The organism is Bifidobacterium mongoliense DSM 21395, from assembly GCF_000741285.1.
Lineage (GTDB): Bacteria > Actinomycetota > Actinomycetes > Actinomycetales > Bifidobacteriaceae > Bifidobacterium > Bifidobacterium mongoliense.
Map to the genome: position 1 here is coordinate 1 of NZ_JGZE01000010.1, position 223,003 is coordinate 223,003.

At 64.6% G+C, this 223,003-nt stretch carries 163 protein-coding genes, 2 tRNA genes, 2 other RNA genes and 9 pseudogenes; 49 read left to right on the forward strand and 127 right to left on the reverse strand.

What is annotated here, in order from left to right:
• The 13 genes and pseudogenes from BMON_RS04030 to BMON_RS04090 form a co-directional block, all read right to left on the reverse strand.
• Positions 1-94: pseudogene (locus tag BMON_RS04030) on the reverse strand (transcription elongation factor GreA); the annotation flags it as partial.
• Between the two features lie 133 nt (positions 95-227).
• Entirely contained in the window at positions 228-635 is a 408-nt protein-coding gene (locus tag BMON_RS04035; RefSeq protein ID WP_033511070.1) for an FKBP-type peptidyl-prolyl cis-trans isomerase, read from the reverse strand.
• A 92-nt stretch (positions 636-727) separates the two neighbouring features.
• Entirely contained in the window at positions 728-2,206 is a 1,479-nt protein-coding gene (locus BMON_RS04040) for an L-serine ammonia-lyase (RefSeq protein WP_033511071.1), read from the reverse strand.
• A 25-nt stretch (positions 2,207-2,231) separates the two neighbouring features.
• Positions 2,232-2,798 carry a hypothetical protein gene (locus BMON_RS04045; RefSeq protein ID WP_033511300.1) on the reverse strand — a complete coding sequence of 189 codons (567 nt, stop codon included), beginning with the start codon at positions 2,796-2,798 and terminating at the stop codon, positions 2,232-2,234.
• A gap of 264 nt (positions 2,799-3,062) precedes the next feature.
• Positions 3,063-3,143 (reverse strand) — tRNA-Leu (locus tag BMON_RS04050).
• A gap of 87 nt (positions 3,144-3,230) precedes the next feature.
• Positions 3,231-4,238, reverse strand: coding sequence for a Ppx/GppA phosphatase family protein (locus BMON_RS10380; protein ID WP_033511072.1), 1,008 nt, complete (start codon positions 4,236-4,238; stop codon positions 3,231-3,233).
• A 126-nt stretch (positions 4,239-4,364) separates the two neighbouring features.
• Positions 4,365-4,931 (reverse strand): DUF501 domain-containing protein, encoded by a 567-nt coding sequence (locus BMON_RS10385; RefSeq protein WP_033511302.1) that lies wholly within the window; start codon positions 4,929-4,931, stop codon positions 4,365-4,367.
• Positions 4,932-4,951: 20 nt separating this feature from the next.
• A complete protein-coding gene (locus BMON_RS04065) occupies positions 4,952-5,515 on the reverse strand; it encodes an FtsB family cell division protein (RefSeq protein WP_033511074.1) in 564 nt (187 codons plus the stop codon).
• A gap of 119 nt (positions 5,516-5,634) precedes the next feature.
• On the reverse strand, positions 5,635-6,930 hold the full coding sequence (eno, locus tag BMON_RS04070) for a phosphopyruvate hydratase (RefSeq protein WP_033511075.1): 1,296 nt from the start codon (positions 6,928-6,930) through the stop codon (positions 5,635-5,637).
• 188 nt (positions 6,931-7,118) lie between these two features.
• Positions 7,119-10,748 carry a transcription-repair coupling factor gene (gene mfd / locus BMON_RS04075; protein WP_081882875.1) on the reverse strand — a complete coding sequence of 1,210 codons (3,630 nt, stop codon included), beginning with the start codon at positions 10,746-10,748 and terminating at the stop codon, positions 7,119-7,121.
• On the reverse strand, positions 10,738-11,337 hold the full coding sequence (gene pth / locus BMON_RS04080; protein ID WP_033511076.1) for an aminoacyl-tRNA hydrolase: 600 nt from the start codon (positions 11,335-11,337) through the stop codon (positions 10,738-10,740). The genes mfd and pth overlap by 11 nt, the downstream gene beginning before the upstream one ends.
• Positions 11,338-11,504: 167 nt before the next feature.
• The gene (locus BMON_RS04085) at positions 11,505-12,008 is read right to left on the reverse strand and encodes a GNAT family N-acetyltransferase (protein WP_033511078.1); all 504 of its coding nucleotides are present in this window, start codon (positions 12,006-12,008) and stop codon (positions 11,505-11,507) included.
• On the reverse strand, positions 12,005-15,223 hold the full coding sequence (locus tag BMON_RS04090; RefSeq protein WP_033511080.1) for a UPF0182 family membrane protein: 3,219 nt from the start codon (positions 15,221-15,223) through the stop codon (positions 12,005-12,007). Before BMON_RS04090 ends, BMON_RS04085 begins: the two co-directional genes overlap by 4 nt.
• Before the next feature lie 290 nt (positions 15,224-15,513).
• On the opposite strand from BMON_RS04090, the gene BMON_RS04095 reads away from it, so the two are divergent.
• Both BMON_RS04095 and brnQ read left to right on the forward strand, forming a co-directional pair.
• On the forward strand, positions 15,514-16,713 hold the full coding sequence (locus BMON_RS04095; protein WP_420307615.1) for a glycoside hydrolase family 3 N-terminal domain-containing protein: 1,200 nt from the start codon (positions 15,514-15,516) through the stop codon (positions 16,711-16,713).
• A gap of 169 nt (positions 16,714-16,882) precedes the next feature.
• Complete coding sequence (gene brnQ, locus BMON_RS04100; RefSeq protein ID WP_033511308.1) at positions 16,883-18,226, forward strand: branched-chain amino acid transport system II carrier protein; 1,344 nt, start codon at positions 16,883-16,885, stop codon at positions 18,224-18,226.
• Between the two features lie 69 nt (positions 18,227-18,295).
• Here the strand turns inward: brnQ and BMON_RS04105 are convergent, their stop codons facing one another.
• The 3 genes from BMON_RS04105 to BMON_RS04115 all read right to left on the reverse strand — a co-directional run bounded on the left by BMON_RS04105 (position 18,296) and on the right by BMON_RS04115 (position 21,707).
• Entirely contained in the window at positions 18,296-19,111 is an 816-nt protein-coding gene (locus tag BMON_RS04105; RefSeq protein WP_081882877.1) for an SDR family NAD(P)-dependent oxidoreductase, read from the reverse strand.
• 166 nt (positions 19,112-19,277) lie between these two features.
• Positions 19,278-20,609: a uracil-xanthine permease family protein gene (locus BMON_RS04110; RefSeq protein WP_051917879.1), complete on the reverse strand. Its 1,332-nt coding sequence runs from the start codon at positions 20,607-20,609 to the stop codon at positions 19,278-19,280.
• Between the two features lie 273 nt (positions 20,610-20,882).
• Entirely contained in the window at positions 20,883-21,707 is an 825-nt protein-coding gene (locus BMON_RS04115) for a histidine phosphatase family protein (protein WP_033511314.1), read from the reverse strand.
• 356 nt (positions 21,708-22,063) lie between these two features.
• Between BMON_RS04115 and BMON_RS04120 the strand changes: the two genes are divergently transcribed.
• On the forward strand, positions 22,064-23,704 hold the full coding sequence (locus BMON_RS04120) for a peptide ABC transporter substrate-binding protein (protein WP_033511316.1): 1,641 nt from the start codon (positions 22,064-22,066) through the stop codon (positions 23,702-23,704).
• A 137-nt stretch (positions 23,705-23,841) separates the two neighbouring features.
• On the opposite strand, the gene BMON_RS04125 is transcribed toward BMON_RS04120, so the two are convergent.
• Together BMON_RS04125 and BMON_RS04130 are read right to left on the reverse strand one after the other, a co-directional pair.
• A complete protein-coding gene (locus BMON_RS04125) occupies positions 23,842-24,327 on the reverse strand; it encodes an Hsp20/alpha crystallin family protein (protein ID WP_033511082.1) in 486 nt (161 codons plus the stop codon).
• 212 nt (positions 24,328-24,539) lie between these two features.
• Positions 24,540-24,893, reverse strand: a complete 354-nt coding sequence (locus BMON_RS04130; protein ID WP_193345833.1) for a DUF488 domain-containing protein — start codon at positions 24,891-24,893, stop codon at positions 24,540-24,542.
• A 233-nt stretch (positions 24,894-25,126) separates the two neighbouring features.
• Here BMON_RS04130 and BMON_RS04135 point away from each other — a divergent pair, with 233 nt between their 5' ends.
• Positions 25,127-25,618 carry a Fur family transcriptional regulator gene (locus BMON_RS04135; protein WP_051917880.1) on the forward strand — a complete coding sequence of 164 codons (492 nt, stop codon included), beginning with the start codon at positions 25,127-25,129 and terminating at the stop codon, positions 25,616-25,618.
• Here the strand turns inward: BMON_RS04135 and ychF are convergent.
• From ychF to BMON_RS04150, 3 genes are all read right to left on the reverse strand, one after another.
• A complete protein-coding gene (ychF, locus tag BMON_RS04140) occupies positions 25,608-26,696 on the reverse strand; it encodes a redox-regulated ATPase YchF (RefSeq protein WP_033511084.1) in 1,089 nt (362 codons plus the stop codon). The two genes, BMON_RS04135 and ychF, sit on opposite strands and share 11 nt — an antisense overlap.
• A gap of 191 nt (positions 26,697-26,887) precedes the next feature.
• Positions 26,888-27,682 (reverse strand): pyrroline-5-carboxylate reductase, encoded by a 795-nt coding sequence (gene proC, locus BMON_RS04145; protein WP_033511086.1) that lies wholly within the window; start codon positions 27,680-27,682, stop codon positions 26,888-26,890.
• Between the two features lie 141 nt (positions 27,683-27,823).
• Positions 27,824-29,170 (reverse strand): alpha/beta fold hydrolase, encoded by a 1,347-nt coding sequence (locus BMON_RS04150; RefSeq protein WP_033511322.1) that lies wholly within the window; start codon positions 29,168-29,170, stop codon positions 27,824-27,826.
• A 112-nt stretch (positions 29,171-29,282) separates the two neighbouring features.
• Here BMON_RS04150 and BMON_RS04155 point away from each other — a divergent pair, with 112 nt between their 5' ends.
• Positions 29,283-31,763: a sensor histidine kinase gene (locus tag BMON_RS04155; protein WP_051917881.1), complete on the forward strand. Its 2,481-nt coding sequence runs from the start codon at positions 29,283-29,285 to the stop codon at positions 31,761-31,763.
• Positions 31,764-31,846: 83 nt separating this feature from the next.
• On the forward strand, positions 31,847-32,704 hold the full coding sequence (locus BMON_RS04160; RefSeq protein ID WP_034885295.1) for a response regulator: 858 nt from the start codon (positions 31,847-31,849) through the stop codon (positions 32,702-32,704).
• Positions 32,705-32,827: 123 nt separating this feature from the next.
• Here the strand turns inward: BMON_RS04160 and BMON_RS04165 are convergent, their stop codons facing one another.
• The 3 genes from BMON_RS04165 to BMON_RS04175 form a co-directional block, all read right to left on the reverse strand.
• A complete protein-coding gene (locus BMON_RS04165) occupies positions 32,828-35,503 on the reverse strand; it encodes an ABC transporter permease (protein ID WP_033511090.1) in 2,676 nt (891 codons plus the stop codon).
• Positions 35,504-35,639: 136 nt separating this feature from the next.
• Positions 35,640-36,554 carry an ABC transporter ATP-binding protein gene (locus BMON_RS04170; RefSeq protein ID WP_081882880.1) on the reverse strand — a complete coding sequence of 305 codons (915 nt, stop codon included), beginning with the start codon at positions 36,552-36,554 and terminating at the stop codon, positions 35,640-35,642.
• Between the two features lie 165 nt (positions 36,555-36,719).
• Positions 36,720-38,030 carry an O-acetylhomoserine aminocarboxypropyltransferase/cysteine synthase family protein gene (locus BMON_RS04175; protein ID WP_033511091.1) on the reverse strand — a complete coding sequence of 437 codons (1,311 nt, stop codon included), beginning with the start codon at positions 38,028-38,030 and terminating at the stop codon, positions 36,720-36,722.
• 358 nt (positions 38,031-38,388) lie between these two features.
• Between BMON_RS04175 and BMON_RS04180 the strand changes: the two genes are divergently transcribed.
• From BMON_RS04180 to BMON_RS04200, 5 genes are all read left to right on the forward strand, one after another.
• Positions 38,389-39,264, forward strand: coding sequence for a pyridoxamine kinase (locus BMON_RS04180; RefSeq protein ID WP_033511092.1), 876 nt, complete (start codon positions 38,389-38,391; stop codon positions 39,262-39,264).
• A gap of 274 nt (positions 39,265-39,538) precedes the next feature.
• Complete coding sequence (locus tag BMON_RS04185) at positions 39,539-42,556, forward strand: heme utilization protein (protein WP_152595689.1); 3,018 nt, start codon at positions 39,539-39,541, stop codon at positions 42,554-42,556.
• 222 nt (positions 42,557-42,778) lie between these two features.
• Complete coding sequence (locus BMON_RS04190) at positions 42,779-43,246, forward strand: YraN family protein (protein WP_081882881.1); 468 nt, start codon at positions 42,779-42,781, stop codon at positions 43,244-43,246.
• Positions 43,246-44,775, forward strand: coding sequence for a YifB family Mg chelatase-like AAA ATPase (locus BMON_RS04195; RefSeq protein WP_033511095.1), 1,530 nt, complete (start codon positions 43,246-43,248; stop codon positions 44,773-44,775). Before BMON_RS04190 ends, BMON_RS04195 begins: the two co-directional genes overlap by 1 nt.
• Positions 44,772-46,328: a DNA-processing protein DprA gene (locus BMON_RS04200; protein ID WP_033511097.1), complete on the forward strand. Its 1,557-nt coding sequence runs from the start codon at positions 44,772-44,774 to the stop codon at positions 46,326-46,328. Before BMON_RS04195 ends, BMON_RS04200 begins: the two co-directional genes overlap by 4 nt.
• Before the next feature lie 26 nt (positions 46,329-46,354).
• Here the strand turns inward: BMON_RS04200 and BMON_RS04205 are convergent, their stop codons facing one another.
• The gene (locus BMON_RS04205) at positions 46,355-46,699 is read right to left on the reverse strand and encodes an MGMT family protein (protein WP_033511098.1); all 345 of its coding nucleotides are present in this window, start codon (positions 46,697-46,699) and stop codon (positions 46,355-46,357) included.
• A 128-nt stretch (positions 46,700-46,827) separates the two neighbouring features.
• On the opposite strand from BMON_RS04205, the gene BMON_RS04210 reads away from it, so the two are divergent.
• The 3 genes from BMON_RS04210 (at position 46,828) to BMON_RS04220 (ending at position 50,651) form a co-directional block, all read left to right on the forward strand.
• Entirely contained in the window at positions 46,828-48,765 is a 1,938-nt protein-coding gene (locus BMON_RS04210; protein WP_033511100.1) for an FAD-binding protein, read from the forward strand.
• Between the two features lie 65 nt (positions 48,766-48,830).
• Positions 48,831-49,922: a succinate dehydrogenase/fumarate reductase iron-sulfur subunit gene (locus BMON_RS04215; RefSeq protein WP_051917898.1), complete on the forward strand. Its 1,092-nt coding sequence runs from the start codon at positions 48,831-48,833 to the stop codon at positions 49,920-49,922.
• 57 nt (positions 49,923-49,979) lie between these two features.
• Positions 49,980-50,651, forward strand: coding sequence for an O-methyltransferase (locus BMON_RS04220; protein ID WP_033511101.1), 672 nt, complete (start codon positions 49,980-49,982; stop codon positions 50,649-50,651).
• A gap of 154 nt (positions 50,652-50,805) precedes the next feature.
• Here the strand turns inward: BMON_RS04220 and BMON_RS04225 are convergent, their stop codons facing one another.
• From BMON_RS04225 to BMON_RS04250, 6 genes are all read right to left on the reverse strand, one after another.
• Complete coding sequence (locus BMON_RS04225) at positions 50,806-51,498, reverse strand: LOG family protein (RefSeq protein WP_237745334.1); 693 nt, start codon at positions 51,496-51,498, stop codon at positions 50,806-50,808.
• A 787-nt stretch (positions 51,499-52,285) separates the two neighbouring features.
• Positions 52,286-52,359, reverse strand: a tRNA-Arg gene (locus tag BMON_RS04230).
• A 458-nt stretch (positions 52,360-52,817) separates the two neighbouring features.
• A complete protein-coding gene (locus BMON_RS04235; protein WP_033511103.1) occupies positions 52,818-54,557 on the reverse strand; it encodes an ABC transporter family substrate-binding protein in 1,740 nt (579 codons plus the stop codon).
• A gap of 170 nt (positions 54,558-54,727) precedes the next feature.
• Complete coding sequence (locus BMON_RS04240) at positions 54,728-56,887, reverse strand: dipeptide ABC transporter ATP-binding protein (protein ID WP_081882895.1); 2,160 nt, start codon at positions 56,885-56,887, stop codon at positions 54,728-54,730.
• A gap of 11 nt (positions 56,888-56,898) precedes the next feature.
• Positions 56,899-57,852 carry an ABC transporter permease gene (locus BMON_RS04245; RefSeq protein ID WP_033511336.1) on the reverse strand — a complete coding sequence of 318 codons (954 nt, stop codon included), beginning with the start codon at positions 57,850-57,852 and terminating at the stop codon, positions 56,899-56,901.
• A gap of 119 nt (positions 57,853-57,971) precedes the next feature.
• Entirely contained in the window at positions 57,972-58,955 is a 984-nt protein-coding gene (locus BMON_RS04250; RefSeq protein ID WP_033511338.1) for an ABC transporter permease, read from the reverse strand.
• A gap of 497 nt (positions 58,956-59,452) precedes the next feature.
• Between BMON_RS04250 and BMON_RS09250 the strand changes: the two genes are divergently transcribed.
• A complete protein-coding gene (locus BMON_RS09250; RefSeq protein WP_051917883.1) occupies positions 59,453-60,067 on the forward strand; it encodes an ArsR/SmtB family transcription factor in 615 nt (204 codons plus the stop codon).
• A gap of 114 nt (positions 60,068-60,181) precedes the next feature.
• On the opposite strand, the gene clpX is transcribed toward BMON_RS09250, so the two are convergent.
• The 14 genes from clpX to BMON_RS04325 form a co-directional block, all read right to left on the reverse strand.
• The gene (gene clpX, locus BMON_RS04260) at positions 60,182-61,528 is read right to left on the reverse strand and encodes an ATP-dependent Clp protease ATP-binding subunit ClpX (RefSeq protein WP_033511104.1); all 1,347 of its coding nucleotides are present in this window, start codon (positions 61,526-61,528) and stop codon (positions 60,182-60,184) included.
• A 94-nt stretch (positions 61,529-61,622) separates the two neighbouring features.
• Positions 61,623-62,294: an ATP-dependent Clp protease proteolytic subunit gene (locus tag BMON_RS04265; protein ID WP_033511106.1), complete on the reverse strand. Its 672-nt coding sequence runs from the start codon at positions 62,292-62,294 to the stop codon at positions 61,623-61,625.
• 2 nt (positions 62,295-62,296) lie between these two features.
• Entirely contained in the window at positions 62,297-62,947 is a 651-nt protein-coding gene (locus tag BMON_RS04270) for an ATP-dependent Clp protease proteolytic subunit (RefSeq protein ID WP_407711957.1), read from the reverse strand.
• 58 nt (positions 62,948-63,005) lie between these two features.
• On the reverse strand, positions 63,006-64,376 hold the full coding sequence (locus BMON_RS04275; RefSeq protein WP_033511108.1) for a chloride channel protein: 1,371 nt from the start codon (positions 64,374-64,376) through the stop codon (positions 63,006-63,008).
• A 304-nt stretch (positions 64,377-64,680) separates the two neighbouring features.
• Positions 64,681-66,054 carry a trigger factor gene (tig, locus tag BMON_RS04280; protein WP_033511110.1) on the reverse strand — a complete coding sequence of 458 codons (1,374 nt, stop codon included), beginning with the start codon at positions 66,052-66,054 and terminating at the stop codon, positions 64,681-64,683.
• Positions 66,055-66,106: 52 nt separating this feature from the next.
• On the reverse strand, positions 66,107-67,399 hold the full coding sequence (locus BMON_RS04285; RefSeq protein ID WP_033511112.1) for an HRDC domain-containing protein: 1,293 nt from the start codon (positions 67,397-67,399) through the stop codon (positions 66,107-66,109).
• A 287-nt stretch (positions 67,400-67,686) separates the two neighbouring features.
• The gene (pflA, locus tag BMON_RS04290; protein ID WP_033511344.1) at positions 67,687-68,568 is read right to left on the reverse strand and encodes a pyruvate formate-lyase-activating protein; all 882 of its coding nucleotides are present in this window, start codon (positions 68,566-68,568) and stop codon (positions 67,687-67,689) included.
• A gap of 293 nt (positions 68,569-68,861) precedes the next feature.
• Complete coding sequence (locus tag BMON_RS04295; RefSeq protein WP_034885298.1) at positions 68,862-71,255, reverse strand: formate acetyltransferase; 2,394 nt, start codon at positions 71,253-71,255, stop codon at positions 68,862-68,864.
• A gap of 162 nt (positions 71,256-71,417) precedes the next feature.
• Positions 71,418-71,666 (reverse strand): hypothetical protein, encoded by a 249-nt coding sequence (locus BMON_RS04300; RefSeq protein WP_033511346.1) that lies wholly within the window; start codon positions 71,664-71,666, stop codon positions 71,418-71,420.
• A gap of 164 nt (positions 71,667-71,830) precedes the next feature.
• Positions 71,831-73,516, reverse strand: coding sequence for an NAD+ synthase (locus BMON_RS04305; protein ID WP_033511116.1), 1,686 nt, complete (start codon positions 73,514-73,516; stop codon positions 71,831-71,833).
• A gap of 80 nt (positions 73,517-73,596) precedes the next feature.
• Positions 73,597-74,760, reverse strand: a complete 1,164-nt coding sequence (locus BMON_RS04310) for a M20 metallopeptidase family protein (RefSeq protein WP_033511118.1) — start codon at positions 74,758-74,760, stop codon at positions 73,597-73,599.
• A 126-nt stretch (positions 74,761-74,886) separates the two neighbouring features.
• Positions 74,887-75,492: a methionine ABC transporter permease gene (locus BMON_RS04315; protein WP_237745335.1), complete on the reverse strand. Its 606-nt coding sequence runs from the start codon at positions 75,490-75,492 to the stop codon at positions 74,887-74,889.
• Positions 75,493-75,611: 119 nt separating this feature from the next.
• On the reverse strand, positions 75,612-76,823 hold the full coding sequence (locus BMON_RS04320; protein ID WP_033511120.1) for a methionine ABC transporter ATP-binding protein: 1,212 nt from the start codon (positions 76,821-76,823) through the stop codon (positions 75,612-75,614).
• 217 nt (positions 76,824-77,040) lie between these two features.
• A complete protein-coding gene (locus BMON_RS04325; RefSeq protein ID WP_033511123.1) occupies positions 77,041-78,018 on the reverse strand; it encodes a MetQ/NlpA family ABC transporter substrate-binding protein in 978 nt (325 codons plus the stop codon).
• A 212-nt stretch (positions 78,019-78,230) separates the two neighbouring features.
• On the opposite strand from BMON_RS04325, the gene BMON_RS04330 reads away from it, so the two are divergent.
• On the forward strand, positions 78,231-78,773 hold the full coding sequence (locus tag BMON_RS04330; protein WP_033511125.1) for a peptidylprolyl isomerase: 543 nt from the start codon (positions 78,231-78,233) through the stop codon (positions 78,771-78,773).
• 129 nt (positions 78,774-78,902) lie between these two features.
• Here BMON_RS04330 and BMON_RS04335 read toward each other — a convergent pair whose 3' ends face one another.
• The 3 genes from BMON_RS04335 to BMON_RS04345 form a co-directional block, all read right to left on the reverse strand.
• Positions 78,903-81,245, reverse strand: coding sequence for a RelA/SpoT family protein (locus tag BMON_RS04335; protein ID WP_033511127.1), 2,343 nt, complete (start codon positions 81,243-81,245; stop codon positions 78,903-78,905).
• A 65-nt stretch (positions 81,246-81,310) separates the two neighbouring features.
• Positions 81,311-81,799, reverse strand: a complete 489-nt coding sequence (dut, locus tag BMON_RS04340; protein WP_033511129.1) for a dUTP diphosphatase — start codon at positions 81,797-81,799, stop codon at positions 81,311-81,313.
• The gene (locus tag BMON_RS04345; RefSeq protein WP_033511350.1) at positions 81,799-82,089 is read right to left on the reverse strand and encodes a DUF4193 domain-containing protein; all 291 of its coding nucleotides are present in this window, start codon (positions 82,087-82,089) and stop codon (positions 81,799-81,801) included. Before BMON_RS04345 ends, dut begins: the two co-directional genes overlap by 1 nt.
• Positions 82,090-82,253: 164 nt before the next feature.
• Here BMON_RS04345 and sepH point away from each other — a divergent pair, with 164 nt between their 5' ends.
• The gene (gene sepH / locus BMON_RS04350; protein ID WP_033511131.1) at positions 82,254-83,516 is read left to right on the forward strand and encodes a septation protein SepH; all 1,263 of its coding nucleotides are present in this window, start codon (positions 82,254-82,256) and stop codon (positions 83,514-83,516) included.
• An 87-nt stretch (positions 83,517-83,603) separates the two neighbouring features.
• Here sepH and BMON_RS04355 read toward each other — a convergent pair whose 3' ends face one another.
• Positions 83,604-84,872, reverse strand: a complete 1,269-nt coding sequence (locus BMON_RS04355; protein WP_033511133.1) for an alkaline phosphatase family protein — start codon at positions 84,870-84,872, stop codon at positions 83,604-83,606.
• A 133-nt stretch (positions 84,873-85,005) separates the two neighbouring features.
• On the opposite strand from BMON_RS04355, the gene BMON_RS04360 reads away from it, so the two are divergent.
• Entirely contained in the window at positions 85,006-87,663 is a 2,658-nt protein-coding gene (locus tag BMON_RS04360) for a DNA gyrase/topoisomerase IV subunit A (RefSeq protein WP_033511135.1), read from the forward strand.
• Positions 87,664-87,752: 89 nt separating this feature from the next.
• Here the strand turns inward: BMON_RS04360 and BMON_RS04365 are convergent.
• Together BMON_RS04365 and BMON_RS04370 are read right to left on the reverse strand one after the other, a co-directional pair.
• Positions 87,753-92,509, reverse strand: a pseudogene (locus BMON_RS04365) (DEAD/DEAH box helicase).
• 8 nt (positions 92,510-92,517) lie between these two features.
• Complete coding sequence (locus BMON_RS04370; RefSeq protein ID WP_033511139.1) at positions 92,518-93,777, reverse strand: MFS transporter; 1,260 nt, start codon at positions 93,775-93,777, stop codon at positions 92,518-92,520.
• 227 nt (positions 93,778-94,004) lie between these two features.
• Here BMON_RS04370 and BMON_RS04375 point away from each other — a divergent pair, with 227 nt between their 5' ends.
• Positions 94,005-95,465 carry an aspartate ammonia-lyase gene (locus BMON_RS04375; protein ID WP_051917899.1) on the forward strand — a complete coding sequence of 487 codons (1,461 nt, stop codon included), beginning with the start codon at positions 94,005-94,007 and terminating at the stop codon, positions 95,463-95,465.
• Between the two features lie 82 nt (positions 95,466-95,547).
• On the opposite strand, the gene BMON_RS04380 is transcribed toward BMON_RS04375, so the two are convergent.
• The 3 genes from BMON_RS04380 to BMON_RS04390 form a co-directional block, all read right to left on the reverse strand.
• Positions 95,548-97,797, reverse strand: coding sequence for a DNA gyrase/topoisomerase IV subunit B (locus tag BMON_RS04380; protein ID WP_033511141.1), 2,250 nt, complete (start codon positions 97,795-97,797; stop codon positions 95,548-95,550).
• An 89-nt stretch (positions 97,798-97,886) separates the two neighbouring features.
• Entirely contained in the window at positions 97,887-99,485 is a 1,599-nt protein-coding gene (locus tag BMON_RS04385; protein ID WP_033511143.1) for an RNA polymerase sigma factor, read from the reverse strand.
• Positions 99,486-99,643: 158 nt separating this feature from the next.
• Positions 99,644-100,252: a hypothetical protein gene (locus tag BMON_RS04390; protein ID WP_051917884.1), complete on the reverse strand. Its 609-nt coding sequence runs from the start codon at positions 100,250-100,252 to the stop codon at positions 99,644-99,646.
• A 252-nt stretch (positions 100,253-100,504) separates the two neighbouring features.
• Between BMON_RS04390 and BMON_RS04395 the strand changes: the two genes are divergently transcribed.
• Both BMON_RS04395 and BMON_RS04400 read left to right on the forward strand, forming a co-directional pair.
• Positions 100,505-101,674, forward strand: a complete 1,170-nt coding sequence (locus tag BMON_RS04395; protein ID WP_152595690.1) for a polyprenyl synthetase family protein — start codon at positions 100,505-100,507, stop codon at positions 101,672-101,674.
• Positions 101,675-101,719: 45 nt separating this feature from the next.
• Complete coding sequence (locus BMON_RS04400) at positions 101,720-104,203, forward strand: Stk1 family PASTA domain-containing Ser/Thr kinase (RefSeq protein ID WP_033511146.1); 2,484 nt, start codon at positions 101,720-101,722, stop codon at positions 104,201-104,203.
• A 19-nt stretch (positions 104,204-104,222) separates the two neighbouring features.
• Here the strand turns inward: BMON_RS04400 and BMON_RS04405 are convergent, their stop codons facing one another.
• Positions 104,223-104,966 carry a lysophospholipid acyltransferase family protein gene (locus BMON_RS04405; protein ID WP_033511358.1) on the reverse strand — a complete coding sequence of 248 codons (744 nt, stop codon included), beginning with the start codon at positions 104,964-104,966 and terminating at the stop codon, positions 104,223-104,225.
• 72 nt (positions 104,967-105,038) lie between these two features.
• Here BMON_RS04405 and BMON_RS04410 point away from each other — a divergent pair, with 72 nt between their 5' ends.
• Positions 105,039-105,590: a hypothetical protein gene (locus BMON_RS04410; RefSeq protein WP_033511148.1), complete on the forward strand. Its 552-nt coding sequence runs from the start codon at positions 105,039-105,041 to the stop codon at positions 105,588-105,590.
• A 49-nt stretch (positions 105,591-105,639) separates the two neighbouring features.
• Here BMON_RS04410 and trpD read toward each other — a convergent pair whose 3' ends face one another.
• The 4 genes and pseudogenes from trpD to hpf all read right to left on the reverse strand — a co-directional run bounded on the left by trpD (position 105,640) and on the right by hpf (position 110,791).
• On the reverse strand, positions 105,640-106,683 hold the full coding sequence (trpD, locus tag BMON_RS04415; RefSeq protein WP_033511150.1) for an anthranilate phosphoribosyltransferase: 1,044 nt from the start codon (positions 106,681-106,683) through the stop codon (positions 105,640-105,642).
• Positions 106,684-106,937: 254 nt separating this feature from the next.
• Positions 106,938-107,120 (reverse strand): annotated as a pseudogene (locus BMON_RS10765) (SEC-C metal-binding domain-containing protein); the annotation flags it as partial.
• A gap of 170 nt (positions 107,121-107,290) precedes the next feature.
• Positions 107,291-109,802 (reverse strand): annotated as a pseudogene (gene secA / locus BMON_RS04420) (preprotein translocase subunit SecA); the annotation flags it as partial.
• 323 nt (positions 109,803-110,125) lie between these two features.
• Positions 110,126-110,791 carry a ribosome hibernation-promoting factor, HPF/YfiA family gene (gene hpf, locus BMON_RS04425; RefSeq protein WP_033511153.1) on the reverse strand — a complete coding sequence of 222 codons (666 nt, stop codon included), beginning with the start codon at positions 110,789-110,791 and terminating at the stop codon, positions 110,126-110,128.
• Between the two features lie 173 nt (positions 110,792-110,964).
• Between hpf and rnpB the strand changes: the two genes are divergently transcribed.
• Positions 110,965-111,337, forward strand: an RNA gene (gene rnpB, locus BMON_RS09260) — RNase P RNA component class A.
• A gap of 213 nt (positions 111,338-111,550) precedes the next feature.
• Here the strand turns inward: rnpB and BMON_RS10655 are convergent.
• The 8 genes and pseudogenes from BMON_RS10655 to BMON_RS04465 all read right to left on the reverse strand — a co-directional run bounded on the left by BMON_RS10655 (position 111,551) and on the right by BMON_RS04465 (position 120,096).
• On the reverse strand, positions 111,551-112,483 hold the full coding sequence (locus BMON_RS10655; RefSeq protein WP_237745326.1) for a regulatory protein RecX: 933 nt from the start codon (positions 112,481-112,483) through the stop codon (positions 111,551-111,553).
• Between the two features lies 1 nt (position 112,484).
• Complete coding sequence (recA, locus tag BMON_RS04435) at positions 112,485-113,684, reverse strand: recombinase RecA (protein ID WP_033511155.1); 1,200 nt, start codon at positions 113,682-113,684, stop codon at positions 112,485-112,487.
• A gap of 199 nt (positions 113,685-113,883) precedes the next feature.
• Entirely contained in the window at positions 113,884-114,117 is a 234-nt protein-coding gene (locus BMON_RS04440) for a DUF3046 domain-containing protein (protein WP_033511157.1), read from the reverse strand.
• Positions 114,118-114,176: 59 nt separating this feature from the next.
• Positions 114,177-114,833, reverse strand: coding sequence for a DUF5701 family protein (locus BMON_RS04445; protein ID WP_152595691.1), 657 nt, complete (start codon positions 114,831-114,833; stop codon positions 114,177-114,179).
• 206 nt (positions 114,834-115,039) lie between these two features.
• A complete protein-coding gene (locus BMON_RS04450; RefSeq protein WP_033511161.1) occupies positions 115,040-115,570 on the reverse strand; it encodes a helix-turn-helix domain-containing protein in 531 nt (176 codons plus the stop codon).
• A gap of 335 nt (positions 115,571-115,905) precedes the next feature.
• A pseudogene (locus BMON_RS10390) lies at positions 115,906-116,307 on the reverse strand (CinA family protein); the annotation flags it as partial.
• A gap of 106 nt (positions 116,308-116,413) precedes the next feature.
• A complete protein-coding gene (pgsA, locus tag BMON_RS04460) occupies positions 116,414-117,061 on the reverse strand; it encodes a CDP-diacylglycerol--glycerol-3-phosphate 3-phosphatidyltransferase (protein WP_033511163.1) in 648 nt (215 codons plus the stop codon).
• A gap of 173 nt (positions 117,062-117,234) precedes the next feature.
• On the reverse strand, positions 117,235-120,096 hold the full coding sequence (locus tag BMON_RS04465) for an FtsK/SpoIIIE family DNA translocase (protein WP_033511165.1): 2,862 nt from the start codon (positions 120,094-120,096) through the stop codon (positions 117,235-117,237).
• Positions 120,097-120,147: 51 nt separating this feature from the next.
• Here BMON_RS04465 and BMON_RS04470 point away from each other — a divergent pair, with 51 nt between their 5' ends.
• Positions 120,148-120,960, forward strand: a complete 813-nt coding sequence (locus tag BMON_RS04470) for a Fic/DOC family protein (protein WP_033511166.1) — start codon at positions 120,148-120,150, stop codon at positions 120,958-120,960.
• A 19-nt stretch (positions 120,961-120,979) separates the two neighbouring features.
• On the opposite strand, the gene miaA is transcribed toward BMON_RS04470, so the two are convergent.
• Entirely contained in the window at positions 120,980-122,080 is a 1,101-nt protein-coding gene (gene miaA, locus BMON_RS04475) for a tRNA (adenosine(37)-N6)-dimethylallyltransferase MiaA (protein WP_081882885.1), read from the reverse strand.
• Positions 122,081-122,162: 82 nt separating this feature from the next.
• Here miaA and BMON_RS04480 point away from each other — a divergent pair, with 82 nt between their 5' ends.
• Entirely contained in the window at positions 122,163-122,909 is a 747-nt protein-coding gene (locus BMON_RS04480; protein ID WP_033511167.1) for a GTP pyrophosphokinase, read from the forward strand.
• A gap of 209 nt (positions 122,910-123,118) precedes the next feature.
• Here BMON_RS04480 and BMON_RS04485 read toward each other — a convergent pair whose 3' ends face one another.
• Positions 123,119-123,961 (reverse strand): aldo/keto reductase, encoded by an 843-nt coding sequence (locus tag BMON_RS04485; protein WP_033511366.1) that lies wholly within the window; start codon positions 123,959-123,961, stop codon positions 123,119-123,121.
• Between the two features lie 360 nt (positions 123,962-124,321).
• On the opposite strand from BMON_RS04485, the gene BMON_RS04490 reads away from it, so the two are divergent.
• The gene (locus BMON_RS04490; protein ID WP_033511168.1) at positions 124,322-125,215 is read left to right on the forward strand and encodes a Bax inhibitor-1/YccA family protein; all 894 of its coding nucleotides are present in this window, start codon (positions 124,322-124,324) and stop codon (positions 125,213-125,215) included.
• Positions 125,216-125,547: 332 nt separating this feature from the next.
• Here BMON_RS04490 and BMON_RS04495 read toward each other — a convergent pair whose 3' ends face one another.
• The 13 genes from BMON_RS04495 to BMON_RS04555 form a co-directional block, all read right to left on the reverse strand.
• A complete protein-coding gene (locus BMON_RS04495; RefSeq protein WP_033511169.1) occupies positions 125,548-126,435 on the reverse strand; it encodes a hypothetical protein in 888 nt (295 codons plus the stop codon).
• A gap of 937 nt (positions 126,436-127,372) precedes the next feature.
• Entirely contained in the window at positions 127,373-130,141 is a 2,769-nt protein-coding gene (acnA, locus tag BMON_RS04500; protein WP_033511170.1) for an aconitate hydratase AcnA, read from the reverse strand.
• Between the two features lie 192 nt (positions 130,142-130,333).
• Positions 130,334-133,072 carry an HAD-IC family P-type ATPase gene (locus tag BMON_RS04505; protein WP_237745327.1) on the reverse strand — a complete coding sequence of 913 codons (2,739 nt, stop codon included), beginning with the start codon at positions 133,070-133,072 and terminating at the stop codon, positions 130,334-130,336.
• A gap of 142 nt (positions 133,073-133,214) precedes the next feature.
• Entirely contained in the window at positions 133,215-133,784 is a 570-nt protein-coding gene (locus tag BMON_RS04510) for a type 1 periplasmic-binding domain-containing protein (RefSeq protein WP_152595692.1), read from the reverse strand.
• Between the two features lie 38 nt (positions 133,785-133,822).
• The gene (locus BMON_RS04515; protein ID WP_033511172.1) at positions 133,823-135,112 is read right to left on the reverse strand and encodes a class I SAM-dependent RNA methyltransferase; all 1,290 of its coding nucleotides are present in this window, start codon (positions 135,110-135,112) and stop codon (positions 133,823-133,825) included.
• A gap of 57 nt (positions 135,113-135,169) precedes the next feature.
• Entirely contained in the window at positions 135,170-135,868 is a 699-nt protein-coding gene (locus tag BMON_RS04520; protein WP_033511173.1) for a DUF3159 domain-containing protein, read from the reverse strand.
• 15 nt (positions 135,869-135,883) lie between these two features.
• Positions 135,884-136,729 carry a DUF3710 domain-containing protein gene (locus BMON_RS04525; protein ID WP_033511174.1) on the reverse strand — a complete coding sequence of 282 codons (846 nt, stop codon included), beginning with the start codon at positions 136,727-136,729 and terminating at the stop codon, positions 135,884-135,886.
• Positions 136,730-136,880: 151 nt separating this feature from the next.
• Positions 136,881-137,741 carry an exodeoxyribonuclease III gene (locus BMON_RS04530; RefSeq protein ID WP_033511370.1) on the reverse strand — a complete coding sequence of 287 codons (861 nt, stop codon included), beginning with the start codon at positions 137,739-137,741 and terminating at the stop codon, positions 136,881-136,883.
• Between the two features lie 161 nt (positions 137,742-137,902).
• Positions 137,903-139,924: a dipeptide ABC transporter ATP-binding protein gene (locus BMON_RS04535; RefSeq protein WP_033511176.1), complete on the reverse strand. Its 2,022-nt coding sequence runs from the start codon at positions 139,922-139,924 to the stop codon at positions 137,903-137,905.
• 16 nt (positions 139,925-139,940) lie between these two features.
• On the reverse strand, positions 139,941-140,945 hold the full coding sequence (locus BMON_RS04540; protein ID WP_081882886.1) for an ABC transporter permease: 1,005 nt from the start codon (positions 140,943-140,945) through the stop codon (positions 139,941-139,943).
• Positions 140,946-140,961: 16 nt separating this feature from the next.
• A complete protein-coding gene (locus BMON_RS04545) occupies positions 140,962-141,888 on the reverse strand; it encodes an ABC transporter permease (RefSeq protein ID WP_033511177.1) in 927 nt (308 codons plus the stop codon).
• A gap of 281 nt (positions 141,889-142,169) precedes the next feature.
• Positions 142,170-143,801, reverse strand: coding sequence for a peptide ABC transporter substrate-binding protein (locus BMON_RS04550; protein WP_033511178.1), 1,632 nt, complete (start codon positions 143,799-143,801; stop codon positions 142,170-142,172).
• A gap of 335 nt (positions 143,802-144,136) precedes the next feature.
• Positions 144,137-145,279, reverse strand: a complete 1,143-nt coding sequence (locus tag BMON_RS04555; protein ID WP_237745328.1) for a tyrosine recombinase XerC — start codon at positions 145,277-145,279, stop codon at positions 144,137-144,139.
• A gap of 253 nt (positions 145,280-145,532) precedes the next feature.
• Here BMON_RS04555 and BMON_RS04560 point away from each other — a divergent pair, with 253 nt between their 5' ends.
• Positions 145,533-145,805 carry a DUF6725 family protein gene (locus tag BMON_RS04560; protein ID WP_033511180.1) on the forward strand — a complete coding sequence of 91 codons (273 nt, stop codon included), beginning with the start codon at positions 145,533-145,535 and terminating at the stop codon, positions 145,803-145,805.
• On the opposite strand, the gene BMON_RS04565 is transcribed toward BMON_RS04560, so the two are convergent.
• From BMON_RS04565 to BMON_RS04635, 15 genes and pseudogenes are all read right to left on the reverse strand, one after another.
• Positions 145,769-146,854 carry a prephenate dehydrogenase gene (locus BMON_RS04565; RefSeq protein ID WP_033511181.1) on the reverse strand — a complete coding sequence of 362 codons (1,086 nt, stop codon included), beginning with the start codon at positions 146,852-146,854 and terminating at the stop codon, positions 145,769-145,771. The genes BMON_RS04560 and BMON_RS04565 overlap by 37 nt on opposite strands.
• Positions 146,848-147,876: a prephenate dehydratase gene (locus BMON_RS04570; protein WP_051917886.1), complete on the reverse strand. Its 1,029-nt coding sequence runs from the start codon at positions 147,874-147,876 to the stop codon at positions 146,848-146,850. The genes BMON_RS04565 and BMON_RS04570 overlap by 7 nt, the downstream gene beginning before the upstream one ends.
• Positions 147,873-148,406, reverse strand: a complete 534-nt coding sequence (locus BMON_RS04575; RefSeq protein ID WP_237745329.1) for an alcohol dehydrogenase — start codon at positions 148,404-148,406, stop codon at positions 147,873-147,875. The genes BMON_RS04570 and BMON_RS04575 overlap by 4 nt, the downstream gene beginning before the upstream one ends.
• Before the next feature lie 127 nt (positions 148,407-148,533).
• Entirely contained in the window at positions 148,534-150,459 is a 1,926-nt protein-coding gene (typA, locus tag BMON_RS04580; RefSeq protein ID WP_033511182.1) for a translational GTPase TypA, read from the reverse strand.
• A 133-nt stretch (positions 150,460-150,592) separates the two neighbouring features.
• Positions 150,593-151,933, reverse strand: a complete 1,341-nt coding sequence (locus tag BMON_RS04585; protein WP_033511377.1) for an MFS transporter — start codon at positions 151,931-151,933, stop codon at positions 150,593-150,595.
• Between the two features lie 266 nt (positions 151,934-152,199).
• Positions 152,200-152,922: pseudogene (locus tag BMON_RS04590) on the reverse strand (NUDIX hydrolase); the annotation flags it as partial.
• A gap of 179 nt (positions 152,923-153,101) precedes the next feature.
• Positions 153,102-153,794 (reverse strand): SMC-Scp complex subunit ScpB, encoded by a 693-nt coding sequence (gene scpB / locus BMON_RS04595; RefSeq protein ID WP_081882887.1) that lies wholly within the window; start codon positions 153,792-153,794, stop codon positions 153,102-153,104.
• Positions 153,791-154,636 (reverse strand): segregation and condensation protein A, encoded by an 846-nt coding sequence (locus tag BMON_RS04600; RefSeq protein WP_033511184.1) that lies wholly within the window; start codon positions 154,634-154,636, stop codon positions 153,791-153,793. Before BMON_RS04600 ends, scpB begins: the two co-directional genes overlap by 4 nt.
• 5 nt (positions 154,637-154,641) lie before the next feature.
• Positions 154,642-155,481 (reverse strand): ParA family protein, encoded by an 840-nt coding sequence (locus BMON_RS04605; RefSeq protein WP_033511186.1) that lies wholly within the window; start codon positions 155,479-155,481, stop codon positions 154,642-154,644.
• Positions 155,482-155,512: 31 nt separating this feature from the next.
• Positions 155,513-156,439 carry a site-specific tyrosine recombinase XerD gene (gene xerD, locus BMON_RS04610; protein WP_033511188.1) on the reverse strand — a complete coding sequence of 309 codons (927 nt, stop codon included), beginning with the start codon at positions 156,437-156,439 and terminating at the stop codon, positions 155,513-155,515.
• A 151-nt stretch (positions 156,440-156,590) separates the two neighbouring features.
• Positions 156,591-156,974: a 50S ribosomal protein L20 gene (gene rplT, locus BMON_RS04615; protein WP_033511190.1), complete on the reverse strand. Its 384-nt coding sequence runs from the start codon at positions 156,972-156,974 to the stop codon at positions 156,591-156,593.
• 44 nt (positions 156,975-157,018) lie between these two features.
• Positions 157,019-157,213, reverse strand: coding sequence for a 50S ribosomal protein L35 (gene rpmI / locus BMON_RS04620; RefSeq protein ID WP_033511192.1), 195 nt, complete (start codon positions 157,211-157,213; stop codon positions 157,019-157,021).
• A 108-nt stretch (positions 157,214-157,321) separates the two neighbouring features.
• Positions 157,322-158,104, reverse strand: a complete 783-nt coding sequence (gene infC, locus BMON_RS04625; protein WP_237745336.1) for a translation initiation factor IF-3 — start codon at positions 158,102-158,104, stop codon at positions 157,322-157,324.
• 341 nt (positions 158,105-158,445) lie between these two features.
• On the reverse strand, positions 158,446-160,341 hold the full coding sequence (gene asnB / locus BMON_RS04630) for an asparagine synthase (glutamine-hydrolyzing) (RefSeq protein WP_033511194.1): 1,896 nt from the start codon (positions 160,339-160,341) through the stop codon (positions 158,446-158,448).
• Positions 160,342-160,511: 170 nt separating this feature from the next.
• Positions 160,512-162,176: a spermidine synthase gene (locus BMON_RS04635; RefSeq protein ID WP_033511195.1), complete on the reverse strand. Its 1,665-nt coding sequence runs from the start codon at positions 162,174-162,176 to the stop codon at positions 160,512-160,514.
• Between the two features lie 59 nt (positions 162,177-162,235).
• Here BMON_RS04635 and BMON_RS04640 point away from each other — a divergent pair, with 59 nt between their 5' ends.
• The 6 genes and pseudogenes from BMON_RS04640 to BMON_RS10660 all read left to right on the forward strand — a co-directional run bounded on the left by BMON_RS04640 (position 162,236) and on the right by BMON_RS10660 (position 166,599).
• Positions 162,236-163,093 (forward strand): thiamine diphosphokinase, encoded by an 858-nt coding sequence (locus BMON_RS04640; RefSeq protein ID WP_051917889.1) that lies wholly within the window; start codon positions 162,236-162,238, stop codon positions 163,091-163,093.
• Complete coding sequence (locus tag BMON_RS04645; protein WP_237745330.1) at positions 163,090-163,650, forward strand: arsenate reductase family protein; 561 nt, start codon at positions 163,090-163,092, stop codon at positions 163,648-163,650. The genes BMON_RS04640 and BMON_RS04645 overlap by 4 nt, the downstream gene beginning before the upstream one ends.
• Before the next feature lie 69 nt (positions 163,651-163,719).
• Positions 163,720-164,775: a type I glyceraldehyde-3-phosphate dehydrogenase gene (gene gap, locus BMON_RS04650; RefSeq protein WP_033511197.1), complete on the forward strand. Its 1,056-nt coding sequence runs from the start codon at positions 163,720-163,722 to the stop codon at positions 164,773-164,775.
• A 118-nt stretch (positions 164,776-164,893) separates the two neighbouring features.
• Positions 164,894-165,403 (forward strand): Cys-tRNA(Pro) deacylase, encoded by a 510-nt coding sequence (gene ybaK, locus BMON_RS04655; protein WP_033511386.1) that lies wholly within the window; start codon positions 164,894-164,896, stop codon positions 165,401-165,403.
• Between the two features lie 78 nt (positions 165,404-165,481).
• A pseudogene (locus BMON_RS04660) lies at positions 165,482-166,485 on the forward strand (aldose 1-epimerase family protein).
• Between the two features lie 39 nt (positions 166,486-166,524).
• Entirely contained in the window at positions 166,525-166,599 is a 75-nt protein-coding gene (locus BMON_RS10660) for a 50S ribosomal protein bL37 (RefSeq protein ID WP_003817083.1), read from the forward strand.
• 920 nt (positions 166,600-167,519) lie between these two features.
• Here BMON_RS10660 and BMON_RS09920 read toward each other — a convergent pair.
• Together BMON_RS09920 and BMON_RS04670 are read right to left on the reverse strand one after the other, a co-directional pair.
• Entirely contained in the window at positions 167,520-168,011 is a 492-nt protein-coding gene (locus BMON_RS09920; protein ID WP_152595693.1) for a hypothetical protein, read from the reverse strand.
• Complete coding sequence (locus BMON_RS04670; protein WP_237745337.1) at positions 168,008-168,787, reverse strand: sigma-70 family RNA polymerase sigma factor; 780 nt, start codon at positions 168,785-168,787, stop codon at positions 168,008-168,010. The genes BMON_RS09920 and BMON_RS04670 overlap by 4 nt, the downstream gene beginning before the upstream one ends.
• 142 nt (positions 168,788-168,929) lie before the next feature.
• On the opposite strand from BMON_RS04670, the gene BMON_RS04675 reads away from it, so the two are divergent.
• The 4 genes from BMON_RS04675 (at position 168,930) to BMON_RS04690 (ending at position 173,553) form a co-directional block, all read left to right on the forward strand.
• The gene (locus BMON_RS04675; protein WP_033511199.1) at positions 168,930-169,670 is read left to right on the forward strand and encodes an exonuclease domain-containing protein; all 741 of its coding nucleotides are present in this window, start codon (positions 168,930-168,932) and stop codon (positions 169,668-169,670) included.
• Between the two features lie 77 nt (positions 169,671-169,747).
• Entirely contained in the window at positions 169,748-171,496 is a 1,749-nt protein-coding gene (locus BMON_RS10115; RefSeq protein ID WP_033511201.1) for a Mur ligase family protein, read from the forward strand.
• Between the two features lie 93 nt (positions 171,497-171,589).
• Complete coding sequence (locus BMON_RS04685; RefSeq protein ID WP_033511204.1) at positions 171,590-172,834, forward strand: carboxylate--amine ligase; 1,245 nt, start codon at positions 171,590-171,592, stop codon at positions 172,832-172,834.
• The gene (locus BMON_RS04690) at positions 172,831-173,553 is read left to right on the forward strand and encodes an aspartate/glutamate racemase family protein (RefSeq protein ID WP_033511206.1); all 723 of its coding nucleotides are present in this window, start codon (positions 172,831-172,833) and stop codon (positions 173,551-173,553) included. The genes BMON_RS04685 and BMON_RS04690 overlap by 4 nt, the downstream gene beginning before the upstream one ends.
• Before the next feature lie 91 nt (positions 173,554-173,644).
• Here BMON_RS04690 and BMON_RS04695 read toward each other — a convergent pair whose 3' ends face one another.
• Entirely contained in the window at positions 173,645-174,784 is a 1,140-nt protein-coding gene (locus BMON_RS04695) for a glycerate kinase (RefSeq protein ID WP_033511208.1), read from the reverse strand.
• A 63-nt stretch (positions 174,785-174,847) separates the two neighbouring features.
• Positions 174,848-176,170 carry a GntP family permease gene (locus tag BMON_RS04700; RefSeq protein ID WP_051917903.1) on the reverse strand — a complete coding sequence of 441 codons (1,323 nt, stop codon included), beginning with the start codon at positions 176,168-176,170 and terminating at the stop codon, positions 174,848-174,850.
• 288 nt (positions 176,171-176,458) lie between these two features.
• Here BMON_RS04700 and BMON_RS04705 point away from each other — a divergent pair, with 288 nt between their 5' ends.
• Positions 176,459-177,595 (forward strand): CdaR family transcriptional regulator, encoded by a 1,137-nt coding sequence (locus BMON_RS04705; RefSeq protein WP_051917890.1) that lies wholly within the window; start codon positions 176,459-176,461, stop codon positions 177,593-177,595.
• On the opposite strand, the gene BMON_RS04710 is transcribed toward BMON_RS04705, so the two are convergent.
• Positions 177,576-181,415 carry an AAA family ATPase gene (locus BMON_RS04710; protein ID WP_081882888.1) on the reverse strand — a complete coding sequence of 1,280 codons (3,840 nt, stop codon included), beginning with the start codon at positions 181,413-181,415 and terminating at the stop codon, positions 177,576-177,578. The two genes, BMON_RS04705 and BMON_RS04710, sit on opposite strands and share 20 nt — an antisense overlap.
• A 22-nt stretch (positions 181,416-181,437) precedes the next feature.
• On the reverse strand, positions 181,438-182,919 hold the full coding sequence (locus BMON_RS04715; protein ID WP_033511210.1) for a bifunctional folylpolyglutamate synthase/dihydrofolate synthase: 1,482 nt from the start codon (positions 182,917-182,919) through the stop codon (positions 181,438-181,440).
• Between the two features lie 222 nt (positions 182,920-183,141).
• Here BMON_RS04715 and BMON_RS04720 point away from each other — a divergent pair, with 222 nt between their 5' ends.
• The gene (locus tag BMON_RS04720; RefSeq protein WP_033511212.1) at positions 183,142-184,740 is read left to right on the forward strand and encodes an aminopeptidase P family protein; all 1,599 of its coding nucleotides are present in this window, start codon (positions 183,142-183,144) and stop codon (positions 184,738-184,740) included.
• A gap of 17 nt (positions 184,741-184,757) precedes the next feature.
• On the forward strand, positions 184,758-185,279 hold the full coding sequence (locus BMON_RS04725) for an NUDIX hydrolase (protein ID WP_033511214.1): 522 nt from the start codon (positions 184,758-184,760) through the stop codon (positions 185,277-185,279).
• A gap of 44 nt (positions 185,280-185,323) precedes the next feature.
• On the opposite strand, the gene BMON_RS04730 is transcribed toward BMON_RS04725, so the two are convergent.
• The 4 genes from BMON_RS04730 to BMON_RS04745 form a co-directional block, all read right to left on the reverse strand.
• Entirely contained in the window at positions 185,324-187,051 is a 1,728-nt protein-coding gene (locus BMON_RS04730; protein WP_051917891.1) for a dipeptide ABC transporter ATP-binding protein, read from the reverse strand.
• Positions 187,044-188,285, reverse strand: coding sequence for an ABC transporter permease (locus BMON_RS04735; protein WP_081882889.1), 1,242 nt, complete (start codon positions 188,283-188,285; stop codon positions 187,044-187,046). Before BMON_RS04735 ends, BMON_RS04730 begins: the two co-directional genes overlap by 8 nt.
• Before the next feature lie 3 nt (positions 188,286-188,288).
• Positions 188,289-189,314: an ABC transporter permease gene (locus BMON_RS04740; RefSeq protein WP_051917904.1), complete on the reverse strand. Its 1,026-nt coding sequence runs from the start codon at positions 189,312-189,314 to the stop codon at positions 188,289-188,291.
• Positions 189,315-189,504: 190 nt separating this feature from the next.
• On the reverse strand, positions 189,505-191,142 hold the full coding sequence (locus tag BMON_RS04745) for an ABC transporter substrate-binding protein (protein ID WP_033511217.1): 1,638 nt from the start codon (positions 191,140-191,142) through the stop codon (positions 189,505-189,507).
• 409 nt (positions 191,143-191,551) lie between these two features.
• Between BMON_RS04745 and BMON_RS04750 the strand changes: the two genes are divergently transcribed.
• The 3 genes from BMON_RS04750 (at position 191,552) to BMON_RS04760 (ending at position 194,707) form a co-directional block, all read left to right on the forward strand.
• Positions 191,552-192,772 (forward strand): ROK family transcriptional regulator, encoded by a 1,221-nt coding sequence (locus BMON_RS04750; RefSeq protein WP_152595700.1) that lies wholly within the window; start codon positions 191,552-191,554, stop codon positions 192,770-192,772.
• A gap of 50 nt (positions 192,773-192,822) precedes the next feature.
• Positions 192,823-193,719 carry a carbohydrate kinase family protein gene (locus BMON_RS04755; RefSeq protein WP_033511218.1) on the forward strand — a complete coding sequence of 299 codons (897 nt, stop codon included), beginning with the start codon at positions 192,823-192,825 and terminating at the stop codon, positions 193,717-193,719.
• 325 nt (positions 193,720-194,044) lie between these two features.
• Complete coding sequence (locus BMON_RS04760; protein WP_033511219.1) at positions 194,045-194,707, forward strand: YoaK family protein; 663 nt, start codon at positions 194,045-194,047, stop codon at positions 194,705-194,707.
• Between the two features lie 64 nt (positions 194,708-194,771).
• On the opposite strand, the gene BMON_RS09930 is transcribed toward BMON_RS04760, so the two are convergent.
• The 3 genes from BMON_RS09930 to BMON_RS04765 form a co-directional block, all read right to left on the reverse strand.
• Positions 194,772-194,942 carry a hypothetical protein gene (locus BMON_RS09930; RefSeq protein ID WP_156098620.1) on the reverse strand — a complete coding sequence of 57 codons (171 nt, stop codon included), beginning with the start codon at positions 194,940-194,942 and terminating at the stop codon, positions 194,772-194,774.
• A gap of 109 nt (positions 194,943-195,051) precedes the next feature.
• The gene (locus BMON_RS10525; protein WP_272944902.1) at positions 195,052-195,183 is read right to left on the reverse strand and encodes a hypothetical protein; all 132 of its coding nucleotides are present in this window, start codon (positions 195,181-195,183) and stop codon (positions 195,052-195,054) included.
• Between the two features lie 181 nt (positions 195,184-195,364).
• A complete protein-coding gene (locus BMON_RS04765; RefSeq protein ID WP_033511220.1) occupies positions 195,365-195,832 on the reverse strand; it encodes a GNAT family N-acetyltransferase in 468 nt (155 codons plus the stop codon).
• Positions 195,833-196,317: 485 nt separating this feature from the next.
• On the opposite strand from BMON_RS04765, the gene BMON_RS04770 reads away from it, so the two are divergent.
• Together BMON_RS04770 and mutM are read left to right on the forward strand one after the other, a co-directional pair.
• On the forward strand, positions 196,318-198,153 hold the full coding sequence (locus BMON_RS04770) for a DUF262 domain-containing protein (protein ID WP_051917893.1): 1,836 nt from the start codon (positions 196,318-196,320) through the stop codon (positions 198,151-198,153).
• Positions 198,154-198,417: 264 nt separating this feature from the next.
• Positions 198,418-199,482, forward strand: a complete 1,065-nt coding sequence (mutM, locus tag BMON_RS09585; protein ID WP_081882891.1) for a bifunctional DNA-formamidopyrimidine glycosylase/DNA-(apurinic or apyrimidinic site) lyase — start codon at positions 198,418-198,420, stop codon at positions 199,480-199,482.
• Between the two features lie 210 nt (positions 199,483-199,692).
• On the opposite strand, the gene BMON_RS04780 is transcribed toward mutM, so the two are convergent.
• Together BMON_RS04780 and ssrA are read right to left on the reverse strand one after the other, a co-directional pair.
• Positions 199,693-200,184 carry a hypothetical protein gene (locus BMON_RS04780; RefSeq protein ID WP_152595694.1) on the reverse strand — a complete coding sequence of 164 codons (492 nt, stop codon included), beginning with the start codon at positions 200,182-200,184 and terminating at the stop codon, positions 199,693-199,695.
• A 230-nt stretch (positions 200,185-200,414) separates the two neighbouring features.
• Positions 200,415-200,810: a transfer-messenger RNA gene (gene ssrA, locus BMON_RS09590) on the reverse strand.
• Positions 200,811-200,995: 185 nt separating this feature from the next.
• Here ssrA and dtd point away from each other — a divergent pair.
• Positions 200,996-201,478: a D-aminoacyl-tRNA deacylase gene (dtd, locus tag BMON_RS04785; protein WP_033511403.1), complete on the forward strand. Its 483-nt coding sequence runs from the start codon at positions 200,996-200,998 to the stop codon at positions 201,476-201,478.
• Between the two features lie 163 nt (positions 201,479-201,641).
• Here dtd and BMON_RS04790 read toward each other — a convergent pair whose 3' ends face one another.
• The 13 genes and pseudogenes from BMON_RS04790 to mraZ all read right to left on the reverse strand — a co-directional run bounded on the left by BMON_RS04790 (position 201,642) and on the right by mraZ (position 215,840).
• On the reverse strand, positions 201,642-202,631 hold the full coding sequence (locus tag BMON_RS04790) for a cell division protein FtsQ/DivIB (RefSeq protein WP_033511223.1): 990 nt from the start codon (positions 202,629-202,631) through the stop codon (positions 201,642-201,644).
• Entirely contained in the window at positions 202,631-204,202 is a 1,572-nt protein-coding gene (murC, locus tag BMON_RS04795; protein WP_033511406.1) for a UDP-N-acetylmuramate--L-alanine ligase, read from the reverse strand. Before murC ends, BMON_RS04790 begins: the two co-directional genes overlap by 1 nt.
• Positions 204,203-204,307: 105 nt before the next feature.
• Positions 204,308-204,721 (reverse strand): annotated as a pseudogene (locus BMON_RS10665) (glycosyltransferase); the annotation flags it as partial.
• A 102-nt stretch (positions 204,722-204,823) separates the two neighbouring features.
• Positions 204,824-205,603 (reverse strand): annotated as a pseudogene (locus BMON_RS10670) (UDP-N-acetylglucosamine--N-acetylmuramyl-(pentapeptide) pyrophosphoryl-undecaprenol N-acetylglucosamine transferase); the annotation flags it as partial.
• Between the two features lie 28 nt (positions 205,604-205,631).
• Entirely contained in the window at positions 205,632-206,951 is a 1,320-nt protein-coding gene (locus BMON_RS04805; protein WP_051917905.1) for a peptidoglycan glycosyltransferase FtsW, read from the reverse strand.
• Positions 206,941-208,368 carry a UDP-N-acetylmuramoyl-L-alanine--D-glutamate ligase gene (gene murD, locus BMON_RS04810; RefSeq protein ID WP_033511225.1) on the reverse strand — a complete coding sequence of 476 codons (1,428 nt, stop codon included), beginning with the start codon at positions 208,366-208,368 and terminating at the stop codon, positions 206,941-206,943. Before murD ends, BMON_RS04805 begins: the two co-directional genes overlap by 11 nt.
• A 74-nt stretch (positions 208,369-208,442) precedes the next feature.
• Positions 208,443-209,546: a phospho-N-acetylmuramoyl-pentapeptide-transferase gene (gene mraY / locus BMON_RS04815; protein ID WP_033511227.1), complete on the reverse strand. Its 1,104-nt coding sequence runs from the start codon at positions 209,544-209,546 to the stop codon at positions 208,443-208,445.
• A 39-nt stretch (positions 209,547-209,585) separates the two neighbouring features.
• Complete coding sequence (locus BMON_RS04820; RefSeq protein WP_033511410.1) at positions 209,586-211,079, reverse strand: UDP-N-acetylmuramoyl-tripeptide--D-alanyl-D-alanine ligase; 1,494 nt, start codon at positions 211,077-211,079, stop codon at positions 209,586-209,588.
• 91 nt (positions 211,080-211,170) lie between these two features.
• Positions 211,171-212,058: a hypothetical protein gene (locus BMON_RS04825; RefSeq protein WP_033511229.1), complete on the reverse strand. Its 888-nt coding sequence runs from the start codon at positions 212,056-212,058 to the stop codon at positions 211,171-211,173.
• Positions 212,059-212,083: 25 nt separating this feature from the next.
• Positions 212,084-213,883: a peptidoglycan D,D-transpeptidase FtsI family protein gene (locus tag BMON_RS04830; protein WP_033511231.1), complete on the reverse strand. Its 1,800-nt coding sequence runs from the start codon at positions 213,881-213,883 to the stop codon at positions 212,084-212,086.
• The gene (gene ftsL, locus BMON_RS04835) at positions 213,880-214,338 is read right to left on the reverse strand and encodes a cell division protein FtsL (protein ID WP_033511233.1); all 459 of its coding nucleotides are present in this window, start codon (positions 214,336-214,338) and stop codon (positions 213,880-213,882) included. The genes BMON_RS04830 and ftsL overlap by 4 nt, the downstream gene beginning before the upstream one ends.
• Before the next feature lie 3 nt (positions 214,339-214,341).
• The gene (gene rsmH, locus BMON_RS04840; protein WP_033511235.1) at positions 214,342-215,373 is read right to left on the reverse strand and encodes a 16S rRNA (cytosine(1402)-N(4))-methyltransferase RsmH; all 1,032 of its coding nucleotides are present in this window, start codon (positions 215,371-215,373) and stop codon (positions 214,342-214,344) included.
• Entirely contained in the window at positions 215,373-215,840 is a 468-nt protein-coding gene (gene mraZ / locus BMON_RS04845) for a division/cell wall cluster transcriptional repressor MraZ (protein WP_051917906.1), read from the reverse strand. Before mraZ ends, rsmH begins: the two co-directional genes overlap by 1 nt.
• Positions 215,841-216,194: 354 nt before the next feature.
• Here mraZ and BMON_RS04850 point away from each other — a divergent pair, with 354 nt between their 5' ends.
• Positions 216,195-218,474 carry a HelD family protein gene (locus tag BMON_RS04850; protein WP_033511237.1) on the forward strand — a complete coding sequence of 760 codons (2,280 nt, stop codon included), beginning with the start codon at positions 216,195-216,197 and terminating at the stop codon, positions 218,472-218,474.
• Positions 218,475-218,484: 10 nt separating this feature from the next.
• Positions 218,485-219,705: a phosphoglycerate dehydrogenase gene (gene serA / locus BMON_RS04855; RefSeq protein ID WP_033511414.1), complete on the forward strand. Its 1,221-nt coding sequence runs from the start codon at positions 218,485-218,487 to the stop codon at positions 219,703-219,705.
• 340 nt (positions 219,706-220,045) lie between these two features.
• Here serA and nrdR read toward each other — a convergent pair whose 3' ends face one another.
• Positions 220,046-220,549 (reverse strand): transcriptional regulator NrdR, encoded by a 504-nt coding sequence (nrdR, locus tag BMON_RS04860; protein WP_081882892.1) that lies wholly within the window; start codon positions 220,547-220,549, stop codon positions 220,046-220,048.
• A gap of 52 nt (positions 220,550-220,601) precedes the next feature.
• Positions 220,602-220,877: a LysM peptidoglycan-binding domain-containing protein gene (locus tag BMON_RS04865; protein ID WP_237745331.1), complete on the reverse strand. Its 276-nt coding sequence runs from the start codon at positions 220,875-220,877 to the stop codon at positions 220,602-220,604.
• Between the two features lie 508 nt (positions 220,878-221,385).
• Here BMON_RS04865 and lexA point away from each other — a divergent pair.
• Complete coding sequence (gene lexA / locus BMON_RS04870) at positions 221,386-222,204, forward strand: transcriptional repressor LexA (RefSeq protein WP_033511239.1); 819 nt, start codon at positions 221,386-221,388, stop codon at positions 222,202-222,204.
• The last annotated feature ends 799 nt before the right edge of the window (positions 222,205-223,003 follow it).

A 223,003-nucleotide genomic window follows, 5' to 3' on the forward strand; every position in this document is an offset into this window, starting at 1 on the left:
CTCGTCCGCGGTACTCCCCCTCACGATGCGCGAGCTCGCCCTTCATCTTGTCGTATGCCTCCTGCGTCAGCAGGATCGTCTTCTCCTCGGCCATACATGCCTCCCTGACCTTATCCAACGCAACGCCGGCACATATCGCGCCGACGCCGCCCCATTACCATATTCGCGTCGTCATGCCCGACGTCGAACACCGTCATATCATATGACCGGCATCCGGCGCGGACCACTCAACGCGTCGAAATGATGTCGACGACGAACACCAGCGTGTCGTCGCCGCCGATGCCCGCCTGCGGCATGCCCTGGTGGCCATAACCGTACTCCGGGGGAATCGAGACCAGCAGCCGGGAACCCACATTGTGGCCGGGCAACGTGCGATCCCATCCCTGGATGACCTGGCCGATGCCGATGCCGAAACTCGCGGGCTGATGACGATCGAAACTCGAATCGAAGGGCGTGTCGCCGCCCCACACGACGCCATGATAATTGACCGTCACGGTGTCGCCGCGCCTGACCATCGGGCCGGTTCCTGCGACAAGTTCCTCCGCCTTCAGCCCCGCCGGCGCCTGCTCCGAGGGGAAGGTGATGACCGGGGCCGCGCCGAATTCGGCGTTGACCTGTGGCATATTCGCTGTCATATTGGCCTCCTTAGACACAATGACCACAGCCTAGCACTTCCGCCCCGACGGGCGCTGCGCACCGCGGCACACGGCACATCCCGCCACGACGCTCAGCATTCGACGACGTTGACCGCCAGACCCCCCTGTGCGGTCTCCTTGTACTTGGACATCATGTCCTCGCCGGTATCGCGCATGGTGCGGATGGCCTGGTCGAGACTCACGCGATGCGACCCGTCGCCCAGCATGGCGATGCGGACCGCGTTGATGGCGGTGTTGGCCGCCATGGCATTGCGCTCGATGCAGGGGATCTGCACAAGTCCCCCCACCGGGTCGCAGGTAAGGCCCAGGTGATGCTCGATGCCGATTTCGGCCGCATTCTCGACCTGTCGCGGGGTGCCGCCCAACACCTCGCACAGACCGGCTGCGGCCATGGAACACGCGGAACCGACCTCCCCCTGGCAACCGACCTCGGCGCCGGATATCGAGGCGTTGCGCTTGAAGAGATACCCCACCGCGCCCGCGGTGAGCAGGAACCGCACGACGCCGTCCTGATCGGCCCCCTCGACGAAGTTCCAGTAATAATGCAGCACCGCGGGGATGATGCCCGCCGCGCCATTGGTGGGAGCAGTGACGATGCGGCCTCCCCCGGCGTTCTCCTCACTGACCGCCAACGCGAACAGATCCACCCATGCGGCATCCGAGGACTCCAACGCCGCCGAGCCGCGATGCCCTCGTACCAGCACGTCCCTGTTGGACGACAGTCGCTGGTACATCACCGGTGCCCGCCGCCTGACCTCCAAACCACCGGGCAGCATCCGCTGATCGCTCGTGCAACCGGCGAGGACGCATGCGCGCATGGTCGACCACACATCGAGCAGCCTGGCCCGCGTCTCATCCTCGGACCGAATGGCCCGCTCGTTGGCCATGACCAGGTCGCACACCCTCGATCCCGTCCGCTCGCACAGCCGCATGAGCTCATCGCATGAATCAAAATCATAGGGCGCCTGATCGCCGAATCCAATGACCTCGGATTGATCACCCTCCGCGAATGTGCTGCCTTTCGGCGCGTGATCGTGGATGCCGATCATGAGATCGTCGCGATGGCCGGACCGGATGAAACCGCCACCCACCGAATACCACACCTGCTCGTCGACCACCTGGTCATCGGCGTCGTAGGCCGTGAACCGCATGCCGTTGGTGTGGGCCGCAAGCCGCCGCCACAATTCGAAGACGATATCCCGGTCGTAATCGAAGCCGATGGATTGCACACCCCCGAGCATCATGCGAGGGTTGTCGGCGTATTCGTCCCTGATGGTGAGCATATGGGCCGTGTCGACGCTCTGGGGAAGAGCGCCCTCGAGCCCGGCGGCGATGGCGCGGTCGGTGCCATGTCCCCGTCCGGTCATGGCGAGCGAACCGTACAGCACCACCCGCACGCGTGCCACGCCCCCGACCATGCCGCTGTCGACCAATGACTCGACGAAGACGTGAGCGGCCCGCATCGGACCGACGGTATGCGAGGAACTTGGTCCCACGCCGATGCTGAACATATCAAGCACACTGAATGGCTCGTGCGTACCCTGCGTCATACTCCACCCTTCATCGCCATCATCCTCAGTACAGTACCGCGTACATCCGCGACAGATAGTACCCGCCCGCGATGGCCAGCACCACGGTGGCCACACCCATGACGATGACGGTGGCACGGCGTTTGGCCAAGGCTTTGGGGGCGATGTACCCCAGGAAGAACGCCGCAAAACCCAAGACGGCGCTGTTGATCACGACCGTGACGATCGGGCCAAGGCCCAGCGGCGACAGTCCCAGCGGTACGCGCAACGAGTCAAGGAAGGCCGCGATGACGAACCGGCCCCAGAATCCGAAACCGATCAGCCCGGCGACGCCACCGATCAGCGGCCGCCACCGCGGCGTGCCATTGCGCATCAGCCCTTCGACGCACCACAGGAGCGCGAAACCCACGGTGTAGACGAAGGCGACGGACAACAAGCAGGCGGTCAACGCCCACGGTACCAAGGCCACCTTGCCGCCGACCAGCGCGACATAGATCGGGGCGCACAGCAGCTCACCCACGCAGAGCGCCGTGGCCGCGGAGATGGCCTGCACAAGCATCGTAGGCAATCCTTCATCGCCCTCGCGGGTCACGTTCCACCATCCTGAAGCCATATGGCCCTCCTGCTCTCGATGCCCGATATCCGTGCGCTCATCGGCCGACCACACGGCATCACCAATTCCTGTCGCATGATGTCACATGGGCATATCCGCCGGTCGACCACGCACTCATCGTCGAATGGAGCCAGCCTATCCCATCCGGCGTTACCCTCGCATTTCCAGGCACAATATGGGATACATTCGGGATACATGTGGTCGGTTGTGGTCTGCTTCGCTTCGCGGCGTCGATGCCGCGAACCGTTCTCCTGATTGGTGTCGTACCCCCGGTGGGACTCGAACCCACAAGCCAATGGCGACCGATTTTAAGTCGGTTGCGTCTACCGATTCCGCCACGGGGGCCTGACGTCGGCCACGCGCATACGCATGGCCGACCGTTGTATTATGTCACGATTCGGCGACCGGAACGCGGCACCGACGAACGTGAGATCACCGCACGGCGAGCAATCTCCTGCCATAGTCGAGCACGATGCCGTCGAGCAACCCGTGTTCGCTAGCGATGAAGGAATCGAGGGGTTCGCCGCCGCGAGCCGCGGTCGCCGCCCCCACATTGGCGAGCACACGGTTCCAGACGAGGGCACCGCCGCCGACCACATCGACACGACCGGGGTGAATGGTCTTATAGGTGCTCCGTTCCGCCCGGCTCATGCGCAGGAAGCGGTCATCGACCTCATACGCCTGATCGAATGCGATACGGCGCCCATCGACCTTGGCATGGTCGTAGACCTTGAGTCCCATCGCCAACGCCGTCATCGTGGTGACCGTACCCGACACGCCGATGATCGTCCTCGTCGCACCCAGGTCGACCGTTTCTGCGGCCTCCTCGATATGGGCGTCGATGTCCGCGATCGCCGCATCGATCTGCTCCTGGGTCGGCGGATCGTCGCACAGATGACGCTCGGTCATGCGCACCGAACCGATGTTCATCGAATAGCCGGCTTTCACGCTGGTGGCCGGCAGCTCGACGCCGTCACCGCCCAGTACCAGTTCCGTGGAACCGCCGCCCAGATCGACCACCAGATACGGCGGCTTGAGGTCGGCACGGCGCACCACACCGGTTGCCCCCAAGAAGCTCAACGCCGCCTCCTCGGTGCCCGGTATCACCTCCGGCACGACGCCGAGAATCCGCTGCATCGCATCCTCGAACTCCTGCCGATTGGCGGCATCGCGTGTGGCCGAGGTGGCGACGAACCGTATGCCGTCGACCGGATGCTGTGCGAGCACCCCGGCGAATTCACGCGCCGCCGCATACGCACGATCCAAAGCTTCGGGGGCGAAACGGTGAGTCTTGTCGACGTCCTGCCCCAATCGGATAACCCGCAACATGCGGGGCACGATCTCATGCACACCATCGGCGTCCACCGAGGCGATCTTGAGTCGTATCGAATTCGTCCCGCAGTCGATCCCGGCCACCGTCACCGCATCGCGTGTCGTCATCCCATCCGTCCCATTCTGCCCGCATCGGGCCTTGTTCGTACTTCCACCATCGTCATTCATCTACCCGACACTGTGGCCGGGTCGCGCATCCCGTGCATGCAACCCATGCCTGTATCCCGGCACGGATCAGACATCCTGTCCACGCGACGCGCAGCGGCAGACCGTCGGGCTGAATTCGTCGACCATCCTGTCCAGCGCCATATCGCCGAACGGATTGACGCCCGGACCCATGACCAGGGTCTGAGCCACCAGCGCATGCAGGCATTTGACCCTCACGGGCATGCCCCCCGCGCTGACCGAAGCGATATGCTCCTCACTGTCACCAACGCGCACGGCGATCTCGTGGCGGAACGCAAGATACCAGTGGTGTGCCCGCTCGTATCGGCCCCTGAGTGCTTCGTCACCCTCCAACGCTTCGTTGTACTCCCGCATGACGCCGTTGGCTTCGAGATGAGACACGGCCTTGACCGCCTCGGGACTGGTGAGGTAGCAGGTCGTGGGGAACGGCGTGCCCCCGGGCAATACCGGACGGGTGATCACGGCCAACGGCTGCCCGCATACGCAACGGGCGCCCACGGCAAGCATGCCACGGGGGAACCGCCCAAGCTGGCGTTCCACGATCGCGACATCCCCGGCTGTCGCGGGATGCGCCATACACCGGTCCACTGCGGCGTGCACCATATCCATATCCATCCGCTCATCGTTGTCGGTCGTCACTGCTTGGTATCCCCCGTCTTCGATCCATTCGTATCGTGCTGATCGGGCTGCTGTGCATGCTGTTTCGAGGATGACGCAGCGCCACTCGACGTAGTGCCCTTCGCCGCAGCACCCGATTTCACCGGTTGATCCGCCTTGGCGAAGGCATACGACAACTCGCTGTACCACGGCAACGGACTATGCGTCGACCCTTGGGACGCGGCCTTGTCGTTGACGTGCTCCTGCCCGGTGACCGACTCGGGGTGCTCCACGCGCACGGCGACTTCGCCGGGAAAGACGAAACCGAGCCGATCACGCGCCTGCGCGGTCACATAGGACTTGTCATCCCATCGCGAGATGTCGTTCTCCAGCTCGCGTTTACGCTCGATGAGCACCGATTCCTGTCGCTTGAGCCCATTGAGCTCGGCAAGGCTCAACGCGTAGGTGTGGAATGTGGAGACCAGTTGAATCGCACCCAACGCCACGATGAACAGGGCGATGAAGAAAGCCACTGGCCCACCCCCGGACCTCCGTCGTCCCGTAGCGGTGTTCCCGCCTGATGTCGTTTTGCCCATAGCCATGAAAATACCCGTCGCATTCGACTGGGAACGCGACGGGTATCGTCAACCCGAACGCACCGACGAGCCGGCGAGCATGGCCCTCATATGGGGATGCCCGCCGGAGCGGCGCGAATCGCAGGTTACTTCATGTACTGCTTGCAGGCCTTGAAGGCGCTGTAGCCGGCGTAGGACGCGGTGGAGCCGAGCTCCTCCTCGATCTCCAGCAGGCGGTTGTACTTGGCGATACGCTCGCCACGTGCCGGGGCACCGGTCTTGATCTGGCGGGTATTCTTGGCAACGGCCAAATCGGAGATCGTGGTGTCGGGGGTCTCACCGGAACGGTGGGAAACCATGGAGGTGAAGCCGTTGGCCGTGGCCAGCTCGATGGCGTCGAGGGTCTCGGTCACGGTGCCGATCTGGTTGAGCTTGACCAGCAGCGAGTTGGCCGCGTGCAGGTCGATGCCCTTCTGCAGGCGCTTCGGGTTGGTGACCAGCAGGTCATCGCCGACGAACTGCAGCTGATCGCCGAGCTCGGCGGTGATCTTCTGCCAAGCGGACCAATCCTCTTCCGCATAGGGATCCTCGATGGAGACCAGCGGATACTTGGAGACAAGCTCCTTGTAGTAATCCAGCATGTAGGCCGCATCGCGGTCGGCGCCGTCGAAGTGGTAGGAGTCGGTCTCCTTGTTGTAGAACTCGGAGGAGGCGACGTCCAGGCACAGACCGATCTGCTTGCCGGGCTCATAGCCGGCGGCCTCGATGGCCTTGACGATGTACTTGAGGGAATCCTCGTTGGTCTTCATCTTGGGAGCGAAACCACCCTCGTCGCCCAAGCCGGTCTCATGGCCGTCCTTCTTGAGGATGCCCTTGAGGGTGTGGTAGACCTCGACACCGGCGCGCAGCGCCTCGTGATACGTGTCGAAACCGTACGGGGAGATCATGTACTCCTGAATGTCGGTCGCGAAGTCGGCATGCGCGCCGCCGTTCATGATGTTCATGTTCGGCACGGGCAGGATGTGGCCGTTGGTGCCGCCGATATAGCGGTACAACGGCAGTTCTGCGGACTCGGCCGCCGCGTAGAGCGCGGCGAGGGAGACGCCGAGGATGGCGTTCGCGCCCAGCTTGCCCTTGTTCGGGGTGCCGTCGAGCTCGATCATCGTGTCATCGAGGGCACGCTGGTCGGTCGCGTCCATGCCGATGACCTTGGGGGCGATGACCTCGTTCACGGCCTTGACCGCGTCGAGCACACCCTTGCCCTGATAGCGGGACTTGTCGCCATCGCGACGCTCCCACGCTTCTGCCTCACCGGTGGAGGCGCCGGAAGGAACCAGCCCGAGACCCTGCGCACCATCTTCGGTGTCCAGGACGACCTCAACGGTCGGATTGCCACGGGAATCAAGAATTTCGCGCGCGTACACGCTTTCAATTGCTGCCACAACTACTCCTTCAAGCGTTGGTTGTTTTGACATCTTCAAGGATAGTGCGTCAATTGGACGAGGAGCTCCCCCGAGGGGGTAAAGACCGTTACCGTTAACAGCCGAAGAATGAAGCCAATCCTCACCCCATCTCCGGCCTCTCCGCGCGGGTCGTGTGGATTACCCACCCGATCGGCGAATCTCGCGACTCAGCGCGGACCGGGCTTCCATGCGAGGTCGTCGAGCAGTTGGGACGCCCACGCCACGATCTGTTCGCCGGTCATGGGCTTCGACCCCAGTGACCCCGAGAACGGCGCGGGGATGAGCAGCGTGTGGGTGACCGGACGATACTGGGCGCCGCGGTAGATGCGCGACAGGCGCATCTGGACCGATTCGGCCGGATCGACGCGCGCGATGCGCACACGACTGCCCTGCGTCACGATCTCGCCGACACCCAGGGACCGCGCCTTGGCACGCAGCCGTGCGATGGCGAACAGGGAGGAGAACTCATCGGGCAATGCCCCGTAGCGGTCCGTCAGCTCCTCGCGCAACTCCTTGAGATCGTCCTCGCTGCGAGCGGCGGCCAGCTTGCGGTAGGCCTCGAGCCGCAGCTTGTCCGAATCGATGTAGGCCACGGGGATGGACGCCTCGATCGGCAGGTCGATGGTGACGGTGATCGGCTCGTGACGATCAGGCTCCTTGTACTGCTCAACGGCCTCGGAGACCATGCGCACGTACAGGTCGAAGCCAACGCCCTCGATGTGACCGCTCTGCTCGTCGCCCAGGAGATTGCCGGTCCCCCGCAGTTCGAGATCCTTCATCGCGACGTCGAAGCCCGAACCCAACGCCGTGTTCTGCGCGATGGTGGCGAGCCGGTCATGCGACTGCTGCGTCATCGGTTTGGCCGGATCGTACAGGAAGTAGGCATAGGCGCGTTCACGGCCGCGCCCGACGCGACCGCGCAGCTGATGCAGCTGGCTCAGACCGAAACGGTCCGCATGGTCGACGATCAGCGTGTTGGCGTTCGAGATATCCAGACCCGTCTCGATGATCGTCGTGCACAGCAACAGGTCGACGTCGCGGTGCCAGAAGTCGCGGATCACCCCATCGAGTCGCTTCTCCCCCATCTTGCCGTGAGCCACGCCGATGCGCGCCTGGGGCACCAGCTCGTGGAGCTGTGCGGCGACGCGATCGATGTCCTCCACGCGGTTGTGCACGTAGAACACCTGACCGCCACGCAGCAGTTCACGATTGACGGCGGCCTTGACCTGTGCGTCATCGTAGGCGCCGACGTAGGTGAGCACCGGCAGACGGTCCTCGGGAGGCGTGGCGAGGGTGGACATCTCCCGTATCCCCGTCACGGCCATCTCCAGTGTGCGAGGGATGGGCGTGGCCGAAAGGGAGAGCACGTCGACGTTCGTCCGCAGGGCCTTGAGCGTCTCCTTGTGCTCGACGCCGAACCGCTGCTCCTCATCGATGACCACGAGCCCCAGGTCCTTGAAGGCGATCTGGGGATTGAGCAGCTTATGCGTGCCGATCACCAGATCGATGGTGCCCTTCTTCAATCCCTCAAGCGTCTGCTTGATCTCCTTGGCGCTCTGGAACCGGCTCATCGCGTCGATGTTGACGGGGAAGCCCTCGTAGCGTTCCGTGAAGGTCTCATAATGCTGCTGCACCAACAGGGTCGTCGGCACGAGCACCGCGACCTGCTTGCCGTCCTGGATCGCCTTGAATGCCGCGCGCACGGCGATCTCCGTCTTGCCGAAGCCGACGTCGCCGCAGATGAGCCTGTCCATCGGCACGGGCTTCTCCATATCGGCCTTGACCTCGTCGATGGTGGTCAGCTGATCGGCCGTCTCCTGGTAGGGGAAAGCGTCCTCGAGCTCCTTCTGCCACGGCGTATCGGGGTTGAAGGCGAAGCCTTTCGCACTCTGCCGCGCCGAATAGAGCTTGACCAGGTCGGCCGCGATCTCGTGGACGTGCTTGCGGGCCTTGCTTTTCGTCGCCGCCCAGTCCGAGCCGCCGAGCTTGTTGAGCTTCGGAGTCTCCGCGCCGATGTACTTGCTCACCTGGTCGAGCTGATCGGTGGGTATGAAAAGCTTGTCCGCCGGGGCGTTGCGCTTCGACGGCGCGTATTCGATAACCAGGTACTCGCGTGTGGCCTCGCGGGCTCCCGTTCCCGTGGTGCGTTGGCGCATACCGACGAAGCGGCCGATGCCGTGCTGCTCATGCACGATGAAGTCGCCGGGTTTGAGTTCGACGAGGTCGATGGCCTTGCGCCGGCGCTTCGGAGTCTTGGTCTGCCCCGCCACGCTCGTGCGTCCGGTCAGATCACGTTCGGTGAACAACGCCAGTTTCGCCGCATGATCGACGAACCCGTCGACGGCGTGGGAACGGATCGCCGTGAACCGCGTAATGCCGGTCTCGTGCAGCACGCGAGTCAACCGGGACAAGGTGCCTTGGGCCGGCGAGGTGATGGCGACGTCATAGCCGCCGTCGATAAGGCCCTCGATGCCGTGGGATGCACGGGTTTCGTCCCCGCGGAACTGCTCGGGGTCCTGGGCGTCGAGCTGGACGTGGCCCGGCAGGCTCGGATCCACCCCGAAGCTGGTGAGACGGTAGACGGTGTGCCTGGAGAACGCGAGGGAGGAGATGACCTCGTCGAAATCGAGGAAACTGGCCTGGTCGAAGCTGATCGGCGCGCCGGCGCCATGGCCGCTGGCGGCGACATGCCAGCTCGCGGCGAGGAACTCGTTCGCCGTCGTCATGAGATCGGTGGCGGCGCGCCGCAGCTTCTCGGGGTCGGACAGCACGATCGCCGAAGTGGGAGGCAACAGCCCCGGCACGGCCTCCATGTCGTCGATCAGAGCGGGCATGAGGGATTCCATGCCTTCGACCGGCATGGCGTTGGCGATCGACTCGAGCATCTCGTCGGCGTTGGGTATCGAGCCCACCAACGAGCGGGCGCGCTCGCGAACCCGATCGGTCAACTGCAGCTCCCGGCAGGGCGTCGCCCAGATCCTGGGGATGTCGTCGCCGTAGGTTCGCTGATCGGAAGCGTGGAACTCACGAATGGATTCGATCTCATCGCCGAAGAACTCGATGCGCACCGGATGGGGCGCCGTGGGCGGGAAGACGTCGAGGATGCCGCCACGCACCGCGAACTCGCCGCGATCCATGACCAGTTCCGCACGGGTATAGGCGTTGCGCACCAGACGTGCCGACGCCTCGTCCAGCGCCAGTTCCTCGCCCCTGGCGAAGACGAGCGGCTCGACGTCGCCGAGCCCGGCGACCACCGGCTGGATGAGCGAACGCACGGGCATGACGAGGATTCGGATGGGCCCGAACATCGGGTCGTTGTCATTCGGATGCTTGAGCCGACGCAACACGGACATGCGGCTCGCGACGGTATCGGCGCGGGGTGAGAGCCGCTCATGCGGCAGGGTCTCCCATGCTTCGAACTGGCACACTTCGGCCGGATCGCCGTCATACCAGGAACGTATCGCCTCGACGCCCTCCATGGCCTCCCGGCTCGAAGCGACGATGAGGACGACCATCGCGCGCCTGGCCAGCGCTGCCGCGATGGCGGGACGCAACCCTCCCGGCGCGCCGACGAGCAGACCGGGTTCCGCGGCCGCCGATGATTCCTCGACATGCCCTTCGACGAGTTCATGGAACGTCTGGTCATGCCCGAGCCCCTCAAGGATGGACGCCAGTGCGCCATCGTCGGGCAGCTGCGGCGTGGCGGCGCGGTGACCTCTCGCGGCCCCGACGATGGTCCCGACGATGGTCCCGCGGGATGTGGAACGGGATGTGGGAGCGGAGTCCTCAGCGGCCATTGAACCGCTCCTGCGCCTCGGCGAGACCGTCGGTGATCACCGTCTCGACGGCGTCGGCGCCGTCCGCCAGAAAATCGGGCAGCGCAGCGCGCTGTTGCGGGGCGAAACCACCCAGCACCCAATTGACGGTGTTGTCGTGCGCATGCGCGCCGCGGCGAGCATGGCCCACGCCCATGCGGACACGAGCGTATTCATTGGTGCGCAGGGAACGGTCGATCGACTTGATACCGTTGTGGCCCCCCGCGGAGCCCCCGCGCTTGACCTTGATGCGGCCGAACTCGAGATCCATATCGTCATGGATGACGACGATGCGGTCGGCGGCGATGCCGTAGTACGTGGCGATCGAGGAGACGGCGTCACCCGAGTCGTTCATGTAGGTCAACGGCTTGGCCAGCAGGAACTTGATCCGATGACCTCCCAGATCCATCGCTCCCTTGCCCAGCTTGGCCAGCCCCTTGTGGTCGGCGAAGGCCACGGACCAGCGCTCGGCCAGCACGTCGGCCGTCATGAATCCCATATTGTGCCGGGTCCCCTCGTAGGTTCGACCCGGATTGCCCAATCCGGCGACCAGCCAAAAGGCAGAAGCCATGGTCCCTCTTCCTCGTCCTTGGTATTGCAGATATCGTATCTTCGATCGTCAAGCGTCGATCCTCGGCGCTCATCATCGTCGGCGTCGTTACGCGCCGCGTCCCGATGATGGCACCGATCAGCCGCACCATCCTATCCACGCCAAGCGACGAGTCGGCTGATCGGACGCTACAGATCGAGGTACCAGTAGGCCATGTCGAGCAGTCGACTGCCGTCGGAACAGGCCCGGGGCAGCAATCCGAAGCGGTGGAAGCCAAACCGGTGCATCAGCGCCGTCGACCCCGCGTTCTCGGCGAAGATGAGCGTCACGGCCATGCGCACACCGCGTTCACGCGCGGCGCTCAGCAGCCAGTCCACCATCCTCGAACCGTATCCGGCCTGGCGATGGCGCTCGTCCACGTAGTAGCTCAGTTCGTCGACGCCGTCGTACCCCTCCCGCTCGTGGTACCGGGACAGGGATCCGAAGGCGACGACCTCCCCGGCACCGTCCTCCATGACCACCACGGGGTAGCGTGTGCGCGGCGCGTGCGACTCGACCCAGGCGCGGCGTTGGTCCAGGGTGCGCGGCGTGAGGTCGGCGGTCGCTCCGCCGGCGATCACCGCCTGGTTGTAGATGGCGGTGATCGCCGGCAGGTCCTCCTCGCGTGCGGGGCGGATCGACACCTGGGTCATTTGCCGAGCTCCGTGGCCTTGTTCAGTGCCTCGCTCAGCGCCTTCTGCGCCTGTCCGTAGGCGTTCCAATCGCCGGACTTCATGGCGGCATCGGAATCCTTCATCGCCTGAGCGGCATCGGAGAGCGCCTGCTTGAGCCGGGGATCGGTGCCCTGCTGTTTGGCGGAGCCGGACCCCTGGTCCTTGTCCTTCGGCGTCGTCGTATCGCCCGTCCCCTCACCGGAGGACCGGCCGTCGGCGGTATCGCCATGCGCATTCTGGGCATCGCCCGCCTGCGCGCCCGAGTCGCCGCCGAAGACCTGGTCGAGCGCCTCGTCGAGGGTGTTGGCGAAGCCCACCTGGTCGCCGAAGGCCACCAGGACCTTCTTGAGCAGGGGGTAACTGGTCGCGCCGCTGGACTGGATGTACACCGGTTCGACGTACACGAGCCCGCCGCCGAGCGGCAACGTGAGCAGATTGCCCCGTTTGACCTTCGTGGACCCGGTCTGCAGCAGATTGAGCTCCCTGGACACCGTGTCCTTGGCGTCGAAGTTGCTCTGCGCCTGGCCCGGGCCGGGCACGTTGGAATCCTTGGGCAGGGTCTGGAGTCTCAGGGTGCCGTAATGCGGCCCCACGACGCCCTTGGTGCCGCCCGCGTCGGAATCGACCGAGAGGAATCCGGTCAGGATCTCGCGTTTCGCGCTGCCGGCGGGAATATACGACGACGTCAGCGAGAACACCGGTTCCTTGGTGCCGCCGGTCTGCAAGGTGAGGTAGTAGGGCGGCTGCAGGATGTCCTCCTGCTGGGCCTGTTGCGTCTCCGTGGGATCGGTGGGGCTCTGCCAGAAATCCTCGCCCGAGAAGAACTGGCCCGCGCTGGTCACGTGGTACTGCGACAGCAGTTTGCGCTGCACCTTGAACAGGCTTTCGGGATAGCGCAGGTGGCTCATGAGCTGGCCGTCGATCTCCGAGATGCTGTGGTACTGGCCCGGGAAAATGTGCTGCCAGGCCTTGATGATCGGGTCCTTGGTGTCCCAGGCGTACAGATCCACCGAACCGTCGTACGCGTCGACGGTGGCCTTGACCGAATTGCGGATGTAGTTCGCGCGCTGCGGGTTGAGACCTCGGATGGTGTGCGAGGTCGCCGTGGTCGAATCCTCGGTGGCGCCGCCCAGGTCGGTCATCTGGGAGTACGGGTAGGCGTCGGATGTCGTGTAGCCGTCGACGATCCATTTGACCCGGCCGTTGACGACCGCCGGGTACACGCGCCCGTCGACCGTGAGGTAGGGGGCCACTTTCATGACGCGTTCCTTGGGATCGCGGTTGTACAGGATCTGGGAATGCGAGGTGACGCGGTCGGAGAACAGAATCTGATCGGAACCGAAGCGGATGGCGTACAGCAATCGGGAGAACGGATTGCCGATGCTCGGACCGCCGTTGCCCTTGAAGGTGTTCGTGGCCCCGTCGGATCCGGTGGGGTAATCGAATTCCCAGGGTTTGGACCCTTCGGGCGAACCCACGATGGAATACTCCGGTGCGTTGGGTGAGAAGTAGATGCGCGGCTCGTAGTGCTGGCTGTCGGTGAGTTTGCCTTGGGTCGGGATGCCGGACTCGAAGAACTGCGGCTGTCCGTCGGGGGTGACCTTGTTGCCGTAAGCGGCCACCACCCCGTAGCCGTGCGTGTACACGGTATGGTCGTTGACCCAGTTGCGGTTGTCGTTGCCGTCGAGGTTGAGCTCGCGGGCGGCGATCACGGTGTCCTGGCTCACTCCATCGATGTCGTATTTGTCGACGGCCAGCGAATCGGCGAACGTGTAATACTGCTTGGACTGCTGCAGCTGCTTGAAGGTCGGCGAGACGACCTGAGGGTCGAGCAGGCGGATCTGCGCGGTGCTTTCGGCGTCGGAGGACAGCGCCCCCGATTTGCCTTCGGTGGTGGCGTTATAGCCCTCGGTCGTCATACGGTCGAGCCCATAGGCGTGCGTGGTCGCATCGATGTTGCGTTGGATGTACGCCGATTCGACCTCCTGTTCGTTGGGCAGCACACGGAAACGCTGCACGAGCGCCGGCCAGATGCCGGTGAGCACCAGGGCGATGGCGAGGGTCGCGGCTATCGCGATCACGGGCGTGCGCCAGGCCTTCAGCGCGGCCTTGGCCCGCACACCTGCGGGAACGCTGCCTTCCAAAGCATGCGAACGCATGAGCCATATGCCCAAAATGACGCCGAGCACGACCGTGAGCCCGGCCATGAGCAGGGCGAAGGGGATGCCGGCATGCGTCGCGGTGTAGGAGGCGCCGGTGATGCGGTCACCCTCGACCGTGAGCTGAGCGAATACGCCGAGCACCTGGCTGACACCCCAGACGAGCATGGTGAGCATAAGCCAGATGGCGATCTGCCGGCGCGCCCTGGCGGTGATGGAGAACAGGCCACGGCCATGCACCGGCATGGTCAGGCGAATGCCGCCCATCATGACATGGGTGACGATGGAGAAGACGATGCCCGCGAGCAGCAACATGGTCACCGCGGAGGCCACAAGCTTGAGTCCGGGCAAGATGAAGACATAGAAGCCGTTGTCCAGACCGAACTGCGGATCCTTGACCCCGAAGGGCTGGGCGTTGAACATGAGGAGGATCTGGGCCCAGTTGGCATTGAACTGCGCACCGAAGAGCAGACCGGCCAGTGCGGAGATGATCACGGCCACGCGACGGGCCTTCGCGGAACTCACCGATTTGCCGATCTCGATCACATCCCCGTTGATCCGGATCGTCGAGCCATCGGACGCATCGGGACGTGCCCGTATGGCCAAGGTCGCCGAGCAGTAGCTGACGAGCGCCATGAGCACGGCGTAGGCGAGCCACAATCCGACCTTCGTGAACAACTGGGTCCATACGACGCTGAGGAATCCGAGCTGGCCGTACCACATGAGATCGGTCGCGAAATGGTCGAAGGCGAAGAACAATCCCACGACCACGGCCACAACGACCACCAGGGCGATCAGGGCCTTCATGCCTCGGTTCGCGCCGCCCGACGGGCGGCCGGAGTTCAGCCTGCCCCGTGCTTTCGGAGCCGCGGGACCGGACGGTGCGCCGGCTTCGGCCCGAGGGTCGCCATCCACATGGACGTCGACCACGACGGGATCATCGCCGTCTCGACTCGGTCCCTCCCCACGACGGCCGGAGCGCGACCGTGCGCCTTGCGGATCGAATATCATCGCCAGCAGTTCAAGAATCGACATACCGCCATATCCTACAAGACGGTGCTGAGCGTACGGGGAACATGACGTGAAAACGGTGGGAGGACCCCATAAGTCTGACGGGAATTCGACCGACCCACGGCGGGCGTCGAGCGCCGCTGCCGCACGCTCCTGCCGCACCGACGTACGACGGTGCCTTGGTATGGGAGGAGCCGAGATGGAATGTGGCCATGCCGTGGAACAATCGAGGCATGATCAGCTCCGCTTCACCCCTCCACTTCCCCTCATCCCGTACCCTGTCGAGATCATCGCACCGCGCGCCGCTCACGACGATGCTGGTCGCCGCGTTGGCGCTCATGATCCCTGTGCTGACGGGTTGCGGCGGAGCGCAACCGACGGCATCACCATCCACCCCGACGTCCCCAACCCTCGCGACTTCGCCGTTGCTGCGTTCGCCCGCGCCCAGGACCGACGACTCGCCGGCCGCGCAGGCCACGCGTTTGGCCCGGAGCATGAGTCTGCAGGAACTGGTCGGGCAACTGGTGATGGCACCGTTGCCGACCGGTTACGATCCGGCAAATCTTAAGGACGAAATCGAGCAAGATCACGTCGGTTCGGTCCTGGTGACGGGCGATTGGAACGGCGGCGCCGCCGCGGTGGGTACCGCCACCAAAGCATTGCAGGGATATGCCGGCGACGGCCCGAAGCTCATCACAGCCACTGATCAGGAAGGCGGGATGGTGCAGCATCTGCAGGGCCCGGGATTCGACCCCATACCCTCAGGCGTTCAGCAGGGTGCACGCAGTGTCGACGACCTGCGCGCCGCGGCCGCGACCTGGGGAGGGCAATTGGCGGCCGCGGGCATCAACGTCAACCTCGCCCCGGTCGTCGACACCGTCGCGGTGAATCGCGCCTCCAACGCGCCGATCGGCGCGCTCGACCGTGACTTCGGTCTCGATGCCCAAGGCAACGGCGCACATGCCCAGGCCTTCGTGAACGGTATGCGTGACGCCGGTGTTTCCAGTGCCATCAAGCACTACCCGGGACTCGGCGGAGTGACGGGCAACACGGACTTCACGGCCGACGGCATCACCGACGCCACCACCACGTTGCAGAGCCCCTCCCTGGGCGCGTTCTCCACCGCACTCGAGGCGCATCCGGCCATGGTGATGATGTCGTTGGCCACCTACACGGCCGTCGACCCGCATCATCCGGCGGCGTTCTCCAGCACCCTGATCGATGGGCATCTGCGCGGCGACCAAGGCTTCCAGGGCGTGGTGATATCCGATTCGCTCTCCGCCGCCGCCGTGAGCGGCATTCCCCAGGATCAACTGGGCGTGTCCCTGATCGAGGCCGGTGGCGATCTCGCGTGTATCAGCGCCCCGTCCGTGGTGCGCCCGGTCCTGGACGGACTCAACGCCAAGGCAGCCACCGACCCCGGTTTCGCCGCGAAGGTCACCCGTTCCGCCATTCGCGTACTCGCCCTCAAGTACCAGATGCATCTGGCCGGAGCCCCCGCCGCACGCCCGTAGCGGCGTCGTGGAACCGCTGGGTGTGGACCTCGGCGGCGGCATGCCGGTATGATGTGTGACTCGGTACCCCATGGGCATGGAGCGCCGTAAGCCCTAGGAGGACAGCATCGTGAACGAGGATCCGAACAACGATCGCACCGACGACACGCACGCCGGTCACGGTCCACGCCTGCGCCTGACGCCCAACGAACGCCTGGCGATCACCATCACCTTCTTCTCCATGTTCTTCGGGGCCAGCAACCTCATCTTTCCGCCCTTGCTGGGTGCCGAGGCCGGACGCGGCAGCATCACGGCGGGATTCGGTTTCATCTGTTCGGCGGTGGGTCTGCCCATCCTCGCGGTCGTCGCGGTCGCGCGTGCAGGCGGATTCAACCAGCTCGCCGGCCGCGTCTCGCATGGGTTCGCCGTGGTATTGGGTACGGCGATCATCCTGACGATCGGCCCGTTGTTCGCGATTCCGAGAACGGCGGCGACCTCGTTCGAGATGGCCGTGGCCCCACTCACGCCATCCACGCCGCATTGGGCCACGCAGTTGGCGTACTCCCTCGTGTTCTTCGCGTTGTCGTATCTGCTCAGCCAGCACCCGGAGCGCCTGGCTCACACCATCGGCAGGTTCATGGCCCCCCTGCTGCTGGTCATGATCGCAACGCTCGTGGCGGTCTGCCTGTTCACCGCACATCCGACCTTCACCTCCCCGATGGCCGCGTACGCCGACGGAGGGTTCATCACCGGATTCATCGAGGGCTACCAGACCATGGATCTGCTGGCCGGCATCTACTTCGGCATCGTGATCGCCGCCAACATCGCGGGCTTCGGAGTGCGCGACGAACACCACCGCCGCCACGAGGTCACCCGGGCCGGCATCGGCACCGGGGTCATGCTCGCCGTGATCTACGCCGCCCTGACCTACGTGGGCATGGTCAGCGGTTCGCTCACACGCATCAACCCCCTGACCGACACCGGCGCCGAGGTGCTCACGAACCTCACGTCACGGCTGTTCGGCTGGTTCGGCACCGCATTCGTCGGGCTGATCTTCATGATCGCCTGCTTCAACGTGTGCACCGGTCTGATCGCCACCTGCGCCTCGTACTTCGAGGAGCAGTTCCCCCGGGTGTTCGGTCGGCCTATGAGCTACCGGACGTGGAGCATCCTGTTCGCACTGTGCGGTCTGGTCATTGCCAACGCCGGACTGAACGCCATCATCACCATGTCGGTTCCCGTGCTTTCCGCCCTCTACCCGATCACCATCATCCTCGTGGTGTTCGGATTGTTCCATCGGGTGATCGGCCGATACGCGCCCCGCGCCTACGGCTGGACCGTGCTCCTGGTGGGCGTCTTCGCCGCGGCGCAGTGCGTCGTCGCACTGTTGGCCGTGCTGGGAGTGGCACTTCCCCCGGCCCAGTCGTTGTTCGCGGCACTGCCGCTGGCCGACCAACAGCTGACATGGCTCATCCCCGCGGCCCTCGGGCTCGTCATCGGCGTCGCCGACAGCCTGCGGCTGCGCCGACGCTGAATGCCGAGCCACCCGGACATCCGGATATCCGGACGCTGTGCCCCTCGGAACACCCAGCCGACCTACGCCTTATGCCTTTACTCCCTGCGCTCTTTCGCCGGGAAACACCGGCCTGCGGTCGATGCGGATGTCCGAGACCGTCAGGTTGTACGGATTCGTCAGCGCGTCAGCCAGTACGTGCGCGAGCTCTTCCGGGTTCATGAACGTATGCTGCTTCTCCGGCGGCACGTAGTCGTGGCTGTCACGGTAGAAATCGGTGTCGATGCCGCCCGGATACACGCCGATCACGGTCACGCTCGTGCCGTGGTAGGCGGCCTTGAGGCTCTCCGTGTAGCCACGCTCCCCCCATTTCGCGGCGCAGTACGCGGATTCGTGCGGGTTGCCCCGGGTGGCCGCCGTACTCATGACATTGACCAGCGTGACGTCACGCTCCCCGCACGCCCGCAACACCGCGATGCACCACATCATCATGCCTTTAAGGCCCGTGAGGCACCGGTCGAGATCGCCGGCCTCGTATGCCACCGGCGCCTTGAACGACGGGCGTCCCGCATTGTTGATGAGCATCTCGATTCGACCGATGGCGGTGATCGCGCGGGCCGTGCGACTCACGAATGACGGATCGGCCACATCGCCGACGAACCCCCGGTACGGCCTGGTCCGGAATTCGCGGCCGCGTTCGTCCATGCGTGCGGCGTCGATGTCGATGCCGCAGACGGTCCAACCGAGGTCAAGGTACCGCCGTACCAAGGCATAGCCGAGTCCCGAGGCGCATCCCGTGATAATCACCAGATGCGAGTCGTCCGCGGCTCCATCCCGCTCCCGTGACCGCGCCGCCCCGATCGGCCGCTCCCCGCGCTCATCATCCTGCGCCCGTTCATCAACCATGGTTGCTCCTTCATGTCGTTCCCATTCATCCGCACCCGTTCTTCGCACCCACCGCGATGACCCGGATCCCGGGGTCGGCCCCGCAGGTATGCGAAGGCCCGGCCGCCCTCACCCCGATGATACCGGGATGGGATGCGGCCGGGCCGATGTCAGGCTCGCCGTGGTGTCAGCGCTCCGAAGGGGTCTCAGCCGATGCCGGCGACGTGGCGGATCCGGCGGAGCCGAGGTCACGCGGTACGACGCCGGTGGCCTGGCCGATGACCTTGAGGCCGTGGTACACGACCATGACCACGATGGTGCCGATGGCGATGCCATTGAACTGCACACCCGAGATCGCGAAGGCGAAGTCGGCGATGCCGATGATCATCGTGACCGCGGCGGTCATGATGTTGAGCGGCTGGTCGAAGTCGACGTGGTTCTCGACCCAGATACGCACACCCATCATGCCGATCATGCCGTAGAGCAGCGTGGTCACACCGCCGAGCACACCGCCCGGGATGGTGTTGATGATGGCGCCGAACTTCGGGCACAGGCTCAGGATCAGGGCGAAGCCGGCGGCGCACCAGTACGCGGCCGTGGAGTAGACCTTGGTCGCGGCCATGACGCCGATGTTCTCGCCGTAGGTCGTGGTGCCCGAACCGCCGCCGAAGCCGGCGATGGCGGTGCCCAGGCCGTCCGCCATGAGGGCGGTGCCGATCTGGTCATCGTAGTTGTGTCCGGTCATCTGCGCGACGGACTTGACGTGGCCCACGTTCTCGGCGACCAGCACCAGCACGACCGGCAGGAACATGAGGATGACGGAGAAGTCCATCTGCGGGGTGTGGAAGCGCGGCAGGCCGATCCAGGCGGCCTGTTCCACGGCCTTGAAGTCGACCTGGCCACGCACGCAGGCGTAGAGGTAGCCCACCAGGACGCCGAGCAGGATGTTCAGACGTCCGAGCAGCCCGCGGAAGAGGACGGCGATGACCAGCACAGCGACGAGGGTGACGGCGGCCGTGTCCGGCGCCTTCTGGAAGTTCGTCCACACCGAGGGGGCCAGGTTGAAGCCGATGATCGCGACGATGGCGCCGTTGACGACCGGCGGCATGATGATCTCGATCCACTTCGACCCCGCGTAGTGCACGAGCACGCCGATCAGGCCGAGGGCCACGCCGGTGATCAGGATGCCGAAGCTGGCCACGGCCAGCCCCTTGTGCGCGGCCGAGACGGCGGCGATGGGGGCTATAAAACCAAACGAGCTACCCAGATAACTGGGTAGCTTGTTGCGATTGATGAGCAGGAACAGCGCCGTGGACATTGCCGTGAAGAACAATGTGGTCGCCGGGTCGAAGCCCGTAAGTATGGGGACCAGGAACGTGGCGCCGAACATGGCGATGACGTGTTGGGCGCCAATGCCTACCGTTCGCCCCCAGGTGAGGCGCTCATTGGGTTCAATGACCTCGCCCGGTCGCAACGTCTTGCCGTCGCCATGCAATCTCCACGTGAACATGTTGCTCATGGAATGCTCTCCTTGACTCTCTTGCGTGCCGCATACCCTATGCGCACGCCGTGTGCCATTGTAGCGTCGCGCGGACCGGCCGCGTTTCGAATACATTTCGGGTCCGGAATCGAGCGGGGAACGCAGGAAAGACAAGGAGACCAACGGCGCGACCCGGCTGAATCGCCGGGCCACATGGGTAACCATACTAAGACGGCAAGGGGCACGGGTGAACCGTCGGGTATCACGGCGACAACGGTCGATGCGCGGTCCGGTGCTCAGGTCGGCACGAGGTCAGTGGATGATACCCAGGTGCGGATCGACGGCGTGCACCACATCGACGAGATCGCCGTTCGACAGCAGCGGACGTTCGAATTCCCGCCATGGCTCGACCATGACGTCCCAGCGGCCGGTGGCCTTGTCCAGAATGGGCCGTGCGGTCTGCTCCCAATGGAACCGCCGGTGGGTGCGACCGGTGTTCGGATCACGCCGTGAGTAGTGCAGGCAGGTGCAGTTGCTGATCCGCCACTCCTCGGCATCGACTCGGCGCAAGAACTCCTCGTCCGACAGGTCCTCCAGCGTGAGCATCATGGCGAACATGAAGTCGCCGTGACTGACGACCACCACGGATTCCGCCTCCGAACGACGGTTCAACGAGGTGAGCAGATTATGGACGCGGTCCTCCGCCACATCCGCGATCGATTCGCCGGCCGGCGGACGCCAATACAACGGATCGGTTCGTTTGAAGATCCAGTTGCGCTGGTAATTATTGCGGAACTCGTCCTGCGTGATGGTATTGATCTCACCCCACGACCGTTCGCGCAGCACCCGCGTCTCCTCCCACTTCGCCTTGGGCAGGGCCATGGTGGCCGCGGTTTCGCGGGTGCGCACATACGGCGACACGAGGTAGCGGTCGAACAACGGCTGTTGCGCGACCAGCCAGCGTCCGATGCAGTCGGCCTGCTTGCGACCGGTCGCGGTCAGCCTCCACGAGCGGTCGGGAACGGTGACGTTGTCCTGGGTGAACAGCGAATTGTCGCCGGTCTCCCCCGCCTTGATGATGACGTTGGCCTCCGACTCACCGTGTCGAATCGTATACAAATCCAAAGGCATGCCCATATGCCGCAACTCCTCCACGCAGCGGAGCCCCCGCCGCAGTCCGTACCCGATGCCGGTCGTATCGAACCATGACCGCGGCATCTTCCTATCCATTCCGACTCTAGACCCACGTGGCCACCGCGGGGATCAGAACCGACGACCGTCCCCGGCCCGCCCCATACCGTTCACCTGCCGTTCAGCCCTGGTATCGTCCGTTCCCCGCCCATCGGTTTCACGCCCGTCGCGGAACCCTGCCCATATGCCTGAAATGGCCCTGCCGTTGTTGTTATCGTGAACTCTTGCATATCCGATTCCCGACGCGCCGGACCGCCGCATATCACCGTCCGGCGCCGGAGCCCGTCATCAGGAGGTTCGTCATGGTCAACGCCACACTCAGGAAACGTCTCGCCGCACTGGTCGCCGCAGGCCTTAGCCTGGTGTTGGGCGCCTGCGGAACCTCGACCTCGTCGAAGCCCTCAGGGGAAAGCGGCGGCAACTCCGTCATCACCGTCAACAACGTTGAACCGGCCCAAGGGCTGATTCCCACAAGCACCAACGATCTGGCGGGGTGGAAGATCGTCACGCAGCTGTTCGAGGGCCTGGTGACCTTCAGCAACACCGGTGCGCTCATCTACGCCGATGCCCAATCCATCACCCCCAACGCCGACGCCACGCAGTTCACCATCACGCTGCGGCCCGGACTGGTCTTTTCGGACGGTACTCCCATCACCGCGGAGACTTATGCGCGCTCCTGGTCCTTCGGCGCCAACGCCGCGAACGGGCAGACCGGTTCGGCCGGGTTCTCCACGATCGAGGGCTATGACCGTCTGCAGGACGAGCATGGCGACCTCCACGCCCAACTGTCGGGATTGAAAGCCATCGACGCGAGGACCCTGCAAGTGACCATGGCCACCCCCGATTCCTCGTTCCCGTACAAGGTCGGCGACGTCGCGTTCCTGCCGATCCCCACGGCTTCGTTGGACCATATCGAGGACTTCGGTAAGCATCCGGCCGGCAACGGCCCGTACCGTCTGGCCTCATGGGATCACGACCAGGCCATCAGACTTGTGCCGAACCCGCACTACACCGGTCCGCGCAAAGCCGTGAACGCTGGCGTGACCTATCGGCTGTACACCCAACTCGACAGCGCTTACTCCGACCTGGAATCGGGCAATCTCGATGTGCTAGACACGATACCGAATTCAGCCCTGACCACCTATCAGTACGACGACCGCATCACGGCCTTCAACAAACCGGGACCCGGATTCAAATCGTTCACCATCCCGCAGAACCTTGCGCACTTCAGCGAAGAGGAGGGACAGTTGCGCCGCACCGCGATCTCACTGTCAATCGACCGCAAGACCATCGTCACGAAGGTATTGCACGGGACCGCCGAAGTCGCCACGGATTTCACCGCCCCCACCATCACCGGCCACAACACCACGCTCAAGGGGTCCGACGTGTTGCGGCGCAATGCCACGAAAGCCAAGGAGCTCTGGAAACGCGCCGACGCGATGTCGCCGTGGGGCGGCACGTTCCGACTCGCCTACAGCGCCGACAGCGGCAACAAGCCCTGGGTCGAAGCCATCACCAATGCCGTGTCGAACACCCTGGGCATCAGCGCGAGCCCCTACGCGTTCCCCACGCAGAAGGAGTTCTCCGGAGCCGTCCATGACCGGACGATCCACGCCGCCTTCACCCAAGGGATGCAATCCGACTACCCGCACCCCGAAGGCTATCTCGTACAGGCGTATTCGTCGGCTTCGGCCGACGGCAAAGGATTGAACAACGGCGATTACCGCAGCGCCGCATTCGACCGGTTCATGGATCAGGCCGCACGCGAGACGAAGTTGGAATCCTCACTGGTCCATTACCATGCGAGCCAGGAGCTCCTGCTCCACGACCTGCCCGTGATCCCCCTCTGGTACGCCAACGTGACGGCGGGGGCGGGCAAGCAGATGCGGCACGTCAGCTTCAACTACATGGGCGTGCCCGAGTATTACCGGCTCACGAAATAACGGAACAAGACGGCAAGCAAGCAAAAGGTCCGATGACGCTGGCGGCATGGATACCGTCCAGTCATCGGACCTTATATGGTAGGGGCCGCGCACATCCTTGTGCATGGCCCCAACCATCACCAATCAACGCCGAGCAATCAGCCCTCGATGGCGATCTGGTGCTTCGTCTCCACCTGAGGTTCAGGCTGCACCTTGGCTATCTGCAGGCACAACGTACCGTCGCGATAGCTCGCCTTGATATCGGATTCCTTCACTTGGTCGCCGACGTAGAAGTTACGCGAGCAGGAGCCGACGTAGCGTTCACGACGCAGCCACCGGCCACCGTCGCTCTTACCTTCCTTAGCGTTGTCGCCCTTGTCGTTATCAGCATGGGATTCATCCTTATGCGCCGACACGGTCAGGTAACCGTCATGCAGTTCGATGGCGATATCGTCCTTCTTGAACCCGGGCATGTCGATGTCGACATCGTAGGATCCGTCGTTCTCACGCACATCCGTCTTCATGTTCAACGGTGCCGTCAACGCACCCACGCGCGTGGAGGGGTCGCCCCAGGTGGAGAAGAACGGGTCATCGAACAGATCCGCGAACGTCGTATCATTCAAAACCGCCGGAAACATAGCCATAATCAATACTCCTTCAAACACACGGAGCGGGCGACTTGGCCAACGTGGCAACCGCATCGTGCGGACGCCACGTGTTCTTTGCCGTCCGGGAGTTCCTAGGAACTCCATCGTGACCTTTCACTTCATCCAACCGCAGAGGGGGCGGCGCCTTCCCGGTGTTTACCCACAGTGAAACGACGGACGGCGCATCGTCACGCCGCGCGGTCAGAGGGTTAAGCGGTATGGTCCGCCAGGTAGTCGCGCAGCACCACGGCCTGGTTGTGTTCGGCGTCCTTGGCGCCGTAGAGCAACGTCACGGTCTCGTGCTCGGCGATGATGCCGCGCAGCTCGTCGACGGCCGGATTCCCATCGAGTTCGGCCCGATAGCGTTCGGCGAACTCCTCGAAACGCGAGGGATCATGGCCGAACCACTGTCGCAACTCGGTCGAGGGACCGATCTCCTTGAGCCAGACGCCCAACGAGGCCTTGACCTTGGAGATGCCGCGCGGCCAGAGCCTGTCGACGAGCACCCGAAAGCCGTCCTGAGGTGCGGCGGCCGCATACACACGTTTGATAGAGATAGACATAACCCCATTGTTGCGCTGCGGTTGACATCGGCTTGCCGGAGCCGCCGACGGTGCCGTGGGCCTGGCATCGACTGACCTTGCCATGGGCCGGAACCAAGGTTAAGCCAAGGTTGCGCCCGATCTCCCGGTCCAGATGCTCGTCGTTATCACAAACGATATGCAAGAACAAGATAGTATTACGTAGAGGGAGGAACCGCTGGAAGCAGGCGGCATACGTTGCTATGGTGAGGCATATGAGTACCGAGACGAATGACGGACGCACCACGAGGGGCCTTGACGAGTTGTTGCACGACCGTGGTCTGCGCAATACGCCGCAGCGCCAGCTCATCTACCGCATCGTCGCCTCATCGCCGCAACACCTGAGCGCCGTCGACGTCCAACGCCAGCTGGAGAAGGCCATGCCCGGCATCTCATTACCCACCGTGTACGCCACGCTGGATCTGTTCGCCGATCTGGGCATCGTGCGCAAGATCGCCCTCGCCGACGGCCCGGTCATCTACGACACGGGACAACACAACCCGCACGCCCACATGGTGTGCCGTCGGTGCGGACGGATTTTCGATCTGGATATTCCGCCGGTCAGCGATGCCGACGCGACGGCGGCCGCGCACCAGGGCTTCGCAGTGGATTCCGGAGACCTGGTACTCCACGGCCTGTGCGCCGACTGCCGCGCGCTCGCCTCCACGTCGGCGGCCGAGACGAAGGCGTCCGCGCTCACACGTTGAAGCGGAACTCCACGATGTCACCGTCCTGCATGACGTAGTCGCGGCCTTCGATTCGGAGTTTGCCCTCCTCCTTGATGGTGACCATGGAGCCCTTCGCCGCGACGAAGTCGTCATAGGAGACGATTTCGGCCTTGATGAAGCCCTTTTCGAAATCGGTGTGGATGACCCCGGCGGCCTGCGGCGCGGTCCATCCCTGGTGGATCTGCCAGGCGCGGACCTCCTTCTCGCCCGCGGTCAGGAAGGTCTGCAGGCCAAGGATGTCGAACCCGACGCGGGCCAGCTGATCGAGCCCGGATTCCTCGAGACCGGCGTCGGCGAGCATCTCGCGGGCATCCGCCTCGTCGAGCTCGGTCAGATCGGCTTCGAACTGCGCATTGAGGAAGATGGAGCGGGCGGGACTCACCGAGGCGCTGAGCTTGGCCTTGAGCTCATCGTTCTGCAACTCGTCGTCGTCGACGTTGAAGACGTAGATGAAGGGCTTGGCGGTCATGAGATGCAGATCGAGGATGTCGTCCTTGACGATCTTGCCGGCCGCGGCGGCATGGTCGATGGTCTCGCCGGATTCGAGGATGGCCTTCGCGGCGTTGACCGCGGCCACGAACTCCTTGGAGACCTTGCCGCCACGCAGCTCCTTCTCGAGCTTGGGCAGGGTGTTCTCGATGGTCTGCAGGTCGGCGAGGATCAGTTCGGTGTTGATCGTCTCGATGTCGCTGGAGGGATCGACCTTGCCGTTGACGTGGACGATGTCATCGTCGTCGAAGGCGCGCACCACCTCGCAGATGGCGTCGGCCTCACGGATGTTGGCCAGGAACTTGTTACCCAGCCCCTCCCCCTCGGAGGCGCCCTTGACGATGCCGGCGATGTCGACGAACGTGACGGTGGCGGGCACGATCTTCTGCGTGTGCACGAGATCGGCGAGGACGGGCAGGCGCTTGTCGAGCAGCGGCACGATGCCGGTGTTCGGCTCGATCGTCGCGAACGGGTAGTTCTCGGCGAGGACGTGGTTGCGGGTCAGGGCGTTAAACATGGTCGACTTGCCGACATTGGGCAATCCGACGATTCCAATAGTGAGAGACATGGTTCACAGCCTACCTCGACGAGGCGAGGAACCGACGTCCGGCAACGCCGGCGCGCGCCGCGACAGCGCGCGACCACCAACCTCGATCGTCAACAACCGCCAACCACCTATGCATACGGAAGGCCATGGATCCCGCGTGGGGCACCAAGCCGCGCTCCCTCACCTCATCTCCTCCGGAACCAGCACTCGGGCTAGCCCTCGATGGCCTCGATTGCGGCGATCACGGCACCGCGGAATCCGGTGCGTTCCAGGCTGGCCACACCCTTGATCGTGGTGCCCCCCGGAGAGCAGACGGCGTCCTTCATGGCACCCGGATGGGTGCCGGTCGCCAGGTGCAGCGCACCCACGCCCTCGACCATCCTGGCCGCCAGTCGGTAGGCGGTCGCCCGCTGCAGACCGTATTCCACGCCGGCGTCGGCCAGCGATTCGATGTACATGGCGGTGAAGGCGGGCGCGCAGCCTGCAAGATCCACGGCGATGCCCATATGCTCGCTCTCCACCCGTTCGATGTTCGCGATCGACGAGAAGATCGCTTCGAACTGCCGGGTCTGCCCGTCATCGAGCGTGTGATCCCGCTCGGTCACCAGGATGCCCTGCCCCACGGCGATCGGCGTGTTGGGCACCGCGCACTGGACATGGGCGTGCTCACCGAACAGCGTCCGGTATTGCGCGAGGGTCCATCCTCCGGCGATCGAGATGACGCTGATCGACGGATCCGCCAGCTCGGCCTTGATCGATGTGAGCACGGCCTCGATCTGGTAGGGCTTGATGGCGATCACGACGATATCCGCCGCGGAGACGACTTCGGCGGGGGTATGCAGCGGCTTGACCCCGAGCTCGGCCGTGGTGCGCTCGAGCTTGTCGTAGTGTGCCGCGCATGCCACGATGTGGTCCGCCTCCACGGCTCCGGACGTGGTCAATCCGCGCGCGATCGCCTGGGCCATGTTGCCGTATCCGATGAAACCGATGGTCGGTTGTGCTGTCATATCACCGCTCCTTGTCTTGATATCTCCGTGTTGATGTCGCCGTGGTGCGGCGATTGCGCGGTATGCCGCTCGCACGGCGTTCTCACTCCGGTCGTTCCTCCGGGGCCCGTCGCTTCGAGCATATACCAGCGCCGTGGTCCCTCAGGATTCGAACAGCGCCTCGAGGTCACCGCGGTTCAAGGCCTCCTCGTACAGATGACGGAAGACGACGTCGCCGTGCAATCCGTCGTGCTCGAACTCGTTGGTCACCCAGTAATGCGAGCGCCCGATGCGCGACAGCGAATCGAGCTGCAACCCCGAATCCACGTACATGTCGTCGAAGTACACGGCCGACTGGAGCGGTACCTCGTTGCGCGCGAGTCGGTCGGGGTCGTAGATCCTGCCGTATCCCGTGTCCTGCATCAGCAGCTCCATCGCCGCGGCGAAGGGCCGCAGCGCCTTCTCCTCACGGAACATCCATGGGAAAATGGCCTCCCCCGTGAACAGCAGCGGACGAGCGGCCCCGTCGAATGCGGGCATGGTGTCCCTCACTTGCTGCGCCGACCACCCGAGCGGATGGTCGAGCTCTCCGTTGGCGTAGATGCATTCCTGCAGCGGCCAGTACAGCGGGCGCGAGGAGGTCTCGACCATGACGGCGTCGAGAAAGGCGTCACTCAGCCGTTGGCGAGCCCCCGGGGTGCCATCGCCGTTGGCGAGCGCGATGTCGAACATCCAGTGGATGCGCTCGAAGCTCGGTTTCATGCCGAAGCCGGCGCCCAGCGTCTGCAGACGCTCCACGGTGAGGATGTCGCCGTTGGGCAGGGTCACGTCCCGATTGCGCAGGAGGTCGGCCACGGCCGCGACGCGTTCGACGTCCCCGGGGTAGCGTTCGTAGAACTGGCCGGTCTTGCGCGCCATCCGGGGGAAGGTGTGCTCGTAGAGTTCCCTGGCGCCGGCCGGCACGTGGGGTATGCCGCCGGCGGTGAAACTGGCGGCGACGCCTTCGGGGAACAGGGACAGGTAGCTGAGCGTGAGGAACCCGCCGTAGCTCTGACCGAGGGTGACCCAACGCCTGCCCCCGAACTGCGTGAGACGCAGATGCTCGAGGTCCCGCACGATGGAATCGGCGAGGTAATGCTTGAGCCGGTCTGCCTGATGCCGGGGCTCCCCCCATTGCGCTATGGTCACGCCGTCCACGCATGAGGAGCGGCCGGTACCGCGCTGATCCGGCAGGATCACGCGGAAATGACGCACCGCCTCGGCTATCCAGCCATCGGAACGGGGATCGAGCGGACGTGGGGCCGACCCTCCCGGCCCGCCCTGCAGGTACACGAGCAGGGGCAGATCGTCGTGCGCGTGCTCCGGAGCGGTGACGACGCGGTAGAACTGGGACAACGACTCGCCGCCGAATCCCTCACCTGGGCGCTTGCCCGACCAATCGTAGGGAACGGGGATCGCATGATCCTCGACATACAATCCGGGCACGTAGTACCGCTGCAGCAGGGTCATGACCGTATTACCTCCGTCATCCGCGAATAACTCATCTTCACGCATGATATCCGTGGCCGCGCCATCGGGTTAGCCTTGAGGCATGAATGTGGTCACACGCTGGTGGAGTCGGATGGCACGACACCTGTATCCCGGCGACATCGCCCTGCTCCTGTGCGCGATGTTGGTCGTCCTCGGACTCGGACGAACCGTGTCCTCCGGGTACCCGGGGCTGCTGGTCAACCACGACGATCGCACCGCGTCGCTCTGGTCCTGCGCGCTGCTGCCGCCGCTGATCTCCAGGCGTCGCCACCCGGAGATCAGCGCCGCCGTCTTCGCCGCGATCGTCATGCTGCAGCTCGTTGTAGGCCCCAGCATCGTTTTGCCGGACTTCTTCGCACTGGTCATGGTGTTCTCCGTGATCGTGCACGGCGAACCCCGACACGCGCGCACGTTCATCGCGCTCGCATTCGTCATGGGCCTCATCGCCGCGGCGGTGATCGCGTGGTCGACGGAGGTCGGCCCCCTGATCGAGCGTTCGCATGCCTTCGGGACGGTTGCCAGAGTCGACTGCGCGACCTTCTACGCCGATGGCCCGACGTGGGGCTGTTCGCGCTCGATGTTCTTCTCGTGGCTGATACTGCTGATCCTCATCACGCTCTGTCTGCTGTTCACCATCGTCATCGCCTACTGGCGTCGGGCCCGCATGGGCATCGTGCGCAACCTCCGCGAACGCAACGCCTCCATCGAATCCCGGCAGCAGGAGGAGCGCCGCATCGCGATGCTGGCCGAACGCGCCCGCATCGCGCGGGATATGCATGACATGGTAGCGCACACGCTGTCGATCATCATCGTCCAGTCGGATGGCGGACGATACGCCGCGGCGCACGACCCCGCTCTGGCACGCCGTACGATGACCACGATCCGGCAGGAATCACAGCATGCGTTGGCTTCGATGGGTACGCTGCTCGACACACTGGAGCAACCCGACGGCGACTCCGACACGCGACCCACGGCCGGATCGACGATCCACCCGGCCAAGGAGGCAAGCTATGGGCAGATCGAGCGTCTGGTGCGCGAGGCGAGGCTGTCCTCCCCAAACAACACGGTGTCGCGTACGATCCACGGCACGCCTCGACCCGATCTCCTGACCGGTGGGGCGGGTAACGCCCTGTATCGCATGGTGCAGGAGGCGCTGACCAACATCCGCAAATACGCCGGTGACGCCGTCACCGTCACTATTCTCGAGCAGTGGAGCGATACCAGTATCCACATATCCGTGGCCGACGACGGACTTGGTTCCCAGGCCGACGCCGATGGTCACGCCCCTGGCTACGGGCTCACGGGCATGCGCGAGCGTATCGGGGCGATAAAGGGCACCCTCATCACCGGCCCCCGCACGGACCATCGCGGATTCCATGTCGAAGCAGACATCCCCCTCGCGTCGACACCCGGACGCGTCACTCCCACGACGCCGATACCCATGCCGATATCGACGCTTCTCGATGCCACGAACATGGCAGCATCGCACCCTGGGCCGAAACCAGAGGAAAAAGGCATGACCGTCGCAACCACGACGACGCGAGGATTCCTCGCACACCTGCACTCCCTGCCCATGCAGACCGGACCGCGCAACCGCCGGGCCAACATCATCGAACGGCTGTCCCGATGGGCGCAGGAGCATTATCTCGCCGTCGACGCCACACTGGCGATCCTCGCCACCGCAGTGCTGGCAGGACTACATCTGTTGGCCGGCCCGACGGGGATGTACCTGCAGTTCGGGGAGGTCGACGTACACCCATGGGCGGGCGTGATCACGACGGCCGCGACCGTTCTGCCGTTGGCGTTGCGCCGCAGGGTGCCCGAACTCAGCGCCGCGTGCGTAGGCGTGGCATCCGCCGTCCAACTGTTGCTCATCGGCGCCATCAGCCCCGAGAACCTGTTCGTGTTGGTCAGCCTGTACTCGGTCATCATGTACGGACGACGCCGGGCCGGCTTCTGGGTGCTCCCCGCCGTGGCCGCCGACACGGCGCTGCTCGTCCTGTCGTTCGTGGCCAACGGATCCGGCTGGTCCTCCCCGATCGCCGCGATATTGGGCATGGAACGCCGGCACCATTATTATTCGAATGTATACGAGATCATCACCGGCAGCGTCATCATCGGCGTCATCATCCTGCTGATGTGTCTGGTGAGCATGGGATTGGCGTTGTGGATCCGCTCCCGCGGGTCGAACGCCTTGGTATTGCAGCAGCGGGCCGACGCTCTGCGGGCCGAAGAAGACAAGCAGCGCATCCTGGCCGCGAATATGGAGCGCAACCGTATCGGCGCGAGCATTCAGGATGAGGTCAACGCGACGTTGATGAGCGTGCGGGACCAGGCCGATGAGGGCTTAAGGATGCTCGAGGGATACGAGGAGCGCCGGGCAGAGCCGCCGAGCGGCGAGATCGTGGGGGCGTTCTCCCGCATTGGCCTGCGGGGTCGCCATGCCCTGTCGCACATGCGACGGCTGCTGGGCATGCTTCGGGAGACCGGTCTCAGCGACGACGCCACCGCGCAGACCCCGGCGATGGCCCTGCATCCGGTGTCGCCACAGGCCCGTGACACGCACGGGTGAACACGAGCGACGCATACCGGGCCCGTACCCCCAGTGACACACGGCGGCCGACCTCTTCGCCCAACCACGTTACAGTGACTGGTATGCAGGCATGTGAACCCGTGAAAGTCCTTATCGTCGACGACCAGGAACTGGTCAGGGTCGGCTTCGCCATGGTCATCGACTCGCAGGACGATCTGCAGGTCGTGGGCCAGGCGGGTGACGGCGCGCAAGCCGTCGAGCTGGTCCGACAACTGCACCCCGATGTGGTGCTCATGGATGTGCGCATGCCCGGCATGGACGGCATCGAGGCCACGAAACGCATCGGCGCCATGCAGCGGGCTGAAACGCCCGACGATGGGCAATCCAGGCCCACTCGGGTGATCGTGCTGACCACGTTCGACCTCGACGAATACGTGATGGCCGCCATCCACGCCGGTGCATCAGGGTTCCTCCTCAAGGACACCGAACCGGAAACGCTGCTCGCCTCGATACGCACGGTGCATCAGGCAACGCCATCATCGCCCCCCACGGCGACGCGCCGCCTCATACGGACGATGCTCGCCGAAGAACGACCGCCGGCCCCGCAAGCCGTAGCGCCATTCGGCGGCGGTCCCATAGCCGAACGATCGGACCCCACGGCACCATCGGGCAGCCATGCCCCGCTCAGCGCCGCCCACGCCGTCACCGCCCGTCCCACAGCTCATCCCGCTGGCGAGGTGCAAGTCGCCGGAGGAGCCGAGGAAGCGCCGTACACCGATCCGGAGCTCGACGAACTCACGGCCCGCGAGCGCGAGGTGCTCATCGAGATCGCGCACGGGCTGTCGAATCAGGAGATCGCGGAACAGCTGTTCATCGGCTTGCCGACAGTGAAGACCCACGTGGCCCATATTCTGGCGAAGATCAACGCCCGCGACCGGGTGCAGGCGGTGGTCTTCGCCTACGAGAACCGGCTGGTGTGAAAGGTCAGGCGGGACGTCGTCACTGAACCATGGCGTTCAGGGGCTGCACCACGCGCGCACGCTCCCGTGTCCCCTCCCCATAACAGGAGGCGGGACACGGGAGCGCGTGCGTTCCGGGGCCGTTCAGGCTTCGGCGAGGGCCTCGACCGGTGAGGTGCGCAGGGCGGCCCGGGCCGGTGCCACGCTCGCCAGCAGGGCGGCCATGGCGGCGACGGCGAGGACCGTCGCGTTCATCCCCCATTCGAACGGCAGGGATACGGCGCCGAAGGTGCTGAACACGATGTAGGAGCCGAGCCATCCGAAGCCCGTGCCCAACACCACCCCGACGACGCCGCTGACGAGCGCGATGATGAGTGCCTCGACGGCGAGCGAACGCCGCAGCTGCCCCCGGGTCATACCGATGGCGCGCAGGGTCGCCGATTCACGCGTCCGCTCGATCACCGAGAGGATCAACGTGTTCGCCACGCCGATGAGTGCGATGAGCACGGCCACGGCCAACAGGCCGATGAGCAGACCCATCATGACGTTGATGATCGACTCCCACTGCACCCGTTCGGCGATCGGCCCGCCGACCTGGATGTGCGCGGAGTCGCCGAGCGCCTTCTGCGCGTTGTCGAGCACGTCGGCCAAACTCGCGGCTCCGGTATCGACCTTCGCCAACAGCATGTGGCCATCGGTGGGCAACTCGCCGCGCTCGAACGGTGCGGCACCGACGAAGGCCGCCGCCTCGGTGGACACCCCGATGCTCCGGAAGTCACGCTGCCTCACGGCGAGGTCAAGCCCCTGTCCATCCGTGGTCTGCGCCTTCCGCTGGGTCGCATCGGCCGTCGACGACGCGTCATCGTCCGGCTCGTCGACCTGCGGGTCATGGGTGAACCGGGTGTCGCTGTGCTCGAATCCCAGCTTCCGACCACTGTCGGCGCCGTAGAGCGAGAACAACGCCGTATGCTCGTCGATGACCGCGCCCTTGAGATCGGCGCGCATCACCGCGTGCAACGATTTCACGTCGGGCACGCCCAGCACGGTGGCCGAGGCCTTCTTGCCGTGGTCAAGTGAGATCGAACCGACGGCATACGGCGCATACACCGTGCCGACGATGCCCTTGACGCCCTCGAGCTTGGCCTGCGACTTCTCGTCGAGACCACGCCCCGTGTAGACCAGGTCGACGCTGTAGCGAGTGTCAAGCGCCTGTTCGAAGGTCCGTTTGCCGCTGGCCGCACCGGTCGCGACCGTGGTGACGAGGGTGACGCCGATGAGCAGCGCCAGACCAGTGCTGGCGACACGCCGGGGGTTCTTCTGGATGTTGGCGTGGGCGACGGCACAGGAGGGACCGATCTTCGAAACCAGCATGCCGGCGAGCGCCATGAGCCGGGGCATCCAGGCGACCGCCGTCAAGGCAAGACCGGTGAACACGAGCAGGCATGCGAGTATCGCGACGGACAGGACGGTCATATACCCTCTGGCCTGTTGGGATGATGGGGATTGTGTCATGGCGATCACCCGAACCACTGACCAGACGGCCGAACCGATACCGGTCAGTATCATCAGGGAACCAAGTATGCCGCGGATCCTCCCGGACTTCGGGGTGCGGGCCAGTTCGATGGGTCGCAGCGCCTCCAACGGAGTGACGTGGGTGGCGGCACGGGCGGAACCCAGGGAGCCGAGCGCCGTCATGACGACGCCGAAGCCCATGGGCACGGCGAACACCGGGACGCTGAGCACGAGTCTCGCGTTGGGGGCGGCGGGGCCCATCACCCCGGTCCTGCAGACCAGCGCCATGAGGCCGATGCCGAGGACCACGCCGATGAGGGAGGCCACGCATCCGAAGAACAACGCCTCCGCTATCACCGATCGGTAGACCTGCCCACGAGTGGCGCCGATGGTACGCAGCAGCGCGAAGATGCGTCGACGTTGCGCCACCAGGACCTGGAAGGTGTTGGCGATGACCAGCGCGGCGACGAACATGGCGATGGCGCCAAAGACCATGAGGAAGATCGTGACGGGATTCGTGTTGCTGTCGCCCAGGGATTCGAGTGCTTGGGATCCCATCTCCGCCCGCGACGACACCGCCAACCCGCGGGGCAAGGAGTCGGTGACATCCTTGAGTGCGGTATCGGTGTGCGCCGCGTCGACATCAAGGAGCAGTATCGAGGCCGGCAGATCGGTGAAACGGGCCGACTTGCCATAGAACGCGGCCATGGCGTCCTCGGGAACAATCGAGGCGCCGGAATAATAGGCGTAGGCGCCATGGGGGTCCTCCGTGAATCCCACGATGCGCAAGTGCTGGCTGGCAGGATCGGCACCGTCACCGACATCGCCCACGCTGTCCTCGACCTCGATCTCATCGCCGACCACGGCCTTGATTTGTTCCGCGAGCGCCCGTGGAATCGCGATTTGCCCGGACCGAACCGGCTGCGTCCCGGCGACGACGTCGACCGGCAGCACTGTTCGGCTCTCGGCGCTGACCACGGCCATCGAGGAGGCGTGCCTGCCCGACTTCGACAGCTCGACGGGCCGCTCGACGTTGGCTCGGACCGCCCTGACTCCGGCGATGCCGCGGATGCGATCAGGCTGGAGCGCACCGACCGTCGTGGGGGTCTCGGGCGAGGACGGCGCCGTGTGGACGACGTAGTCGGCCTGCCCGAGTTGAGCGGTCATCTGGCTGCTCAGCGAATCCTGCAGGGTGTTGCTGAACAGGAACGTGCAGGAGATGAACGCCGTGCCGATGATGACGGCGATGCCGGCGGGAACGAGCAGCTTCACGCTGTGCTTCATGAGTTTTAGGGTTATCGACCACATAACAGATCCTTCATCGTCCCCGTGGCGCGGGAACGGGTATGCATTGGATGGGTGACGGATGGCGAACGACGGTGGGAGGCGGCACGCTACGGTGCCCGACACGCCCACAAAGCGGATGGGGGAAGCGGCGACGCGCTCAGTGGCGGTGTCGTCCGGCGGATCGGCCAGGTCTGGCGGATCGGCCAGGTCTGGCGGATCGGCGCGCGCTCGTCTCATCGGCATGCTCGCCGGCAATATCTTCGACATGCTCGGCGACGTGCCCACCTACATGCTCGGCGACGCCCATGAGTCGCTCCACACTGGGAGCGGCATGCCCCTCGCGCTCCTGCATCAACAGGGCGCTCATCCGTTCGGAGGTGGGATCGGTGACGTCGGCGACGATGCGGCCGTCGGCGAAGACGATGGCCCGATGGGCGTAGGAGGCGGCCACGGCGTCATGCGTGACCATGATGATGGTCTGTCCCAACTCCTCCACCGAACGTTTGAGAAAACCGAGAACCTCGGCGCTGGAGACCGAATCCAGATTGCCGGTGGGTTCATCGGCGAAGACGACGGCAGGTTTGGCGATGAGGGCGCGGGCGATGGCCACGCGCTGCTGCTGGCCGCCGGAGAGCTCGTTGGGCCGGTGGTTCAGTCGCCGCCGCAGGCCCAGAGTGTCGACCAATAGGTCGAACCATGCCCGATCGACGCGGACCCCGGCCAGGGTCAGGGGCATGAGGATGTTCTGTTCTGCGCTGAACATGGGCAGCAGATTGAAACTCTGGAAGACGAATCCGATCCTGCGTCGTCGCAGCACCGTGAGCTGGTTGTCGTTCATGGCCGTCAGGTCGAGGTCACCGAACATGATCGTGCCGCCGGTCGCCCCATCGAGTCCGGCGAGGGTGTGCATCAGGGTCGATTTGCCGGAGCCGGAGGGCCCCATGATCGCCGTGAACCGCCCCTGCTCGAAGCCCACGTTGACGCCGCGCAAGGCGTGCACGGCGTTCTCGCCCTGCCCGTAGGTCTTCACCAGATCGATCGCCTCGACCGCGGGAATGTGTGATGTCGTCATGGTCCGCCCTTCGTTCACGGGCCGCGCCGATCCGGCCACGACCCTCGTCGCCCACCACTCTATGGGAGCGGTGGGCGACGAGATATCGGACCTGAGGCGGACTTATGGACTGGGCTCACGACCCGCCCATGACGAGATCGGCCAGGAGCGGGCCGGTTCTCATCCTCAGGAACGAGCCGCCGCGCGCACGGCCTCGAACCCGGCTGTGAGATCGGCGATGATGTCGTCGATGTGCTCGGTGCCGATCGACAGACGGATCGTGCCCTCGTGAATGCCCTGGTCCTCGAGCTCCTCGGGGCTCTCCTGGGAATGGGTCGTGGAGGCCGGGTGGATGACCAGGCTCTTGACGTCGGCCACGTTGGCCAGCAGGCTGAACAGGTGCAGGTTGTTGATGAACACGCGGGCGGCGGCCTTGCCTCCCTTGATCTCGAACGTGAAGATGGAGCCGCCGCCCTTGGGGAAGTAGCGCTGATACAGCTCATGATCGGACCGGCCCTCGATGCTGGGGTGGGATATCGAATCCACCTCGGGAACGGTCTTGAGGTAGTCGATGACCTTGAGCGCGTTCTCGACATGGCGCTCGACGCGCAGCGACAGCGTTTCGGTACCCTGCAGGAGGAGGAAGGCGGCGAAGGGGCTGATGGTGGCGCCGGTGTCACGAAGCAGGATGGCGCGGATGCGCGTGACATACGCCGTGGGGCCGAGCGCCCCGTAGAAGTTCAACCCATGGTAGGAGGGATCCGCTTCGGTCAATGTCGGGAATTTACCCGGGACCTCGGCCCAATCGAAGGTGCCACCCTCGATCACCACGCCACCCAGCGTCGTGCCGTGGCCTCCGATGAATTTGGTGGCGGATTCGACCACCACATCGGCACCGTGTTCCAACGGCCGGAACAAGTACGGCGTGGCGAAGGTGTTGTCCACGATGACGGGAAGATGATGGCGGTGGGCGATGTCGGCGACCGCCTCGAAATCAACCAGGTCGGCGTTGGGATTGCCGAAGGTCTCGAAATAGACGAGCTTCGTGTTCTCCTGGATCGCGTCCTCGAAGTTCTTCGGGTCCGAGGGGTCGACGAAGGTCGTGGCGATGCCGTCGCGGGGCAAGGTGTGTTTGAAGAGGTTGAACGTGCCCCCGTAGATCGTCTTCGCGGAGACGATGTGGTCGCCGGACTGGGTGATGTTGCGCACGGCGTATTCCACGGCGGCCGCGCCCGAGGCGACGGCGAGCGTGGCGGTGCCCGCCTCGAGTGCGGCGATGCGATCCTCGAACACGCCCTGGGTCGAATTCGTCAGACGTCCGTAGATGTTGCCCGGATCGGCCAGGCCGAATCGCGCCGCCGCGTGGTCGAAATCATGGAAGACGTAACTGGACGTGGCATAGATCGGCACGGCCCGCGAATCGGTCGCCGGATCCGCCTGCTCCTGGCCGACATGCAGTTGTAACGTTTCGAAATGGTATTGGTTGGTCTCGCTCACGTGAACTCCTTTATTGTGTCCGTGCCGGCGGTGGGTGACGCCCGGTGCGGCGCCGCATCACCTCGTGCGTCCGGCGTGAAAGCCGTTGATGGTGACATTAGGCGAGGGGCGGCCGTCGGTGCAAGCCAGCGGTTATCGACGTTGCCTATGGCCCATTACTCAGACCAGTCGGCACAGTCCCTGCCGCGCATGGGCGCGCCGCCGCGGCCCGCCCGCACCGTTCGGGGGAACATCCCCGTGCGCACCGGGGCGATCAGGATGTGGCGCTCTTCGCGTCGATGTCGCCGGACGCGATACAGTCATACCTGGCATGCCGCATCACATACGGCGTGCATACGGCCCAAACGAAAGGCGTTCCATGAGTGACGACATGACCCTCTACCAGCGTGACCCCCAGTACATCCCGCGCATCGCCGCGGTGCACGACATGTGCGGCTATGGCAAATGCTCGCTCACCGCCGCCATCCCGATTCTTTCGGCGGCCGGCTGCGACGTCTGCCCGGTACCGACCGCGTTGTTCTCCGCCCATACGAAGTACCGGGTGTTCACCTTCCATGACACCACTGCGATTCTCGACGGATATCTGGACGCGTGGCAGCAGGAGGACGTCGACATCGACGGCGTGTACAGCGGCTTCCTCGGCTCGGCCGAACAGGTCGAGATCATCAAGCGCCTGTACCGCGAATATCCCCGGGCGCTGCGTCTGGTCGACCCGGTGATGGGCGACGCCGGCGCGATGTACCCGACCTATACCAAAGAGCTGTGCGCGGCCACCGGTGAGCTGGCCGACGGCGCCGATGTGCTCATGCCCAACCTCACCGAGGCGAGTCTCCTGACCGGACGGGACTACCCGGGCCAGAACATCGACGACTCCCAGGTCGAACGGATACTGGGGGACCTGCTGTCCCTCGGCGCCAAGCACGTAGTGCTCAAAGGCATCGACCGCGAGGACGGCACGCTGCGCAACTACGTCGCCAGCCGCGACGAGGGCGCCGCCGCCAAGCACGAACTCGTGCATGACAAGCTGCCCTACATGATCCACGGCACCGGCGATGCCTTCGCCTCATCGCTGTGCGGGGCGCTCATGGCCGGAAGGACGCTGCCGGAGTCGGCCCGGATCGCGGGCGAGTTCGTCCGCCACGCCATGGAGCACACCAGGCATCAGCCGCATTTCGAGGATCGCGGCGTGAGCTTCGAACTCGACCTCGGCGAGCTCACCCAGTTGGTCCGCTGAATCCCGAGTTGGTCCGCTGAATCCCGCCACCCCCGCATGGCGGCGGACCCAACGGAGGGGTTCGGATCGTTGCGCCGTGAGCCTGAAGGTTCGCGGCGCTTCTTGGTATCATCAAAGTAATCTTTCTTTGGTGTGAATGACGAAAGACCACCCATGGCACAGTGGGACATAGCAGTGGTCTCGAAGAGGGAACGTTCGTCACGATGACGGTCGGCCCCATCTGTTTCTCGCTCGCTTGGGTTCAAGGGAACTGCCATGACGAGGAGGGATCACGATGACGAACGACCATGTAGGCCATCCGCTGGGCAACGCGGATCACAGCCCCGGTGGTACCGAGGCCAATCGACCGGAGCACGAGCCCGGCAATCGAACCGAACAGCACAACGCGCCTGGAGCGCCGCTGAATGGCGGTATGCCAGGCGCGACTGTTTCCGGGAGCGGCAATGAAGCCGCACAGCCCCGGCAATCCTCGCCTTCGCAACCGTACGCGCCGAGTCCGCAGGGCCCGCAATCTCCCCCGGTCACCCAACAGGTTCCGGGCAATACGCCGCCTCCTTCGCGCAACCCCATGCTCGAGGACCTCGCGAAACCGCATACTTGGAAAGGCATAGGCATATCGACCGGCATAGGACTCGCCTCGGCCGTGATACTCGCACTGATCACGGCCGGGCTGCTGCTCATCGTGCAGGGCTCCATGCTGCGCGATATCAGCGCTTCATTGTCGGGACTGAGCGGTTCGAGCCAATCTGGCGGCATGTCGGATTCCGGGGCCGGGACGAACTTCCTCCAGATGCTGATTATCGCACTGGTGGCAGGCGTGTCAGGGCAATTCTCCGTGGAGGCGACGTCGGCGGCGGGTTCATTCGGATCGGTCACCGTCAATGCCTATCTGTGGTTGCCGGTCGGACTTTCCGGGGTCGCGCTGATGATCGGCGCGGCGTTCGGAGTCTTCCTCATCGCCCGCAGCGGCGGTCCTCGTGACCGTTGGTCCGTCGCCATCAACGCGGCGCTCGTCGGCGTGTGCTCCGCGTTGGTGTACCTCATCATCGCCGCATTGCTGCCGTCCTCAATCGGGACGGCTTCGGGTCTGGCATCAGGCACGCAGGTGACGCTCGGTGGGCTCACCGTGCGAACGGTGGCCATGGCGTTCCTCCTCGCCGGATCGGGCGCACTGGGCGGATACGCCCTGGCCGCATCCACACCGGATGCCGACAATCTCTTCTCCGCCGCATGGCGCTGGGCTCATCGGGCACGAGGTGCGGTGCGCACCGTGGTCGAATCGGTCGTCATCTACACGGCGGTCTTCACCGTCGTTGGCCTGCTGCTGCTCATCGCGGGCGCGATCAAGGGTCAGGAGATGACCGGACTGCTCCTCTTCCCGCTTCTGTTCCCGGCGCTGCCGATCCTCGTCTTCGTCGCCGCCGCGCTGGGCAGCGTGTCCGTGATCACCCCCGGCAATGCGGGGAGCATCTCGCTGTGGTCGAGCTCGTCCTCCAATCCCCCGGCGTGGTTGGTGATCATCGTGTTCGTGGTATTGCTGCTGACCTCCTTCTACATCGCCCTAAGGGTTTCCGCGAGGAACACCTACGATCCATCCCGCGCGGGCTGGGACAAGTCGTGGCGGTCACCGCTGATCACCGCCGGCATCTGGCTGGTACTTTCCTTCCTCGTGGCGAGCTTCGCGGCGGGGATTCGTCTCTCCGGATCGTTGCCGTCGATGCTTTCGATGGCGGGCAGCGGCACCATGGCCAACGTCACGCTGTCCCCCGCACCGTGGTTCTTCATACTCGCCGCGCTCTGGGCGTTCCTTGTGGAGGTCGTGGCATTGACCTTCGGCCCCGCTGTGGTCAGATCGCAGCCCGGTCTGTGGAGGTTCCTCGTCGGCGGTACGGTTCCTGTCCAGGCTCCGACGGGCATGCAGGCACCAACGGTGACGACTCCCGAGGGATCGCAGACCGCTGTGCACCAGACCTCTGTGCTTCAGAACGCTGGGCCCCAGACCGCCGTTCAGCCTCCCGCGATGCAGGGGCAGCCGATGCCCCAACCCATCCAAGGCGCACCGGCCGGTCAGTACCCCCAGACTGATCAGTACCCACAATCGGGTCAGCAACCTCAACCGGGTCAATATCCCCCGCCTGGCGCATATCCTCCGGGCATCGCTCCTGCACCGATGTATACCGCCGCCGGCGCCCCGGCAATCGGCCAGACTGGTACGGCTCCCATACCGACCGGAGCGCCCATGGGAGTCCCCATGGCGCCTCCCGCAGCCGCCGTACCGGCGAAGCCGATGAGTGCACAGGCGAAACGCATGATCATCATCGCCGCCATCGTCGTGGCGGTTCTGGCAGCGCTGGGCATCGCCTACTCCGTGCTGAATGCCACGGTGTTCGGAGCTCGGCCTGTTGCCGAACGGTACCTGCAATCGATCGAATCCGGCCAGTACGAGCGGGCGAACGGCATCGCTGACCCTCAGCTCGAGGGCGGCCGCGACGCTCTCCTCAAAGACAATGCGGCGAAAGCTGGCAAGCGCATGTCCAACGTCCAGATCAGCGCGACCCGAAGCAACGGCAATGTGGAAACAGTGTCGTTCACCTACACCGTCGCGGGCAGAATGCAGTCGGACACGATATCCGTCTCCCCCAGTGGTTCCCGTTATCTGTTCTTCAAGAACTGGAAGGTGACCACGCCCCCGCTCAAGGATCTTGCGGTCTCCACCACCGACTCCATGACGGCTCTGGATATCAACGGCATCACGGTGACGGAGAAGAACGCGTCGGAGGCGTCCGGGAGCGGTTCCTCCGCCATGACGTTCAAGGTGTATCCGGGCGAGTATGCGGTCAGCGCCCATAAGTCCAAGTACGTCACCAGCGACACGGTCACCGTCGTGGCCGCCAGCCGGTATTCCGCCACCGCGCGAGCAATCAGGCCGAAAGCCACCAGACAGCTCACCACCGATATCGAGGCGGCGATCAAGCAGAAGCTCGACGTATGCGCACGATCCACCGAGATGGCGCCCCCGGGCTGCCCCATCCGTGGATACGCCTTCTACGGCGACGATTCGTACAAGGACATCAAGTGGAGCATCACGAGCTATCCGCGGGTCTCGTCGGTCTCCCCGACCGGCGGAAGCTTCTATACCAGCCGGGGATCCGCGACGCTGTCCTATCAGCAGAAGTCCTTCTTCGATGATTCCTGGGAACCGCAAAGCGACAGGACGAGCATCTACCTCTCAGGCAGCTTCACCTTGAACGGCGATGAACTCAAAGTGGATCTGGATGACAGCGGGTACTGATCGCAGAGAGCGACGATAGGCACTGAAGTATTGATGGTACGGCGTTGATGACCGCCGCGCATGGCCGGATGGCGACATCCCCACCATGCGCGGCACCACCATCGCTGTAATACACCCTGAGTAGCGACGCGCCCTTCGTGGTGACACACCCACGGGCCTGCCTTCGACCACATGACCCGTGAGACCCGACGTCGGCCACGCGACCATGGTGAACTGGTGCCCATGAACGCAACCACCGGCAGCATAGGCAATCTCAGCAATCTCAGTACCATAGGCAACGTGGGCACCACAGACCGCCCGAACCCCACACCGTCATCCTCACGGGCGCCCTCGGAACCACATGCGTTGGGCGTCTGGGGGGAACGCTTCGCCCGTGATTGGCTCGAGCAACGGGGATGGTCGTTCCTGGACGCCAACTGGCAGACGCGATACGGCGAGTTGGATCTCGTGATGCTCGACCCGGCGCGCACCCTGGTCTTCGTCGAAGTCAAGACACGGCGCACGACGAGGTACGGCACCCCGCAGGAGGCGGTGACCGCGCACAAACGCCTCGCCCTGCGACGGGCGGGGGCGCAATGGCTGCTCGACCCGGACCATCGGATCAGACACGCCGGCGTGCGGTTCGACGTGGTGGCGCTCACCGTCACCGCACCCTCCCCGATCGTCACGCATCTCTCGGGGGCTTTCTGATGGCGGTGGGCGGGGCGATTTCGGTCGGACTCATCGGTCTCAAACCGTTCCTCATCCACATCCAGGCCTTCGTATCGCCCGGCCTGCCCTATTTCTCGATCATCGGTCTGCCCGACGCCTCGTTGAGCGAAGCGAGGGAACGGGTCAAATCGGCATGCACGGCCAGCGGATTCTCCTGGCCGGCGACCCGGGTCACGGTCAACATGTCACCCGCGTCACTGCCCAAACGCGGGTCCTCGCATGATCTGGCGATAGCGGCCGGCGTGCTCAGCGCGGCCGGTGCCATCCCCCATGACTGCATGACCGACACCATCGTGCTCGGCGAAGTCAATCTCGACGGTTCCATCCTGCCGATCAACGGGGTGCTGCCCATCCTGCTGCATGCCAGGGAGCGGGGCATCGAACGCGTGATCATCCCCGAAGCCAACGCCCAGGAGGCGGCATTGGTCGGCGGGCTGACCACCGTACGGCTACGCCATGTCGGACAGCTCATCGAAATGATGGGCGGCAGCGCGCGCTATCGGACCCTGGAGGAATCCGACGCGGCCGCGGCACGAGACACGGGGGACGTCGATACCGAACCGCCGGGTGACATGAACGAGGTCATCGGCCAGGACTACACGAAATGGGCGCTGCAGGTGGCCGCCGCCGGAGGCCACCACATCCTCATGACGGGACCGCCCGGATCAGGTAAGACCATGCTCGCCATGAGGATGCCCGGCATCATGAGCCCGCTCAATGAGCAGGAGCAGCTCGAGGTCGCTTCCATCCGCTCCCTGTGCGGCACGTTGCGCGCCCATGGAGTCAGTCCCCTGCCGCCGTTCGAGGCGCCGCACCACACCGCTTCGACCGCGGCGCTCGTGGGCGGGGGCAGCGGCGTGGCACAGCCGGGCGCGATCACCCGGGCGCATCGCGGCGTGCTGTTCATGGATGAGGCCCCGGAGTTCTCGCCACGATCGCTGCAGACCCTGCGAGAACCGTTGGAATCCGGATTCGTGGCGCTCTCCAGAGCCAAAGGCACGACGTATTACCCGGCCCTCTTCCAACTCGTGATGTCCGCCAACCCGTGCCCCTGCGGCTATGGCTATGGCGACGGCGAGCGCTGCACCTGCCGCGAACGGGACCGGATACGCTACTTCTCACGCCTGTCAGGTCCCATCCTCGATCGCATCGACATCCAGGTCGAGGTGCCGCCCGTCACGCGCATCGCGGCGACGGCCGCTACGAGCGGCGAGACCAGCGCCGAGATGCGCGCCACCGTCGAACGCGCGAGATCGGCGGCCCAGGAACGCTTCTCTCGACAGCAATGGACATGCAACGCCCGGGCGAACGGTGGCTGGCTGCGCGAACACACCTCTCCGAAGGCCCTGGCCCTCATCAACCACGCCATGGAGCGCCATCGTCTGAGCCTGCGCGGCGCGGACCGCGCCATGCGCCTGGCATGGACGCTCGCCGATCTCGCGGGCCGAAACTCGCCCGGCGTCGAGGAGATGACACAAGGCATATCACTGAGAACGAGGGCCTCATGACACGACATCCCACAACCGGACCGCCGGACCACCAGACGGTGTCCCGTGCGCTGCTCACCCACTGCATCGACAGCGCCGACGCGCTCATGTTCGCCACGATGAAGGGCTCGGGTGACGCCACGGAAGTGGCACGCCTGCTGTGCGCGATCCATGCGGGCGATACCGGTCGTGACGATCTGGAGCGCCTGTTCGCCCGCGGCCTGGTGCGTTGGGGCCGACGCGTGACCCCATCGGCCATCCAGGCGTTCCGCAAGGCCCTGGTCTGCTGGCTCACGAGGCTGGACACCCTGCCCTGTCTGGACACCGAGCCGTTGGGTGACCATTTCACCAACCACGGGACGTTGTGGATCATCGCGCCGCATAGCCCGTGGTGGCCCACCCAACTCGACGACCTCTCCATCCGCAAGGACTGGGCACCTCCCCTGTGTCTGTGGGGACGGGGCGATGTGGATGCTCTGGTCAGCTGCCCGCACCCCGTGGCGATCGTCGGTTCACGCGGGTGCGACGACTACGGCCGCGAGGTGGCCCGGGAATTGGGACGATCCGCGGCCGACGCGGGCCATCTCGTCGTCTCCGGAGGCGCGATGGGTACGGATGCGGCCGCCCACTGGGGTGCAATCGAGGCCATGGGGCAACGCGTCGACGACGCATTCCGACGACGATGCGGCAGAACGATCGCGGTCTTCGCCGGAGGACTGGACCATATCGGTCCACGCGTCAACGACAGGCTGTTCGCCCGCATCCTCGAGCACGGCGGGGCTCTGGTGAGCGAGCTGTGCCCGGACGCCATCCCCGAACCACGACGATTTCTGCTGCGCAACCGTATCATCGCGGCACTGGCCACCACCATTGTGGTCACGCAGGCGCGGCGGCGTTCCGGCGCCTTGAACACCGCCAACTGGGCGGCGGACCTGGGTCGCGACGTCCACGCCGTCCCCGGCGACATCACCGCACCACGCAACGCGGGGTGCAACCGGCTCATTCACGAGAGCAAGGCCACGATCCTATGCACCACAGAGGCCATCGACGACATCTGCCATGCCCCGCACGACGCCCTGACCCCACTGGATGACACGGCGCCGTCATTGCACGATGCAGAGCCGCCTCCGCTCGGGACAACATCTCCACTGCTCGACACGACATCCCCATCGCTCGGGACAGCCCCACAGGCGCATGAAGTGGTTTCCCCTCCGCACGGAAAGGGCGTCCCTCCACCACCGACCGACATGACATCCCGCCACCGCGATGCCCCGGGAGATGGCGGAGCATGCGCATCACCGGCAACGGTAGCGCCGGCCACGGTAGCGCCGGCCACATCCCCTGCGCCGGTATTCCCGGAGCCGGTATCCGCAGCCGCCGTGCTCGATGCCCTCCGCCGGTGCGGGGCACGTTCCCGCGGGGCGGGTGCCGATGAGGTGTTGGCGGCGTTGCAGGAGGGAATCGGTCACGATACGCCCCGGGTGACGATACGCGATCTCATGGGCGTCCTGGGTCTCATGGAACTGGATGGCACGATCAGGTTCGAACGCGGCCGCATCACACCATGTCCGTAACGGAGCGGTAATGGAAGCAATCGCCCTCACGCCTGCCATTGGAACCGGGAGAGGTCCACCAGCCACCCCTCGGCTCCGGCGTTGCCCCGCTCGCTCACGGGAGGCACGAACCCCACGCCCTCCCCCTCGAGCAGCTCTCGTTGCCGTTCGGGCCCGCCGAACGCGAAGCCCGGAGCCATCGACCCGTCGCGGAACACGACGCGATGACAGGGGATCACCCCGGGCTCGGGGTTCTCATGCAAGGCGTAGCCGACGATGCGCGCGTTGCGGGGATTGCCCGCGAGCGCCGCTACCTGGCCATAGGTCGCCACGGACCCGGCCGGTATGCGCCGGACCACCTCATAGACCTTGCTGCTGAACGACTCCGCCATGCCCGCACCACCTTCCACCTCTCGATTGTCCACCAGGCGCTGGCGCGGCGCAAGGCCCGCCGATCAGGTCAACACGCGCCACGGAGCCCGGCCACGGCTTCGTCCGATGCTGTGCGAGAATCGGGGGTATGAATCCCAAGCATATCGAGAAGTCATACGATGCCGTCATCGTCGGGGCCGGGGCGGCCGGACTGTCGGCGGCACTCGGCATGCTCCGCTCGCCGGCCATGGCGCACATGCGGGCTGAAGGCAGGGAACCGAGCATCCTCGTGATCTCCAAACTCCAGCCACTGCGCTCGCATACGGGTTCGGCGGAAGGCGGCATCGCCGCCAGCCTGGGCAACGAACGCCACGACGACTGGCATTGGCACTACTTCGACACCGTCAAGGGCGGCGATTGGCTGGTGGACCAGGACGCCGCGCGCATGCTCGCCGAATACGCCCCCGAAACCGTGATCAATCTCGAACGCTCGGGCGTGGCCTTCTCCCGGATGACCGACGGGCACATCGCGCAACGCCGCTTCGGCGGGCACACGGCCGACTTCGGTCGGGAACCCATTCCCCGCGCCGCGTATGCCGCCGATCGCATCGGCCACCAGATCCTGTTCGCCCTCTGGCAGCAGTGCGTGGGGCAGGGCGTCGATTTCGCCGACGAGTGGTACGTGACCGATCTGGTACTGGACCGCAGCGGGCAACGCGCCCGTGGCGTCGTGGCCTTCGACATCGCCCACGGCGAGGTGCACACGATCCACGCCTCCACGGTCCTCATGGCCACCGGCGGCGCCGGCAGACTGTTCGGCACCACTTCGAATTCGTGGGATCTGACCGGTGACGGCATGGCATTGGCCCTCGCCGCGGGTCTGCAGGTGGAGGACATCGAATTCATCCAATTCCACCCCACCGGACTGGCCCATACCGGACTGCTGCTCTCCGAAGCGGCGCGAGCCGAAGGCGGGGTGCTGCGCAATGCCCGAGGCGAGGCCTTCATGCAGCGCTACGCACCGGACCATGGCGACCTGTCGGCACGAGACGTGGTCAGCCGGGCCGTCACCGCGGAGATCGCGGCGGGCCGGGGCGTGCCCGATCCACGGGAGCCGCAGGCCGGACCCGACTGCGTATGGCTCGACATGACCGCGATCGACCCGCAGCGCATGCGCACCGCCTTGCCCCAGGTGCTCGAGACCATACGCACCTACGCGGGATTGGACCCCACACGCGATATGGTCCCGGTCAAACCCACGGCCCACTACACCATGGGCGGCATCCCCATCACCACCGAGGGCGAGGTGTACCGCTGGCAGGGCGGCGAACGCCGCATCGTCGACGGCCTGTACGCCGCGGGGGAATGCTCGTGCGTCGGCGTGCACGGCGCGAACCGGCTCGGCGGCAACTCCCTGCTCGACGCCTGCCTGTTCGGTGGCCGGGCCGGAGCGGCCATGGCGGCGCGCATCGAAACCGCGACGTCGCCAGCCGACGACGGCGTCGATCCCGTGTATGACGCGGCCGAACGTCGCCGTTCCCAAGTCGCCGCCTGGCTGCAGGACCACGACGCATCCGGCGATGAGACCATGTCCGCCCCCAGCACCAGCAATGCGTCGGATGAGGACAACGAGTCCAACAAGTCCGACGAATCGGGCGAGTCCGACGCTCAGGACACCGACGGCACGGCTTCGGACAACCCATACCGCCTGTTCGCCGACCTCGGCGCGGTGATGGAACGGGCCCTGGCGGTCCACTGCGACGCCGAAAGCGTCGCCCGGGCCCTCAACGCCATCGAGCGCGATCTGGCCCCTCGCGCCGCGGCCCTGCATCCGCACGACCACGCTGCGGCCTTCAACCAGGAGCTCACCGCGATCTGGGAGGCCCGGCATCTCATCACGCTCGCCCGCACCGTGCTGCGTTGCAGCGACGCAAGGCACGAATCGCGCGGATCCCTGCATCGCGACGACTATCCGGATCGTGACGACCGGCGGTACTTGGCGCATACCATGGGCGACGCTTCGGGTGCGATCGGTTGGCAGCCCGTCCATATCCTCGGCATGCCACCGGCGGGACGGACGTACTGAATCGTCGCCGCGGAGGTGACGGAACCTCATGGCACAATATGGGCGTGCGACAGGAAGGCGGTCCCATGGCAGACGCAGCTACCGATGAACGGATGCGAGACATGATTCGCGTCGTGTTGCGCGTGCACCGCTTCACCCCGCGCGCCGAAAGGGAGCGCGCCCGGTCAAGTTCGCCCTTCGCCCGTACCGCGCCATCGCCGTTCGGTGCCCCCACACGACGTCGCGCACCCCGAGGCAAACGCTGGACGCAGGATTATGCGCTCACGGTACCGCCGACCACCACCCTGCTTGACTGCCTGCTCTCCGTCAAGCGACGCAGCGACCCGACGTTGGCGTTCCGGTACGCATGCGGCCACGGCATGTGCGGTTCGGACGCCGCCACCGTCAACGGCGCCCCGACGCTGCTGTGCACCACCACGGTCGGACAGGCGGCCGGTCAGGCGACAGGTCAAACGATCGGGCAGACGAGCAGATCGGCAGCCACGGCACCGGGGTCGGCGAGCGCCGCGGATCATGGCGGCACGGATCATGGAGGCACGGACGACGAGGGATTCCGCCGCACCGGTTCCGCGGACCACCCGCACCAGCAGCGCGAGCCGCGACCGGACACCTCTCCGTCCCCACAGGGACTGGCGCAGGACGCCGGAAACCAGAGCCCCGCGATCGTCGAGATCGGACCGCTCGCGGGCTTCGCCGTGCAGCGCGATCTCATCGTCGACATCGATCCGATGATCGAACAGATCACCCGCCTTAAGCCGTATCTGCAGGCCGACGGCCGTCTGGCCACGACGCACGACGGCAAGGTCGACATGATCGAGTACCTGCAACGACCTGAACAGCTGGCGAAATACGAGCTGCTGAGCGATTGCATCGCCTGCGGCCTGTGCGAGGCGAGCTGCCCGGTGTTCTCCGGCGGCGACGCCTTCATCGGTCCGGCCGCGCTGATCGCCGCCTCGCGTTTCATCAACGATTCGCGTGACCACGCCGGCGACGCCAGACTCGATGCCATCGACACCGCCGACGGCATCGCGGCCTGCCAATCGGTGAAGGCGTGCAGCCGTCCATGCCCACGCGGCATCAATGTCGGCGAGGAGATGTGGCAGCTGACCACGCGGGTCGGGGAACGCTCCGAGCGCAGACGCGACAACGACGAGTGACGCCCCCACGTCCCGAGCGGTGCGCTTGCGGATACACCACGACTAGAGTAGGAACCTATGAACACCATCTCATACACGAATCTGGCGAAGATGTGCGCCTTCGTCGAGGAACGCGCCCTCACCCGCCAATCCGATCGCACCGCACAGCTGCGCCGAGAGGCCGATGCGGCCGGCAACACGCAAAGCTCGGCTGCCCAGGCCGACCTGCTGGCACTTCTGGTGCGCCTGACCCACAGCTCATCGGTCATCGCCATCGGCACCGGTGCGGTGATCGAATCCGAGCGCATCGTCGATGCGCTCGGGGGCCGCGGCCAGTTGACCGCCGTGGACTCCTCGCCGGAGGGTATCGCCGCGGTACGTCGACTGTTCAACACCCTTGATGAGGACACCCAGACCACGTTACGTGCGGTGAATGCCTCCGCCGACGTGTTCCTCGAGCGCCTCAATGCGGGAGCCTACCAGCTCATCGTCGTGTCCGGCGACCCCGCCAACTATGCGCCGGCCTTCGCCCAGGCCCCACGACTGCTCGACGATGGCGGCATGATCGTCTTCACCGATGTCATGGCCATGGAGGGTACCGACGCCAACGGCGGCATGCTCAACCCGGCCGATCGCAGCGCCAAGGCCGTGGCCATGCGCGAACTGCTCGATACCGTCGAGTCGGATGAACGGTTCGATGCCACGCTCACCCCCGTCGGCACCGGGATGTTGCTGGCACTCAGGCGATAGCCCAACCAGTCGGCTCGGCCATTCATCGTCAGTGGCAATCTTCAGCGGTATGGTCCAGTCCGATGGTGCGCCCTTCATCGGACTGCGCTCGCAAGTAGCCCGAACGTCGGAAGATTCATGGCCCGACGAAGCTCCACCCGCGGGGCCGCCCCGCTCAGTGCACCGCGCTCGAGGCGACCTCAACCGCCTCGTCGATGTCATCCGTGAACACGACCAGATTGGGATCCAGCGGGGAGATGAATCCGCGCTTGCCGAGGGTGCCGGTCACCCAGTCGAGCAATCCCCGCCAATACTGCGTGTCGAACAACACGATGGGCATGGATTTGATTTTATGCGTCTGCACCAGGGTGAGCAGTTCGAACATCTCGTCAAGCGTGCCGAATCCGCCGGGGCAGATGATGACACCCGACGAATACTTCACGAACATCGTCTTGCGTACGAAGAAGTAGCGGAAGGTGATGCCCAGATCGACCCACTGGTTCATGCCCTTCTCATGCGGCAGCTCGATGCCGAGCCCCACCGATTTGCCGCCGGCATCCACGGCTCCGCGATTCGCGGCCTCCATGATGCCCGGGCCTCCCCCGGTGATCACCGCGATGCCCCGTTCGGCGACCCCGCGTCCCATGCGCACCGCGTCCTGATACTCCTGTTCCTCCTCGCGCACCCGCGCGGATCCAAAGATGCTCACGGCCGGCCCCAGCTCGGCCAGAGCGCCGAACCCGTCCACGAATTCAGCCTGGATGCGCAGCACCCGCCACGGGTCCATGTGCAGCCAGTCGGTGGACTGCTCGGGCCTGAGCAGGTTCGCCATGGTGTTGTCGTGAGGAATCATCGAGCCCCGCATCATCACCGGGCCTCGCCGGTACTCTTCCTCCGGTGAAACGCCGTGACGCTGCGCGCCACGACCGGATGCATGGCGGTCGTCATCGGTACGACCGCCATCACGACCGTCATCAATACGACCGGTATCAGCGCCACCGACGCCATCGTCATGCTCGTGCTCTGGTAATTCGTTCATTGGACCGCCCGCCTTTCCGCACTCAATCTATCAGAAGACCCTGCGGACAGCGGGCACGCACCTCCGGAACACCCCGGAACACCGCCGTGTTTCACTTTGTGTAGTCAATCGCTCTGAGACAGCCCATCCTCGGCACGTCGCGGTCTTGCAAATCGGCGGTATATGGCCGTTCCTAATTCTGCTCTTTTTCTGGGCCTATGAACAGTACTACACAAAGTGAGGAGCCTACCCGGATCTGGCCTTTGCATGGGTGCATGGGGCATAGAACCGTCGGAACCACGCCGGAACGTGGCGCGGCAAGCCAACGGACCGGCGCACGACGCCAAGCCATGCGGACCACGTGCCATAAGACCGAGGTGCAACTGCCCTCCCTAACTCCGATGCCTACGAACACAGCTTCGGTTCCAGGGAACGGCTGAGCGGAAGGTGGTGGACACGCCGTACAAGATTCGCGTTTCACCTATGAGCTCCGCATGCGATCGACAACTATGTACTTGACTCACAATTCTTGAGTTAACCCCGAGATCAGACGTCATCGTGCCTAATCATGCCTAGAGCGCCAAATCCGAACAAGCAAAAAGCCTTCAGAATCGTAATGATTCCGAAGGCTTAGCGGTGCGCCAGACAGGATTCGAACCTGCAACCTGCTGATCCGTAGTCAGCTGCTCTAATCCATTGGGCTACTGGCGCATATCGTCACAACATTGATCTCCTAGGAAGTCTTGTTTGCGGCAACTCGAATAAGATACCGCAACGATGGGCACGACGCAACTTGGGCCTCCTCTCGGCGTGTCACCACAACCGATCCACGGACCTTGGCCCATGACCCAACAAGCCAAAACCCCTCGATCCCACCCACTCGACCACGACACGTAGCGATGCCATATAGCGATACCACGCCGTGAATTGGACTGATTGTTGTTCACACTGTTGTATTGGACGACGGGTGTCGCTTGGTGTCAATGATACAGGGCCTCGACCTCAGCCGGTGTCCGGCAACCTAGATACCCGCGGAGAATGCGCACCGCCGGTGAATACACAAGGGCCGGCGACCGCACGAAGGCCAAGAAATAACACGAGGGCCGGTGACCGCCGTGGCGAACCATCCGCCATCGCAGCCACCGGCCCTCGTCACCGGTAGGTCGGCATCACTTCTGCCAGCCGACGTCCTCCGGAGCGGGATTGGCGAAGAGCGTCACGCCGTAGTTGGCGAGGTTCTTCTTCGCACCCACGAAGCTCGGAGGCGTGGAAACCGGGATGGTGCCGTAGAGCTTCAGGGCTTCCTTCTCGGCGGCGTTGGCGGCCTTCGTCTGCTCGTCGTAGTCCGACAGGGAGCCGGCCTTCTTGAGCATGGCGTCGATCTCCTTGCTGCCGACGAACGTGAAGTTGCTCGCACCGTCGGAGGTGTAGAGCTGGGGGCCGGCGGTGACGAAGCCGAGGGCGCTGGTGGCCTGCCAGGCCATGGGCAGCACCTGGTAGTCACCGCTGGAAACGGTCTTCGAGAACTTGCTCTCGCTCTGGTTGACGATCTTCACCTTGATGCCCGCGGACTTCATCATGGCCTGGTAGGCACCGGCGAGCGCCTGCTGGGTGGCATCCGTGCCGAAGTAGGTGAAGGACACCTCGAGCGTCTTGCCGCCCTTGGCGTAGTAGCCGTCCGAACCCATCTTGTATCCGGCGGATTCGAGCGTCTTCTTGGCGTTGGCGACGTTGAAGTTGCCTTCGGCGGGGCGGTTGTTCTCATAGCCCTTCTGGAACGGCGAAAGCAGTTCCGAACCCGGCTGCGGCGCTTCCCAGTTCAATCCCTTGAACTGCACCTTGTTGTAGGTGGCGACGTCGAAGGCCTGGGTCAGCGCCTTGCGGACGTTGACGTCCTTGAGCGCCTCGGACTTGCCATTGTACTGCATGACGCGGGTCTTGGTGCTGTAGCCCATGCGCAGGGTGCCGTCGGCGACGGAGCGCACGGTCTTGACCTGATCGGCGGTGCTCACATCATCGGCCGCATCGATCTCGCCGTTTTCGAAGGCGTTGATCTCGGCGGTCGACGCCATCTGCTTGTAGACGACCTTATCGAGCTTGGGCTTGTTGCCCCACCACTTCGGGTTCGGGGTGAACGTGACCTGGGAATCGCTCGACGACGACACGACGTACGGACCTGCGGCCCATTCGTTGTGGGGGTTGTTCACCCATCCGGAGGTGAAGGTCTTGGCGTCGCCGGCCTCGGGGTTCACGAGACTGGTGAACACCAGCTGCCAGGGGTAGTACGGCTTGGCGTACTTCACGATGACCTGCTTGGCGTTGTCGCCCTGCTCCACACTCGCGATGCTGTCGAAGCCATCGGTGCTCGGCGGGTTGTAAGCCTGATCCTTGCCGTTGTAGGCGACCCAGGTCGCCTTGAACGCGGTCCAGTCGATCGGCTTGCCGTCGTTCCAGTTGGCCTTGGGGTTGATGTCGTACTGCACGACCATCGGATCCTTGGACACGAGCTTCATGTCCGTCAGGTAATCCTTGTTGGCCGAGATCTTCGCACCCGACACGTCATTGCCGGCGGTGACCAGGTTGGGCTGGTACCACTGCCACAGGTTCGACATGTAACCGGTGTTGCCGTCGGTGCTCAGATAGTTCCAGTTCGGTCCGATCTCGGAAATCGCCAGGTTCAGCGTGCCGCCGTCCTTGACGTTGTCCCGGGACTGCTGGTTGTAGTAGCCCTTGGTGGCGCTCGGGGTCGGCAGTTCGCCCTTGTAGGACGAGGGAATGCCGGACGAGGGCTCGACGTAGTCGACCTTGGTCTTCGACTCGCTCGACGAGCCGCCGCACGCGGACAGCAGCATGGCCACCGCCGCAGCGGCCGAAACGGCTGCGAGCACCCCGCTCTTTCGTGTTTTCATCCTGTGTCTCCTCTCTGTGGCCGCGGGGTGGGAAACCCCACGACGACCCGGTATGCGAGTGTTCGCATACCGTCTTCATCGCCATTCCGACACGGGGTCGGCCTGACGGTGACAATTCATATCGCCGGCAGGTTCCCGAATGGTCATCGGTGCCGTGCCGGCGCGTGCCCTCACACCCAGTGGCAAGCCGCCAGGTGATCGGGATCGGTGTCCGCCCGGGCGGTCAGGCCCGGACGCTCGTTCAGGCAGCGCTGCTGCGCCTCCTTGCTCAGCGAGACGAACAACGGACAGCGGCCCGCGAATGGGCAACCCGTGAAGGTCTCGGAGGGACTGGGCAGCTCGCCCTGCAGCACGGTGCGCGCACGACGGCGCTCGATCGCGGGATCGGGGACGGGCACGGCCGACAGCAGGGCCTGCGTGTACGGGTGCTTGGGGTGCAGGAAGACCTCGGCGGTCGACCCGCTTTCCACGATGCGCCCCAGGTACATGACCGCGATGCGGTTGGAGATGTGCCGGACGACCGACAGGTTGTGGGCCACGAACAGGTAGGCGATGCCGAGCTTGTTCTGCAGATCCTCAAGCAGGTTGATGACCCCGGCCTGAATCGAGACGTCGAGTGCCGAGACCGGCTCGTCGAGCAGCAGCAGCTTGGGGCTAACCGCCAACGCGCGTGCGATGGCGATGCGCTGGCGCTGGCCACCGGAGAACTGCGTCGGGAAACGATCCACCTGATCGGGGTTGAGCTCGACCAGGGTCATGAGCTCCTCGATGCGCACGCGGATCTCCTCGCGGCTCTTGTGCTGGGCCCTGAGCGGCTCGGCGAGGATGTCGTAGATCGGCAGCCTGGGGTCGAGCGAACTCATGGGATCCTGGAAGATGTACTGGACCATGCCGCGCAGTTCGCGCCGCTTCGCCCGGGCCACATGGTCATCGACGGGTGTGTCGAAAATCGTCACCGAACCGGCCTGCGGCTTGGTGAAGCTCATGATCTCGCTGAGCGTGGTGGATTTGCCCGAGCCGGACTCGCCGACGAGCGCCAGGGTCTCGCCCTCGCGGATCTCGAGGTTCACGCCATCGACGGCATGCACCTCGCCGATCTTGCGCCGCAGGAAGCCCCCAGCCGTGAGCGGGAAGGTCTTGACCAGGCCCTGCACGTCGAGCGCCACGGCACGGTCCTCGCGGGCCACTCCGGCGAATTTCGAGGTGACGCCCTCACTGACCTGGTAGACGTCGGAGAATGTCAGACCTTTCTCGACGATCTCGCCGGCGCGATGGCAGGCGGCGAATTGGCCGGGACGCCCTGGAATGGCTTCGAGGTTCGGCTCGCGCTGTCGGCAGATGTCGATGGCCAGCGGGCAACGGTCGGCGAACGGGCAACCCTTGGGCAGGTCGACCAGATTCGTGGGCGAACCGGGGATGGGCACGAGCCGGCCGGAACGCTCCCGGTCGGAGCGTGGGACGGCGCCGAGCAGACCCATGGTGTACGGCATGGCGGGATGCGCGAAGATGTCGTCGACGGGGGCGCTCTCCACGGGGCGGCCGGTGTACATGACGATGATGTCGTCGGCGATGCCCGCGATGACGCCGAGATCGTGGGTGATGAAGATGACCGCGGCCCCGGTCTCCTGCTGCGCCTTCTTGAGCACGTCGAGCACCTGGGCCTGGATGGTGACGTCCAACGCGGTGGTCGGCTCATCGGCGATGATGACATCGGGGTCGTTGGCGATGGCCATGGCGATCATGACGCGCTGGCGCATGCCGCCGGAGAACTGGTAGGGGAACGACTTGAGCCGCTCCTCCGGTTCGGGGATGCCCACGAGTTCGAGCAGTTCGATCGAACGGTCGCGAATCTGCCGCTCGCCCATATGCGGATTGTGGATGACCAGGGATTCCTTGATCTGGTCGCCGATCGAGAACACGGGCGTCAGGGCCGACAGCGGGTCCTGGAAGACCATGGCGATGCCCTTGCCGCGAATCTTGCTCATGGCCAGGTCGTTCTTGGTCAGGAGCTCTTCGCCGTGCCACGTGATCGACCCCTCGACGTGGGCGTTCGAGTCGAGCAGCCCCATGATCGACATGGAGGTCACGGATTTGCCGGAGCCCGACTCCCCCACGATCCCCAGCGTCTTGCCGCGGTACAGGTCGAAGTTCATGCCGCGTACGGCGCGTACGGTTCCGGCCTCCGAGGCGAAGGAGACGTTGAGGTCACGCACACTGAGCACGGGGGCCTCGCCTTCGTGACTTGTGGCGGCGTGCGGTGCGGCAGGGGCGGCGGTTACGGCCGACGGCGTGGTGGACCGGAATGCGGACCGATCGGTGGTTGCTTCCATTGCGTTGCTCATTACTCAGCCTTTCCCGCCGAACGTGAATAGGGATCGATGGCGTCGCGGAGCCCATCGCCGATCAACTGCACGGAGAACGTGAGCAGGATCAGCACGATGGAGGGGAACAGCAGCACCCAGGGCGCCGTGAGGATGATGCTCTGGCCGTTGTTGAGCAATGTACCGAGGGAGGTGTCGGGGGCCTTGATGCCCAGTCCCAGGAAGCTCAGCGCGGTCTCGCTGTTGACCGCCGACACGACGCCCAGCACGGTGTTGATGACCAGCACCGACCCGAGGTTGGGGATGAGATGGCGCAGGATGATCCGGAACGCCGGGACGCCCATGTACTTGGCCGCCTTGATGTACTCACGTTCGCGCAGGCTCAGCGTCAGGGTCCGCAGCGTTCGCGCGTAGCCGACCCAGCCGAACGCCGTGAGGCCGAAGATCAGCCAGATCCAGTCGTTGCCGCCGGTCGAACCGCTGATGATCAGCGCGATGAGCAGGAAGGACGGCACGACGAGGAGCATGTCGAGCAGCCACATGCCGACCTTCTCCACGGCGCCCTCGAAGTAGGCGATGGCGGTGCCGATGAAGGCGGCGATGATGGTGATCGCGATGGAGCTGATGAATCCGATCGACAGGGAGCGGCCCAGACCCCGGATGATCAGGGCGTACATGTCGGAACCGCCGGTCGTGGTGCCGAGCCAATGATCGGCGCTCGGCGGATCGGACAATGCGGTGAAGTCGGGCTGGTCATACGCCCACTTGGTCAGGTGGCTGCCGACGAGGGCGAAGAAAAGCAGGATCACGAGCATGACGAGTCCGACGACCGCGGAGGGGCGGCGGAAGAAGCGCCTGACGTACAGCGTCATGCGGCCGGTGCGTTTGAAGTCGCTGCGCGGCTTGTCCGTGTTGGGGTCGACGCCGGAATTCGGTGCGGAGTCGGGGTCGGCGGGGAGCCCGGTGGGAATCATGGCCGCGGTGCTCATCGCTGGGACCTTCCTTCTCGTAGTGATGTCATGCCGGCTGCCAGTGGTGTGATGCCTGCCGTACGGCGTCCGGATGTGATTGATGTGTCGTTCATCGCCGTCCCCTAGCTCAGTCGGATTCTGGGGTCGAGCCAAGCCGAGAAGATATCGGCCAAGAGCGCGCCGGTCAGGGTGCACACCCCGCCGAACGCGGCGATGGCGACCGACCCGTTGATGTCGTTGTCGCCGATGGCCTGCACGAAGTAGCTGCCCAACCCGTTGATGGCGAACACCGTTTCGGTGATGACCGCGCCGGTGAAGATGCTCGCGATGGAGAAGGCGACGTCCACGGCGGTGGGGATGAGCGAGGTGCGCAGCGCGTGACGGCGGATGGCCTTGTTCAGCGGCAGGCCCTTGGCCCGGGCGGTGCGCACGTAGTCGGCGTTCATGGTGTCGAGCAGGTAGGTGCGCTGGGTGAGGTGGTAGCTCACGGTGCCGGGGATCGTCATCACGATCGTGGGCAGCACGAGATGCTGCAGCAGATCGAGGAACCAGGCGAACGGATTGCCGCCGCTGTAGGAGTGCAGGCCCGTGACGTAGAAGATGCGCTGCCCGATGCCGTTGTTCATACTCACGGCGAGGTATACGATCACCAGACCGAGCACGGCGGTGGGGATGACCAGGAAGAACGTGGCGATGGAGTTGAGCGTGCGGTCCTGCCACTTGTACTGGCGGATGGCGGTGTACACGCCGATGCTCACGCCGAAGATGATGGAAAGCACGGTGGCCACGGTCACCAACTGCACGGATGCGAGGATACGCGGGGCGATGGCGCCGTTGATCGGCGACTGCTCGGGGCTCAGGCCCCAGTTCCACCGGGTGACGATGCCGGTGAGCCAGCGGCCGTAGCGCACAATGACCGGCGTCTGGTCGTTGATGTTGGCCAGGTCGAGCGAACGGTTGATCGAGGCGATGGGAGGATGCGGATGACGCGACATGTAGTTCGATCGGGGATCCATGAAGGCGCTCGCGAGGAAGTAGGTCATCGAGGTCGCGATGAACAGCATGATGACATAGTTGAAGCAGCGCTTGAGAATGTACTTGATCACCGCGTCCACTCCCCCGTCACCGCGCGAGGCGAACCTTGCGCACCACCATGCGTCACGACTCTCGAATCCACGTCCTGCTCCTTGGTATGGGGCTTGCGCCCGGTATATCGGCCTTGCCCGGACGGCATGCACACCGCCCGACCGCATTCCCGTCGGTTGTTTGGCATTGTAGGAGCAACATGGTTCCCCCTGCGTTTCGACTGCTCCCCGCCATCGAACGGCTGAGTGAGGTCCAAACCCGCATAACGTTGAATTTCCAACGTTTTTGAACTGGCATTACCGAGAGTCGCCGTGGTGCAGTTATAAAAGGAGAGATGTCTTTTCCGTATATGGGACCGCCATTACCATATATTCCAACGTTGTTCCAAGAAAGCGTTCTGAAAACTTTGATAGTATTTACACGATCGAAACATAAGGACCGAAATGCCCTGGATCGAGCCATGATATGGCCGCGCAGACCGCATCGGGCCGGGGATGTCGGAAAAGAGGACCCACGCATGACGACCGAAGAGACGCAGCGCCATCTGCCAGATGTATTCGAGGTCAGTGACCCACGCAACGTGAGGATCATCTCCCACCCGATACGATACGCGGCACTGGAGGAGCTGTTCGAACGGCAGAGGCCTCTCACCGCCACCGAAATCGCCGCCGTGGTCGGCGTCTCACCGAGCGTGATGAGCTATCACCTGCGTGAACTGGGCGCCATCGGCATCGTGCATAAGACCAAGGCGGCCCGCGACGGCAGGGAAAGCCCATGGGTGCCGAGTGCGCGCCACTACAGCGTCGCGGTGAGCGCCGAGCCGCGCTCCCAGGTGCGCATGCGGTTCATGGACGCCATGCTGGTGCCGCTGCGCCGACGCATCGAACGCATGCTGCGGCAACGCATGGAAGCGCGGCGCCGGGGCTGGCTCGAAACCGACGAATACACCGTGCTGTCCATGGGGACCCTCGTGTTGACGCGCGAGGAGGCCCTGGCCGCGAAACGCGAGATCGCCGAGGTGTGGCGGCGCTATGAAATCCTCGGCGAAGGGCGCAAACCGGAGGACTATCCCGTCAACGCCGCCTATGTCTGGTCCTGCCTGCCGGACGACAAGGACGAGAGTCGGCGCTGAGCAGTCGGTCGCAGTGCCCGGTCGGCGAAGCAGGTCATCACAACCTGTCGCCGCACCCGGTTGCCGCAACCTCAAACCACGCGCAGGCGGCAAAGGTCCCCAAAGCCAGGGAGGTCAGGCCACGCGACGGCGATGCGGCTCCACGGCATCGGTGAGCATGCGAGGGGCCGAGGTCCCCTCGACCGCGGGCGCATCCACTACCACCCGACGCACCTGAGGCCGTTGTGGCAGCTCGAACATCGTCGTCTCCAACGTCCGTTCGATGATCGAGCGCAGCCCCCTGGCGCCAATCCCCCGCCGTATGGCCATGGCCGCCATCGAGGAGATCGCCTCGGGGGTGAACTGCAGATCGACCCCATCGAGGGCGAGGAGCTTGCGATACTGCTTGGTCAGCGCATCCGCCGGTTTGACCAGGATATCGCTCAGATCACGTTCGTCGAGTTCGTGGAGCACGCTCACGATGGGCAGTCGACCGATGAACTCGGGCAACAGCCCGAACTCCGAGAGATCGTCGGGATCGGCCTGTTCGAGGAGCTCATGCGGATCGACCTGATGCGTGTGCCAGGAGGCGCCGAACCCGCTTTCGTGCGTGCCCAGCCGTCGGGCCACGATCTCGTCCAAGCCGACGAAGGCGCCGCCGCAGATGAACAATATGCCACGGGTGTCGAGCTGGACGGTCTCCTGATCGCGATGCTTGCGCGTCCCCTCCAACGGTACCGAGGCGATCGTGCCCTCGAGGATCTTGAGTAGCGCCTGCTGCACTCCTTCTCCGCTCACGTCGCGGGTGATGGAGGTGTTCTCGCCGCTCTTGCGGGCGATCTTGTCGATTTCGTCGATGTAGACGATGCCGTGCTGCGCACGCGCCACATCGCCGTCGGCCGCCTGCAGGAGCCGTTGGAGGACGGTCTCCACGTCGTCGCCCACATACCCCGCCTCCGTGAGTGTGGTGGCGTCGGTGATGACGAAGGGGACGTGCATGATGCCCGCGAGCGTGCGTGCAAGGTAGGTCTTGCCGACGCCGGTCGGGCCGATGAGCAGGATGTTGGATTTGGCCACCTTCACGGCGCGCAGCGCGGTATCAAGCCCCCGCTCCCCGGGGTTCCCTCCGCCGGGGAGCGGATCGGAACGTCCTCCCAACCCCGGTTCGGTCGCGTCGCGCAGTTCCATGTTCACACGTTTGTAGTGGTTATAGACGGCCACCGCCAACGTGCGTTTGGTCGCGGCCTGGCCGATCACGTGACGATCGAGATAGTCGGCGATGGCTGCCGGGGTCGGCAGTTCGAGTGATTCCGCACCGGCGTCCGCCTTGTGCTCCTCGGAGATGATGTCGACGCACAGGGCGATGCATTCGTCGCATATGGCGGCGCTCGGACCGGTGACCAGCTTGCGGACCTGCCGTTCGCTTTTGCCGCAGAACGTGCAACGCGGCGCATCCTCGTTATAGCTGATCACATGTCCCATACGACGTCACTGTCCTTCCATGTCTGCCCTGATGTCGACGATACCCCCGACGCCGGTCGCGTCGGGGGTATCGTCATGTGATTCACCTGGGGTTCTACTTGCGGTGCTCGAGCACCGCGTCCACGATGCCGTAGGACTTCGCGTCCTCGGCCGTCAGGAAGGTGTCGACCTCGATGTCCTTGCGGATGCGTTCGACGTCCTGACCGGTGTGCTTGGCCAGCGTGTTCTCGAGCCAGGTGCGCATGCGCAGCATCTCCTTGGCCTGGATCTCGATCTCGGTCGCCTTACCGAATCCCTGATCGATCGCCGGCTGATGGATGAGCACGCGGGCGTTCGGCAGGATGAGCCGCTTGCCCTTGGTGCCGGCCGCCAACAACACCGCGGCTGCGGAGGCCGCCTGCCCGAGACAGACCGTCTGCACATCGGGCTGGATATACTGCATGGTGTCGTAGATCGCGGTCATCGCGGTCATGGAACCGCCCGGGGAATTGATGTAGATCATGACGTCGCGGTTCGGATCCTGGCTTTCCAGGACCAACAGCTGCGCCATGATGTCATCGGCCGACGTGTCGTCGACCTGCACGCCCATGAAAATGATGCGATCCTCGAACAATTTGGTGTACGGATCCTGCGTCTTCATGCCGTACGGGGTCTTCTCGCTGAACTGCGGCAGAACGTAGCGGTTCTGCGCCTGGACGGCGGCGACGCCACGAGGTCCGGCCAACCGGTCGGCCCGGGCGATGAATCGTGCCTCTTCGCTCGCCATGCTCACTCCCCCTTGCTTTCGTCGGATGCGCCCTCGTGCTGCCCCTGGGCCGTCATGGTCTCGGGGGTGGTCACGATCTTGTCGACGAATCCATAGTCCAACGCCTGCTCGGCGGTGTACCAATGGTCGTATTCGTTGTCGCGGTAGATCTCCTCGATCGTGTGACCGGTCTGTTCGGCGGTCAGCTGCGAGAGGGTCTTCTTCATGTCCATGATGAGTTCCGCGTTGATGCGCACATCCGTGGCCGTGCCGCCCACACCGCCGGAAGGCTGGTGCATGAGCACACGGGCGTGCGACGTGATGAAGCGCTTGCCCTTGGTGCCTGAGCTGAGCAGGAACTGCCCCATGGAGGCGGCCATGCCGACGGCCACCGTGGCGACGTCCGGTTCGATGAGCTGCATCGTGTCATAGATCGCCATGCCCGAGGTGATGGAGCCACCCGGGGAGTTGATGTACAGCCAGATGTCGCGCTTGGGATCCTCCGCGGCCAGCATCAGCATCTGGGCGCAGATCACATTGGCGTTCTCGTCCTTGACCTCGGAACCAAGCCAGATGATGCGGTCCTTGAGCAGCCGGGTGAAAATCGGATCCGTGGGCGAGGGTTGTCCCCCATCGTCCATGCTGGGTGAGGATGTCAGAAAATCTGCCACCATATCTCCTTATCGATCGTTATACATGTAGAAGATTACCGCGTCGAAACGACGGCACACGCTAGTTGCGCTGACTGCGAGAACGGGATGTGCCGGGGCGGCGTGACAGCTGGGTGGAGACGAGGCAGGAGACGGCGACGGCGATGCCGGCCGGCACCATGAACGCGAGAGGAGCGGCGCAGAGTTCCATCACGAGACACAGCGCCATGAGCGGGGCATGCTGCGAGGCGGCGAGCAGCGCGCACGCACCGATGAGCGCGTAGGCCGCGGGCGATGCACCGGGGACCAGCAACGTCCACCCCATGCCGAGCAACGCGCCGAGGTTCGCCCCGACGGCGATACCGGGCTGCAGCACCCCTCCCGACGCCCCGGAACGGATGGTGAGTATCGTGACGCCGGCCTTGGCGACCACCGTGACCACAAGTATGAGCGCGACCGCCACGGTCCGGCTGCCCACCCCGGCGACAAGGTTCGAAAACCCGGGAACAAGACGGCCGATCATCGTCGGATCGAAGGCGAGCTGGGCGGCGGCCCGGCCGTTACCGAAGACCTGGGGCAGCACGACGGCCACGAGCCCGGTGAAGGCCGCCGCGGCCGGCATGCGCCAGAGCAGACCGGCATCGCGTCGTGGCCCCGCCTCACCCCACCGCGAACCCGCACGGAAGAGGGCTCCGCCGATGCCGCAGATCGCACCGGCCAGCACGGCGAACACCATGAGACTCGGCGAGCCCGAGGACGGCAGTCCCGGCAGCACATAAAACACGTGGTGGCCATGCTCGACGGCGTCTTTGATGGCGGTGGCGACGGCGGCGGCCAGGGCGGACATGCCGAGCGATACGGCGACCTTCTCCAGGGTCACCTCGGCCAGGAGTATCTCCACCGAGAAGAAGGCCCCGGCCAACGGGGCGTCGTACACGCCCGCCAGACCGGCCCCCGCGCTGACCGCCACCAGCATGCGCCGATCGGCGTCCGACCACGCATAGGTCCATCGCTCGAAACGGGTCGAAGCCCAGCGTGCCAGGCGCAAATACCGCTGGGCCAGCATCGCGGCGAACTCGCGCGGTGCCACCTCCCTGCCGATCGAAGACCCGGAACCGACGATCACGATCTGCAACAGGACATGGACGGTGGTCTGCCACCACGGCATCTCGTCGCCGGCGACCGCCCGACCGACGCTTGGCACACGTGTGGTCCGGGTGCGCAGCACCCACCAGATGAGGGCCGCGATCGCCGCGCCCACGACCACCGAGATCACGCGGCGGGATGCGGATACATGAAACGGGCCGGGGATCGAGGAATTCTCGATGAAACCCATGGCGACCCGCTCGATACCCAACAGCAGCAACGACAGCCCTCCCGCCGCGATGCCGATGAGCAGGCCCAGCACGATCACGGCCATTGCGAGATGGCCCATCCGTCGTCGATCGTTCATGCTCCGACCTTTCCCGTGGTTCGTGGCAGGTGGTTCGTGGCTGGTCGAGTACCGACAGACGATTACCCATTGATGATCGCCGGACGAGGGCCGATCATCTATGACGAAGGCCCGAAGTCAGGACAGACCCCACATCGCAATGCTCCGATGCATGGGTACCGCCGGACCTCGGGCCCTGAAACCGCTCCCGGCCGAATCGACCGGTGTTCCGCGCCTTGGCTGCCGGCCATCATGGCGTGCGCTCAGGCACACGCCACATCATGCACGCATCTTGGGCGTGCGGACGCCGTCAGCCGGAAGTCGCCTACTTGGACGACTTGGGATCCTTCGACACCTCATCCGCAACCGCGGCCGCGGCGGATGCCGCTTCCACGCTCTCGGACTCCTCGTCCTGTGCCTCTTCGCCGAGGAAGGCGGACAGGTCGAGGACCTCGTCGCCGCTCTTGAAGGTGACGGCGCGCATGCCGGCGAGCAGACCCTTGGAACGACCCACCTCCTGCACCGCGGAACCAAGCTGGCCGTTGTTGACGATCGCGTTGATGAACTGGCTGGGATCCATGCCGTACTGCTGGGCGATGGAAGCCAGGAAGTTGGTGACGTCGGCCTGGGACACCTGGACCTTGACCTCTTCGGCGAGGGTGTCGAGGACCATCTGATCGCGCAGTTCCTTGACGGCGCTCTCCTCGGCCTCCTTCTTCTGCTCGGGGGTGGCGCTCTTCTCGTCGGTCTTGAGATTCTTGAGGTGCTCGGCCACCGCATCGGCCTTCACGCCCTTGGGCACCGGGATCTCCGCGCCCTCTTCAAGCCTGGCGATGAAGGCGTCGCGCGCCTCGGTCGCCTGACGGCTCTCGGCGTCACGTTCGCTGGCCTTGCGCACGTCGGCCTTGAGCTCGTCGAGCGTGTCGAATTCCGAAGCGTCCTTGGCGAAATCATCGTCGAGGTCGGGCAGTTCCTCGGTCTTCACCGAGTTGACCTTGACCTTGACCTGGGCCTTCTGGCCAGCGTGGTCGCCGGCCTCGAGCGTGCCTTCGAACGTCGTCTCCTCGCCCGCGGACAGGCCGTCGAGCGCCTCATCGAGACCGTCGAGCATGGTGTTCGAACCGAGTTCGTAGCTCACGCCCTCCTGGGAGTCGACGCTTTCACCGTCGATGGTGGCGTTGAGATCGATGTTGGCGAAGTCGCCCTTGCCCGCGGGACGATCGACGCCCACCAGGGTACCGAAGCGCTTGCGCAGCGTTTCGAGACGATTGTTCACATCCTCATCGGTGACCTCGGGCTTGGCGACCTCGATCTCCAGGCCCTCGAGCTTCGGCAGCTCGATGTCGGGACGACGCTCGACGGTGGCGACGAACTTGAGCTTGGTATCGTCCTTTTCGGTCGACGGCACGTCCTGCACGTCCAGCTGAGGCTGGGCCATCGGGCGGACCTTCTTCTCCTCCAACGCCTTGGAGTAGAGATCAGGAACGGCCTTGTTCACCGCTTCGCCGGCGACGGCGGCGAAGCCGACACGCTGGTCGATGATCTTGCCGGGCACGTGGCCCTTGCGGAACCCGGGGACGTTGACCTGCTTGGCGATCTCCTTGCGGGCACCGTCCAGATAGGGGGCGAACTCCTCCGGATCGACGGTGATGGTGAGCTTCACCTTGGTGGGCTCGAGATTCCTGACGCTGATTTTCACTCTTGCGCTCCTGAATTACGGTTTTTCATGTGCTTCTGCCATGTGGCAACCGTTACATGATAGCGCGAGTTACGGACGCTGAGACCAGATCCACCTGCCATTGGCGCGCACCCTGATCACGCAGGAATGACGCGACGTCGCACTCCTGCGGCGCATCCGTCCAGCACAGGTTGCGCAGCATCTGGGGTTTGACGAGCAGCTCGGGCGGCGTTCGGGTGTCCTGGGATATCTGATTGATCGCCTTGCGGGCGGCCTGCAGCCGTACATAGCGTTCGGGATGCCTGGTCGACCACACACGCATGGATCGCGGCGCGTTCGCGTGGACCTGCTCATGGGGTTCGGGCATGGTGGGCCATTGGTCCTCGGGCAGCGCCAACGCCTCCTGGATCACTCGTTTCCATGCCGCGGGCTTCACCTGCCGCTGTATGGGTCCGTACCGTTCGAACATCTTGTCCTGCTCACCCCCCGTATGGATCCTCACCCGTTCGTTCAGGATGCGCATGGCACGAAACTCCTTGGCGTTGCGGGGCTTGGTGCGGGCCGCGGCGATGATGGCCGCGTCCGACAGCAGCAGCGTGGGGGCGATGTCGTGAAGTCTGGCCAATCGCTCGCGTTCCTCCCACAGCGCCTTGGCCACGGCTTGCCCCTGGGGATCGTGCCCGAGCACGGTGACATGCGAGAGCCTCATCCATGGGGTCGGATGCGGGGGGCGCGGCGTCATGCCCTTGTGCAGTGCATAGGCGAACTCCTCCTCGGCCCACCGGTCCTTGCCGGCTTTGACGAGTGCGTCATGCAGACGGTGCCTGAGTTCGATGAGCAGTTCCACATCCAACGCCGCGTAATTGCGCCAGTCACGGGGCAAGGGCCGATACGACCAGTCGGCGGCGGAATGTTCCTTGGCCAAGGTCAGCCCCAGCAATCGTTCGGTGACCGCCGCCAGACCGAAGCGGTGCATGCCGAGCAGCCGGGCGGCGATTTCGGTGTCGAACAGCTCCGACGGCCTCATGCCCAGCTGGGAGTACCCGGGCAGATCCTGGAGCGAATCATGCAGGATCCAGACCGCACCGTCCACGGCGCCGTTGAATTCCTCCCAGTCGACATGCCGATCGCCCAGTGCGATCGGATCGAACAGGACGATCCCCGCGCCGTCGCGTTTGAACTGCACGAGCCAGTCCTCATGTCCGTAGCGGAATCCCGATGCACGCTCGGCATCGGCGGCCAATGGGCCACGCGCCCCGGCCAGACGCTCGCACGCCTCGTGGAAACCCTCCAGCGTATCGACGACCTCGGGTATCCCCTCGCGCGGTTCCTTGAGCAGTCTGGGTTCATCGGCCAACCGGAGCATCCTCCTCGTCATGGGCGCCGACCACCGCACTCCCCGGCTCGATGGTTCGTTCAACGATTCGCTCAACGATTCGCTCATCGGGGGGTGCAGCCGCGCGGCGTCCGGGCTTTCGCCCGTTCTCAACACAAAACGCCGCCCAGCATACTCCCCACGAACAACCGCGCCCGGCTGGCCCATACCCGCGGGCTCATGGATATATCCCATGGGTCAGAACACCGTAGGTCGATACGAGCGTGTGTGAGAGGAGGGTGAGTGGGTTACACCATGGTAGGCGAACGGACCGTGGGTTAGAACACGGTGAAGCCGTGCGCCTCGAACTGGCGCCTGACCCGGTCCTTGAGTTCGGCCGAAGGACCCTTCTGGTGTTCGAGCGGATACGGGATGCGCAACTCGTGCCATTTCGGCCGCCCCAGCTGGTGGAAGGGCAGCACGTCGATATGCTCCACCGCGCCGTCGAAGGACTCGCAGATGCGGGCGATGTTCTCCACGTTCTCGGGGGCGTCCGTAAGGCCGGGGATGAGCACGAAACGCACCCAGATCTTCTTGTGGTGCGCCGCCAGGCGTTTGCCGAAGGCGATGGTGGGGGCCAGCATGCCCCCCGTGAGGACCTTGTAACGCTCCTCGTCGCCGGCCTTCACGTCGAGCAGGCACAGATCGATGTCCTCGATCATCTCGTCGGTGTAGTTCTTGTTCAGGAAGCCCGCCGTATCGAGGCAGGTGTGCACGTCCATCTCCTTGGCGGCCCGGAAGACGCGCGACACGAAGGCCGGCTGCATCATCGATTCGCCGCCCGAGAAGGTGATGCCTCCCCCGGTGGCCTGGAAGACGTCGCGGTAGCGCGCCACCTTGTCGATCATCGCCTCGAGATACACCGGCTGCCCGTCACGCATCTTCCACGTATCGGGGTTCTGGCAGAACTGGCAGCGCAGGGGGCACCCGCTCATGAAGACCGTCATCCTGGTGCCCGGACCATCGACGGCCGTGTTGATGTCCCAGGAATGCACGAAGCCGATATCCCCGGTCTTCAGCGCCGCGATGCGGTCGTGCCTGTCGAGGCCGATGGGTGATTCGAAGCCCGACAGGCCGCCCATCAACGTGCGCCGCGCATACTCCTTGGACACCTTGAGCATATGCGGTGTGGTGGTGTGGAAAGCCGTCATCGCGGACATCATCGTCGACATCATCGTCCTCCTTGGGAACCTATCCCATTCATAGTACCGAAAAGCGCCGGTAGCGTCATCGACCAAGCTACGCCTGCGGCGCAACGTGTCATACGGTGGGCGGGCGGTGTCGCGGATCGCACATCACACGCCCGGAACGCAGCATGGCGCAACGGGACGCACCACGACACATGACGCACCACGACATGACAGGGGGCGAGGCTTCTCGCCCCGCCCCCTGCACTTACCTCAACCCGCGGTTCGCGCGACACCCGTTCAGATGGCGGGCGCCGCGGATCCGTTCACCGGGCCGACCTCCATTCAGTCAACGACCGAGCCTGGTGGAAGGTACGGGAGATGACGTCGAGCTGCTGCTCGCGGGTGAGCTTGACGAAGTTCACCGCGTAGCCCGAGACGCGCACCGTGAGATGCGGGTACTTCTCGGGATGAGCGACGGCGTCCTCGAGCTGCTCCTTGCGCAGCACGTTGATGTTGGCGTGGTACAGACCGTGACCGTTGCCCGCATCGAGGATGCCCACGAGGTTGTTCACCCGCTCGGACTCATCGCGGCCCAGGCCGTCGGGCGTGATCGTGTTGGTCAGCGAGATGCCATCGAGCGCATCGTCGTAGTCGATCTTGCCCACGGAGAACATCGACGGCAGCATGCCGTGCGCGTCCATGCCGTTCTCGGGGTTGGCCCCGGGAGCATAAGGCGCGCCCTTCTTGTGGCCCGAAGGGAAGGAGCCGGTGTTGGTGCCGTACTCCACGTTCGAGGTGATGGTCAGGATGGACTGCGTCGGCACGGCGTCGCGATAGATCGGCAGGCGCTTGATCTGCCCCATGACGGTCTTCACCGTCCACGTGGCCAGCTGGTCGGCGCGATCGTCGTCGTTGCCATAGACCGGGAAGTCGCCCTCGGTGCGGTATCCGACCACCAGGTCGTCATCGGCGCCCTCGACGTACTCGGCCTCGTGACCCTCGAGGTTCTTGGCGTCCTTGTTGTAGATCGGGTAGACCTTGGCGTACTTGAGCGCGGACAGGGAGTCGGCGGCGATCGACAGGCCGGACATGCCGCAACCCAAGGTGCGGTAGACCTCCTTGTCGTGCAGCGCCATCTCGATGGACTCGTAGGCGTACTTATCATGCATGTAGTGGATGATGTTCAACGCCTCGATATAGGTCTCGGACAGCCACTGCAACGCCTTCTCGTAGTTGCTCTTGACCTGCTCGAAGTCCAGGCTGCCGTCGGCCGACGGGCGAACGGGCTCGATGATGCCCTTGTCGATGACCTGCATGCCGGTCATCTCGTCGCGACCACCGTTGATGGCGTAGAGGAACGCCTTCGCGGAGTTGACGCGGGCGCCGAAGAACTGCATCTGCTTACCCACGCGCATCGGGGACACGCAGCACGCGATCGCGGCGTCGTCACCCCAGTGGTTGCGAATCTCCTTGTCGGACTCGTACTGGATGGCCGAGGTGTCGATCGAGATGCGTGCGCAGAAGCGCTTGTAGCCCTCAGGCAGCTTCGGATCCCAGAAGATGGTGATGTTCGGCTCGGGACCGGGTCCCAGGTGCTCGAGCGTCAGCGTGTTGAGCAGACGGAACGAGGTCTTGGTCACCATCGGGCGGCCGTCATCGCCGAAGCCCGCATCGGACCAAGTGGCCCAGTATGGATCGCCGGAGAAGATCTTGTCGTAGTCCAGCGTACGCAGGAACCGCACGATGCGCAGCTTCATGACGATCTGGTCGATGATCTCCTGGGCGCCCTGCTCGTCGAGCGCGCCGTTCTTGAGGTCGCGCTCGAAATAGCAATCGAAGAACGCGGAGTTGCGGCCGAAGCTCATGGCCGCGCCATCCTGGCTCTTGACCGAGGCGAGGTAGCCCATATAAGTCCACTGCACCGCCTCCTGCGCGGTCACCGCCGGGCGGGAGAGGTCGAGACCGTATTCGTTGCCCAGCTTAAGCAGCTGCTTGAGTGCCTTGATCTGATCGTCGTGCTCTTCACGGAAGCGGATCCAATGCTCGATCTCGGGCTCGGTGAAATCGTTGCGATACGGAATCGAATCCTTGTCGCGCTTCTTCATCGCGATGAGCTCGTCGACGCCGTACAGGGCGACGCGACGGTAGTCGCCGATGATGCGGCCACGGCCGTAAGCGTCGGGCAGACCGGTGAGAATCTTGTTGTGACGGGCGATCTTGATGTTGCGTGTGTAGACGCCGAAGACACCGTCGTTATGGGTCTTACGGTAGCGGGTGAAGATCTTCTTGATCTCGGGATCGGGCTCCTTGCCGGCCTCCTTGATGGCCTGCTCGACCATGCGCCAGCCGCCGTTGGGCATCATCGCACGCTTGCAGGGGACATCGGTCTGCAGACCGACCACCACGTTGTCGACCTCCGGGCTCTCGATGTAGCCGGCCGGGAAGGCGTCGATACCCGCCGGGGTGTGGGTGTCGACATCGTAGACGCGCTGCTTGCGCTCGACGGCGAGATAATGCTCGTCAAGATATTCCCACATGCTCCTGGTCTTGTCGGTGGCGTCGGCCAGGAAGGATTCATCGCCCTCATACGGCGTGTAATTCTTCTGGATGAAGTCGCGGACATCGATGTCGCGCTCCCAATTGCCACCATTGAAGCCATGCCAGGCTTGTGCTTTGAGTTCCTCGGGAGACAGAGCGGCTTCTTCGACTGCTGTCATAATCACTCCTTCGTGTTGTACGAAACGCTCTCATGCGCCCCGCCTGAGGCCATTGTAGGCACCCTTAGTCGACAACGTCTCGGAACTCAACGTGAGTTACCTCACACTGCACCGTGGCATACGCACCATATCGTGTGAACGTTCACGTCACGACTGGTCCTTCTACCGGTCCGCCACCCGGCCATCCCCGCGATCGGTGCCGTCATCGTCACCCCACCGGTTCCACGCCTTCGTTTCGGCGTCCCACAGGGCGTTGCGCTCCTCGGCGATCTGGAACGCACGCATGGCGTCCTCCCTGCTGGCATATGGCCCCATGCGTTGGGTCACGGGGGACTTCATGCCCAACTCGGGTTCGCCGGTGACGGTGTTGACGTACCACTGCGCCCGTTCACCGTAGCCTTGGTCCGGCATGCCGGCGTCGTGCCGACCACCGGCGTCACCCCTTGTGTCCGCACGTTCTCCTTCGTGGGAATCGACCCTGTCGTCATCCATGTTCCGCTCCTTCGTTCATCGTCACGATACGGTGCAACCGCACGACCGGCCGCCGTTCGAGGGACCGTGGTCCCCCACCCCGCTCATTCCCTGAATGCGCTGGTGATCGGCAGCCTGCGGTCGCGGCCGAACGCCAAGGCCGTCACCTTAGGACCAAGCGGATACTGCCGCCGCTTCCATTCGGCCCTATCCACCAGGCGCATCACCGTATCGACGGTATCCTCGTCGAACCCGTCACACAGCAGGTCGGCCCTGCCGTGGGCATGCTCGATGTAGGCCGCCAGCACCTGATCAAGCAACTCGTACTCCGGCAGGGAATCGGAATCCTTCTGCCCGGGGCGTAGCTCGGCGCTGGGCGGCTTCTCGATGCTGCTGCGCGGGATGAGCTCGCCGACGTCGTGCGCGCCGTGCCGGGCATGCCACACGAGCACCTGCCCCAAGGCCATACCTTCGGAGGCGGCCTGGTTGCGCCAGCGGGCCAGATCCCACACCCGGGTCTTGAGCAGATCCTTGATGGGGGCGTATCCGCCTACGGCGTCGCCGTAGATGGTCGAATACCCGCAGGCGAGTTCCGACTTGTTGCCCGTCGCCAGGGCCAGCAGATTGCGGCTGTTGGAGTAGGCCATCACGATCACGCCACGCACGCGGGCCTGCAGGTTCTCGGCCGCGACCCCTTCAAGGGACAGCTGCCGCTGGAAGGCGGTGAACAACGGCTCGATCGGCCGGACGTCGTACCGTGCGCCCAGATTGCGCGCGAGTTCGGCGGCGTCATCCTTCGAACCGTCCGAGGAGTACATGCTCGGCATCGAGATGCCCTGCACGTTCGCTCCTCCGCAGGCGTCCGCGGCCATGGTCGCCACGAGGGCCGAATCGATGCCACCGGACAGCCCCAGGCACACGCCCGTGAAATGGTTCTTGACCATGTAGTCCGCGAGCCCCAGCACGCAGGCCGCGTAGACCTCGTGATCGGGGTCGAGGGCGGCGGCGATGCGCGCCCGGCGCTGATGATCGGCGCTGCTGTCGAAATCCCAGAAGTCGATCGCCGGGGAGAACATGACCGAACGCTGCAATACGGTGCCGTCCGCGTCGACCACGAAGCTGCCGCCGTCGAAGACCAGATCGTCCTGTCCGCCTACCTGGTTGAGGTAGATGACCGGGGCGTTGACCTCATGCGCGCGCCGAGCCGCCAGATCGACGCGGGTATGCACCTTGCCCTCCTCGTAGGGCGAGCCATTGATGGTCAGGAGCAGATCGATGTGTTCCTTGGCGAGTTGCGCGACGGGGCCGCCATCCTGCCAGATGTCCTCGCATATGGCCAGGCCGATACGGACACCGTCCACATCGAGCACGACCGAACGCTCGCCGGAGGAGAAGATGCGGAATTCGTCGAAGACCCCGTAGTTGGGTAGGAAATGCTTGTCGTATCCGGCCCAGACGACCCCGTCGTGCAGGACGACGAGACGGTTGCGGGGCTTGTCGCCCTCGACATCGGTGCCCACGGTGCCCGCCACGACGAACAGGTCACCCATGTGCTCCTTCTTGAGCGCCTGGGCCAACGCATCCGCCTTGTCCCAGGCGGCCTTGCGGAAGGTGGCACGCAGGGCGAGATCCTCGATCGGATACCCGGTCAGCGTCATCTCGGGGAAGACGACGACCCGGGCTCCCCCTCGGCGGGCCCGGCGCGCATATTGCATGACCAGGGCGGCGTTGCCGTCCAGGTCACCCACGCAGGTGTCGATTTGTGCCAGGGCGAAACGCAGTTGAGTCATGCACCCATACTAACCCCGCAACCGGGCGTCTCCCCGAGGGTTCCCCAGCCGTGAACGGCGCAGGGGACCCATGGTGGGAGCTAGCGGCCCAATTCGTCCAGCACCCGCAACGCCGCATGCGCGTAGAAGCGTGCGGTCGGTGCAATGGCATCGTCGAGGGCGACGAACCGCGGGCTGTGCAACCCGTGATAACCGGGCCGCCCGTTCGACCCGATGAAGGCGAACAGCAGCCGGGTGCGGGACGCATACTCGCAGAAATCCTCGCCCGCCATCGATGGGCGTATCGCCGCCAAGGTCGCATATCCGGGCACATCCTGCATGACGGCCTTGACCAACGCGGCATCGCTGACGAGCGGTATCGCGAAATCGTTCCAATCCACGTCGGCGGTGATGCCGTAGGAGGACGCCGTGCCCGCGACGATCTCACGGAAACGACGCTCGGCCATGGCCCCGTCCTCCGGGTAGAAGTAGCGTACGGTCCCCATGAAACCGGCCTCGGCGGGGATGACGTTCCACACGTCGCCGCCGCGCACCGCGGTCACCGACACCACCAATGGATGGAACGGCGTCTCGTTACGGCTCACGATCGTCTGAGTGGCCAGGATCATCGAGGCGAGCGCCTCGAGGGGTCCGGTGCCGCGGTCCGGGTACCCCGCGTGCGTGCCCTGGGCGTGCAGGGTGACCGAGAACTTCACGCATCCCGCCATCATCGGCTCGACGCCGACGGCGATCTGCCCCGGCTCGTAGTCGGGATTGTTGTGCGTGCCGATGATCGCGTCGATGCCGTCGAGGACACCGGCGTCGACCAGGGCCTGAGCCCCTTCGCCGGTTTCCTCGGAGGGTTGGAAGACCAAGGTGATGTCCCCGTGGACGGCATCACGGTGGCCGGCGAGCCATTGCGCGGCGGCCAGCAGCCCGGTCATGTGGATGTCGTGCCCGCAGCCGTGCATGACCCCATCGTTGCGTGAACTGTCGGCCTGGCCGGTCTGTTCGGTGATGGGCAGAGCGTCGATATCCGCGCGCAGGGCGATATGCGGCCCCGGATGGGCCCCGTGGATGAGGGCGAGGACCCCTGATGACACGGGGTTGTCGAGGATTTCCACGCCATGTTCGCTCAACCAACGGGTCAGGTACGCGCTGGTGTCGCGCTCGCGGAATCCGAGTTCCGGATGGGCGTGCAGATGATGGCGCACCTCCAGCAGCTCGTCCCCTATCGTGATGTCCACGTCTTCATGATCGACCATGATGATGCCTCCATACTCTGTGCCGACGCAACCAATCCGTATCGACGAAACCCTCCTCGACGGATGCCGCACGCGACGGGCACCCTACCGACCGGTCTCATGCCCACCGATGTCTTGCCGTCCGGTTTAGTGCTGACGGTTGATCATGCGTTTGGCGAAGGCGTTGGCCACCGCCTGCACGCATTGGACCAGGACGATCATGATGATCACCGCCGTCCACGTCACGACCGGATCGAACTTCTGGTAGCCGTAGGCGATGGCGAAATTACCCAGTCCGCCGCCACCGATGTATCCGGCCATCGCCGACATATCGAGCACCGCGATGAACATGAAGGCGTAGGCCAGGATGAGCGGACCCAGCGCCTCGGGAATAAGCACCGTGCGGATGATGGTGAATTTCGAGGCGCCCATGGAACGCGCGGCCTCGATGACACCGGAATCGACGGGCACGAGGTTCTGCTCCACGAGACGGGAGGTGGCCACCGTGCACATCACGACCATGGGGAAGACCGCGGCCGCGGTGCCGATCGACGTGCCGACCACCGAGATGGTCACCGGTTGCATGGCGGCCAGGAAAATGATGAACGGGATCGGCCGGATGATGTTGACGACCGTGTCGAGCACCCGATAGACGACGGCGTTGCCGAACAGGTTCCCGGGACGGGTGCCGTAGAGCACCACGCCGAGGATGAGCCCGAGGAACCCGCCGATCAACAGGGTGGCGCAGACCATCTCCAACGTCTGCGCCACCGAATCGATCAGGAGCGGGCGCAGCACCTGCCAATCGCGCTCGCCCACCGCCTCGACCACACCGGCGCCATGCGCGTCGCCGTACCATACGAATTCCCGCATCACGCGTCCTCCCCTACCTGATCGTTCGTTGCATCGTTCGATGCATCGTCCAGCGCATCGTCCGTTACGCCGTCCCTTGCGCCGGTATCCCTCACCCGAGCCACGGCATCGTCGTAGGCGACCGGTGCCGCGGCGGTCCCGAAATCGACCACATCGCTGTGCTCTCGCAGGGCCTCGAGGAACGCGTCGGCTCCCGGACGGCCCATATCGAGTTCGTAGGTCATGGCGCCGACGGCCGCGCCGCCGACGGTATCGATGCCGCCGAACAGCAGGTCGCTGCGCATGTCATAGCGGGCGAGCAGCTCGGAGACGTCCTGTCCGGAGACCGGCACCGCGGGCCGGTCCGGCCCCGAGGCGACCGGCCGTTGCCGGACGAGGACCGTGACGATGCGCCCGGACCACTCCCGGTGCAGGGCCTCTACGCGGGCCTCATCGGGCACGCCGGCGAGCGCCGTGGCGATGAACCGCCTAGTCACGTCCCGCCGGGGCGCCGCGAAGACGTCATACACCGGTCCACGCTCGACGACACGGCCTGCACTCATCACGGCGACGCGGTTCGCGATCCGTTGAACCACGGCCATCTGGTGGGTGATGAGCACGATGGTGACGCCCAGGCGTTCGTTGACGCGCTTGAGCAGCGCCAGGACCTCTTCGGTGGTCTCGGGGTCCAGCGCGCTGGTGGCCTCGTCGGCCAGAAGGATCTTGGGGTTCGTCGCCAGGGCGCGGGCGATGCCGACCCGCTGCTTCTGCCCGCCCGACAGTTGAGACGGATATTTCGAGGCGTGGTCCTCGAGACCGACGAACTCGAGCAGCTCGCGCACCCGGCGCTCCTGGTAATCCTTGCGCCAATGGTCGAGCTGCAGCGGATAGGCGATGTTCTGGGCGACCGTCTTGGTCGAGAACAGATTGAACTGCTGGAAGATCATGCCGATCTTCTGTCTGATGGTCCGCAGCTTCGTCTCCGACAACCCGGTGATATCGGTGCCCATCACCCTCACCTGGCCGGACGTGGGCCGTTCCAGAGCGTTGATGAGACGCACCAACGTGGACTTGCCGGCGCCGGAGTACCCGATGATGCCGTAGATGTCGCCGGCGCGCACGCTCAGGCTCACATCGTCCACCGCACGCACGACGCCCTCGTGCGCGGTCTCGCCGCCCTTGCGACGGAACTCCCGGACCACATGGTCCAGCGTGATGATCTCGTCTGCCATTGCCACCGCCATTCATCCTCACATCCGGTACTGGTACAACCCCCACTGCGAGAGACGCACCGCGTTCGTGTCCGGGCGCCTCGCCGCGCGAGCGGACATCATGCTACTCGCCGCTCCGGTCGTGGCTGGATGGTGCGGCGATCAGGCGATCGCCGCACCATGGACACGTCACCGCGGACCGGGGTCCGTCCTCTGCGTCAGCGGGTGGACCCGTGGCCTACTTCGCCGACCCGGCGTCCCGTTCGATGTCCGCCAGGAACCCTTGCAGGTCGGCGGCGCTGTACTTGGTCGCGAACGAGGCGGTGCCGTTGAATTTGCGCTGCAGCGCGTCGAGCACCTCCTTGCTCTGGAAGATGGTGACGACCTTGCGGTAGACGGGATTGTCGACGTCGGCCTTGCGGGCCACGAAGACGTTGATGTACGGCCGGGCCGAGGCGCTGTTCGCGTCGTCTCGGTAGATGGCGTCGGTGGTCTTGAGCCCGGCGTCGGACACGTAGTCGTTGTTGATGACGCCCGCGGCGACCTGGGGGTCCTTGAGCGCGTTGGCGACCTGCTCCGCCTTCAACGCGGTGACCTTGACCTTGGAGGCGCTCGCGTCGACGTCCGCGGGTGTCGAGAACGCCGTCCACTTGCCCTTGAGCTTGATCAGGCCGGCGGATTCGAGCACGCCGAGTGCGCGGGCCTGGTTCGTCTCGTCGTTGGGGATGGCCACCGTGCTGCCCTCGGCGATCTGCTTGACGTCGCGGACCTTGGCCGAATAGATGCCCATCGGGTAGATGGCCACGCCGCCGATCGGGCGCAGCGTCTTGTTGTTCTTGACGTTGTAGTTGGCCAGGTAGAGCAGATGCTGGAACTCATTGAGGTCGAGGTCGCCGGCGTCGAGCGCCGGGTTCTCGGAGGTGTAGTCCTGGAAATCGACGATCTTGACGGACAGATGCTCCTGCTCGGCCTTCTGCTTGAACACGACCCACTGCGGGCTCGTGGCACCCACGACACCGATTTTCACCGGATTGGAAGGCGTGCCCTTGGCCGCCTCCCCGTCGCCCGAACGCAGGGCCCTCACGCCGAACACCGCCGCGACGGCCACCAGGGCCACCACGAGCACCGCGATGATGATGTTGCGCACGGTGTGGTTTTCACGCACCGGCTCCTCCGGGGCACCTTCGGCCCCGGACCATTGATTGTCGTCTGCCATGGTCTCTGTCCTCTCATTCACTCTCCGCCGCGGCACCCCTCGGGCGCCCGGACACCGTCACTATACGGAACGACGCCCGCTCCGGGCAACGGCGAGCCCATACGCGTTGGTTATAGCCCGTTGCAGAACCCCGGAGCCGCAACGATTCGCGCCGACGGACATCCGGTGCGGCACGCCCGTCGACGTCCCGCTGCCATGACAGACTGACACCCATGAGCACCATCATCATGCATACCTCAGCAGGTAACGTCACCATCACCCTCTTCGACGATCAGACGCCGAAGACGGTGCGCAACTTCCTCGACCTCGCCACCGGGGCCCGCGAGTGGACCGATCCGGCCACCGGCGAGGCCTCGACCAAGCCCTTCTACGACGGTCTGACCTTCCACCGCATCATCAAGGACTTCATGATCCAGGGCGGTTGCCCGCTGGGCACCGGCACCGGCGGCCCGGGGTACGACTTCGACGACGAGATCGTGCCGGCGCTGACCTTCGACCACCCGTATCTGCTCGCCATGGCGAACGCCGGCCTGCGCCGCGGGTCCGACGGCAAGGCCCATGGCACGAACGGTTCGCAGTTCTTCATCACGACCGTCCCGACCCCTTGGCTCAACGGCCACCACACCATCTTCGGCGAGGTCGCCGATCCGGAATCCAAGGCGGTCGTCGACAAGCTGCAGGCGCTGCCCACGGACCGTCGCGATGCGCCGTTGGAACCCGCGTTCATCGAATCCATCGAGGTGCTTCCCGCCTGACCAGTACTGATCAGGCCATGCGGCATGACCGTCATGGCCCGGTCGCCGACACGGCCACGAACCCAACGCCCGGACTCCCCGCTTACCGCGGTGGGAATCCGGGCGTTCGTCGTATTGGGCGTCGCCGATTCAGATGCTGCGCAACCGTGGACGTGCGGAATCCTTGGCTCCGGTGATGCGATAGACGTCGAAGACGCCGTCGATCTTGCGCACCGAGGCGAGCAGACGGTTGAGATGCTGGGGGTCGGCCATCTCGAAGGAGAACTGGCTGGTCGCCACGCGGTCCGATCCGGTGGACACCGAACCGGAGATGATGTTGACGCCGTGGTCGGAGAGCACCCGGGTCACATCCGACAGCAGATGCTGACGATCGAGCCCCTCGACCTGGATCTTGACCATGAACAGGCCCTTGGTGCTCGTCCAGGAGACCTCGATGACGCGCTCGGGCTGGTTCTGCTCGAGGCTGAGCATGTTCTGGCAATCGGCGCGGTGCACGGAAACGCCGTCGTTACGGGTGATGAAGCCCACGATGGAATCCCCCGGCACCGGCGTGCAACAGCGGGCCAGCTTGACCCAGACGTCGCCCACGCCCTTGACCGAGATGCCGGTCGAACTCGTGGTCGTGCGGTTGCGTTCCATCTGCCGCAACGGCAGGGCCTCCTGCTCGACCTCCTCGTCGACCTCATCGGACCCCGCGTCCTTGACCAGGTGGGCGATGACGTTCTGCGTGGAGACCTGACCCTCGCCTATCGCCGCCATCACGGCGTCGGCGTTGTCGAAGTTGAGATCGTCGGCGATGCCGACCAAGGCTTCCGGGGTGAGCAGCGTGGCGACGGGCAGGTTGCGCTTGCGCATGGCGCGGGCCAATTCGTCCCGGCCCTCCTCGATGGCCTCGGAACGACGCTCCTTGCTGAACCACTGCCTGATCTTGTTGCGCGCCTTGGGGCTCTTGGCGAAGCTCAGCCAATCGCGCGACGGACCGGCGTTGTCGGATTTCGAGGTGAGGATCTCGACCGTATCGCCGCTCTCCAACACCGTGTCGAGCGGCACGAGCCGTCCGTTGACGCGGGCGCCCATGGTGCGATGGCCGACCTCGGTGTGCACGGCATACGCGAAGTCGACCGGGGTGGCCTTGGCGGGCAGGGAGATGATCTTGCCCTTCGGCGTGAAGACGTAGACCTCGGCGGCCCCGAGATCCTCTTTGAGCGAACCCAGGAACTCGTCGGAATCCGGGGTCTCGCTGGTCCAATCCGCAAGCTGCTGGATCCACTTGAGGTTGTCGGCCTGGCTGAGCTCCTGATTATCGTCGTCGGCGCGGTTGCGATCCGTGGCATCCGGCGCGCTCAGCGCACGGCCGGCCTGCGCGTTCTCCTTGTATTTCCAATGCGCCGCGATGCCGAACTCGGCGCGCCGGTGCATCTCCTTGGTGCGGATCTGGATCTCGACGGGACGGCCGCCCGGCCCCACGACCGTGGTGTGCAGGCTCTGGTACATGTTGAGCTTGGGCATGGCGATGTAATCCTTGAACCGCCCCGGCACGGGGTTCCAACGCGCGTGGACGGCGCCGAGGGCCGCATAGCAGTCGGGAATCGAATCGACGATGATGCGCACCCCGATGAGATCGTAGATGTTGGCGAAATCATGGCCGCGCACGATCATCTTCTGATAGATCGAGAAGTAGTCCTTGGGTCGGCCGCTGATGAAGGCCTTGATGTGCTGGGATCCGAGATCGGCGTCGATCTCGGCGACGATCTCCTTGAGGAACTCGTCGCGCTGGCCGGTGCGCCGGGCCACCAACATGACGATCTCGTTGTAGATCTTCGGGTACAGGACCTTGAAGCTCAGTTCCTCGAGCTCGGTCTTGATGGCGTTCATGCCCAGCCGGTTCGCCAACGGCGCATAGACGTCGAGCGTCTCGCGGGCCTTGCGCTGCGCATTGGCGGGCTTCACGTAGCGCCAGGTGCGGGCGTTGTGCACCCGGTCGGCCAGTTTGACGACGAGCACGCGCACGTCGCGGCTCATGGCCACCACCATCTTGCGGATGGTCTCGGCCTGGGCGGAATCGCCGTAATCCATCTTGGTCAGCTTGGTGACGCCATCGACCAGACCGGTGATGGTGTCACCGAATTCGGCGCGACACTCCTCGAGCGAATAATCGGTGTCCTCGACCGTATCGTGCAACAGTCCCGCCGCCACGACCGAAGGTCCCATGCCTAGGTCCGCGAGGATCTGCGCCACCGCCAGCGGGTGGATGATGTAGGGCTCGCCGGATCGCCTGCGCTGGGAGGCATGCTGTTTGACGGCGCGTCGATAGGCGCGCTCCAGCACGTCGAGACCACGCAGGTCGGGATGATGGTCGGCGCACATCTCACGGATGGGCTGCAGTGGATCCAAGGGGTCGCTGCTGATCTCACAGCCAAGCATGCGCGAGGCGATGCCCTCGGGCTCCTTATCGGGCTCGTTATCGACCATCGTCCGCTCCTCCCTCTTCGTTGCACACCATCCTACCTGCGCCGGATTGCGGCGCGACCCGGCGATCAGGCGCCGGCGACCCGACCGAGTCCCGTCGACCCGAACCCACGCTCGGCCCGGTCGGAGCCGGGCAGGGTGTCGGCATGGACGAACCGGGCTTCGACGTAGCGCTGGATGACCAGCTGCGCGATGCGATCGCCCGGGTGGAAGACCGCAATGCGTTCGGGGTCGAGGTTGATCAACGGCACTTTGATCTCGCCACGGTATCCGGCATCGATGGTGCCCGGAGCATTGAGCACGGTGACGCCGCGCTTGACCGCGAGTCCCGAACGCGGATGGACCAAAGCCACATAGCCCGAGGGCAGTGCTATCGCCAGTCCGGTGGGGACCAGGGCGCGATGGAAGGGCTCGAGCACGACTTCCTCGCAGGTGCGCAGATCCGCCCCGGCATCCCCGGCGATCGCATAGTGCAGGTTCGCCTTGACATCAGGTCGGGTCGAGGTGATGAGCACCTCGACGTTCTCCGGCTCGTTATAGGCCTCGTCGAATGCCATCAGGCGGCGCACTCCTTGCACACCGGCTGGCCGTCGGCGGTGGTGTAGGCCAACTGGCTGCGGTGCTTGACCAGGAAGCACTCGGAGCAGATGAATTCGTCACCCTGCATGGGGATGACCGTCACGGAGGCATCCTCGTTGCTCAGATCGGCGCCGGGCAGTTCGTAGTCCTCGGCGATGGCGTTCTCGTCATCGTCCTCGCCACCGGTATTCTGGGACCCCTTGCCCAACGCCTGCAGCGATTCGTCATCCTCATCCTTGTTGCGGGGGGAATCATAATCCTGAGCCATTGCGTTCCTTTCGTCGTTGGCGTCGTTGATCTGCGCCATAGAATACATGACTTTTACCCCGCATAGGATACACGATTCGAAAAGCTCGTAAAATACGACACGTGGGGCACAATGGGATGAGCAGAACATCCGGACGGGCCAAAGAATGAGGAAAGTGATGCGATATGCCTGAGAACACGCAGAACAAGGCGACGCTGGTCTCCGTGGGGGACCATGGGGAGCTGGTGTTTTCGGCCCATGGCTCATCTTTCGTCGTGCAGGTCGACGACGCCTTGGAACACGCGATTCTCGAGGCGAAGCAGATCAAGGCGGAACGGGTCGCCTTCGAACAGCCCTCCACGGCCCACACCCTGCCGATATCGCAGATCCAGGCCCTGATCCGGGCCGGCGCACAGCCCGCGAAGGTCGCCGAACGATACGGCATGAGCGCTGCTCTGGTGCGGCGTTTCGCCTCTTCGGTGCTGACCGAACGGCAGTATGCCATCGAACAGTTCCTCGCCGTGCCCGCTCCCAAGGAGAGTCGGATGCACACCGTCGCCGAACTCGTGGAACGCTCGCTGGCCGCCGCGCAGATCGGCATGGAGGATGTCGACTGGACCGCGACACGCCGCGGTCTCGAACCATGGCGCGTCACGGCGCGATTCGACTCGGCGGGCCGGCACATACGGGCCGACTGGAGTTGGAACATGCACGACAACGCCATTCTGCCCATCAATCCGACCGCCCAACGGCTCATAGGCGAATCCGGCACGAGAAACACCGCGGCGTCCGCGACACGCCCCGACGACGCGCCGACGGACGGATTCCTGGATCGCGTGGAACTCCCGGGCGATTCGGTGCGGTCCGCCCGCATCCAGCGCGCCGTGTCGGCATGGTCGGACGACCCCGACGATGACGCCCGGACCAGACCGGGCACGACCTCCGCCACCCCGACCGCCGCCGCAACGACGAATCGACGCGACACGCCGTCGTCCGGTCGACCGGGTGGCCCGGCCTCAACGACCGACACGGTGTCAGCGACCAACGAGGCATCGCGGACCAACGAGGCATCGCAGATCACCCCGATTTCGGCCATCGCACGCCGGCCGTTCAGCCGGCATCATCAGCAGGGCGGTGGTCCGGCAACAATCCCGGTCCGTGTTCCCGACGCGTCGCGCGCGAACGCCACGCCTCAGCCTGCGGGAACGGACACCACATCGGCCAAGACTGCGCAACCAGTGAACGGGGCCGACCCACATACCGGCGGACTCCAGACCCAGACCCCAACAGCACAGGTCTCGCCGACACAGACGTCACAGACGGATGGCGCCGACGACCCCCAACCGCACGGGGGCCATGAGCAAGACACATCGGGAGCCCATGCGCAGAAACGCCGTTCCGGGCGTTCCGCAGTGCCCAGCTGGGACGAGATCCTGTTCGGGGAATAATCCCCCGTCACCGATCAGTCTGACCCGTACGGCGATCGGTCTCCTCCGACCAGTCCCTTCTGAATGAGCCCAGTCGAATCAGCCCAGTCAGATCAGATCGATCAGGCAAGGTATATCGGACTCCAGCAGGCTCATCGAGCCGTGCACGCTGGGCAGGCGTGTCGCCTTGTCGCTTTGCGTCCGGCTGTCCACGATGGTGAGCTGCTCCCCCGCGGACACCAACACATCGCCCAGCATGGGCTCCACACGCGGGTCGACCGGCCCGTATGCACCGGCCTCGATGGCCTCTTGGCGTGTCCTGACGATCGCCCGCCCTTCCAACGCCTCACTCCATCGCCCTGCGATGACGCCGGGATCCGCACCGGGTTCGGCATAGAGCATCACCGCCCGGGGCTCGCCGCCCACCAGGGCGACATCGCGGGCCAGGTCGGGACGATCGCGCAGATCGAGACGCTGCCGGGGATCCGAGGAGATCATGCCATGGTCGGCGACGATGACGATCACGGTGCCCGCAGGCGCGAGCCGGTGCAGCATGCCCAACTGGGAGTCCACGCGCTCGAGGGCTTCTATCCAGCGCTCGCTCTGCCAGCCGTAATTGTGCCCGATCTTGTCCGTGTCGCGGATATACAGATACGTCAGCCCCGGGCTCGACGCCGCCCGTACGGTCGCTCGCACCCGATCACCGGCGCGTTCGTCGCCCACATAGTGGCTGCCACGGAATGCGGCGTCGGTCAGCGGCGAGTGCGCGAACTTCGGCAGCCCGCAGCTGGTCACCCGCACGCCTTGCGCGGCCAACCCCTCGAAGATGGTCGGCTGGCGCTGCAGATCGGTGGGCTCCGGCGCCTCCTTGAACTGGATGAGCTGTTCGAGACGGCCCGTCTGCGGATTGCGTTGCGTGTACCCCGTCATCCCGGTCATGCCCGGACAAGTGCCGGTGCCGAACGTCGCCACGGCGGCGGCGGTGGTGCTCGGGGAACATGTGGCGATGGACCGCTGGTTGACGCTCTCCCTCATCAGCGAGCGCAGGTAGGGCGTATGCCCGATGCGGGCGTTGATGTTCCAGAATCCCAGGCCGTCGACGAGGACGACGATCGCTGAAGGGGCCTCGGGAATGCCCAGGGCCCGCCGCGCCGCCGCGGGATCGTGATGCACGGTAGTGGCGACGGGCGCGCCGATGGCGTCGCTGAGCGCCGGAAGGACGCTGGACAAATGCAGCAGGCCGCCCCTCACGGCCGATGACCCGTGCGACGGATTCCGTGACCCATCCGTCGAGACAGCCTGCGGCGAACCGTCGCCGTATCTCGTCGTGGTCACCAAATGCAGCAGTTCTTCCCGTGACGGTAGTTCAACACCCATGCCCCTTATTGAATCACCGTAGGCGGAGATGCGTCGGCAATGACTGCCGACCGGGCGCCTTCGACGCGGGCGTTGGCCAACCGGTCGGCTACCATGAAGCGGATTGTGACGAACATCAAGGGAGTTTTCAGGAATGGCAGCACGTCGTAGACCGGCACACCCGTCCTTTGACCCGAGGACGGTCAAGGAGCATATCGTCGAAACGCCGTTGAACGAGGAAATGAGCAAATCCTTCCTCGAATACGCGTATTCGGTGATCTACGCACGAGCCCTGCCCGACGCCCGTGACGGGCTCAAGCCGGTGCAACGCCGCATCGTCTACCAAATGGGCCAGATGAACCTGGCCCCCGACCGGGCCTACATGAAGTCGGCCCGCGTGGTCGGCGAGGTCATGGGCAAGCTCCATCCCCACGGCGACTCGGCGATCTACGAGGCGATGGTCCGGCTCGCCCAGCCCTTCGCGATGCGTCTGCCGCTGGTCGACGGACACGGCAACTTCGGATCCCTGGACGACGGCCCCGCGGCCTCGCGGTACACCGAAGCGCGGCTGGCCCCGGCGGCGCTGGGCATGAACGCCAGCATCGGCGAGGACACGGTCGACTTCACGCCGAACTACGACAACAAGCTCCAGGAGCCCACGGTCCTTCCCGCCGCCATCCCGAATCTGCTGGTCAACGGCGCCTCCGGCATCGCCGTGGGCATGGCGACCAACATGGCGACCCACAATCTGGGCGAGGTCGTCGCGGCGGCGCAACACCTCATGGCCCATCCCGACGCCGACGTCGAGGAGCTCATGCGCTATGTGCCCGGGCCGGATTGGCCGGGCGGCGGCATCATCATCGGGCGCGACGGGATACGCGACGCCTACCGCACGGGGCGCGGGACCGTGGTCACACGGGCGAGCGCGCATATCGAAAACGTGACGGCGCGCAAAAAGGCCGTCGTCGTCACGGAACTGCCGTTCATGATCGGCCCGGAACGCATACTCGAACGCATCTCCGAAGGCGTCAAGAACCATAAGCTCGAGGGCATCTCCGGGGCGATCGACCTGACCGACCGGCACAACGGGACGCGCCTGGTGATCGAGGTCAAAACGGGGTTCGACCCCGACGCGGTCATGGCGCAGCTGTTCAAGCACACGCCGCTGCAGGAGAACTTCACCATCAACAACGTGGCTCTGGTCGACGGGCGGCCGCACACCATGGGGCTCAAGGAGATGCTCGAGGTCTGGGTGGCCCATCGCCGCACCGTGGTGCGTCGGCGCAGCGAATACCGCCGGCGCAAGGCGCAGGAACGTCTGCATCTGGTCGAAGGGCTGCTGTTGGCGCTCATCGACATCGACGAGGTCATCCAGGTCATCCGCACCTCGGAGAACGCCGATGCGGCGAAGGGCCGGCTCATGCAGGTCTTCGACCTCGATGAGATCCAGGCGCAGTACATCCTCGATCTGCGGCTGCGGCGCCTGACGAAGATCAGCCGCATCGAGTTGGAATCCGAACGCGACGATCTCGCCCGCAGCATCGCGGAGCTCGACCGGATCCTCGCCTCCGCCGAGGAACTCGACAAGGTCATCGTCGCCGACATGGACGATGTGGTCGAACGCTGGGACACCCCGCGCCGCACCGTGCTGCTGGACCAGGGGCCGTCGGGCGGCCTGGCCCCGGTCCTGGCCGAGGGCGACGCCTCGCTGCGCCACTCCGCCATCGCGGCCATCCAGGCGGCGCATACCGTATCCTCGGCGGCAGCCGACGTCGCCGCCGCCGCGAAGGCCACGAAAGCCGGACAGCATGACGCCGCCGCCTCGGCCCTGCAGCTTGACGACGCCCCTTGCACCGTGCTGCTCAGCGCCTCCGGACTGATCGCCCGCAGCACACCCGAAGCCGCCGAGATCTGGTCCACCCGCTCGGCTTCCGACGGCAGGGCCGGCGACGATCAGATCGTCGCCATCGTCCCCACCACGACACGGGCCTCGTACGGTCTGGTGACCTCCGCGGGACGTCTCGTCCTCGCACAGGTGGCCGATCTGCCGGTTCTGCCCGCGACCGTGACCCTGTCACTGACCGGTGGGGTGCGGGCCGATGAGTTGCTCGCGCTGACCTCCAGCACCGATCCGGTGGCGGACGAACACGTCGTCACGGCCATCTCGATGGATGACGGGCGACCACCACTCGCGATCGGCACCGGGCACGGCGTCGTCAAACGGTGGAACCGGGAGGCGCCCTCGACCATGGATTCCTGGCCCATCATCGAACTCAAGGATGGCGATGCGGTCGTTTTCGCCGCCGACGCCGCCGACGGAGACCGCCTGGTCTTCGTCTCCTCCGACTCCTCACTGCTCACCTACGATGCGAAGCTGGTGCGACCGCAGGGCCGCACGGCGGCGGGCATGGCGGGCATCAAGCTGGAACCCGACCGTCGCGTCATGGCGTTCAACGCCGTCCCGGCCCGGCACCTGCCCTGGTCGTATGAGGAGGGTGACAACGGCCTGTTCTCCGCCTCCGGAGCCGTGGTGCTCACCGTGGCCGGCGATGGCGACGCCCTGGCGGGGACGGATAACGGTTCGGCCAAGATCACACCCCTCGAGATGTACCCGGCGAAGGGCCGGGCCACCGGTGGCGTGCGTTCGCAACGGTTCCTCAAGGATCAGAACACCCTGCTCACGGCCTGGGTCGGCAACTATCCGCTGCGGGCCAGCTCGGCCGGCAACACCCCCGTCGAGCTGCCGAAGCCCGACATGCGGCGCGACGCCTCAGGCGTGGAGCTCGACGCCGCGATCGCCTACATCGCCTGATCACCCGCATCGGCCACACGGCCACAGGACCACGCGGGTGGTGATGCGGCCGTGTGGCGTCTCGTCACGTGGTCTCACTGACACACGGCTCAGCGGTACCACGTCATCCCCTGGGGCCCCGGCGTGAAGCCGGCCTCACGCATACGTCCCGTCGCGGGATTGCGCATATCGAAAGGGGCCCCGTCGATATCGCGGAAGGTCACGTTGCGCAGACCCGACCGCACCGCGGTCAGCGCCACCTCGCGCACCGCCGCCGCCAAGTTGTCGCCGCGCAATGCGTCGTGGGATCCATGGCCCTGTTCCGCCGACCCATCCCCCGATGGCGTATTCCCCACGAAACCGAGCAAGTGTCGGGCCGAAGGCGCAGCGAAGAGCACCGGGGCACCGGCGACGAACGCCACCATGCCACCGGTCCGATGCGTGGGCCGTACGCGGCCGTCGCCGCGATCCTCGGGCCAGGGCACGCCCCATCCGGCGAGATTCGCGGGATCGCGGGCATCGAGCACCACCGGATCATGCGATGCATGGTCATCGTCGTCGTGAATCCCGGCACTCGCCACGCGCCGCAAGTCGTCGATGGTGTCGCGGCGCGCGAACTGCGAGGCCCCGTATCCCTTGACGAACATGCCGCGGAGCAGGACGCCGGCGTTTTCCATGCCATGCAGGACGGGGTACAGCGACGAAAATCCACCGGGCACCGCTTCCTTCTCGACAAGCGGCTGCGCCACGATACCGTACCGGTCGAGCATCGACTCCACCAGGGCCACGAGGCGTTCCTCGACGCCCGCACTCCCCGGCCCCGTCATCGACCACAGCCCGCCCAGATCGCCATGCCAGCGACTGAAGGCCCGCGCGACGCCGTACGCCCGATCACTGCAGGGACGGCCTGACCGACGCAGCCGTCGACCACGGTAGGACCCGGCTCCGTACCCCCCGGCTCCATATCCCCCACCGTGCACGCCCGGACCGGAGGCACGGCTAGGCTCGACCATCGAAGCACGCATGCGCACGGGTGCGAAGGAGCTGTTGGTGACGCTTCCCCGCCACACCAGTGCCCACAGGGCACGACCCCACTCCTCCTGGTCGATTCCTGTCGCGTCCGGAGTCGGGGAACCCGCCATTGCTCCGTGATCGTGGTCGGCCGCGTACCTCGTGGCCAGCTCGACCAGCCGGGCAATCGGATAGGCACCGCCGCGCGACAGCGCCGACATCAGCGCATCCTCTAGGATCGTTGTGGTTGGCCTTGTACTTGGCGTTGTTGCCGTTGTCGACGGCGGCGAAATTCTGGTCGTGACTGCCTTCGCACGCCCGGCCGGGACCTCATGCCCACGCTCGTTCGTGACTTCGACGGCGCCCTCGCCACCGTCATCGTCTGCATGCTGCTCCCGGGCCGGAAGCAGTGGGGAATCCGCAAGGAACCACGCGATGTCGCCGGTACGGCCGTCGCCGGTGGGCGACGACCCCACCCACACCACATCGCCTGACGCCAGCGCGGCGTCGAGCATCATAGGCTCATAGTCACGCAGTCGCGCCGGGAAGACCGATCCCTCCCACAAAGCCGCGGGCAGAAACACCCCTTCCAGTTGCTCGATGACGCGCAGCAGCCCGTCCATGTCCTCGTGACGCTCCGCGCCGACGGGGCCGACGCCTTGGCGCTCGATCACGAAGCGTTGGATGACGGACGCGTCGACGGGCCGCACCGCACGCCGGGCCTTGGCCAGGGAGCGGGCGCGGATGCGGCGGAACACCTCGCGATGCAGGTATTGGTCGACCCGTGCATCCGGGGTGAACCGCCCCACCATGAGATCGCCCTTCGCCCGCAACGCGTCAAGCTCGTGCACGGCCACGGCAGCGTCGACCCGCAGATCGGCGATCAGGCGTCCGCGGTGAACGGCCCGTGGGTTTTGGCGTATCGGCTGATGCGACCGGGCACGTCGGCCTCGTCCAGTTCGTTCCAGAAGACGCGTTGTCCGAGTTCTCCGGCCACTTCATCGATGATGTCGGGATCGAGCACCTCGGCGATGTGATCGGTGCCGATGAGCCGTTCGAGCGCTTCGGCGTCCATGGACAGCAGCGCGGCGCTCCGCTCCGCCTGCGGGACATCGTACTGGTACATCACCGCACCCACGAATCCGAACAGGAGGTCGTCGGCGAACGTCGACGGCGTGGCCGTGGTCGCGCCGAACAGCCTGATGTCGCCGCGCCGCAGACGCCCCATGACCCGCTTCAGGGCGGGCATGTCGTACACATCCTGCAGACACTGCCTGGCCGTCTCCAAGATCAGGGGGAAGTTACGGCGTTTCCTGGCCGCGGCGAGCAGCTGCGCGGCCCTGAGGCGCTGCTGCCACAACGGCACCCGTTTGCCCGGACTCGTGCGGGGCATGTACAGGGAGCGGGCGGCGCATTCACGGAACGTCGCGGCGAACAGCACCGAATCGCCGACCTGCTCCTCGACATCGCGCTGCAATTCGGATTCGTCGAAGAGGAACAGTTCGTCGTCCGAAATCGCACCATCCTCCTGCGGCAGCACCAGGATGATGCCATCATCGGCCGCGTGGCACTGGCCATCGAAACCGTACCGGGCGCTGAGCCGGTGCGCGATGGCGAGCGCCCATGGTTCATGCACCCTGCGCCCGTAGGGGGAATGCAGGATCACGCGCCAGTCCCCCTGCTCGTCGGGGCAACGCTCCACCACGAGCGTGCGGTCGTCGGGCACCCTGCCCGTGGCCTGTCGCTGCCGATCGAGCAACCCGGCCAGCGTCGAGATCGCCTGATCATCCATGCCGTCGGCATGCAGACGGTCCAGCGTCGGCGCTTCGAATCGGGGCGCGGGCGGCAACACACCGGAACCGTCGGACGTGCTGCCACGCAACGCGGTGTCATCCAACGCACTGTCATGCAACGCGGTGTCACACAATGCTCGGGACAACGCCCTGATGAAGGATCCCAGCGCCTCGCCTGAACCGGCGTCACGGCCCGGCCCCTCACCATGCCAGAACGGCAGGCGCGCGGTCGCACCCGGGGCGGGCATGACGACGACGCGGTCATGGGTGATCTGCTGGATCCGCCAGGTCGAGGTCCCCAAGGTGATCACATCCCCCACACGGGATTCGTACACCATCTCCTCGTCGAGTTCGCCGACCCTCCTTGGCCCCGTACTCCCCTCGTCCTGCGGGATCACCACGCTGTACTGGCCCCGGTCGGGGATGGTGCCGCCGGAGGTGACGGCGAGCCGCTGAGCCCCCGGTCGCGCGACGATGGCACCGCTGTCGCGATCACGGGCCAACGGCGGGCGGAACGCGGAGAAATCCTCCGCATCGTAGGCGCCGGTCAGCATGCCGATCACCGCATCGAACGACGTGCGGTCCAAGTGGTCGAAGGGCGCGGACCGACGGACCAGCGCATACCACGAGTCGGGATCGAGATTCGCCATGGCCGCCGCGGCGACGGTCTGCTGGGCGAGGACATCGAGCGGGTTGCGCAGCACCCGCAGCGGCTCGATGGCCCCGGCCCGCATGGCTTCGATCGTCGCCCCGAGGGCGAGGAGGTGACGGGGTGTGATCGGATAGAACAGAGCGTGGGAGATGCCGCCCACCTGATGGTCGGCGCGGCCCACACGCTGCAGACCCGAGGAGACGGAGAAGGGCGGCGCTATCTGGATCACCAGATCGACCGACCCCATATCGATGCCCAGCTCGAGGCTGCTCGTGGCCACGACACACCGCAGACGGCCGTGCTTGAGATCTTCTTCTATGCGTTTGCGCCGGTCCTTGGACACCGAACCGTGGTGGGCCATCGCGATGGCGTCACCGTCGTCATGCGACCCCACCAGAGCGGTGGTCGAACCGACGACCGAATCGACATGCAACGCATTGCCGTACCCCTTCACCGCGTCATGCCCCAACACGGCCCCGGCGTACAGGTCGTTGAGCCGTGCGGTGAGCTTCTCCGCCAAGCCACGGGAGTTCACGAACACCAATGTCGTATGGTGTCGAAGCACCTCATCGAGCACGCCGCGTTCGATGAGGGGCCACACGGAGTCCGAAGCGGCATCGCCCGTCGCACCACCCGCCGTCGCACCAACCACAGCGTCACCGACCGGTCCGCGTTCGTTCTCGACGCCCACGACACGCAGCGCCATGGGCGCGGCCGACTTCGGTTCCACGATGGTGACGGGGCGCCCGCCTCCGATGAACCGCGCGGCCTCCTCAGCGGGCCGGACCGTTGCGGACAATCCGATGCGCTGTATCGGATGCGCGGACAGCGTTTCGAGCCGCTCAAGACTGAGCGCCAGATGGGCGCCGCGCTTCGACCCGGCGAGCGCATGCACCTCGTCCAGAATCACGGTATGCACCGAAGCGAGCACCTTCGAGGCCCTCGAGGTGAGCAGGAGATAGAGCGATTCGGGGGTGGTCACGAGGATGTCCGGCGGGTGCGACGCGATGGCGCGGCGCTCGCGTGGCGGGGTGTCGCCGCTGCGTGTGGCGACACGAATCGCCGGCGCCGGCAGGCCACGACGACGGCATTGCGCGGCGATGCCGTCCAGAGGCGCGGTGAGATTCCTGGCCACATCGACGGCCAGCGCCTTGAGCGGCGAGACGTAGAGCACCTTCACGCCGGACACGCTCGCATCCGATTCCGGCCGGGCTCCGTGCCCCATCAGCCCGTCGATCGACGAAAGAAACGCCGCCAACGTCTTGCCCGATCCGGTGGGGGCGATGAGCAGCACGTTATTGCCCGAGGCGATCGCCGGCCACGCCTCGCGCTGGACCGCCGTCGGCTCGCCGAACGCCGACTCGAACCAGTCCCTCGTCGTTGGGGCGAACCGGTCCATGCATGCGTACATATGTTCGATTATGACAGTGCACGCCGACCGGAGCCCACGGTTCGCCGCAATCGCTCATGCAACAGCACCATGACCACCAACAACGCGAGCAGGCACCACGGGAACCAAGCGAGAGTAACACGCTGCGCTATCAGACCGAAGACCGGAGGCACGATCAACGACCCGGTGTAGGCCCCCGCCATCTGGACACCGACGATTGACTGGGATCGCTCCTCACCGAAATATCCGGGGGTCGCGTGAATGATGCTCGGGTAGATGGGGGCGCAACCGAGTCCGACGAGCCCGAGCCCGGCCAGGGTCCAGCCATGTTGAGACGCCGGAATCATCATGAGCAGCAGGCCGCACCCCAGGATGGCCTGACCCAGGCGGATCATGGTCGGGTCATCGCACCACAGGGTGAGCAGTCCCCCCACGGCCCTGCCCACGGTGATGCCGACGAAGAACAAGGCCACCCAGGCCGCCGCCACAGCCCGATCGACGCCGCGCTGCTGCACCATATAGCTGCCCGCCCACAGCCCGGTGGTCGTTTCCAGAGCGCAATAGCAGAAGAACATCGCGATGGTCGGTGCGACACCGCGGATGGCCATGACCTGTGCGAGTCCCATGGGATGGGCGCCGCGCGATTGCGCCCTCCCCCGTGCGGTCGTAGAAGCGGTCCCCTCCGGCGCATCACCCGCTTTTCGGGTATCCTCCTCATGCTGTGCGCCCGGGGCTAATACGACCCGCCCACGCCATAACGGCAGGGTACAGAGCAGCACCGCGGTCAACACCATCTGGATGACGCCGATGGCCCGATACCCCCATGGCCACCCGTGGCCGTCGGTGAGCGCCAGGGACATGACGTAGGGCCCCACGGAGGCGCCGACACCCCACATGCAGTGAAGCCAGCTCATATGCCTGCTGGCGTAATGGACGGCCACATAGTTGTTCAATGCGGCATCGACGCCGCCGGCCCCCAGACCATAGGGCACGGCGCACACGAGGAGCATCCAGTACGCGGAGGACCACGAGAACCCCATGAGCGCCACCGCCGTGGTGGCGACGGAACACGCCGTGACCCGCCCGACGCCGAAACGCAACGTCATACGATCCGACATCAGCGCGGAGACGATCGTGCCCAGGGAGATCACCGTCGAGATGCCCCCGGCCCAGGACACCGGTACCCCGAGAGCGGGTCCCATCGTCGGCCACGCCGCACCAAGGAGCCCATCGGGCAATCCCAAACTGACGAAGGCGAAATAAATCACCGCAAGCAACACACCCGTCATCACAACTCCTCTATCCTTGGGTCAGACAAACCACGGTGGTCCAATAGGCAACGAGAGACGGCATCGCTCCCGTCCACCCCACCGGTATGCACCATCGCGCCACACCGCGGCCATTCGACTCACAGACACCTACAGTAGACGACAGCGAACAACGAGAGGAACACACCATGACCCATGAGCACACGATACCGGCAGCCGAAGGCCACACGGCGGACCACGGCTCCGGGATGCCCGCCACCCGTCTCGAACACGACTGCATCGGGCAGCTCGAAGTACCTGCCACCGCCTACTGGGGCATCCACACGTTGCGTGCCGTAGGCAACTTCACGGTCTCAGGCATGCACGACGCGCAGCACACGCAGCTCATCCGCGCCTACGCGACCGTCAAACGCGCCTGTGCGCAGGCCAACGAGGAGCTCGGCATCATCACGGCGGACAAGGCCCATCACATCGTCACGGCATGCCTCGAGATCGAGGGCGGGGCGCTGAGTGACCAGTTCCCCATCGACCCGCTGCAGGGTGGCGCGGGCACGTCGACGAACATGAACATGAACGAGGTCATCGCGAACCGGGCACTGGAGCTCGCAGGCCGGCCACGGGGCGATTACGCCGCCCTGCACCCCAACGACGACGTCAACGCCTCGCAGTCGACGAATGACACGTATCCGGCCGCGTGCCACCTGGCCATCATCAACGAGATCCACCCGCTCATCATCGCATGCCAGCGGCTCGCCCGATCGTTCCACGACCTCGCCGACCGGCACATCCACGATGTGACCATCGGCCGCACCCAACTCCAGGACGCCGTCCCCATGACGTTCGGCCAGGAGTTCCACGCGTTCGCCAGCTTCCTCAAATCGGACTGGCAGGCGCTCGAAGCGCTCATCCCCCGGCTCTGCCAGGTCAACCTCGGCGCCACCGCCATCGGCACCGGCATCTGCGCCGACCTGCGCTTCAGGAACGCGGCCGTGGGCCATCTCGCCGTGGACACTGGGCTGCCGATGACCGCGGCGCCCGATCCCATCGCGGCGGTGACGGACACGAGCATGTTCCTCGAGACCGCGGCGGCGCTCAAGACGCTGGCCATGCATCTCAAGAAGGCCGCCGACGACCTGCGTCTGCTCAATTCCGGACCCCGCGCCGGATTCGACGAATTGGACGTGCCGGCCCGCCAGGCGGGCAGCAGCATCATGCCCGGCAAGATCAACCCCGTCATCCCCGAATGCGTGGATCAGTGCTGCTTCATGGTGTTCGGCATGGATACGACCGTGACGTGGGCGGCCAACGAGGGTCAGCTCCAGCTCAACGCCTTCGAGCCGGTGATCATCCACTCACTGCTTGAGGGCATGACCCTGATGATCAACGCGATGGACATGTTCCGCATGCGCTGCGTCGAGGGCATCACCGTGCACATCGCCGTCGGGCGGGACCACGCCCTGCGCTCGCCCTCCATCTCCGCCTCGCTCAACGCCCGCATCGGCTACGAGCACTCCATGGCCATCGCACAGGCGGCGGTGGAGAGCGGCCGGACGGTGCGTGAGGTCGCCGGCGAACGCACCGATCTTCCCGCCGCCACACTCGACGAACTGCTCGACCCCATCACGCTCTCGCGCCGGTTGGGTCAGACCTGCCGCGAACGGCCGACAAAGCCGGAGGCCCGGCAAGCAGCCAGTCGGACGGCCAACTAGGCAGGCACCCGGCGACCCAACCAGACGGCCTCGCGCCGATGACGCGGACGGCCACGAGGACCTCCACGCCGCCACGCGCCGATCAGGTATCGATCTTCGTGCGGTCGAAGTCGTCGGCGTTGTCGATGATGAACCGTTTGCGCGGCGGTACGTCGTCGCCCATAAGCAAGCCGAACACGTCACTGGCCTGCGCCGCGTCCTCCATCCGGATGCACCGCAGCATGCGGGTGCGTGGATCCATGGTCGTATCCGCGAGCTGATCGGCGTCCATCTCGCCCAAGCCCTTGTAGCGCTGCACTTCGGGATTGAAATCGATCTTCTCGCGCGTCAACTGCTCGATCTTGCCGGCGAGTTCGTCGTCGGAATACGTGTAGATGTACTCACCCTTGTGCGAGCCCGCAAGCGCGATGCGGTGCAGCGGCGGCACGGCGGCGTAGACGTGGCCGTATTCGATGAGCGGACGCATGTAGCGGTAGATCAGGGTGAGCAGCAGGATGCGGATGTGCGCCCCGTCCACGTCGGCGTCGGTCATCATGATGAGCTTGTTGTAGCGGGCCTGCTCGATATCGAAGTTGGCGCCCGACCCCGCGCCGACGACCTGGATGATGGCGGAGCATTCCTTGTTTGCCAGGATCTGCGCCAACGAGGCCTTCTGCACGTTGAGGATCTTGCCACGAATGGGCAGCAGGGCCTGGAACGACGAGTTGCGCGCCGCCTTCGCCGTGCCCAGTGCGGAGTCGCCCTCGACGATGAACAGTTCGGCGATGTCGTCGTTGCCCGGCTGGCAGTCGGAGAGCTTGGGGGGCATCGAAGCGGATTCGAGCGCGTTCTTACGCCGGGTGACCTCCTTGGTCTTACGCGCCTGGATGCGGGCGTGCATCTCACCGGTGATCTTCTCCAACACCCGGCCGGACTGCTCCTTGAAGCCCCGCCTGGAGCCGGAGATCATCTCGCCGAACTGCTTGTCGGTCATCCGCGCCACGATCCCCTTGACGGGGGCGGTGCCCAGGACGTCTTTGGTCTGCCCCTGGAACTGGGGCTCCGCGATTCGGACGGTCACCACGGCGACCAGACCCGACAGGATGTCGTCGCGTTCGATGCGGGTGCCGGAATCCTTGAGATTCACCTTGTAGCGCCGCGCGTTCTCCTCCACCATCTTGCGCACCTGCCGGGTGAGGCCTTGCAGGAATCCGTCGACGTGCATACCGCCGCCCGGCGTCTCCACGACGTTCACGAAGCTGCGCATCGTCGTGTCGTAGCCGTTGATCCAACGCAATGCGATATCCACGCCGCATTCGCGGGTGATGTGTTCGGCGTGCAGGTCACCGTTCGCATCGACCGCCTGGGTCTCCTCCTTGTAGTTGGCCGTGCCGGTGATATGCCAGATGCCGCTGACCGGTTCGCCATGGGAAAGGTAGTCGACGAAATCCTTCACGCCACCGTTGTGCTGGAATTCCTCGACACGCCTGTGGCTCGACCGCGGGCTCTCCCCCACGCCGGCGAGGCGCACGGATGCGTCATCGTCCACGTCTGCGGGCGTCGCCGGGTCATCGACATCGGCACGCGGTGAAGCGTCCGGCCCATCCACTTCGAGCATGTCGTCGACATTCACGTCGCCGGTCGGCGCGATGGACTCGTCGATCACGGTGATCTTGAGGCCCGGCACCAGGAAGCTGGTCTGACGCACGCGGTCGATCAACTGCTCGTAACTGAATCGCGCGGTGTCGTTGAAGATGTCGGGATCGGCCCAGTAGCGCACCCTCGTGCCGGTGGTCTTCGCCGTGACCTTGCCGATGACCTCGAGTTCGGTGGGTTTGTTCTTGCGGGTGCGCTTGAACGGCGCGTCGGGCGACGGGTTCTGCGTATCCTCGTCGCGGTAGACGCCGGGATGCCCCTGGTGGAACGCCATGTGATAGGTCTTGCCGTTGCGGTCGACCTCCACGTCGAGACGGGAGCTCAGGGCGTTGACCACGGATGACCCCACACCATGCAGGCCGCCGGCGGCGTGGTAGGAATCATTGCCGAACTTCGCGCCGGCATGCAGTTTGGTGAGCACGACCTCGACACCGGTGAGCTTGGTCTTCGGTTCGACGTCGACGGGGATGCCCCTGCCGTTGTCGGCCACCTCGACGGATCCGTCTTCGTGGAGGGTGACCGTGATGCGGTCGCAGGCCCCGGCCAGGGCCTCGTCCACCGCATTGTCGATGATCTCCCACAGGCAGTGCATGAGACCCTGGCTGTCGGTGGTGCCGATGTACATGCCGGGACGCTTGCGCACGGCGTCCAACCCCTCCAACACGGAGAGGTTCTTGGCGCTGTAATTGTCAGTCATGATTGATGGTCCTCACATCGGAAGGCCCCGCGCCGCCTGGTGCGACGAGGAGCCGGAAACGAACGCTGATCGGTGCGACGGGCGCCGGATCACTGATCGAGGAAGTCCCTCAGGGTCTGCGAGCGGGAGGGGTGGCGAAGCTTCGACATGGTCTTGGATTCGATCTGCCGGATGCGTTCGCGGGTGACGCCGTAGACGCGACCGATGTCGTCGAGCGTCTTGGGCTGGCCGTCCTCGAGGCCGTAGCGCATCTTGATGACGCCGGCCTCACGCGGGGAGAGCGTTTCCAGCACCTGCTTGAACTGCTCCTGCAGCAGTGAGAAGGCGACGGCATCGGAAGGCGCGATCGCGTCGGTGTCCTCGATGAGGTCGCCGAACTCCGAATCGCCGTCCTCGCCGAGCGGGGTATGCAGGGAGATCGGCTCGCGGCCGTACTTCTGGACCTCCTGGACCTTCTCCACGGGCATGTCGAGCTCGCGGGCGAGTTCGTCGGGCGTGGGTTCGCGGCCCAGATCCTGGAGCATCTGGCGCTGCACGCGCGAGAGCTTGTTGATGACCTCAACCATGTGGACGGGCACTCGAATCGTGCGGGCCTGGTCGGCCATGGCGCGGGTGATGGCCTGGCGGATCCACCACGTCGCATAGGTGGAGAACTTGAAGCCCTTCTTCCAGTCGAACTTCTCGACCGCCCTGATCAGGCCGAGGTTGCCCTCCTGGATGAGGTCGAGGAACAGCATGCCGCGACCGGTGTACCGCTTGGCCAGGGAGACCACGAGACGCAGGTTGGCCTCGAGGAGGTGGTCCTTGGCCTTCTTACCATCGTTGGCCGCCCATTTGAGCTCGCGCTTGCGCTTGAACTCCATGTGCTCGGACTCGGTGTCCAACAGATGCTGGGCGAACAATCCAGCCTCGATGCGCTCGGAAAGGTCGACCTCCTGCTCGGCGTTCAGCAGGCTGACGCGACCGATCTGCTTGAGATAGTCCTTGACGGGGTCGGCGGTGGCGCCCGCCGCGATCACGCGCCGCTTGGGATTGCCCGACGGCGTGACGTTCTCGTCATCGTCGTCATCGCGGACCACGAAGGCCCCCTTGGCTTTCGGCGCCTCGGATTCCTTGATATGCCGTTCGTCGTCGGCGTCATCGGAATCATCGTCCCGGGGGTCCCCGTCATCGTCGTGATCGTCATCGGTATCGGCGTCATCGAGATCGATCGGCTCGTTGTCGTCGTCGCCGTGATCCTCACCGTCGTCCTCGTCGTCATGGGCATGCACCCCGTGATTCTCAACCCCGGCATCATGGGACCGCTTCGTACGCTTACGCCCCGTCGCGGTCTTGGGCTTGGCCGTCGCCTTCGGCTTGGCCTGCTTCGTAGACGATGCGTCATCCTCCGACTCGGTTTGCGTCTCATCCGAAAACTTCGTTGCGGCCTCCTGATCCTTACCGCGCTTCGCGGCACCGACGCGTTTCTTCGACGACGGGCTCTTCGAGGACGTCTTGGACGCCGTCTTCTTCTTCGCCGTCGGCCCTTGCGCTTCGGAGCCTTCCGCCGAGGACGTGGTCACACTCTTGACCGCCGCACTCTTGGCCGTCGAACGCCTCGTGCTCCCCTTCGCCGTACGCTCCGTGGAGGCCGGGCTCTTGGTCTGATCAGCCTGTTCCGTCGTAGCCGTCGTTTCCTTAGTGGGCAAACTATCCTCCTGGTCGTTCCCGCCGCACCGCGCATACCACAAGGGCGTAGTTCTGGCAAGGGCAAATCGTCAACTATAGGAGTTAACCACGTTCATGGGACGATTATTCCCGGAGGTTCGTCGACGGCCCCACCATCCGTCACCCGATCACCGCACCATCACCCCGTTCGACCGGTGCTCCGGGCAACGGCATTGGCGGGAAAGATGTCGCGATCATAGGCTGAGGTGACGATGGCCGCGAGCGAACAGGTCCCATCGATGGCCAGCGCCGCACGCGCCAGCCCCAAGCCCCGCTTCTCCCCCATCCACCAATGGATGTAGCCGCTCAACGCCATGGGTTGCGCCCGTAGCCGACCGGGGACTCGGGACATGATGCCATCGATCATGACGAGCCCACGACGGCACCGGTCCACATCGAGGACCGCATCCTCATCGTCGAAGGCACGACGCAATATCCGATACATCACCCGTACATTCGGCGGATCGTGCGGCCTCGAAGCGAAGGCGACCATCCGCCGCTCATCGCAGCCCTCCGGTCCGGAGACCAGTGACACGATGAGGGCGTCACGGATCGCCAGGGACACCCCCATGCCCACCGCCAGGGCATCCTCATGGTCATGCGACAGCGTACCGCCGTCACAGCGCAGATGGTGCGTCCATGCTCGAAACGCCTCACGGACCCACCGCTCGTCGGCGAGCGCGATGCCGATGCGTTCCCGGTCCCGCCTCAACCGTGACTCGAGGTCCTCCCAGTGCCTGGATTCCATACCATTGCCCCCTTTCTTAGCAATGCGACCCATGCGATAGGCCGCCATACACGGGCGTTCCCCATGCAGCACACCTCTGAATCCCATCCCGGGTGGTGCCGGTATCGACCCCATGGGACCACTGTGGCCCAGACCGCCCACGCACCCGCTGCGGTTCGGACGACTGTGGATAAACGGTGGCCTCGGGTCGCGCTTCCCCGCACGCCCCGACGGACCACCGATTTGTCGCCGTGCCGTGCCTTACTCGTAGCTATGAACCCGCATCCCACCGCCCACGACATCGAACAGCGCATGATGGCGCTGCTCGCATCATTCCTCCATGATCCGGACACCGTGTCCCGCCTGGGCAACGGCACGACCACCCTGCGCACGGTGCGCGAGGAGGCCCTCGGGTCGAGCGCGGGGGGCAAACGCATCAGGGCGCTGCTCGCGTACGACGCCTTCCACGCCATATCCTGTGCGGCCCAAAATGCGGACCAGGGCCACGCGATGTCAGATGGCTCCGCAACCGCCGACCGGTCGATGCTCGACCTCGCCTGCGCGATCGAGGTGTACCAGACCTCGGCCCTGATCCACGACGACATCATCGACGAATCGGCCGTGCGCCGCGGTCGCCCCAGCGCCCACCGACACCTGAGCGATGTCATGGCGGACCGACGCCAGGGATCGGGGCTGGCGCTGATGCTCGGCAACACGCTCGCCACGGCCAGCGTCGCCATAGCCCATGAAGCCCTGTCGCACCTGCCCAACACGGAAGCGGGAACCCGGGCCTTCCTCGACATGCAGCACGCCGTGGAGATCGGTCAGATGCTCGACCTGTCCCTGGAACGAATGCCTCTGGACTCCCCGAAGGATCTGGTGACAGCGGCCGTGGACGTCGACCATTGGAAGACGGCGAGCTACACGGCCGTGGCGCCGTTGGAACTGGGCGCATTGGCCGGCGGCATGGAACCGGTACGGGCACGGCGACTCGCCCGCACGGTGGGCGCTCCCCTGGGGCTCGCCTTCCAGCTCTACGACGACCTGCTCGACATCGTCGGTTCCAGCGCCCGCACCGGCAAACCCACGGGCGGCGACATCCGCGAGGGTAAACGCACGGTGCTGCTTGCCGATGCCCTGAATCTGGCCGATGAACCGACGCGGGCCTATCTGGCGCACGCTTTCACGAGCGAAGCCCGCGACGAGGACACCATCACGACTGTCATGGCCATCTATGAGGACACCGGGGCGATCGACTCGTCCCGATGCAGAATCGACGCCCTGCTGGACGACAGCGTCCAGGCCTTGCGCGACAGCGGCCTGGCCACGGAGACGATCGACGCACTGTCACACGCATGCTCGCGTGTCGTACCAAGAACGGCGCATCCCGGCCATCCCACCCACGGCACCAGGACCCCACCGGAACACAACGGCGGCATGTAGACTGAACACCGAGCATTCCTGAAGACGAGGACCGCATAGAGCACCATGACACAAGTCGCAGACGCGCCGGCGGGGCGCAGCATCGACCACCGCTACCGCATCGTCGCGCGCATCGCCGATGGCGGCATGGCCACGGTCTACCAGGCGGTCGATGAACGCCTCGGCCGCACCGTCGCGGTGAAGGTCATGCACCGACAGCTGGCCCAGGGTCCCCACCACGACCAGTTCGTGGAGCGGTTCCACCGCGAGGCGCGCTCGGCCGCCTCAATCGCCAACCCCCACATCGTCCAGGTCTACGACACCGGCGAATACAAGGGCCTGGGCTACCTGGTGATGGAATACGTCCACGGGGTCACGCTGCGTCAGGCGATGCGGACCCAGCGCACGTTCAGCGTGCGCGAGACGCTGCGCATCCTCCTTGAGACGCTCGACGGCCTGGCATCAGCACATCGCGCCGGGGTGATCCACCGCGACATCAAGCCCGAGAACCTCCTGATCAACGACCGTGGCCACGTGCAGATCACCGATTTCGGACTGGCCAAGGCCATCTCGCAGGAGACCCTGTCCTCGACCGGTATGCTGCTGGGCACCGCCTCGTATCTGGCCCCCGAAATGATCGCCGAGAACCGGGGCACGCCGCAGGGCGACCTATACGCCGTAGGCATCGTCGGCTGGGAAATGCTGGCCGGAGAGGTGCCGTTCCCCACCAGCAACCCAGTGACCATGGTGTTCAAACACGTGCACGAGGACGTCCCCGGAGTGCAGACCCGCTGCCCCGGGGTGGACCCCTCGGTGGCACGGTTCCTCTCGCGTCTCACCGCCCGCGACCTTGCGCAACGTCCCGCCGACGCCGTGGTCGCCCACCAGGACCTGCACGAACTCATGACCCGACTCGACACCACCGCCTGGGGATACCGCAGGGATCCGGCGAGTCTGGCGGTCGTTGGCCCCCTGAATCCGGCACGACCGCACACACCTGCCCCGGCTGCTCCAACACCCGGCACACCGAAGGCTGCATCCACTTCGACCACACCGACCGCCATATCCACCGAGGCCCGCCAAACCGCCATCCCGAGCACTGCACGGGGCACCACCTCGGACACCACAGCCACGTCGACACGGACACCGCCCTCCCCGCCGTCGTCGAACCATGCCGCCGTGAATGCCACGGTGAACGCCACGGTGAACGCCACGGACACCGATACGCTGTCGCCATCCTCCGGCGCCGACGAACCACGACCGATGCGGGACGGCGAGGAGTCCGACGACCAGGTCTCCCCAACCGCATCGTTCGACGCGTTCCTCACCCGGCATCTCGGCAACGACCGAAGCGACACTGACGGAAGCGACACTGACCGGACCGAGACAGACCCGTCTGGTGCACCCCGCCGCCTGAGTAACCGCGACCGCGGCCACGCCTCGAACGGCACCAGAACGCAGAGTTTCACGGATGCGGGCTACGGACTTGCCCGAGGCCATGCGACGACACGCCTCACCCGCATGTCATCGACACAGGGCTCGCAGGCATCGACCGACACGCCATCGAGAACCTCGCGTCGCCGGCTGCCGACGACGACGCTGGCGGCGGTAATGGCGGCAGTCCTCGTGGTGCTGGCAGCGGCGGCATCCGCGGTGTGGTGGTATCTGCGAGGTCCGGGAAGCTATCGCACGGTCCCCCGTCCCACTGACGTGGCGTGCGTCGACGAACGGCCGTGCACGCTCACCGGGGCCGGATGGGCCGCGTACGAATCCACCCTCAAGGTGTCGGGCATCCCGTACCGCGTATCGCGCGCGTTCAGCGACACCGTCACCTCGGGCGACATCGTGTCGAGCACCCCGAGTCATGTGGGAGCCCATCTCAGCAGGCGCGGCGGCGACGCCATCGATGTCATCGTCTCCAAGGGCGTGCGCATGGCGACCATTCCCCAGGACATCGACGACCCCACGACCGAATCGGGCAGGGATCCCCTGGCCGCCCTCAAACGCGCCGGATTCAGCAACATACGCCATACCGCCGGTCGCGACCCTTACAGCCAGAACCTCCCGGAACGAGCCCTGGTCAGCGTCGATCCGAAACCGGGGACCACGCTCAAGCACAGTGCACCCGTCACCGTCACCCTTTCCAAGGGGCCGATGCCGGTGAGCATGCCCGACATCGTGGGCCGCCGACGCGAGGACGCCCAGGCGGCGCTGGATGATGCGAAGCTGCGTGTGTCCTACACGGAGGAGCACAGCGACTCGGTCGACGCCGGATCGATCATTTCGGTCTCCGTGGCGAAAGGCACGCAACTGCACTGGGGTGATGCCGTCCAGGCCGTGGTATCCACCGGCCCGGAAACGGCGGATGTGCCGAGCGTCGTGGGCTCGACCCCCAGCGCGGCGCGCAGCAAACTCGAGGCATTGGGGTTCACGGTGAAAGTGGAAGGCACTCCCATCCTGCATCTCATCCGGCAACAAAGCGCCCAGGGCAGGACGCGTCTGCGGGATGAGCACGGCACGGCCACGGTCATCACCCTGACGGTGGTGTGACCCGTTGATCGAACCCGGACTACGACCGGGCTTCGGACGATGACCCGGCAGTGGCGCCGACGTCGGCTGCAGCCTTGGCGGCCGCCTCGGCCTTGAGTCGGGCCTTGACCTTCTGCGCGTATTCGTCGACGTATTCCTGACCGCTCATGCGCCCGATGGTGGCCACCACGCGATCCGTGAGTTCACGCAGGGACTCGTGGGTGATCTGCTCGGGGGCGCGGCGTTTGACGAGGATGGGAGCGCCGTAGATCACCATGGCATGCCCCTTGGCGGGGATGACCTGACCGGGACGCTGCAATTCCCTGCTGCCGATGATGGCGGTGGGGACGATCGGGCACCCGGTCTCCATGGCGAGTTTCGCGGCTCCCGCATGGCCCCGGTACAGGCGTCCATCCGGGCTGCGCGTGCCCTCCACATGGATACCGAACAGTTTGCCCTGCTCGAGTATCCCGCGGGCGTGCGCCAGCGCCCCCAGGGACTTCGAGCCGCCGGATCGATCCACGGGGAAGACGCCGACCGACGTGAACCACCACTTTTTGAACCGGCCCTTGATCCCCTTGCCTTCGAAGTATTCGGCCTTGCCCATGAAATGGACCATGCGCGGGCAGGTCAACGGGATGAGGGCGTCATCAATGACGGCCAGATGGTTCGCCGCAATGATCGCCCCGCCGGTGCTGGGGATATTCGACACACCCTTGGCCTGCGGATCGATGCGCCAGCGCGCCAGCGGCCCCAACCCTTTGACGAACAACCAGTAGAGCACGTGCAGTCCTTTCATCGGACGTCGCCCCATGACGACGTCGGCTTCTACAGCACCTCGATTACAGTGTTGCCTATGACCGACCCCAACAATAGCAATGACGAGCATGACCGTCCAACGCAGGACGGTGCAGGGCATGACGACGATGCCCTGTGGAGCGATTTCGAACGCGACCACGCCCACGATCTGGACGACATCGCCCGGTCCCGCGAGGCCAAACGTTTCGAACACCATGCCAAACGCCAGGAGAAGAAGGCGCTGTTGTCCGTGAACGACCTGGATAACGGCGCCTTCACCGACGACGCGGCGCATGCGGGCGCGGGACCTCGGGATTTCACCGGATCGAGTTGGCTGGACACCGATGACGTCATGGACCGGTTCGGCGACGATTTCGTACCCCCGAATCCCACGATCGGCCATGTCAAAACGACGACGCTGGTGTTCTGGATACTGCTGGTCGTAGGTGTGCTCGGCGTCATCCTCTCGACCCCGGTGCCGTCATGGACGGGGTTGCTCGGCACGGTGTTCGGCACCTGCGCGCTCCTGGGAGGCGCCGGACTCATCATCGGGCATCGCGGCCATACCCAGACGCGTACCGACTATTCCGACGACGGTTCGCGCGTCTGACACGGGCATGTGACGTCGATGGTGCGGGCAGCCCCACACACATGGGGCATCAGTCGGTTTGCGCCGCGGCGATCCACGCGTCGAATTTCCGCACTGCGGCACCGGAATCCACGGCTTGTTCGGCCAGCGCATAGGCCTTGACGAAGCGGTCGTGCAGATCGCCGTCGCCGACCAAATGACCATCGGCGACGATGGCCGAAGCGGCATTGAGCAATGCGGTGGATCGCGAGGGCACCGGCTCCCCCGCCAGGAACCGACGGAAGATATCGGCGTTCACCGCAGGCTTGCCGCCCTTGAAATCGGCGATGGCCACGGGTTCGAGTCCCAGTTGCGAAACCGGATCGAATTCGGTTTCACGCACCGTGCCATCGGCGATCTCCCAGATGCTCACCGGGCCGGTCGGGGCCATCTCGTCGAGCCCTTCATGCGAAGTGTAGACCATGCCACTCTGACCACGGCCAGCATACACGCCGGCCATCAACGGGCTGAGTTCACGGTTGGCGCAGCCGATGGCGACATGACTCGGCCGGGCGGGATTGGTCAATGGGCCCAATACGTTGAACACACAGGGGATGCCGAGCGCCGAACGCACGGGGCCGACGAACCGCATGGCGGGATGGAAGGTCTTGGCGTAGGCGAACGTGATGCCCACCTCGTTGCCGATTCGCGCGACCCGCTCAGGCGAAAGATCGAGGGGCAGCCCCATGGCCTCAAGCACATCCGCGGCGCCGCACTGCGAAGAGGCTGCGCGGTTGCCGTGCTTGACGATGCGCACGCCACAGGCGGCGGCCACCACGGCCCCCATGGTGGAGAGATTCACCGTGGCGGCACCGTCGCCACCGGTGCCGACGATATCGGTCGTCTCACCGTCGACGTGCAGAGGCACAGCGTGTCGCACCATGGCCTCGGCCGCCCCCGCCACTTCGGGCGAGGTGAGCCCCAACTGCTGCTGCGTGGCGAGCACCGCACCCACCGCCGCCGGATTCGCATCACCCTGCATGAGGGCGTCCACATACCATCGAGATTCGTTGAAATCCAAGTGATCCCCACCGACCAACTTCAGCAGAATCGACTTCCACGTAATCTCGGCCATCGGCCCTCCCTCGATGAGCGCGCCGGGCGTTGGGCCCCGCGTGCATGGTGTTGTTCACACACCATAACCCGCGATGATCACACCCACCGCCACCGTCCCATATGGTGACGCCGAACGCGACGATGGCGTGAGCGGGGACGAACCCCGCTCACGCCATCATGCACGTACATCCACGGGCGGCATCACCTCACGCACCCGGCCCAATCACCGGAGCGCAGACGACGCCCTCGCGTTCAGCGCCGCTCCCGAAATGTTCAGCGCTCGTTCTGACCGTGGCACATCTTGTACTTGCGCCCCGACCCACATGGGCACGGCGCGTTCTTCGAGGTGCCCGGGAAGACGCGACCATCCGCCCACGGCGTGCTCAGTTCCTCGCTCTTGGGACGCTTGTCCGCAGGCACCTTGCCATCGGCGTGGCTCATCGGCTCGGGACCCGCCGGTGCCGGGGCGACCGTCGTCTTCACACCGTTCTCCTCGCCATCGGAGGCGGAGGTTTCGACATCCTCGGCTGTGGAACCCTGTTCCCCAGCCTGGGAGGCGATGCCCATCACGGCCTCGGCCTGATCGACGGCCTCATCCTCATCGCGTTCGCTGTCCTCATCCTGGTTGGCGGCCACCTGTTGGACGTCGACGTGGAAGAGCAGCTGCACGCTCTCCTCCTTGATCGCCTCGATCATCGAGTTGTACATCTGGTAGCCCTCGCGCTGGTACTCGACCAACGGATCGCGCTGACCCATGCCGCGCAGGCCGATGCCGTCCTTGAGGTAATCCATCTCGTAGAGGTGTTCGCGCCACTTGCGGTCGAGCACCGCCAGCACCACACGTCGTTCGAGCTGGCGCAGACCCTGCTTGCCGATCGTCTCCTCGATGGAGGCGTACTGGGCCTCGGCGTCCTTGACGATGCGGTCGCGCAATCCTTCGACGGCCTTCTCGCCGTGCTTCAACGGCAGCGTGGCGTTGCGGGTCTCCTCGAGATCCAACGAAATCGGGTAGACCGCGGCCAAGGCCTTGAACAGTCCCTCGAAGTCCCAATCGGCGGGCTTCTCGGAACCGTTGTCGGCCCCCTTGATGTAGCTCTCGACCGTATCGGCGATGAATCGCAGGATATCCTCATGGATGTCCTCGCCCTTGAGCACCGCCTGGCGCTCCGCGTAGATGACGGTGCGCTGCTTGTTCATGACGTCGTCGTATTTGAGGACGTTCTTACGAATCTCGAAGTTGCGCGACTCGACGGACTTCTGCGCGGCGCGCACACCCTTCGACACGCTCTTGGCCTCGATCGGTTCGCCCTCGGGCATGCCCTTGGACATGACCCTGGCGACCAGCTGCGTGTTGAACAGGCGCATGAGGTCATCCTCGAGGCTCAGGTAGAACCGGGATTCACCCGGATCGCCCTGACGGCCGGAACGGCCACGCAACTGATTATCGATGCGCCGCGACTCGTGGCGTTCGGTGCCGAGCACATAGAGACCGCCGAGTTTGACGACCTCCTCGTGTTCGTCCTTGACCTGCGCCTTGATCTGCGCGAGGGTGCCGGGCCAACGGCTCTCATACTCCTCCGGCGTGTCCTCGGGCGAATATCCTTCGGACTTGAGCTTCTGGTCGGCCAGGAACTCGACGTTGCCGCCGAGCATGATGTCGGTGCCTCGACCAGCCATGTTCGTGGCGACCGTGACGGCGCCCTTGCGACCGGCGACGGCGACGACCGAGGCCTCCTTGGCATGCTGCTTGGCGTTGAGGACCTGATGATCGATTCCGGCGACGTCGAGCAACGAGGAGACGACCTCGGAGGATTCGACGGAGGCGGTGCCCAGCAGGACGGGCTGTCCCGCATGGTGGCGGGTGGCGACATCCTTGACGATCGCGGTGAGCTTCTCCTTCTTCGTACGGAAGATGAGATCGTCCTTGTCCTTGCGGATCATCGGCTTGTTGGTGGGGATCGGCAGCACACCGAGCTTGTAGGTGCCCATGAACTCGGCGGCCTCGGTTTCGGCGGTACCGGTCATGCCCGCGAGCTTGTCGTACATGCGGAAGTAGTTCTGCAGGGTGATGGTGGCGAAGGTCTGGTTTTCGGCCTTGACCTCGACGCCCTCCTTCGCTTCGATGGCCTGGTGCAGGCCCTCGTTGTAGCGGCGGCCGGGCAGGATGCGGCCCGTGTGTTCGTCGACGATGAGCACCTCGCCGTGGGTGACGACGTAGTCGCGGTCCCGCAGGAAGAGCTCCTTGGCCTTGATGGCGTTGTTGAGATAGCCGATGAGCGCGGTGTTGTCGGGCTCGTACAGGTTGTCGATGCCGAGGAAGTCCTCGACCTTGGTGATACCCGGATCCAGGATGCCGACGACCTTCTTCTTCTCGTCGACGTCGTAGTCCTCGTCGCGGGTGAGCTTGAGCACCAGTCGCGCGAACTGGCGGTACCAGCGGGTGACGTCACCCTCGGCCGGGCCGGAGATGATCAACGGGGTACGCGCCTCGTCGATGAGGATGGAGTCGACCTCATCCACGATGGCGAAGTGGTGGCCGCGCTGCACCAGCTCGTTCTTGTCCCAGGCCATGTTGTCGCGCAGGTAGTCGAACCCGAATTCGTTGTTGGTGCCGTAGGTGATGTCCGCCTCATACTGCTTGCGACGCACCGGGGGCTTCTGATCGGTGATGACGCAACCGACGTTCATGCCCAGGAAACGGAAGATGCGCCCCATGAGCTCGCTCTGGTAGCTCGCCAGGTAGTCGTTGACGGTGACGATGTGCACGCCTTCGCCGCTCAACGCGTTGAGGTAGGCGGGCAGCGTGGCGACCAGGGTCTTGCCTTCACCGGTCTTCATCTCGGCGATGTTGCCCCAGTGCAGTGCCGCACCGCCCATGAGCTGCACGTCGAAATGGCGCTGGCCCAGGGTGCGCTTGGACACCTCGCGGACCGTGGCGAACGCCTCAGGCATCAGATCGTCGAGCTTCTCGCCGTTTTCCAGCCGACGCCGGAACTTGGCGGTCTGGCCCTTGAGCTCCTCATCGCTCAGCGCCGAAATCTCATCTTCGAGGGCGTTGACGGCCCGCGCCACATCCCCAAGCTTCTTGATCTGGCGTCCCTCGCCCATGCGAAGGGCCTTGTCGACGATATCTACCACGTTTCGCTCCCTAGTTCGTTTGTCATTAAACGAGCATAACCCAGCCTGGTTCGACCGGACACAAACCTCGTCCAAGTGTACGCGGCCTTGAGGATTATACCGCCACGACACGGATGCTCCCCCTACCCGACCGCAATATCAGGACAGGCCGTGGGGTTGGGCCGCTACGACCCGAGTCGGCATACGCATCTTGGGCATGGTTCGGGGCCGGGACGAATGTCCGTCCCGGCCCCGAACACAAGGGCTGCGCAATCCTGCGCACAGCCTCGGAAGGGTCCGCGGGGATCAGATCAGCTCATCCGACCACCCGCCGACCGCATCCCTCAGTCCTCGTCATCCTTCCGGACATTCTCCGGGGTGTCGATCTCGAAGACGCCGTAGCTCCACCCGTGACGGTGGTAGACCACGGAAGGACGCTTCGTCTCCTTGTTGACGAACAGGAAGAAGTCGTGCCCGATAAGCTCCATCTCGTACAGCGCCTCGTCGATGCTCATCGGCTCGGCGATGTGCAGCTTGCGACGGATGACGATCGGGGTGTCCCCGACCTGGACCTCCACCGACTCCCCCGGCCCCAGATCGGATGCCACCGCAGCCTGGGGACTGGTGTTCACCTCGTCCGAGGTCTTGTCCTCGACGGGAGTAGCGACTCCCATATCGACGGGCATGGGGTTGATGTAGCCACGGCGATGGTTCTTGCGGCGATCGCGTGTACGGCGAAGACGCAGCGTGAGCTTGTCAAGCGCCATGTCGAGCGCGCTGAACTCATCGGTGCTGGAAGCCTCGGCCCTGACCACGGTACTGCCGGCGATGATGGTGATCTCCACGCGACGCGCGGTGTCCGCCTGACGCGGATTGCCCTCATGGGTCAGCACGATCTGCGCGCGCTGGGCGTCGGGGGCTATGGCGGTCACACGATTCATCTTGCTCTCTACGACATCACGGAATTTCTGCCTGATCTGCGTGTGACGTCCGGTGACGACGATTTCCATGTGGACCTCCTTATGTCGGGCGGTTTCCCGCCGTGGTGCCGGACAGCTTCTTCACCGTCCAAGTAGGTTTCATTGTAACCGAGGAACGTCGCACAAACCGATAACTCGCTGAAGGAATACCGAGTTTCCGCCGATTTGGGCGGTTCGTGAAATCCTTGGTAGACTTGGCTCTTTGAGACCTCTTGATGGCCGCGGCACACTTCGGTGTGCTGAGGAACTTCCGGGCTCCACAGAGCACGATGGCGGATAACGTCCGCCCAGGGTGACCTGAGAGAGAGCGCAGCAGAGAACAGACCGCCCGGTTTCGGTCGGGTAAGGGTGAAACGGCGGTGTAAGAGACCACCGGGCCGCTGGTAACAGTCGGTCGCACGGCAAGCCTCATCGGGAGCAAGGCCAAGCAGAAGGCACGTCGATGCAAGTCGACAGGGGTTGCTCGCCCACGCCTTCGGGTAGGCTGCTAGAGCCTGGCGGCGACGTCAGGTCGAGATGGATGGCCATCCATGTGGCGACACATGACAAAACCCGGGGTATAAGAGGTCTCATCTTCTTTTCCTGTATCCGTTGTATATCGGTCCTCTTGTCATGAGTCTTGTCGCATCGGACTTCGCGGACCCCGACCGGGACCTCGTCATCGGTGATGCCCCGCAGGGGTTCAGTGCATATCGCACGGTGAGTGCGCACACGGAGTCGGTGCACATCGCAGAGTCAGTGTGCACCACAACACCAGTGCGCATCGCAACATCAGTGCGCATCGCAACATCAGTGCGCATCGAAGATGCCGTGCTGCACTTCGTGCACCGTCGCCACATCATGACCGCGACGCCCGGCGGCGCTCCAGAATCGGCGCCGACGGACCTGGGGATCGAGACCTTCGGTCTTCTGCGCGATGGAACGGCCCAATTCCCAGGCCGCATCGACGAACACGCCCTCCTGGGCGGCTTCGCGCACCAGACGCTCGGCAAGCTCGCGTCCAACACCCTTGCGGCGCATCTCGCGCATGACCCCGCGTTCCCCGTACATCCGATCCGCACAGTATCCGATCAGGGTCCGGGCATACCGTTCATCATCAAGGAGGTCGACCCGCGTCAGCCTCGCAATCACGTCATCCACGACGGCCTGCTCGTGCCCTTTGGCGAGCAATCGGTCCCGCAATGCACCGGAGGCACGCGGTGCCGCATCCAACAAAGTCAACGCGGCCTGACGACACCGCTCCAGAACCTCGTCGACATCGTCCCTCGATGCTCCGTCCCCCGATGCATCTCGCGTGCTGGCGGCATCGTCACGACCGGCCCTCGCATCATCGACGGACCTGGTGAATGCTGGACCACGACCGTTGTCCCGGCGTCGAATGCCACGGCCGAACCCTCCGTCCCGACCACGGCGTTTGGCATGTGCAGCGTGCCCCGGGCGTCTGGAGCGTCCGAAACGTCTCGAATCCGACGCAGCACCGCCTTCACGGGCGTCATCGTCACGAGGCGCCGCGCCGAACGACGCGACGTGCATGCCCTGGTCACGCCGTACCGACGCCGCGTCGCCACCACCGTCTTCATGATGGCCATCAGCACCGGCGCACCGGTCCGCGACTCCCCCGTCTGCGGTTGGGGTGGATCCCACCGGTTCGACCGCATCCGGCGGGACCGGAGGTGCTATGGTCGGCGGATGCCGGTTGAGGAATTCCTCGGCGCTGAGCATATCAGGCCTTGGAGTGCGCGGCCTTGGAGGTCCGGGATGAATCTCCCTTGCCGGCCACGTCCTTCACCGAAGGGTCCGAACCGTCATGCTTGCCATCACCATTGCCGTCGCCCTGGCCCTCCTCGCCGTCGGCTCTCTGATCGTCCGCCGGAATCATGCCGAATGCGACCTTGACCCGGTGCTCGATCTCCTCGGTGATCGCCGGGTTATCCTTGAGGAACTGACGAACGTTTTCGCGTCCCTGTCCCAGTTGATCACCGTCGTAGGTGAACCACGAACCGGACTTCTTCACGACGTTGCACTGCAACGCCATGTCCAGCACCGACCCCTCCTTGGAGATGCCCTCGCCGTAGAGCACATCGAACTCAGCGAACTTGAAGGGCGGCGCCATCTTGTTCTTGACGACCTTCACCTTCGTGCGGTTGCCCACCGCCTCATCGCCGTTCTTGAGAGTCTGGATCCGCCTGATGTCGAGACGCACCGAGGCATAGAACTTCAACGCCTTACCGCCGGTCGTGGTCTCGGGGCTGCCGAAGAACACACCGATCTTCTCACGCAACTGATTGATGAAGATGGCGGTGGTGCCCGCCTGGGCGAGGGCGCCCGTCATCTTGCGCAGGGCCTGACTCATGAGACGGGCCTGCAACCCGACGTGGCTGTCGCCCATCTCGCCCTCGATCTCGGCCTTCGGCACCAGTGCCGCCACCGAGTCGATGACGATGATGTCCAACGCTCCGGACCGGATGAGCATATCGGAGATCTCCAGCGCCTGCTCGCCGTTGTCGGGCTGCGACACAATGAGCGAATCCGTATCAACCCCAAGATGCCTGGCATACACGGGATCAAGGGCATGCTCGGCGTCGATGAAGGCGGCTACACCACCCGCCTTCTGGGCATTGGCGACGGCATGCAACGCCAACGTAGTCTTGCCGGAGGACTCCGGGCCATAGATCTCCACGATGCGGCCACGGGGAAGCCCCCCAATGCCCAGCGCCATGTCGAGCGCCAAGGAACCCGTCGGTATCACCGCGACATCCTGGGCGGGCTTGTCGCCCAGGCGCATGGCCGAACCCTTGCCGAAGTTCTTCTCAACCTGCTGCAACGCGGTCTCCAAGGCCGCCTGGCGACGTGGATCAACACCCGATGCCCCTTGTGCGCCGCCGTTGGCGCTCTTCGACGCCGCTTTCGTCTGCTGTGCCATCTGTACTCCTTATATGCGTGGCTCGCGCCACTCGATCCATGCCTTACACGGTATCCGAATGATGGCGGCCCATGCCGTTCCCCGACGGGGGTGGTCGAAGGCCCATCTTCCGACACGCCGTATCGAAACCTCACGCTCGGCTCGGCTCCACACTAGCGCACCATGCGAACATATGTTCGAATAACTCTATCGGCAACCGTCACGCCGCGGGTAGCGGCGGCGCTTTGTGGCCCTTACCCCAGCGCCGCGAATCCGGGATGTCCATCTGATCGCACAGGACGTTCCAGACGACACGCGGCTCAACGCCGGCGGCGAGGGCCTTGACGACCGTCATGCCATCCAGTTTGGTGAGCTGTTGGTCACAGGACAGGCTGCGTCCGTAGACGCGTCCGAAGACCTCCTCCACCAGCTCCCACAATTCTCGTTCATGCATACGCCCCACCATACGCGCCCATGGACGCGAGGCAACCCCCGGCGGCGGCCATGGCATGATCACCGGGCCGCCGAAGCGATGTCGAGCCATGTGTGGCGATTGCCCCACCAACACCATCCGAGTTTGGGGGCACCCCGTCGTTCGATGCCGTCGCGCCCCGTGCCGGAACTGACCCACAGCGCCGGCGTGCGCGCATCGTAGATCGTCTCACCCGAGGGCCTGACCCGCTTGACCTTCCGGGAACCAATCGTCATGAAACAGTAATTCGGCTCGATGATTGCGGGATCGCCCAGCGCCCAACTCAGGCCTTCCTGAAGTGTGAGGGGGCGCCGGTGCGAAGCTTCAATCCGAATGATCGCCTCTTCGGGACTTACGTTGCGCAGATCGTCGCCTCGACTCACCTGGCGAACCAGATACAGTGGGGTGTTCGGGATTTCGATCCCGACCGGAGTGAATTCGTCGACATCGATCATGTCTTCGACGACGAAGCCGGGCTGTGCATTCAGCGACAACAACGGTGCGAGTGCCGATGCGGCGAACCAATGCGGATGCAACGCAACCAGACCCCCGGTCTTCTCGGCACGCAACGCCCTGAACGCCGCGCGCACGTCGGTCCGATCACCGTGGGCCCGGGCAAGAACCCCAGCGCGTTCAAGGGCATCCAACTGTTCGGCAACCGGTCGCATAGGAGTCGAGGCGCTCCTGTCCATCGGCATCCTTCCTGACATTGTTTACGGCATGACGATCCGCCACAAGATGCGCAACCCTTCGCACCAACCAAGTGACACAACCAAAGGACACAACATCGAGTAAGCACCCATGCAGAAGAGCACCACGAACCGGAGACCGGGTCAACGCCATCGGCCAAGACCATGCCGGCACGGCACCGTGCCGGTCTCGACCAGAATCAGAGCATCCGAAATCAGAGCGTCGACTCCTCGACGGAATCGAGGTAATCGGCGACCATGCGCAACATCTGCGCGGTGCTCAATCCCAGCGACTGTGCAATGGAGCCCAGCAACTCGGAGCTCGCTTCCTTTTGGCCACGCTCGACCTCGGACAGATACCCAAGCGACACGCCGGCCTTCTCGCTCACCTCGCGCAACGTCTTGTGATCGGTGGTTCGCAGATCGCGGAGCACATGACCAATGGCCTCACGCAACGACAGATCATGGCCGTCTGCCACCGCGTCGCGCTGACGCACGGAAGGACGCGTCCGCGTCCGCTCCTCGTCCTCCTGCTGCCACATACGATTCAATACCGCCTGGCGCTCATCCTTGGCCCGCTTGGCCTCACGAGCGCGGATCACCTGCTGCTGGGCGAACATCACCGCACGCCTCTGTACGGGGGTGAGGCTGCGCATACGCGCTCCGCCCGCCTGTACCGTCCGCGCACCCTGCGCGAACCGTGCGTTCACATCGACATGTTCCGTAGTCTGGGTCATCGAGTCCATGGCGTCATCCCTTTCCGCTGTCGTCCCTTCCGGGACCTTCACTACGGACAACCGACGATGACGTGAGATTATTCCTGCAAATTTGCTGTGAGTAGGCTCAACTTTTGCAGAGTACGCAGGACGGTGAAGCGGCGAATGTCCTCCCGAGAGCCCGCGCCATGCAATTGGCCCACCCAGATGACCCGATCGGCGAACGAATCACGAGGCTGCGCATCCCGACCGTCAGCGGCGCCGGAGCGCGTCCAGGACCATTGCGTATCGCATGCTGACGAACCCACCATACTCCTGCCGCGCGAGTCGAGTTCGGCGTCGGCGCGCTGCCCCGGTTCCGGCATGAGCGTCACGGGGACGCTGATGCCCACATAGACCAGGCCGGCCGGTTTGTCCCCATCGGGCCCGGGGCCGGCGACACCGGTCGTGGACAGGCCGATCACCCGATGACGGTAGGCCGCCTGGTCGTACAGCCGTGCGGTCGACGATGCCATCTGGGCCGCGACCATGGGATGCACCGCGCCTTCGCGGCGCAACAGCGCCTCATTCACACGCAGAATGGAGGCTTTGGCGGCGATATCGTACGTCACCGCAGACCCGAGAAACACCGTGGAGGCACCGGGGATGCGCACGAAGGCGTCGGCGAGCAATCCCCCGGTCAACGATTCGGCGGCGGCAATCCAGACCCGCGCGGCACGACAACGTCTCAGGATCACGGCGGCGGCTTCGTCGCACCGATCCTCCATCACGCCGATCGTCGTGGCCTCCGGCGCGCTCATTGTGTTGCCCGGCACATGCCGGCCTCGGTATGTCCCGAAAGCCCCGCACCCATGAGCATCAACCGCATGGACGTTACCGGCCCGAAACCGCTTGCCCGCGACGATTCGCCAGAACCCCGGCGACATACACCCCGCCCGAATACAGGCACAGGGCCAAGGCTACGAAGATCACGGCCTGGGTCGCATACCCATAGAAGACCGCCCATCCGGGCTGTTCGCCGGGGCCTGCCAGGGATCCGAGCGGCACCAGGAGCATCGCCAGACCCACGCATTGGGCGAGGGTCTTGTATTTGCCCGCCTTGGAAGCGGCGATCACCTTGCCGCCGTGATCGATCACGAAGAAACGCATCACCGTGATGCCGATTTCGCGGATGAAGAACAACGCGGTGACCCACCAGAACACCTCGTTGAAGACGGAGGCGACGACCAAGGTCGCGAGGATGAGCAGCTTGTCGGCGATGGGATCCATGAGTTTGCCCATCTCGGTGACCTGATCGTATGTCCTGGCCATCCAGCCATCAAGCTTATCGGTCGCCGCGGCGATGATGAACAGCACGGCGGCGGTCCATCGGAACGGAAGATTGTCCGCTCCCCACGGTCCGGCGGCGATGTCGAATCCGAGAAAGACGAGTACCAGGATGATGCGTGAATACGTCACGAGATTGGGCGGACTGTTCCACCCATCCAATAACGATGCCTTACGTGTACCTTGATTGTCCATACCGATTACCATAGCGCCATCGCACTACGAGAGTTTCCCCGCACAGCGCGGCGCGAAACCGTTCGCAGACCCTGCGGGCCGGACCGAGGACGCACCATCATGGCCGCGACGATCCGTGAAGATCCGGGCCGATCCGCGACGGAACACACGGACGGCCCCCGACCATCGCACGTTCACTCCTGCGGCGCATCGCCCCCCGGTTGCTCACCGGGGCCCTGCTGCAGCGAACTCGTCTCACCGCGCAGGAACGCCAACACCTGCTGCAGATCCTGCGGCTGTACGAGAACCTCGCGCGCCTTGGATCCTTCCGACGGTCCGACCACACCATGCGATTCGAGCAAGTCCATGAGACGGCCCGCCTTCGCGAATCCGACCCTGAGTTTGCGCTGCAGCATCGAGGTCGACCCGAACTGCGTGGTCACCACGAGTTCGGCGGCCTGCAGCAGCACGTCGAGATCGTCTCCGATGTCCTCATCGGGTTCGGCGGCGTGCTGTTCGGCCTCCTTGGCCATGCGCTCGATATCCTCACGGTAATGAGGCTTGCGCTGGGTCCGCACGGCGTCGACCGCCTTGCGGATCTCCGACTCACCGACCCATGAACCCTGCACGCGCAGAGGCTTGGCCGACCCCATGGGCAGGAACAGCGCGTCGCCCTGGCCGATCAGGGTCTCGGCGCCGACCGTGTCGAGGATGACGCGCGAATCCGTGGCGGACGAGGTCGCGAAGGCCAGGCGGGACGGGATATTCGCCTTGATGAGACCGGTCACGACGTCCACCGAAGGCCGCTGGGTGGCGAGGACGAGGTGCACGCCGGCCGCTCGTGCCAGCTGAGTGATGCGCTGGATGGAGCTCTCCACGTCGTTCTTCGCGATCATCATGAGATCCGCCATCTCGTCGACCACGACCAGCAGGTACGGGTACGGGGCGACCTTGCGGTTGGATCCTTGGGGAGCGTGGACCTTGCCCGCGCGAACGGCCTCGTTGAAATCCTTGACGTGCCGGAAACCGAAGAACTGCAGGTCGTCGTATCTGGCATCCATCTCCTTGACCACCCACTCCAAGGCCTGCGAGGCCTTCTTGGGATCGGTGATAATGGGAGTGAGCAGATGGGGTATGCCGGCGTAGGCCGACAGCTCCACGCGCTTGGGGTCGACGAGGATGAGCCGCACCTGCTCGGGGGTGGCCCGCATGATGATGGAGGTGAGCATCGAATTGATGAAGCTGGACTTACCGGAGCCGGTCGCGCCGGCCACCAGCAAATGGGGCATCTTGGTGAGATCCGCGGTGACGAAATGTCCCTCCACGTCCTTGCCGACGCCGGCCAGCATGGGGTTGGGGTCGTTCATCGCCTCGTCGGAACGCAGCACGTCACCGAGATGGACGATCTCGCGGTCAACGTTCGGAATCTCGATGCCGATCGCCGACTTGCCGGGAATCGGGGACAGGATGCGCACGTCTGAGCTCGCCACGGCATAGGCGATGTTGCGCTGCAGATTGGTGACCTTCTCGACCTTGACGCCCGGGCCGAGCTCGACCTCATACTGGGTGACCGACGGGCCGCGCAGGAACCCGACGACCTTCGCGTCGATATCGAACTGCTGGAACGTGGAAGTGAGGGCGCGGATGACGTTGTCGTTGGCCGGGGTGCGCACCGCATGCGGCTGGCCTTTGACCAACAGGTTCGTATCGGGCAGCCGGTACGGCGGCAGGACTCCCGGGGCACCCTCCTCATCTCCCGTCGCTCCGTCGGCCGGATGCGTATCGGTGGAAGCATTCCCGCCGGATGGCGACGACACCGCAGCGTCCGGTCCTATCTCACCGGTCTGTGTATTGACCATGGTCCGGTCGCCACTCGCATCATCGGTCGTGGGGCGCGAACCCGTTCCATATCCGTCTCCGTCGGTGGATCCAGAGGCACCGGCGAATCCACCGACGGGGGAACCGACCGTAGCCCAGGGATCGGTTGCCGGCGACGCCGTGCGCGTGGGCAATACCGTCGTGGCCGACTCCCCCACGGGCAAGGCTCCGGAGAACCGCTGCGGCAACGTGTCGTCGCGCACCCGTGCGGCCAACAGCTGGGTCTCCGCGGCTTCGCCGTGCTGGCGTGCGGCCTTGGCGAAGGCCGTGTCGTTCTCATACCGGTCAAGGCCGGTGTCCTCGCCGCCCCGCTTGCCTGAGGACAGCTTCGCCATAAGGCGCCGCCACAGGCCGGGGCGCTGCAAGTCATCGTCGACGGCATCGCCACCCGCCTCGTCATGGGAAGGCACGCCCTGCGCGAAGGACAGGGTGCCGTCGCCGACGCGAACCTCGTTGGGGAACTGCTCGGCGCCCGCCGTGGCCCCGGCATCGTCCGCACGACGCGTGATGCCGAGCAGCGACCGGACCCGGTCGGGCACCTCATTGACATGGATGCGGGTAATGAGCAGGAGAGAAAACAGGACGGTGACCGCGAAGATCACCATGGCAAACCCCTTCGAAAGCCCCCAGGCCAACGGCGAACCAAGCACGAAGCCGAATAACCCGCCGGCCTGCTGCAGCATGGTCATGTCCATGCCACGGATGTCGGAGGCGACGATAACGTCGACCATCGAACAGATGGAAAACAGCAACAGGCCCCAACCGGTCACGACCTTGGGATTCTCGGCCTCATCGCCGCTGTTGCGCATGAGACGGATCGCCAGGTAGGTCAGCAACACCGGCAGAACCACGCTCATCACGCCGAATGCCCCCGATGCCAGGGCATGCAGCGCCCGACCGAGCGCGCCATCGACGCGGAACCATTCGGACGCGCAGAACAGGATGGCCAGCACCAGAAGGATGAAGCACCACCCGTCCGTGCGGTTGTCCGGGTCGTACTCACCCACACCGCCTATGGTCCGCACGACCTTACCCAGACCCCTTGGCAGGGCGAGGAGGATCTTATGCCATACCGGTTCGGGGCGTTGCCCGTCCGAATCGGTGCGTTTCGCCGACCCCGATGCGCCGGAGCGCGGGGATGTTGATCGTGAGTTGCGTGAGGGTGCCGTTCGTGCCATAACGGGACCGATTCTACCGGCTCCCATTCCCATCGGCTATCATGGCACGGTATGACACCTGCGGAACGTGCGAGCGCAGTCGCATTTGCACTGAAGAACTGCGCACTGGGCAATCTGTCTCCCGACGAGGCCACGTTGCAGGCCGCCCGGTTGTATGAGCATGAGGGCGGAGATCCGGCCCGGCTCCTCATGGCCGCGGGACGGCACGCGCCGAGCGCCATCTTCGCACGGACCGTCGCACTCAATGAACACGGATGGCGTGGCAGCGGGGATCTCAAGGAGCTGCAGGCCATCCACCTGGCGCTCTTCGACGGTGTTCACGAGGATGCCGGGAAGCTGCGCACCAAAAACGTGAAGGACCACGAAACCGACTCCGGCGCGGTGACTCGCCGTGTGAACGGCGGCCTGAACGGCGGCCTGAACGGCGCTGTCGACGCCAAGGACGCCGTAATCGCCTCGGGACCGCTCGACGACGATCCCCAGGCCTTCTTCCCCGCGAACCTCATCACGACCGGAGCGATGAACATCTCGACCGAACTCGCCGAACAGCGTAACCTGCGCAGCCTGGATCGCGCCGTGTTCACGCACGCCCTGGCGAAGATCTACGACGAACTGGGCTATCTGCACCCGTTCAACGGCGGCAACGCGATGGTGCTGCGTATCTTCGCATCCCGCCTCGCCCATGACGCCGGATGGGACCTCGACTGGGGCGAGGTCACCCGCGAGCGCTATCGGAAGGCCAGGCGACAGGCCTGCCGCGGGGACATCACCGGATTCGAATCCCTGTTCGCCGACATCCAACGTCCGGCCAATCCGACGCGAGTCTTCCTCATCGCGGGCTGGGACCAGGGCCCGGCGCACTGACCTGCGGTCCGCAGCCGGTCTATTCGTTGACGCCGCAGGCTTGGTTCATGCCACCATCAATCCGGTTCGTGCCATCATCGGCCCGGTTGGCAGCGCCGTCAGCAACATCGCCCAGGTGGTGGGAGGTGAAACCGTCGGCTTCGGCATCGCGGGCATCGTACTCCCCCGCATCGGCGCTCATGACGATTCCAAGCGCCTCGTCGACCAAGGTGGGCCTCAATGCCTGGAGCCAATGGATCCTCGGATCTCTGCCGAACCAACCCATCTGCTTGCGGGCCAGACGTTTCGTCAGGCGCGCGATCTCGGCATAGGCCGCGTCCTCGTCGATCTCGCCGTCGAGGAACCGCGCGATCTGCGGATACCCCAGCGCACGGGACGCGGTCGTACCCAGACGTTCACGCAATCGTTCGACCTCCCGCGTGAATCCCAGCGCACGCATCTGGGCCGTGCGGCGTTCGATGCGCTCGTCAAGCAGGTCGCGCGGCAGGTCGAGGCCGATCTGCACGGCGGGCATGACATAGTGGTACCGCGGCAACGACGCCGAATACGGGCGTCCGGTGATGGCGATGACCTCGAGGGCCCGTATCGTCCGCCGGACATTGTGCGGGTCCATGCGGCGCGCCGCTTCGGGGTCGCGATCCATCAACTCGTCGAACAACAATCCGGGACCTTCGCTCTCGGCGCGTCGCTCCAAGCCCTCCCGGATGGCGGCGTCGGTGGCGGGAAACGAGATATCGTCGATGGCGGCGCGGGCGTACAGGCCCGATCCCCCGACCAGGATGGGCCGGATGCCGCGGCGCTGCAGATCCGCGATGCACGTTCTGGCGAGTCCTTGGAAACGCGCCACGCTCATGGCGTCCTCGGGATCGATGACGTCGAGAAGATGGTGGGGCACGGCCGCACGCTCCTGCGCGGTGGGCTTGGCCGTACCGACGTCCATCTGACGGTACATCTGATAGGCATCGGCGTTGACGATCTCGGCCCGTTGCCCACGTGCGGCCAACGCCCGGGCGAGTCCTATGCCCAACCCGGTCTTGCCCGAGGCGGTCGGACCGATGATCGACACCACCTTGGCGCGCCGTTCCTGGGTGTGCGTATCGAGACCTCGCTGCTCTTCCATACCGGCGATACTAGCGGGGTGAGTGAACCACCCGGCATATGTGCACCCAGGGCCTTCTCAGCACCGGCGTTATGATGGTGCCGTGATACTCGACCGACATGACCGAATCAACACCACAGAAATAGCCGCACGACTCAGGGGGCTGCAAGCAGGGGAAACGGGCTTTCCCACCGCGGAGATCGACAAGTTCGTCGATCTCATGCAGGTCTACGAGGGCGCGATGTATGAGATCAGCACGAAGCTGGACATCCTGGACGGCGAATTCCAGGTCAGATTCGAACACAATCCCATCCACCATCTCGAGCGCCGGCTCAAATCCGTCAACTCGATCATCGGCAAGCTGGAACGCAAGAATCTGCCTGTTTCAGTCGAATCGATCAAGGACCATCTGTTCGACGTTGCGGGCATCCGCGTCATCTGCAACTATCGTGACGACGTGTATTCGGTGTCGAATTATCTGTCCGGGCAATCCGACATCCAGGTGCTGCGGGTGAAGGACTACATCAAGAACCCCAAGCAGAACGGTTATCGCAGCCTGCACGTCATCTATTCGGTGCCGGTCTTCCTCTCATCCGGGGCATACTACACACCCGTCGAGGTCCAGTTCCGCACCGTTGCCATGGACTATTGGGCGAGCCTCGAGCATGCCCTGCGATACAAGGCCGACCTTCCCGACGCCCGGTTCGCCGAGCATTCCCAGACGCTGCTGGACTGCGCACGCAGCCTGCAGAACGTCGAGGCGCAGATGCAGAACATCCACCGCGACATCAATGGTGCGCCGCAAAGCGAGCAGACGCCGGAATCCAAGGCCAACGGCATCAAAGATTGATGCGGTCCGAATGCTGACGGAATCCGAAAGCCAACGAAACTCCGCGGACTAACGAAACCGGCGGCCTGGCGACCGGATACCTCAGTCCGCCGGATCAATCCCTCAAACCCGACTCGTCACCGGCGAATCGACGCCCGCTCCGTCGCCGATTCGCGGCAGTGGCGTTGCGGCGATGTTGTTGCGACGATGACGCTGAACGGCCGAAACGATCAGAAGTCGAAATGATCGGGGTCGGCGCCGTTCCTGCGTCCGGTGTCCAACGCGGCGATGGCCCGCATCTGGGCGTCGTCCAGAGCGAAATCGAACACATCGAAATTCTGGCGGATACGTTCGGCATGCGTCGATTTGGGCAACACGATCACACCGCGCTGCAAGTGCCAGCGAATCACGACCTGGGCGGGCGACTTGCCGTACTGCTCGCCGATGCGGGCCAACAGAGGGTCGGACAGCAGCGAGCCGCCCGTACCGCCCAACGGGCTGTAGGCCTCCACGTCGATGCGCTTGGTGTGCACGGCGTCGACGAGTTCCTGGTTGACGAACTGCGGCGAGGATTCGATCTGATCCACCTGCGGTTTCGTGCCGCTCATCGCCAGCAACGATTCGAGATGATGCTGCTGGAAATTGCTCACGCCGATGGCGCGCACCCGCCGCTCCCGGTACAGCTCGACCATCTGCTCCCAGGCCCGTTCCCATCCGTCGGCCGGCCAGTGGATGAGATAGAGATCGAGGTAATCGACCCCGAGCCTGTCCATGCTCCGATAGCAGGCCTCCCTGGCCTTGCCGGCGCGGATATCGTCGTTCCACAGCTTCGTGGTCAGGAAGATGTCGCGTCGATCGACGCCCGATTGCCGGATGCCTTCACCGACCGACTCCTCGTTGCGGTAGATCATCGCCGTGTCGATGTGACGGTACCCGGCTTGCAGCGCACTACGCACCGCGCCGATCGTCTCCTCGCCCTGTGGGGTTTGGAACACCCCGAGTCCCAACTGAGGGATCGTCACGCCGTTGTTCAACGTGATGGCCGCGTCGCTCGCCTGTCGTAATTCCTGCATCTTCTGCATCGCCACTCCTTCGGTGTGTTGCCGTTCGTTGACTTGACTTGCCGTTCGTTGACTTGTGTTGCGGTTCGGTGACTTGTATCGCTGTATGTTGCCACGCGTCCCGCATCCGCGCATCGCTCGTGCGTGATCGAATCGCAACAGAGGTCGTCCCTCTCGCTTAATCCCCATCGTAACCGCTGCCATCGGCGGTTGTGCCCGTGGCATAGGCCAGGAACTCCACATTCAGCGCTCACACCCCATCGCGCCTTTGGATGACATTGCCCGTCCTCGCAGAACCTCCTACGTTCAGAGCTAACACACAGGAGCGTCGATTATCCTGAGATTGGAATCACGATACGTAAAGGAGCAATCATGACGTTCGGAAGGCAACCGCAGGACGACCGCGATCACATGAATCAGCAACCCTACGGCCAGTCGCAGGGACAGCCAACGCAACCGCTGTACGGCCAGGGCTACCAGAACCATCAGGGTTATCAGACGTCCACGGGATCACAGGCGCCCAGCGGCCAATACGGCTACGCGGCGCAGTCCGCATCGGGCCGCGCCCCCATCGACGCGCAACTCGCCTATTCCTACGAGCGCACCAAGCGGACCTCAATCGCGAGCGCCTACGGCCAGATGACCATTGGACTGCTTATCACCGCCGTCGTCGCCATCGTCTCCCAGATGACGGGTGCGTTGGTCAGTTTCCTTGTCGCCACGGGCGGGCTCGGATGGATCGGCCTGGCCATCGTCCAAGTCGTCATGGCTGTGACACTCGGAGCACGTGTCATGAAGATGCGCACCGGAACCGCCTACGCGATGTTCTATGTGTATGCGGCGCTCATGGGCTTCACATTGAGCTCGATCTTCCTGGTCTACGATCTTGGTTCGATCGGCATGGCTCTGGGATTGAGCATCGGTTTCTTCGTCGTCCTCACCATGTTGGCTCTGACTACCAAAATCGACATGCTCAAGACCGGTCCGATCCTCATGGTCGCCCTCATCGTGCTCATTGTGGGTCAGGTCATCCTCATGTTCATCTCCCCTTCGAACACCATCATGATGGCGATCTCCGCGGTTGGCTTGCTGATCTTCGCCGGTCTGACGGCATACGACGCCCAGCGCACCCGCGCACTGTTCGCCCAGTACGCGACGAATCTCGACATGATCAAGCGCCTGTCCATCGTCTGCGCACTGAGCCTGTATCTCGATTTCGTCAACATGTTCCTCTATCTGCTGCGCCTGTTCGGCGGCCGCAACTAGGCCATATCCGGGTGCGCCCGCAGACGCCGGGCGCACCCTTCGACATTCGATCAGTTTCTCATTCCTCCATTCTTTCGGTCTTTCGGTCCCTCAGTCCTCTCACTCCCTCAGTCACTCACCCCCTCAGTCACCCAACCCTCCCCCTCCAGTCTCCCTGAGTTCCTCAGTCCCTCCCCTCATTCCCCCACTTCCTCAGTGCGCCCTTAAGTTGCGTGGTATGTCCCGCCCCGACACAGTCCGTCCTCGCGTGGCACAGTGAGCCCCAGTCACGCGGCGCTTCCTCGTACGTCACGGTGCACGCTTCCCACACCGATTTCACACCTCGTATTTCGTCATCGCTTCTTCCTATGATGCCTCCCATCCGCCAAACGCCATAAATCCCTAGGCTCCTCCACCACCGAGGAACCTCCCGCCGCAAGCAATGCGGATCTGACGTTACGCACATATCGATCCATGGCGCTCTCACTGCTGAGCATCGCGCCCCATACCGGGAACACCTTCCACTCCCCCGCAGTCAAGGCATTCAGGCGTTCGCAGTCGTCGACGTACTGGGCTGTGTGGTGCATGCCGTGATATTCCATCCCGATACGAAACTCTGGATATGCCATGTCCAACACCCGCACACGACCGTCCACCATCAAGGAATAGTTGATCACGGGCATCGGTAGGCCCCGGCGGAGTATCGCCAGTCTGAGCTTGCTCTCGTATGGGGAATCGGTGCCAGGCAGTGATAGTCTCAGCGCCCTCATGCACAGGCGCCGATTGGTCAGACGTCGCCCCTCGCGCACGAATCGTCCCAGCTGCAAGCGGGTCGAACGCTGCAGCACCGGATCACGGCACGCCATGACGTCCGCCAGCATGGTCAGGGATTCAAGGTCATACCGCCGTGCCATGTGCGCGAACGTCGCCGCGGGAGACGTGCACACCATGTCAAACACCTTGATAACAGCGTCGTCTCGATGCAGCTGATTCCATGTGTGGCAGACGATCGGTGCGGGAAGAGTCCGATACTGGTCCCGATCCGACATGACGATATGCATCCTGGGGTCGATCTCGATCGAAATCCCCATCAACCCCAGCGCCATGTCCAAAGCGAATACCGGTTCGAAACGCACCATGCGTTTCGCCTCTCGGCATCGCTGGACGTATTCTGATTGCACGCTCCACGCCTTGCAGCGCATGATGTGCTGCTCCGACGGTTGCTGGCGTATCTCGAACATGCTCACACGATACCGATAGCCGGGCGGCGATCCGTGGCCATTGCGCCACTGTGGTCGAAGGCCCGGTTGCTGCACAAGCCGTGCGCCGATCGACACGGGTCAGGGAAGGCAGTTGAGCGACACAAGTGAACGATTCGTCGACACAAGTCGTAGATGCGGCCCCATAGATCAGCGATTGGCGGACAGATCGCAGGTTCGAGAACACAGGTCGCGAACTGGTGTACCCGGGTCCTAGGTTCAGCCACACAAGTGAACGATTGACGGACACGGGTCGCCGGTTGCCTGACATGAGTCGCAGATTGGCCGACAAAGATCGCTGGTTCGACGACACAAGTCGTAGGTTCAGCCACACAAGTCGACGATTGACAGCCACAAGTCGCAGGTTGACCGACATGAGTCGCAAGTTGACAGCCACAAGTCGCAGATACACCGACACAGATCGCAGATTCGCATAGGCAGAACGGCCAATGTAATTATTGAGTGGCGGAATTCCGCCAGTGCATAATTGTAATGGCCGTTCTGCCTGAGGCACCTCAGGATTCGGTCTCACATCCCGAGATGATCGCCCAAATACGGACTCACCGTGACCGTAACCCGACGAACCATGACATCCGGCATCACATACGCCAACGAACACGCCGAAAGACGCCGAACGGAATCGAAAGCGAACCCGTCGACGCCCTGCGGACTGGACGGCGAATCTGCTAGTTGACCTGAACTGGTTCAGAAAGCGTTTCAGGACGCGGATCTGAAAGCGGCTACGGCAGTGAACCCGGCGATCACCACCGCCGTTCACCGGCCGCCGTTCACCATCGCCGCCACCAACCACACCAACCACCGGCCACTAGCAGACATCCACCCCTGGCCACGACCAAGCAACCACCGTGGGCCAGCGGTCAGCAAAGCAATCAGCGATCACCCATCAACCAACCACCGCTCAGCGATCACCCATCAACCCGCGCAACACATACTGCAGGATGCCGCCGTTACGGTAGTAGTCCGCTTCGCCAGGCGTATCGATGCGCACGGTCGCGTCGAATGCCACGACGCTGCCGTCCGTCCTGGTGGCACGAACCGTGACGGTCTTGGGGGCGGCACCTTGGTTGAGTGCCTCGATGCCCAGGATGTCGAAGGTTTCGGTGCCGTCGAGCCCCAGGGATTCGGCCGACTCGCCCTCGGGGAACTGCAGCGGCAGCACACCCATGCCGATGAGATTCGAACGGTGGATACGCTCGAAGCTGCGGGTGATCACCGCCCTGACGCCGAGCATGGCCGTGCCTTTGGCCGCCCAGTCGCGGGAGGATCCGGTGCCGTATTCCTTGCCGGCCAGCACCACGAGCGGCGTGCCCTGACGCCGGTACCGCTGTGATGCCTCGTAGATCGTCGAGGGTTTGCCCTCCACGAAGTCGTAGGTGAAACCGCCCGGCGTGACCTCCTGGCCGACGGATGCGAGCAACTGGTTACGTAGGCGAATATTGCCGAAGGTTCCCCGGACCATGATCTCGTGATTGCCGCGCCTGGAGCCGTAGGAATTGAAATCCTTGCGCGTGATGCCGCGGTCCATGAGATACCGCCCGGCCGGACTCGAGGCGGGGAACGCGCCGGCCGGGGAAATGTGGTCGGTGGTCACGGAGTCGCCCAGCAAGGCCAGCACCCTGGCGCCGTGGATGTCGGTCACCGGCTGGGGGGTGGCCGTCATGTCGTCGAAGAAGGTCTGCTTGCGCACGTAAGTGGAGTCGGGATCCCAGGCGAACCGCTCGCCGTGCGGGACCTGCAATCCGTTCCACCGCTCGTCGCCGTCGAACACCGATTGGTAGTCCTGCACGTACATGTCGCGGGACACCGTTTCGTCGACGATCTGGTGGATCTCGGCGTTCGACGGCCAGATGTCGCGCAGGAAGACCTCGTCACCCGCGCGATCGACGCCCAGGGGCTGGCGGTCGAAATCGAAGTTCATGGTGCCCGCCAGCGCATAGGCGATCACCAGAGGCGGCGAGGCGAGGTAGTTCATCTTGACGTCGGGGCTGATGCGCCCTTCGAAGTTACGGTTGCCGGACAGCACCGCGGTCACCGTCAGGTCGTTGTCGTTGATGGCCTGTGAGATCTCCGGCAGCAACGGACCGGAGTTGCCGATGCAGGTGGCGCAGCCGAAGCCTACGAGTTGGTAGCCCAGCGCGTCGAGGTCGGTTTGCAGACCGGCCTTGTCGAGATAGTCGGCGACGACCTGCGAGCCCGGGGCGAGCGACGTCTTCACCCACGGTTTCGGCGTCAACCCTTTGGCGTGGGCGTTGCGTGCGAGCAGCCCCGCGGCGATCATGACGGACGGATTCGAGGTGTTCGTGCAGCTGGTGATGGACGCTATGGCGACGTCGCCGTTGCGCACCGAAAAATCGCCGCGGAAATCGGTCTTGACCGCGATCGGCTCATGCGCGGTGCGATTGGTCTCGTAGTCGGGTACGGTGCGTTCGAACCTGGGTTTGGCCTGGGAGAGCTCGATGCGGTCCTGCGGGCGTTTCGGCCCGGCGATGGACGGCACGACGGTGCCCAGGTCAAGGGTCATGTACTCCGAGTACTGCGGTTCGACGTAATCGGGATCCCCCGTGTCGCCCCACAACCGGTTCGCCTTGGCATAGGCCTCGACCAACGCGATCTGCCGGTCGCTGCGCCCCGTGAGCCGCAGGTAATCGAGCGTGACGTCGTCGATGGGGAAAATGCCGCAGGTCGAGCCGAATTCCGGGCTCATGTTGCCGATGGTGGCGCGGTTGGCCAAGGGCAGTTCCACCACGCCGTCGCCGTAGAATTCGACGAACTTGCCGACCACGCCGTGCTGGCGCAGCATGTCGGTGACCGTGAGGACGACGTCGGTGGCCGTCACGCCCTCGGGAATCGCACCGGTGAGCTTGAATCCGACGACCCGCGGGACCAGCATCGAGATGGGCTGGCCCAGCATCGCCGCCTCGGCCTCGATGCCGCCCACACCCCAGCCGAGCACGCCGAGGCCGTTGACCATGGTGGTGTGCGAATCCGTGCCCACGCATGAGTCCAGGTAGGCGAGCTCGCGGCCATCGGTCCGATCGCTCCCCTCAGCGCCAACAGCGCCGTCGCTGCCGCCACCGACTCCGTCCGCACCGGCCTGCGCCTTGTGCATGACCACCTGCGCCAGATACTCGATGTTCACCTGGTGAATGATGCCGGTCCCGGGCGGGACGACACGGAAGTTGTGGAACGCCTGCTGCCCCCAGCGCAGGAACTGGTAGCGTTCGCCGTTGCGCTGGTATTCGATGTCCATGTTGCGCTGCATCGCATCCGCGACGCCGTAGGCGTCAATCTGCACCGAATGATCGATGACCATGTCGGCGGGGACCTGCGGATTGATGACCTCGGGGTCGCCCCCCAGATCCGCGACCGCATCGCGCATCGTGGCCAGATCGACGATGCACGGCACGCCGGTGAAGTCCTGCATCACCACGCGCGAGGGGGTGAACTGGATCTCGTCGCTCGGTTCGGCCTGGGGATCCCAATCGAGCAGCGCGCGCACATGATCATCGGTGATGTTCGCGCCGTCGATGTTGCGGATGAGGTTCTCGACAAGCACCTTCAGGCAGTACGGCAGATGCCCGATGCCCGGCAAATCGGCGATGCGATAGTAATCGAAGGTTTCCCGGCACGCATGCAGAACGGACCGCTGGGTTTCTCGTAGGGACATGAATCCTCCGATTCTCGTGTGTGGTGGACCGTCAAGGGTCCGACATGCCGGCATGTCGCCGAGTGCGTCACCCTTACCGCCCGCCGTCGCCCGTCCACGCCGAACCGCTTCTTGGCATGGGCTCGTCGCCGACGCCGGATCTGATGATCCTGGACGGAATGATGCCTGCTGTCAGTGTACCGTGCCGATATTTCAATCCCGACGATGTCGCCTGTCATGTGAAACACGACCGGACCACGGCAACGCGGCAACGCGGCACACCGCATACACCGCCAGGGCCAACACCAGGACGACCATGGTGGTCACCAGCATGGATCCGGAGGGCACGATGACGGCGAAGAACCGTGCGACCGGCGGGATACAGACGCCCACGACCCCGGCCACGGCGAAAACGACCACCAACAGACCACGCCAGCTGCGCAGCGGCCGGGAGACGCGCGCGAGCACCAGCATTGCCAGCACGAAGATGAGGACCGCGTTCGTGGAGCGCAGCAGCGTCAGATCCGCCGCATGATCGAGATTCCAGTGCATGATCGGCGGGAGCATCCAGGAATTGAGCAGCGTGGCCAGTCCGATGGCCGCGCCTCCCGGTATCGCGAACGCGACGACACGGCGCAGGAATCCGGGGATGTAGCGCCGGGAACTCGGACCCAACGCCAGCAGGAACGCGGGCATGCCGATGGTCAGCGCGCCGATATACGTGATATGCCGCGGCAGATAGGGGAACGGCATCGCGGTGAGCACCACGCCGATGGAGATGAGCATGGAATAGATGGTCTTGACCAGGAACAACGAGGCCACACGCTCCATATTCGCCATGACCTGACGGCCCCGGGCGACGACGTCAGGCAGATGGGAGAACTGCGAGTCGACGAGGATGATCTGCGCGACCGCTTTGGCCGCCGGTGCCGCATTGCCCATCGCGATGCCCAGATCGGCCTCTTTGATCGCCAGCGTGTCGTTCACGCCGTCGCCGGTCATGGCCACGACATGGTCCCCTTGGTGCAGCGCCTTCACGATGGACTGCTTTTGTTTGGGCAGCACGCGTCCGAGGACATCGACCCGATCAAGCACTTCGGCCAGGCGGTCGATGTCCTCCGGCAGCTCGCGCGCGTCCATCGTGCGCGGCTCGCGCTCCCCCGTCAGACCCACCTTGCGTGCGATGGCGCCCACGGTGACGGGATTGTCCCCGGAAATCACCCTGCAGCGCACGCCCTGCTCGCGGAACCATGCGAGGGTGTGCGAGGCGTCATCGCGAATGTGCTCGGCGCAGAGCACCAGCGCGACGGGCCGCGCGGCGGACGGCATGCTCATCGACGCTTCCCCCATGGTTGCATCCTGTCCGGCCGCGCTCTGCTGCCCGCCGGGCGCATCGGGAGTCCGTTCGTCCTGCGCCTCTCCCTGGGACCGATCGGCCGGGCACCGTGCGACCATCAGGACGCGCTCGCCCTGGTCGGCATGCCGAGCGACCTGATCGGCGACATCCTTCCCGTCGTAGGACGCGTGCGACGCCTCGGTCCCGGCCTCGTCCGAACCGGTGGTCGATGCCGGTCCCATCGCCGACATGAGGACCTCGGGCGCGCCAAGATACCAAGTCTCCCCCGTGTCCCGGGCCACCGCGCTCCACTTCCTGGCCGACGAGAACGGTATGCGACCGGCTACATCACCGGGCATGACGTCGCGGTCGCCCAGGTAGGCGAGCACCGCGCGTCCGGTGCCGTTCGGATTCTCTTCGTTCGCCAGATCGTACAGGGCGCTCAACACCGCCCCGTCGCCACCCTTGCGATCGGAGCCGTCGAGGAACTCGATGCCGTTCATGGCGATGCGGCCGTCGGTGATGGTCCCGGTCTTGTCGAGGTTCAGGCAATCGACCCTGGCCAGCGTCTCCACCGATTCGAGTTCCTGGACCAGGGTCTTGTGCCGCGCCAGGCGCATGGCGGCGATCGCGAAGTTGAGCGAGGTGAGCAGCACGAGCCCCTCCGGGATCATGCCCACCACGCCTGCGACCGCGGCGATGACGGCCTGACGCCATGCCCCAGTGGACAGGGCGACCTGCCAGCCGCCGACCGTGTGGATCTGCGACCAGATGAGGGCGAAGCACAGCGGCACGACGATGACGGTCATCGTCTTGAGGATGGTGTTGATGCCGGATTTCAGATCGGAGACGCTGGCCTTGTAGACCTTGGCCTCCGCGGTCAGCTTCGCCGCATACCCGTGCTTGCCGACGGCCTCAACGCGGACCAACGCCATGCCGGAGACCGTGGTCGCCCCGGACAATACGGTGTCGCCCTCGCGTTTCACCACGGTCGCGGATTCTCCGGTCAGCATGGATTCGTCGAGTTCCAAACCCCACGTGTGCAGCACCTTGCCGTCGGCCGGCACCTGATCGCCGGCCCGCACCCAGAGCAGATCGCCGAGCACGATATCGTCATGCCCGATGGCGAGGTCACGGCCACCGCGACGCACCATCGGCTTGGAGGAGACGAGGATGGAGAGTCGGTCCAGCGTGATCTTGGCCCGAAGCTCGGTGACAACGCCGATGGCGGTGTTGATGATGATGACCAGACCGAAGACCGCGTCTCGCCAGGATCCGGTGGTGAGCACCATGATCATGGCGACCAGGATGATGGCGTTGAACAGCGTGCATACATGCGAGCGCAGGATCTGCCAGATGGAACGCGACGTGGGGGTCTCGACTGCATTGGTGCGGCCCTGCGCCACAAGACGTTCGATCTCCGCGTCGCTCAGCCCCGGCTCCGCCACTGCAGGCAACGCCGCCTGCTCCGGCTCGGATTCGACTGCGGTCCGGTCCCGTCGGACATGCCCATCCGGTCCGGTCCGGTGCGCACCGTCGTCCGTGGACGCCGCCCCCGCCTCGGCACGGGCATCGCCCTCGATCGCCTTGTCGTGCATGGTCGCTCCGTCGCTCATGGTTTCCCCGTCGTGCATGGTCATCTTTCCAGTTATCCCCGTCGTTCCCATTATCGGTTCGTCATGATTGTCGGTTCATCATATCCGTCGATGCGTTGTCATGGTCACCGGTTCGTCGTCAAAGCCCTCATCATGGCCATCGTCATGGCCGTGCCGTTCTCGTCGTCACCGTCACCGTCGCCTGATGCGGCAGGTCGTTGATGACCTCCGTCACGCTCCGCTCGATCGGCGTCGCATGAGAGGCGTGGTCATCGACCTTCCATATCGCCGCATACAGCAACCGATCATGGGGCGGCGTCACGGGATCGCTGAGCACCACCGGGATGCCGGCACGCCTGGCCCGTTGCAACGCGTCGACCCACGGCCCTCGTCCGGTCCGCCCGACCGCCATGCGATTGACCACGATGGCCTTGACCGCACGGTCGACCATATCACCGACGCTGTCGGCCCCCGCGCGTTCCACGTTCCCCGCGCCGACCACCGAAGCGTAGAAGGCGTTGAGACCGGCCGCGTCGAACGCTCCCATGAGCCGACGATCCGAAGAGGCGTCATCGGAACCGACCACGCCGATGAGGATATCCGACCGGTCGACGGAATCGTGATCGATGGCCGTGTCGGTTTCGGCCGTGCGACCGACCGCCTTGCCGTCGGGGGCGCAGGCGCTCGTCATCGCGACCACGACGCACAGCAGCAGGGCGAGCGCGGCACGCACGCCTCCACGCCGACGCACCGAACGGGACACGGGCCGCATCAGCGGTGCTGGGCGCGCTCGAACACGGCCACGGTCTCGACGTGATGGGTCATCGGGTAGATATCGAATGCATGGATGTCGGTCAGCCGGTAGCCCTCGTCCGCGAACGTCGCGGTGTCGCGGGCCAGGCTGGTCGGATCACAGGCGACGTAGACCACGCCATGGGCACCTGATTCGGCGATACGACGGCAGACGGCGGCGCGCGCACCGGCGCGGGGAGGATCGAGCACCACCACATCGGGGTGGGCCAGGTGCCTGGGTACGAACCGCAGGGCGCGGGCGACGTCGCCGGAGTGGGCCTCCACAGTGTCGATGCCGGCGCGCGTGAGGTTCTCCCGGGCCTGACGCACCGCCGGCTTGGACCCTTCCACGCTGAGCATATGGACGGTGTCCGCGGCTTTCTTCGCCAGCGGCAGCGTGAAGAGCCCCGCCCCGGAGTACAGATCCCAGACCGTCGCATGTGGACGGCCGTCGAGGAGTGCGCGCACGCAACGCAGCACGTGGTCGGGCAGCACCATGGGCGCCCGGCGATGCACCTGCCAGAAACCATCGGCGTGCACGTCGTAGGCGAACCTCGTGCCGTCGATATCCGCCGATTCATGGAGCTTGGCCGACCCGGCCTTGACCTCGTCGCCCACCATGAGGGCGTAGTTCTCGCCGATATCCGTGAGGAGATCGCCGTCCCCTTGGTCGCGGGGTTCGGGCACCGCCAGACGGATGGATGCCCCGGGATCGAATCCGCCGCGCCATACGCCGCAGTGATCGGCGACCGCCAGAAGCGCCTGCGAGGCCAAGGGCATGGTGTCGATGGGGACACGCTGATGACTCTCGCGGCGCCGCATCGAGGGGCGGCCCTCGTCATCGGCGATCATCTCGATGCGGGTGCGCCAGTGCAACCCGCTGAGCGCCTCATCTCCGGCCATGCTCTCGACACCGACCTTGGGCAGATCCACATGGCCGAGCCGATGCATCTGCTCGGTGATGACCGTCGACTTCCAATCCAATTGCCCGGGCAACGACACATGGATGAGGTCGGCCCCGCCGACGCCCCCGCCGTCGGCCAACGGGCCGGCCAGCGGCCATACCGGCGCCACACGCCGATCACTGGCCTCGAGCACCTCGACGACCTCGCCGGTCCAGAACCGGTCCTTGCGCTCATGAGGCTCGTCCAACGCGACGTTCACCAGTTCCCCGGGCAGCGCGAAACGGACGAACACGACCCTCCCGTCGACATGGCCCACGCACCGCCCTTGGTCGGCGTAGCGTTCGATGCGAACAGTGGTCTGCATGATGATGCCTCTTTCCCGATAGCGCTACGGGACAGGATAGCCCACCGGCTCGGACCTCTAGCCCTGCGCCGCCCGGGCGGCGGCGTGCCGGTGCATGGGCGTGGCGACGATGAGATACGACACCCAGATGGCCAATGCCCAGAACGGGATGCCCATGACGAGCCGCGCGGTGCCGAGCGCGGTGACATGATTCGTGACGTACAACGGCACCTGCACGGCCAGCCGCAGCAGGAACACGGCGGTCCACAGCGCCGTGATGATCGTGTAGGCGCGCCGAAGCGGGCGATCGTCACGCCACTCGCGCAGCCAAGCACCCAGATGCTCGGTGGGCACGGAACGGATGAACTCGATGACGAGACCGAGCCCGGGCACGCGTGCGAGCAGCGAAACCGTGAGCAGCACCACGTAGACGGCGTTGGTGATGAATCCGAACAGATAATAGTCCCGCGCGTCGTTGCCGGTCCACGCCCATACGAGACAGATGGCGACGGATACCAGACCGCCGAGCGCTCCGGCCAGGGATTGACGCTGGATGAGGCGCGCCACCACCTGGACCACGGCCAACGCGGCGGAGATCGCGACGGTCACGCGCACATCCCCGACCACCACGAACACCACGACGAACACCAGACCGGGGAGCATGGATTCGACCACACCCCTCACCCCGCCTATGGCGTCGATGATGGAGAACTCGCCTTCCTCGCCCACATGGGCCAGCGAGGCGAACCCCGATCGGGGTTTCTTCGTGTCCTGCATGCCGAGAAGCCGGCCTCAGCGCACTTCGGAGAACATCGGACCGCGGGCGAGCGTGGTCTTGACCTCGGTCTGCTGATCGGAGTCGAAGGGTCCCTTCGGCTGCTGAGGCATCGAAGGGGCGTCCGCATCATCGGACGCGTCGACGCCCGTCGACCCGGCACGGCGTTCCGCGGGTGACACGGGTGCGTGCATGGGCAGCAGGTCGCGGGGGGCCAACGGCTCGTCGCCACGAACCACGATGATGTCGGAGAAGAAATGATCGAGGGCCGTGGCCTCCTCGCCCCGGCTTTGCGCGGCGGGACCGGAGAAGATGGCGCGCAGCATCCACCGGGGGCCGTCGACGGCGGCGATGCGGGTGATCACGTTCGCCCCCTTGACGCTGACGGGCAGCCTCACCTCCATGCCGAAGGTGCCGGGATGTTCGCTCGCGGCGGGATTCGAGGAGAGCAGGTCGGCCCGCACGTCGTCCCACAGGCCCATGGTCTTGGGAGCGGCGAAGGCCTCGATCTCCAGGCTCGACGAGCCGTAGGAGATGGTGCATCCCATCACCTGCTGCGTGGCGCGGTTCGCCTTGACGCGCAGTTCGATGTTCTGCATGAAGGGCAGCATATAGGCGCCGAGATCGAGGTACTCGTCGTCCGCCGGGGCCTCATCGTCGCCGACATCCCACGGTCCGTACTGGTCGCCGCGATGCTCGTAGTCGGCGCTGGGGGTCTCGGGGAACGACGGCTCGTCGATGACGTCGGCCTTGGTGCCCGGGTCGGCCGCGCCGGCCTGCTGGTCATGGGACTCAGTGGCGACGGCGTCCTCGCCATCCTTGGCGTGCTGACGGTGCTTCCTGCCGAATCCGAACAATCCCATGGCTCCTACTTTCTCACGTGATGCGATCGACCCCAGCCTAGCACCGCCCCAGGCTCCACCGCAGGGCGCGCCCTGCGCCTGGCCCCGATAGGTCTGCGGTGACGGGGCCATACGAACGGCGATACGAACGATAAGGCGTGCGGCACACCCGTCACACGCCGTAGGTGATGCTCAGCGGCGCGTGGTCCGACCAGCGGGTGTCATAGCTCGGCGCCTTGTCGATCACGAAGCCCTGCGCGGTCTGCGCCAGCTCGGGGGTGGCGAACTGATAGTCGATCCGCCATCCGGTGTTGTTGTCGAAGGCGCGCCCGCGTTGACTCCACCACGTGTAGGGCCCCTGGATGTCGCCGGCCAGATCGCGCATCACGTCGACGAACTCGTAGTCCTTGAGCCAAGTGTCGATGTACGCGCGCTCCTCGGGCAGGAATCCGGCGCTTTTCTCGTTGGATTTGGCGTTCTTGATGTCCTTGGGGGTGTGCGCGATGTTGAAATCGCCGCAGAGCACCGCCTGGCGTCCTCCACGGGCCGCCTCGTCGCGCAGCTGGGCCAGCCTGACCGGCATGGTGTTGAGGAACCGGAACTTCTGCGCCATCTTGATCTCGTCGTCGGCCTTGCCGGCGTGCATGTACACGCAGACCACGGTCAGCCCGTAGCCTTCGGGCGTGGTGACGTCCGCCTCGATCCACCGTCCGGAGTCGACGTCCTCCTCGAGACCGGGCAGGCCGTAGCGCATCGCGGTGACGGGCAGGTCGCTGAGCATGCCCACGCCGGCACGCCCCTTGATGCGGCACACCTCGTTGAGGGTGCCCACGTCCTCCGGGGCCGCGGCCTTGCCCGACTGCACGTACTGGGTCCGCACCGCGTCGAAGATGGGGTCGATCTCGCTTTGCGGGGCCCTGACCTCCTGCATGCACCAGATATCGGGAATATGGTCCTTCGACCAGTCGAGCATGCCCTTGCGCCGCGCGGCGCGTATACCATTCAAATTCGAAGTCGTGATGGTGATCGTCATGATGCCCGACCCTACACCATCGCCGTCCTCATCCACAGACCCCCGATGACACACCGGGGTCAGATGGCGTCGACGCCCACGTACGGCATCGCCGCGAACACACACCATGGTGAGTGTTCGCGGCGATGTCGGCGGCATTCGGGAGCCGCCGGTCGGACGATCTAGTCGAGACCGAGGCTGAGATGGCCTCCGGGGATGGCCTCGAGCAGATCCCGGGTGTACTCCATCTTGGGATGGTCGAAGACCTCGTCGGTCGTCGCATGCTCGACCAGTCGGCCGTGCTGCATGACCACCACCTCGTCGGCGATCTGACGGACCACGGCCAGATCGTGGGTGATGAACAGGTAGCTCAGCCCCCGCTCCGCCTGCAGATCATTGAGCAGACGCAGCACCTGGTCCTGCACCAGCACGTCGAGTGCGGAGACCGCCTCATCGCACACGATGACATCGGGGTTGAGCGCCATGGCGCGGGCGATCGCGATGCGCTGGCGCTGACCGCCGGACAGCTCGTTGGGGTACCGCTGCATGACGGAACGCGGCATCTTGACCATGTCAAGCAGTTCGGCGACCCGCCTCTCACGGCTCTTCGCGTCGCCGACGTGATGGATGCGCAGCGGCTCCTCGATGGAGCGGTAAATGGTGTACATCGGGTCGAGCGAACCGTAGGGGTTCTGGAAGACGGGCTGGACGTGACGCCTGAAATCGAGCATCCGCTTGCCCGAGAACCCGGCGATGTCCTCCCCCTCGTAGGTCACGGTGCCGGATGTGGGCGTGAGCAGCCTGAGCACCATGTTGGCCACGGTGGACTTGCCCGAACCGGACTCCCCCACGATCGCCAGGGTGGTCCCGCGCTTGAGGCTGAAGGAGACGTCGTCGACGGCCTTGAACATCTCGCGGCGGCGGGGCAGCTTGAATTCGCGGGTCAGATGCTCCACGGTGATGATGTGTTCGCCCTTGTCGAGCACTTCCTCGCCCTTGACCTGATGTTCCATGAGCGAGGCGAGCTCGGCGCCGTGCTCGCCGTGGGCCTTCGCGGAGATGATCCGCTGGGAGGCCAGCGACGGGGCGGCGGCCACAAGACGTTTGGTGTAGGGGTGTTGGGGGTGCTGAAGCACTTCGAGCGACGGACCCGACTCCACGACGCGGCCCTTGTACATGACGACGATATGCTGCGCGCGTTCGGCGGCGAGACCCAGGTCATGCGTGATGAACAGCACGGCGGTGCCCAGGGAGTCCGTCAGGGTGTGCAGATGGTCGAGGATCCGCTTCTGCACGGTGACGTCGAGCGCCGAAGTGGGTTCGTCGGCGATGAGCAGATCGGGCCGGCAGGCCAGTCCGATGGAGATCAGGGCACGCTGCAGCATGCCGCCGGAGAATTCGTGTGGGAACTGCCGGGCTCGTGTGGCCGCCTCGGGCAGGCCCGCCTCCGAGAGCAGGCCGGCGATGCGGTCGTTCAGGGTGGACCCCACCACGCGGCTCTTGGCGATGGCCCAGGCGCGGTCGTCGTCCACGCCGGCCTTGATGAGGTCGTCGGCGACACGCCACCGCGTCTCGGAACCGGGCACCCAGGCCTGGGTGAATCCGGTCATCAGTTCCTCACGGCGCTGCGCGGGTACGCCGGCCGTCTCGAGCGCCTGGCGGGCGTCATCGAGCAGACCCTGCAACTGCGCCGACCCCAGGAAGGTCTCGTCGTCGTTGGTCTTCACGGTGACGTCGGTGCCGGCCAGCGCCTTGGCCAGCGCGGAGCGTTTCTCGTGCGAGATGTCCATGTGATTGGCCTGAAGCGCCTCGCGCACCTGCGTGCCGATGCGCCACACCGGGTTGAGGTTGCTCATCGGGTCCTGAGGCACCAGCCCCATCTTCTTGCCCAGCAGCTGTTCGTACTGCTTGCGGCTGAATCCGGAGATCTCCTCGCCCTCGAGCTTGATGGAGCCACCGACCACGTGGCCGGTGCCCGCCAGGAGTCCCAGCACCGCCATGGCGGAGGTGGACTTGCCCGAACCGGACTCGCCCACGATCGCCACCCACTGCCCCGGGTAGACGCTGAAGGACGAGTCGCGCACCGCATGCACGGCCCGGTTGCTGTCGGTGGTGAAGTCGACCTGCAGGTCCTTGACCTCCAGGATCGGGCCCTGCTGGCGCTGCATCGCGGCCATGGCCTCGGCATTACTTGATGTTGTCATCGGTTCTCCTCCACACTCACGCCGTACGACTCTTGGGGTTGAGCGCGTCCTTGACGGCGTCCCCCAACATGATGAACGCCAGGACGGTGATCGCCAGCGCGACCGACGGGTAGAACAGCACCATCGGATTCGTCCTCAGGATGGTCTGGGCGTTGGCGATGTCGCCGCCCCAGCTGACCGTCGTGCTCGGCAGACCGATGCCGAGGAAGCTCAGCGTCGCCTCCGACACGATGTAGGTACCCAGCGACGTGGTGCTCACCACGATGATCGAAGCCATCGAATTGGGCATGATGTGGCGGAACAGGTTGCGCAGCGGGGTGGACCCCAATGCGGTCGAAGCGGTGTTGAACTCGAGGTTCTTCGATTCCATGACCGAACCTCGGGCGATGCGTTCGGTGCTGGTCCACCCGAACAAGGTGAGCACGAGCACGATCTTCCAGATCGAGCTGGAGGTGCGGAACATCTGCAGGACCACGATGGCGCCGAGCAGCAGCGGGATGGCCATGAAGATGTCCGTGACTCGGCTGAGCACCGCGTCGATCCAACCGGCGAAGAAGCCGGCGAATGCGCCGATGAGGGTACCTACGACGAGCACGAGCAGGGTCGTGAGGATGCCGACGCTCACCGAGGTGCGGGTGCCGTAGACGGTCCGGGCGAACACGTCGCAGCCCTGCAGGTCATAGCCGAAGGGATGGCCGCTGGCCGCGTCGGACAGCGACTTGTTCAGATCGCAGAAGTTGGGGTCCTGTCGGGTGAACACCTTGGGGAACAACGCCACGAACACGATGAGGACGATGAGGACGGCGGAGACGATGAACAAGGGGTTGCGGCGCAGCGTGCGCCAGGCGTCGGCCCACATGCTCGTGGCGGGTGCGGCCTCGTCGACGGAGTCTACGTCCTGCAACGGTGTTTCATCCAGGGGTGCCACGAAACGCTCCTGGCCCTTGAGTACGACCGGTGCGGCAACGGGATTGGCAGGCTCTGCGGCCTGCGAATTGGTGATGATGGTTTCGTCAGTCATAGCACGTTCCTTCCGATCACGCGTAGCGGATGCGCGGGTCAAGCAGCGCGTAGAGCATATCGACGATGAGGTTGGTGACCACGAAGATGAGGGTCAGCAGGGTGACGACGGAGACCACGAGATTGCTTTCGCCCTTGAGGATGCTCTGGTAGGTCAGGAAGCCGACGCCATGGATGTTGAAGATCGTCTCGGAGATCATGGCGCCGCTCATGAGCATGCCCAGATCCTGGCCGAGGTAGGTCACCACGGGAATCAGCGAGTTGCGCAGGATATGGCGCATGAGGACGGACCGGTTGCTCATGCCCTTGGCGCGCGCCGTGCGCACGTAATCCTCGGCGATGTTGGAGGAGACCTCCGAACGGGTGAGCCGGATGATGTAGGCCATGGACACCGAGCCGAGCACCATCGCCGGCATGAGCAGATCCAGGAACCCGGGGTTGCTGCCAGCGGTCACGGGAAGCAGACGCCATTTGACGCCGATGAAGTACTGCATGACGAAGCCGGTCACGAAGGTGGGCACCGAGATGAGCAGCAGCGACACGATGAGAATCACCGAATCGTACCATTTGCCCTTTTTGAGTCCCGAGATGATGCCGAAGACCACGCCGAACAACGCTTCGAACACGAAGGCCATGAGCGCCAGTTTGATGGTGACGGGGAACGCCCTCGCGATTTCGCTGATCACCGGCTGCCCGGCGAAGGTGTCGCCGAAGTTGAGAGTCAGTGCGTTCCTGAGGAACAGCAGATACTGGATGAAGAACGGCTTGTCGAGGTTGTACTCCGCACGGATCTGGGCCGCGACCGCCTCGTTGACCGGTTTGTCCCCGAACATCGCCCTGACCGGATCTCCCGGGAGTGCGAAGACGAGGGCATAGACCAACAGCGTCGTGCCGAGAACCACGGGGATCATCTGCAGAATACGGCGCAGAAGATACTTGCCCATCGGTTACTCCTTATATGTGTTGACGGAGGCAAGGACACCATTGTGCCTGGAAGGCGTCCGTCAATCGGTATGTGTCCGCTAGTGTACCCCGGGCATGGACCATGGCCGGGGTACCGGCCTGGACCACGCGGAGCTCACCGCGTCGCGTCTGGTGCCTGCGGACACCAGACATGCGCAACAACAAAACAAAAGGAGGCGGGCACGAACCCGCCTCCATAGTGAGGTCCGCCGGGTACGGCTTCATATGCGCGAACCCGGCGAATCATGTGGCGCCCGAGGCGCTACTTGGTCATCTCTTCGTACACCGGCAGGTTCTGCCAGTTCATCTCGAAGCCCTTGATGCCCTTGGCTGCCACACCGTAGGCGTTGCCGTAGTACAGCGGGAACGAAGGCAGATCGTGCAGCAGTATCTCCTGAGCCTGCTGGTAGGTCTTGTTCGCCTCATCGGTGCTCTTGGCGGCATAGGCCTTCGTCATCAGCGCATCGAATGCGGGGTTCTTGTAGTCACCGTCGTTCGAGCCATTGCCATCGGCGGCGGCTGAGTCGTACAGCTGGTACAGGTAGTTCTCCGCCGACGGGTAATCCGGCTGCCATCCGGTGCGGAAGGCACCCTTCATCTGGCGCTTCGTGATGGCGTCGCGGAAGCCCTGGAACGTGGGCATCGGGTTGGTGGCGGCGTTGATGCCAAGATTGTTCTTCAGCTGGTTGACCACGGCGTCGTACAGCGGCTTGGCGCCACCGTCCGCGTTGTAGGAGAAGGTCAACTGGCCGTCGTACTTGGAGATGGCGTCGGCCTTGGCCCAGAGTTCCTTGGCCTTGGCGGCGTTGAACTTGAGGTTCTCGTTGCCCTTGAGGGAGTCGGAGAATCCGGGGGTCAGCGGCGAGGTGAAATCGACGGCCGTGGTGGCGACGCCGTTGAAGACCTTCTTGACCAGCGTGTCACGGTCGATGGCCATGGAGATGGCCTGACGGCGCAGCGTGCCCTCTTCGGTGCCGGTCTTGAAGTGGTCCAAGGACGAGGGGATGGTGAAGGTCTGGCTCACGGAACCGGCCTTGTTGTAGGCGATCAGCGAGGAGTCCTTCTGGAAGGTCTTCGTGTCGGCGGCGGGGACGGTCTCCATCACGTCGAGATTGCCGGCCTGGATGTCGGCGTACGCGGCGTTGTCCTGCGTGTAGATCTTGAAGTTCACGCCGTCGTTCTTGGCGACGTCGTTGCCTTCGTAGGCGGGGTTCTTGACCAGGTCGATCTCCTGGTTGTGCTCCCACTTGACGAACTTGTACGGGCCGTTGCCCACGGGCTTCTGGCCGAAGGCCTTGGGATCCTTATAGAAGGACGTCGGCAGCGGCGCGAACGCGAGGTAGCCGATCTTGATGGGGAAGGTGGCGTCCGGCTGGGACATGTCGACGGTGAACTCATGGTCGTTGACGACCTTGAGACCGGAGAGCTGCTCGTCGCCCTTGAGGGTCTTGGCGTCCTGCAGGGCGTCGTAGCCCTTGATGGTGGAGAAGAAGGAGGAGGTCAGCTGCGCGTTCTTGGCGTTCGCGGTGTAGCTCCAAGCCTTGGTGAAGGACTCGGCGGTGACCGGCGTGCCATCGGTGAACTTCCAGTCCTTGATCTTGATGGTGTACTGGGTCGCGTCGGCGTTCGGCGTGATGGACTGCGCCACTTCGTTGGAGGCGTCGCCCTTGGGGCTGAATGAGACGAGACGGGCGAAGAGCAGGTCGCCTGGCCTGCCGCCGCCGGTTTCGTTCGTGTTGCCCGGGATCAGCGGGTTCTGGGGTTCGGAGGCCCAGGCGTTGATGATGACCTTGCCGGAGGCCTGTCCGTTATCGGAACCGGATCCCCCGCACGCGCCCAGCAACATGGCCAGCGAGCATGCCGCCGCGGCCAGAGCCAAGACTTTCTTCTTCATGGTGTTCTTCTTCCCTACTCGGAAACATTGACACGGGACGGTGCCCGCCTCAAACAAAAAAAGCTGGGTATTGCCCCAACTTCCTTGCTGATCGCATCCCATTGTGGTGCAAAACCACCGGGATTGCAATACGAGACGCCACCACCCCGATTTTCACGCCCATGGCGAACACGCGACGGTTTTCTCGCGCCGACCATCTGACGGGACGACCCGCTCCGCCCCTGTCACAGCAAGGATTTCAGGCGATGGACCGTACCGCCGTGGGGACGGAACCAGTGTGATGGTGAGGGTCGAGTGCGGCCGGATTCGTATTACGACGACGTAAATTCCACGACTCAGGCCCGGGGGAACGCCTGCCGGTAGCGACGCTTGAGTCCCTCTATGGAGACATGCGTGTAGCGCTGGGTCGTGCTCAACGATGCATGCCCGAGCATCTCCTGGACCTCGCGCAGGTCGGCGCCACCGTCGAGCATATGGGTCGCGGCGCTATGCCGCAGAGCATGGGGGCTGATGTCCGGCACGCCCGCCTCCCGTGCCTTGGCATGCACCACCTGCCGGGCCACGCGCTGATCAAGCCGCCCTCCCCTGGCTCCGAGGAACACGGCACGCCCGGATGCCGCGGTGCACAGCTGCGGACGCCCCTCGTCCAACCACCGTCGCAGGGCCCGCGCCGCAGGCGCACCGAACGGCACGACGCGCTGTTTGTTGCCCTTGCCGTTCACCATGATCGTGCGATGTCCGGCATCGATCGCATCCACATCGGCGCCGACCAGCTCGGCGACCCTGATGCCGGTGGCGTACAGCAGCTCGAGCACGGCGGCATCCCGTATGGCGATCGCGTGGTCACGCCCGCGAACCGAACGCTCTGCCATCTCGTCGTGGTGGTCGTTGTGGTGCTGGTAGTCCTGAGGGTCCTGAGGGTTCCGCGGGTCGTCGTCGGCATCCCTCTCCCCCCGGTCCATAAGATCCGAGGCCTGGCGCTCGTTGAGGACGGCGGGCAGGGTATGGGGCAACTTCGGGATCATGAGCGCGGCGGCGGGATCGCTGCGGATGTCCCCATGATCGTAGGCCCATGCGAAGTAGCGTCTGATCGACACGACCTTGCGCGCCATGCTCGACCGTGCGTGTCCGCGCGATTCGTCGGCGAGCCAGGAGCGCAGATCGTCCACCGTGATCTCATCAAGGGAGCCCGCGCCACGCAGCCGCAGGATATGCAGGCATGATGCGATGTCGGCGCCGTAGGCCTTCAATGTGTTCTCGCTCAGCCCACGATTCGCGGAAAGATACGCCAGGAACGGCTCGATCCGGGCATGATCGACGCCGGCATCGGCGGCTTCTCGGGTCACATCGACGATGCCGTCGGCAGCATCGACAGCGCCGGCATGGTCAACCGCATCATCGACCGCGTCGTCCAGCGCGTTGTGCTCCCGCCTGTGCACGTCGGCCATATCGACCTCCCGTCGGATCAGTATCATCATCCTGCATACATCTGTATATCACTCCGATGCGCGCCGTACGGCACACCGCAACCCTGCGCACCCTGACCTTTTCCCACCCTGACTTTCGTCTGCCGAGCACGGCCGGTATGCCGCATCCCCTAGGCACCACACCGCCGCGGGACCACCGCGGGACCGTACCCATGCGGGTCGTGTTGCCGGCATAGGCTGATGAGGACCCGGAAGAACGATATCGCGATCCGGTCGTCACGATTCCAAGATCAGGAAGGTAGTCATGCATCTGCCGCAACACATACCCAGCGGGGCGCGCATCGTCGTGCGCACAAGCGCCGGCATCGACGCCGTGACCGGTCGCATGACCTACCGGGACGCCATCGGTCACGTCGATTCCTGGAACGGCATGCGGTTACGCATGGTCCGCGATCCCGCGGCCAACGGATCACGGCCGGCGGAACGCCTCGACATCGCGGCCGAGGACATCGTCGCGTTCAAACCCGTTCCCGAACGACGTCACCCCAGGGATCGCGACACCACCTCGACCTCCTGATCGCCGACGAACCGCACGATTCGCTCACCCCGGCACGCCGATGCCAGCAGTTGCCCCCGCCAGCCTTCGTCGTCCAGCGTCACCCGCATGGCATCGCCGCCGGCCGTAACGTCCTTACCGGCCTGCGTGGCACCGCGCCCAACGGCGTCGTGTGCAGGAGCGTCATGCGCAGCGGCGTCGCGGGCGGGGACATCGGCTGCGGCTACCCGCCGGTAGCGTCTGAAGGGATCACCATGGGCGAAGAAATCCGTCACGGCCCCATCGTCCCGATTCTCGAGCGCATCGGCGAACCGATTCAAGCGACCGGCCATGTCATGCAACAGATGCGCCACATTGGGCCGGTCCTCCTCGATCATCGCACGCGTGCGCTGCGGATCGGTCAGGGCGACCCTGGTCATATCACGCCAACTCCCCGCCGCCATCGCGGCGGCGATATCGCGCTCCGGCGCGTCGCACAGGAGATTGATCATCGCCGTGGAGACGGCGTGGGGCATATGCGATATCATCGCGGCCGCATGGTCGTGCGTCCGGTCATCGACCACGATGAGCCGGTTGCCGACGGACTCGGTGATGAATCGCGCCACCCCAAGCATCCGGGCATACGACGTGCGATCATCGACGGTCACGGCCCAGAGCGCGCCGTCATAGAGCGCGGGGTCGGACGCTTCGTAGCCGGAGTGCTCGTTGCCCGCCATGGGATGGGCCCCCACGTAGCAATCGGCCAACCCCGCGTCCAGAACCTGGTCGCGCACCATCGCCTTGACACTACCCACGTCGCTCAGCGTGGTCACCGTGCGGTCAAGCTCCGGAGCCAGCGCTGCCAGAACCTCGGGCATCGCCCGTAACGGATTGCAGAGCATGATCAGATCCGGCCGGCTCCGGGCGAGATCCTCCAGCGTATCGACGCAGACGATCCCGTCACGCCTCGCTTGGGCATAGGGCCGTGGATTATGGTTCCACGCCGTCACGGCAAGTCCTCGCGCGCGAACGCGCCGGGCGAGCGACCCCCCGATCAGCCCCAATCCCACGATACCGATCGTCGTCACCACAGCAGTTCCCTTCCCGCCGCCCGTTCCCGCCGGGCCGCACTCTCCTCGTTCGTCTCCTCGCCGGCATCAGCGGGCGTCTCTCTCGACGTCGCGTCTCCGCGCACGCCTCCGGATGGCAGCATCCAGGCGTCGACGGGGGGTGCCGGCTGCTCACGACGCGGGTACACCGCCAGCGTCTTGACCCAGTCGCCTTGGTCCACGACGCGCTCCAGCACGCCGCGCAACGCCGCGCTCCATGGTGCGGCGTCGATCGTCGCCACGAAACTGTACGTGCCGACGTGCCCCTTGATGGGCCGGGAGATGAAGCTGGTCATGTTCAGCCCCGCGTCACGCAGAATGTCCAGCAGATTGGCCAGCACGCCGGCGCCGGTGTGCAGGGGGATGAAGGCGATGACGCTTTCGAATTCCGCCATCCCGCCGTCACGCAGCCCCCGGATATGACACAGCGCCTCGTCGCGCGGCGCCAGCACGAGGAAGTCGGTGCGTGCGCCCGCGTAATCCTCCACATGCCGCTCGTAGACATCCAGATCGTACAGCTGCGCGCAGATGGCCGGGCCCAACGCCACCTGGCCGGCACGCAGGTCACGACATGCGGCCGCATTCGAGGCCGTGGGGTGTGCATCAAGATCATGATCGGCAAGGAAACGGCGGCACTGGGCCAGACCGTGGGGATGGGCGAATGCCCCCCACCCGCCGATGTCGGGATGGCCTTCGGCCTGCCCCGGTGAAACGAAGGCGTCGAAGGCGATGTCCACGCCCACCCTGGTGATGCCCACGGCGTCGTGGGCATCGATGAGCCCGTCAAGGTTGGGCACCACATAGCCCTCGACGTTGTTCTCCCAAGCCAGCACGCCCCATCCTTGATGGGATTCGACGGCGGTGAGTATCGTCGCGGCATCCGGGCTCTGCTCCAACACCACACCATCGGCGGCACCGCCGCGCAACTGTCGTTCGGCGATCATGGCGGCCTGATGGGTGAACGTGCCTTCCGGGCCGAGATAATGCAGGCGTTCGGCGATCATGGCCGCACCTCCCCCTCTGCCGCGCGGGGTGTGTGGGACGGAAGGAACCAGCGCCGCGGGCACATGAGCAACGCGATCTGGATAAGCAGCATGCCCAAGAGCCACATGTACCCGGCATGTTCGCTGAAATACGGCACCTGCCCACCGAACCCGATGGGCGTCAATGCGCCGCCACCGGGATTGTAGACGGCCATGCCCCACGCCATTGCGGACGAAGCCAGCAGGTGCAGCCCCAGACCCGCGACACCCGCAAAGGATCTGGCGCACCATGTGGACAGTGCGACGATGAGCAAAGCCACCACCAAGCCGTAGGGCAGGTTGGCCGAAGCCCCCATGCGGTGGGCCATCGTGCCCATGATGCCGACGGCGACACCCGATGCGATGCAGATCAGCATGGCGCCGAGCCCTGCCAATCCCCGTGCCGCGCGTGGTCCGTGCTCCGGATCGCCGGGAGCGACCGGTGCATCGCCATCCAGGGCTTCGATGCCGGATGCGCTGTCACCGCGTGATTGTCTGCCTCGTGCGTTCATGGTCACCAGTATGCCGCGGCGGGTTGTCAACCCACGGTGCCCGAAGGACATCGCAGGTCGACAACCCGCCGTGTGGCCGTTCATGCGACCATCAGCGATACCGGCTCAGGCCGGTACCGCCTCGCGATCAGTGACCGGCCTGGTCACGCCGACGCTGCTTGGCGCGCCACTTGTACCAGTCGTCACGGCTCAGCAGCAGCTTGCGCACGCGGATGGATTCCGGGGTGACCTCGACGCACTCGTCCTCGTTCGCGAAATCAAGGGCCTCCTCGAGGCTCATCTTGATCGGCGGGGCGAGCGTCTCGAGCACATCCGCGGTTGCGGAACGCATGTTGGTCATGTGCTTGGCGAGCGTGATGTTCACATCGAGCTCATCGGGCTTGTTGTTGATGCCGACGACCTGGCCTTCGTAGACCGGGCTCTGCGGATCGACGAAGAAGTTGCCACGGGCCTGCAGACGCTGCATGGCGTACGGCGTGGCGACGCCCTGTCGGTCGGAGACCATCGAGCCGTTCTGGCGGGTGACGATCTGACCGGCCCACGGCGCGTAGTCGGCCGAGATGGAGCTCGAGATGCCCGTGCCGCGCGTGGCGGAAAGGAGCGCGGTACGGAAGCCGATCAGGCCTCGCGACGGCACCGTGAACTGCAGGCGGACCCAGCCCGAACCATGATTGCTCATGGAATCCATACGACCCTTGCGGTCGGCCATGAGCTGCGTGACGGTGCCCATATACTCCTCGGGTACGTCAATGGTGTCGTTCTCCATGGGCTCGTTGATCTTGCCGTCGATGATCTTGGTGACCACCTGCGGGCGACCCACGGTGAGCTCGAAGCCCTCGCGACGCATCTGCTCGGCGAGGACGGCCAGGGCGAGTTCGCCTCGGCCCTGCACCTCCCAGGCGTCGGGCCGGTCGGTGGGCAGCACCTTGATGGAGACGTTGCCGATCAGCTCGTGCTCGAGCCGATCCTTGATCATACGTGCGGTGAGCTTGTGATCCTTGCCTTCGGTGCCCGCCAGCGGCGAATCGTTGGTGGCGAAGGTCATGGAGATCGCGGGGTCGTCCACGTGGATGAGCGGCAGCGGCCGGGGATCGTCCTGGTCGACTATCGTCTCGCCGATCATGATGTCGTTGACGCCCGCCACGGCGACGATGTCGCCGGGACCCGCCTCGTCGACCGGGGTGCGATCCAGGCCCTGCGTGCGCAGGATCTCGGTGAGCTTGAAGTTCTCGATGGAACCGTCGACCCGGGAGAGGCCGTATTGCTTGCCCTTGACGAGCGTGCCGTTGTAGATGCGGACCAGGCCCAGACGCCCCAGGTAATCCGACGCGTCGATGTTGGTCACGTGGGCCTGCAGGGGCGCCTTCTCGTCGTACTCAGGCGCGGGGATATTCGAGATGATGGCTTCGAACAACGGCTCGAGATCGTCGTTGTCGGGCAGACCGCCGTTCTCCGGCTGGTTGACCGAAGCGTACCCCGCCTTGGCGGCGCAGTAGATGACCGGCAGGTCGAGCAGGGAATCGAGATCCAGCTCCACGCCCTCCTCGCTCACATCCTGGGCGAGTCCGAGCAGCAGATCCGTGCTCTCGCTGACGACCTCGGGGATGCGCGCATCGGGGCGATCGACCTTGTTGATGCACAGGATGACCGGCAGCTTGGCTTCGAGGGCCTTGCGCAGGACGAACCGCGTCTGCGGCAGCGGGCCTTCCGAGGCGTCGACCAGGAGGACGATGCCGTCGACCATGGAGATGCCACGTTCGACCTCGCCACCGAAATCGGCGTGCCCGGGGGTGTCGATCACATTGATCGTGATGCCTTCGGGGTGGCCGTACTTCGGGGCCAGCGGACCGGTGTAGCGCACGGACGTGTTCTTCGCGAGAATGGTGATGCCCTTCTCGCGCTCCAGATCGTTGGAGTCCATGACACGGTCAGGGACCTCCTCGCGCTCGGAGAACACGTGCGACTGCTGGAGCATCGAATTGACCAGCGTCGTCTTACCGTGATCGACGTGAGCCACGATCGCCACATTCCGAATATCACCGCGTACCGCCATAGAACAACCTCTCTGTAAAGTGTGTCTGGGCATTCCCGCTCATGGGCCGGTTACAGGTCGGCCCGAATACGCACATACCCATAAACCTTCACAAGGGTACCGACCCGTCGGGACAGGGATACGCGATCCGATCTCAGTCCTCCAACGACCTTCCGGCGCGTTCGGGCAGCAGCAGGGAGGCGACGCAGGCCACCACGAAGGCCGCGGCGAAGACGAGGAAAGCCACGGATTTGTCACCGTCCGATGCCGCAAGGAACGACGGCACGAGCAACGGGGCCGCGATGGCCGCCAGTCTGCCGACCGCGGCGGCCGAGCCCGATGCGGTGGCCCGCATGCCGGTGGGATAGATCTCGGGCGTCACGGCGTACAGCACACCCCATGCGCCCATGTTCGCCAAGGAGAGCAGCATGCCGAAGACGATGACCGATGCGGGCGAACCGGAGCCGGCGAACAGCATGGCCATGCCCGCGGACGCGGCAAGGAAGATGCATAGCGTCCACCGTCGCCCCCAGACCTCCACCAACCAGGCCGCGAGTGCGTAGCCGGGCAGCTGCGCCAGCGAGATGAGCAGGGTGTAGCCGAAGGAACGCGTCAGGGATCCGAATTGGTGCGCAAGCAAGGAGGGCATCCACGTGAACGCGCCGTAGTAGGAGAAGTTGACGAAGAACCAGGTGAGCCATATGACCACGGTCCGACGTCGATACCGGGCGGAAAAGAGCGCCCGGACTCGGGTCCGCGGGCGGACCGCCACATGCCGGTACGGCGAGGCCACCGGCGCTTCCACGCCCGACGCGCGTTCGAAATGACGCACCGACCGTTCCGCTTCCTCGTCACGCCCGCGGGATTCCAGAAAACGCACCGATTCGGGGATGTGCAGGCGGGCGACGATCGCATATGCCAAAGGCAGGGCTCCGATCAGCAACGCCCAGCGCCATCCCCAATCCCCCGTCGAGGGAATCACGAAGTATCCGATGGCGGCGGCGAGCGTCCACCCCACGGCCCAGAAGGCCTCGAGCATCACCGTCATGCGACCGCGATGCGTGGCCGGCGCGAATTCACTCACCAGCGTCGACGCGACCGGCAGTTCCGCCCCCAACCCCAATCCGATGACGAAACGGGCCGCCAACAGCATCGCCAGGCTCCAGGACAGCGCCATCGCGCCACTGGCCAGACCGAACACCACCAACGTGGCGGTGAAGACCGTCGTGCGACCGAACCGATCGGCCAGCACACCACCCAGCATGGCGCCGACGGCCATGCCCAGGAAGCCGATGGAGAGCACCCAGGAGCGCTGGGCGTCGTCGAGCGCGAAATGAGGATCGGCGGCCACGGCGGCGACGACGAAGGACACCAGCCCCACATCCATCGCGTCGAAGGCCCAGCCGATGCCGCAGGCGGACAGCAGCTTGCGGTGGGCTCGATTGAACGGCAGGCGGTCCAGGCGCTGGTTGCGCGTCGGCGGCTCAGCCCCCATGCCGGGGGTGCGCCCCGCAGGATTCGCGGCGGTGTTGATACGGGTCATGAGCGGTCCTTACGATTCGAGGGATATGCGATGGATCGCAGCAGCCGCACCGAGGCTGCTGCGGAACCCGGCAGGAGTGGGATCATCGGGTCGTCATGGCCGGGAACGCCCGATGACCGCGACGGGTACGCCCCGTCGCGCAACGCCGCGAACTGCGCCGGACGCGTCACGCCTTGGGGGCCTTCGGCGCCGTCCGCGCCCGTTGCCGGCGTCGGCGCGTACCGATATATGGCCGCGGGCCGGCGACGGCCTGATCGGCATGTGCGGCCGGTGTCTTCAAGCTGGCCCGAAGCGAGCATCCGACGGCGGAAGTTCGCCAGATCGATGTCCTGATCCGACACCGCCTCGTACACGCCGTGCAGTTGCGCCAAGGTGAATTCGGAGCTCACGAGACGGGTGACCACGACCGGATAGTCGATGCTCGACCTCAGCCTGCACAGGGCGGCGTCGATGATGCTCCGATGGTCGAAGGCCATCGCGGGCAATCGGTGTTCGGGAAACCACGCGACCTGGTCGTCCTCGTACAGCGCTGCACCCTCCCACGGGTCGACCAGGGCCCAGTACACGATGGAGACCATGGGCGGGCCACCCGCCGAACGCCCCGGATCGCCGAACGTGTGCAGTTGTTCGAGATAACGGGGGCGCAGTGCGGTGGCCGAGGCCAGGGCCTCATACGCGGACTGCTCCAACGAGCGGTTCGCGCGCAGGGGCCCGCCCGGCAGCGCCCAACGACCGAGAAACGGCTCCCGGACGCGTCGGACCAGCGGCAGCCACAACTCCTGTCGACCGCCGCGCGATGCCGTCGGGGATCGTTGCGACGTCCCGGACGGTTCGCCGTCGGCAGCGCGGGCGCCCGCCGTGCGGCTCATGGCGAGGATCACGACCGAAACCCCCACGTCCGGAGGCCCCTGCCGTCGTTCGCTTACATTGCCCTCGCCCATCGTTCACCCCGTCGCAGCCATATGCCGGCGTGACCGCCCGGGTGCCGCAAACGTGCGATACCCGAAGGCGCATTCCACGCATCATGACTTATGGTCATGATGACTATAAGTCTGTCAGCGCATCGGGACAACCATCCCGGACCGTCGCGGCGGGTCTGCGTGATCGCAGAGAGCCACGTTCAGTCGCCCGCCTGCAAGGCATCCTTGATGGCGGTGTCGGCCGCGGGCATGAACGGGGCAAGGGACGGCAGGTCATCGAGCGATTCGATGCCCATATGGTCGAGAAACAGGTCGGTGGTGGACAGCCGCTCGGCACGCGTCTCCGGATCCACCCCATCGGCTCGGACGAGCCCGCGCACCAGAAGCGATCTGACCACCCCATCGGAGTTGACGCCGCGTATGCCGGCGATCTGGGCACGGGTCACCGGTTGGCGGTACGCGATGATCGCGAGCGCCTCGAAGGCTGCCTGCGACAGCCGTGCGGTTTGACCTGCCGTGACGAAGGCGGCGACCACCGGTTCGTACACCGCGCGGGTGACCAGTTGCCATCCGCGCGCGCCATGGCGCAACGAGAAACCCCGGGGCCGGCCGGGCCGGCCGCCATCACGGCCATTCTCGTCGGAGGGCTCACCGTCATACTCGCGTTGCACATCGACGAGGGCACGACGCACCGCTCCCACCTCCAAGCCCAGCGCCTGCGCGATACCCTCCGTATGCTGGGGCTGATCGGCGGCCATGAGCAACGCCTCGAGACAGGCGGGCAATCCGCCCGGCAGCGCCTCGACATCCACACTCCCGACACCCACGCGACCATCACCCTCGATCGGACCACGCGACCCGGCAGGCTCGGTATCCGTATCATCGGCACTCATAGGAACTCCTCCTCACCGATATCCTCCGGTTCCCCGACCCCCGCGATCCAGCGCAGGTGGAGCACTTCGAACGGGGCCCGCTGCTTGAATTGGATGGACCCCTGCTTGAACAACACGAGCACGGCGAGGAACCGCGCCGCGACCTCCACGTTCTCCCTGGCGTCGCCGGTCAGGTCGGCGAACGTCGTCGACTCCCCCGGCCCCAACCGCCGCAGCCGCCCCACGACGATGCGGGCCTGTGCATGGAAGTCGACGGGAGGGACATGCAGCTGGCTTACGGCGACCCGATCCACCGGGGCGTTGGCCAGCACCGCCGCCGCCAGGGCCGCCAAACCCTCGGGGCTCATCGTCCAGACCAATTGCGGTGCCATGGCGGCATAGGAATCATCGACGCCACCGGGATGGGCGAACACGCCCGCCCGGGCATCGTCCCGCTCACGAAACGCCATCGCCGCCTGTTTGAACGCCCGGTACTGCACCAGCCTGGCAAAGAGCAGATCGCGTTCCCGCAGCGCCTCCATGCTGCGTTCATCGCGTTCCCCGTGTTCATCGCCCGGCAGCAGTGCGGCGCTTTTGGCCTCCACCAGCACGGCGGCGACATCGAGGAACGCGCTGGCCGCGTCCATGTTCCGCTCGCCGCCCAGATCCAAGCCGCGCACGTAGGAGAGGAACTCATCCGTGACCTGCGACAACGCCACCTCGGTCAGATCCACTCGTCGCTCCGCGATCATGGACAGCAACGCGTCGAACGGACCGGAGAATACGGCGAGATCGACCGAAAACCCTTCGGGTGTCGGGGATGGCGCGTACGGCCGGTCGGCCTCAAACCGCTCGAAGGCCATATCGGTCAGGCGACGACGCCGCGCGCGATGAGCTCACGGCTGACCTCTCGGTACTCCTTCGCCGTCTTGTGCGTCGGCGCGTACATGGTGATGGGTTCGGCGGCGACATTGGCGTCGGGCAGCTTGATGGAGCGCGAGATGATGGCGTGCAGCACCTTGTCGTGGAACGCCTCGTAGATGCGCTGCAGCACTTCCTCCGAGTGCAGGGTGCGCGTGTACATGGTCACGAGGACGCCGTACACCTCAAGGTTCGGATTGATGCGCGAACGCACTTTGTCGATCGACTGCATGAGCAGCGCCACGCCACGCAACGCGAAGAACTCGGCCGCCACGGGGATGATCACGCCGTCGGCGGCGGTCAGCGCGTTGACGGTGAGCAGACCGAGCGACGGCTGGCAATCGATGATGATCGCATCGTATTCGTCGCGCACTTGGCGCAGGACGCTCGCGAGAATCTGTTCGCGCCCGACCTCCGTGACCAGCTGGACCTCGGCGGCAGACAGGTCGATGTTCGCCGGCATGATGTCGAGGTTCTCGAACTGGGTGTGCTGCACGATGTCGTGCACATCGACGGAGGGATCGAACAGCGCGGTGTAGACGGTGTTCTCCACGGTGTTGGCGTTGACGCCCAGACCGACGGTGGCGGCGCCCTGCGGGTCGAAATCGACGATGAGGACGCGACGGCCGTACTGGCTCAGCGCCCCGGCGATGTTGATGGAGCTGGTGGTCTTGCCCACGCCCCCCTTCTGATTGCACATGGCGATGATTCTGGCGGGACCGTGCTGACGCAACGGTTCGGGTGCGGGGAACGTCTCATAATCTCGTCCAAGCAAATCAGTAGGCATGGCCCCCACCATATCAAGGGGTGTGTTCACCTCACCGCGCCCGCGGGTGCGACAGCAGGTAAGTCTCGATGAGATGCTCGGGGCTGACATGCGTGTAGATCTGCGTCGTGGTCACCGAGGCATGCCCGAGCAGTTCCTGCACGGTGCGCACGTCGGCGCCTCCCTGGATGAGATGGGTGGCGAAGGAGTGACGCAGGATATGCGGATGCAGCGGTTTGTCGATATGGGCACGCTCCCCCGCATCCCTGATGATGGCCCAGACGCTCTGCCGCGACAGCCGGCGTCCGCGCAGATTGAGGAAGATCGCCCGCAATTCCTCCGGACCGTTCCTCCGGCGCCGCTGCAAGGCCGGCCGCCCCTCGGAGAGGTACCGATCGAGCGCCCGGAGGGCGTAGGTCCCGATCGGCACAAGTCGCTGCTTCGAACCCTTGCCGGTCAGTCTGACCACGCGTTCCTGCGCGTCGAGATCGTCGAGGTTCGCGCCGACCGCCTCGGAGACCCGCGCGCCCGTGGCGTACATCATCTCGAGCAGCGCCCGGTCCCGCAACGCGGCGGGATCCTTGCCCGGACCACCGGCCGCTTCGAGCAGTCGGCGCACCTCGTCGATGGTCAACACCTCGGGCAGCGACCCCGCGGCTTTCGGGGCCTTGACCGCAGCCGAGACGTCCGCGTCGACGGCATGGCGGTCGACGGCGAAACGATGGAATTCGTGCAGGCTGGCCAGACGCCTCGAACGGCTTCGGGCCCCCTCGCCCGCTTCGGCCAGGGATACGACGTAGCCCTCGACGTCCCCGGTGCCGACCCGGGCGAGGTCATCAATGCCGTGCGCTCGCAACCAGGCGAGGTATCGCCGCAGATCGGCACGGTAGGCCTCCACCGTGGCTCTCGCGAGGCCGCGTTCCACATCGATGTGGGCCACGAACCGCTCCAGCAGTTCCTCCATGTCATCGTGCGCCATAGCCATACACTCTAGCGCCACCGGGCACTTAGGGATGCAACGGGCTTCCATACGGGCGCATAACCGACGAAGGGCCCCATGCGATGCATGGGGCCCTTCGTACTACCATCACCACTCATCGGCATCAGGGATGCCCGACGAGGTGATCGACTCAGGCGGCGACCGGTGCGTTGACGTCATCGGGAAGCGCGGCCTTGGCCTGCTCGACGATGGCCTTGAAGGCCTCGGGGTCGGAGACGGCGAGATCGGCCAGCGCGCGGCGGTCAAGTTCGATGTCGGCCAGGTGCAGTCCCTGGATGAACCGGTTGTAGGTGATGCCTTCGGCACGCACGGCCGCGTTGATGCGCTGGATCCACAGCTTGCGGAAATCACCCTTACGCGCCTTGCGGTCGCGGAAGTTGTAGGTGAAGGAGTGCAACAGCTGCTCCTTGGCCTTGCGGTAGAGACGGGAGCGCTGGCCACGGTAACCGGACGCCCGCTCGAGAACGACGCGACGCTTCTTGTGAGCGTTGACTGCGCGCTTGATACGTGCCATATGAGTATCTTCTTTCTAAATAACGGTTGGGATTCGGGCTCGGGTCACAGACCGAGCAGCCTCTTCATGTTCTTGCTCTGCGCCGGGGCGAGGACCTGGTCGGCCTTGAGCGCACGACGCTTGCGAGCGGACTTGTGTTCGAGGTTGTGGCGCATGGCGCTGCCCGCCTGCATGACCTTGCCCGAGCCGGTGACGCGGACTCGCTTGGAAGCCGCGGAGTTGGTTTTCATCTTCGGCATTGCTGCCCTCCTTGTTATTGGGTCGTGGGCCTACGCCCGGCGACTCGATGTTCAGCCGGCTCGTACCGTCCGGTCTGAAGTGTGTTGCGATGCCCATTGGGGCGGACATCAGTGTGAGGCCCGGTCCTTCGAAGCCTGGTGGGACCTGCCCTCGACTCGGCCGTGGGCCGTCTGCGGGTGCGGGGCCTTGGACTCGGCCTTGGTGGCCTGGGTCTTGGCCGGCCGGCTCTTGTCGGCGCCCGACGGCTCAGCCCCGTTGTCCGAAGTCTCCGCCTTCGCCGCAAGACGAGCGGCCTGACGCGCCTGGCGTCCCGCCCTCGACTCGGCGCCACGACGGCGCTGCTCGGACTGGGTGTGCACCTTCTTACCCTTGGGGGCAAGCGTCATGATGATGTTGCGCCCCTCCTGCTTCGGGTAGAACTCGACGGTGCCGATCTCGGCGACCTCGTTGGCCAACCGCTGCAGCAGCTCAACGCCACCGATGGGACGTGACTGCTCGCGGCCGCGCAGCATGATGGTGACCTTGACCTTGTCGCCGCCGTTGAGGAACCGCGTGACGTGGCCCTTCTTGACCTCGAAGTCATGCTCGTCGATCTTGAGGCGGAAACGAATCTCCTTGATCTCGGCCGTGCTCTGGTTGCGTCGGGCCTCGCGGGCCTTGATCTTTTCGGTGTACTTGAACTTGCCGTAGTCGATGAGCTTGGCGACGGGAGGCTTCGCGTTGCGCGCCACCTCGACCAGATCGAGATTCGCTTCCTTCGCCAGATTCAACGCGACAGAGGTGGCAATCACCCCGACCTGTTCGCTGTTCGGCCCGATCAAACGGACCTGGGGGACGCGTATCTCGTCGTTAATGCGTGGTTCGTCGCTGATAATGACTCCAATCCCTATGTCTCTTCCATGGAAGTCATCCGGGGCGTCATATGAGATTCACCAAACAACCGGCCCGATGCCGAAGGCATCATGCATGGCCATGCGCGTCGCATCGACGCACATCCCGCACCACCGGCATAAGCCATGTGGCAGGGTGTTGCCGTGAACCCGAAGCTATGACAAGCTCCCAGGTGGGTCTCCCGCTTTCTTGATTTCTCAAGCCAGTCGCCCAGTGTAGCACACCCCGCGACCAAATCCGCCGACACGGAGCACGGCGACGGGCCGACGCGGCATCCGTCCGACCAGGACGTGCCGGCCGGGGCGTGTCGGCCGGACCGGCACACGGAACCGTCTCGGGCTCAGGCGGCGGCGCTCATATCGAGCGGCTCGGGCTTGGACCCGTCGTGGATGAAGTAGATGTCATACCACACCAGGAAGGTGTAGATCGTCCAGATCTTGCGCCGGTCGTTGGTCTTGCCCGCGTAGTTGTCGTCGAGCATGCGCAGCAGCGCCTGCTGGTCGAAGAATCGCGGCACGAAGTCCCGTTCGAACATGGAACGCACCTGCTTGCAGTACTGCTCCTCGCGCAGCCACTTCTTGATCGGCACCGGGAAACCCAGCTTCTCGCGGTCGTACCACTCCTTGGGCAGGTGCCGCGCGGCGGCCTGGCGGAAGGCGTACTTCGTGTTCTCGTCGTTGATGAGGTACTTGGTGGGCACCTTCTCGGCGACCGCCATGAGCTTGGTGTCGAGCAGCGGGACGCGCAGCTCGAGCGAGTGGGCCATCGTCAGTTTGTCGGCCTTGAGCAGGATATCGCCGGGCATCCACTGATGCAGGTCGAGGTACTGCTTCTTTTTGATCTCAGACAACCCCTTGCCTTCGATCCGGTCATAGGTCTTGGACACGATGTCGTGCACACTGGGCGCATTGCGGAACTCGGGGGTGAGCAACGCTTCGGACTCCCGCTCGTCGAAGACCTTGGCCTGGCCGATGAAGCTCTCCTCGGCCGGCGCGAGATTCGCGTAGAGATGCCACGCGCCGTGGAAGGTCTTGCCCTTGCACCAGCGGGCGATGGCATGACGCATGCCGGCGGGCAGATGGGTGAGCATGCGGGTGACGACCTTGATGGTCTTCGATCGCGTGTGCACCCCGTAGTCGATGTACCCGGCGAACAGCTCGTCGGCCCCTTCGCCGCTCAGCACGACGCGCAGGTCCTGGGAGGCCAGCTTGGAAAGGAAGAACAGCGGCACGCAGGAGGGGTTGGAGTCGGGTTCATCGAGGTACCACTGGATCTGCGGGAAGTAGGAGAACGACTCCTGCTCGCCGAGCTCCTCCGAGGTGTTGTTCAATCCGATGAGGTCGGCCAGTTCCTTCGCCTGCTTGGACTCGTTGTAGGTGCCCTTGCCGAATCCGACCGAGTACGTGTGCTCGGGCCGGGCGACGGCCGCGACGTAGCTGGAGTCCACGCCGCTGGAGAGGAAGGAACCGACCTCGACATCGGCGATCTGGTGATGCGCCACGGAATCCTTGACCGTGTCGTCGATCGAATCGACGAGGTCGTCGAGGTTCTGCCGGGTTTCGCCGAAGGCCGGATCCCAGTATTCGTGGATGTCCATCGTGCCGTTGCGGTAGGTGAAGTAGTGCCCCTCCTTGAGCTTGAAGACGCCCTTGAAGAAGGTCTCGTCAAGCGCCGGGTACTGGAAGGTCATATACGGTTTGAGCGCGCTGGTATTGAGTTCCTTGACGAAATCGGGGTGCTGCAGCAGGCTCTTGATCTCGGAGGCGTACATGAAGGTGCCATTCATCGTGGCGTAGTAGAACGGCTTGATGCCGAAGTGATCGCGGGCCCCGAACAGCTCGTTGGTGGCGCTGTTCCAGATGACGAAGGCGAACATGCCGCGCAGACGATTGAGCACGCCGGCGCCCCACTGCTCGTAGCCGTGCAGGATCACCTCGGTGTCGCACTTCGTGGTGAACTCATGGCCGAGGGCGATGAGCTGCTCGCGCAACGGCTGGTAGTTGTAGATCTCGCCGTTGAACGTGATGGCCATGGTGTGGTCTTCGTTGTGGATGGGCTGGTCTCCGCCGCGAAGGTCGATGATGCTCAGGCGCCGGAATCCCAACGCCGCGTGCTCATCGACGTGATGCCCCTCGGAATCGGGGCCGCGGTGGGCGATGATATCGGTCATGCGCTTGAGCACCGGACATTTGACGTCGATCGGCTCATCGTTGACGAATCCTGCTATTCCGCACATACTCGCGTTCCTCTTTCATCTTGCATCGCTGAAACGACCCATCAGCGCAATACTCCTGCAACACAGGTGTCGTATCCGCACCAAGCCCCTCGGGCCACGCCCCGGGTGTGGGCTAGCACCCAGCGTAACACCCGCAGTTGAGCGGGCAAGGTCGCGCGCACCGCAGACCCTCATCGCATATCGAGCAATCCCTGGGGTCCCTTGGTGCGCACGATCTCACGGTACGGGCCGGCCTGCCGCGCGATGAGCTCGTCGATGGCACGCATGCCGAGCAGCTCGACCGGCGCCCTGTCATCGGTGAGCACCCGGGCGCCCGTCTGCGGTCGCGGTACGGCCACCAATCTCGACGCAACACCCTCCAATACGCCCCCGAGTTCCTCGGCATGGGCCGAACCGTGGGCGCCTGCGCGCAGCCGTGCGGCGGCGCGTTCCGACGACATCACGCCGGCGCGTTCCCCCAGCGCCGGCACGCGGGCGAACAGTTCCCGGTTCGTGGTGCCCGGCACATCGGCCGTCAGCATCGCGTCGTGGCCGAACACGACGGCGATGGTGTCGGTCAGGGCCGCGTTGATCGAATCCCTGCCGTCGGAGATCATGTTCATGTTCACGACCATCACGCCGCCCGGATTGAGATGGCGCCGCACGAGCTCGAAGAACTCCGTGGAGCTCATCTGGAAGGGGATGGTGATGTCCTGATACGCGTCGACCATGATCACGTCGTATCTCCCGGAACTCGCGTGCAGCCACGCCCTGCCGTCGTAGGTGCTGACGGGGATGTCGCCAGGCTCGTCGAAGTACCGGTGCGCCAGATCGGTGATGCGTTGGTCGATCTCCACTCCGGTGATGCGCATGTCGGGATGGTATCGCCGCAGCTGGCGGGCGTAAGTGCCGGTGCCCATGCCCAGGATGAGCGCCGAACCGGCTCGCCCGGCCAGCGCCGGCGCCGCCAACGCCGTGTCGTAGTACATGCCGGTGGGACCGGGATTATCGGTCGTGACGGATTGCACGCCGAAGAGGACGTTCGTCGACAGTATGGTGCGGTCCGACAGACGCTTGACCTGCAGATAGTTGTAGATCGACTCCCCCTCGTGCGCCAGATCCTTCTCCCAGAACGCGAATCCGCTCTGCGGGGAGGCCACGGCCGAGACGACGAACAGGACGGCCGCCAGCGAGGCCATGACCGGCCGCGCGCGGGAAGCGATGAAGTAGGCGAGCGCGAGGGCGAGCAGCAGGCCGGAGAAGATGAGGAACGTCACGAAGGTGCCGACGGCGGGGATGGTGACGAATGTCGGCAGGAAGGTGCCCAGTATCGACCCGATGGTGTTGCAGGCGCTCAGCCTGCCGACCACCGTGGCGTTGTCGTCCAGCGAGTCCGTGGCGTTTTTGACCAGGCCGGGCGTGACCGTGCCGAGCAGGAACAGCGGGGGGACGAAGACGATCATGCAGCTGATGAAGGCCGCGACGACGAGGAAATTCGTTGATACGGTGACGATGAGCAGCCCCGACACGGCGATGATGACGTATTTGCCGACCAACGGTATCAGGGCGATCCACACGGCCGCCGCCAGGATGCGCGTGTAGATGCGATCGGGGTCGGGGTTGCGGTCGGACTGTCGGCCTCCCCAGATGCTGCCCAGCGCCAACGCGATCATGATGGTGCCGATGATGATGGTCCACACGATCTGCGAGCTGGAGAAATACGGCGCCAGCAACCGCGATGCGCCGAGTTCCGCGGCCATGACCGCCATGCCGGAGAAGAACTCCGTGACGTACAGGAACAGCGTGGAACGCAGGATCGGACGGTCCCTGCGGGTTACGATTCGTGTGCCGGCCATGCTCGTCCTCTCGTTCGCGTACGGCAACACTATCCCATCCCGGGCGTTAGAGTGGGGGCATGCACGACACCACGCGGCAATGTCTCATTCTGGCGGCCGGAGAGTATTACCCCTCGACCGGGCCGGCGTTGCGCGCCCTGGCCGAATCGGGGGGCGTGAACCCGCACGACGATGCCCGTGATGCGGGGCCGTTGATCATCGCCGCGGACGGCGGTTTCGACCACGCCCACGCCCTGGGGCTGCCCGTGGACCTGCTCATCGGGGACTTCGACTCGATCCACGACCGCCCGCACGCCGGTGAACGCATGGTACGCCTGCCCTCGCAGAAGGACGATTCGGACGCCCTGGCGGCAGTCAAGGCCGGCTGGGCCCGCGGGGCCCGCGATTTCCACATCTTCGGATCGCTCGGCGGCCGCATCGACCACACCATCGCGAACATCCAGATGACCGCGATGCTCGCGCACTGCGACGCCTCCTGCTACCTGTACGGCGATGATGCCGTCGTCACCGCCATCTGCGACGCCGCGCTCCACCTGTCTGCGGTGGACGAGTGTCCTCCGGGCCGCTCACGCATGGTCTCCGTCTTCTCGCATTCGGACATCTCCCGCGACGTCAACGAATCGGGCATGGCCTATACGCTGCACCACGCCACGATGGACAACGGCACCGTACGCGGCCTGAGCAACGAGCTGGTCGACGACCAAGCGGCCACGATCGACGTACACGACGGCACGCTGCTGGTGACCTTCCCGCCACGTGCCGTTCCGGTGAGCGTGCTGCGGTATCGCACGCACGGCGGAGCGCCGGGCGCGTTGAACACGCATGTCTCCGATGCGCTGGTGCACCGCCCTGAGCCATCGCGCCGGCACGACGGGGCACAGGTACGCGACACGGAACGAAACGAGGCAACGATATGACGAAAACGACGAACGACATGACCCGTATGACGGGAGCGCTGGATATGGCGGGCGCGAAGACCGCCACGGCCAACGACACGGCGGCGAAGGCGACCACCGGGCGGACTCGAGCCACCTCGGCGAGCGTGGGCGGCTCGCCTGCCGAGGCGGGACAACCGACCGAGGCGACGCGCCGCGGGGACGGCATCACGTTCATCTGCTATTCGCGCTGCTCGACCTGCGCCAAGGCCCGCCGTTGGCTCGACGAGCACGGGGTGTCCTACACCTCCCGCGACATCGTGACCGACCGGCCGAACGTGCGCGAACTGACCTCCTGGTTCCATGCCAGCGGGTTGCCGTTGCGCCGCATGTTCAACACCTCGGGCCAGCGCTACCGCGCCCTGGGACTCAAGGACCGGCTCGGCTCCATGAGCGAGGACGAGGCCCTGACCCTCTTGGCGAGCGATGGCATGCTGGTCAAGCGCCCGCTCGTTGTGAGCGCGCACGGCATATTGGTCGGTTTTCAGCCGAAGGCATGGGGCACCGCCCTGTCAAGTACAGGTGACGCATTAGAGTAGAGCTGTTGGTAAACCAAGGACGGGGCGCGCAGGTGCGTGCCCGAGCCCTCAATCCCAAGGGAGACATCTATGACAGTTAAGATTGGTATCAATGGCTTCGGACGCATCGGGCGTCTTGCCTTCCGTCGCATTCTCAAGCTTCAGGAGCGCGGTGGAGAAGCCAGCGGCATCGAGGTCGCGGCCATCAATGATCTGACGACCCCGTCGATGCTCGCCTACCTGCTGAAGTACGACAGCACCCATGGCGTTTTCCGCCATGACGACGGATCCCTGTACGACGTCGAGTCGACCGACACCGGCATCGTTGTGGACGGCAAGGCCTACACGGTCTACGCCGAAAAGGACGCCAGCAACCTGCCGTGGGTCAAGAACGACGGTGTCGAGTTCGTGCTCGAGTGCACCGGCTTCTACACCTCCGCCGCGAAGTCCCAGGCCCACCTGAACGCCGGCGTCAAGAAGGTCCTCATCTCCGCCCCCGCCAAGGATGACGTCACCCCGACCGTCGTGGCCGGCGTGAACGACGACATTCTCAAGCCGGAGGACAACATCGTCTCCGCCGGTTCGTGCACCACCAACTCCCTGGCCGCCATGGTCAAGACGCTGGACGAGCACTTCGGCATCGAGGCCGCCTTCATGACGACCATCCACGCCTACACCGGCACCCAGATGATCCTCGACGGACCGCGCTTCCCCAAGGGCCGCAACAACCGTGCCGCCGCCATCAACACCATCGCGCACTCCACCGGCGCCGCCAAGGCGATCGGCAAGGTCGTGCCTTCGGTCGATGGCAAGGTTCAGGGCCACGCGCAGCGCGTCGCCGTTCCTGACGGCTCGGTCACCGAGCTGACCTCCGTGCTGAAGAAGTCGGTCACCGCCGACGAGATCAACAAGGTCTTCAAGGACGAGTACGCCGACTGCGCCACCTACGGCTACAACGACGAGGGCATCGTGACCTCCGACATCATCGGCGACACCCACGGTGGCGTCTTCGATCCGACGCAGACCGCGGTCAACGCGGTGAACGGCACCAACCTGGTGCGCACCGTCGCCTTCTACGACAACGAGAACGGCTTCACCTGCAACATGATTCGCACGCTGCTGAAGTTCGCCGAGGTTGCCGCCTGAGTGGCGTCATATGACGCCATATGACGCGGTAGGTTCCGGACCCGCCGCGTCATGACCCGAACGGGCCCCATGTCCAACGACATGGGGCCCGTTCCGTCATATGGTGTACAACCGAGGCATGAGCAAACGCAAGCATCACGAACCGAAAACGGCATCCACTCCGGCGACCTCGCAGCTGACCGCAGCGGGCATCGACTTCCAGGTCCTGGAATACGAGCATGACCCGGATCACATGGATCAGGGCTACGGCATCGAGGCCGCGGCACGACTCGGCATCGACCCCAAACACGTCTACAAGACGCTCATGGCCGACCTCGGCCATGAACGCGTCATCGCCGTCGTGCCGGTCGACGGCCACCTCGACCTCAAAGCCCTCGCGGCCAGTGTCGGGGCGAAGAAGGCGGTGATGGCCGATCCGGCCACCGCACAACGCGAAAGCGGATACGTGCTCGGCGGCATCTCCCCCTTCGGCCAGCGCACCCGCCACCGCATCGTGCTGGATGCCGGAGCCCTAGACGCCGACCGCATCGTGGTCTCGGGGGGCAAACGCGGTTTCGACGTTTCCCTCAAGCCGCAAGACCTCATCGCCGTACTCGACGCCGTCACCGCGCCTTTGAGCACCTGGTGACACCTCGCCCGCGCAACAGCCGCGGCTGAGGTACAGTGATGGTCGATACCACCCAATATCGCACATGGAAGTGAAGATATGAAACGTCCGACCACCACCTCACCGATTACAATCCTGCCCCCACGTTCGGGACAGCAGTTCACCATCACCCACGGTGATTACCGCGCGGTAATCACGGAACTGGGTGCCACGCTGCGTTCCTTGACCTATCGAAGCGCGGACGTCATCGTCCCATGGGCCCCAATGACGTGGTGCCCTGCTGCAACGGCCAGCTGCTCATCCCCTTCCCCAACCGCATCGAAGCCGGCACCTACGTCTTCCGGGGGAAGAGCTATCAGCTGCCGATCGACGAACATGACCGCAACACCGCCATCCACGGGTACGGATACCGGGCGTATTGGACCCTGGTCCGTCTGGAGGAGGATCTGGTCGAGCTCTCCTGGCGGGTGCCCGACATGGTCGGCTATCCCTTCGACGTGGTCGTCACCTCGACCTGCCGACTTGCCGGGGACGGCCTGCATTGGAGCGTGAGCGCCACGAACCACGGCGACGAGGCCGCGCCGTGGGCCATGGCCATCCACCCATGGCTGGCCAACGGATTCGACGGATACGGCGATGCGATCGACGGACAGAACGCGCAGTGCACGGCGTCGATTCCCGCCGACACTCACGTCACGGTCGACGACAACCTCATCCCCACCGGCACCGAGCCCGTGGACGGCACGAAATACGACCTGAGAACACCCACCGCACTCACCAACCAGCCTTTCGACGACGCCTGGACCGATGTGCATCACGATGCCGACGGCTTCACGACCGCGGTGTTCAGCAGACCCGACGGGATGCTCATCACCGTCACGGGAGATCGGAGCATCACCTCGTTCCAGATGTGCACCGGCACGGGATTCCCCGAGACGGCCCATCCCTCAGGAGTCGCCATCGAGCCGCAGACCGCCTATGCCAACGCCTTCAACACCGGCAGGGACCTCATAGCGCTGGAGCCGGGAGCCACCACGGACACCCATCTACGCCTGGCAGCGACGTACGGTCCGATCGACCAAGGTCGCGGCGGTGTGCGATAATCCCCTATGCCATTAACTGTTGATCAAAAGGAGTCCATCATGGGTATGCGCGGACGCAAGCGCAAAGATCGCCGCAAGAAGGCCGCCAATCACGGCAAAAGGCCCAATGCCTGATTCTTGCTTCAGTCTCGGATGATTATCCGTACTGAACCACGAACCCCCTTCGACCCGTCATGTCACGGCATGATGATGTCCGAAGGGGGTTCGTCGTATATTCGAGTTCCATTCTCGCTGTACCCATGTTGCATCCGCGTTGCATCCATGTTGCACCCTCGGTCCGCTCTCACCGCATCCTCGTTCCATTGCGCTCCATTCCTGCTGCACCCCGCTGCATCGGCTTCATGGTTTGAAGTGTGGCCGCGTATCCTATCTTGGCCGTTCCACTGACCGGCATGTCGAAGTGCGAGTAGTGGCTCTGGCGTCATTCGTGGAGTACGAGCCAGGAATTATGTGGCATATGGGGATTCAGACTGCTTCCCGGTCGATGTGGTCGGAGAATGGAACGTTACATCCCATTGCCGTAAGACAAGTCGGGTGATAGCGAAAATCAACCGCGGAATATGGCCCCTCGATTTTCGTATCACCCGACTTGTCTACGCGAATCGTCGACTTGTGTCGGTGAATCGACGTTCCTTGTCAGTGAATCGACGACCCTCGGCGGCCAACCGTCGACTTGCGTCCGTGAATCGACGTTCCTTGTCAACCAATCATCGACTTGCGTTCGTGAATCGTCGATTTTGCCCGACCAATCGTCGACTTGCGTCGCCGAATCGGCCACCCGTGTCATTCAATCGTCGACTTCTGTCCGCCAAGCACCGGGATACGGGCAGGTTGTGCTTATCCTTGCCCCTTGGCGATCAGTGAGTTTGGATTCGGGGCATCGGTGCGCAATTCGTTCCAGTCCACCGCAACGCCCCTGCGCCGACATGTGCCAACGTGTGTGGACGTGTTGACCATGTCGACGTTCGCAGTAGCATCGAATACACACTACCCATGGAATGCAGGATGCAGGGCCGTTACGCACACGCGCATATTCAACGCTCGGAAGACTCCGACATCCCCCGAACCTGGCGGATGCGGTGTTCCTCGACGTCGCAACAACACCGGTCGAGCGTCTCGTTAAGTCTGCGAATCAGGCATTCGGGAGCGATTGCGGGACGCAGATAATCATGCAGCAATGCAATCATCGCACGCTCCTGCCGGTCACAACAGGATGCCGGATCGAAGTGGTCTTCCCTGAGGTCGCCCTCCTCAGTCATGACATCCTCAGTCACGCCGTCGCCATCAACCACGGCACCGCCACGAACCACGCCGTCGCCATCAACCACGGCACCGTCGTGAACACCAGCATGATCGCCAACCACCGCATTGTCACGAACCACGGAGTCATCGGAAGGCACCACATCATCGGGGAACTGCGCACCGTCGGAACGTACCGTGGTCACTTCGGTTTCGGTGCGCACCACACCGTCCGCTCCGCGACGCGTGACGGAGATATAGCTCTGACGAACCGTCGACCCGTTCATATCCGTCCCTTTCCTGTGGCAGGGGCACCCGAGGCCGCCGCACCTGTGCGCAGCGCCATCGGGGATTGCCCTGTTTGCCTTCCATTATGGTCGGTGTCGGCATGTTCGGGGTTCACCGAGCGCGAAGCCCGAACACCGGATTGCCGCCCCTTCGCCGAGCGAGCATCGTCCCGCCCCGCGCCACGCACGGCGTCACCGGTGCCTCGACCGGACTCGCGACCATATCCATGCTCTCGTGCGTACTGCGCCAATTCACGCTTGAGCTGGGTGCGCGCGCGGTTGAGCCGGCTCATGATCGTCCCGATCTTGACGCCCTGCTCGTCGGCCACCTCCTGGTAGGACTTGCCGTCGATCGCCGCGTCGATGAACACCTGACGCCGTTCCGGGCTGAGTTTGGCGAGCGCCTTCATGATCTCGTCGGGCGCGAACGCGTCGAAGTACTCCTGTTCCGCGGACTGCAGGCCATCGGATGAGTGTTCGGAGGCGTCGTAGATATCCCAGTCGTTGTACTCCCCGCTGGCGTCGTTCGCGCGGCGCGGCCGACGTTTGGCCTTGGCGTACTGATTGAAGTAGGCGTTGCGTTCGATGGTGCTCATCCAGGCATCGAAATTGCTGCCCTCCTGAAAGCGGTCGAACGCTTTGAAGCCGCGTTCGTAGGTGTCCTGGACGAGATCCTGGGCATCCTCGGGATTGTTGGTCAGTCGCATCGCCTGACGGTAGAGCACATTGACGGCGGGCATGGCGAGCCGCTCGAAGCGCGCCCGCTTCTGCGCCATGGTTTCGTGCTGCTCGGTGGTCACGCCCCCTATTGTATGCTCCACGGCGCACCGAGCATGTCGCACCGGCACCCGCAACGAACGCGCACCACACCGGCCCCGATATCGCGGTTTGTCGTTTTCCCGGCGCACAATAACCGGTATGAGCCTCAACTATGACGCACTCGACCGCGTCCTGCGCGACGCGCCGACGCAACCCGGGGACACCGTGCTGCCCCACTCCCGACTGCTGGGATTCGACACTGAAACGACCGGAACCCGGCCGGGAAGCGACGCCATCGTCTCCGCGACCCTGGTGCTGCGCGACCCCGCGACCGGGTACACCGGCGACACGGTCGCGGAATGGATCATCAACCCCCATCGCCCCATGAACCCGCGAGCCAGCGAGGTCAATGGCTTCACCGATGACTATCTCGCCGAACACGGGGTGGAACCCGGGGAGGCGCTCGGCCAGATTGCCGAGGCGATCGACCTCGCACGCCGGGCCAATATCCCGCTACTCGCCTACAACGCGCCGTTCGACGTGCATATGCTGGCAGCCGATCTGAAACGCTGGGGGCTGGACGGCATGGCCGACCCGCTGGTCGTCGACCCGCTGGTGATCGATCGGGCGGTGTCGCACCGATCCGGCAAGCGCACGCTCGCGTATACGACCGAGTACTACGGCATCGAACCCCACGGCGACTTCCACAACGCGACCGCCGACACCACGGCGGCCGTGGACCTCATCACCCCGATGAGCACGCTCTATCCGCAGGTGGGACGCCTCGATCTTGACGGCCTCATGGCATGGCAACGCGACGCGCATGAGCAGTGGCGCACGTCCTTCAATGCGTGGCTCGCCCAACGCGGCCGTCGCCCCGTGACGGATCGCTGGCTCTGATCCGGACCGGGGGCATCGCGTGGATTCTGCCCCCGGCATGCGATACGCTACCGTTGACATAAGGAAGGTTACGCGTTATGGCTTTGTCGTTGGCTTCGGCCGTGCAGCTCCTCACACGGGCCGGTTTGCTCCGCGAGGTGATCGCAGGAAACCACTGGACCCTTGACCCCGGCTCGCTGACCGGCGCCGAGAGGCCATTCGTCGCCATCACGTACGACACCCGCGTCGTGGTCCCCGGCAGTCTGCTGTGCTGCAAAGGGCGGTTCAACCCCGCCTACCTCGACGGCATCGACCAACGCGGTCTGGCGGCCTATGTGGCGCAGACGCCCTACGCCGAGCGCACCCAGGCACCCGGCATCATCGTCACCGACATCCGCAAAGCGATGAGCCTGCTGTCGGCGGCCTTCTATGGCATGCCGCAGCGCGAACTCACGCTCGTGGGCATCACGGGGACCAAAGGCAAAACGACGACCGCCTACTATCTCCAGGCCATCCTCAACCGTCTGTCAGGCAATGCGTGCGCGCTGTTCTCGTCCGTGGACAACTGCCTCGACGGCACGACCTACGAGGAATCGAGTCTGACCACTCCGGAGTCGATGGATGCGTTCCGCATGATGCGCGAGGCGCTCGACCACGGCATGCGCTACCTCGTCATGGAGGTGTCGTCGCAGGCCTACAAGGTGGACCGGGTGTTCGGGCTGACCTTCGACGTCGGCGCGTTCCTCAATATCTCCCCCGACCACATCAGTCCCATCGAGCATCCGACCTTCGAGGACTATCTGTTCTGCAAACGGCAGATCGTGCGCAACAGCCGTCGTCTGGTCCTCAACGTCGACTGCGATCACGCCGACCTGATCGGCCAGGACGCCACCGAGGCGCATGTGCTCGTGACGACCTTCGCCTTGGAAACAGGGGAACAGACCGCCGACCGGCGACCCCGTGCGGACGTGACGGCGATACCGGCCGATCCCGACCATGAGCGCTTCAGCCTCGTGCGAACCGGAGCCGGCACCGCGACCGCGACCCAGCCCGATTCGCATACCGTGGGACCGTTCCATCTGGCCATGGACGGCGACTTCAACTACGCCAACGCCGCGGCGGCCTACACCTTGGCCGGTCTGGCCATCGAGGCGCACGACAAGCACGAGACGCACGAGACACCCACGAACAACCACCACGCCAACGGCCAGCATGCCGATGCCACTGCCAACGGCGGCGTCAACGCCAAAACCGCCACCTCCTCTCCGGTCCGGGCCACGAATCCGAACGACTCGCCGACCGTGGCCGCCATCGACGCCGCACTGCTGGAGGACGCGACGCGGGTCAGGGTGTCGGGACGCATGGAGCGCTTCGAGGACCCCTCGGGCGACATCGTGGCGATCGTCGATTACGCGCACAACTACAGCAGCGTCGGCGCGCTCATCGATTTCGTCGAGGAGCGCTACGGCTCGCGGCACCCACGCATCAGTCTGGTCACCGGTTCGGCCGGCAACAAGGCCATTGATCGGCGCAAGGAGATCATCCAGGCCGCCGAACACCGCATCGCCAAATTCTTCCTCACGATCGAGGACACCGAGGACGAGTCGGTGCTGGCCATCTGCCAATACATGCAGCGAGCCATCAGCGATCCGCACGTCGACTCCGTGATCGTCGACGATCGGGCCGAGGCCATCGAGCAGGCCGTGGGCGAGGCGCGGTCGGACGGCGGGTTCAACGTCGTGCTCGTCATCGGCAAAGGCGACGAACGGTGGATCAAACGCGCCGGGAAGCACCTGGCCTACGAGGGAGACGACCACGTCGTCAGACGCCTGTTCGGTCTGTTGTGAGAGCCGGCCGACCTGCCGACGCACCAAGACACCGAAACACCAACGCTCCAACGCACGATCATTCATTCAGCGGTTCACGATAAGGTGAGATTCATGAAGAAATTCCAGCCGATTCTGCTCGGCAGCGACATCAACGCCTACGGCATGGCACGGGCCTTCCACGAGGAATACGGCATCACCTCGATCGCGCTGGCCCACTACCAGCTCTCCCCCACGAAATTCAGCCACATCATCGACGTCAACATCATTCCCGGTTTCGATGATCCGGCGGTGTTCCGCGAGCGCATGCTGCGCCTGGGCAAGGGCATGAGCGCGGAACACCCGGACACCACACTGCTCGTGATCCCGTGCGGCGACGTCTACGCGAATCTCATGAGCCGGTTCGGCGACGAGTTGCGGGAGTATTTCGTCTTCAACACCCTCGACCCGGCGCTCAACCACCAGCTGAGCTACAAGAACAGCTTCTACGAGACCTGCGAACGCCATCACCTGCCCTATCCCCGCACGAAGGTCGTCACGGAGGAGGGCGTGGCACGGCGCGAGTACGCCGACCTGCCCTTCGCCTACCCCGTGGCCATGAAGCCGGCGGACAGCGCGGCATGGCTCGACATCGACTTCCCCGGGCGCAAGAAGGCCTTCATCATCGACACCCCCGAGGAGCTCGACACCCTGATCAACCGCGCCTACCAGGCCGGATATCACGCCCCCATGGTGATCCAGGACTTCATCCCGGGCGACGACAGCCGCATGCGCGTGCTCAACGCCTACGTCGACCAGCATCACCGCGTGCGCATGATGTTCCTCGGCCACCCCCTGCTCGAGGATCCGACGCCCGAGGCCGTGGGCAACTACGCGGCGATCATCCCCGACTACAACGAGGGGCTGTTCGACACGATCCGCACGTTCCTCGAGCACATCAAGTACGAGGGCGTGGCCAACTTCGACATGAAGTACGACGAGCGCGACGGCTCGTACAAGCTCTTCGAGATCAACCTGCGCCAGGGCCGCAGCAGCTTCTTCGTGACGCTCAACGGCTACAACCTCGCCCGGTACTTCGTCGAGGATCTCGTCGAGGACAACGATTTCGACGGCACGACGGTCTACGGCACGGGATCGAAGCTGTGGATGGAGATCCCGCGTTCCATCTTCCGCGACTATGTGCGCGACGGCGAGGACAAGCGCCGCGGCATGGCCATGATCGAGTCCGGCGACTGGGGCACCACGCTGGAGTACCGCAAGGACATGAATCTGCTGCGCCGGCTCATGATCCACCACATGTTCTCCATCTACAAGCGCCGCTACGCGCAGTACTTCCAGCAGAAGGCGGATCTGAAATGAGAAGGCCGTTCTTCGCCGTGCTGGGAGGCATGGGCACCCTCGCCACCGAGAGCTACGTGCGCCTGCTCGACGCGCGCACCGACGCGCATGCCGACCAGGAGTACCTCGACTACGTCGTGTTCAACGACGCCGGGGTCCCCGACCGTACGGCCTTCATCCTCAAGCGCAGCGACGAGGACCCGGTGCCGGCCATTCTCGACGACATCGACAAGGCGACGACCATCGGTGCGAGCTTCCTGGTGCTCGCATGCAACACGGAGCACTACTTCTTCGACCGGTTCCAGGAGCGCACCAGCGTCCCGATCCTGCATATGCCCCGCCTTGCGGTGCGTGAGATGTCGCAACGGTTCCCCGCACACGGCCATCCGCGCGTGGGGTTCATGGGCACCGAGGGCTCACGGGCCGCGGGGGTCTATCGTCGTGAGGTCGAAGCCGCGGGATACGTCTTCGTCGAGCCCCACGATGCGCTGCAGCACCGCGTGGACTCGCTGATCTACGATGACGTCAAAGGCGGCCGCCCGCTCGACCCGCAACGCTATCGCGCCGTGATCGAGGCCTTCCTCACCGCGCCGTACGACTGTGACGTCGTACTGCTGGGGTGCACCGAACTGTCCGTGTTCAACGAACGCTTCCCCATGCCCGAACTGCCGCTGGTGGACGCCCAGTCCGTGCTCGTCGATGAGACGGTGCGCCGGGCCAAGGCGCTTCTGGCGGACTAGGGGCGGCTCAGGCTCGTTGGCCGGCTAAGGCTGGCTGGCCAACGAGGACCAGCCAGCTGAGCGCCGTGGACCTCCATCGGGCACGACCGCCTCAGCTGCGGAACAACCGGGCCACGTTGCATGCGGTCCTGGTGAGGTTCTCCTTCGCCCGCGCGGGGTCCAGCGCCTCATCGAGCGTGCAGACGCCCGGCAGGATACCGAGCACCGCGTCGATGCCCACCTCACGCAATGATGCGATCCCCTCGCCGATGAATCCGGCGAGCGCGACCACGATGCACCCCGGAGCGACCTCCTTGACGGCCTGCGCGGTTCCCATGGGCGTTTTGCCGAACCGGGTCTGGGCGTCGATGCCACCCTCACCGGTGATGCAGTAGTCCGCGCCGCGGGCCTGTTCGCGCAACCGCGTGGCCTCGACGACGACACCGACTCCGGAGCTCATCGTCGCCCGGGTGAAGGCGAGGAATCCCGCCCCCAGTCCCCCGGCGGCGCCCGCACCGGGCGTATGGGCCACGTCACGGTCGAGCTGGTCGTGGATCACATCCGCGTAATGGGCCAGCGCGGCGTCCAACCGTTCGACCATCGCCGGCGTGGCGCCCTTCTGCGGACCGAAGACGTGCGAGGAGCCCTCGGGCCCGACCAACGGATTGGTGACGTCGGAGGCCAAGGTGATCGTGCAATGGTGCAGCCGTGGGTCGAGACGGGTCACGTCGATGCGGTCGAGCGCCTGCAACGCGGCACCACCACGGTCGAGTTCACGCCCATCGGCGTCCCGCAGGCTCACGCCTAAGGCCTGGGCCATGCCCGCTCCCCCGTCGTTGGTGGCGCTGCCGCCCAATCCCACGATCAGCGCGTCGACGCCCCGGTCCAGGGCGTCGAGGATGAGCTCGCCCGTACCGTAGGTCGTGGTGGTCAGGGGATCGCGGGTGGCCGCATTGACGTACTGGATGCCGCTGGCGGCGGACATCTCGATCACGGCGGTATGGCCGTCGCCGAGCAGCCCGTAATGGGCGGATACGGGTCGGCCTAACGGCCCGGTCACCGACGTGGTGACCAGAGTGCCGCCGGTGGCGTCGACCAGGGAACGCACGGTCCCCTCCCCGCCGTCGGCCATGGGCACGATGACGCATTCGGCGTCGGGTATCGCGTCCAATACACCGGTACGGATGGCCTGGGCGGCCTCCTGCGCCGTGAGTGACCCCTTGAAGGAGTCTGGCGCGATGACGATCTTCATGATCGAGCTTCCTTTCGCTCTGCGTCGGCCCGTGGCCGGCGCGCCCTGCGGGCCTTACCGGCCTTAGAGGATGATGTACAGCACGGTCGCCACGATGGTCATGGTCAGACCGACCAGGGCCTCGAAGGCGACGACCTTCATACGCTCGGCTAGATTCATGTTCATCGCCTTGGCGGTGACGTGGAAGTAGTTGCCGTGCGGCAGGGCGTCGATCACGGTGCCGCCCGCCTGCATGGTCACCGCCGCCGCCATGGGCGAGGTGCCGGCCGTGAGGATGGCGTGGCCGAAGGAATTGGAGCCCAGGATGACGCCGGTCGAGGTCGAGGCGGTGGCGGCGGCCATGAGGATGCCGGAGATCGGCGCGAGCATGGAACCGGGCACGCCCACGGCGTTGATGAGTCCGACGATCTGTTGCGGCAGGTCCGAGTTCGTGATCAGCCCGCCCAGGGCGCCGGCCCCGATGAGGATCATGACCACGTCGATCATGCGGTTGAGTCCCGCGGTGCAGTAGTCCAGCACGTGACGGCCCTGCCGCATGACGAGCAGTCCCACGATCGCGGCCAGCGGCAGGATGTACATCGCGTCGACCTGGAACCGGGACAGCAGGGTGATGTGCAGCATGGTGCCGATCGGGCCGATAAGCAACAGCACGATGGCCAGTGCGGGGGCGACCAGGGCACGGCCGATCGAAGGCAGGTCCTCATCGGACCGGTGCGTGCCACCGCCTTCGAGATCCGCGAGCGTGGTCATGGTGCCGTGCCGCTTGAGCACGGACGCGAGCAGCACGGCCACGGCGAGGCCGCACAGCGCGGGCACGAAGCTGGAGATCATGACCTCGGAGGGCTGGATCTTGAAGCCCGTGGCCACGGCGATGGTATTGGGGTTCGGCGAGATGATGTTGCCCGCCTTGCCGCCGCCCGACAGGGCGACCAGCAGGGCGAGTTTGGAGATCCCCATGCGGTTGCCGACCTCGATGGCGATCGGGGCGACGATGAGCACCGCGACGGGGATGAACACGCCGACGGCGCAGATGACCATGGTCGCCAGGGCGAGGGCGAAGATGGCCAGACGCTCGCCGCACCGCTCGACGATCGTGCGCGCGATTCGATCCGCCGCCCCCGATTCCATCATGACCCCGGCGAAGACGCCCGCGGCGATCACGCGGATCACCGTGCCCATGACGCTCTGGGCGCCGGTGACGACGATGCCGACGGTCGAGGCCAGCGAGGCACCGCCGATCAGGCAGCCGACGACCGCGCCGACCAGCAGCGCGTAGGTGGTGTTGAGCTTCTTGAGGATCAACGCGATGGCGAGCGCCAGTCCTATGAGTGCGGCCCACCAGGCCAATGCATGTTCCACGACGATACCCTCTTCCCACCCGTGCATGCCTATGGCCTCATGCACGCGGCTTCTACCTGTTCCTGCCATGCGCACGGTCCCATGCGCACGTCCGCACCGATCGCCCGCGATTCGGAGGCCGGCGATATGGATGCCTGTGCCCCTTCAGCGACGAAGGGCGCTGGTGTGAGCGATCGCCGATCCACGCCGGCAATCCGCTGATTCCATTATCAGCATCCCGTGGGTTCCGGGCCATGGGACGGCGAACCGATTCCGTAGTGTGACCTTTCTCACACAGTGGTACGTGTACTATATCCGGTACTACGAAGGAGCACCATGAGCATCGATCCGGCCATCGCGCACAGCATCGTCGACAGCATCAAGGGCGTCATCAGGCACGACATCAATTTCTTCGACACGGACGGCATCATCATCGCGAGCACCGACCCCTCCCGAGTCGGATCGTCGCACGAGGGCGCCCTGCTGGCCATACGCACCGGCAGAACGGTCAACGTCGACGCCGCCCACCGGTTCGCCGGGGCGGTCGACGGCATCAACATGCCGGTCATGGTCAACGGATCGGTCGTGGCCGTCGTGGGCATCACGGGTGATATCGAGACGGTGGAACCCTTCGGCACGATCGTGAGGAAGATGACGGAGATCCTCATCCGCGACAACGCCAGGCAGGTCATCGCCTTCGACCGCTGGACCATGATGGACAACCTCATCAACCTGCTCAACCTCCCCCAGCACGACGAGTCGCTCGTGGACTACCTCGCGGCGGCGCTGCGCACCGACCTCGCCAGACCACGCCAAGTGGTCGTCATGCGACCGGCCGAGCGCGGACCCGCACGCATGCCGCACCAGGATGTGGTCAGATCCATCGTCGATGAGGAGCTGGGTGACTCCCCGGCTTCACTGTTCCGCGTAACATCACAGGGTTGCGAGATGTTCCTCGATCATGACGCCGCACAGGACTGGACCCCGACGCTGACTCGCATCGGCGATGCGATGAGGCAACAGCTCGGCGTCACCGTGCTCTTCGGGGTCTGCGAGACCGATGCCACGGCCGGCACCTACCGGCAACGGCACGACGAGGCACTCACCGCGGCGCAGTGGCAGCGCTTCATCGGCCAACGGGGCGTGGGCGCGTTCGAGGACCTCGACATCGCCCTGGCTGTCACCTCCATGCCCACGGAGCGGGCCCGACGCCTGTCCGACCGGGTGTTCGGCACCCTGAGCGACCAGCGAATCGCGGCGTTCGCCAAGGTCTTCGACGCCTACACCCTGCACAACGGGAGCATCACCCACGCGGCAAGGGAACTGTTCATCCACAAGAACACCATGCAGAACCGCCTCAACACGATCGCCACGGCAACGGGCTACAACCCTCGCCGGCTGACGGATTACCGCACCTTGGCGCTGGCCTTCACACTCCATGACTATCTGGCGTTCATCGAGGCCGATCGCTGACACCACCGTCGCCGTCGCCACCGCTACCGTCGTTGCTGTGGGCGCCATCCGGGCCACCATGCGACCGATCGAGCCGCTGGCTCATGACAGCGGTCACGCCGTCGGCACGCATCGTGATGCCGTACAGGGCATCGGCGATCGCCATGGTCCGCTGCTGATGGGTGATGATGATGAGCTGGGCGTGGCTGCGCAGATCCTGCAGGGCGCCGAGCAGGCGGCTGAGATTCACGCTGTCCAGGGCCGCCTCGACCTCGTCCATGACGTAGAACGGGCTGGGACGCGCGGTGAAGATGGCGAACAGCAGGGCGAGGGCGGTCAGCGAGCGCTCTCCCCCCGACAGCAGGCTGAGCTGCTTGACCCGCTTGCCCGCAGGGCTCGCCTCGACGACCACGCCGGTGGTGAGCATGTCGTCCGGGTTTTCAAGGTGGAGACGGCCCGTGCCACCCGGGAACAACGTGGCGAACACCTTCGCGAACGCCTGCGCCGTGTCGTCGAACGCACTGGCGAAGGCCTGGGTCATGGTGGCGTCGAGATCGCGGATGAGCTGCAGGAGATCGTCCCTGCTCGAGGCGACGTCCTGACGCTGATCGTTGAGGTATTGGTTGCGATCGCGCAGGGCGTCGAACTCCTCGGTCGCCAGCGGGTTGACCTTGCCCAGCGCCTTGAGGTCACGCCGCGCCTTCTCGAGCCGCCTCACCTGCTCCTCGCGGCGGTAGGGCACCGTGACATACGAGGTCTCGGCGACCGCGGATATCGACCCCGGTTCCGATCCCGAGCCCGGCACGGCTGCAACGGTCGACTCCACCGACCCGGACTCGCTTGACCCGAACGCCGTCGACTCTGAGTCCGAGTCCGCCGACGTTCCCTCCCGGTGCTCCCGTGGGACCGTCCTGCCGGCGTCATCGAGTACGGGCACCGGACGGTCGGGACCATACCCGGCGATCAGTTCGTCGACCCCCATGCCGAGGGCATCCGAGATGCGTTGAGTGAGCTGGCCGGCCTCGGCGGCCTGACGCTCACGCTCCACGTCAAGCTCATGCTCCCGACGGGAGCGCTGACCCGCATCCGTCTCCAACTCGTTGCGGCGAGCGCGCAAGCCCTTGAGTTCCTGATCATGCCCTGATGACCGGCGTTGCAGTGCCTCGCGCCTCGCGGTGACCTCGGCCACGCTGCGTGAGACATATCCGGCGATGCACGTGGCGTCGTGACCGATCCGCTCCATGCGTGCGATCCGGGCACGACGGCGTTCGTTCTCGGCGGCGATACGCAGCCGGCGCGCCTTCGCCTCGTCCGCACGCTCGCGCAGCAGCGACTGCTGCCGCGTCAGCGAGGCGAGGGTGTCGTTGGATTCCTTCCAGGCGAGCTTCGCCGCGACCTCACGCTCGCGCGCCCCGGTCAGACGAGCCTCCGCCTTGCGCTCACGCCCCTCGAGTTCGTCCAGATCCCCGCCGTCGGCGTCGGGGTGGCGCATGCGTTCGAGCGTCAGACGCAGATCCTCGAGTTTGGAGCGATGCGTGTCGCCCTCGCCACGCGTCGTGGCGAGGGTCTCGTCGAGTGTCGCCAGCTGATGCGAGAGCCGCTCGGCGGCGCGTGTGGCCGACTGCAGCGCGTCGTCCATCTGACGGGCTTTGAGACGCTCCTCGGTGCGGCGTTTGGCTTCGCTCTCCACCTGCGCCCGTGCGGCGTCGCGGGCGGCCCGCAGCTCCTCGACCTCCTGACGCCACATCTCGGCCGTCGAGGCTATCCTCGACCGCTCCTCCAACGCCTCATCCCTGCGCGACACGAGGGACAGGTCGCTTGGTGCCGTGGGCACGCCGCCGCCGGCTCCGACGCGATTGAACACGGTGCCCTGGGGGGTGACGGCCTGACGCCACGGTCCGGTGCGCAGCGCCGACAACGCCCCCCGATCGTCCGACACCGCCGCCGTGTCCGCAAGCAACAATCGCACGGCCCGCGTCACCCGTGCGGCGAGCATGGTGTCCACGGCACGGGAGTTGGGCCGTATGAGACGGGATGCGGGCAGGGGGCCGTCTTCTACGTCTGCGCGATCAACGCCGCCACTATCAGCCACGCCAGCGCCTGCGGTCGGGGCATCATCCGCGTCATCGTTCATGTCATCGTCCGACGGGTGCAGCAGCGCAACCCGCGCCGACCGTTCGCGCAGCACACGCTCGAGCGCGGCGAGCATGGCCGACTCATCGGCGACGACCAAGGCATCGGCGTAGTCGCCCATCGCACGGGCCATGGCCTCCTGCCACCCGTCCTCGATGCGTATGAAATCCGCCAGACCTCCCAGCACCTCCACCGCATCGTCGCCACGGAACGACGCCGCCGCAGCGTGGCCTTCGAGCGTCTCGTTCAACGCGTCGGCGGTGGATTGCAACGCGATCATCCTGCCCTGGACACCGCGCAGCTGCTCTTCCTTGGATCCCAGCGCATCCTGCCGGTCCTGCAGTATGGATCGGGCCTGCTCCCACGCCTTGCCGCCGTCATGCACGGCGTTGCGCTGCCGTTCGCGCACCTCGTCTCGCCGCTGCACGGCATCATCGCGTTGCACAACCAATGCGGCACGCTGGGCGGCATGGTCCTTCGCGCGCGTTTCGGCGAGCTGCACGGCAGCCTCCTCGCGGGCGACGAGTTCGCGGCAATTGGCTATGCGGGCATCACGCTGCTGTTCACTCTTGCGCAGTTCGGCAAGGGTCTGACGTACGGATGCGAGACGCTGCTCATCGCCGGCCCGCGCCTCCGTGGCCTGGTCGTAGGCCATCCTCGACGAGGCCACTGCCTCCTGCTGATGGCCGGCCTGCCCCGACAGCTCGTCGGCCCGTGCGATGAGCAACGAGGGGTCCTCGCCCGGATGCTCCACGATCTGCCCGGACAACGAGCGGCTGCGCTCCCCCGCCAGGGAGGCCACCGACCGCAACCGCTCCTCGATCTGGGAGAGGCTGCGCCACGTCTGATTGAGCCCGGACAACGCGGGGCTCGACTGCGCACTAAGGGTCTCGAGCCGTTCGATGCGACCTTTGACATCCGCCAGTTCCCCCTGCACCAGTTCGAGACCCCGGCGCTCCTCGTCGAGCTTGGCCTTCGTCTGATTCCGGCGGGTCCTGGAGAGCATGGCGTCCTCGGCGAAAAGGCGCGCCTGGGCGTCGCGCAGGGCCACCTGGATGCCCTCGGCGCGCCGAGAGATCCGCGCCTGCCGGCCCAAGGGGCCGAGCTGACGGTGGATCTCGCCGAGCAGATCGTCGAGCCGTGACAGGTTCGTTTCGGTGTTGTCCAGCTTACGCAACGCGCGTTCCTTGCGCTTGCGGTGCTTGAGGATGCCGGCGGCCTCCTCGATGAACGCGCGGTGGCCGCTCGGGTCGGCCCTGAGGATGGCGTCGAGGCGCCCCTGCCCGACGATGACGTGCATCTGCTGGCCCAGCCCGGTGTCCGACAGCAGCTCCTGGATGTCGAGCAGCCGGCACTGGGTGCCGTTGATGGCGTATTCCGACCCCCCGTTGCGGAAGATCGTGCGGCTGATGGTCACTTCCGTGTAGTCGATGTCCAACGTGCGGTCGGTGTTGTCGATCGTCAGCGTGACCTGCGCCCGGCCCAGCGGGGCGCGATCGGAGGTGCCGGCGAAGATGACGTCCTCCATGGAGGTGCCGCGCAGGTTCTTGACCCCCTGCTCGCCCATCACCCAGGACAGGGCGTCGACGATGTTGGACTTGCCCGAGCCGTTGGGGCCGATCACGGCGGTGATGCCCGGTTCGAAGCGCAGCGTGGTGGCGTTGGCGAAGGATTTGAATCCCCGCAGGGTCAGTGATTTGAGATACATGATGGCACTCTGGTGTGACGCGCTAGTCGCGTTGCGCCGACCCGTCGTCCGCCGAAGGGCGGGGATCGGGTTCGACGGCCGGCTGGTGCACGCGCTGCTCCTTGGTCTTGCGCAGCTCGGGGTCGATCTGTTCCTTGAGCAGGGTCCTGGCATCGCCGGCCGTGACGAAGCTGCCGCAGATGAGCACGCCGTGCCCGTAACCAACGCCGAGGTCGTCGTCCGCATCGACCATGTCGACGGCGGTCTGGATGGCGTCGGGCAGATCGTCGACGCGCGTGACCCGGTCCCTGCCGAAGACGTCCACGGCGATCTTCTCGAGATCGGCGGCCGGCATGACGCGATCCCGCCACGAATTCTCGGTGACGACGATGTGGCTGAGCATCGGCTCGAGCATGCCGAGGAAGGCCTCGACCTGCTTGTCCTTCATCATGGCCACGACGCCGACGAGCTGGCTGAAGTCGTAGTTCTCGTCGAGCGCGTCGCGCAGCGCCTGCGCCGCGTTGAGATTGTGGCCGCCGTCGATGACGATCGTCGGCGAGGTGCGGATCTGCTCGATCCTGCCGGGGATCCTCACGCCCTGCAGCCCCTCGGCGACCAGGTCGCCGTTGAGCACGCCGTTGACCGGGATCACGGTCTCGGCCGCCGCCAACGCGGCGAGGGCGTTGTGCGCCTGATGCTCACCGAACATGGCCACCGGCACATCCTCGTACACCCCGTTCGGGGTGCGGAAGGTGACAAGCTGCCCGCCGACGGCGGGTTTGCGTGCCACCACCTCCATCTCCTGACCGTCGCGCACCAGCGTGGCATGATGCTCCGCCGCGGCACGCTCCAGAATCGGCATGACCTGCTCCTCGTGCGGTTGGGCGCCGATGATGGCCGTGGAGCCCGTCTTGATGATCCCCGACTTCTCGGTGGCGATCTGCTCGACGGTGTCACCGAGCCACTGCATGTGGTCCATGTCGACGGGGCCGATGACGCAGGCGTCGCCATCCAGCACATTGGTGGCGTCCCACGAGCCGCCCATGCCGACCTCGACCACGGCGACGTCGACCGGGGCGTCGGCGAACTTCCAGATCGCCATGGCGGTGAGCACCTCGAAGAAACTCATCGGCGGTTTGCTGCGCTCGCTCATCGCGTGGTCGACGATGGCCACGAAGTCCTTGATCTGCTCCCAGGAATCGATGAAATCGTCGTCCGACAGCTCGTGCCCGTCGATCGCGATGCGCTCGTTGATGCGTTCGAGATGCGGGGAGGTATACAGCCCGGTGCGCATGCCGTAGGCGCGGCATATCGCCTCGGCCATACGCGCCGTGGAGCCTTTGCCGTTCGTCCCGGTGATGTGGATGATGCGGAAGGAGTCCTCGGGGTGCCCCAGGAGGTCGAGTATCATGCGCATGCGGTCCAGGTCGAGGTTCGTCGTGTTGTGCTCGGCGGGACGGCGCATGATGTCCCTGGACACCTCCTGGATCGTGGCGTGATGCTCGTTGGGATGCTCGTATGACATGCTGCTGTGGCCTCGACACTCTCGTATGGTTGGAACCCCCTTATTCTAGGCGGGCGGGTGAACCGAATGCGCGCATGACGAACACCGGTCGCACGGGTGCCTGAGACGCCCAACACACGAAGGATTGTTACCTTCGTGCCACTACCATGGTGCAGGTGTGCACGCGGCGGTTACCGCCGATGTGCCCGATCGATCGAATGCAGGTAGGCAAGGAGAGCACCCATGGGTGATGTCGTGACGGACAAGGACAGGGAATACGAACGGCGCGAGGAGGCGAGCGCGCCTGGATCGGACCAGCCGATGCACGACCGCGTGAACAACCGCTCGCTGCGCCCGTCGGGAGAGGCGTTCAAGTCCTTCATGACGACCGGCTGGGACCGGCGTGAGCCGGCCATCGAGCCGTTGGAATCCAGCGGCTACACGCCCGCCAGGCTCGAGGCGCTCGGCCGCCGGTTCCCCGGTGAGCGGCTCGTGATCCCCGCCGGCACGCCCAAGGTGCGCAACAACGACGACGATTACGCGTTCCGCCCCGATTCCGTGTTCTCCTACTACACGGGCCTGGGTCAGGATTATGAGGCGGGCGCCGTGCTCGTGATGAATCCGGTCGACCCCGACAGCCCCGAGGCGAAGGCCGGCGCGACCCACACCCCCGAACTCTTCGTCGCGCCGCGTGCCGACAACAGCACCGAGGACTACTATCGCGATTCGCATTACGGCGAATACTGGGTCGGCCCCCGCGCCGGCCTGCGTGAGCTCAAGGCGATGACCGGTATCGACACCCATGACATCGCACAGTTGCAGGACGCCCTGTCGAAGGACGTCGGCGCCGAAGCCGGCGCGGTGCACGTCCGCGCGATCCGCGAAGCCGACCCGCAGGTCACGGCGATGGTCGAGGAGATCCGCCGGGCCAACGGTTTCCCGGACGATCGCTCGAACCAGGCGGACGACGACGCACTCCAGGAGTTCGCCTCGCAGATCCGCATGGTCAAGGACCCTTACGAGATCAAGGAGATCCGCAAGGCCGTCGCCGCCACGAAGGACGGATTCGACCGCATCCTGTCGCGGCTGCCCGAGGCGGTCGACAAGCCGCGTTCCGAACGCATGCTCGAAAGCGAATTCAACGCGGTCGCCCGCGAGGAAGGCAACACGGTGGGGTACGGCACGATCATCGCCTCGGGCCGTCACGCGCCGATCCTGCATTGGATGCGCAACACCGGCGTGGTCGGCGACGGCGAGATGCTGCTCATCGACGCGGGCGTGGAGGCCGAAAGCCTGTACACCGCCGACATCACCCGCACGTTCCCCACCAACGGCACCTTCACCCCGCTGCAACGCAAGCTGTACCAGGCGGTGCTGGACTCGCAGCAGGCCGGCTTCGAAGCGGCCCGCCCCGGCGCCACGTATTCCGACATCCACCATGCCTGCATGCGTGTGATCGCCGAACGTCTGCACGACTGGGGTGTGCTGCCCGTCGACGTGGAGGAGGCCCTGTCCCCCGAAGGCCAGCAGCATCGCCGCTGGATCGCCTGCGGCGTCGCGCACCACCTGGGGTTGGACGTGCACGACTGCGCGCAGGCCCGCTACGAGTCCTATCAGGGCGCGAAGATCACGCCGGGCATGATCTTCACCATCGAACCCGGCCTGTACTTCGCCGAGAACGACCTGCTCCTGCCGCCTCAGATGCGCGGCATCGGAATCCGCATCGAGGACGACGTGCTCATGACCGAGGACGGCCCCGAATGGATCTCGAAGGCCATCCCCAAGCAGATCGACGAGGTCGAGGCCTGGATGCGCGAACGGCGCGCCGCCTCGGATCGCTGAGGGCACGGCGAAACATCATGGCGACTCCTGATTTCGTCCTGAACCTGCGCAAGCGCATCGGCCACGAGCTCCTCTGGCTCAACGGCGTCACCGCCTTCGTCGAGGATGCCGACGGCCGCATGCTCATGGGGCGGCGCTCCGACACGGGCGAATGGGCGTTGGTCTACGGCATCAACGAACCCGGCGAGCAGCCGGCTGACACCGTCGTGCGCGAGGTCAAGGAGGAGACCGGCATCGACGTGGAGGTCACCGACCTCGTCTCGGTGATCTCCTCGGACAGGATCATCACCTACGCCAACGGCGACCGCACGCAGTACATGGACCACGCCTTCCTGTGCCGTCCGCGCGAGGGCGGCAACGTGAAGCCCTTCGTGGGTGACGAGGAGAGCCTCGCCGTGGGCTGGTTCGACCCGGAGCACCTGCCGGAGCCGCTCGCGGCCAGCACGGTGGAACGCCTGGGTGTGCTGCGCACCTATCTCGACGCCAAACGTCGCGGTGACGCCCATGCCCGATTCGTCACGCAGGGCACGCTGCGCTAAATAGCGGTATACGGTACCAGCCGTTGGGACGCGGCCGACTGGCTTCAGGACAGCGCGAGCAACCTGGCCCGATGCTCGCGCTGTTCACGCGGATCGGGCACCGGCAATGAGGCCAGCAGCCGCTTGGTGTAGGTATCGCCGGGGTGCTGCATGATGTCGTCCGCATCGCCATGCTCGACGATCCTGCCCTGATGCATGACCATGATCCGGTCGGCGAGCATGTCCACGACGGCGAGGTCGTGGGTGATGAACAGGCAGGCGAATCCGATCTCGGCCTGCAGGGTCTTGAACAGTTCCAGCACCTTCGCCTGCACGGAGACATCGAGGGCGGAGGTCGGCTCGTCGGCGATGAGCAGGGAGGGCTTGAGCGCGAGCGCCCGGGCGAGCGAGGCGCGCTGGCGCTGGCCGCCGGACAGCTCGTGCGGGAAGCGGTTCATATAGGCGCGGGGCAGCTGGACCATCTCCAGCAGATCGCCGACATAGTCGGCCGCATCCGCGACCGACGAGTAGGCATGGTGCACGATCAGCGGCTCGGCCACGTTCTGCGCGATCGTCATCAAGGGGTTGAACGAACTGCCCGGGTCCTGGAACACGAAGCCGATATCAGCACGTTTCGGCGCGAACACCCGCTCACGCACCCCGTTCATCTCGACGCCGAGCACCGACAGCGATCCGGAGGAGACCTTCTGCAGGCCGGCTATGGCCCGACCGGTGGTGGATTTGCCCGAACCGGACTCCCCCACCAGCCCCAGGACCTCGCTGCGACGGATGGTGAAGTCCACGCCGTCGACGGCCATGAAGTCCGGCTGCATGAGACGTCCGGGATACGTGATGCTCAGTCCCTTGGCCTCCACGACCACGGGCTGCGTATGCCAGTCGTCCTTGCGTTCGACCACCGCACCCGAGGCGTCGTGGACCACGAGCCGCTGGCCGATACGCGGCACGGCGGCGAGCAGGCTCTTCGTATAGGGATGTTGCGGGCGGTAGAAGATCTGGTCGACGTCGCCCTGTTCGACCACGTGGCCGCGGTACATGACGACGACCTGATCGGCGATGTCGGCGATGACGCCCATGTTGTGGGTGATGATGAGGACGCTGGCCCCGAATTCGTCGCGGGCCAGGCGCAGCAGGTCGAGGATCTCGGCCTGCACCGTGACGTCGAGGGCGGTGGTGGGCTCGTCGGCGAGGATCAGCCCCGGGTTGAGCACCAGTGCCATGGCGATGACGATGCGCTGCTTCTGCCCGCCGGAGAACTGGTGGGGGTAGTAGTCCACGCGGGTGCGCGCTTCGGGGATGCCGACCTTCTCGAGGATATCGATCGCCTTGGCACGCAGCTGCCTCTTGTCATGCATACCGTGCGCGCGCAGCCCCTCCTCGATCTGCCAACCGATGGTGTAGACCGGGTTGAGCACGGCGTTGGGCTCCTGGAAGACCATCGCCGCCTCACTGCCGCGCGCCTGACGCAGCTGCTCGCCGCTCAGGGAGAGCATGTCGAGGCGGTGCTCGTCGTTGCGGACCGACAGATAGACCGCACCCGACGTGGTGGCCGTCTCCGGCAGGAGCTTGATGATGGAACGCGCGGTAACCGATTTGCCCGATCCCGATTCGCCCACCACGCCGACGACGGTGCGCCGCGGGATGGTGAAGCTGATGTCGTCGATGGCTTTGATCGACCCGGCGTCCGTCATGAAGGACACGCTCAGATGTTCGATATCCGCAAGGTTGCCGTGCGGCGTCGTCAGTGTGACCCCGCCTTGTTGTGTCTCACTCATGATCCGCCTCCGTCGTTCGTGGGGTGTCGCCGTCATCGCCGATTGGGCCGGCCTGCGCATCGGGTATTGGGGCCGAAGCACCACCGGAGACCGTCGTATCGTCCGTTTCGGCCATACCGCTGGAAACCACCGTGCTGCCGGACGCCACCGTGCCCGAGGCCTCGATCTGCGCCATAACCTCGTTGGCGGCACCGGGCCGCTCCTGGGGGTCGACGGACGTGTCCTCGATGGAACCGATGACCTCGCCGGCCGACTTGCGTGCGCGCAGACGGGGATCGGCGAGATCGTTGAGGGACTCGCCCACGAGCGTGATGCCCAGGACGATGAGGACGATCGCGAGGCCGGGGAACACCGCGGTCCACCACATGCCGGCGGTGACATCGGCCACGGAACGGTTGAGGTCGTAGCCCCATTCGGCCGCCGCCGTGGGCTCGATGCCGAACCCGAGGAAGCCCAGCCCGGCAAGGGTCAGAATCGCCTCGGAGGAGTTGAGCGTGAGGATGACGGGCAGTGTCCGCGTCGCGTTCTTGAGCAGGTGCCGGGTCATGATCCGCCAGGTGGAGGCGCCCACGACCTTGGCTGATTCCACGTATGCGGAGCCTTTGATGCGGATGACCTCGGCGCGGATGGTGCGGAAGTACTGCGGAATGTAGACGACGGTGATGGAGATGCCCGAGGCGAGGATGCCGCCCCACAGGCTCGACTGGCCGCCCGAGATGACGATGGCCATGAGGATGGCCAGCAGCAGGGACGGGAAGGAATAGATGGCGTCGGCGATCATGACGCAGCATTTGTCGAACCAGCCGCCGAAGTACCCCGACACCAGGCCGAGCAGGACGCCGGAGAAGATCGAGAGCACGACGGCGATCACAATGGCGATGATCGCGGTGCGGGTGCCCCAGATCACGCGGCTGAACACGTCGAATCCGCCGACCGTGGTCCCCCAGACATGTCCGGCGCCGGGCGCCGATTGGACCGGGAAATCGTGACCCTGAGCGTCCTTGGTCTGGGCGAATCCATAGGGCGCAAGGAACGGGGCGGCGATGGCCACCAGCACGGCCGCTATGGTGATGGCCAGACCGGTGACGAGCATGCCCTTCTGCCAGCCGACCGCGATGCGCAGGTCGCGGATGACCGGCAGCGTCGAGAACCACGATCTCGAGCCGCTGACCTTGAGGTCCTCGAGCCGACGGTCGCCGGGTACGGTGATCTTGTTCGCATTGTCCTCGTGCATGGCTCAGTACCTCACTCTCGGATCAAGCAGGGCGCTGACCACATCGACGACGAAGTTGACGACCGAAACGATGATCGCGATGAGGATGACGATGCCTTGGACCGCCACGAAATCACGCTTCTTGAGATAGTCGGCCAGGATGAATCCGAGACCCTTCCATTCGAAGGTGGTCTCGGTGAGCACCGCACCGGCGAGCATCATGGCGATCTGCATGCCCATGACGGTCACGATCGGGATGAGCGCGGGCCTCCAGGCGTGCTTCGAGAGCAGCCGACGTTCCGACACGCCGCGGGAGCGCGCCGCCTCGACGTATCCCGAAGTGTAAGTCGAGATCACGTTGGTCCTCACCAGACGGATGAAGACGCCGGCGGTGAGCAGGCCGAGCGCCAGGGAGGGCAGGATCGCGTGCTTGAGCACATCGACGAGCACGGAGAAGTCGCCCAATTGCAGGGAGTCGACGATGTACAGGCCCGTGGGCGAGACGAGACGGCCGAACTGCATCTCGGATTCGAGCGAGGAACGGCCCGAGGCCGGCAGAACGGCGAGCCACACCGAGAAGACCAGCTTGAGCACCAGGCCGAGGAAGAAGACGGGGGTGGCGTAGCACAGGATCGCGAAGACGCGTATGCCGGCATCCGCCGTGCGGTCACGATGCCGTGCGGCCAGCCGGCCGAACCCGATGCCGACGACGAGCGCGATGATGAGCGCCAGGAGCGAGAGCTCCAGGGTCGCGGCGCCGTAACGCAGGAGGATGTCGCTGACCTTTTGGTTGTCCGTGAGCGTGGTGCCCAGGTCACCACGAAGCAGGCCGGCGAGGTATTCGAAGTACTGCACGATCAGCGGTCGGTCGTACCCCGCCGCATGGATGCGTCGGTGCAGCTCCTCGGGGCTGAGCCTGCCGCCCAGAGCGGCGGAGATGGGGTCGCCGGTGGCCCGCATGACGAAGAACACGATCGTCACGAGAATGAAGACGGTCGGGATGATGAGCAGGAACCGCGCCACGAGGAAGCGGAAGAATCCCCCGGACAGCCGGTTGTGTCTGGCCGTAACGTGCGGGCCGCCGCCCTTGGCGGTCGATGCATCGGTGACGACCGACGATGTGGTACTCTGCGACACTTCGATATCTCCTTGCGCGAATGGAATGAGAGGTACGTGGACGAGATGAGGAAACGCCCCGCCGGCGTGCACCCGGTGGGGTGCGTGCCGGCGGGGCGCAGACTCAGGACTTCGTGATCGGGCTGAAGCGGAAGCGGAAGGACGCGTCGAGCACCACGCCCTTGACGTTCTTGCCGGTCACGGCCACCTGGTCGCCCTGAAGCAGCGGGATGGTGGACAGATCCGCGGTCTCGAGCGCCTGGATCTTGCGCAGGACCTCCTCACGGGCCTGGGGATCCTTCTCACCGGCCTGCTTGACGATCAGGTCGTTGACCTCCTTGTTCGCGTATCCGTTGTTGACGAAGTTGCCGTCCCGGAAGAACGGGGAGAGATAGTTGTCGGGATCGGAGTAATCGGGGAACCATCCGAGCTGGTACACCGGGTAGGACCCGTCGGAGTCCTTCGTGACGACACGCTCCTTGCTGAACTGGGTCCACTCGGTCTGCTGCAGGTCGACCTTGAAGAGCCCGCCCTGCTCGAGCTGCGACTTGATCGCCGAATACTCGTCGGCCGAGGAGGAACCGTAGTGGTCGCCGTTGTACTGCAGCTTGAGATCGACGGGCGTGGTGACCCCGCTCTCGGACAGCAGCTTCTTGGCCTTGTCGAGGCTCGGCTTGCCCTCGCCGTCGCCGTACGTGCTCTTGAGCGTGTCCTCATGCCCGGCGAGACCGTCGGGAATGAAGGAGTACAGCGGCGTGTAGGTGCTCTTGTACACGTTCTTGGAGATCGCCTCGCGATCGATGAGGTTGGCCACGGCCTGACGCACGGCCTTGGCCTTCGCCGGATCGGCGTTCGGCTGGGAGCTGCCGTAGGGCTGGATCTTCATGTTGAAGGCGAGCATGCGCGCCTCGCCGCCCGGTCCCTTGACGACGCTGACCTTGTCCTTGTACTTGGTCGACAGATCCTGGATGTCGGTCGGGCTGAGCGAACGCGTGGCGACGTCGACCTGGCCCTCCTGGACCGCGAGCTTGAGGTTCGAGGCATCGGCGAAGTACTTGACCTGCACGGTGTTGTTCTTCGCCGGGGTCAGCCCCTTGTAGTCCGAGTTCTTATCGTAGGAGGCGGCCTCGTTGAGCTTGAAGGAGGTCAGCTTGTAGGGTCCGGCGAAGCCGTTGCCCTTCACGATGGCGTCGCTCGAGGTGAGCTTGTCGGCGGAGTAGACCTCATCGTCGACGATGGGCCCGGCCGGGCTCGACAGCACCTGCTTGAGGGTGACGTCGAAGGGCACGGCGCTCTTGAACACCACGGTCGTGGCGTCGGGGGCCGACACCGATTCGATGTTGGCGAGCAACGAGGACGGACCGTTCTCGTCGTTGATCTTCTTGACGCGGTCGAAGCTGAACTTCACGTCCTTGGCGTCGAGCGTGTGGCCGTTGGAGAATTTCAGTCCGCTCTTGATCTTCACGGTGAACTCGCTGCCGTCGGCGTTCCACGTGCCGTCGTCGGCCGCGATGTCCGGACTCAGCTTGGAGGTGTTGTAGTCCTGGGCGTACAGGAAGGGGTACATCTGAATCTCGGCGGCATATGAACCGTTGTCGTAGGATCCGGCCGGATCGATGCTGGTGATCTTATCGGTGGTGCCGACGGTGATGACCGAGGAACCCGATGCCGAACCGGCATCGCTCTTCACCCCGCCGCATGCGGCCAAGGATGCTATGGCGGCGACCGCCGCCAGCGTGGTGGCTATCTTGGAATGCTTCACGGAATCTCTCTTCCTTCTATGCGGTGCTCTCACGAACCCCTATCAAGCGGTTCCCCGTCCGGGCCAGGGCCCGACACGATTCCACCGACGGATATCACGATCGCCGGGGAAACGGACGACACCGATCAGACACGGACCGGCGTTGCTGCGGTATCTCGAAACTATGACCATCGATTGTTTCCGTCTTGATTCCATGCCCGCATACTGAGACGCAGCCCACCTCGGCGCGGTCGTCGTACTAGTCGCGTCTGCACACGCCACACCCCGAAAACCACCGTTCCCGCTACGAGGTCCGGGGTCTCGTCCTGGCGCGACACGCCGTATTGAACACCATGCTTAACCTCGTTAACATACATACAACAGTATCAATTCAGCGCCGAGTGCATACGATCGAGTACAGGGGGCCATGATGGACGCACGCCATGCCATCCCATCGCCTTCCGCCTCCCAAGCCGCCATGTCCGAATCCAACCGGTCGCACATCCTCGATTACCTGTTCCGCCATGGCGTCTCCTCCCGGGCGGAGATCGCCCAGGTGCTCGCCCTGACCCCAGCCGCCATCACCAAGATCACCGCACGACTCATCGACGCCGGCATCATCAGGGAAACCGGTGACATCGAAGGCCGCAAGAAGCGCCGCTCCATCGGCCTGAGCCTGGCGAACGACACCATCCACGTCATCGGCGTCAAATTCGCCCGCAGCATCGTCCAGATCGCGGTCTTCGACTTGGCCGGCACGCAGCTGTCACTGCAGACACTGCCCCCGGTGACCGAACGGACGATCAGGACGACGCTGGACCAGATCAGAACCGGCATCCAGCATCTGCTGGACGAGGATCGCCACATCATCGCCGTGGGCATGGCGGTACCGGGTCCGTATCTGCGCGATGTCGGACGGACCGCCGTCGTCTCCTCCATGGAGGGATGGCGCAAGGTCAACTTCCTGCACGAGTTCGCACAGCGCTTCCGCGTACCGGTGTTCGTCGAGCAGGACGCCCGCGCCGGCGCACTCGCCCATTATCTGTTCGATCGCACCAACACCTGCGAATACCTCGCTTACTACCTGATCGGCGAAGGCCTGGGCCTGGGCGTCATCGAACATGGACGGTTGATCGATGGCGCGCTCGGGGCCGCGACCGAAATCGGGCACGTCAGCATAGATGTGCACGGCAGGCCGTGCGAATGCGGCAACGTGGGATGCCTTGAACGCTACTGCTCCGCCGTCGCCATCCACCAGGAGATACTCACCCGAGGCCTGGTGGCCGGAGCGGATACCATGAATCATGAAGAGGCCTGTCTCGCGTTGTTCGCGGCCGCGGACGACGGCGATCGCAAGGCACAGGAACTGGTCCAGGAAGTGGGGCGCTACGTGGGATACGGATGCGTGACCATCTTCAACATGTTCAACCCCCGCCGCATCGTCATCGGCGACATCGTCTCCCAAGCCGGGCCGCGCCTGCTGCGTGCGGTGCGCGAGGTGGTCAATGAGCGTGCGATCCCCGAACTCAACGACGCCACGGCGATCTCCCTGTCGGAGCTCTCGACCGATTCCGCGGTCTCAGGTGGCACCGCGATCGCCATCACCCATTTTTTGGAACATCCATCAACGTTCTTCGACGTGCCATCATGACGTCGAACAACGTGGTCCCAAAATCATCAACCTTAAGGAAAGGGAAACCCATGTCCAAGCCAATCGTTCTCTCACTGGGCGAACTGCTGTGGGATATGCTCCCCACCGGCAAACGAGCCGGCGGCGCACCCGTCAACTTCGTCTACCACGCCGCGATGAACGGCGCCGAGGGCTACGCCATCAGCGCCGTGGGACAGGATCCCCTCGGCGACGAACTCGTCAAGGCCATCGAGCAGTCCGGGGTCAAGTCGATCATCCAGCGCAACGCCTGGCCGACCAGCACCGTCGAGGTCTCGCTCAAAAGCGGCATCCCCGAATACACCATCGTCAAGGGCGTCGCCTGGGACCATCTGCTGCTCACGCGCGAGCTCATCGACCTCGTGGAGAAGTCGGACGCGATCTGCTTCGGCACCCTGGCCCTGCGCTCCCCCGAAACGCACGACACCATCATCGAACTGCTCAAGCACGCCCGCCCGGACGCCCTGAAGTTCTTCGACATCAACCTGCGCGGCGACCACTACTCCAAGGAACTCATCCAGGAGCTGCTCGGATATGCGACCGTCTTCAAGCTCAACGACGCCGAACTGCTGCTGCTGCGCGACATGTTCAACATCCGCGGCGCCTCCGACGACGAGGCATGCCGCTGGTTCATCACCACGTTCAACCTGGATTACATGGTCCTCACCGGGGGCGCGACGTTCAGCACCATCATCGCCAGGTCCGGCGAGACCTCGACGCTGGCCACCCCTCGCGTCGAGGTCACGGACACCGTGGGCGCGGGTGATTCCTTCTCCGGCACCTTCACGGCGAAGATCCTCACCGGCGCAAGCCTGCAGGAGGCCCACCGGGCCTCGGTGAACACCGCCGCGTTCGTCTGCACGCAGGATGGCGCATGGCCCGTCTATCCGAAGACCATGACCGATTACCTGTCGCTGGCACAGGAGTGACATCGGCGTCGGTCACACCGACACCGGAGTGAGGCCGCCCGGCACATCGTGGTGCAATCCACAGTGCGCCGGGCGGTTTTGCGTATCGACGCCCGTTGGCGCGACGTGCCTGCGCACACTTCCGGGGCGCTCGCAAGCGCATCGGCTATGCCGCGCACCGTGATATGGGCCACCTGTATCATGGTGCGCGGTTGGCCCTGTACTACGCCGACCCTGCATCACACCAACCGTGCATCACGGGGCGAGAGACGGGCGACGCAATTGCGCACATCCACGCCAAGACACCCAAACCGAACACCTGACCCCCTCGAACCAAGGACCGCCCATGAGGACCAAACACACGGAAAGCACCGTATTCGGAGCGCTGCTGACCATGGCGGCGGGATGCATCGACGCGCACTCGTATCTGTTGCATGGGCAGGTGTTCGCCGGACTTCAGACCGGCAACCTCATTCTGCTGGGCGTGCGCCTCGGTCAGGGTGAGGTGTTGCAGTCCGCGCGGTATGTGGTCTCGCTGCTGGCGTTCATCTGCGGCACCCTCGTGATCCGTGTCTTGCAACGGCTGCCACGCTTGCGCGAACACGAACCACTGCGACGCCGCCTTGTGCTCGCCTACGAGGCGACGCTGCTGCTCATCATCGCCGCGATCGGCGGCATGTTGCCCGATGTAGCCGTCATCGCCTTGCTGTCGTTCACCGCCGCGGCGGAGCTCCAGGAATTTCGCCGTCTGGAGGGCAATCCCTTCACTCCGCTCATGATGACCGGCAATCTGCGGTCCATGACCGTAAGTGCCTTTGACGCTATCCTGTACCACGACGCCTCCGCCAAACGGCGGGTGCGGGCCATGGTCGGGGTGCTGGCGGGCTTCACGATCGGAGCGCTGCTCATGACGGCCATCTCCCCGTATCTGCACAACGCCGGACTCATCGTCCCGGCCATCATCCTGGTCATCGCCATGACGCTCGCCTTCCTCGACCACGACGACTGATCGGGGTATGCGAAGGGCCCCCGCCTCGAAGTTGAGGAGCGGAGGCCCTTGGCGGTTCAGTGAACTACTTCTTGGTGAATATGCCCTTGATGAAGCCAAACACCGCCGTGATGATGAATAGCACCAGCGACACCCAGAACAGCCACATCAGTCCCTTGAGCACCAGACCGGCGACGCCTCCGATGATCCACAGCAGCAATAGCACCAGAATAAAAGCGACCATCATACCCTCCATCTTGTTATCTTCTCGGTACCGTCCACGGGCTTCCCGACGCCATCGTGGCGTCGCACCCAAGTCATCCAAGTACCGCAATGACCGTATGCATAGCCTAGCATGCCGAATTTCATGGCCCCTCGACCCGTCCTCGTCGACGACATACGAGACGTCCGAACCCTGACACGGTCCACACGCCCATGACCATGACCATGACCATGACCATGACCATGACCATGACCATGACCATGACCATGACCATGACCACGTTATGTCGTCTGTCTCAAGGATCTCGACCAGGCGGCACGCATCGAGCCGCAGGATCGGCAATCACCGGCACCCACACCGACGGCGAAACACCCCTCTTCGGTTCGCCAGTCTCGCATGAGGCGCAGCCAGAAGTTGGGCACGGGCAGGCGAAATGGCGGATGGCTGCCGGGAACCTAGCCGATGGCCATGGTGTAGATGAATTGCTCCCCGCGTCTTCCCACGAAAGTATCGGCCCGTCGTTCGAATCCCGCCTTCTCATACAGTCTTTGCGCGGGCACGTTCTTCCTGTTGACACCAAGGACTATTTCAATCACATCCGGAAACGAGCCCCTCACGTATGCAGGAAGCAGGGCCAGCGCCTCCGACGCATAGCCCTTTCGTAAGTATCGGTCATCCGTGGCGAAGCTTCTGAGGAGCATGCTCCGGGAGGTGTTCGTATATCGGAACTTGTCCGTGCCGTAATCAAGGACGAAAAATGTGGGGACTTCATTGTCACTGGTCACAGCCAGTGACGGATGATACTCCATGTTGGTCTTTGCTATGGCGACCGCCTTCCGCGGCAGCCCGGTGAATGTGACATCCTGCAACTGGTAGTCGTTGATCTGTCTTTCAAATCGCTGGCTGTATTCGACGATCTTCAATGCCGACCCCTCTCCCGGTGATTGCCCGACCCGCTCAGGGGTAACACCTGAACGAGTACGCGCGTGCTATCACCACACCGCAGATCAACCGTTCCGGATGTTCGCAGTGACGACCCTTCAGCATTCCCGGATTCTTTGCATCATCCGAATGCCAAACGATTATCGAGAGTCGGCATACCAACGAAAAAGACCACCCCTTGCGGAGTGGCCCTGTGAACCTCGTGGAGCTCAGAAGGCACACGTGAAGTGATTGCACCACATATATGTTCTGCCTTTTGGGGGATCGTAACAATAAATGAAGGTTTACGTTACAAACGCCATGAGCATGCATATGTTGGTACTGACATCGAACCGTGACGCGGCCAGTGAAAGAGAGTTGGATGTCTCAATGGTCGTGGACGTGGCGGTGGAGATCGATACTAGACAGTGAGCGTCTAGCTGTGGGGCTCACAAGGAACATATGTATAGAGTACTATCGTGAAACAGTGGCTACTCACTCGAAGACAGTTAAAAAAATTATTCAAGATATTCATGATCGCAGACTGCTGTTGCCGGCTATCCAGAGGAAATATGTTTGGGATGCAGCGCAAGTTGTGAATCTGTTTGATTCGATGATGAGGGGTTACCCGATTGGTACTTTCCTTTTTTGGAAGGTAGATCGTAAGAACGCCATGAGGCGAAACTATTCCTTCTACGATTTTTTGTCACAATTTAACGAGCGGAATCATTATCAGAACGAGCTTTCATCCTTAGCCACTAATTCTCATGAAGAGTTTGAGGCCGCACTCGATGGGCAACAACGACTTACCTCAATCTATCTAGCATTGAGCTCAACGTTAGCATTTTATCTCAAAGGAAAATGGAGATCGCTTGCGACCTCGTACCCGGAAACAGAACTCTATCTAGACTTATGCTCCGGTATAGCAAACACTGACCAAAACGATGAGGAGAACACGCAGCATATATATCGTTTCGAATTGTTGCGTAACGAAGTTGTCGAGGACGCTAGGACAACTGTGACGACACATTTGGACAAGGGCGAATCTCTGGAAAATGACCACATCTGGCTCAACGTGAAGAAAGGTCTCGACGACGATACCGCGGCTGATTTCCAGGTTAATAACTCTCAACTTCCACGGGAAGTGATGTCGCAAGCGATAAAGAACATCAATCGTTTGCATCAGGTTCTGTCTGTAGAGGAGGCTTTGAGCTTTTTTGAAGTGGAATCCGACTCTATTGACGAGGTGCTCGATATCTTTGTACGAACGAATAGTGGTGGAACCGTCCTATCCAAAGCTGATTTGCTATTCTCGACAGTAATCGCCCAGTGGCCTGATGCTCGTGAGAATATCGACAAGTTGCTTAACGCTATGAACGAGGTAGGGGACGGATTTAGGTTCTCGTCGGATTTCCTTCTCAGAGCCTGTCTGTATATTTTTGATCATTCGACGCGACTGCGAGTTGAATCGTTCTCACAAGACCATATTCTTGAAATCCGTGAGAATTGGAGGAATCTCAAAAAAACGTTCAAGAGCTTGGTTGGTATTCTTGCTGATTGGGGATACTCGAGAGAGAACTTGGGATCCCAGAATGCTTTGTTCCCCATCGTCTACTACATCTATCATGCCTCGGCAATCAGTGCTCAGGATAACAAGAACATGCGGCTGTTCTATATCTATGCCCAATTGAAGCAAACATTCAGCCACATGGACAGCAACCCACTTCGTCTACTTCGAGATGAATTGAAAGAGGATTCCAGTTCCTTCAATCTAACCAAGCTTCAGCAAATCGATTTCTCAAACGGTACCGATCTCAAATTTATGGAGTCCGATATCGATCAACTATTCACATATCCTATAGGTAACCGCACTTTTGACATCCTCTCCCTGCTCTACCAAGGGTTGAAATATCGAGACAAACAATTTCATCAAGATCATCTGCATCCACACTCATCATTTGAAGATGTTCAACTCAATAACTTGATGCAGTGTGGGCAGAAACTCCCCGATACAGGGGATGACATAAGAATGAAATGGGAGCAGCAGCGCGACACCATAGTGAATCTGCATTTGTTGGAGGGGCATTCGAATGAGAGTAAGAACGATCGTCCATTAGCATCATGGGTATTGGATCCAATAGAGAGGCAGTGGGTCGAATGTCTCCCGAACTCGCTGCCAGGTGTCCCGCCGGATGAGACATATTGGCTGATGCACTTTGAGCAATTCTTCGATGAACGGCGCCGTCTAATGAAAGCCAGACTCATGGAGATCCTGCAGGTCAAGTCAGAAACAGAGGCTACGACGGGATCTGCGGCGAGTTGATATTTGTTACTTACACCCGTGGCAGGCCAAATAACTGCATGGAGTACTCCATGCAGTAGGAGATGCACGAACTTGAATCTATGCTCATCACCCCTGTAATTTTCGTATCGGATGAGGAAGATTAACCAATCTCGTTGAAATAATCGGGTAGGGGCTGCGGACGTTGTCTTGATAAGGACCCGCCTTCGGTTGGATGAAAGGCCCGTATTCACTGAGCGATGCTGTTCGGGAGACGCAGGATCGGAGGGGCGGTAGGGTAGGGACATGCCAGAGCTACCTGAAGTCGAAACCGTGCGCCGCGGATTGGCGTCCCATATCACAGGTGCTGTCTGCACAGGCGTTGATGTAATCGACGAACGCTTACTGCGGCGGCATGGGGCTCCCGCAGCACCGCATCCCTCGGGTGCTGAATTCGCGCACAGCCTCTTGGGACAGCGGATTGGAGCCGTAGATCGACGCGGGAAATTTCTGTGGATGCCGCTTACCGACGGCATGCTGCCGACGCGACGCATCCTTCAACCTGCGCAAGCTGTGGCGCTGGTGGCGCACTTGGGCATGAGCGGCCAGCTGCTTCTGCGGGATTGCGCTGCGGCGACGCGAGGGTCGCTATCTCCCATACCAGCGGTCGATTGGCAACGAGACGGGGTGATCCATGCTCAAGCCCGCGACGGGCGGAAGGCAGACACGATATCCGGTGAATTTGGTGACGACAGGTTATCTCGGGTAGCTCTGACCCTTGCTGAGCCGCATGTGCGCGCTCGGCTGCAGCTCATGAGGGCGGACGGGAGAGCTATCGAACTGTCGTTTGTCGATCAGCGCGTTTTCGGCCGGCTTGCGCTAGAACCGCTTGCCGACGACGGGTCCGGCCGGCAGGTGCCCGGCAGCGTCGCCGCCATCGCGCCCGATCCGCTGGAATCGGCGTTCGACGAAGCTGCGGTCATCGCCCGTATGCAAGCATCGCGGGCGAGCATCAAGTCGCTCTTGCTTGACCAGCGGCTGGTTTCCGGCGTGGGCAACATCTACGCCGACGAATCGTTGTGGCGGGCGCGTATCTACTGGGCGCGGGCCGGTCGTGGCATTGCGACTCGTGCATTGCATCGGCTGCTTGCAGCCGTGCGTGAGGTCTTCGCCGAATCCCTCTCCCAAGGCGGTACATCATTCGATTCCTTGTATATCAACGTCAATGGTGAATCCGGCTACTTCTCGCGCAGTCTCACTGTGTACGGCCAGGCTGGCAGACCGTGCCCGCGCTGCGGCACGCTGATTCGACGTGAACGTTTCAGGTCGCGATCGTCGTACTACTGTCCGCGTTGCCAACGATCTCGGTGACATACCGGAAGGCACCCGACAATCGGAGGTGTGCAATCTGCCATGACCCGGAAGGTTCGAACCTGCTCGTGACCGGCATCGTAGCGATAGTGGTATTCATCCCATTGTGGCTGATCTATCGAGTGCTGACCAAAAAACACTGAAGACAATTGCTCACTGAGTGAGCTTCTACTCCCAAGAAAACCTCAGCAGTCGCCTACCGGCGTGGTATCAGCATTGGTTGTATTTCCATCCTCCGCGTTCGAATGTCCACGGCTGATTCGCCTGGTCGAAGTCGCCGCGATCATACGAGTACGTTGCTGTCCCGGTGTTGCCCGTGACGTTGACCGAAATGGAAGTCATCACCGGCAATGCCCCCTTGTATTGCTGACCAGCGGCCACGACACTTGTCTCGAAGGTCGCTTCGTCGTTCACAGCCTGGCATCTCTGACTCAAGAGTGCATATGCCCCCATGCCCGAACCGTTGAAAAACGCGTCTGAATATTGTTTGACAGCAGTTTTCAACGCATCGGCGTTGTTCTCTGGCGCCTTCGGCACCGCTGCCTTGCTGCCGGATCGTGCTGGACTTGGCTTCGGTTGTTCCGTGGAACTCTGCGACTTCGTTTGCACTTGCTGACTGGCAGTGGAACCGGATGATGATCCGCACGCCGCAAACCCCATGAGAAACACTCCAACAGCCAAAAGCGCAATAAGCTTCTTCATCTCATCCCCACAATAATTATCCAATAATCATTAGCACTCTATCAGGAGGAGATACCCTGAACAGGGCAAACCTCCCAACGTCCCAACTAACCTTGTCCGGGATCCACAGAAAGGCTCTTAACCGCAAGATCAATATGCAGTGAATTGCGCCCCTACCCCCAAGAATGGCAACCCCATATGATGAATCACCAACGAAAAAGGCCACTCCTTGCGGAGTGGCCTCATGAACCTCGTGGAGCTGCGGGGAATCGAACCCCGGTCCGGTAACCGTACCCTCAGTCTTCTACGTGCGTAGCCTGCTGGCCGTATGGCAGTTTTTCTGCCCCCATCTATATCGCAGACAACCGATGGCGAGCATATCTACAGTAAAAGTCCCTGAACCGCCCTGTGGTGCAACGATTCAAGCAAGTCCTCTTATAACGCCCGGCCTCTCCCCGAAGACACTGGAGAGCGGACGGAGCTACTGCTCGCTGGTTATTCCTGGCTTAACGCTCAGGCAGCGAGAGCAAACTCAGTGCGGTTAGATTTAGCACTTGATGATTTGCAGGGGTCATCCACGAGTGGACCCTGCGTTCTCGGCACGCTTCCCTGCGACGAACAGGTCACCGTCGAAACCGATCAGCCCCATTATTCAATTATCAAACTCCGCTTACGCGGACTCTTCAGTATATATCGTCGAAGCGCGGCGGTCAAGCCCGTTCACCCGCCGAACCGAACACCACGGCCGATACGGCGTATGTCCGAACGGCCACGAAGTAGCACTCCCCCGCAATCATCCGGACCGCCCCGCCTCCGAGCTATGCTGGGCACCATGAAAGTCGTATTGCAGCGTGTCACCAGCGGTCAGGTCGAGGTCATGGACGAGGAGACCGGTGAACGGGACCCGAGTTTCGACCCCCAGCACATCGGTATCGGTTACGTGGCCCTCGTAGGGGTGAGCGACGAAGACGGCGATGCCGAAATCGCCTGGATGGCGCACAAAATCTCGCATCTACGTGTCTTCGGCGACGACCATGACGCCATGAACCGGTCGATTCTGGACGTGCATGGGTCGGTGCTGTCGATCTCGCAGTTCACCCTGTTCGCCGACACCCACAAAGGCAACCGGCCCAGTTTCATCCACGCCGGCAAACCGGAGCATGCGAAAGCGATATGGCTGCGGCTCGATGACGCGTTGCGTGCCGAAGGCATCACGGTGAACGAAGGGCGATTCGCCTCGCATATGGCCGTGTCACTGGTCAACGATGGACCGGTGACCATCTGTCTGGACTCCCGCGATATGCCGGCACATTGATCATCACGGCGCCGCTCGGCCAACACCCGTCCGGCAACCGCCCAGTTCAGCTCGCGCACCGTCGCGCTCACGCAGCGTCCCTCGCACAAAACGGCCCACTCACACAGTGGCAGGACAACATGCAACGCCCGGCTCGCACATCATCCGACCGTAGGTCGCTCCACTATTTGATGATGGGCCTGAGCGGTGCGGACACGTCGACCTGATGTTTGTCGCCGATCTTGGTCGGGTCGTTGACGATCTTGTCGACGACCGCCTGCTTGAGGGCGAGATCGGAGGCGTCGCCCCACAGCACAGCATAACGCCCGTCATCGAGTTCGGTCGTGATGGAATCCTGGGTGCGCGCGCTGACCTTGCTGATCCGGTGTCTCATCTGCTCCGGCAGATCGCCCAGGATCTTCGAGGCGGCGAGCACGGCCCGGTCGCGCAGTCCGTCGTTCACGTTGCTGACCTCGATCACCGGTATGCCCGATGCCGAGGCGCCTTTGACCGAGTTGAGGATGCGACCCCGATCGTCCACGGCGGTGAGATCGTCATCCGAGGCCTTGAGCATCGCGGCGGGCTTCTGCGCGGTGATGGTCACGCTCATCCCCCGCGGATATCGTTTGTCCGCTTTAGCTGCGCTCACCCCGGGGATATCACCGAGCTGGGCGGTCACCTCGGACGTGGACACGAGCAACAGCGAGCGCCCCGACTGCTTCGCGGCGATCTCCTTGATGCGCTGGCCGCTGACCCATTCGTTGCCGCCATGCACTTCGATACGGTCAGATTCAAGCCTGAGCACCGGCGAGAAGAACAACGTCCAGATCAGACCGCCGAGCACCGCAAGAACCAGCAGCGCGACACCCGCACGTACGGCCCATCCGCGGATGCGGGCCATACGACGTTCGCGCAACCTCGCACTGAAGTCGACGACCTTGGGTCGGGCCGCCATCCCCAGACTGCCGGAGGTCTCCTCCAGGGTCTTGGTCACCAGATCCTCGCTGGTCAGCTCGCGCGGATCGACGAACCCTTTGGCTTGCGAAGAGCCCACCTTCGAATGCGCCGTATGGCCCACGGTCCGTCGGCCCTTCACCGCTTTGGGTCCCGAAGCGACGCGTCGATCCCGTTTGGGCTTCCGCGCGCCCCCCGAACTTGCGATACGCCTGACCATCAGGCCTCGCAGGTGTCGCGGTGCGCCTCAAGGGCGTGCAGCACGACGGGCACCATAGCGGTGATGTCGCCGGCGCCTACGGTGATGATCACATCGCCGTGATGCGCACGCAACGCGATCATCTGCGCCGCGACCTGCATATCCTCGACATCCCTGATCCAATCCTCCTGCGGTGTGTGGGTGAGCGCCTTCGCCTGATCGCATATGATGGCCCCGGTGACATCCGGATAATCCTCCTGGCGTTCGCGCGCCGGGAAGATGCCGGTGACGATCACATCGTCGGCCTTGGCCAGGGCCCGGGCGAACTCGCCGGCGAAGAACCGTGTACGCGAGAACAGATGGGGCTGGAAGAGCACGTGGATCCGCGAGTCGGGATACCGGCGCCGGGCGGCGTCGAGCAGCGCGGCGATCTCAGTGGGATGATGCGCATAGTCGTCGACGACCGTGACGCCCTTTTCGACGCTGCGTATCTGGAACCGCCTGGAGGCGCCGAGGAAGGTCGAGAGCGCCCCGGCCGCCTTGTCGGGCTCCATGCCGAGATCGACCGCGGCCAGCACCGCGGCGGCCGCATTCCGCGCATTATGCAGCCCGGGGACCCGTAGGCCGATGGCGATGCGCAGCATATCGTCCTGGCCGTCGAAGACGCCCGCCGGAACCTCCAGCGTGCAATGCTCGGTGCCGCTGCCGGCGCTCTCGCTCTCGGCAACGATGCGTACGAGCCGCGCACCGTTGAGATCGCCAAGCTCCTCGGCGGTGTGCGTGGAGTACACGACGGTTCGGGCCGCGACCTGCGCATCGACCGCTCGGAGCACGGCGAGGGCCCCCGCGTCATCACCGCACAGCATGACGCGGCGGCGCGCATGGCCGATGTGCCCCACGAAGGCATGGCGATACGCCTCGGCGGTACCGTAATGATCAAGATGGTCGGCCTCGACGTTCGTGATGACGGCGATATCAGGCCGATACTTGGCGAAACTGCCATCCGACTCATCGGCCTCGGCCACGAGGACGTCACCGCTGCCGGCATGACCGCCGTCGCCGACGCCTCCGCCGGGTTCCTGGATGGATCCGCCGATCGCGTAGCTGGGATCGGCAAGCGCGCCCGAACCCGCTTCGTGCAGGATGTGGGCGATCATCGAACTGGTCGTGGTCTTGCCATGGGCGCCGGCCACGGTGACGGTACGGCGGTCATGCATGAGCAATGCGAGGATGTCGCTGCGATGCACGATGCGCAGACCCGCCGCACGAGCCGCGACGATCTCGGGATTGCTCGGCTTGATGGCACTGGAATACACCACGGTGTCGGCACCCGCGACGTTCTCCGCCCGTTGGCCGATCCGCACCTCGATGCCCAGCGTCTCGAGCCGCTTCGTCTTGTCGCTGCGTTCCCGATCGGAACCGCGGACCTCGACGCCCTCCTCATGCAGCATCTCCGCGAGCACGCTCATACCGGCACCGCCGATGCCGATGAAATGCGTGGGCCCCAAATCCGCCACGTGCGCATGCGCGTCGAAGGCGTCGACCGTCGGGTCGAGTGGGGTTAACCGGATATCATTTGCCGTTTGGGACATCACATGCTCCTTGAACAATCGCTGTGAGGGCTTGTTCCATTATGGTCGCACCCTCTCCCAAGCATGCCGATACGGGCATGCGGCCACACATGACCGGATATGGCCCTAAGCGCGTGGCGACGCAGCGGAACGAGCGATGGCCAGCACCCGGCGTGCCATGACCTCGGCCGCGTCGCGTATGCCATACCCCCATGCTGCACGTCCCATGGCGTCAAGCCGCGCGTGATCGGCGAGAAGACCCGCGACGTGCTCACGCACCCATGAGGTGGAGAAGTCATGGTCGTCGACCATGAGCCCGCCTCCGGCATCCACCACGGGCTGGGCATTGAAGCGCTGCTCCCCGTTGCCGATGGGCAGGGGGACGTAGACCGCGGGCAGCCCCAATGCGGCGAGTTCGCTGACCGAACCGGCGCCCGAACGGCAGATCACCAGATCCGCGCAACCGAAGGCGAGGTCGATGCGCTCGAGATACTCGGCGACCCGATAGTCGCCGTCATGCGCCGATGCGGGGGTGGTGCCGGCGTCGCCCGTCGCAACCGCAGTGCTCGCCGTTCTGGCAGTGCTCGCCGTTCCAGCCGAGTTCACCACAACCGACTCCCCCGCTTCACCCACATGCAGGTCGCTGAGCGCCTGCGGACCAACGGCAGACGACACCAGGTCACGCACCTCGTCGAGCTTGCCCCGACCAGTCAGATGGACGATCTGGGTGTGCGGCAGCAGCTGCGCCGCCGCACCGGCCACCGCTCGATTGAGGTTCGCGGCACCCAGCGATCCGCCGGTCACGACCACGATGGGGCGTTCGGGGTCAAGTCCCAGACGTGCCGCGCACGCCCGTCGCGTTTCGCCTCGATCACGTTCCAGACTCGCGCACAATGCGGCGATCTGCGGACGCAACGGCAGCCCGACGCGTTTGATCTCGCCCCCGCGGCCGGTTTTCAGACCAGTGCCGTCGTAGGCGGTGCCGATGAACGTCGCCCAACGGCTGCCCAGCCGGTTGGCCATGCCCGAACGGGCGTTCTGCTCATGGATGACTACCGGCAATCCGAGCCGATGGGCGCAGGAATACACGGGCGCGGAGGCATATCCGCCGAACCCGGCGACGACCTTGGCCTGGCGGCGCCGTAGGATGTCGCGCACCTTGCGCGTCTCGCGATGCCAGTCACGGGGAAATCGCAAGGCGGCGGCGTTGGGACGTCGCGGGAACGGCACTTTGGCGATCGTGTCGAGTTCATACCCGGCCTGCGGCACGAGATCGCGCTCCAGCCCGACGCTGGTGCCGATCACGCTGATCTGGGACTGCGGCTCGATGGCGCGTATGGCGTCGGCGACGGCCAGCAAGGGGTTGACATGGCCGGCGGTGCCTCCCCCGGCCAGGACGATATGGATCGTTTCGGTATGCATAGTCATGAGCTTAGCGCGACGTGGACCGTCATGACCCGAGCGTGGCGGTGGCGGCCTTGATCTGTGGCTGGGCGCGCATCATGCTGGCGGCGACCCCGGCGGCCACCAGACACATGATGAGGGACGAGCCGCCGGCCGAGATGAACGGCATGGGGATGCCCATCACGGGCAACAGCCCGACGACGACCATGATGTTGACGAGGGCCTGACCGACGATCCACACCGTGATGCACACCAGCACCGTGGAGACATACCGATGCCTCATGTGCAACGCCACGCACACCAGGCTCCACCCCAGCACGGCGAACAGCGCGATCACCATGACCGCGCCCAGGAACCCGGTCTCCTCGCCGATGATGGCATAGATGAAATCGTTGTGGGCCTCGGGCAGATAGTTCCACTTCTCACGTGAGTTGCCGATGCCCACGCCGAGCAGACCGCCGGAGCCCATGGCGAATTTCGCGTGGATCGCCTGGTAGCACACGTCCTGCTGGGCATCGGTGGTGCACGGCTGGTAGGTGGCCATGATGCGGCGCATGCGGTTGGGGCTGCCGATGACGAACAGCGCGATGCACACCGCGAGCACCGCACCGACGCCCAACAGCCAACGACCGGGGAATCCGCCGATGAGCAACGATGTCACGCCGATGAAGACGAGGATCATCGTGGTACCCAGATCCTTGCCGACCATGACCGCACCCAGCGTGCAGACGAAGACGCCCACCGGTTTGGTATAGGCCTTAAGGCCGAGTTGCTCGTACCGTTCGACGGCCACGAGCATCGCGGAAGGCATCCAGATGCACAGCGCCAACTTGACGATCTCGGCGGGCTGCATGGTGAACACGCCGGGTATGCCGATCCAGCCGGCGTTGCCGTTGACGGAGACGCCCAGCGGGGTGATGGTCAGCAGCTGCAGGACGATCGAGCCGCAGACGAACCCGAACCCGTATCGCTGGTATGTCCCGTGGGGCACGCGGGAGGCCACCCACCCCAGAATCAGCCCCAGGATGCAGTACACACCTTGCGACAACGCCTGCTTCCATGGTGAGGAACCCTGGGAGATCATGGTCACGGCGGAGCTGGAGAACACCATGACGACACCGAAGCAGGTCAGCGCCAGAACCGCGATGCGGAAGCCGTGGTAGCACCAGATCGGATTGAGCAAGGCGCGTATGCCGGTATAGCTGTTGAACCGATCGGCGTCGGGATACACCTGACGGCCCGATCCGGAGCCGCCGGATTTCCTCCCGCCCTTGGCATCCGAGCCGGAGCCGGTGCCACCTCGCGACGTGCGGGTGCGGCGTGGTGCCGAACCCGAGGAACGGGACGGCTTCCTGCTATTCGCCATGCGCCTGGGTCCAGCGCTGCGACTCGCGGGCGAACCGGTCGCCGCGGTCGGCATAGGAAACGAACTGGTCCATCGACGCGCACGCCGGGGCCAGGAGCACGATATCGCCCGCCTGGGCGAGCGCACCCGCCGCATCCACGGCGCGGGCCATGATCGTCCCCTTTCCCGCGGGGTCAATGACGGTCAGCGGGATATCCGGGGCGCTCGCCCGGAAGGCTTCGAGCATGGGCCGCTGGTCGACGCCGATGATCACCGCGGCCTTGATCGTGCCGCGCTGATCGGCGACGAGACGCCCGAACCGCGAACCCTTCGCCAATCCCCCGGCGATCCACACCACGGATTTGGGCCGGTAGCTGCTCAGCGAGGCATGCGCGGCAGATGCATTGGTGGCCTTCGAGTCATCCACGAACCGCACGACGCCCGCACCCACATGCGCGGTGGCGACGGTGGCGATCCGGTGCCCGCCGGGGGCGAACTCCTGCAGCACGGGCAGCACGCGCCGCAGATCGGCGCCATATCCCAGCACCAGCGCCAGGGCCGTCATGGCATCGGCGAGCAGATGCGGATACACCGTGCCGTCCGGTTCACTCATATGCGTGAAGGACGTCACCGGAGCGATACGCGTGGGCACCGCGTAGTCACCGCCCGCCACGCCGCTCATGTCGACGATCCAACCGTTCTGAATACCCATTTCCCCGGCCTGGGGCTCATGCAGGGTGAATCCGATGCGACGGCACCCTTGAGCCGTGCGCGCCTGGGCGGCGAGTGCGCTGACGCGGGCGTCATCGGCGTTGAACACCACGGCGCGACGGGCCCGATGGAAGACCTTGGATTTGTCGGCCGCATAGTTGGCCATGCCGCCGTGCCAGTCGAGATGGTCGTCGGCGATGTTGGTGATCGCGGCGCAATCCAGCGCCAGGGTGTCGGTGAAATGCAGCTGGAACGAGCTCAGTTCGACGCACAGGACCTGGTTGGCCGGGTCCACGGCGGCGTGGGATACGGGTTTGCCGATGTTGCCCACGGCCGGTGCCTCGAAGCCCGCGGCCCGCATCATGGCGGACACCATCTGCGTGGTCGACGTCTTGCCGTTCGTGCCGGTGATGCCGATCCACCCGGCCGGCTGGCCCGTGCCCGAGTTGGCGACCCTGAGATTCCAGGCCAGCTCGACCTCGCTCCACACGGGGATGCCGTGCTCATGCGCGGCGACGAGGAACGGGGTGCGGGGGTTGAAGCCCGGGGAGGTGACGACCAGGTCGACCTCATCCCAGACGATATCGCCGAAATCGTGCAGGTCGGTCTCGCTTTTGCGCTCGTCGACCGTGACGATGCGCCCTACCCGACCGCGCAGCACCTCCAGCGCACTCGTACCCGACACTCCCAGACCGGCCACCACGACCGTCGCCGTACTCAGTTCCATAACGCCCCCGTCACCACAACGCGGCCCGACCTATCCGCGGACCGCACGACATTGCACCACTGCAGGATCGGCCCTCAGAACAACAGCCCGGACCTGCTCGCCCAGTCGGCGTAGAACACCATCACGCCGATGAGCACGAACAACAATTCGATCATCCAGAACCGCACGACGACCTTCGACTCGTTCCACCCCAGCAGCTCGAAATGGTGGTGGATCGGCGCCATCTTGAACACCCGCTTATGCGTGAGCTTGAAGCACCCGACCTGAATGACGTCCGAGAGCGTCTCGACCACGAACAGGCCGCCGATGATCAGGGCGAGGAATTCGGTGTGGGTCGCGATGCTCAGCGCGGCGAACAGGCCGCCCAAGGCCAGGGATCCGGTGTCGCCCATGAAAATGGTCGCCGGATTCGAGTTGAACCACAGGAAGCCGAAGCAGGCCACCGCCGCGCACACGGCGATGATGCTCAGGTCCAGCGGATCGGACACCGCGTAGGCGAAGCCCGAGTGCCCGGAGTGCAGCAGATGGTAGCTCTCCCAGAAGGCGATCAGCGCGTAGCCCGCGAAGGCGATCATGGATGATCCGGCGGCCAGACCGTCGAGGCCGTCGGTGAGGTTGACCGCATTGCTCCACGCGGTCATGAGGAAGTTCACCCAGATCACGAAGAGTATCATGGCCACCGTACGCCCCGCGAAGTCGAAGCTCAGGAAGGGCCGCTCGATGAAGCTCATGCCCGGCTGCGCGCTCGGGAAGCCGGACTTCGTGGGAATGACCAACGCCAGCACGGCGTAAACCGTGGCGAGCACGAACTGGCCGACGAATTTGTCGGTGACCGACAGGCCCATGCTCTGCTTCTTGCGCACCTTGGCGAAGTCGTCAATGAACCCCAGGGAGCCCATGGCCACCATGGCGAACAGGACGAGCAACGCCGAGGCGGAGGGCATATCGCCCTTCGTCACGTAACGATAAATCGCCGAGCTGGCCCACCCCAGTATGGTGGCGAGCACGATGACCAAGCCACCCATGATCGGGGTGCCGCGCTTGACCAGATGGGACTGCGGCCCGTCCTGGCGGATATACTGCCCGTAATGCAGGCGGTGAATGACGCGTATCAGCAGAGGGGTGCCGAGGGCTATGACCGCCAGGGACACCAGGATTCCTATGATGAGCGAGATCAATGCGCTAGCTCCAATTCTCTTCTGTATCCGTTCACGAACTCAGGCCTTCGACGGTGCGCCGGCGGAAGGCCAGCGCCGCACCAACGCGCCCAGCCCCGAGGCATGCGAGCCTTTGATCAGCACGACCGCATGATGATGGGCCCCTGCATATTCGCCGATCACACGCTCGGCGGCATCCACATCATGCACCAAGTCTATCGAGACATCTGCACCGCTGCCGTCGCGGGCCTCCCGGGCGCCCTGCGACAACGCCGCCGCCAGGCCGTCCAGATGGGTGTCGTGGTCGGCGCCCACGGCGATCACCGCGTCGGCGCCGGAGCGCACGGCGTAGGCGCCCATCTCGCGGTGGAGACGATCCTCGTCGTCGCCCAGCTCGAGCATCGCGCCGAGTACGGCGATACGGTAATGCTCCGATTCCCCATCGCCGCGCCAGGCCGCCAGACCGTCGAGGCCAGCCTTCATGGAATCGGGGTTGGCGTTGAACGAATCATCGATCATGGTGAATCCGAAGCCGTCGCCACGCACGGTCGACACGGCCATGCGATGCGGGCTGATGATGGTCACATCGCGCAGGATGTCGGCGATGCGCGACAGCGACATGCCGAAATGCCGGGCCACGCTCCCCGCGGCCAACGCGTTGTAGACGTTATGCCGCCCGGCGATGGCCAGATGCACGCGGGCCCGGTCGTCGTCCTCGCGGTCCACGATCTCGAAGGTGGGATGATCCTGGTCATCGGCCGCGATGTCGCGGGAGGTCAGTCCGTGCGCGTCGGCGGGCAGCTCGCCTTCACCGAACCAGCGGATCGCGCCGGGGGCCAGGGATGCCATCGCACTCACGTGGGCGTCGTCCGCATTGAGCACGGCGAGGCCATGCGGCAACAGTCCACGGACGATCTCGCTCTTGGCCTGGGCGATGCGCTCCACGGAACCGAATTCGCCCAGATGCGCCGTGCCGACCTTGAGTACGACGGAGACGTCGGGCGGCGCGATGGTGGTGAGGTTCGCGATCTCGCCGACGTGATTCGCCCCCATCTCCGCGATGAGGAAGCGCGTCGAAGCGTTGACCTGCAAGGCCGTGAGCGGCAGGCCGATGTCGTTGTTGAAGGACCCGACGGGCGCGACCGTGGCGCCGATGTCGGCCAGCAGCGCATGCAGCAGATCCTTGGTGGTCGTCTTGCCGACCGAACCGGTGATGCCGATGATGGAAAACGGCGTGCCGAGGTCGCGGCGACGGTCGATGTTGTGCCGTGCCAACGCTCCCAGGGCCTGCACGCTGTTGTCGACGACGATCTGTGCGATGGCCGTGTCCGGCACCACGTGCTCGACCACGGCGGCGACCGCGCCTTCGGTGGCGGCTTTGGCCACGAAGTCATGCCCGTCCACACGCTCGCCGGCGATGGCGACGAACACGGATCCGGGACGCACCTGCCGCGAGTCGGTGGTCACCGACGTGGCCCGGACCCCGTGTTCCGTTGCGCCGAAGACATGTCCGGAAACAGCCTGCGCCATCTCGTCGATTCCCATGGTCAGCATGGTTTCGTCCTGGTTCATCGTTCCCGTCTCCTCCACTTCAATGTCCACTGTCCTCTACCGTCATCGTGCACGTGACGGCATCGCACGACCGTCAATCCAATTCCCGAGAGACGCGCAGCGCGCTCTTGATGGTATTGCGACGTACACCCGCGGCCAACACCATCGCAACCGATAGGGACAGGCGGCGGACACCGTCCTCCTCGTTCACGATCTGTGATTGCTGCGCGAAGACGTCGGACTCCTCGTTCCTGGTCACCGGCGTCGCCTGCTTATCCATCGTGAAGCCATAGCGCCGGGTGTACGACTCGACCCGCGAGGCGACGGTTGTCTCATCGCCGGTATCGCTCACGCCCAGGACGTCGATGCCGACCCCCTGCAGCGCGTCGGGACGCAGCGTCTGGTCATCGACCGCCAGGACGATCGCGGCGGCACCGTCCTCGGCGCATACCGACAGGATGTGCTGGACGTCGAGGATGCCGAGCGGATGCCGGACGTCGAGGGCACGCTCCAAGGAGGTCGAACCGGCCGCGCTCACCACGCCGACCGGATTGCCGAGCATATGAAGGAAATCGGCCAGCCGCACGACGGTGGCCTGCACCTCATCGCCATCGGCGCCACAGACCGCGAACACGGCCAACGAGGTCGAGGGATGGCCGGCGATGTCGCCCGCCAGGGCGCCGAGCTGACTCGGCGTGGGTTCGGCGAACACCAGCGGAAACTCGATGTCCTTGACCACCGCGCGCATGGCATGCGGAATGAGCGCGGCATAGGCGCCGCGCGAACGGGCCTCCTCGAGCCGACGCACATCCACCGAACCCGCGGGGGCATACAGGCATCCGGGGCGCACCGACGCCATATCGTCCGCCACCGCCGTGATGGTGACGTTCGACGCGAAGGAGGGCTGGAGGTCGTAGCCGTAATGGCTGGTCAGATATCCCAAGGTCATCCGCCTGCCCACGGATTCACCTACTGCACTCATCGTCGCCCGCCTTTCCGAACCACATTCACCACTGCACCGCAATAGCATCCGTGCGGGGCGCGGAGGTGGGAATCTGGTACTTCTGCATAAGGAATTCACCGATGCGCTTGAACACCGGACCCGCCGTCAGTCCGCCGAAGCCGCCCACGCTCGGGTCCTTCATGACCACGGTGATGACGAACCGGGGATTGTCGGCCGGAATGATGCCGGACCAATCGCTGATGATCGAGGAGAGCTTGCCATCGGCTCCGGGAACCTCGGCGGTGCCGCTCTTGGCCGCGATCCGGTAGCCGTCGACGCCGGCGAACCTGCTGTAATGATCCGCGGAGGATTCCATGGCGTTCAACGTCTGCGCGGCGACCTGCTCGTCGAGCACGCGGGTGGGCGCCGGCTTGGCCGGTTCAGAGCGATGCCCGTCCGCATCCGTGATCGATTTGATGATCGACTGCTGCTGGCGTACGCCCTTGTTCCCGATCGTCGCGACCGCATTGCTCAACTGCAGCGCGTTGACGGAATATCCCTGCCCGAAGAGAACCGTGTCCTTGGTGCGGCCATCCCAATTCTGGTAGTCGCTGAGCGAGCCGGTGGATTCGCCGGGCAGCCCGAGACCGCTGTTCTGGCCGATGCCGAATTTGGAAAGGAACTCGTGGCGCTCCTGGCTATCATACCCCGCACCGGCCATGACCATGCCGACGTTCGATGATTCCTGCAGGATGCCCGCCAGGGTCCAGTGCTCGTCACCGTGGGTGGTGGCGTCGTGGAAGACCTGCCCGTTCTTGTCGATATGATCCGGGACGGTGAAGCGGTCGGTGAGCTGATGCCCGCCGCTCTGCAGCATCCCGGCCACGGAGAAGGCCTTGCCGATGGAACCGGGTTCGAAGGTCTCCTTGACCACACGCGCGACGTTCATCTTCGCGTCACCGCTGCCGGCCTGTATCTCATCGGTGTCGTCCATGGCGAGGATCTGGCCGCTCTGGACGTCCTGGACCACCGCCAAGGCCCAATCGGCCTGATACTGCTGCTTGCCCTCGGCAAGGACCTTCTTGACATACCAATCCACGTCGCCGTCGATGGTCAACTGCACATTGCCGCCGTCCACGGCGGGTTTGGATTCGGTCACCGTGCCGGGGATCTCCTCGCCGCCGCCGCCCTGCTGATACACCTTGTAGCCGTCGGTGCCGGTGAGCACCTTGTTCTGCATCTGCTCCAGGCCGGCCACGCCCATGCCGTTGGCGTCGACCCCACCGAGCAACGAACCGATGGTGGTGCCGTTCGAATACAGGCGGTCGCTGCTGAGCTCCGCGTACACGTATCCGCCGAGATTCAGGGCGTCGATACGACGCTTGACCTCGGGGGTCACATCCTTCTTGAGCACGGCGTAGCGGCCGGGGACGCTGAGTTTGGCGCCCAGTTCCATGGCATCCATGCCGAGGACGGGTGCAAGGAGCCGCGCCACGGCGGCGGCCCCAGTCGTGCCCACTGGCTTGCCGTCGATCTCATGGCAGTTGCCACGGGTCGCGGCGCTGCACGTCGTGGGCCTGAAGCCCTGCGAGGCCTCGGGGTCGCCGATGATGCTGTAGCGCTCCACGCTCTGGGCGAGCACCGTGCCGTTGGCGTCGAGGATGTCGCCGCGCTTGGCGCTGATCTTGACCGGCAAGGTACGGCTGGCCGTGGCCGCCTCGGCGGTCGACTTGCCGTTGAGCAGCTGTATGGAGATCAATTGCCCGATGCACAGCACCGCGACGAGCGCCAGGATGATCCCGATGGACAGGCATTTCGAGGCGAAACCGCGGATGGTGGCGGGTCGTGACGTACGTGGTCTCATCGACGCTCCTTCTGATTGGCGGCGACGTATCCGTTCAGATCGATGGCGATCGACCCCTGTTGGGGCACCATCCCCATGTCCTGCGCCTTACGGGGCAGTGAGGCCTGCAATTCGTCGAGCTTCGCCTGATCGTCCTCGACGTCCTGGGTCAAGGTCGCGATGTGCCCCTGCACCTGCGTCTGCTCGAACGCCTGCTGCACCATTTGCGTGCGCAGGGTCAGCGATCCGACCAGGCACACGGCCAGGAAGACCATCGCGATCACGACATTGAGCATGGGGGCCTTGCGTGTGCGGGTCCAGGTGAACAGCCGCTCCACGCCACGGGTCACGGGGCTGCTATGGTTGCGGTTGCCGGTGACTACATGCAGATCGGGGCGTGCCGGGGGTGCACCCGCCTCGTGGGTTCGCCCGGCCGGTGCCGCATTGGAGCGGATGGTTCTACTTGACGTCGCCATGTCTCATCTCCCGATCCCGGCACGATACGTGTCGTCAGCCTGCGCGGCCTGGGTGAACCGCTTGATGAAGCGCGGGGGTATCGGCCGGCTCAGCGCCACGGCCCGCAATCGGACGGAGGCGGCGCGCGGATTGATCGCCAACTCACGCGGATCCGCCTTGATGGCGCCGCGGGTCAGCGGCTCGAAGAAGGGCTGGTCCTCGTCGGGAATCACCGGCAACCCCACCGGCACATCGGCGTGGAGACCCTGGTTCATGAAGGATTTCACCGTCTTGTCCTCGAGCGAGTGGTAGGACTCCACCACCAGCCGGCCCCCGACCGCGAGATGGAGTGCGATCTGCGGCAGCGTGCCGGCGAGTTTATCCAACTCCCCATTCACCTCGATGCGCAGCGCCTGGAAGACGCGCTTGGCAGGATTGCCCGGCGCGCGATGCGCGCGTGGCACGACGCCGTCGACGAGCCGATCGAGCTGCCCTGAACTGACGAGCGGCTCCTCCTCGCGACTACGTACGATGGCCCGTGCGATCGGCCTGGCGAACCGTTCCTCACCGTAGGTTCTGAATATCCACGTCAGTCGTTCGACGTCATAGGAGGCGAGGACCGCACGAGCCGTCAGCGATTGCCCGGTGTCCATGCGCATATCGAGCGGGGAGTCGTGGGCGTAGGAGAACCCGCGATCCGTCTCGTCTATCTGCAGGCTGGAGAGCCCCAGATCCATGAATGACGCCTGAACGTGGGCGATCCCGCGCTCGGCGAGCACATCGCCGAACTGGTCGAAGGCCGCGTGCACGGGGGTGAACCGGTCCGCGAAGCCCGCGTCACGGATGCGCTCAGTGGCGAGTGCCAACGCCTCGGCGTCACGATCGATGCCGATGAGGTGGGCCTGCGGAGCCGCGGCGAGCACGGCACAGGCATGCCCCGCCAGACCCAAGGTGCAGTCGACGACGACGCTGCCCGGATTACGCAGCGCCGGGGCGATGAGCCCGACGCATTCCTCGAGCAGCACGGGCTGGTGTATGGCGTTCAGGTCGTTCATCAGAATTCCACCTCCGGCAGTACATCGTCCGCGATATCGGAATAACCCTGTTCCTTCTCCTCGAGATAGGCCTGCCATGCCTCCCGGTTCCAGATCTCGGCTCTGGTGCCCACGCCGATGACCACGATGTCGGAGTCAAGGCGCGCATATTCACGCAGCATCTGCGGGACCAATACCCTGCCCTGCCTGTCGGGCTCCTGATCGACCGCCCCGGACAGGAACACCCGCAGATAGTCCCTGGCCGCCTTGTTGCCCATGGACGTGCGTTGGATCTGCATCGCTATGCGCCGGAACTCCTCCTGAGGCAACAGGTAGACGCAACGCTCCTGGCCTCGCGCCATCACCATGCCCGCGCCGAGCTGAGCGCGGAATTTGGCGGGCAAAGCCATACGGCCCTTCGCATCGATCTTGGGGGTGTACGTGCCGAGCAGGAACGCCGGCATCGCCGACCCGGCCAACGCATCCATGGCCCCCTGCGCTTGCGGGGAGGACGAGGTGGGCCGCTGATTCGCTGATTGCTGCGACATCTGGTCCACCTCCTTCACCATCGGGTCACGTCACGCCACTGTTTCCCCACTCTACCCCACGATTCACCATAATCCCCCACTTGGTCACAAAAAATCGGTCCGTGTCCCCACCGACCTCCCGATCCGAACCTGCCATCCCGTACTGAGCAGGTAACGGAGGCGCTCGACGAAGGCCGCGCACACGTGACGCGGGTCCGCGACGTCACGCGCCACAGGCCGTCCGTGCTCGCCCGAAACGTAGAGCCGTAGCGGTATATTTGATGGCCTGAGTTTTCACGAAGGGACCACCACAGCATGTCGAGTTACTCTTCCCAGCTTCATGAGGAACAGCAGGCGGTCGACCGCGCCTATGCGCGGCTGGACGACCTGAGAGACGAAACGAAACGCCGGTTGGACACGGTGCGCGCGGCCGGATCCCACGGCTCCCCCACCCAGCGCACCGAACGCGATTCGTTCGCCACCATGTATGAAGACCGGCTCACGCAACTGCGGGCGGTCGAGGATCGGCTCGTCTTCGGACGTCTCGACGACAAGCTGGGCAATCACCGGTACATCGGCCGCATCGGCATGTCCGACCGCCGTCACGAACCGATGCTCACCGACTGGCGCGCCGAGGCGGCCAGACCCTTCTACGAGGCGACCGCCTCCACCCACGGCGACATCGTGATGCGACGTCACATCACCCTCAACTTCCGTGATGTGACGAGCATCGAAGACGAGGTGCTCGACGTGCATTCCCAGCAGGTAGGCCAGGCCTCGGCCGCCGGCACGCTGACGGGCGAAGGAGCGCTGCTCGCCTCCCTGAGCTCGCGGCGAACCGGCAAGATGACCGACATTGTGGCCACCATCCAGGCGGAGCAGGACCGCATCATCCGCGCGCCGCTCGACCGCGCCATCGTCGTGCAGGGAGGGCCGGGAACCGGCAAAACCGCCGTCGCCCTGCACCGGGCGGCGTACCTGCTCTATACCCATCGACGCCGGCTGCAGAATTCCGGGGTTCTCGTGGTGGGCCCCAGCACGGCGTTCCTGCATTACATCGATCAGGTGCTGCCTTCATTGGGTGAAACCGGCGTCGTCAGCCGGACCATCGCCGATCTCATCCCCCAGGTGCATGCCACCGCCATGGACTTCCCCCGCAACGCCCAGCTCAAGGGTGATCATCGCATGCGTTCGGTCATCGCGAACGCGGTATCCTCGCGCGAGCGGATGCCTTCGACTCTGCCATCGACGCGCATCAACGGGATCACCGTCCCCATGCTCCGCACCGATGTGGACCAGGCGCTGGATGACGCCAGGCGCACGCGCCAACCGCACAACAAGGCGCGTAACACCTTCGTGCGCAGCATGCTCACCGCCATGCGCAACCGCTACGTGGAGAACCTCGACTACACCCCCGAACAGGCCGAGCTCTCCGACGTCACCCTGCAGCTGCGCATGAACGACGACATCCGTCGGGCACTCAACCTCGCCTGGTTGCCCATGACCGGCCCATGGCTCATCGACCAGCTGTTCAGCAAGCCCCGGCAACTGCGCCGGTTCGCGAGTTGGCTGGACGATGATGACGTGCGGTCGCTCACCCGCGCGCCGCACTCCCCCATGACCCGATCCGACATACCCCTGCTCGACGAGGCCATGGAGCTGCTGGGACCCGATCCGAAGGCCCTCGCACAACGTGCGGCGGAGGCCGCGAAACGCGTGGCGGACGAGCAGTTCGCCAAGGACACCCTGTCGCAGGCGGGCATCGGCAGCGGCATCGTGAGCTCGCAGAGGCTCCTGGACGAGATGGGCGACGACTCCGGTGAACTGACGGCCCAACGGGCGGCCTCCGACCGGGAATGGACCTACGGCCACATCGTGGTCGACGAGGCGCAGGAACTGACCGCCATGGACTGGCGGATGCTGCTGCGCCGGTGCCCCTCACGCTCCTTCACCATCGTCGGCGACGTCGCCCAGACCTCCAGTCTCGGCGGCACACGAAGGTGGGAAACCACGATGGACAGACTCTTCGGCGAGCACGGCTGGGACCTCAACGAGCTGACGATCAACTACCGCAACCCCCAGGAGGTCTCGGACCTCGCGTCGCGTGTCGCGACCCGCGAAGGCCTGTACATCTCCACGCTCCACGCCGTACGTACGATCGCGGATTCGGTGCAACTCATCAGCGTCGAGAACCAGCCACGTCTGGAGGGCGCGGTCTGCGACGCCGCCCTGCCCCTGGTTGCGGCCTACGCCTCGAGCGACGGCACCGGCCGCATCGCGGTGATCGCCCCCGCAACATGCCGGGACGCACTGCGCGCGGCGCTGCGTCGACGGTTGCGCGAGGAGCTCAACCCTCGAGAATTCGCGAGGTTGGATGGGCAACGCCCCTGGGACCGGCAGATCGACGTATGCGACACCGAATCCGTGAAGGGACTGGAATACGACGCCGTGCTGCTTGTGCAACCGGGACTCATCGCGCAGGAGGCGCCCTCGCGTCTGGTGGCGGCCTCGGATCTCTACGTCTCGATGACCCGACCCACCCAGCGGCTCGTCATTGTGCGGACCAACGAGGACGAAGACGAGCTCTCGTTTTAGTATGGGGGACATGCCTACAGCATTACTTCTCGAAAACATCCACCCCTTCGCGGCGCAGTCATTGCGTGAGCACGGCTTCGATGTGCGCACGCTGCCCGGCGCCCTCTCTGAAGACGAGTTGATCGACGCGTTGGACGGCGTCGACCTGCTTGGCATCCGATCGAAGACGGCCGTCACCCGCAAGGTGATCGACGCCAGACCGGATCTGGTCGCCGTCGGCTGCTTCTGCATCGGCACGAACCAGGTCGATCTGGAATACGCCGGCGACCACGGCATCGCGGTCTTCAACGCCCCCTACTCCAACACCCGATCGGTCGTCGAGCTCGTGATCAGCGACGTCATCGGGCTGATGCGCCGCATCCCCGCCCACACCGCGCATATGCGTGATGGCGTGTGGGACAAATCCGCCGCCGGATCGCACGAAGTGCGCGGCAAGACGCTCGGCATCGTCGGCTACGGCAATATCGGCTCGCAGCTCTCCGTGGTGGCCGAGGCTTTGGGCATGCGGGTGGTCTTCTACGACATCGAGGAGAAGCTCGCTCTGGGCAACGCCCATCGCATGTGCAGCCTCAAGGAGATGCTCGCCATCTCGGACGCGGTGACCATCCATGTGGACGGCAGGCCCGAGAACACGGGGTTCTTCGGCGAGGATCAGTTCGAGGCCATGAAAGACCACGCCATTTTCATCAACCTCTCGCGCGGCTTCGTCGCCGATCTCGACGCCCTGCAGCGTCATCTGGATTCGGGGCATCTCTCCGGGGCCGCGGTCGACGTCTACCCGACCGAGCCCAAAAAGAGCGGCAATCATTTCGACACGTCCCTGGCCCGTGAGGACAATGTGATCCTCACCCCCCATATCGGAGGGTCCACCTTGGAGGCGCAGGAATCAATCGGGCACTTCGTGTCGCAGCGGCTCGAGGACTACTGGTTCCGCGGATCCACCATGCTGTCGGTGAATCTCCCCCAGATCACGTTGGGTCCGTGCCTGTCGGCCGCCAGGATCGCCCATCTGCACGCGAACATGCCAGGCGTCCTCGCCGGTCTGAACCACATGCTGGGTTCGCGAGACATCAACGTGACGGCGCAATCGCTGGCCACGCAGGATGAATTGGGCTATGTGGTCACCGACGTCGCCCAGGTTCCCGATGAGACGAGCATGCAGCAGCTGTGCGCCTTCAAGGGCGCGATTCGCGTACGTACGTTGCAGGGATCCGCTTCGCGAAAGAAGTAGACTGCGCACACAACGCACCGACCCATTCGGCCCGTTTCCCAACCCCTTGCCGGGGCAAGGAAACGGCCGAATGGCGTTCAGATCGGAGTCACCGTCATAGGTGAGGGAGGCGCGTTCCATGTGAGAGGCGCGTTCCATGTGAAAAATGCGACTCGTATGGGGGAAGCGTTCCATACGGGAGAACGCCCTCCATTCGGGAGATACGCGCCGGTGAGAGATACGTTCCACGCCGGAGAAACCCTATATACGAGGAAGATTGCCTTCGCGCGGGAGACGACCGTATGTTGGAGATGCGCTCCGTACCGGAGAAGCCCTATGCAGGGAGAATGTCCCTCATCATCTACTCCGAGGAAGTGCCGTTGCCCCGGCTGTCGCCTTGGTTGTTGTCCTGACTGTTGTCCTCGCCGTGGCGCAACTCATCAATGGCCTGTTGGAAATCGCCGAGACCCGAGAAATTCCTATAGACGCTCGCGAATCGTAGGTAGGCGACCTCATCGAGATCCCTCAACGGCTTGAGAATGGCCTTACCGACCTCATCGGATTTGACCTGCGCCTTGCCTTGGGACCGCAAGTCCTCTTCGACCTTCTGCCCCAGGAGCTTGAGATCCTCCTCACGGATCGGCCTGCCTTGGCATGCCTTACGGACGCCGGATACAACCTTGTCTAGGTTGAAGGGCTCGATATTCCCGGACCGCTTCATCACCAGCAACATCGTGGTTTCCAATGTGGTGAAACGTCGACCACATTTGGGGCATTCACGGCGCCGACGAATGGAGTGTCCATCCTCGTTAAGGCGAGTATCGACCACTTTCGTATCCGGGTTCTGACAAAACGGGCAGTGCATGAGCCCAAGAATAGCCGCAGGGCATGGATAACACCATTCCTGCAGACCTCCCCTAGGCACGCTCGGGAACGAGTATCGTCTGACCAGGCTGCAATGACGCGGACTCGAAATTGTTGAGCTCCATGAGTTCATCGACGGTGTCGGTGACGCTGGCGCCCCTCGGCGTGACCTGTCGCGCGTAGGACCACAGCGTATCGCCTGGCTGCACCGTGTAGTTCACCACGGGAATCGCACCAGTCGCCGACTCGGCGCGATGCGGCATCGCAACATTCCAACCCGACCAGACCAGTGCACCTGCGCACAGCAGCATGACGACACGCCGCAGCATGAACCTGCCTGTCCAACCAGCGGACCTCCCCCGCGACTGCGATGAGACGGACTCACGAACGAGCGGCATACCCGCGTTGGTTGCCCGCGTACCGGTTGTCCGTGTATTCATGGCCCGAGTATTCAGTGCCCGACCATTCACCGATCCAAAGTTCATCAACTCAGCGTTCACCGATCCAGTGCCCATCGAGTGAGTATTCATTGACTCAGCGTTCATAACCCGAGCAATCCTTGCCGGCGTATTGATTACCCGCGTATTCATTGCCAGCGTGCACACCGATGATGCGACAAGAGCCGCGGATCCACTCATAACCATCCGCCGCCCCGATGCGTCTACCCGTTGATTCATAGCCTGCATCTCACACCACCTTTCGAACATCTGTTCTATCGAACATATGTTTGATTATGGCACAGTTGTTCGACCGAAGCAAGGGGATAGTCGAACAGATGTTTGATTTCACCGGACATCCACGTTATGCTGGGAGCAACCCCAGAAAAAGGAGCCCGTCGTGAGCACGATACCCTTCCATCCGAAGCGAGCAGACAAGCCCGCCGCGGCCGAGGCGCTGAGCGATCGACAGACCAAGGTGCTCGCGGCCATCCGCGATTACGTCGTCGCATACGGATTCGCTCCGTCGTTCCGCGAAATCGGCAAAGAGGCCGGTCTCAAGAGTCCGTCGTCTGTCAAACACCAACTGCAGGTACTTGAAGACAAAGGCTTCATCCGCATGAACGCCAACAAGGGCCGGGCAATCGAGCTCGTCGAGGACCGCTCGGACGATCGCGCGCCGGGCACGACTCTTGCGCAGACCACTCTCACGGGATCTACGACCAGAAGCATCGACACTGGACGCGCCACCCAGGCAGGTCCGTCCAGTGTTGAATCCGATACGGGGGCACGTGCCACCATCCTGCGGTTTCCCGGTGGCCCAGAGATGTCCGAATCCATCCTTGGTTCACGTGACATCCCCCTGGTCGGCCGCATCGCGGCCGGCGCACCCATCACGGCTGAGCAACACATCGACGACGTCATGCGGCTGCCGGAACGACTCACCGGAACGGGCGATCTTTTCATGTTGGAGGTCCACGGAGATTCCATGGTTGACGCGGCCATCTGCGATGGCGATTTCGTCGTGGTACGTCAACAGAACACCGCGGTCAACGGCGATATCGTCGCTGCATTGCTCGACGACGAAGCGACGGTCAAGACCTTCCGCGACGACGGCGGCCACATCTGGCTCATTCCTCACAACCCGTCCTACTCCCCCATCGATGGCACCCACGCCACGATCATGGGTAAGGTCGTCACGGTCATGCGCAAGCTCTGAAACACGAGCCGTTCCGTGCGCCCGGAAATCCGACCGGCATGAGCTCGTCCGGGTTCAGTTCCGGCACAAGCCATTCCGTGCGCCCGAAAACCGACGCGACTACATGCCGACTACATACATCGGCAAGAAGCGCTGGGCGAACCGCCGCTGGTTCCCTCGGCGCAGCCAACATCATTACCCGCACATGACCCAATGCCCGATACACGCCTACCAATAAGAACCGGCCACTGCGTCGGTATCCTGTGGATCGAACGGCTCCACCGCAAGACGCCATCATCAATCATCATGGATTCCACGGACCCGAAAAGCACCATGAGAGATTCCCCTGGCGCCGCCCGAAACGCATGCCGCATAGACGCTCCGTGTCCCGGACGTGCCAACTGCACCCCGGAAGTGCTGACCGTGCCGCGGCTGAACCGCGTTCGCGCCGTGGTCGAACCGTAAACGGCCCGTGGACGGGCCGTAGCCGCGTCGTGGCCGCACCGTGGCCGCACCGTGGCCGCGTCGTGAACCCGCCGACCGCAGAATGCACGCCCATCTGGTGCGTCCCTGCGCTTGTTGGTACTGTCTTGAAGAGTGTGTAACTGGCTTTGATCGCCGATCCACTGGATCGGCGGGAAGGAGCCGGTGAACATGCCGACCGGGACGATGGCTGGTATGACAGCCAAAGACAAGGAACCCGACAGGGGGCGTTCCGCCGAGATGGACGCCGCCGTCGAGCCGGTAGCGTTTGGCGAAACAACAGGGCCTGGCGTCGGCCGGGCCGGGTGGCCTCCCGAAGCAATTCACCAAGACCGTG

Coding starts and splice junctions, on each gene's coding strand:
- BMON_RS04035 (WP_033511070.1), bottom strand. CDS start 635: ATGACAGCGAATATGCCACAGGTCAACGCCGAATTCGGCGCGGCCCCG.
- BMON_RS04040 (WP_033511071.1), bottom strand. CDS start 2,206: ATGACGCAGGGTACGCACGAGCCATTCAGTGTGCTTGATATGTTCAGC.
- BMON_RS04045 (WP_033511300.1), bottom strand. CDS start 2,798: ATGGCTTCAGGATGGTGGAACGTGACCCGCGAGGGCGATGAAGGATTG.
- BMON_RS10380 (WP_033511072.1), bottom strand. CDS start 4,238: ATGACGACACGCGATGCGGTGACGGTGGCCGGGATCGACTGCGGGACG.
- BMON_RS10385 (WP_033511302.1), bottom strand. CDS start 4,931: ATGGATATGGATATGGTGCACGCCGCAGTGGACCGGTGTATGGCGCAT.
- BMON_RS04065 (WP_033511074.1), bottom strand. CDS start 5,515: ATGGCTATGGGCAAAACGACATCAGGCGGGAACACCGCTACGGGACGA.
- mfd (WP_081882875.1), bottom strand. CDS start 10,748: ATGGCCGCTGAGGACTCCGCTCCCACATCCCGTTCCACATCCCGCGGG.
- pth (WP_033511076.1), bottom strand. CDS start 11,337: ATGGCTTCTGCCTTTTGGCTGGTCGCCGGATTGGGCAATCCGGGTCGA.
- BMON_RS04085 (WP_033511078.1), bottom strand. CDS start 12,008: ATGACCCAGGTGTCGATCCGCCCCGCACGCGAGGAGGACCTGCCGGCG.
- BMON_RS04090 (WP_033511080.1), bottom strand. CDS start 15,223: ATGTCGATTCTTGAACTGCTGGCGATGATATTCGATCCGCAAGGCGCA.
- BMON_RS04095 (WP_420307615.1), top strand. CDS start 15,514: ATGCTGGTCGCCGCGTTGGCGCTCATGATCCCTGTGCTGACGGGTTGC.
- BMON_RS04105 (WP_081882877.1), bottom strand. CDS start 19,111: ATGGTTGATGAACGGGCGCAGGATGATGAGCGCGGGGAGCGGCCGATC.
- BMON_RS04110 (WP_051917879.1), bottom strand. CDS start 20,609: ATGAGCAACATGTTCACGTGGAGATTGCATGGCGACGGCAAGACGTTG.
- BMON_RS04115 (WP_033511314.1), bottom strand. CDS start 21,707: ATGGGCATGCCTTTGGATTTGTATACGATTCGACACGGTGAGTCGGAG.
- BMON_RS04120 (WP_033511316.1), top strand. CDS start 22,064: ATGGTCAACGCCACACTCAGGAAACGTCTCGCCGCACTGGTCGCCGCA.
- BMON_RS04125 (WP_033511082.1), bottom strand. CDS start 24,327: ATGGCTATGTTTCCGGCGGTTTTGAATGATACGACGTTCGCGGATCTG.
- BMON_RS04130 (WP_193345833.1), bottom strand. CDS start 24,893: ATGTCTATCTCTATCAAACGTGTGTATGCGGCCGCCGCACCTCAGGAC.
- BMON_RS04135 (WP_051917880.1), top strand. CDS start 25,127: ATGAGTACCGAGACGAATGACGGACGCACCACGAGGGGCCTTGACGAG.
- ychF (WP_033511084.1), bottom strand. CDS start 26,696: ATGTCTCTCACTATTGGAATCGTCGGATTGCCCAATGTCGGCAAGTCG.
- proC (WP_033511086.1), bottom strand. CDS start 27,682: ATGACAGCACAACCGACCATCGGTTTCATCGGATACGGCAACATGGCC.
- BMON_RS04150 (WP_033511322.1), bottom strand. CDS start 29,170: ATGACCCTGCTGCAGCGGTACTACGTGCCCGGATTGTATGTCGAGGAT.
- BMON_RS04155 (WP_051917881.1), top strand. CDS start 29,283: ATGGCACGACACCTGTATCCCGGCGACATCGCCCTGCTCCTGTGCGCG.
- BMON_RS04160 (WP_034885295.1), top strand. CDS start 31,847: ATGCAGGCATGTGAACCCGTGAAAGTCCTTATCGTCGACGACCAGGAA.
- BMON_RS04165 (WP_033511090.1), bottom strand. CDS start 35,503: ATGTGGTCGATAACCCTAAAACTCATGAAGCACAGCGTGAAGCTGCTC.
- BMON_RS04170 (WP_081882880.1), bottom strand. CDS start 36,554: ATGACGACATCACACATTCCCGCGGTCGAGGCGATCGATCTGGTGAAG.
- BMON_RS04180 (WP_033511092.1), top strand. CDS start 38,389: ATGAGTGACGACATGACCCTCTACCAGCGTGACCCCCAGTACATCCCG.
- BMON_RS04185 (WP_152595689.1), top strand. CDS start 39,539: ATGACGAACGACCATGTAGGCCATCCGCTGGGCAACGCGGATCACAGC.
- BMON_RS04190 (WP_081882881.1), top strand. CDS start 42,779: ATGAACGCAACCACCGGCAGCATAGGCAATCTCAGCAATCTCAGTACC.
- BMON_RS04195 (WP_033511095.1), top strand. CDS start 43,246: ATGGCGGTGGGCGGGGCGATTTCGGTCGGACTCATCGGTCTCAAACCG.
- BMON_RS04200 (WP_033511097.1), top strand. CDS start 44,772: ATGACACGACATCCCACAACCGGACCGCCGGACCACCAGACGGTGTCC.
- BMON_RS04205 (WP_033511098.1), bottom strand. CDS start 46,699: ATGGCGGAGTCGTTCAGCAGCAAGGTCTATGAGGTGGTCCGGCGCATA.
- BMON_RS04210 (WP_033511100.1), top strand. CDS start 46,828: ATGAATCCCAAGCATATCGAGAAGTCATACGATGCCGTCATCGTCGGG.
- BMON_RS04215 (WP_051917898.1), top strand. CDS start 48,831: ATGGCAGACGCAGCTACCGATGAACGGATGCGAGACATGATTCGCGTC.
- BMON_RS04220 (WP_033511101.1), top strand. CDS start 49,980: ATGAACACCATCTCATACACGAATCTGGCGAAGATGTGCGCCTTCGTC.
- BMON_RS04225 (WP_237745334.1), bottom strand. CDS start 51,498: ATGATGCGGGGCTCGATGATTCCTCACGACAACACCATGGCGAACCTG.
- BMON_RS04235 (WP_033511103.1), bottom strand. CDS start 54,557: ATGAAAACACGAAAGAGCGGGGTGCTCGCAGCCGTTTCGGCCGCTGCG.
- BMON_RS04240 (WP_081882895.1), bottom strand. CDS start 56,887: ATGGAAGCAACCACCGATCGGTCCGCATTCCGGTCCACCACGCCGTCG.
- BMON_RS04245 (WP_033511336.1), bottom strand. CDS start 57,852: ATGATTCCCACCGGGCTCCCCGCCGACCCCGACTCCGCACCGAATTCC.
- BMON_RS09250 (WP_051917883.1), top strand. CDS start 59,453: ATGACGACCGAAGAGACGCAGCGCCATCTGCCAGATGTATTCGAGGTC.
- clpX (WP_033511104.1), bottom strand. CDS start 61,528: ATGGGACATGTGATCAGCTATAACGAGGATGCGCCGCGTTGCACGTTC.
- BMON_RS04265 (WP_033511106.1), bottom strand. CDS start 62,294: ATGGCGAGCGAAGAGGCACGATTCATCGCCCGGGCCGACCGGTTGGCC.
- BMON_RS04270 (WP_407711957.1), bottom strand. CDS start 62,947: ATGGTGGCAGATTTTCTGACATCCTCACCCAGCATGGACGATGGGGGA.
- BMON_RS04275 (WP_033511108.1), bottom strand. CDS start 64,376: ATGAACGATCGACGACGGATGGGCCATCTCGCAATGGCCGTGATCGTG.
- BMON_RS04285 (WP_033511112.1), bottom strand. CDS start 67,399: ATGCTCCGGTTGGCCGATGAACCCAGACTGCTCAAGGAACCGCGCGAG.
- pflA (WP_033511344.1), bottom strand. CDS start 68,568: ATGTCCGCGATGACGGCTTTCCACACCACCACACCGCATATGCTCAAG.
- BMON_RS04295 (WP_034885298.1), bottom strand. CDS start 71,255: ATGACAGCAGTCGAAGAAGCCGCTCTGTCTCCCGAGGAACTCAAAGCA.
- BMON_RS04300 (WP_033511346.1), bottom strand. CDS start 71,666: ATGCCGGACCAAGGCTACGGTGAACGGGCGCAGTGGTACGTCAACACC.
- BMON_RS04305 (WP_033511116.1), bottom strand. CDS start 73,516: ATGACTCAACTGCGTTTCGCCCTGGCACAAATCGACACCTGCGTGGGT.
- BMON_RS04310 (WP_033511118.1), bottom strand. CDS start 74,760: ATGGTCGATCATGAAGACGTGGACATCACGATAGGGGACGAGCTGCTG.
- BMON_RS04315 (WP_237745335.1), bottom strand. CDS start 75,492: ATGGTCTGCGCCACCCTGTTGATCGGCGGGTTCCTCGGGCTCATCCTC.
- BMON_RS04320 (WP_033511120.1), bottom strand. CDS start 76,823: ATGGCAGACGAGATCATCACGCTGGACCATGTGGTCCGGGAGTTCCGT.
- BMON_RS04325 (WP_033511123.1), bottom strand. CDS start 78,018: ATGGCAGACGACAATCAATGGTCCGGGGCCGAAGGTGCCCCGGAGGAG.
- BMON_RS04330 (WP_033511125.1), top strand. CDS start 78,231: ATGAGCACCATCATCATGCATACCTCAGCAGGTAACGTCACCATCACC.
- BMON_RS04335 (WP_033511127.1), bottom strand. CDS start 81,245: ATGGTCGATAACGAGCCCGATAAGGAGCCCGAGGGCATCGCCTCGCGC.
- dut (WP_033511129.1), bottom strand. CDS start 81,799: ATGGCATTCGACGAGGCCTATAACGAGCCGGAGAACGTCGAGGTGCTC.
- BMON_RS04345 (WP_033511350.1), bottom strand. CDS start 82,089: ATGGCTCAGGATTATGATTCCCCCCGCAACAAGGATGAGGATGACGAA.
- sepH (WP_033511131.1), top strand. CDS start 82,254: ATGCCTGAGAACACGCAGAACAAGGCGACGCTGGTCTCCGTGGGGGAC.
- BMON_RS04355 (WP_033511133.1), bottom strand. CDS start 84,872: ATGGGTGTTGAACTACCGTCACGGGAAGAACTGCTGCATTTGGTGACC.
- BMON_RS04360 (WP_033511135.1), top strand. CDS start 85,006: ATGGCAGCACGTCGTAGACCGGCACACCCGTCCTTTGACCCGAGGACG.
- BMON_RS04370 (WP_033511139.1), bottom strand. CDS start 93,777: ATGACGGGTGTGTTGCTTGCGGTGATTTATTTCGCCTTCGTCAGTTTG.
- BMON_RS04375 (WP_051917899.1), top strand. CDS start 94,005: ATGCCCGCCACCCGTCTCGAACACGACTGCATCGGGCAGCTCGAAGTA.
- BMON_RS04380 (WP_033511141.1), bottom strand. CDS start 97,797: ATGACTGACAATTACAGCGCCAAGAACCTCTCCGTGTTGGAGGGGTTG.
- BMON_RS04390 (WP_051917884.1), bottom strand. CDS start 100,252: ATGGAATCCAGGCACTGGGAGGACCTCGAGTCACGGTTGAGGCGGGAC.
- BMON_RS04395 (WP_152595690.1), top strand. CDS start 100,505: ATGAACCCGCATCCCACCGCCCACGACATCGAACAGCGCATGATGGCG.
- BMON_RS04400 (WP_033511146.1), top strand. CDS start 101,720: ATGACACAAGTCGCAGACGCGCCGGCGGGGCGCAGCATCGACCACCGC.
- BMON_RS04410 (WP_033511148.1), top strand. CDS start 105,039: ATGACCGACCCCAACAATAGCAATGACGAGCATGACCGTCCAACGCAG.
- trpD (WP_033511150.1), bottom strand. CDS start 106,683: ATGGCCGAGATTACGTGGAAGTCGATTCTGCTGAAGTTGGTCGGTGGG.
- hpf (WP_033511153.1), bottom strand. CDS start 110,791: ATGGAAATCGTCGTCACCGGACGTCACACGCAGATCAGGCAGAAATTC.
- BMON_RS10655 (WP_237745326.1), bottom strand. CDS start 112,483: ATGCTCAGCGCCGAGGAATTCCTCAACCGGCATCCGCCGACCATAGCA.
- recA (WP_033511155.1), bottom strand. CDS start 113,684: ATGGCACAGCAGACGAAAGCGGCGTCGAAGAGCGCCAACGGCGGCGCA.
- BMON_RS04440 (WP_033511157.1), bottom strand. CDS start 114,117: ATGCATGAACGAGAATTGTGGGAGCTGGTGGAGGAGGTCTTCGGACGC.
- BMON_RS04445 (WP_152595691.1), bottom strand. CDS start 114,833: ATGCCGATGGACAGGAGCGCCTCGACTCCTATGCGACCGGTTGCCGAA.
- BMON_RS04450 (WP_033511161.1), bottom strand. CDS start 115,570: ATGGACTCGATGACCCAGACTACGGAACATGTCGATGTGAACGCACGG.
- pgsA (WP_033511163.1), bottom strand. CDS start 117,061: ATGGACAATCAAGGTACACGTAAGGCATCGTTATTGGATGGGTGGAAC.
- BMON_RS04465 (WP_033511165.1), bottom strand. CDS start 120,096: ATGGCACGAACGGCACCCTCACGCAACTCACGATCAACATCCCCGCGC.
- BMON_RS04470 (WP_033511166.1), top strand. CDS start 120,148: ATGACACCTGCGGAACGTGCGAGCGCAGTCGCATTTGCACTGAAGAAC.
- miaA (WP_081882885.1), bottom strand. CDS start 122,080: ATGGAAGAGCAGCGAGGTCTCGATACGCACACCCAGGAACGGCGCGCC.
- BMON_RS04485 (WP_033511366.1), bottom strand. CDS start 123,961: ATGCAGGAATTACGACAGGCGAGCGACGCGGCCATCACGTTGAACAAC.
- BMON_RS04490 (WP_033511168.1), top strand. CDS start 124,322: ATGACGTTCGGAAGGCAACCGCAGGACGACCGCGATCACATGAATCAG.
- BMON_RS04495 (WP_033511169.1), bottom strand. CDS start 126,435: ATGTTCGAGATACGCCAGCAACCGTCGGAGCAGCACATCATGCGCTGC.
- acnA (WP_033511170.1), bottom strand. CDS start 130,141: ATGTCCCTACGAGAAACCCAGCGGTCCGTTCTGCATGCGTGCCGGGAA.
- BMON_RS04505 (WP_237745327.1), bottom strand. CDS start 133,072: ATGAGCGACGGAGCGACCATGCACGACAAGGCGATCGAGGGCGATGCC.
- BMON_RS04515 (WP_033511172.1), bottom strand. CDS start 135,112: ATGCAGACCACTGTTCGCATCGAACGCTACGCCGACCAAGGGCGGTGC.
- BMON_RS04520 (WP_033511173.1), bottom strand. CDS start 135,868: ATGCAGGACACGAAGAAACCCCGATCGGGGTTCGCCTCGCTGGCCCAT.
- BMON_RS04525 (WP_033511174.1), bottom strand. CDS start 136,729: ATGGGATTGTTCGGATTCGGCAGGAAGCACCGTCAGCACGCCAAGGAT.
- BMON_RS04530 (WP_033511370.1), bottom strand. CDS start 137,741: ATGACGATCACCATCACGACTTCGAATTTGAATGGTATACGCGCCGCG.
- BMON_RS04535 (WP_033511176.1), bottom strand. CDS start 139,924: ATGACAACATCAAGTAATGCCGAGGCCATGGCCGCGATGCAGCGCCAG.
- BMON_RS04540 (WP_081882886.1), bottom strand. CDS start 140,945: ATGACTGACGAAACCATCATCACCAATTCGCAGGCCGCAGAGCCTGCC.
- BMON_RS04545 (WP_033511177.1), bottom strand. CDS start 141,888: ATGGGCAAGTATCTTCTGCGCCGTATTCTGCAGATGATCCCCGTGGTT.
- BMON_RS04550 (WP_033511178.1), bottom strand. CDS start 143,801: ATGAAGAAGAAAGTCTTGGCTCTGGCCGCGGCGGCATGCTCGCTGGCC.
- BMON_RS04555 (WP_237745328.1), bottom strand. CDS start 145,279: ATGATGATACTGATCCGACGGGAGGTCGATATGGCCGACGTGCACAGG.
- BMON_RS04560 (WP_033511180.1), top strand. CDS start 145,533: ATGCATCTGCCGCAACACATACCCAGCGGGGCGCGCATCGTCGTGCGC.
- BMON_RS04570 (WP_051917886.1), bottom strand. CDS start 147,876: ATGATCGCCGAACGCCTGCATTATCTCGGCCCGGAAGGCACGTTCACC.
- BMON_RS04575 (WP_237745329.1), bottom strand. CDS start 148,406: ATGAACGCACGAGGCAGACAATCACGCGGTGACAGCGCATCCGGCATC.
- typA (WP_033511182.1), bottom strand. CDS start 150,459: ATGGCGGTACGCGGTGATATTCGGAATGTGGCGATCGTGGCTCACGTC.
- BMON_RS04585 (WP_033511377.1), bottom strand. CDS start 151,933: ATGGGGGCTGAGCCGCCGACGCGCAACCAGCGCCTGGACCGCCTGCCG.
- scpB (WP_081882887.1), bottom strand. CDS start 153,794: ATGAGTGCCGATGATACGGATACCGAGCCTGCCGGGTCGCGTGGTCCG.
- BMON_RS04600 (WP_033511184.1), bottom strand. CDS start 154,636: ATGGCCTTCGAGCGGTTTGAGGCCGACCGGCCGTACGCGCCATCCCCG.
- BMON_RS04605 (WP_033511186.1), bottom strand. CDS start 155,481: ATGCCTACTGATTTGCTTGGACGAGATTATGAGACGTTCCCCGCACCC.
- xerD (WP_033511188.1), bottom strand. CDS start 156,439: ATGGCGCACGATGACATGGAGGAACTGCTGGAGCGGTTCGTGGCCCAC.
- rplT (WP_033511190.1), bottom strand. CDS start 156,974: ATGGCACGTATCAAGCGCGCAGTCAACGCTCACAAGAAGCGTCGCGTC.
- rpmI (WP_033511192.1), bottom strand. CDS start 157,213: ATGCCGAAGATGAAAACCAACTCCGCGGCTTCCAAGCGAGTCCGCGTC.
- asnB (WP_033511194.1), bottom strand. CDS start 160,341: ATGTGCGGAATAGCAGGATTCGTCAACGATGAGCCGATCGACGTCAAA.
- BMON_RS04635 (WP_033511195.1), bottom strand. CDS start 162,176: ATGGCCGGCACACGAATCGTAACCCGCAGGGACCGTCCGATCCTGCGT.
- BMON_RS04640 (WP_051917889.1), top strand. CDS start 162,236: ATGCACGACACCACGCGGCAATGTCTCATTCTGGCGGCCGGAGAGTAT.
- BMON_RS04645 (WP_237745330.1), top strand. CDS start 163,090: ATGACGAAAACGACGAACGACATGACCCGTATGACGGGAGCGCTGGAT.
- gap (WP_033511197.1), top strand. CDS start 163,720: ATGACAGTTAAGATTGGTATCAATGGCTTCGGACGCATCGGGCGTCTT.
- ybaK (WP_033511386.1), top strand. CDS start 164,894: ATGAGCAAACGCAAGCATCACGAACCGAAAACGGCATCCACTCCGGCG.
- BMON_RS09920 (WP_152595693.1), bottom strand. CDS start 168,011: ATGAACGGGTCGACGGTTCGTCAGAGCTATATCTCCGTCACGCGTCGC.
- BMON_RS04670 (WP_237745337.1), bottom strand. CDS start 168,787: ATGGCGCAGAAGCGGGCGCGCTTCGAGCGGCTCGCCATGCCCGCCGTC.
- BMON_RS04675 (WP_033511199.1), top strand. CDS start 168,930: ATGAGCCTCAACTATGACGCACTCGACCGCGTCCTGCGCGACGCGCCG.
- BMON_RS10115 (WP_033511201.1), top strand. CDS start 169,748: ATGGCTTTGTCGTTGGCTTCGGCCGTGCAGCTCCTCACACGGGCCGGT.
- BMON_RS04685 (WP_033511204.1), top strand. CDS start 171,590: ATGAAGAAATTCCAGCCGATTCTGCTCGGCAGCGACATCAACGCCTAC.
- BMON_RS04690 (WP_033511206.1), top strand. CDS start 172,831: ATGAGAAGGCCGTTCTTCGCCGTGCTGGGAGGCATGGGCACCCTCGCC.
- BMON_RS04695 (WP_033511208.1), bottom strand. CDS start 174,784: ATGAAGATCGTCATCGCGCCAGACTCCTTCAAGGGGTCACTCACGGCG.
- BMON_RS04700 (WP_051917903.1), bottom strand. CDS start 176,170: ATGCACGGGTGGGAAGAGGGTATCGTCGTGGAACATGCATTGGCCTGG.
- BMON_RS04705 (WP_051917890.1), top strand. CDS start 176,459: ATGAGCATCGATCCGGCCATCGCGCACAGCATCGTCGACAGCATCAAG.
- BMON_RS04710 (WP_081882888.1), bottom strand. CDS start 181,415: ATGTATCTCAAATCACTGACCCTGCGGGGATTCAAATCCTTCGCCAAC.
- BMON_RS04715 (WP_033511210.1), bottom strand. CDS start 182,919: ATGTCATACGAGCATCCCAACGAGCATCACGCCACGATCCAGGAGGTG.
- BMON_RS04720 (WP_033511212.1), top strand. CDS start 183,142: ATGGGTGATGTCGTGACGGACAAGGACAGGGAATACGAACGGCGCGAG.
- BMON_RS04725 (WP_033511214.1), top strand. CDS start 184,758: ATGGCGACTCCTGATTTCGTCCTGAACCTGCGCAAGCGCATCGGCCAC.
- BMON_RS04730 (WP_051917891.1), bottom strand. CDS start 187,051: ATGAGTGAGACACAACAAGGCGGGGTCACACTGACGACGCCGCACGGC.
- BMON_RS04735 (WP_081882889.1), bottom strand. CDS start 188,285: ATGCACGAGGACAATGCGAACAAGATCACCGTACCCGGCGACCGTCGG.
- BMON_RS04750 (WP_152595700.1), top strand. CDS start 191,552: ATGGACGCACGCCATGCCATCCCATCGCCTTCCGCCTCCCAAGCCGCC.
- BMON_RS04755 (WP_033511218.1), top strand. CDS start 192,823: ATGTCCAAGCCAATCGTTCTCTCACTGGGCGAACTGCTGTGGGATATG.
- BMON_RS04760 (WP_033511219.1), top strand. CDS start 194,045: ATGAGGACCAAACACACGGAAAGCACCGTATTCGGAGCGCTGCTGACC.
- BMON_RS09930 (WP_156098620.1), bottom strand. CDS start 194,942: ATGGAGGGTATGATGGTCGCTTTTATTCTGGTGCTATTGCTGCTGTGG.
- BMON_RS10525 (WP_272944902.1), bottom strand. CDS start 195,183: ATGGTCATGGTCATGGTCATGGTCATGGTCATGGTCATGGTCATGGTC.
- mutM (WP_081882891.1), top strand. CDS start 198,418: ATGCCAGAGCTACCTGAAGTCGAAACCGTGCGCCGCGGATTGGCGTCC.
- BMON_RS04780 (WP_152595694.1), bottom strand. CDS start 200,184: ATGAAGAAGCTTATTGCGCTTTTGGCTGTTGGAGTGTTTCTCATGGGG.
- dtd (WP_033511403.1), top strand. CDS start 200,996: ATGAAAGTCGTATTGCAGCGTGTCACCAGCGGTCAGGTCGAGGTCATG.
- BMON_RS04790 (WP_033511223.1), bottom strand. CDS start 202,631: ATGGTCAGGCGTATCGCAAGTTCGGGGGGCGCGCGGAAGCCCAAACGG.
- murC (WP_033511406.1), bottom strand. CDS start 204,202: ATGTCCCAAACGGCAAATGATATCCGGTTAACCCCACTCGACCCGACG.
- BMON_RS04805 (WP_051917905.1), bottom strand. CDS start 206,951: ATGGCGAATAGCAGGAAGCCGTCCCGTTCCTCGGGTTCGGCACCACGC.
- murD (WP_033511225.1), bottom strand. CDS start 208,368: ATGGAACTGAGTACGGCGACGGTCGTGGTGGCCGGTCTGGGAGTGTCG.
- BMON_RS04820 (WP_033511410.1), bottom strand. CDS start 211,079: ATGCTGACCATGGGAATCGACGAGATGGCGCAGGCTGTTTCCGGACAT.
- BMON_RS04825 (WP_033511229.1), bottom strand. CDS start 212,058: ATGAGTGCAGTAGGTGAATCCGTGGGCAGGCGGATGACCTTGGGATAT.
- BMON_RS04830 (WP_033511231.1), bottom strand. CDS start 213,883: ATGAGACCACGTACGTCACGACCCGCCACCATCCGCGGTTTCGCCTCG.
- ftsL (WP_033511233.1), bottom strand. CDS start 214,338: ATGGCGACGTCAAGTAGAACCATCCGCTCCAATGCGGCACCGGCCGGG.
- rsmH (WP_033511235.1), bottom strand. CDS start 215,373: ATGAACGACCTGAACGCCATACACCAGCCCGTGCTGCTCGAGGAATGC.
- mraZ (WP_051917906.1), bottom strand. CDS start 215,840: ATGGATGCGTTGGCCGGGTCGGCGATGCCGGCGTTCCTGCTCGGCACG.
- BMON_RS04850 (WP_033511237.1), top strand. CDS start 216,195: ATGTCGAGTTACTCTTCCCAGCTTCATGAGGAACAGCAGGCGGTCGAC.
- serA (WP_033511414.1), top strand. CDS start 218,485: ATGCCTACAGCATTACTTCTCGAAAACATCCACCCCTTCGCGGCGCAG.
- nrdR (WP_081882892.1), bottom strand. CDS start 220,549: ATGCACTGCCCGTTTTGTCAGAACCCGGATACGAAAGTGGTCGATACT.
- BMON_RS04865 (WP_237745331.1), bottom strand. CDS start 220,877: ATGCTGCGGCGTGTCGTCATGCTGCTGTGCGCAGGTGCACTGGTCTGG.